This window comes from Rhizobium sp. NLR8a, assembly GCF_019685235.1.
Taxonomy (GTDB): Bacteria; Pseudomonadota; Alphaproteobacteria; order Rhizobiales; family Rhizobiaceae; genus Rhizobium.
In genome coordinates this window covers 460,702-691,387 of record NZ_JABDWI010000001.1, presented here as the reverse complement: position 1 = coordinate 691,387, position 230,686 = coordinate 460,702, and the positions used below count along the sequence as shown (strand labels likewise).

197 protein-coding genes and 6 pseudogenes (2 of these 203 running past the window's edge) are annotated in these 230,686 nt (G+C 59.2%); 79 read left to right on the top strand and 124 right to left on the bottom strand.

The features are described 5' to 3' along the window. Together HJC04_RS03130 and hydA are read left to right on the top strand one after the other, a co-directional pair. Positions 1-527, top strand: partial view of a hypothetical protein gene (locus HJC04_RS03130; protein ID WP_221144712.1) — the 3' portion only. 79 nt of this gene lie to the left of the window's left edge; only the last 527 of its 606 coding nucleotides appear in the window; its start codon lies beyond the left edge, outside the window; it ends in the stop codon at positions 525-527. A 34-nt stretch (positions 528-561) separates the two neighbouring features. Then, positions 562-2,016, top strand: a complete 1,455-nt coding sequence (hydA, locus tag HJC04_RS03125) for a dihydropyrimidinase (protein ID WP_210630140.1) — start codon at positions 562-564, stop codon at positions 2,014-2,016. A gap of 58 nt (positions 2,017-2,074) precedes the next feature. Here hydA and HJC04_RS03120 read toward each other — a convergent pair whose 3' ends face one another. Next, positions 2,075-2,488: a cupin domain-containing protein gene (locus tag HJC04_RS03120; RefSeq protein WP_210630139.1), complete on the bottom strand. Its 414-nt coding sequence runs from the start codon at positions 2,486-2,488 to the stop codon at positions 2,075-2,077. 94 nt (positions 2,489-2,582) lie between these two features. Between HJC04_RS03120 and HJC04_RS03115 the strand changes: the two genes are divergently transcribed. The 6 genes from HJC04_RS03115 to HJC04_RS03090 all read left to right on the top strand — a co-directional run bounded on the left by HJC04_RS03115 (position 2,583) and on the right by HJC04_RS03090 (position 11,438). After that, positions 2,583-3,368, top strand: coding sequence for an ABC transporter ATP-binding protein (locus HJC04_RS03115; RefSeq protein ID WP_210630137.1), 786 nt, complete (start codon positions 2,583-2,585; stop codon positions 3,366-3,368). Positions 3,369-3,434: 66 nt separating this feature from the next. Next, positions 3,435-4,364, top strand: coding sequence for an ABC transporter permease (locus HJC04_RS03110; RefSeq protein ID WP_210630136.1), 930 nt, complete (start codon positions 3,435-3,437; stop codon positions 4,362-4,364). Beyond that, complete coding sequence (locus HJC04_RS03105; RefSeq protein ID WP_210630134.1) at positions 4,361-5,488, top strand: ABC transporter permease; 1,128 nt, start codon at positions 4,361-4,363, stop codon at positions 5,486-5,488. The genes HJC04_RS03110 and HJC04_RS03105 overlap by 4 nt, the downstream gene beginning before the upstream one ends. A 58-nt stretch (positions 5,489-5,546) precedes the next feature. Beyond that, positions 5,547-6,518: an ABC transporter substrate-binding protein gene (locus HJC04_RS03100; protein WP_221144710.1), complete on the top strand. Its 972-nt coding sequence runs from the start codon at positions 5,547-5,549 to the stop codon at positions 6,516-6,518. A 396-nt stretch (positions 6,519-6,914) separates the two neighbouring features. Then, positions 6,915-8,105 carry an efflux RND transporter periplasmic adaptor subunit gene (locus HJC04_RS03095; RefSeq protein ID WP_221144700.1) on the top strand — a complete coding sequence of 397 codons (1,191 nt, stop codon included), beginning with the start codon at positions 6,915-6,917 and terminating at the stop codon, positions 8,103-8,105. A 12-nt stretch (positions 8,106-8,117) separates the two neighbouring features. After that, positions 8,118-11,438: an efflux RND transporter permease subunit gene (locus HJC04_RS03090; protein WP_221144698.1), complete on the top strand. Its 3,321-nt coding sequence runs from the start codon at positions 8,118-8,120 to the stop codon at positions 11,436-11,438. Between the two features lie 86 nt (positions 11,439-11,524). Here HJC04_RS03090 and ureG read toward each other — a convergent pair whose 3' ends face one another. The 19 genes from ureG to HJC04_RS02995 form a co-directional block, all read right to left on the bottom strand. Further along, complete coding sequence (gene ureG, locus HJC04_RS03085) at positions 11,525-12,136, bottom strand: urease accessory protein UreG (RefSeq protein ID WP_221144696.1); 612 nt, start codon at positions 12,134-12,136, stop codon at positions 11,525-11,527. Positions 12,137-12,225: 89 nt separating this feature from the next. Next, positions 12,226-12,897: an urease accessory protein UreF gene (locus HJC04_RS03080; RefSeq protein WP_221144687.1), complete on the bottom strand. Its 672-nt coding sequence runs from the start codon at positions 12,895-12,897 to the stop codon at positions 12,226-12,228. Between the two features lie 6 nt (positions 12,898-12,903). After that, positions 12,904-13,494, bottom strand: a complete 591-nt coding sequence (gene ureE / locus HJC04_RS03075; protein WP_221144685.1) for an urease accessory protein UreE — start codon at positions 13,492-13,494, stop codon at positions 12,904-12,906. Between the two features lie 87 nt (positions 13,495-13,581). Next, the gene (locus HJC04_RS03070; RefSeq protein WP_210630123.1) at positions 13,582-14,445 is read right to left on the bottom strand and encodes a GGDEF domain-containing protein; all 864 of its coding nucleotides are present in this window, start codon (positions 14,443-14,445) and stop codon (positions 13,582-13,584) included. A 330-nt stretch (positions 14,446-14,775) separates the two neighbouring features. Continuing rightward, entirely contained in the window at positions 14,776-15,447 is a 672-nt protein-coding gene (locus HJC04_RS03065) for a TIGR02117 family protein (protein WP_221144683.1), read from the bottom strand. Between the two features lie 28 nt (positions 15,448-15,475). After that, positions 15,476-17,188, bottom strand: coding sequence for an urease subunit alpha (gene ureC, locus HJC04_RS03060; RefSeq protein ID WP_210630119.1), 1,713 nt, complete (start codon positions 17,186-17,188; stop codon positions 15,476-15,478). Positions 17,189-17,191: 3 nt separating this feature from the next. Beyond that, positions 17,192-17,830 carry a Urease operon accessory protein gene (locus HJC04_RS03055; protein WP_210630117.1) on the bottom strand — a complete coding sequence of 213 codons (639 nt, stop codon included), beginning with the start codon at positions 17,828-17,830 and terminating at the stop codon, positions 17,192-17,194. A 1-nt stretch (position 17,831) separates the two neighbouring features. Then, positions 17,832-18,239: a lysozyme inhibitor LprI family protein gene (locus HJC04_RS03050; RefSeq protein WP_210630115.1), complete on the bottom strand. Its 408-nt coding sequence runs from the start codon at positions 18,237-18,239 to the stop codon at positions 17,832-17,834. A gap of 17 nt (positions 18,240-18,256) precedes the next feature. Further along, entirely contained in the window at positions 18,257-18,562 is a 306-nt protein-coding gene (locus HJC04_RS03045) for an urease subunit beta (RefSeq protein WP_003542314.1), read from the bottom strand. A 10-nt stretch (positions 18,563-18,572) separates the two neighbouring features. Next, positions 18,573-18,824: a DUF1272 domain-containing protein gene (locus HJC04_RS03040; RefSeq protein WP_210630113.1), complete on the bottom strand. Its 252-nt coding sequence runs from the start codon at positions 18,822-18,824 to the stop codon at positions 18,573-18,575. A gap of 10 nt (positions 18,825-18,834) precedes the next feature. Next, positions 18,835-19,137 carry an urease subunit gamma gene (locus tag HJC04_RS03035; protein WP_064695492.1) on the bottom strand — a complete coding sequence of 101 codons (303 nt, stop codon included), beginning with the start codon at positions 19,135-19,137 and terminating at the stop codon, positions 18,835-18,837. Positions 19,138-19,165: 28 nt separating this feature from the next. Beyond that, positions 19,166-19,987, bottom strand: a complete 822-nt coding sequence (locus tag HJC04_RS03030; protein WP_221144681.1) for an urease accessory protein UreD — start codon at positions 19,985-19,987, stop codon at positions 19,166-19,168. 150 nt (positions 19,988-20,137) lie between these two features. Continuing rightward, positions 20,138-20,833 carry an urea ABC transporter ATP-binding subunit UrtE gene (gene urtE, locus HJC04_RS03025; RefSeq protein ID WP_210630109.1) on the bottom strand — a complete coding sequence of 232 codons (696 nt, stop codon included), beginning with the start codon at positions 20,831-20,833 and terminating at the stop codon, positions 20,138-20,140. A gap of 17 nt (positions 20,834-20,850) precedes the next feature. Further along, the gene (locus tag HJC04_RS03020) at positions 20,851-21,369 is read right to left on the bottom strand and encodes a hypothetical protein (protein ID WP_210630107.1); all 519 of its coding nucleotides are present in this window, start codon (positions 21,367-21,369) and stop codon (positions 20,851-20,853) included. Positions 21,370-21,445: 76 nt separating this feature from the next. Then, positions 21,446-22,201, bottom strand: a complete 756-nt coding sequence (gene urtD / locus HJC04_RS03015) for an urea ABC transporter ATP-binding protein UrtD (protein ID WP_210631573.1) — start codon at positions 22,199-22,201, stop codon at positions 21,446-21,448. A gap of 5 nt (positions 22,202-22,206) precedes the next feature. Continuing rightward, the gene (gene urtC / locus HJC04_RS03010; RefSeq protein WP_221144679.1) at positions 22,207-23,370 is read right to left on the bottom strand and encodes an urea ABC transporter permease subunit UrtC; all 1,164 of its coding nucleotides are present in this window, start codon (positions 23,368-23,370) and stop codon (positions 22,207-22,209) included. Further along, positions 23,367-24,992: an urea ABC transporter permease subunit UrtB gene (gene urtB, locus HJC04_RS03005; RefSeq protein WP_221144677.1), complete on the bottom strand. Its 1,626-nt coding sequence runs from the start codon at positions 24,990-24,992 to the stop codon at positions 23,367-23,369. The genes urtC and urtB overlap by 4 nt, the downstream gene beginning before the upstream one ends. A gap of 110 nt (positions 24,993-25,102) precedes the next feature. Further along, positions 25,103-26,395: an urea ABC transporter substrate-binding protein gene (gene urtA / locus HJC04_RS03000; protein WP_210630102.1), complete on the bottom strand. Its 1,293-nt coding sequence runs from the start codon at positions 26,393-26,395 to the stop codon at positions 25,103-25,105. A gap of 180 nt (positions 26,396-26,575) precedes the next feature. Beyond that, a complete protein-coding gene (locus HJC04_RS02995; protein ID WP_210630100.1) occupies positions 26,576-28,480 on the bottom strand; it encodes a phosphatase PAP2 family protein in 1,905 nt (634 codons plus the stop codon). A gap of 179 nt (positions 28,481-28,659) precedes the next feature. Between HJC04_RS02995 and HJC04_RS02990 the strand changes: the two genes are divergently transcribed. Together HJC04_RS02990 and HJC04_RS02985 are read left to right on the top strand one after the other, a co-directional pair. Further along, positions 28,660-32,043: an ATP-binding protein gene (locus HJC04_RS02990; protein WP_221144675.1), complete on the top strand. Its 3,384-nt coding sequence runs from the start codon at positions 28,660-28,662 to the stop codon at positions 32,041-32,043. Beyond that, on the top strand, positions 32,036-32,953 hold the full coding sequence (locus HJC04_RS02985) for a response regulator transcription factor (RefSeq protein WP_210630097.1): 918 nt from the start codon (positions 32,036-32,038) through the stop codon (positions 32,951-32,953). The genes HJC04_RS02990 and HJC04_RS02985 overlap by 8 nt, the downstream gene beginning before the upstream one ends. 176 nt (positions 32,954-33,129) lie before the next feature. On the opposite strand, the gene HJC04_RS02980 is transcribed toward HJC04_RS02985, so the two are convergent. The 6 genes from HJC04_RS02980 to HJC04_RS02955 all read right to left on the bottom strand — a co-directional run bounded on the left by HJC04_RS02980 (position 33,130) and on the right by HJC04_RS02955 (position 38,660). After that, the gene (locus HJC04_RS02980) at positions 33,130-34,251 is read right to left on the bottom strand and encodes a branched-chain amino acid ABC transporter substrate-binding protein (RefSeq protein WP_020922104.1); all 1,122 of its coding nucleotides are present in this window, start codon (positions 34,249-34,251) and stop codon (positions 33,130-33,132) included. 120 nt (positions 34,252-34,371) lie between these two features. Continuing rightward, a complete protein-coding gene (locus HJC04_RS02975) occupies positions 34,372-34,725 on the bottom strand; it encodes a DUF6867 family protein (protein ID WP_184453684.1) in 354 nt (117 codons plus the stop codon). 18 nt (positions 34,726-34,743) lie between these two features. Next, the gene (locus tag HJC04_RS02970) at positions 34,744-35,487 is read right to left on the bottom strand and encodes an ABC transporter ATP-binding protein (RefSeq protein WP_176536353.1); all 744 of its coding nucleotides are present in this window, start codon (positions 35,485-35,487) and stop codon (positions 34,744-34,746) included. After that, complete coding sequence (locus HJC04_RS02965) at positions 35,487-36,362, bottom strand: ABC transporter ATP-binding protein (RefSeq protein ID WP_210630096.1); 876 nt, start codon at positions 36,360-36,362, stop codon at positions 35,487-35,489. The genes HJC04_RS02970 and HJC04_RS02965 overlap by 1 nt, the downstream gene beginning before the upstream one ends. Further along, positions 36,362-37,753, bottom strand: coding sequence for a high-affinity branched-chain amino acid ABC transporter permease LivM (livM, locus tag HJC04_RS02960; RefSeq protein WP_210630095.1), 1,392 nt, complete (start codon positions 37,751-37,753; stop codon positions 36,362-36,364). The genes HJC04_RS02965 and livM overlap by 1 nt, the downstream gene beginning before the upstream one ends. Before the next feature lie 4 nt (positions 37,754-37,757). Beyond that, a complete protein-coding gene (locus tag HJC04_RS02955; RefSeq protein WP_064811172.1) occupies positions 37,758-38,660 on the bottom strand; it encodes a branched-chain amino acid ABC transporter permease in 903 nt (300 codons plus the stop codon). A gap of 535 nt (positions 38,661-39,195) precedes the next feature. Here HJC04_RS02955 and cysQ point away from each other — a divergent pair. Then, positions 39,196-39,993: a 3'(2'),5'-bisphosphate nucleotidase CysQ gene (gene cysQ, locus HJC04_RS02950; protein ID WP_221144674.1), complete on the top strand. Its 798-nt coding sequence runs from the start codon at positions 39,196-39,198 to the stop codon at positions 39,991-39,993. Positions 39,994-40,641: 648 nt separating this feature from the next. Further along, complete coding sequence (locus tag HJC04_RS02945; RefSeq protein ID WP_210630091.1) at positions 40,642-41,367, top strand: sugar transferase; 726 nt, start codon at positions 40,642-40,644, stop codon at positions 41,365-41,367. A 425-nt stretch (positions 41,368-41,792) separates the two neighbouring features. Here HJC04_RS02945 and HJC04_RS02940 read toward each other — a convergent pair whose 3' ends face one another. Beyond that, positions 41,793-42,023 carry a hypothetical protein gene (locus HJC04_RS02940; RefSeq protein ID WP_221144673.1) on the bottom strand — a complete coding sequence of 77 codons (231 nt, stop codon included), beginning with the start codon at positions 42,021-42,023 and terminating at the stop codon, positions 41,793-41,795. 106 nt (positions 42,024-42,129) lie between these two features. Here HJC04_RS02940 and HJC04_RS02935 point away from each other — a divergent pair, with 106 nt between their 5' ends. Continuing rightward, positions 42,130-42,405: a DUF1153 domain-containing protein gene (locus tag HJC04_RS02935; RefSeq protein WP_007533628.1), complete on the top strand. Its 276-nt coding sequence runs from the start codon at positions 42,130-42,132 to the stop codon at positions 42,403-42,405. Between the two features lie 20 nt (positions 42,406-42,425). Here HJC04_RS02935 and HJC04_RS02930 read toward each other — a convergent pair whose 3' ends face one another. Beyond that, on the bottom strand, positions 42,426-42,893 hold the full coding sequence (locus HJC04_RS02930; protein ID WP_210630088.1) for a paraquat-inducible protein A: 468 nt from the start codon (positions 42,891-42,893) through the stop codon (positions 42,426-42,428). 136 nt (positions 42,894-43,029) lie between these two features. Between HJC04_RS02930 and HJC04_RS02925 the strand changes: the two genes are divergently transcribed. After that, complete coding sequence (locus tag HJC04_RS02925; protein WP_221144671.1) at positions 43,030-43,308, top strand: GNAT family N-acetyltransferase; 279 nt, start codon at positions 43,030-43,032, stop codon at positions 43,306-43,308. Positions 43,309-43,463: 155 nt separating this feature from the next. Here HJC04_RS02925 and HJC04_RS02920 read toward each other — a convergent pair whose 3' ends face one another. Continuing rightward, on the bottom strand, positions 43,464-43,817 hold the full coding sequence (locus HJC04_RS02920; protein ID WP_210630084.1) for a flagellar export protein FliJ: 354 nt from the start codon (positions 43,815-43,817) through the stop codon (positions 43,464-43,466). 437 nt (positions 43,818-44,254) lie between these two features. On the opposite strand from HJC04_RS02920, the gene ctrA reads away from it, so the two are divergent. Beyond that, complete coding sequence (ctrA, locus tag HJC04_RS02915) at positions 44,255-44,956, top strand: response regulator transcription factor CtrA (RefSeq protein ID WP_007533606.1); 702 nt, start codon at positions 44,255-44,257, stop codon at positions 44,954-44,956. A gap of 217 nt (positions 44,957-45,173) precedes the next feature. Here the strand turns inward: ctrA and HJC04_RS02910 are convergent, their stop codons facing one another. Continuing rightward, positions 45,174-45,536 carry a response regulator gene (locus HJC04_RS02910; RefSeq protein ID WP_210630083.1) on the bottom strand — a complete coding sequence of 121 codons (363 nt, stop codon included), beginning with the start codon at positions 45,534-45,536 and terminating at the stop codon, positions 45,174-45,176. A gap of 120 nt (positions 45,537-45,656) precedes the next feature. Then, on the bottom strand, positions 45,657-46,304 hold the full coding sequence (gene chpT, locus HJC04_RS02905) for a histidine phosphotransferase ChpT (protein WP_210630081.1): 648 nt from the start codon (positions 46,302-46,304) through the stop codon (positions 45,657-45,659). A gap of 193 nt (positions 46,305-46,497) precedes the next feature. Between chpT and HJC04_RS02900 the strand changes: the two genes are divergently transcribed. Then, positions 46,498-47,085: a DUF1134 domain-containing protein gene (locus HJC04_RS02900; protein WP_210630079.1), complete on the top strand. Its 588-nt coding sequence runs from the start codon at positions 46,498-46,500 to the stop codon at positions 47,083-47,085. Between the two features lie 116 nt (positions 47,086-47,201). Next, positions 47,202-48,362 carry a hypothetical protein gene (locus HJC04_RS02895; RefSeq protein WP_210630078.1) on the top strand — a complete coding sequence of 387 codons (1,161 nt, stop codon included), beginning with the start codon at positions 47,202-47,204 and terminating at the stop codon, positions 48,360-48,362. Positions 48,363-48,393: 31 nt separating this feature from the next. On the opposite strand, the gene HJC04_RS02890 is transcribed toward HJC04_RS02895, so the two are convergent. Next, positions 48,394-49,212 (bottom strand): RNA methyltransferase, encoded by an 819-nt coding sequence (locus HJC04_RS02890; protein ID WP_221144662.1) that lies wholly within the window; start codon positions 49,210-49,212, stop codon positions 48,394-48,396. A 6-nt stretch (positions 49,213-49,218) separates the two neighbouring features. Beyond that, positions 49,219-49,602: a hypothetical protein gene (locus tag HJC04_RS02885; protein WP_064804557.1), complete on the bottom strand. Its 384-nt coding sequence runs from the start codon at positions 49,600-49,602 to the stop codon at positions 49,219-49,221. Positions 49,603-49,643: 41 nt separating this feature from the next. Here HJC04_RS02885 and HJC04_RS02880 point away from each other — a divergent pair, with 41 nt between their 5' ends. Together HJC04_RS02880 and rpoH are read left to right on the top strand one after the other, a co-directional pair. Further along, a complete protein-coding gene (locus HJC04_RS02880; RefSeq protein ID WP_221144660.1) occupies positions 49,644-50,669 on the top strand; it encodes an RluA family pseudouridine synthase in 1,026 nt (341 codons plus the stop codon). A gap of 189 nt (positions 50,670-50,858) precedes the next feature. Then, positions 50,859-51,767 carry an RNA polymerase sigma factor RpoH gene (rpoH, locus tag HJC04_RS02875; protein ID WP_020922112.1) on the top strand — a complete coding sequence of 303 codons (909 nt, stop codon included), beginning with the start codon at positions 50,859-50,861 and terminating at the stop codon, positions 51,765-51,767. 331 nt (positions 51,768-52,098) lie between these two features. Here rpoH and HJC04_RS02870 read toward each other — a convergent pair whose 3' ends face one another. Together HJC04_RS02870 and HJC04_RS02865 are read right to left on the bottom strand one after the other, a co-directional pair. Then, positions 52,099-54,573, bottom strand: a complete 2,475-nt coding sequence (locus tag HJC04_RS02870) for a hypothetical protein (RefSeq protein ID WP_221144659.1) — start codon at positions 54,571-54,573, stop codon at positions 52,099-52,101. A 60-nt stretch (positions 54,574-54,633) separates the two neighbouring features. After that, positions 54,634-55,932, bottom strand: coding sequence for an adenylosuccinate synthase (locus tag HJC04_RS02865; RefSeq protein WP_210630071.1), 1,299 nt, complete (start codon positions 55,930-55,932; stop codon positions 54,634-54,636). Between the two features lie 192 nt (positions 55,933-56,124). Between HJC04_RS02865 and HJC04_RS02860 the strand changes: the two genes are divergently transcribed. Further along, positions 56,125-57,042 carry a DMT family transporter gene (locus HJC04_RS02860; RefSeq protein WP_221144657.1) on the top strand — a complete coding sequence of 306 codons (918 nt, stop codon included), beginning with the start codon at positions 56,125-56,127 and terminating at the stop codon, positions 57,040-57,042. On the opposite strand, the gene HJC04_RS02855 is transcribed toward HJC04_RS02860, so the two are convergent. The 6 genes from HJC04_RS02855 to HJC04_RS02830 all read right to left on the bottom strand — a co-directional run bounded on the left by HJC04_RS02855 (position 57,043) and on the right by HJC04_RS02830 (position 67,567). Beyond that, entirely contained in the window at positions 57,043-57,891 is an 849-nt protein-coding gene (locus tag HJC04_RS02855) for a GNAT family N-acetyltransferase (protein ID WP_221144655.1), read from the bottom strand. 288 nt (positions 57,892-58,179) lie between these two features. Continuing rightward, a complete protein-coding gene (locus tag HJC04_RS02850) occupies positions 58,180-59,970 on the bottom strand; it encodes a bifunctional diguanylate cyclase/phosphodiesterase (RefSeq protein WP_210630066.1) in 1,791 nt (596 codons plus the stop codon). A 155-nt stretch (positions 59,971-60,125) separates the two neighbouring features. After that, positions 60,126-61,910, bottom strand: coding sequence for an IlvD/Edd family dehydratase (locus tag HJC04_RS02845; protein WP_221144653.1), 1,785 nt, complete (start codon positions 61,908-61,910; stop codon positions 60,126-60,128). Between the two features lie 286 nt (positions 61,911-62,196). After that, positions 62,197-65,397, bottom strand: a complete 3,201-nt coding sequence (locus tag HJC04_RS02840; RefSeq protein ID WP_183699072.1) for an efflux RND transporter permease subunit — start codon at positions 65,395-65,397, stop codon at positions 62,197-62,199. Between the two features lie 117 nt (positions 65,398-65,514). Then, on the bottom strand, positions 65,515-66,705 hold the full coding sequence (locus HJC04_RS02835) for an efflux RND transporter periplasmic adaptor subunit (RefSeq protein ID WP_183699070.1): 1,191 nt from the start codon (positions 66,703-66,705) through the stop codon (positions 65,515-65,517). A 46-nt stretch (positions 66,706-66,751) separates the two neighbouring features. Continuing rightward, complete coding sequence (locus tag HJC04_RS02830; protein WP_183699068.1) at positions 66,752-67,567, bottom strand: alpha/beta hydrolase fold domain-containing protein; 816 nt, start codon at positions 67,565-67,567, stop codon at positions 66,752-66,754. 166 nt (positions 67,568-67,733) lie between these two features. On the opposite strand from HJC04_RS02830, the gene HJC04_RS02825 reads away from it, so the two are divergent. Then, the gene (locus HJC04_RS02825) at positions 67,734-68,645 is read left to right on the top strand and encodes a LysR family transcriptional regulator (RefSeq protein ID WP_183699066.1); all 912 of its coding nucleotides are present in this window, start codon (positions 67,734-67,736) and stop codon (positions 68,643-68,645) included. A 244-nt stretch (positions 68,646-68,889) separates the two neighbouring features. Here HJC04_RS02825 and HJC04_RS02820 read toward each other — a convergent pair whose 3' ends face one another. Then, positions 68,890-69,633, bottom strand: a complete 744-nt coding sequence (locus HJC04_RS02820; RefSeq protein ID WP_221144651.1) for an SDR family oxidoreductase — start codon at positions 69,631-69,633, stop codon at positions 68,890-68,892. 116 nt (positions 69,634-69,749) lie between these two features. Here HJC04_RS02820 and HJC04_RS02815 point away from each other — a divergent pair, with 116 nt between their 5' ends. From HJC04_RS02815 to HJC04_RS02805, 3 genes are read left to right on the top strand one after another with little or no spacing between them, the layout of a single operon-like run. Next, positions 69,750-70,658 (top strand): LysR family transcriptional regulator, encoded by a 909-nt coding sequence (locus HJC04_RS02815; RefSeq protein ID WP_221144649.1) that lies wholly within the window; start codon positions 69,750-69,752, stop codon positions 70,656-70,658. A gap of 24 nt (positions 70,659-70,682) precedes the next feature. Then, positions 70,683-70,997 (top strand): hypothetical protein, encoded by a 315-nt coding sequence (locus HJC04_RS02810; protein WP_210630058.1) that lies wholly within the window; start codon positions 70,683-70,685, stop codon positions 70,995-70,997. Positions 70,998-71,045: 48 nt separating this feature from the next. Beyond that, positions 71,046-71,663, top strand: a complete 618-nt coding sequence (locus HJC04_RS02805) for a DNA-3-methyladenine glycosylase (protein WP_210630056.1) — start codon at positions 71,046-71,048, stop codon at positions 71,661-71,663. Between the two features lie 74 nt (positions 71,664-71,737). On the opposite strand, the gene HJC04_RS02800 is transcribed toward HJC04_RS02805, so the two are convergent. Genes HJC04_RS02800 through HJC04_RS02790 form a run of 3 tightly spaced genes read right to left on the bottom strand, consistent with a single transcriptional unit; the run spans position 71,738 to position 74,952 of the window. After that, the gene (locus tag HJC04_RS02800; RefSeq protein ID WP_221144647.1) at positions 71,738-73,279 is read right to left on the bottom strand and encodes a DHA2 family efflux MFS transporter permease subunit; all 1,542 of its coding nucleotides are present in this window, start codon (positions 73,277-73,279) and stop codon (positions 71,738-71,740) included. After that, a complete protein-coding gene (locus HJC04_RS02795; RefSeq protein WP_210630053.1) occupies positions 73,272-74,495 on the bottom strand; it encodes an HlyD family secretion protein in 1,224 nt (407 codons plus the stop codon). The genes HJC04_RS02800 and HJC04_RS02795 overlap by 8 nt, the downstream gene beginning before the upstream one ends. Continuing rightward, the gene (locus HJC04_RS02790) at positions 74,488-74,952 is read right to left on the bottom strand and encodes a MarR family winged helix-turn-helix transcriptional regulator (RefSeq protein ID WP_210630051.1); all 465 of its coding nucleotides are present in this window, start codon (positions 74,950-74,952) and stop codon (positions 74,488-74,490) included. The genes HJC04_RS02795 and HJC04_RS02790 overlap by 8 nt, the downstream gene beginning before the upstream one ends. Before the next feature lie 229 nt (positions 74,953-75,181). Between HJC04_RS02790 and HJC04_RS02785 the strand changes: the two genes are divergently transcribed. From HJC04_RS02785 to HJC04_RS02775, 3 genes are all read left to right on the top strand, one after another. Next, complete coding sequence (locus HJC04_RS02785; RefSeq protein ID WP_210630049.1) at positions 75,182-76,723, top strand: sodium:proton antiporter; 1,542 nt, start codon at positions 75,182-75,184, stop codon at positions 76,721-76,723. A 259-nt stretch (positions 76,724-76,982) separates the two neighbouring features. Continuing rightward, positions 76,983-78,161, top strand: coding sequence for an efflux RND transporter periplasmic adaptor subunit (locus HJC04_RS02780; protein ID WP_210630048.1), 1,179 nt, complete (start codon positions 76,983-76,985; stop codon positions 78,159-78,161). Next, positions 78,158-81,343 carry an efflux RND transporter permease subunit gene (locus HJC04_RS02775; protein ID WP_210630046.1) on the top strand — a complete coding sequence of 1,062 codons (3,186 nt, stop codon included), beginning with the start codon at positions 78,158-78,160 and terminating at the stop codon, positions 81,341-81,343. The genes HJC04_RS02780 and HJC04_RS02775 overlap by 4 nt, the downstream gene beginning before the upstream one ends. A gap of 280 nt (positions 81,344-81,623) precedes the next feature. Here HJC04_RS02775 and HJC04_RS02770 read toward each other — a convergent pair. Further along, positions 81,624-82,572 (bottom strand): IS630-like element ISRel6 family transposase gene (locus tag HJC04_RS02770; protein WP_221144637.1). Its coding sequence is split into 2 segments (ribosomal slippage): positions 81,624-82,235 and positions 82,237-82,572, totalling 948 coding nucleotides; the frame shifts between segments, so codons are not numbered across the junction. Between the two features lie 102 nt (positions 82,573-82,674). On the opposite strand from HJC04_RS02770, the gene HJC04_RS02765 reads away from it, so the two are divergent. Beyond that, positions 82,675-83,220, top strand: coding sequence for a hypothetical protein (locus HJC04_RS02765; protein ID WP_311044459.1), 546 nt, complete (start codon positions 82,675-82,677; stop codon positions 83,218-83,220). Positions 83,221-83,259: 39 nt separating this feature from the next. Here the strand turns inward: HJC04_RS02765 and HJC04_RS02760 are convergent. After that, positions 83,260-83,382: pseudogene (locus HJC04_RS02760) on the bottom strand (transposase domain-containing protein); the annotation flags it as partial. A gap of 123 nt (positions 83,383-83,505) precedes the next feature. Between HJC04_RS02760 and HJC04_RS02755 the strand changes: the two are divergent. From HJC04_RS02755 to HJC04_RS02715, 9 genes and pseudogenes are all read left to right on the top strand, one after another. Further along, positions 83,506-84,747 carry a site-specific integrase gene (locus HJC04_RS02755; RefSeq protein ID WP_138397172.1) on the top strand — a complete coding sequence of 414 codons (1,242 nt, stop codon included), beginning with the start codon at positions 83,506-83,508 and terminating at the stop codon, positions 84,745-84,747. Continuing rightward, a complete protein-coding gene (locus HJC04_RS02750; RefSeq protein ID WP_092577041.1) occupies positions 84,744-85,667 on the top strand; it encodes a tyrosine-type recombinase/integrase in 924 nt (307 codons plus the stop codon). Before HJC04_RS02755 ends, HJC04_RS02750 begins: the two co-directional genes overlap by 4 nt. Continuing rightward, entirely contained in the window at positions 85,664-86,665 is a 1,002-nt protein-coding gene (locus HJC04_RS02745; protein WP_138397173.1) for a tyrosine-type recombinase/integrase, read from the top strand. Before HJC04_RS02750 ends, HJC04_RS02745 begins: the two co-directional genes overlap by 4 nt. A 114-nt stretch (positions 86,666-86,779) precedes the next feature. Beyond that, a pseudogene (locus HJC04_RS02740) lies at positions 86,780-86,920 on the top strand (transposase domain-containing protein); the annotation flags it as partial. Further along, positions 86,878-87,204, top strand: a complete 327-nt coding sequence (locus HJC04_RS02735) for a hypothetical protein (protein ID WP_311043771.1) — start codon at positions 86,878-86,880, stop codon at positions 87,202-87,204. The pseudogene HJC04_RS02740 and the gene HJC04_RS02735, both read left to right, overlap by 43 nt. A gap of 590 nt (positions 87,205-87,794) precedes the next feature. After that, positions 87,795-89,363, top strand: coding sequence for a calcium-binding protein (locus tag HJC04_RS02730; RefSeq protein ID WP_221144635.1), 1,569 nt, complete (start codon positions 87,795-87,797; stop codon positions 89,361-89,363). Between the two features lie 134 nt (positions 89,364-89,497). After that, the gene (locus tag HJC04_RS02725) at positions 89,498-92,176 is read left to right on the top strand and encodes a calcium-binding protein (RefSeq protein WP_221144633.1); all 2,679 of its coding nucleotides are present in this window, start codon (positions 89,498-89,500) and stop codon (positions 92,174-92,176) included. Positions 92,177-92,249: 73 nt separating this feature from the next. Beyond that, positions 92,250-93,989, top strand: a complete 1,740-nt coding sequence (locus HJC04_RS02720; RefSeq protein WP_221123259.1) for a type I secretion system permease/ATPase — start codon at positions 92,250-92,252, stop codon at positions 93,987-93,989. Beyond that, positions 93,986-95,299, top strand: a complete 1,314-nt coding sequence (locus tag HJC04_RS02715; RefSeq protein ID WP_221123258.1) for an HlyD family type I secretion periplasmic adaptor subunit — start codon at positions 93,986-93,988, stop codon at positions 95,297-95,299. Before HJC04_RS02720 ends, HJC04_RS02715 begins: the two co-directional genes overlap by 4 nt. Positions 95,300-95,542: 243 nt before the next feature. On the opposite strand, the gene HJC04_RS02710 is transcribed toward HJC04_RS02715, so the two are convergent. From HJC04_RS02710 to oiaX, 18 genes are all read right to left on the bottom strand, one after another. Continuing rightward, positions 95,543-96,613, bottom strand: a complete 1,071-nt coding sequence (locus HJC04_RS02710) for an ABC transporter ATP-binding protein (protein ID WP_221123257.1) — start codon at positions 96,611-96,613, stop codon at positions 95,543-95,545. 11 nt (positions 96,614-96,624) lie between these two features. After that, positions 96,625-98,145: a DUF5060 domain-containing protein gene (locus tag HJC04_RS02705; protein WP_221123256.1), complete on the bottom strand. Its 1,521-nt coding sequence runs from the start codon at positions 98,143-98,145 to the stop codon at positions 96,625-96,627. Between the two features lie 30 nt (positions 98,146-98,175). Then, positions 98,176-99,003 carry a carbohydrate ABC transporter permease gene (locus HJC04_RS02700; protein ID WP_259668786.1) on the bottom strand — a complete coding sequence of 276 codons (828 nt, stop codon included), beginning with the start codon at positions 99,001-99,003 and terminating at the stop codon, positions 98,176-98,178. Between the two features lie 53 nt (positions 99,004-99,056). Continuing rightward, positions 99,057-99,956 carry a carbohydrate ABC transporter permease gene (locus HJC04_RS02695; protein ID WP_221123254.1) on the bottom strand — a complete coding sequence of 300 codons (900 nt, stop codon included), beginning with the start codon at positions 99,954-99,956 and terminating at the stop codon, positions 99,057-99,059. Between the two features lie 79 nt (positions 99,957-100,035). After that, positions 100,036-101,289, bottom strand: coding sequence for an extracellular solute-binding protein (locus tag HJC04_RS02690; protein WP_221123253.1), 1,254 nt, complete (start codon positions 101,287-101,289; stop codon positions 100,036-100,038). Between the two features lie 71 nt (positions 101,290-101,360). Next, positions 101,361-102,005, bottom strand: coding sequence for a dihydroxyacetone kinase subunit DhaL (gene dhaL, locus HJC04_RS02685; protein ID WP_221123252.1), 645 nt, complete (start codon positions 102,003-102,005; stop codon positions 101,361-101,363). Positions 102,006-102,008: 3 nt separating this feature from the next. Further along, the gene (locus HJC04_RS02680; protein ID WP_221123251.1) at positions 102,009-103,013 is read right to left on the bottom strand and encodes a dihydroxyacetone kinase subunit DhaK; all 1,005 of its coding nucleotides are present in this window, start codon (positions 103,011-103,013) and stop codon (positions 102,009-102,011) included. A gap of 55 nt (positions 103,014-103,068) precedes the next feature. Next, complete coding sequence (locus HJC04_RS02675) at positions 103,069-104,916, bottom strand: hypothetical protein (protein WP_221123250.1); 1,848 nt, start codon at positions 104,914-104,916, stop codon at positions 103,069-103,071. Continuing rightward, positions 104,913-105,947 (bottom strand): Gfo/Idh/MocA family protein, encoded by a 1,035-nt coding sequence (locus HJC04_RS02670; RefSeq protein WP_221123249.1) that lies wholly within the window; start codon positions 105,945-105,947, stop codon positions 104,913-104,915. Before HJC04_RS02670 ends, HJC04_RS02675 begins: the two co-directional genes overlap by 4 nt. A gap of 1 nt (position 105,948) precedes the next feature. Continuing rightward, on the bottom strand, positions 105,949-107,010 hold the full coding sequence (locus HJC04_RS02665) for an ABC transporter permease (protein ID WP_085861797.1): 1,062 nt from the start codon (positions 107,008-107,010) through the stop codon (positions 105,949-105,951). Continuing rightward, positions 107,007-108,557 (bottom strand): sugar ABC transporter ATP-binding protein, encoded by a 1,551-nt coding sequence (locus HJC04_RS02660; protein ID WP_221123248.1) that lies wholly within the window; start codon positions 108,555-108,557, stop codon positions 107,007-107,009. The genes HJC04_RS02665 and HJC04_RS02660 overlap by 4 nt, the downstream gene beginning before the upstream one ends. Further along, entirely contained in the window at positions 108,554-109,198 is a 645-nt protein-coding gene (locus tag HJC04_RS02655) for a DUF2291 family protein (RefSeq protein ID WP_221144632.1), read from the bottom strand. Before HJC04_RS02655 ends, HJC04_RS02660 begins: the two co-directional genes overlap by 4 nt. A 74-nt stretch (positions 109,199-109,272) precedes the next feature. Next, positions 109,273-110,214 (bottom strand): D-ribose ABC transporter substrate-binding protein, encoded by a 942-nt coding sequence (locus HJC04_RS02650; RefSeq protein ID WP_221123246.1) that lies wholly within the window; start codon positions 110,212-110,214, stop codon positions 109,273-109,275. 76 nt (positions 110,215-110,290) lie between these two features. Further along, positions 110,291-111,118, bottom strand: coding sequence for a phosphogluconate dehydrogenase C-terminal domain-containing protein (locus tag HJC04_RS02645; protein WP_221123245.1), 828 nt, complete (start codon positions 111,116-111,118; stop codon positions 110,291-110,293). A 78-nt stretch (positions 111,119-111,196) separates the two neighbouring features. Beyond that, positions 111,197-111,643 carry an RpiB/LacA/LacB family sugar-phosphate isomerase gene (locus HJC04_RS02640; protein WP_097600144.1) on the bottom strand — a complete coding sequence of 149 codons (447 nt, stop codon included), beginning with the start codon at positions 111,641-111,643 and terminating at the stop codon, positions 111,197-111,199. Continuing rightward, positions 111,640-112,443 carry a triose-phosphate isomerase gene (locus tag HJC04_RS02635; RefSeq protein ID WP_221123244.1) on the bottom strand — a complete coding sequence of 268 codons (804 nt, stop codon included), beginning with the start codon at positions 112,441-112,443 and terminating at the stop codon, positions 111,640-111,642. The genes HJC04_RS02640 and HJC04_RS02635 overlap by 4 nt, the downstream gene beginning before the upstream one ends. A gap of 1 nt (position 112,444) precedes the next feature. Beyond that, the gene (locus HJC04_RS02630) at positions 112,445-113,782 is read right to left on the bottom strand and encodes a four-carbon acid sugar kinase family protein (protein WP_221123243.1); all 1,338 of its coding nucleotides are present in this window, start codon (positions 113,780-113,782) and stop codon (positions 112,445-112,447) included. Between the two features lie 5 nt (positions 113,783-113,787). After that, positions 113,788-115,083, bottom strand: a complete 1,296-nt coding sequence (gene oiaX / locus HJC04_RS02625; RefSeq protein WP_259668778.1) for a 3-oxo-isoapionate-4-phosphate decarboxylase OiaX — start codon at positions 115,081-115,083, stop codon at positions 113,788-113,790. 140 nt (positions 115,084-115,223) lie between these two features. Between oiaX and HJC04_RS02620 the strand changes: the two genes are divergently transcribed. Together HJC04_RS02620 and HJC04_RS02615 are read left to right on the top strand one after the other, a co-directional pair. Beyond that, positions 115,224-115,928 carry a transcriptional regulator NanR gene (locus HJC04_RS02620; RefSeq protein ID WP_221123242.1) on the top strand — a complete coding sequence of 235 codons (705 nt, stop codon included), beginning with the start codon at positions 115,224-115,226 and terminating at the stop codon, positions 115,926-115,928. A gap of 575 nt (positions 115,929-116,503) precedes the next feature. Then, a complete protein-coding gene (locus HJC04_RS02615) occupies positions 116,504-119,479 on the top strand; it encodes a Tn3 family transposase (RefSeq protein ID WP_221123241.1) in 2,976 nt (991 codons plus the stop codon). A gap of 19 nt (positions 119,480-119,498) precedes the next feature. Here HJC04_RS02615 and HJC04_RS02610 read toward each other — a convergent pair whose 3' ends face one another. Together HJC04_RS02610 and HJC04_RS02605 are read right to left on the bottom strand one after the other, a co-directional pair. Further along, complete coding sequence (locus tag HJC04_RS02610; RefSeq protein WP_221123240.1) at positions 119,499-119,645, bottom strand: hypothetical protein; 147 nt, start codon at positions 119,643-119,645, stop codon at positions 119,499-119,501. 407 nt (positions 119,646-120,052) lie between these two features. After that, positions 120,053-121,015, bottom strand: a complete 963-nt coding sequence (locus tag HJC04_RS02605) for a substrate-binding domain-containing protein (protein WP_259666712.1) — start codon at positions 121,013-121,015, stop codon at positions 120,053-120,055. 119 nt (positions 121,016-121,134) lie between these two features. Between HJC04_RS02605 and HJC04_RS31575 the strand changes: the two are divergent. Beyond that, positions 121,135-121,367 (top strand): annotated as a pseudogene (locus tag HJC04_RS31575) (hypothetical protein); the annotation flags it as partial. Positions 121,368-121,508: 141 nt separating this feature from the next. Here HJC04_RS31575 and HJC04_RS02600 read toward each other — a convergent pair. From HJC04_RS02600 to HJC04_RS02590, 3 genes are all read right to left on the bottom strand, one after another. Then, entirely contained in the window at positions 121,509-122,495 is a 987-nt protein-coding gene (locus HJC04_RS02600; RefSeq protein WP_221123238.1) for a molybdopterin-dependent oxidoreductase, read from the bottom strand. Between the two features lie 5 nt (positions 122,496-122,500). After that, positions 122,501-123,520, bottom strand: coding sequence for a carbon-nitrogen hydrolase family protein (locus tag HJC04_RS02595; protein ID WP_221123237.1), 1,020 nt, complete (start codon positions 123,518-123,520; stop codon positions 122,501-122,503). Between the two features lie 64 nt (positions 123,521-123,584). Beyond that, positions 123,585-123,968, bottom strand: a complete 384-nt coding sequence (locus tag HJC04_RS02590; RefSeq protein WP_221123236.1) for a RidA family protein — start codon at positions 123,966-123,968, stop codon at positions 123,585-123,587. A 181-nt stretch (positions 123,969-124,149) separates the two neighbouring features. On the opposite strand from HJC04_RS02590, the gene HJC04_RS02585 reads away from it, so the two are divergent. After that, on the top strand, positions 124,150-125,070 hold the full coding sequence (locus tag HJC04_RS02585; protein WP_017958469.1) for a LysR family transcriptional regulator: 921 nt from the start codon (positions 124,150-124,152) through the stop codon (positions 125,068-125,070). A gap of 144 nt (positions 125,071-125,214) precedes the next feature. On the opposite strand, the gene HJC04_RS02580 is transcribed toward HJC04_RS02585, so the two are convergent. The 10 genes from HJC04_RS02580 to HJC04_RS02535 form a co-directional block, all read right to left on the bottom strand. Then, a complete protein-coding gene (locus tag HJC04_RS02580; protein ID WP_221123235.1) occupies positions 125,215-126,444 on the bottom strand; it encodes a RidA family protein in 1,230 nt (409 codons plus the stop codon). Between the two features lies 1 nt (position 126,445). After that, positions 126,446-127,753 (bottom strand): amidase, encoded by a 1,308-nt coding sequence (locus HJC04_RS02575; RefSeq protein WP_221123234.1) that lies wholly within the window; start codon positions 127,751-127,753, stop codon positions 126,446-126,448. Between the two features lie 311 nt (positions 127,754-128,064). After that, positions 128,065-129,345 (bottom strand): hypothetical protein, encoded by a 1,281-nt coding sequence (locus tag HJC04_RS02570; RefSeq protein ID WP_221123233.1) that lies wholly within the window; start codon positions 129,343-129,345, stop codon positions 128,065-128,067. Positions 129,346-129,370: 25 nt separating this feature from the next. Next, on the bottom strand, positions 129,371-130,372 hold the full coding sequence (locus tag HJC04_RS02565) for a molybdopterin-dependent oxidoreductase (RefSeq protein WP_221123232.1): 1,002 nt from the start codon (positions 130,370-130,372) through the stop codon (positions 129,371-129,373). 414 nt (positions 130,373-130,786) lie between these two features. After that, the gene (locus tag HJC04_RS02560; protein ID WP_221123231.1) at positions 130,787-131,512 is read right to left on the bottom strand and encodes an amino acid ABC transporter ATP-binding protein; all 726 of its coding nucleotides are present in this window, start codon (positions 131,510-131,512) and stop codon (positions 130,787-130,789) included. Then, positions 131,509-132,186 carry a glutamate/aspartate ABC transporter permease GltK gene (gene gltK, locus HJC04_RS02555; protein WP_221123230.1) on the bottom strand — a complete coding sequence of 226 codons (678 nt, stop codon included), beginning with the start codon at positions 132,184-132,186 and terminating at the stop codon, positions 131,509-131,511. Before gltK ends, HJC04_RS02560 begins: the two co-directional genes overlap by 4 nt. Beyond that, positions 132,186-132,926 (bottom strand): amino acid ABC transporter permease, encoded by a 741-nt coding sequence (locus HJC04_RS02550; RefSeq protein ID WP_221123229.1) that lies wholly within the window; start codon positions 132,924-132,926, stop codon positions 132,186-132,188. The genes gltK and HJC04_RS02550 overlap by 1 nt, the downstream gene beginning before the upstream one ends. Before the next feature lie 53 nt (positions 132,927-132,979). Beyond that, positions 132,980-133,897 (bottom strand): glutamate/aspartate ABC transporter substrate-binding protein, encoded by a 918-nt coding sequence (locus tag HJC04_RS02545; protein ID WP_221123228.1) that lies wholly within the window; start codon positions 133,895-133,897, stop codon positions 132,980-132,982. A 136-nt stretch (positions 133,898-134,033) separates the two neighbouring features. Beyond that, entirely contained in the window at positions 134,034-134,696 is a 663-nt protein-coding gene (locus HJC04_RS02540; RefSeq protein ID WP_221123227.1) for a cyclase family protein, read from the bottom strand. Between the two features lie 277 nt (positions 134,697-134,973). Beyond that, complete coding sequence (locus HJC04_RS02535; RefSeq protein WP_221123226.1) at positions 134,974-135,870, bottom strand: LysR substrate-binding domain-containing protein; 897 nt, start codon at positions 135,868-135,870, stop codon at positions 134,974-134,976. Positions 135,871-136,167: 297 nt separating this feature from the next. Here HJC04_RS02535 and HJC04_RS02530 point away from each other — a divergent pair, with 297 nt between their 5' ends. Beyond that, on the top strand, positions 136,168-137,373 hold the full coding sequence (locus HJC04_RS02530; protein ID WP_221127486.1) for an aminotransferase class V-fold PLP-dependent enzyme: 1,206 nt from the start codon (positions 136,168-136,170) through the stop codon (positions 137,371-137,373). A 155-nt stretch (positions 137,374-137,528) separates the two neighbouring features. On the opposite strand, the gene HJC04_RS02525 is transcribed toward HJC04_RS02530, so the two are convergent. Further along, complete coding sequence (locus HJC04_RS02525; RefSeq protein WP_221123224.1) at positions 137,529-138,428, bottom strand: LysR family transcriptional regulator ArgP; 900 nt, start codon at positions 138,426-138,428, stop codon at positions 137,529-137,531. Positions 138,429-138,601: 173 nt separating this feature from the next. Here HJC04_RS02525 and HJC04_RS02520 point away from each other — a divergent pair, with 173 nt between their 5' ends. Together HJC04_RS02520 and HJC04_RS02515 are read left to right on the top strand one after the other, a co-directional pair. Continuing rightward, on the top strand, positions 138,602-139,237 hold the full coding sequence (locus HJC04_RS02520; protein ID WP_221123223.1) for a LysE family translocator: 636 nt from the start codon (positions 138,602-138,604) through the stop codon (positions 139,235-139,237). A 14-nt stretch (positions 139,238-139,251) separates the two neighbouring features. Continuing rightward, positions 139,252-140,151 carry a dihydrodipicolinate synthase family protein gene (locus tag HJC04_RS02515; RefSeq protein ID WP_221123222.1) on the top strand — a complete coding sequence of 300 codons (900 nt, stop codon included), beginning with the start codon at positions 139,252-139,254 and terminating at the stop codon, positions 140,149-140,151. 220 nt (positions 140,152-140,371) lie between these two features. On the opposite strand, the gene HJC04_RS02510 is transcribed toward HJC04_RS02515, so the two are convergent. From HJC04_RS02510 to HJC04_RS02450, 13 genes are all read right to left on the bottom strand, one after another. Then, positions 140,372-140,815: an Lrp/AsnC family transcriptional regulator gene (locus tag HJC04_RS02510; RefSeq protein WP_221123221.1), complete on the bottom strand. Its 444-nt coding sequence runs from the start codon at positions 140,813-140,815 to the stop codon at positions 140,372-140,374. Next, positions 140,812-141,621, bottom strand: a complete 810-nt coding sequence (locus HJC04_RS02505; RefSeq protein ID WP_221123220.1) for a phosphotransferase — start codon at positions 141,619-141,621, stop codon at positions 140,812-140,814. Before HJC04_RS02505 ends, HJC04_RS02510 begins: the two co-directional genes overlap by 4 nt. 12 nt (positions 141,622-141,633) lie before the next feature. Then, entirely contained in the window at positions 141,634-143,061 is a 1,428-nt protein-coding gene (locus HJC04_RS02500) for an aspartate ammonia-lyase (RefSeq protein WP_221123219.1), read from the bottom strand. After that, positions 143,061-143,939: a 4-hydroxy-tetrahydrodipicolinate synthase gene (dapA, locus tag HJC04_RS02495; RefSeq protein ID WP_221138321.1), complete on the bottom strand. Its 879-nt coding sequence runs from the start codon at positions 143,937-143,939 to the stop codon at positions 143,061-143,063. Before dapA ends, HJC04_RS02500 begins: the two co-directional genes overlap by 1 nt. A gap of 42 nt (positions 143,940-143,981) precedes the next feature. After that, positions 143,982-145,400 (bottom strand): aldehyde dehydrogenase family protein, encoded by a 1,419-nt coding sequence (locus tag HJC04_RS02490; protein WP_221123217.1) that lies wholly within the window; start codon positions 145,398-145,400, stop codon positions 143,982-143,984. Beyond that, complete coding sequence (locus HJC04_RS02485) at positions 145,397-146,458, bottom strand: homoserine dehydrogenase (protein WP_221123216.1); 1,062 nt, start codon at positions 146,456-146,458, stop codon at positions 145,397-145,399. Before HJC04_RS02485 ends, HJC04_RS02490 begins: the two co-directional genes overlap by 4 nt. A gap of 115 nt (positions 146,459-146,573) precedes the next feature. Then, complete coding sequence (locus HJC04_RS02480; RefSeq protein WP_221123215.1) at positions 146,574-146,891, bottom strand: multidrug efflux SMR transporter; 318 nt, start codon at positions 146,889-146,891, stop codon at positions 146,574-146,576. Between the two features lie 103 nt (positions 146,892-146,994). After that, positions 146,995-148,206: a PLP-dependent aspartate aminotransferase family protein gene (locus HJC04_RS02475; RefSeq protein WP_221123214.1), complete on the bottom strand. Its 1,212-nt coding sequence runs from the start codon at positions 148,204-148,206 to the stop codon at positions 146,995-146,997. Between the two features lie 39 nt (positions 148,207-148,245). Further along, positions 148,246-148,935, bottom strand: coding sequence for an ABC transporter permease (locus tag HJC04_RS02470; RefSeq protein ID WP_221123213.1), 690 nt, complete (start codon positions 148,933-148,935; stop codon positions 148,246-148,248). A gap of 9 nt (positions 148,936-148,944) precedes the next feature. Beyond that, positions 148,945-149,667: an ABC transporter permease gene (locus HJC04_RS02465; RefSeq protein ID WP_221123212.1), complete on the bottom strand. Its 723-nt coding sequence runs from the start codon at positions 149,665-149,667 to the stop codon at positions 148,945-148,947. A gap of 72 nt (positions 149,668-149,739) precedes the next feature. Then, a complete protein-coding gene (locus HJC04_RS02460; protein ID WP_221123211.1) occupies positions 149,740-150,501 on the bottom strand; it encodes a transporter substrate-binding domain-containing protein in 762 nt (253 codons plus the stop codon). Positions 150,502-150,539: 38 nt separating this feature from the next. Then, positions 150,540-151,322, bottom strand: coding sequence for an ABC transporter ATP-binding protein (locus HJC04_RS02455; protein ID WP_221123210.1), 783 nt, complete (start codon positions 151,320-151,322; stop codon positions 150,540-150,542). A 186-nt stretch (positions 151,323-151,508) separates the two neighbouring features. Then, positions 151,509-152,195: a B3/4 domain-containing protein gene (locus HJC04_RS02450; RefSeq protein WP_221123209.1), complete on the bottom strand. Its 687-nt coding sequence runs from the start codon at positions 152,193-152,195 to the stop codon at positions 151,509-151,511. A gap of 43 nt (positions 152,196-152,238) precedes the next feature. Between HJC04_RS02450 and HJC04_RS02445 the strand changes: the two genes are divergently transcribed. Beyond that, complete coding sequence (locus tag HJC04_RS02445; RefSeq protein WP_221123208.1) at positions 152,239-152,862, top strand: helix-turn-helix domain-containing protein; 624 nt, start codon at positions 152,239-152,241, stop codon at positions 152,860-152,862. Between the two features lie 196 nt (positions 152,863-153,058). Here the strand turns inward: HJC04_RS02445 and HJC04_RS02440 are convergent, their stop codons facing one another. After that, positions 153,059-154,096: a LacI family DNA-binding transcriptional regulator gene (locus HJC04_RS02440; RefSeq protein WP_221123207.1), complete on the bottom strand. Its 1,038-nt coding sequence runs from the start codon at positions 154,094-154,096 to the stop codon at positions 153,059-153,061. A gap of 331 nt (positions 154,097-154,427) precedes the next feature. On the opposite strand from HJC04_RS02440, the gene HJC04_RS02435 reads away from it, so the two are divergent. The 6 genes from HJC04_RS02435 (at position 154,428) to HJC04_RS02410 (ending at position 160,907) form a co-directional block, all read left to right on the top strand. Continuing rightward, on the top strand, positions 154,428-155,675 hold the full coding sequence (locus tag HJC04_RS02435) for an ABC transporter substrate-binding protein (protein ID WP_221138322.1): 1,248 nt from the start codon (positions 154,428-154,430) through the stop codon (positions 155,673-155,675). 61 nt (positions 155,676-155,736) lie between these two features. Continuing rightward, positions 155,737-156,636 (top strand): carbohydrate ABC transporter permease, encoded by a 900-nt coding sequence (locus HJC04_RS02430; RefSeq protein ID WP_221123205.1) that lies wholly within the window; start codon positions 155,737-155,739, stop codon positions 156,634-156,636. Beyond that, on the top strand, positions 156,633-157,499 hold the full coding sequence (locus HJC04_RS02425; RefSeq protein ID WP_221138323.1) for a carbohydrate ABC transporter permease: 867 nt from the start codon (positions 156,633-156,635) through the stop codon (positions 157,497-157,499). Before HJC04_RS02430 ends, HJC04_RS02425 begins: the two co-directional genes overlap by 4 nt. A 2-nt stretch (positions 157,500-157,501) precedes the next feature. Then, entirely contained in the window at positions 157,502-159,010 is a 1,509-nt protein-coding gene (locus tag HJC04_RS02420; RefSeq protein ID WP_221123203.1) for a DUF5060 domain-containing protein, read from the top strand. 9 nt (positions 159,011-159,019) lie between these two features. After that, positions 159,020-160,069, top strand: a complete 1,050-nt coding sequence (locus tag HJC04_RS02415; RefSeq protein WP_221123202.1) for an ABC transporter ATP-binding protein — start codon at positions 159,020-159,022, stop codon at positions 160,067-160,069. 409 nt (positions 160,070-160,478) lie between these two features. Beyond that, the gene (locus HJC04_RS02410; protein WP_221123201.1) at positions 160,479-160,907 is read left to right on the top strand and encodes a carboxymuconolactone decarboxylase family protein; all 429 of its coding nucleotides are present in this window, start codon (positions 160,479-160,481) and stop codon (positions 160,905-160,907) included. A 286-nt stretch (positions 160,908-161,193) separates the two neighbouring features. On the opposite strand, the gene HJC04_RS02405 is transcribed toward HJC04_RS02410, so the two are convergent. Beyond that, the gene (locus HJC04_RS02405; protein WP_221123200.1) at positions 161,194-162,189 is read right to left on the bottom strand and encodes a zinc-binding alcohol dehydrogenase family protein; all 996 of its coding nucleotides are present in this window, start codon (positions 162,187-162,189) and stop codon (positions 161,194-161,196) included. Positions 162,190-162,251: 62 nt separating this feature from the next. Next, entirely contained in the window at positions 162,252-163,322 is a 1,071-nt protein-coding gene (gene namA / locus HJC04_RS02400) for an NADPH dehydrogenase NamA (protein ID WP_221123199.1), read from the bottom strand. Positions 163,323-163,600: 278 nt separating this feature from the next. Between namA and HJC04_RS02395 the strand changes: the two genes are divergently transcribed. Continuing rightward, positions 163,601-164,023 carry a helix-turn-helix domain-containing protein gene (locus HJC04_RS02395; protein ID WP_221123198.1) on the top strand — a complete coding sequence of 141 codons (423 nt, stop codon included), beginning with the start codon at positions 163,601-163,603 and terminating at the stop codon, positions 164,021-164,023. 42 nt (positions 164,024-164,065) lie between these two features. Here the strand turns inward: HJC04_RS02395 and HJC04_RS02390 are convergent, their stop codons facing one another. Beyond that, entirely contained in the window at positions 164,066-165,559 is a 1,494-nt protein-coding gene (locus HJC04_RS02390) for a citrate lyase subunit alpha (protein ID WP_221123197.1), read from the bottom strand. Between the two features lie 212 nt (positions 165,560-165,771). On the opposite strand from HJC04_RS02390, the gene HJC04_RS02385 reads away from it, so the two are divergent. Then, the gene (locus tag HJC04_RS02385) at positions 165,772-167,277 is read left to right on the top strand and encodes a fumarate hydratase (RefSeq protein WP_221138324.1); all 1,506 of its coding nucleotides are present in this window, start codon (positions 165,772-165,774) and stop codon (positions 167,275-167,277) included. A gap of 101 nt (positions 167,278-167,378) precedes the next feature. On the opposite strand, the gene HJC04_RS02380 is transcribed toward HJC04_RS02385, so the two are convergent. After that, positions 167,379-169,892: a methyl-accepting chemotaxis protein gene (locus HJC04_RS02380; protein ID WP_221123195.1), complete on the bottom strand. Its 2,514-nt coding sequence runs from the start codon at positions 169,890-169,892 to the stop codon at positions 167,379-167,381. Positions 169,893-170,015: 123 nt separating this feature from the next. Further along, positions 170,016-171,173 carry a CaiB/BaiF CoA-transferase family protein gene (locus HJC04_RS02375; RefSeq protein WP_221123194.1) on the bottom strand — a complete coding sequence of 386 codons (1,158 nt, stop codon included), beginning with the start codon at positions 171,171-171,173 and terminating at the stop codon, positions 170,016-170,018. Between the two features lie 468 nt (positions 171,174-171,641). Here HJC04_RS02375 and HJC04_RS02370 point away from each other — a divergent pair, with 468 nt between their 5' ends. From HJC04_RS02370 to HJC04_RS02360, 3 genes are all read left to right on the top strand, one after another. Continuing rightward, entirely contained in the window at positions 171,642-172,613 is a 972-nt protein-coding gene (locus HJC04_RS02370) for a LysR family transcriptional regulator (protein WP_017958449.1), read from the top strand. Between the two features lie 97 nt (positions 172,614-172,710). Next, entirely contained in the window at positions 172,711-174,150 is a 1,440-nt protein-coding gene (locus HJC04_RS02365) for an aldehyde dehydrogenase family protein (RefSeq protein WP_221127505.1), read from the top strand. A 115-nt stretch (positions 174,151-174,265) separates the two neighbouring features. Continuing rightward, entirely contained in the window at positions 174,266-175,303 is a 1,038-nt protein-coding gene (locus HJC04_RS02360; RefSeq protein ID WP_221123192.1) for an NAD(P)-dependent alcohol dehydrogenase, read from the top strand. Between the two features lie 302 nt (positions 175,304-175,605). Here HJC04_RS02360 and HJC04_RS02355 read toward each other — a convergent pair whose 3' ends face one another. From HJC04_RS02355 to HJC04_RS02345, 3 genes and pseudogenes are all read right to left on the bottom strand, one after another. Continuing rightward, entirely contained in the window at positions 175,606-175,878 is a 273-nt protein-coding gene (locus HJC04_RS02355) for a hypothetical protein (protein WP_259668790.1), read from the bottom strand. A gap of 2 nt (positions 175,879-175,880) precedes the next feature. Beyond that, positions 175,881-176,138 (bottom strand): annotated as a pseudogene (locus HJC04_RS31570) (zincin-like metallopeptidase domain-containing protein); the annotation flags it as partial. Between the two features lie 92 nt (positions 176,139-176,230). Then, positions 176,231-177,118: an NmrA family NAD(P)-binding protein gene (locus tag HJC04_RS02345; RefSeq protein WP_221123191.1), complete on the bottom strand. Its 888-nt coding sequence runs from the start codon at positions 177,116-177,118 to the stop codon at positions 176,231-176,233. Positions 177,119-177,465: 347 nt separating this feature from the next. On the opposite strand from HJC04_RS02345, the gene HJC04_RS02340 reads away from it, so the two are divergent. Further along, positions 177,466-178,377, top strand: coding sequence for a LysR family transcriptional regulator (locus tag HJC04_RS02340; RefSeq protein ID WP_221123190.1), 912 nt, complete (start codon positions 177,466-177,468; stop codon positions 178,375-178,377). Between the two features lie 688 nt (positions 178,378-179,065). On the opposite strand, the gene HJC04_RS02335 is transcribed toward HJC04_RS02340, so the two are convergent. The 10 genes from HJC04_RS02335 to HJC04_RS02290 all read right to left on the bottom strand — a co-directional run bounded on the left by HJC04_RS02335 (position 179,066) and on the right by HJC04_RS02290 (position 190,558). Beyond that, the gene (locus HJC04_RS02335; RefSeq protein ID WP_259668784.1) at positions 179,066-180,025 is read right to left on the bottom strand and encodes an NAD(P)-dependent oxidoreductase; all 960 of its coding nucleotides are present in this window, start codon (positions 180,023-180,025) and stop codon (positions 179,066-179,068) included. Positions 180,026-180,260: 235 nt separating this feature from the next. Further along, positions 180,261-180,584 carry an EthD family reductase gene (locus HJC04_RS02330; protein ID WP_221123188.1) on the bottom strand — a complete coding sequence of 108 codons (324 nt, stop codon included), beginning with the start codon at positions 180,582-180,584 and terminating at the stop codon, positions 180,261-180,263. Between the two features lie 453 nt (positions 180,585-181,037). Beyond that, positions 181,038-182,705 (bottom strand): electron transfer flavoprotein-ubiquinone oxidoreductase, encoded by a 1,668-nt coding sequence (locus tag HJC04_RS02325; protein WP_221123187.1) that lies wholly within the window; start codon positions 182,703-182,705, stop codon positions 181,038-181,040. Further along, on the bottom strand, positions 182,702-183,634 hold the full coding sequence (locus HJC04_RS02320; protein ID WP_221123186.1) for an electron transfer flavoprotein subunit alpha/FixB family protein: 933 nt from the start codon (positions 183,632-183,634) through the stop codon (positions 182,702-182,704). Before HJC04_RS02320 ends, HJC04_RS02325 begins: the two co-directional genes overlap by 4 nt. Positions 183,635-183,653: 19 nt before the next feature. After that, positions 183,654-184,403, bottom strand: coding sequence for an electron transfer flavoprotein subunit beta/FixA family protein (locus HJC04_RS02315; RefSeq protein ID WP_221123185.1), 750 nt, complete (start codon positions 184,401-184,403; stop codon positions 183,654-183,656). A gap of 65 nt (positions 184,404-184,468) precedes the next feature. After that, on the bottom strand, positions 184,469-184,888 hold the full coding sequence (locus HJC04_RS02310) for a hypothetical protein (protein ID WP_221123184.1): 420 nt from the start codon (positions 184,886-184,888) through the stop codon (positions 184,469-184,471). A 12-nt stretch (positions 184,889-184,900) separates the two neighbouring features. Beyond that, positions 184,901-186,535: a GMC family oxidoreductase gene (locus HJC04_RS02305; RefSeq protein WP_221123183.1), complete on the bottom strand. Its 1,635-nt coding sequence runs from the start codon at positions 186,533-186,535 to the stop codon at positions 184,901-184,903. Between the two features lie 467 nt (positions 186,536-187,002). Beyond that, entirely contained in the window at positions 187,003-187,983 is a 981-nt protein-coding gene (locus tag HJC04_RS02300; RefSeq protein WP_221123182.1) for an ABC transporter permease, read from the bottom strand. Further along, positions 187,980-189,500, bottom strand: a complete 1,521-nt coding sequence (locus HJC04_RS02295) for a sugar ABC transporter ATP-binding protein (RefSeq protein ID WP_221144629.1) — start codon at positions 189,498-189,500, stop codon at positions 187,980-187,982. Before HJC04_RS02295 ends, HJC04_RS02300 begins: the two co-directional genes overlap by 4 nt. 68 nt (positions 189,501-189,568) lie before the next feature. Further along, on the bottom strand, positions 189,569-190,558 hold the full coding sequence (locus tag HJC04_RS02290) for a substrate-binding domain-containing protein (protein ID WP_221123180.1): 990 nt from the start codon (positions 190,556-190,558) through the stop codon (positions 189,569-189,571). Positions 190,559-190,883: 325 nt separating this feature from the next. Here HJC04_RS02290 and HJC04_RS02285 point away from each other — a divergent pair, with 325 nt between their 5' ends. The 9 genes and pseudogenes from HJC04_RS02285 (at position 190,884) to HJC04_RS02245 (ending at position 203,155) form a co-directional block, all read left to right on the top strand. Beyond that, the gene (locus HJC04_RS02285) at positions 190,884-191,645 is read left to right on the top strand and encodes an SDR family NAD(P)-dependent oxidoreductase (protein ID WP_221123179.1); all 762 of its coding nucleotides are present in this window, start codon (positions 190,884-190,886) and stop codon (positions 191,643-191,645) included. A 54-nt stretch (positions 191,646-191,699) separates the two neighbouring features. After that, the gene (locus tag HJC04_RS02280) at positions 191,700-192,596 is read left to right on the top strand and encodes an amidohydrolase (protein ID WP_221123178.1); all 897 of its coding nucleotides are present in this window, start codon (positions 191,700-191,702) and stop codon (positions 192,594-192,596) included. 86 nt (positions 192,597-192,682) lie between these two features. Continuing rightward, positions 192,683-193,489: a CoA ester lyase gene (locus HJC04_RS02275; protein ID WP_259668777.1), complete on the top strand. Its 807-nt coding sequence runs from the start codon at positions 192,683-192,685 to the stop codon at positions 193,487-193,489. 4 nt (positions 193,490-193,493) lie between these two features. Further along, positions 193,494-196,958 (top strand): pyruvate carboxylase, encoded by a 3,465-nt coding sequence (gene pyc, locus HJC04_RS02270; protein ID WP_221123176.1) that lies wholly within the window; start codon positions 193,494-193,496, stop codon positions 196,956-196,958. Positions 196,959-197,524: 566 nt separating this feature from the next. Next, complete coding sequence (gene panD, locus HJC04_RS02265) at positions 197,525-198,013, top strand: aspartate 1-decarboxylase (protein ID WP_221123174.1); 489 nt, start codon at positions 197,525-197,527, stop codon at positions 198,011-198,013. A 318-nt stretch (positions 198,014-198,331) separates the two neighbouring features. After that, positions 198,332-198,780 (top strand): annotated as a pseudogene (locus tag HJC04_RS02260) (exodeoxyribonuclease III); the annotation flags it as partial. Positions 198,781-198,782: 2 nt separating this feature from the next. Further along, a pseudogene (locus HJC04_RS02255) lies at positions 198,783-199,043 on the top strand (tyrosine-type recombinase/integrase); the annotation flags it as partial. A gap of 342 nt (positions 199,044-199,385) precedes the next feature. Further along, entirely contained in the window at positions 199,386-201,011 is a 1,626-nt protein-coding gene (locus HJC04_RS02250) for a Hachiman antiphage defense system protein HamA (protein ID WP_221138326.1), read from the top strand. Positions 201,012-201,013: 2 nt separating this feature from the next. After that, entirely contained in the window at positions 201,014-203,155 is a 2,142-nt protein-coding gene (locus tag HJC04_RS02245) for a DEAD/DEAH box helicase (protein WP_221123172.1), read from the top strand. A 248-nt stretch (positions 203,156-203,403) separates the two neighbouring features. On the opposite strand, the gene HJC04_RS02240 is transcribed toward HJC04_RS02245, so the two are convergent. Then, positions 203,404-204,027, bottom strand: a complete 624-nt coding sequence (locus HJC04_RS02240; RefSeq protein WP_221123171.1) for a plasmid pRiA4b ORF-3 family protein — start codon at positions 204,025-204,027, stop codon at positions 203,404-203,406. A 313-nt stretch (positions 204,028-204,340) separates the two neighbouring features. Between HJC04_RS02240 and HJC04_RS02235 the strand changes: the two genes are divergently transcribed. Continuing rightward, the gene (locus tag HJC04_RS02235) at positions 204,341-204,667 is read left to right on the top strand and encodes a hypothetical protein (protein WP_221123170.1); all 327 of its coding nucleotides are present in this window, start codon (positions 204,341-204,343) and stop codon (positions 204,665-204,667) included. Between the two features lie 293 nt (positions 204,668-204,960). Here HJC04_RS02235 and HJC04_RS02230 read toward each other — a convergent pair whose 3' ends face one another. After that, a complete protein-coding gene (locus HJC04_RS02230) occupies positions 204,961-205,734 on the bottom strand; it encodes an SOS response-associated peptidase (RefSeq protein WP_221123283.1) in 774 nt (257 codons plus the stop codon). Positions 205,735-205,795: 61 nt separating this feature from the next. Next, the gene (gene ligD, locus HJC04_RS02225; protein ID WP_221123169.1) at positions 205,796-206,860 is read right to left on the bottom strand and encodes a non-homologous end-joining DNA ligase; all 1,065 of its coding nucleotides are present in this window, start codon (positions 206,858-206,860) and stop codon (positions 205,796-205,798) included. Between the two features lie 282 nt (positions 206,861-207,142). Between ligD and HJC04_RS02220 the strand changes: the two genes are divergently transcribed. From HJC04_RS02220 to HJC04_RS02205, 4 genes are all read left to right on the top strand, one after another. Next, the gene (locus HJC04_RS02220) at positions 207,143-207,895 is read left to right on the top strand and encodes an ImuA family protein (RefSeq protein ID WP_221123168.1); all 753 of its coding nucleotides are present in this window, start codon (positions 207,143-207,145) and stop codon (positions 207,893-207,895) included. Beyond that, entirely contained in the window at positions 207,816-209,327 is a 1,512-nt protein-coding gene (locus HJC04_RS02215; RefSeq protein WP_221123167.1) for a DNA polymerase Y family protein, read from the top strand. The genes HJC04_RS02220 and HJC04_RS02215 overlap by 80 nt, the downstream gene beginning before the upstream one ends. Further along, positions 209,324-212,590 carry an error-prone DNA polymerase gene (locus HJC04_RS02210; protein ID WP_221123166.1) on the top strand — a complete coding sequence of 1,089 codons (3,267 nt, stop codon included), beginning with the start codon at positions 209,324-209,326 and terminating at the stop codon, positions 212,588-212,590. Before HJC04_RS02215 ends, HJC04_RS02210 begins: the two co-directional genes overlap by 4 nt. A gap of 511 nt (positions 212,591-213,101) precedes the next feature. Then, on the top strand, positions 213,102-213,968 hold the full coding sequence (locus HJC04_RS02205; RefSeq protein WP_018516676.1) for a hypothetical protein: 867 nt from the start codon (positions 213,102-213,104) through the stop codon (positions 213,966-213,968). 157 nt (positions 213,969-214,125) lie between these two features. Here the strand turns inward: HJC04_RS02205 and HJC04_RS02200 are convergent, their stop codons facing one another. The 5 genes from HJC04_RS02200 to HJC04_RS02175 all read right to left on the bottom strand — a co-directional run bounded on the left by HJC04_RS02200 (position 214,126) and on the right by HJC04_RS02175 (position 222,894). Next, positions 214,126-216,588 carry a S8 family peptidase gene (locus HJC04_RS02200; RefSeq protein ID WP_221123164.1) on the bottom strand — a complete coding sequence of 821 codons (2,463 nt, stop codon included), beginning with the start codon at positions 216,586-216,588 and terminating at the stop codon, positions 214,126-214,128. A gap of 15 nt (positions 216,589-216,603) precedes the next feature. Continuing rightward, positions 216,604-217,587: an AAA family ATPase gene (locus tag HJC04_RS02195; protein WP_018516674.1), complete on the bottom strand. Its 984-nt coding sequence runs from the start codon at positions 217,585-217,587 to the stop codon at positions 216,604-216,606. Positions 217,588-218,310: 723 nt separating this feature from the next. Next, the gene (locus tag HJC04_RS02185) at positions 218,311-219,603 is read right to left on the bottom strand and encodes an MBL fold metallo-hydrolase (protein WP_221123163.1); all 1,293 of its coding nucleotides are present in this window, start codon (positions 219,601-219,603) and stop codon (positions 218,311-218,313) included. Continuing rightward, a complete protein-coding gene (locus HJC04_RS02180) occupies positions 219,603-221,714 on the bottom strand; it encodes a S8 family serine peptidase (RefSeq protein ID WP_138396882.1) in 2,112 nt (703 codons plus the stop codon). The genes HJC04_RS02185 and HJC04_RS02180 overlap by 1 nt, the downstream gene beginning before the upstream one ends. Positions 221,715-221,892: 178 nt before the next feature. Continuing rightward, entirely contained in the window at positions 221,893-222,894 is a 1,002-nt protein-coding gene (locus HJC04_RS02175) for a DUF1353 domain-containing protein (protein WP_077988050.1), read from the bottom strand. Positions 222,895-223,004: 110 nt separating this feature from the next. Here HJC04_RS02175 and HJC04_RS02170 point away from each other — a divergent pair, with 110 nt between their 5' ends. From HJC04_RS02170 to HJC04_RS02160, 3 genes are all read left to right on the top strand, one after another. Continuing rightward, the gene (locus HJC04_RS02170) at positions 223,005-223,199 is read left to right on the top strand and encodes a hypothetical protein (RefSeq protein ID WP_138396880.1); all 195 of its coding nucleotides are present in this window, start codon (positions 223,005-223,007) and stop codon (positions 223,197-223,199) included. A gap of 244 nt (positions 223,200-223,443) precedes the next feature. Next, positions 223,444-224,424 carry a 3'-5' exonuclease gene (locus tag HJC04_RS02165; protein WP_168262390.1) on the top strand — a complete coding sequence of 327 codons (981 nt, stop codon included), beginning with the start codon at positions 223,444-223,446 and terminating at the stop codon, positions 224,422-224,424. A gap of 171 nt (positions 224,425-224,595) precedes the next feature. Then, entirely contained in the window at positions 224,596-224,742 is a 147-nt protein-coding gene (locus HJC04_RS02160) for a DUF1127 domain-containing protein (protein WP_138396878.1), read from the top strand. 363 nt (positions 224,743-225,105) lie between these two features. On the opposite strand, the gene dinB is transcribed toward HJC04_RS02160, so the two are convergent. Both dinB and HJC04_RS02150 read right to left on the bottom strand, forming a co-directional pair. Then, complete coding sequence (gene dinB, locus HJC04_RS02155) at positions 225,106-226,170, bottom strand: DNA polymerase IV (RefSeq protein ID WP_138396877.1); 1,065 nt, start codon at positions 226,168-226,170, stop codon at positions 225,106-225,108. After that, a complete protein-coding gene (locus HJC04_RS02150) occupies positions 226,109-226,333 on the bottom strand; it encodes a cold-shock protein (protein ID WP_245315061.1) in 225 nt (74 codons plus the stop codon). The genes dinB and HJC04_RS02150 overlap by 62 nt, the downstream gene beginning before the upstream one ends. Positions 226,334-226,557: 224 nt before the next feature. Here HJC04_RS02150 and HJC04_RS02145 point away from each other — a divergent pair, with 224 nt between their 5' ends. From HJC04_RS02145 to HJC04_RS32190, 3 genes are all read left to right on the top strand, one after another. Then, positions 226,558-227,640 carry a hypothetical protein gene (locus HJC04_RS02145; RefSeq protein ID WP_221111135.1) on the top strand — a complete coding sequence of 361 codons (1,083 nt, stop codon included), beginning with the start codon at positions 226,558-226,560 and terminating at the stop codon, positions 227,638-227,640. Continuing rightward, on the top strand, positions 227,637-228,548 hold the full coding sequence (locus HJC04_RS02140; protein WP_221144627.1) for a GSU2403 family nucleotidyltransferase fold protein: 912 nt from the start codon (positions 227,637-227,639) through the stop codon (positions 228,546-228,548). The genes HJC04_RS02145 and HJC04_RS02140 overlap by 4 nt, the downstream gene beginning before the upstream one ends. A 97-nt stretch (positions 228,549-228,645) precedes the next feature. Next, a complete protein-coding gene (locus HJC04_RS32190) occupies positions 228,646-228,828 on the top strand; it encodes an aminoglycoside phosphotransferase family protein (protein WP_077979373.1) in 183 nt (60 codons plus the stop codon). 93 nt (positions 228,829-228,921) lie between these two features. On the opposite strand, the gene HJC04_RS31565 is transcribed toward HJC04_RS32190, so the two are convergent. Next, positions 228,922-229,470: a hypothetical protein gene (locus tag HJC04_RS31565; RefSeq protein ID WP_018516657.1), complete on the bottom strand. Its 549-nt coding sequence runs from the start codon at positions 229,468-229,470 to the stop codon at positions 228,922-228,924. Here HJC04_RS31565 and HJC04_RS31560 point away from each other — a divergent pair. Then, positions 229,429-229,620, top strand: a complete 192-nt coding sequence (locus HJC04_RS31560) for a putative metallopeptidase (RefSeq protein ID WP_245275163.1) — start codon at positions 229,429-229,431, stop codon at positions 229,618-229,620. The two genes, HJC04_RS31565 and HJC04_RS31560, sit on opposite strands and share 42 nt — an antisense overlap. A gap of 293 nt (positions 229,621-229,913) precedes the next feature. Next, on the top strand, positions 229,914-230,686 hold the 5' portion of the coding sequence (proV, locus tag HJC04_RS02125; protein ID WP_138396875.1) for a glycine betaine/L-proline ABC transporter ATP-binding protein ProV. The gene runs 460 nt beyond the window's last position; only the first 773 of its 1,233 coding nucleotides appear in the window; the start codon lies at positions 229,914-229,916; its stop codon lies off the right edge, out of view.

Here is a 230,686-nt window from a genome sequence, read left to right as displayed (position 1 = left end):
TCGCATGGGCCACCTCCAATGTGGTGCCAGTGACTGAAGGGCCGTGGGGCGACATCCCTAGCGTGCAGATCTATTGTGTTGGCGTCAACACTGCAGGCGAGCGGATTAGGCTTCCGCAAATACCCAGCTTTTGGCGGTATAAACCTTCCGGGGTCCAACTGGCCCATTCGGATGACCCCGACCCAAATGGGCCCCATCGAACCTATTATATCTATGGACCTAGGCCTTGTGTCGTTCGAATCGAACTCGGCCCTTCCATGCCCGGCATTTTGGTCGAACGTCCCAACGGCGGCCATCCCGTACAGTCAACTGGGCTGATCGATGGCAAGGATTTCTACTTTCGCGAAAGCGATGGTTTTTGGTCATTGTCCGTCGGCGGCACTGACGTCGTTGACCAGCCCGACTGGTATTACGAGGAAGAGCATGACACGCCAGATGAGCTGAGTGAGGAAGCCGTCTACAGCCTCATCGCCAAGGGTGCAGCGCTCCTGCGAAGTGGTACGCCCACGATGGCAGTTGAGCAGTAACAACAAGAGACCGCAGGGAGAAGGAACAGCAGCCATGACCACAGTCATCAAGAACGGCACCATCGTCACGGCCGACCTCACCTACAAGGCTGACGTCAAGATCGACGGCGGCAAGATCATCGAGATCGGCCCGAACCTCTCAGGTGAAGAGAGCCTGGATGCCACGGGCTGTTACGTCATGCCCGGCGGCATCGATCCGCATACCCATCTCGAAATGCCCTTCATGGGCACCTATTCCTCCGACGATTTCGAGAGCGGCACGCGTGCGGCGCTTTCCGGCGGCACGACCATGGTCGTCGATTTCGCCCTTCCCGCCCCTGGCCAGTCGCTGCTCGAAGCGCTGACCATGTGGGACAACAAATCGACGCGGGCCAATTGCGACTATTCCTTCCACATGGCCGTCACCTGGTGGAGCGAGCAGGTCTTCAAGGAGATGGAGACCATCGTCCGCGACAAGGGCATCAATACCTTCAAGCACTTCATGGCCTACAAGGGCGCGCTGATGGTCGACGATGACGAGATGTTCGCCTCCTTCCAGCGCTGCGCCGAACTTGGCGCGCTGCCGCTGGTGCATGCCGAAAACGGCGACGTCGTCGCCTCGATGTCGGCAAAGCTGCTCGCCGAAGGCAATAACGGCCCCGAGGCGCATGCCTATTCCCGTCCCGCCGAAGTCGAGGGCGAGGCCACCAACCGCGCCATCATGATCGCCGACATGGCCGGCTGCCCGGTTTATATCGTCCATACCTCCTGCGAACAGGCGCACGAGGCGATCCGCCGGGCGCGCGCCAAGGGCATGCGCGTCTATGGCGAACCGCTGATCCAGCACCTGACGCTCGACGAGAGCGAATATTCCAACCCCGATTGGGACCATGCCGCCCGCCGCGTCATGTCGCCGCCCTTCCGCAGCAAGCAGCATCAGGACTCGCTCTGGGCCGGACTTGCCTCCGGTTCGTTGCAGGTGGTCGCAACCGACCACTGCGCTTTCACCACGGCGCAAAAACGTTTCGGCGTCGGCGACTTCACCAAGATCCCGAACGGCACCGGCGGCCTTGAAGACCGAATGCCTATGCTCTGGACGCACGGCGTCAACACCGGCCGCCTGACGATGAACGAATTCGTCGCCGTCACCTCGACCAACATCGCCAAGATTCTCAATATCTATCCGAAGAAGGGCGCGATACTCGTCGGCGCCGATGCCGATATCGTCGTCTGGGACCCGAACCGTTCGAAGGTTATCTCGTCCAAGAGCCAGCAGTCGGCGATCGACTACAACGTCTTCGAAGGCAAGGAAGTAACCGGCCTGCCGCGCTATACGCTGACGCGCGGCGTCGTCGCGATCGAGGAAAACACGATCCAGACCCGCGAGGGCCACGGCGAGTTCGTCAGACGCGAACCGGTGACAGCCGTCAGCAAAGCGCTGTCCACCTGGAAGGAGATCACCTCCCCGCGCAAGGTGGAACGCAGCGGCATCCCGGCAACCGGCGTGTGACGATGGAGCATAACGATACGGCCATCATCTGGGGAACGACGCCTCCATGCGGATGACCTCACGCCGGCACCAACGCGTCCAGCTCCGGCAGAAGCACGACGCTTTCCTGCTCGTGCGGATCGGTGCGGGCGATGACCGCCGTGCAGGGCGTGCTGCTGAGGTTCGCAGGCATATGCGGCACGCCGGCCGGGATGTAGAAGAGCTCGCCGGCATGGGTGACGACGTGATGCTCCAGTTGGTCACCGTACCAGGTATGAGCCTCGCCGGAGAGCACGTAGATCGCCGTCTCATGCGCCTCGTGCAGGTGCGCCTTGGCACGCACGCCGGGCGGGATCGTCAGGAGGTGCATGCAGATGCCCGTGGCGCCGACGGTCTCGGCCGCTATCCCTTCGAAATAGCTGAGCCCCTGCTTGCCGTCATAGGCGTGCTTGGGACGAACGATGTGGCAGGTGGGTTTTGATGTCGCATCCATCTTCTTACTCCGTAAATTGTGCCGCCGGCAGAGCCTGCGGTGATGGTAACACGCAAACCGCGGTCCCGCGGGGAAAACAAGATCGGTCGCATTGATGCAAGCACCCTCGGTCGTATCCGCCAAGGATCTCTGTCTCACCTATCAAGCGAATGACGGCCCCGTTCGGGCGCTGAGCGATGTCAATCTCGATGTCCGCAAGGGCGATTTCGTCTCTTTCATCGGCCCGTCCGGCTGCGGAAAGACGACCTTCCTGCGGGTCATCGCCGATCTCGAAAAGAGCACATCAGGCGAGATCTCGATCAACGGCATGACGCCCGAGGAGGCGCGCAGGGCCCGTGCCTACGGCTATGTCTTCCAGGCGCCGGCGCTCTATCCCTGGCGCACGATCGAAAGCAACATCGCCCTGCCGCTGGAGATCATGGGCTATCGCGGCGCTGATCGCACGCGGCGCATCGCCGAGGCGCTCGACCTCGTCAGCCTTTCCGGCTTCGAAAAGAAATTCCCCTGGCAGCTTTCCGGCGGCATGCAGCAGCGCGCCTCGATCGCCCGCGCGCTCGCCTTCGACGCCGACCTGCTGTTGATGGACGAACCCTTCGGTGCGCTCGACGAGATCGTCCGCGACCATCTGAACGAAGAGCTATTGAAGCTTTGGGCCCGCACCAACAAGACGATCTGCTTCGTCACCCACTCGATCCCCGAGGCGGTCTACCTCTCGACCAAGATCGTGGTGATGTCGCCGCGCCCCGGCCGCGTGACCGACGTGATCGACTCCACCTTGCCGGCCGAACGCCCGCTCGACATCCGCGACACCCCCGAATTCCTGGAAATCGCCCATCGTGTCCGCGAGGGGCTGAGGACGGGGCATAGCCATGAGGTTTAGAGCGTTGATCTCAAGGGCAGAGGGGGGTGGCTCCGCACGCGACGCCAACAGATGGAGGCAGTCGCTGTGAAACCAGACACCTTCAAAAACAAGATCGTTCCTGTCACCACGATCCTGCTCGGCCTGATCGCCATCTGGTATGTCGCCGCCATTCTCATGAATGCGCCGTTCCAGCGTGACATGGACAGCCGCGCCGGCGTCACGCCGACCACGATGGAATTCATCGGCAAGACGCTGGCGCAGCCAAAGCCGATCCTGCCGGCGCCGCATCAGGTGGCGCAGAATGTCTATGAGAACACTTTCCTGCGCAGCCTTTCGAGCAGCCGCAGCCTCGTCTATCACAGCTGGATAACGCTCTCCTCCACCCTGCTCGGCTTCGGTTTCGGCATGCTGCTCGGCATTCTTCTCGCCGTGCTGATCGTGCACAACCGCGCCATGGACCGCTCGCTGATGCCCTGGCTCGTGGCCAGCCAGACGATACCGATCCTCGCCATCGCGCCGATGATCGTCATCATCTCCTACAACGTGCTCACAGGCGATAATGCGCTGGCGCATCTGCTGAACCTCGATTCCGACGCCTCCCGTCTCGTCTCCAAGGCGCTGATCTCCACCTACCTCTCCTTCTTTCCCGTCGCCGTCGGCATGGTGAAGGGGCTGCGGTCACCCGAAATCCTCTATCTTGACCTGATGCGCACCTATAATGCCAGTCCGATGCAGACCTTTTGGAAACTGCGCGTCCCTGCCTCGATCCCGTTTCTTTTCACCTCGATGAAGGTCGCGATCGCAGCAAGCCTCGTCGGCGCCATCGTCGGTGAGCTGCCGACGGGCGCGGTTGCCGGTATTGGTTCGAAGCTGCTCGCCGGCTCCTATTACAGCCAGACAATTGACATCTGGGCGGCGCTGGTCGCCGGCTCGCTGCTTGCCGGCGTTCTGGTCGCGATTGTCGGCCTGGCGGCGAAGATCGTCGACCGCGCCATGGGCGGGAGGCCGGCATGAGGCGCCTGACCTTCTCCTGGCAAGGCACGGCGGCTCTTCTTCTCTGCGTCACGGCGCTGGCGACCTTGCCGCTTCTGTCCAACGGTGCAGCCCGTCCCCTGACCGACGGCACCGCGAGCCTCATCTTCATCGTCATCGCTTCGGCCGCTCTCCTGTCCTTTGCACCGCAGCCACCGGCCTATCGCGCCACCGTGCTTTTCATCGGCGCGCATGGCGCCGCCTGGCTGCTGCTTGCGGCACTTTCCGGCAACGAGGGCACGGCAACGCGGGCTTACTTCCTGCTGCTCTTCTCTGCCTGGCTGCTCGCCTGGCGATGCGTCACGGAGCTTTCGAAAGTGCCGCCTGCCGCCGCCTTCGGTGCATCGGTGCTCGAACTGCTGATTCCGGCGATTTTCGGCGCCTGGATTCTCATCCTCTGGGAAGCGATCACGCGCGGCGCCGGCATTCCATTCATCCTGTTGCCGCCGCCGAGCGCCATCGGCGCCCGCATCATGGCCTCTCTGCCCATCCTCGGCGACGACGTCAGACAGACGATCTTCAAGGCGGTCCTGATCGGTTATATCGTTGGCTGCCTGAGCGGCTTCGTCGTCGCGGTGCTGGCCGACCGCATCGCCTTCCTGCGCCGCGGCCTGCTGCCGATCGGCAACATGGTGTCGGCCCTGCCGATCATCGGCATCGCTCCGGTCATGGTCATGTGGTTCGGCTTCGACTGGCCGTCGAAAGCCGCCGTCGTCATCATCATGACCTTCTTCCCAATGCTGGTGAACACCGTGGCAGGCCTTTCCGCCTCCGGCAGCATGGAGCGCGACCTGATGCGCACCTACGCATCGAGCGACTGGCAGACGTTGCTCAAGCTCAAGCTTCCGGCGGCGATGCCCTTCATTTTCAACGCACTGAAGATCAACTCGACGCTGGCGCTGATTGGTGCCATCGTTGCGGAATTCTTCGGGACGCCGATCGTCGGCATGGGCTTCCGCATCTCGACCGAGATCGGCCGCATGAATGTCGACATGGTCTGGGCGGAAATCGCCGTCGCGGCGCTGGCCGGCTCGATCTTTTATGGCATCATCGCCCTGACCGAACGGGCGGTGACGTTCTGGCATCCGTCTATCCGTGGTGGCTAGGCGCGCGCGGCCTCGCAAATGGGGTCCGGGCATAACTTCAGAGGGTAAGGACAAGAAAATGAAAAAATTGATGGTTGCAATGATGGCGAGCGCCATGTCGCTTGCAGCGGCCCATGCTATGGCCGCCGACAAGGTGGTTCTGCAGCTGAAATGGGTCACACAGAGCCAGTTCGCCGGTTATTACGTCGCCCAGGAGAAGGGTTTCTACAAGGAGGAAGGCCTCGACGTCGACATCAAGCCGGGTGGTCCCGATATCGCGCCTGAGCAGGTGATCGCCGGTGGCGGCGCCGATGTCATCGTCGACTGGATGGGCGGCGCGTTGGTTGCCCGCGAAAAGGGCGTTCCGCTGGTCAACATCGCCCAGCCCTATCAGAAGTCCGGCCTGGAAATGATCTGCCGTAAGGACGGCCCGGTCAAGACCGAGGCCGACTTCAAGGGCCATACGCTCGGCGTCTGGTTCTTCGGCAACGAATACCCCTTCTTCGCCTGGATGAACAAGCTGGGTCTTTCCACCGAAGGCGGCCCGAACGGCGTCACCGTGCTGAAGCAGAGCTTCGACGTGCAGCCGCTCGTCCAGAAGCAGGCCGATTGCATCTCCGTCATGACCTATAATGAATATTGGCAGGCGATCGATGCCGGCTTTAAGCCGGAGGAATTGACGGTCTTCAACTATACGCAAATGGGCAACGACCTTCTCGAGGACGGCCTCTACGCCATGGAAGACAAGCTGAAGGACCCGGCGTTCAAGGAGAAGATGGTCAAGTTCGTCCGCGCCTCGATGAAGGGCTGGAAATATGCGACCGAGAACCCGGACGAGGCGGCAGAGATCGTCGTGGACAATGGCGGCCAGGACGAAAACCATCAGAAGCGCATGATGGGCGAAGTCGCCAAGCTCGTCGGCGACGGCTCCGGCAAGCTGGACGAGGCGCTCTATGCCCGCACCGCCAAAGCGCTGCTCGACCAGAAGATCATCAGCAAGGAACCGTCGGGCGCCTGGACGCACGACATCACCGACGCCGCATCCAAGTAAGGACGGCCACATTTGAGGCAAACGCGCGGAGAATATTTCCGCGCGTTTGATATTTTTCCCGCTTGATGAAAAAACACCGTGCAGCTGTCGCATTTATCGGGCGTCAAACGTCATTGGATAGAGGCAGGATCAATCATCGTCATGTTCGCATAACCCTTCGGTGATTGATTCAAGTTCTGATGGTAATTAATATCAGCTCATGGGGAATTGTTTTCTGCCGGGCTTGCATATCGAGCAAATCGATACCAATTAGAAGCCGATTTGCCGGCGAGGGATGAAGACGGCAAAAGACGTGTGGATACCCCTGAGAATGCAGGAAAGGCAGTGGCCTGGTCGCGAGCTCAATGGCAGACGCGCGAATTCGGCTAACCTTCTGACGAGATTGGACGAAAACGCATGGCACGCAAGCCGACCGGAATTTTAGGCGCATCCACCCTTTTTGCAGCGGCGCTGGCTGCATCCACCTCCTTTTCGCAGGAGGCGCCGGTCTCAAAGCCGCAGCAGAACCTGCCGGCGATCGTTGTCACCACGGCTGTGAACCGCACCCTTGTCGACCGTGTCATCGGCACCGGAACGGTCAAGCCCGTCGAGGAAGTCTATATCCAGCCGCAGGTCGAGGGACTGTCGATCCGCACGCTGAAAGCCGATATCGGCGACAAGGTTCAGGCGGATAGCACGCTGGCGACGCTGAACGACGACGCGCTGGTCCTGGAGAAGAGCCAGATGATGGCGACCAAGGCCAAGGGCGAGGCAAGCCTCGCCCAGCTGCGCGCCCAGCTCATCGAAGCGCAGGCCAATGCAGAACAGGCAAGGCAGCAGCAGGCCCGCGCCCAGGAAATGGGCAAGAAGGGCACCGTTTCTACCGCCCAGGTCGAGCAGGCCGATGCAACCGCCGCTGCCGCCAATGCCCGCGTCGTCTCCGCCGAACAGGCGATCGAGGTCGCCGAAGCCGATCTGAAGGTCTTCGACAGCCAGATCGCCGACGCCGATCTGAAGCTCGCCCGCACCGACGTTAAGACGCCGGTTGCCGGCGTGGTTTCTGCGAAGAACGCCAAGGTCGGCGCGATCGCCGCCGGCAACGGGGATCCGCTGTTCACCATCATCCGCGACGGCGATATCGAGCTCGTTGCCGAAGTCGCCGAAAGCGATATCGTCAGGATCATGGCCGGCCAGAAGGCGACGATATCGCTTTCCGGCAGCCGCGAAAAGCTTTCCGGCGCCGTGCGCCTGGTTTCACCCACCGTCGATTCGGTGACCCGCCTCGGCCTCGTCCATATCTCCATCGACGATGACAGCAAGGCGCGTTCCGGCATGTATGGTAGCGCCGAGATCATCGTCCGCCAAACCGAGGGCGTATCGCTTCCCTTGACGGCGGTGCTCACCGGCAACGAAGGTTCCTCCGCCCGCAAGGTCGAAGACGGCGTGGTGAAATTCGCCAAGATCGAGACCGGCATCCAGGACGGCGCCTATGTCGAGATCGTCAATGGATTGAAGAGCGGCGACGAGGTCGTTGCCAAGGCGGGCGCCTATGTCCGCGACGGCGACCACATCACGCCGGTGCGTGAACAGCCCTCCGCTTCCAACTAAAGAGACCATCCGATGAATTTTTCAGCCTGGTCCATTCGAAATCCCATCGCGCCGCTGCTGGCCTTCTGCCTGCTGATCTTCATCGGCATTCAGTCCTTCAACACGCTGCCGATCACGCGCTTCCCGAACATCGACGTACCGCTCGTCTCGATCAGCGTCACGCAAAGCGGCGCTTCGCCGGCCGAACTCGAAATGCAGGTGACGAAGGAGATCGAAGATGCGATCGCCTCGATCACCGGCATCGACGAAATCCAGTCGACGGTGACCGACGGCAGCTCGCAGACAAACGTCATGTTCCGGATGGAAGTGCCGACGGAACAGGCCGTACAGGACGTCAAGGACGCGATCGACCGCATCCGCAGCGATCTGCCGGCGACGGCCGAAGCACCAATCGTTACCAAGGTCGATGTCGAGGGCCAGGCGATCCAGACCTTCGCCGTGTCATCACCCGACATGTCGCTGGAAGAACTCTCCTGGTTCGTCGACGACACGATCAAGCGCGCCCTGCAGGGCCAGGCCGGCATCGGCCGCGTTGACCGCTACGGCGGCGCGGAGCGCGAAGTGCGCATCGAACTCGCGCCTGGTAAGCTCGATGCTTACGGCATCACCGCCGCAAGCGTGAACGATCAGCTGCGCGGCACCAATGTCGATCTCGGCTCCGGTCGCGGCCAGGTGGCGGGCAGTGAACAGGCAATCCGCGTTCTGGGGGATGCCCGCAACGTCGCCGAACTTGCCGACACGACGATTGCGCTGCCGAGCGGACGCTTCGTCAAGCTGTCCGATCTCGGCGTGATCAAGGACACCTATGAGGAGCCGAAATCCTTTTCGCGCTTCAACGATACGCCTGTTGTTACCTTCGGCGTTTTCCGCTCGAAGGGCGCCAGCGAGGTCAGCGTCGCCGAAACGGTCGCGCAGAGCCTCGATAAGGTCCGAAGCGAAAATCCGAACGTGAAGATCGAAATGATCGACGATTCGGTCTATTTCACCTACGGCAACTACGAAGCCGCCATCCACACGCTGCTGGAAGGCGCTCTGCTTGCCGTCATCGTCGTTTTGCTGTTCCTCCGAAACTGGCGGGCGACGCTGATTTCGGCCATCGCGCTGCCGCTCTCTGCAATCCCGACCTTCTGGGTCATGGACATGATGGGTTTCTCGCTGAACCTCGTCAGCTTCCTCGCCCTGACGCTCGCGACAGGTATCCTGGTCGACGACGCGATCGTGGAAATCGAGAACATCGCCCGCCATATCAAAATGGGCAAGACGCCCTATCGGGCGGCGATCGAGGCGGCGGATGAAATCGGCCTCGCCGTCATCGCCACCACCTTCACCATCATCGCGGTTTTCGTGCCGGTTTCCTTCATGCCGGGCATTCCGGGCCAGTACTTCATCCAGTTCGGCCTGACCGTCGCTTTCTCCGTCTTCTTCTCTTTGCTGGTCGCGCGCTTGATCACCCCGATGATGGCCGCCTATCTGATGCGCGCCGAAGACGGGATGGAAGACCATCACGACAATGACAGTCTGCTGATGAAGGGTTATACGCGCCTGATCCGGGGAACGACCGGGCATAAGTATTCGCGATATCTGACTTTGCTTGCGGCGATTGGCTTTCTCGTTGGCTCGGTTTTCCTGCTGATGAAGGTTCCGGGCAGCTTCCTGCCGCCGGAAGACGCCTCACGCATCGTTCTCTCCGTCGAGCTACCGCCCAATGCGCGGCTCGACGACACCGAGAAGACGACCAATGCGATCTATGACAGGGTCAAGGACATCAACGGCGTCGAGAGCGTCTTCGTTCTCGGCGGCGCATCTCCGAAGGGCGATCTCGAACTGCGCCGTGCAACCATCACGCTGGCACTCCACAAGCTCGACCAGTCGCTGGTCAAGAAGGTGGTCAACGACGTGCTCGGCCGTATCCCGGTCATTGGGCCGATGCTGCCCAAGGTGGAAGTCCACGGCCGTGAGCGCCCGCAATGGGATATTGAAAAGGAAGTCTTTGCCAAACTGCGCGATATTCCCGATGTCCATATCCTGAAGCTGAACGACCGCGGCGAACGCGACCTCTCCTTCAACTTTCTCTCCAAAAACGAGAAGGACCTGAACGAGGCCGTCGGCATTCTGGAATCGAAACTCCGCGCCGATCCGCTGCTCGCCAATGTCAGCGCCGACGGTGCCCTGCCCCGTCCGGAACTGCAAGTGTATCCGCGCAAGGATGAAGCCGCCCGCCTTGGCATCACGCCGCAGCAGATCTCCGAGACGATCCGCGTCGCCACCATCGGCGATGTCGATGCGGCACTAGCCAAGATCTCGCTCGACGATCGCCAGATCCCGATCCGGGTGCAGGCAGCGCTCGACATGCGCCGCGACCTTGCCGCCATCCGGGCACTGAAGATCCAGACCGCCAGCGGCGGCACCGTTCCGCTCTCGAGCGTCGCCAATATCGACTATTCGGAAGGCGTAAGCTCGATCAAGCGCAATAACCGCTACCGCGTCGTCTCGATCGGTTCCGACCTGCCGCAGGGCGTGGCGCTCGACACGGCCTCGGCCCGCTTCCGTGAGATCGTCAACGCGGCCAAAATCCCGGCGACGGTGCATCTTGCCGAAAGCGGCGACACCAAGGTGCAGACCGAGATGCAGCAGAGCTTCGTCAACGCCATGTTGATGGGCCTTCTGCTGGTGCTGACGGTGCTGATCCTGCTCTTCAAGGACGTGATCCAGCCCTTCACCATCCTCTTCTCGCTGCCGCTCGCGATCGGCGGCGTCGCGGCGGGCCTGATCGTCACCAACAATCCGCTGTCCATGCCAGTCATGATCGGCATTCTCATGCTGATGGGTATCGTCACCAAGAACGCCATCCTGCTCGTCGATTTCGCGATCGAGATGCGCCACCAGGGCATGACGCGGGTCGAAGCCATGGTCGAAGCCGGCCGCAAACGCGCCCGGCCGATCATCATGACCTCGATTGCCATGTCGGCAGGCATGCTGCCGTCCGCGCTCGGCGTCGGCGAAGGCGGCTCGTTCCGCGCGCCGATGGCGATCGCGGTGATCGGCGGCATCATCGTCTCGACGGTGCTTTCGCTCGTCGTCGTGCCTTCCTTCTTCCTGATCATGGACGATCTGTCCCGCCTGCTCGGCTGGATGTTTGGACGCCTGGTCGGCAGGAAGGACGAGGAAGACCTGCCGCTCTCGCGCGAGGATCTTACCCGCGTGACCCGCGAGAACCGCAGCGATATCGATGCGCTGGACGAGCGCCTGACCGCGATCGAAAAGCCGGAAAACAAGCGCAAGAGCGCCAAAGATACCAACGTGCTTCGCCTGCCGCCATTCGCGGCTGAATGAGCGAAATCCGAAAAACAGAACGGGCCGGGAGCAATTTCCCGGCCCGTTTCAGTTCGACGTTCCGCAACATCGCCTGTCGCGCAGCTTCAAAGCCCGCCCTGCTCCCTCAGGAAGCTGACGATCGAGCTGACGCCGTCGCCGCGCTTCATGTCGGAGAAGATGAAGGGGCGGCTTGCGCGCATGCGGGTAGCGTCCCGGTCCATCACCTCCAGATCCGCGCCAACATAGGGTGCCAGATCCTTCTTGTTGATGACGAGCAGATCCGAGCGGGTGATGCCTGGCCCGCCCTTGCGCGGGATTTCCTCGCCTTGGCAGACGGAGATGACATAGATGGTGATATCGGCGAGATCCGGCGAAAAAGTTGCCGCCAGATTGTCTCCGCCGGATTCGATGAAGACCACGTCGAGATCGGGAATGCGCTCGTTGAGGCCGGCGATCGCCTGAAGATTGATCGTCGCATCCTCGCGAATGGCGGTGTGCGGGCAGCCGCCCGTCTCCACGCCGACGATGCGCTCCGAAGGCAGGGCCTGCATGCGCACCAGCGCCTCGGCGTCTTCGGTCGTATAGATGTCGTTGGTGACAACAGCGACGGAATAATCGTCGCGCATCGCCTTGCAGAGCTTTTCCGTCAGCGCCGTCTTGCCCGAGCCGACCGGCCCGCCGATGCCGACGCGCAGAGGTCCATTTCGTGATTTCATATGTCGTACTCCAATAGGATTGCGATGATAGCGAGGCCGCCGGTAGGCGCCACCGTCAAATGGCGCAGTTGCAGGATTATTTTGGTAGGTTACGAGCGGAAAAGTCTGGTCGTTTGGGTTTCGTGGCGCAGGCTGGCGATATCGGCCTGCACCGTCGCCGAACCGAGATCGTCGAGGGTTGAGGCTGCCGCCCGCCACGCGATCCCCGCAATCTGCTCTTCAAGCCCGGCAAGTATGGCAACGCCATCCTTCTGCCCGGCGACGCCAAGTCGGATGCCTGCTGAAATCGCCTGCGAGGCATAGGCATGCAGAAAGACTGCGAGCACCTTCTCCGGTCTGATGCCATGGGCGCCAGCAACCGCTCCGACCGCGATAGGGTAGGCGGTCTTGCCGGGCAGCCTTTCGAAAACTTCATCCGGCCAGGCTCGCGCCGCCAAGAGGAAGGCCTCGCCGAGCAGCATCGTTTCCTGATGACGCTCGCGCGATCCGGCAAGCGCCTCGGCGAGTGCGGCAACCTCCGTAAGGCGCGCGAGGATCGCTTGGCACCTGTGGCTCTCTGCCAGAAGCACCGCATCGTTCCAGACCGAGCCATGGCCGACCAGCGTGACGACCCAGTCCGCAAGCGAGGCGCCACCGGTGACGAGCCCATCGGCCACCGCCCCCTCCAACCCGCCCGAATAAGCAAAACTGCCGATCGGAAAGGCCGGTGAAAGCCATGCCGTCAGGCGCAGCAGTGCCTGTAACTCACGATCTTCGCTCATCGAGCCTCAGTCGTGTTTGTGGCCGTGATGCCCGTGCCCATGATCATGGTCGCAGGTGTGATCATGCTTGTGGTCATGGCCATGCGTGTGATCATGGTCATGCCCATGGTCATGATTGTGCCCGTGGTCGTGATGAGCGTGCCCGTGGTCATGCGAATGTCCGCCATGGGAATGATAGGCTCCACGTGCCGGCTGGAAGGGCTCCTCGATATCGAGCACGGTGGCGCCGAGCCCCTGCAGCATGGTGCGGATGACATGGTCGCGCAGGATGACGATGCGGTCTTCCTCGATCTGGGCGGCAAGATGGCGGTTGCCGAGATGCCAGGCAAGCTCGACCAGATGCGTGCGGTCGCGTCCGCGAATCTCGAAGAGTTTCTCGTCGGCCGCAAGGATCTCGATCAGTTCGCCGTCTTCGCGCACAAGCAGGTCGCCATTGGCGAAGAGCACCGGATCCTTGAGATCGAGCATGACCATCTCGCCATTTTCCAGATGCAGCAGCTTGCGGCGCAGATGCCGCAAATCATGCGGTAGTTTGACCTGGGCGGTCGGGTGGGAGGACGGGGTTCCGACAGGAAGATAGGAGGTAACGCGCTGCATGACTTGTCCGTTTTGCTGAAAGGGCGACCATGCAAAATAGCTCTTGCCGATGCAAGCACCAATGGCCTTTCGTTAGCAGCTTGGCTTTTATATCCCGTAGGCCTGCATCACGTTGTCGCTGCTTAATCCCCTGCCCTCCGTGTCGGGACCAGCTTCGGCAAGTCCGTGCCAGGCATGATGCAGTCCCTCCCGCTCGTGCACGACGCGATTGCGTCCGAGCGCCTTGGCGAGATAAAGCGCCCGGTCGGCCGAGGCGTAGACCTGCTGCTTGTTGCGCCCAGGAATGAGATCGGCCACGCCGCCGGAAATGGTGATGGCAATATGGTTCCCATCTGCCACGAGCGGCCTGCCGGCGATATCGGACTGCACGGCCTGGATCCGCTCCAACCGTTTCTCCAGCGGTTCGCCGGAGACGATGACGCCGAATTCCTCGCCACCGAGGCGCGCAACGACGGATGATTCGTCGAAGGCGGTGATCAGCACCGCCGAGACCGCCGTGATAGCCGCATCGCCGCAGGCATGGCCGAAGCGATCATTGATCGCCTTGAAACGGTCGACGTCGAAAATGACGAGCGAGGCGTCGCCTTCGATCCGATCCAGCGCCTCTGTGAAGGCGCGCCGGTTCAACAGGCCGGAGAGGGTATCGGTGCGGCTGAGCTTTTCGAACTTCGCCCGCGATAGCGTCAGCTCATGCATGGTGAAGCCTGTGGCCAGCGACAGCATTCCGGAGACCGTGCCGCCGACAAGCCAGGAAAAAATGGCGCCGAAGCCGATCGCGTGCGAAAGGGTCACCGGCAGCAGCCCGAGAAAACCGAGTGGCGGTATCGTCAGCGCAATGATGACGCCGGAGAAAATGACGGCAAGAAAGCTCATCCTCAGCGCAAAGACATAGACGTGCCTGCGATATTGAAAATCGCCAAAATCGGCCTGCAGCGACATCCAGTTTCTCATGAGAATCGACCTTCCTGCCCGGCGTTTCAAAGCATTGATAAGAGCCCAATTGCTGCGGGTGTCTTAATCGACTCGCTAAAATTCGAACGATTTCCGACGATTCGGTGGAGAGATTTTTTCTAGCAGGGGCTGCAAGTCTCCAATCCCTGAATCGAACAACGCGCACGAGCAGCTAATATACTGATATATAATAGCTTTATCACGATCTTGCGCCGGGTTGTTTCAGAATGGACTAGCCGGAGAAAAGCCGGGTTTTCCCAATGGTTTTTACAACCGAACGGAGAGCTCTGTTCACAATTTCGTTTAAGAGCGGATAGGCCAGCGAGTGCGTCAATTGTAGACACCGACAGACAATCGCAATGATTGTGGAAGCGGGTTCCATAAGCCAGTCCGAAGCCCCGCCGAACGGAGTGCAGCGGCAGTCCAGGTGTTGCAGCCGAAGAGGGCATTGAAGTATCCCTTGGCTTCGAAAAACCGATCGATCTCCCCGTAACCCGCATCCGGGATCGGCGCGATCTCGCCCGCGTTGCGGACGAGGCTGTCAGCGATGAATTGGCGCAGCCGCGCCAATTCATCGTCACCAATAACGAATGCGGTAACATCAGGCTGCGGCTCGGCAATATGGCCGGCGAGATCCACATGCAGCACCGAACGATCGATCGTCAGCGCCCGTAGCACCGGCAGCGGCTTTAGCTCACCCCAGGTCGGTGTTTCGAGATAGAAGGCGCGGCCGCCCCAGCCGACCACGAGCCATTCCGCATTCGGGTGACCGAGCGGAAAATCGGGATCATCGAGAAAGGAAAAGGCAGCCCGCGTCTCCGCATCGAGCGGAATGGCAATATCGGTATGGATCGGTCCCGACAGCAGAAGCACCCGGTGGGTCGGCACCGCAGGCGACGCCTTGACCGGGGCAATCAACGGCCGGGGAATGAAGGTCCCGCCCGCTGCCAGAATCAGAAGTAGGAATAGGGCCTGCAACAGCCAGCGGATGCCCGTCCTCATCAGCCGCCCCGCATGCACGGATGCTGGCCTAAAACAGGAAATAGCGCTGCGCCATCGGCAGCACCGTCGCCGGCTCGCAGGTCAGCAATTCGCCGTTTGCCCTGACTTCATAGGTCTCCGGATCGACTTCGATCTCCGGCGTCAGGTCATTGTGGATCATCGACGCCTTGGAAATGCCGCCGCGCGTATTCTTCACCGCCACGAGTTCCTTTGCGACCCCGAGCCTGCCCTTCAGCCCGGCATCGAGCGAGGCCTGGCTGACGAAGGTGACGGAGGAATTGGTGAGGCTGCGACCGTAGGAGGCGAACATTGGCCGATAATGCACCGGCTGCGGCGTCGGGATCGAGGCGTTCGGATCGCCCATCGGAGCCGCCGCAATGGAGCCGCCGAGCAGCACCATGTCGGGCTTCACGCCGAAGAAGGCCGGGTTCCAGAGCACGAGGTCGGCGCGCTTGCCGATCTCGACCGAGCCGATCTCATGGCTGAGACCGTGGGCGATCGCCGGATTGATCGTGTATTTGGCGATATAGCGGCGGACGCGGAAATTGTCGTTATCACCCTTTTCCTCCTTCAGCCGGCCGCGCTGGCGCTTCATCTTGTCGGCCGTCTGCCAGGTGCGGATCGCCACCTCGCCGACGCGGCCCATAGCCTGGCTATCGGACGAGATGATCGAGAAGGCGCCGATATCGTGCAGAATGTCTTCCGCCGCGATCGTCTCCTTACGGATACGGCTTTCGGCAAAGGCGATATCCTCGGGGATCGACGGCGACAGGTGATGGCAGACCATCAGCATGTCGAGATGCTCGGCGATGGTGTTGACGGTATAGGGCCGCGTCGGGTTGGTTGACGACGGGATGACGTTCGGCTGGCCGCAGATTTTGATGATATCGGGCGCATGCCCGCCGCCCGCCCCTTCCGTGTGGAAGGCATGGATGGTGCGGCCCTTGATGGCGCCGATCGTATCCTCGACGAAGCCGCTTTCGTTCAGCGTGTCGGTGTGGATCATCACCTGCACGTCATATTCGTCGGCGACCGACAGACAGCAGTCGATGGCGCCTGGCGTCGTGCCCCAGTCCTCGTGCAGCTTCAGCGAGGTCGCGCCGGCCAGCACCATTTCGGTCAATGCTCCCGGCAGCGAGGCATTGCCCTTACCGGCAAAGGCAAGGTTCATCGGGAAGGCGTCGGCCGCTTCGATCATGCGGGCGAGATGCCAGGGGCCGGGCGTGCAGGTGGTGGCAAGCGTGCCATGCGCCGGCCCCGTGCCGCCGCCGAGCATGCAGGTCATGCCGGACATCAGCGCTTCTTCGATCTGCTGCGGCGCGATGAAGTGGATATGACTGTCCATGCCGCCTGCAGTAACGATCTTGCCTTCGGCGGCGATCGCCTCCGTGCCCGGGCCGACGATGATATTGACGCCCGGCTGCATATCGGGATTGCCGGCCTTGCCGATCGCAACAATGCGCCCGTTCTTAAGGCCGATATCGGCCTTGTAGATGCCCGAATGATCAACGATCACCGCATTGGTGATGACGGTATCGACCGCGCCGTCGGCCCGCGTCACCTGGCTCTGGCCCATACCGTCACGGATCACCTTGCCGCCGCCGAATTTCACCTCCTCGCCATAGCTGGTGAAATCCCTTTCGATCTCGATGAAGAGCTCCGTATCGGCAAGGCGCACCTTGTCGCCGGTCGTCGGTCCGAACATGCCGGCATAGGCGGCGCGGGAGATCTTGTAGGGCATTCATCAGGCTCCGTGGGAGGAAGAGACAAGTGGTTTTTCGCCGAGTCGCGTGAGACGGCTGGCGGCAACATAACTATCGACAAGCTGCCGTTCGGCCGCAAACGGGTGCCATTCCCAGCCGGCGTGACCGAAGCCGGCCAGCATCACCTCGGCGTGGGGATATTTGTTCAGCACCTCGGCGATGACGATCATGCCGCTGCTCGGCACCACATAGGGCGCCGGCGCAAAGGCCGAAAGCGAGGCGTCAACGTCCTCGTGGAGCGCCTTACCGATGACGACATGCGCCTTGCCGGCGTCAGTGCAGAAGGCAGCGAACGCATCCGTATAGTCGTCGCAGAAATCGTCGAGCTCCGGATGAGAGGCAGTAAGCAGCGCCCGCATGGCGGCAAATTTTTCCGGGTCGCGCACGCACCAGATTTCGCGCGCCGCGACGACGCCGGGATGGGCGCGCCACGCCGGCGAGGCGAGCATCGCCTTGGCCGGCCGGCCGGTATTGCAGACTGCAACGGCATCCGTGCGTCTGCCGCCGGCGCCGTAGGAGCGGCAATCGTTGAAGCGGATGACGAAATCAGCGGCATCGATGATGCCTGCCTGACCTTCTGCGACCTCTCCATTGCCGACGATTACGATCTTTTTGATCACCCTAATTGCTCATCGTGTCTTCGAGCTGTTTCAGCTCTTTCGTGCGTTTATCCGTCTCCTCGGCCAGGCATCCGGCAACCAGCATCGGCTCCATCGTGCCGCCGCGGGCCTGAAATCCGAAGGCATCGCATTCTGCATCGCGATAGTCGATCCAGGCGCGCTGCGCCTTGACCAGCGCCTTCTCCGCGCCTTTCATGTCGCCATCGAGATCCTTGTCGATCGCGGCCATGGCGGCCCGCGTCTTCTTATACTGTTCGTTCAGCGCCTTGTCGGCAGCCTCATGGCGCTCCTCTTCGCAGGAGGTCATATCCGATTGCGTCTGCGGATTCTTGCAATCGACATCCTGCGCGGACACACGGCCGGCCACAAACAGCATCGCCGCCCCGATGAGGCAAATATTCAGACGCATTCGCCTCTCCCGTTCTTCTAAAGCTTTCCCATCACGAGTTGGCGGAAGCCGTAAACCTCGCGCTTGCCGGACAGCGGGATCAGCGTCACCGAACGCGTCTGCCCCGGCTCGAAGCGCACGGCCGTCCCTGCCGGAATATCGAGACGTTTCCCATGCGCCGCCGCGCGGTCGAAGGAAAGTCCGGCATTGGTCTCCGCGAAATGATAGTGGCTGCCGACCTGCACCGGCCGGTCGCCGGTATTGGAAACTTCCAGCGTCACCGTCGGCGCGCCGGCATTGAGTTCGATATCGCCGCTAGCGGCAATGATTTCGCCCGGAATCATAGAGTTCTCCCTAAGCCGCCCTGGGCGCACAGCCCTCGGCCTTCAGCACACGTTTCGTCGAAGCCGGATTTTTGGCAAGCATGGCGGCCGGCCGGATGGGCCTGGCGACGAGATTGCCGCCGCAATTCGGGCAAGTGCCCTTCAATACGCCGTCCACGCAATCGGCGCAGAAGGTGCATTCATAGGTGCAGATCCGCGCTTCAGCGCTCTCCGGCGGCAGATCCTTGTCGCAGCATTCGCAATTGGGTCTGAGTTCCAGCATTTCTATCTCCTCACCTGATCGGTTCGTGCACAGTGACGAGCTTGGTGCCATCCGGGAAGGTCGCCTCCACCTGCACGTCGTGGATCATCTCTGCAACGCCTTCCATCACCTGGTCGCGGCCGATCACATGGGCGCCGGCCTCCATCAGCTCGGCGACCGGGCGGCCGTCGCGGGCGCCTTCGACGACGAAATCGCTGATCAGCGCGATCGCCTCGGGATAGTTCAGCTTGACGCCGCGCTCCAGCCGCCGCCGCGCCACCATCGCCGCCATCGATATCAGCAGCTTGTCTTTTTCTCTTGGAGTGAGGTTCATTACGTATCCATCTGCTTCGTGCTTAAATTCAGAGATTCCAGACTTTCGGCACAGGCGCACCATTACGCAAGGTGGAAATGACCGGGATCAGGATTTTTCTCAGCGAGAAACCGTCGGCTGCCGCAAGGCGCACGACGAGCTTGTCGTTCCAGGCGCTTGCACCGCCCATCGGCCCTTCGAGGAGCGTCCGCACTTTGCCGAGATAGGCGTCCGCAAGCGGCCCGGCATAGAGCAGCGTCGCAAAGGCCACCTGCCCGCAAAGCACGGCCTGACGCGCCGCCAGCGTCGAAATACCTTCGGAAAGCTTCAATTCCTCGGCATGGATCAACTGGCCCGAACGGCGGATACGCCAGCGGTCGCGAAAGAGTCCCGTCTCCACTGCCTCACCCATCGCCTTGCGGCCGAGCAGCACCGCCTCGACGGCCAGGAACTCGGCGCTTTCGTCGAGATCGACATCGAGCCGGCGGAAAAGTGAAGCCCGGTCGAAGAGTATCGTCTCCTGCGGCAGCCAGTCTACGCGCGCTCGCATTCCAACTTCGATGCGGGTCGTCACCTCGGCGGTGCCCGCCGATGCCTTGTAGATCTTCTCGCAAGCCTGGGTGGTAACGTCGATCTTCGTACCGGCGCCGGCAACGACGCTCCAATCCATCCGGTCGCCGCCGGTCAGCCCACCCGCGGTATTGATGATGACGGCTTCCATCGAGGTATCGAACGTATCGGGCAGGCGGATCTTCGCCGCGCCCTCCTGATAGAGCTCGCGGATGCGCGTGCGGCCGTCGAGCAGCCTTGCCGCCAGATGCCCGCGTCCCTCCGCTCTTTGCGGTCTGGTACCAGCCGCCGCAATCGTCATTTCGTCCCTTTCGGTCGCGCCACCGCTTTTCATTTCATCGCGCGGATCACGGAAAGCAAGCAATTCCCATGCCGTCCGGAAGACACCGCGATGCGTGCGGGAGATCGACGAAGCGCCGCTCTCATTGCCGCAAAACGCGGCATCTGCCCGTCAGACGGTCAGATGCCGGCGGGCCTCCGGCGTGTCCAGCGTCTCCGCCAGCCCCTCATGCACGATCTCGCCGCGATCCATGATGTAGACGTAGTCGGCAAGCTCCCGGCAGAAATCCAGATATTGCTCGACGAGCAGGATCGCCATGCCGGTGGAATCGCGGAGATAACGGATCGCCCGGCCGATATCCTTGATGATCGACGGCTGGATACCCTCGGTCGGCTCGTCGAGCACGAGGATCTTCGGCCGCGTCACCATGGCACGCCCGATCGCCAGTTGCTGTTGCTGCCCGCCGGAAAGATCGCCGCCGCGCCGCGACAGCATCGATTTCAGCACCGGGAAGAGACTGAAGATATCGTCGGGAATATTGCGGTCGCGGCGGCCAAGCGGCGCGAAGCCGGTTTCGAGATTTTCCCTCACGGTGAGCAGCGGGAAGATTTCACGGCCCTGCGGCACATAGCCGATGCCCTGCTTGGCGCGGGCAAAGGGCGGCAGGCCGTTCAGCTTCGTATCGTTGAAGGTGACGGCGCCGGCCGACAGTGGATGCTGGCCGGTGACGGCGCGCAACAGCGAGCTCTTGCCGACCCCATTGCGGCCCAGCACGCAGGTGATCTTGCCCATCTCCGCCTTGATGGAGATGCCGCGCAGCGCCTGCGCGGCGCCATAATGCAGATTTGCGTTTTCGACTGTCAGCATCCGTTCATCATTCCCCATCAGTTCATCAGGCTGCGCCTCAGCGTCTGCAGGGCATAGTCCTGTTCTTTCGTTCTCTCGCCGCCGACCGCAGCTACGTCCTCGGCGATACCGATCAGTTGTTGGCGCTCCTGCATGTCGAGCACCTTGATCCAAAGATCCCTGAACCGGCGGATCGGATCTTCGGGACTGGTGACGTTCTTGGACGCCCACTCGCCGAAAACCAGAACCTCTTCCATGTCGGCCGGCCGAATGATGCCTTTCATGCGGCCGCGGATGACATCCCTCGCCGCGTCGACATACATCGGCTTCTCCTTGGCAAGGCAGAAGAAGAAGGCGACCGCCGCAATCGCCGGATCGGCAATCGAAGCGAGCGGCGCCGCCTCCGCCTGTTTGCGGCGCTTTCCGCGCTTATAAGCGCCCCGCATACGCTCGACTGAATCGATAATCTCGTTTCCCGCCTCGCGCACCATTTTAAACCGCCAATACCAGATAACCGCGCCGCTGAGCGCCGCGACCAGAATACCGAGAAAAGCCATGATGAAACCCCACAATGAAACCCACTTGTTTTAGAGCGCCTTCTTTTGTCAGGTTCAAGCCTGGAGGTTGCATTCCTCACCGTCCCAGATAGTTCTCGATCACCTTCGGATCGGAGCTGACGAAATCGATCGATCCTTCGGCCAGCACCGAACCTTCTGCAAGACACGTCACCTTGACGCCGAGGTCGCGGATGAAGCCCATGTCATGTTCGACGACGACAACCGACCGGGTCCTGGCGATATCCTTGAGCAGGATCGCCGTTTCCGCCGTCTCCGCGTCCGTCATACCGGCCACCGGTTCGTCGACGAGCAGCAGCTTCGGCTCCTGCGCGAGCAGCATGCCGATCTCCAGCCACTGCTTCTGCCCATGAGAGAGATTGGCCGCCAGTTCGTCGCGCCGGTGCGTCAGCCGCACAGTTTCCAGGATTTCCTCTATCCGTGCCCTGTCCCCGCCCGAAAGCCGGTAGAACAGCGTCGAAAACACCCCACGGCGGCGGTTCAGCGCCAGTTCCAGATTGTCCCAGACCGTATGGCTTTCGAAGACCGTCGGCTTCTGGAACTTGCGGCCGATGCCGAGCTGAGCAATGTCGGCCTCATCCCTTGTCGTGAGATCGATTGTGCCGTTGAAGAACACCTCGCCCTCATCGGGTCTGGTCTTGCCGGTGATGATATCCATCATCGTCGTCTTGCCGGCGCCGTTCGGGCCGATGATGGCGCGGAGCTCACCGGGCTCAATGACGATCGAGAGCGAATTCAGCGCCTTGAAGCCGTCGAAGGAAACTGAGACGCCGCTGAGATAAAGCACACTATTCGGTTTGACGTCGGGAATCACTGTGTTCACTCCGCTGCGTGGATTTTCGGCTCGATGCCATCTTCCTCTGCCGCCGGCGGGACAGAATCGGAGACGGCTTTCCGTTTGCCGAGATGGTGCGAGATCGTGCCGACGACGCCCTTCGGCAGGAACAGCGTGACGGCGACGAAGAGGCCGCCGAGCGCAAACAGCCAGAACTCCGGAAAGAGGCCCGTGAAGATCGTCTTGCCGCCGTTGACGAGGATCGCGCCGATGATCGGCCCGATCAGCGTTCCCCGCCCGCCGACCGCCGTCCAGATGACGACTTCGATCGAGTTGGCGGGCGCGAATTCGCCAGGATTGATGATGCCGACCTGCGGCACGTAGAGCGCGCCTGCAATACCGGCCATCATCGCCGAGACGACGAAGGTGAAGAGCTTGAAATGCTCGACGCGGTAGCCGAGGAAGCGTGTGCGGCTTTCCGCATCGCGCACGCCGACGAGCACCTTGCCGAATTTCGAACGTACGATTGCCGAGGCGATCGTGAGCGACAGCGCCAGGAAGACCGCGGTCGCGGCAAAGAGGCTGGCGCGTGTGCCGTCAGCCTGGATGTTGAAGCCGAGGATGTCCTTGAAATCGGTCATGCCGTTATTGCCGCCGAACCCCATGTCGTTGCGGAAAAAGGCAAGCAGCAGCGCGTAGGTCATCGCCTGGGTGATGATCGAGAGATAGACGCCGTTGACGCGCGAGCGGAAGGCGAACCAGCCGAAGATGAAGGCGAGCAGCCCGGGCACGAGGAGCACCATCAGTGCCGCGAACCAGAACTGGTCGAAGCCGTACCAGAACCAGGGCAGTTCCTTCCAATTCAGGAACACCATGAAATCGGGCAGGATGGGATCGCCGTAGACGCCGCGCGAGCCGATCTGGCGCATCAGATACATGCCCATCGCATAGCCGCCGAGCGCGAAGAAGGCGCCGTGGCCGAGCGAAAGGATGCCGCAGAAGCCCCAGACGAGATCGAGCGCCAGCGCCAGCAGCGCATAGGTCAGATACTTGCCGAACAGCGCCATGATATAGGTCGGCACGTGCAGCGGGTGCGTCGGGCCGGTAGCAAGGTTCAGCACCGGCACGAGAATGGCGACCGCCAGCAACAGGGCGACGGCAATGGAGATCCTGCGATCGAGAGACCGGAGAAGGAAGGCCGTTATCATGCTTCCACCGCCCTTCCTTTGAGTGCGAAGAGCCCGCGCGGACGCTTCTGGATGAAGAGAATGATGAAGACGAGCACCAGGATCTTGCCGAGCACGGCGCCGGCGAAGGGCTCGAGGAACTTGTTGACGACGCCGAGCGACAGCGCGCCGACCAGCGTTCCCCAGAGATTGCCGACACCGCCGAAGACGACGACCATGAAACTGTCGATGATGTAGTTCTGGCCGAGGTTCGGCGAGACATTGTCGATCTGCGAGAGCGCCACGCCGGCCATTCCGGCGATGCCGGAGCCGAGCGCGAAGGTGAAGGCGTCGACCCAGCCGGTGCGGATGCCCATCGACGAGGCCATGCGTCGGTTCTGCGTCACCGCCCGCATCTGCAGGCCGAAGGCGGAGCGCTTGAGCAACATCAGGAGTGTCAGGAACACCACCATCGAGAAGACGATGATCCAGAGCCGGTTCCAGGTGATGACGAGCCCGCCGAAATCGAAGGCGCCGGACATCCAGCTCGGATTGCGCACCTCGCGGTTGGTCGGGCCGAAATAGCTGCGGATCGCCTGCTGCAGGATCAACGATACGCCCCAGGTGGCGAGCAGCGTTTCCAGCGGCCGGCCGTAGAGATAACGGATGACGACGCGCTCGATGACGAGGCCGACGAAACCGGTAAAGACGAAGGCGGCCGGCACCGCGAAGGCAAGCGAATAATCGGCAAGCGACGGAAAGGCCGAGGTGATATATTCCTGCACAACGTAGGTCGTATAGGCGCCGATCATCACCATCTCGCCATGCGCCATGTTGATGACGCCCATAACGCCGAAGGTGATGGCAAGGCCGATCGCGGCCAAGAGCAGCACCGAGCCGAGCGACAGGCCGTACCAGATGTTCTGGACGACATCCCAGAGTGCCAGGTCGCGGTTGATCGCATTGATCTCCGTCTGGATCGCGGGCTTCAGATCGTCGGGGGCATTCGTCATCGCCGTCGTCAGGATCGTCAGCGCATCGCGGCCGCCGCGGGCGGCGATCATGTCGATGGCGGCCCGCTTCTCCTCGATGCCGGCATCGCTCTTCAGCACCATCACGGCCCGCGCCGCTTCCATCGTGTTTTTGATCTGGCCGTCCTTCTCGGCTGAAAGAGCCGAATTCAGCAGTTCGAGATTGGCGGGATCGGCATCCCTCAACATGCCCTCGGCCGCCGTGAGCCGCGCGGAGCGATTCGGGCTCAAAAGCGTCAGCTGGCTCATCACAGTCGTGATCGTGGTGCGTAGCGAATTGTTGATCTTGACCTTCGACATCATGTCGGGGTCGACATCGGCAACCGCCTCGGCGGTGATCGGGTCCGAATAGGTGGGCTCGTCCTCCGTGCCATCCTGAACGAGAACGGGACCGCCCTCCGAATTGACGTAGAGTTGGCCATCGCTCAGCTGCTGCAGGATCTGGCTCACATGCGAATCCCCGGACGCGGCGAGCGCCCGGATGGCCGCCTCGCGCTCGGGAAAGCCGCCGACGCCGAGCGCATCGACGAGAGCGTGCACGTCGTCCTCGGCGCGAAGGCCAGTCACAGAAAGCGTCAGGCCCGGAAGCATCAGACAAAATGTCAGAAGGAGAATCTTGATGGCGCGAAACATCGGCTCTCTCGCCTTGAGTGTCGTCGGCCTTGCGGCGCAGCGGTAAGGACGGAGCTTCCGCCCGGATCGGCTCCGGACGGAAGTCTTCAGGTATCAGCGGATGGGTCTCCTCAGGAGCCCTTGCCGCCGCACTTGCCGGTGGCAACGTTGAAATTGCCGCAGGAGAGAGGCTTGCGCCAATCGGAGATCAGGTCCTTGGAGTCGGGCAGGTAATCAGACCATTCGTCACCAACGACGGCGGGCGTCTGCTGGACGATTTCGAATTGGCCGTCAGCCTGGATTTCACCGATCAGCACCGGCTTGGTGATGTGGTGGTTGGGCATGACGGTGGCATAGCCGCCGGAGAGGTTCGGAACGGTGACGCCGATGATGTTGTCGAGAACGGCATCGGTATTGGTGGTGCCGGCGGCCTGTACGGCCTTCACCCAGGCGTTGAAGCCGATATAGGCGGCTTCCATCGGGTCGTTCGTCACGCGCTTGTCGTTCTTGGTGAAGGCATGCCATTCCTTGATAAACTTCTTGTTGGCCGGGCTTTCCACGGACTCGAAGTAGTTCCAGGCGGCGAGATGGCCGACCAGCGGCTTGGTATCGAGACCGGCAAGCTCTTCTTCGCCGACCGAGAAGGCGACGACCGGGATGTCGGTCGCCTTGATGCCCTGGTTGCCGAGTTCCTTGTAAAAGGGAACGTTGGCGTCACCATTGATGGTGGAGACGACGGCGGTCTTCTTGCCGGCCGAGCCGAATTCCTTGATCTTGGCGACCTCGGTCTGCCAGTCGGAGAAGCCGAACGGCGTGTAGTTGACGAGAATGTCTTCCTTCGGAATGCCCTTGGATTCGAGATAGGCCGCGAGGATCTTGTTGGTCGTGCGGGGATAGACGTAGTCGGTGCCTTCGAGCACGAAGCGCTTCACGCCTTCAGTGTTCATCAGGTAGTCGACGGCAGGGATCGCCTGCTGGTTCGGGGCCGCACCCGTATAGAAGATGTTGCGCGAGGATTCTTCGCCTTCATACTGCACGGGATAGAAGAGCAGCGAGTTCAGCTCTTCGAAAACCGGCAGGACGGATTTGCGCGAGGACGAGGTCCAGCAGCCGAAGACGGCGGCGACCTTGTCCTTTTCGATCAGTTCGCGGGCCTTTTCGGCGAAGAGCGGCCAGTCGGAAGCCGGATCGACGACGACGGCTTCAAGCTTCTTGCCGAGAAGACCGCCCTTCTTGTTCTGCTCGTCGATGAGCATCAGCATGGCGTCTTTCAGGGTGGTTTCGGAAATCGCCATCGTGCCCGAGAGCGAATGCAGCACGCCGACCTTGATCGTGTCATCGGCGGCCACCGCGCAGCTGAAGGCAGCCGACGCTGCCATGACGGCGCCGAGCGCGGCACCGGTAATCGTGGATTTGAGATTCATTGGTTGATCCCCTCTCTTGTTCCGCAACAGGCCGGAAACGGAGTTAACTGTTGCCGAGGGGACTATCGGGTGCTGCAGCGCGAAAACACATACGCAAAATGACGTAGGCGCAGGGGTCGAATGAGCACGCCGGGAAAGCACGGGCATCCCCATCAAAGGGGATGCCCTGTCGGTTCGATATTAGCCGTGGATCGTCAGGGTGACCGAGGTCGGGCCGTAGGAGACGGTCGCCCTGTGGCCGGAGATGGTGAACTTGCCGAAGGTGCCGGTGACAGCCGCGGCCTTCAGGATTTCGATCTTCGTTCCCGGCGCCGGGGCAAAGCCATGGGCGAGCGTCACGTCAAGATCGCCGGCGAGCGTCGCCTTGCCTGCAACGACCAGCGTGCCGGCGCCATTCGCGCCGAGCGTCGGCTTCGCCGTCGCACTGGCGAGCTGCTGATAGTCGCCGCCCACGGCCAAGGGCTTGTCGGCCGCCACGATGAGAGAACCGCCATTGACCATCAACCCGCCGGCGCCGAGGGCCGAGGGGGAGCCGGCTACCAGCACGCCCTCTTCCAGCACGGTGCCGCCAGCATAGCTGTTGGCACCGGAAAGACCGAGAATGCCGCTGCCGCGTTTTACCAGCTTGCCCTTGCCGCCGATGTCGTTGCGCCAGGTGTCGATCGCATTGAAGCCACCCTTTGCCGCATCCATCATCACGGTCACATCCTGTTTGAAGGCGCCATAGCCGTCGGCGGCGGCAAAGAGATTGAGGCGACCGTAGCCTTCCGCGTCGTCGAGCAGCGGATAGCCCGAAGCGATTTCCGTTGTGCCAAGCACCTCGCGGCGCTGTTCACCATCGAGATAAGGCAGACGGGTTTCGAGAAGCGTTTCGGCGCCCTCCGGCACGCGAGCCGGCTGATCGGTCGCATGGATCGTCGGCAGGCCATAGCTCAGGCGCTGCAGAACGTAAGCGCGATTGGCATCATGATCGGCGAAACGGTCCGCCGAAAGTGGCGCCGCATGGGCTGCGACTTCGAGCGCACCCGCATCCGCAACACCCGACTTGGCGATCAGCCATGATTGCGCCTGGGCGTAGGCGGCGCTCTTCAGCGCTGAATCGTCGGACTTGTTCAGGTTATAAACGACCGTGGCGGTGCCGAGCATGCGGCCGCCCATAACGTCGAGGGGAGAGTGCATTCCGGCAAGGATGCGGTCTTCACCCATTTCGCTGGCACGCGCGATCATTTCCTGGAATCGCTGCGGCACCAGATAGGCCATGGCGAGCGCATCCCGCCAGGCTTCCGCCGTATGTCCGCTGGGGAAGCCACCGTCCTCGACCGGCTTGCCGCTTTTGGCGGGCTCGAGCGTCGGGACGACCGAAACGTCCGGGCTCCAGCGATAGGGGCGGGCATATTTGAAATAGCGCTTGGCGGGCTCTGTCGAGCCATCGCCGCTCGCGGCGTTGATGAAGTCGATGGCGAGACCCATGTCCGGATTGGCATCGGTCTTGTTTTCCGTGTCCGGTTTGCTGCCGGCGCCGCGATTGTTACCCTTGTCGTCATATTTGACCGTCGTCGCGTCGGCCGCCACCTCAGTGATCGTGGTGATCTGCTTGGAACCGGCCTTCCAGGCATCCGTCAGCGGACCGAGACCATCGACGATGCTGGTATTCTTGCCGCGCCGATCGTCGAGATAGGCGGCAACCGCCTGCTCGGCCGTCCGCGCCTTCGTCGCCTTCACGACATAGGCGATGTTCGCATCGTGGACTGGCTTGTTGACGATCTGGCCGTCGGTCTTGCTGAAAGGGATGCCGTCCCAATCCGTCTTGGCGACTGCAGGGCAATTGTCCTTGGCTGCGGCTTCCACACCGGCATCGACGAAAGGCGTGCGCGGGGTCCAGACCTCGAGAAGGCCGGAGAGAAGATGGACGGCAGCATTGGTGTCCACCGTCGAGAAGCATGCGTCACCGCGCTTATTGGTGTTTCCTGTTTCAGCATAAGGCGCTTTCGCGGCCGTGGTCTGCTCGGCGGCGGCAAGCGATGGCACGATCGAAAGGAGGCAGACAAGAGCGGTGCTCAGGCGGCAAAGTTTTGAAACAGACATGGCTGCACCCGAAATGGTTGAACGAACGGCAGGAGGGTTAGAGCGCTTATGTGACAGCGCCGTTTCAAAAATATTACTGTTCTGCGAATCCGCCAGTGCTCAGCCTCTTGCCTTTCCCGTCCATCCCGCCAAAACTGCAGTGGAAACGATGAGCCCAACGAGAGTGCCGGAAAGAGGGCATGACAGCGCGCCAACGCATCATTCCGGTGAGACGCGAATATAATCGCTGGGTCGCCAACCAGACGCTGGAAGATTACGCGCTGCGCTTCACCGCAAAGAGCGCCCGGCATTTTTCCTCCGAGCGCATCTCGCAGACGGCCATCGGTGCAATTTCCTTCCTGGCGCTCGAAGCGATCGGCGCCGCGATCACCCTCTCCTACGGCACCACCAATGCCTTTTATGCGATCATCGTCGCCTCGGTCGCCATGCTGGCGATCGGTCTGCCGATCAGCCGATACGCCATCCGGCACGGCGTCGACATTGATCTTCTGACCCGCGGCGCCGGCTTCGGCTACATCGGCTCGACCATCACCTCGCTGATCTATGCGGGCTTCACCTTCATGCTGTTTGCGATCGAGGCCTCGATCATGTCCGGGGCGCTGGAGCTCACCCTCGGCATCCCGCTCTGGATCGGCTATATCATCAGCGCCGTCATGGTGATCCCGCTGGTGACGCACGGAGTGCGGCTGATCAGCAAGTTCCAGCTGATGACCCAGCCCTTCTGGATCGTGCTGAATATCCTGCCCTTCATCTTCATCGCCTTCATGGACTGGGAAAAGTTCGATCTCTGGCGCGCCTTCGCCGGCATCCATCATGCTTCGGGTCCGGCTGGCACCGTTGCCGAATTCGATCTGGTCGAATTCGGCGCGGCCTCCGCCGTCATCCTGGCGCTGATGTCGCAGATCGGCGAACAGGCCGACTTCCTGCGCTTCCTGCCGCCGGTCTCGCAGCGCAAGTGGCGCCATCGTCTCGCCGTCTTCCTCGCCGGTCCCGGCTGGGTCATCATCGGCGCACCGAAGCTGCTTGCCGGCTCGTTCCTCGTCGTGCTGACCCTCGCCTCGGGCGTGCCTCTCGACCGTGCCGCCGATCCGGCGCAGATGTATCTGACCGCCTTCGGCTACATGGTTCCCTGGCATAACGCCACACTGCTGCTGATGGCCGCCTTCGTCGTCGTTTCGCAGCTCAAGATCAACGTGATGAACGCCTATGCCGGCTCGCTCGCCTGGTCGAACTTCTTCTCGCGGCTGACCCACAGCCATCCCGGCCGCGTCATCTGGCTTGTCTTCAACGTCGCAATCGCCCTGCTCCTGATGGAACTCGGCATCTACCGGCTGCTGGAAGAGACGCTCGGCATCTTCTCGATCATCGCCATGGCCTGGCTCTGCACGATCTCGGCCGATCTCTTCATCAACAAGCCGCTGGGACTTGCCCCTCCTGGCATCGAGTTCAAGCGCGCCCATCTCTACGACATCAACCCGGTCGGCCTCGGCGCCATGACGCTGTCGGCGACGATATCGCTGGTCGCCCATTTCGGCGCCTTCGGCGAGACAGCCGCTTCACTCGCCCCCTATATCACCCTCGTCATCGCCCTCATCGCCACGCCGGCGCTCGCCTGGGCGACAAAGGGAAAATTCTACCTCGCGCGCAAGCCGCGCCAGAGTTGGAAGAACCAGACGAATATCACCTGTTCCGTCTGCGAGCATCCATTCGAGCCAGAGGATATGGCCTGGTGTCCGGCCTACGTCGCACCGATCTGCTCGCTCTGCTGTTCGCTCGACAGCCGCTGCCACGACATGTGCAAGCCAGCCGCTCGCTTCAATGCCCAGGTCGGCACGGTCGCGAGAACGCTGCTGCCCGAGAGCATTCTGGGCAAGCTGACGACGCGCCTCGGCCGCTACGCCATCGCCGTTGCGCTGGCGCTGACCGCCATCGGCGCGATCCTGGCGATGATCGCCCATCAGGTTGCCTCCGCTTCGCCGGAAACGGCAGACGTGGTCAATCGCACGATCCTCATCGTCTTCTTCGTGTTTTCGGTGATTTCAGGCGTTGTCTGCTGGTTCTATGTGCTCGCCCATGACAGCCGTGTCGTTGCCGAGGAGGAATCCTCCCGTCAGAACACGCTGCTGCTCAAGGAAATCGCCGCCCACAAGAAAACCGATGCCGCGCTGCAGAACGCCAAGGAGACGGCCGAGGCTGCCAACCGCGCCAAGAGCCGCTATGTCGTCGGCCTCAGCCACGAGCTGCGCACGCCTTTGAACGCCGTGCTCGGTTATGCGCAGATCCTCGAACGCGACGAAACGATCCCGGCGCCGCGCCAATCCTCGATCAAGGTCATCCGCCGCAGCGCCGAACATCTCTCCGGGCTGATCGACGGCCTGCTCGATATCTCCAAGATCGAGGCCGGCCGCCTGCAGGTCTATTCCAACGAGATCAACATCCAGGATTTCCTCGACCAGATCATCGAGCTGTTTCGGCCGCAGGCGCAGGCAAAGGGGCTCGCCTTCATCCATGATCGCTCGCCCGCCTTGCCGCAATTCGTCCGCACCGACGAAAAGCGCCTGCGCCAGATTCTCGTCAACCTGCTCTCCAATGCCATCAAGTTCACCGACGAAGGCAGCGTCACCTTCGATGTCGCCTATCGCAGCCAGGTCGCGACCTTCACCGTCACCGATACCGGCCGCGGCATCGCCGAGAAGGACCTGATGCGGATCTACGAACCTTTCCAGCGGGGCGAGGCAGACAGCGTGCGGCCGATGCCGGGCCTCGGTCTCGGGCTTACCATCACCCGGCTTCTGACCAACACGCTTGGTGGCGAGATTGCGGTATCGAGCGTCAAGGACGAAGGCTCGACATTCCGTGTGCGGCTGATGCTGTCCGCCGTCATGCGCGCCGCCGCGCCGCCGCAGGAAAAACGCATCGTCGGTTACGACGGTCCGCGCCGCACCATCGTCGTCGTCGACGACAATGAGGATCACCGCGAGATGATGCGCGAAATCCTGGCGCCGCTCGATTTCATCGTGCTGACGGCCGCAGGCGGCGCCGAATGCCTGACGCTGATCGACGGCATCCTGCCCGATCTGTTCCTCGTCGATATCCTGATGCCCGGCATGAGCGGCTGGCAGCTCGTCTCGCGTCTGCGCGAGGCCGGCCAGACAGCACCGGTTGTGATGCTTTCGGCCAATATCGGTGATGCGACGGTTCTAAGTGACAGCGACGACAGCCACAATGATGCGATCGGCAAGCCCGTCGACATCCGCCGGCTGCGCGACAAGCTCGCCTTGCATCTTGGCCTGAACTGGGTCTATGCCGATGACGCCCCCGCCGCTCCTGCAAAGATCGCAGCGCCGATGCTGGGCCCGGGTGCAGCCCATGTGCAGGAATTGCTGCGGCTCGGCGAGATCGGTTACATCAGGGGCATCGAAGCCAAGCTTTCGGACCTTGCCAAGGTGGAGGCAAATCGGCCATTCACCGAGGCTCTTCGACCCTATGTGGCCGCCTTCGATCTGGCCGGCTTCATGACCTTCCTGCACGACTTCGACGAAAAGGTGGAATCCATTGGCTGAGCCGGCCCTCCCTCGCGACATCGTTCTGCTGGTCGACGACTCGCCCGAAGCGCTCGGTTTCCTCACAGACGCGCTCGAACAATCCGGCTTCTCCGTGCTGATCGCCACCTCGGGCACGGCAGCGCTTGGCATCGTCGAGCGGATCACGCCTGATCTCATCCTGCTCGACGCCGTCATGCCCGTAATGGACGGCTTCGAGACCTGCCGAAGGCTGAAAGCGAATGCCACTGTAGCGCAGGTGCCCGTCATCTTCATGACCGGTCTGACGGAGACCGAGCATGTCGTGCACGCGCTGGAATCCGGCGGCGTCGATTACCTCACCAAGCCGATCAACATCGACGAACTGCGCGCCCGCATCCGCGTCCATCTGCGCAATGCCCGCTCGGCCCAGAGCGCCCGCGTTGCACTGGACGCTGCCGGCCGTCACCTGCTGGCGGTCAAGGGCGACGGCGCGATCCACTGGTCGACGCCGCAGGCGACCCGGCTGGTCAATGCCGCCATGGGCAGTGACGATGGCATGGAGATCGTCGTCCGCCATATCGCCGGCTGGATGCGTGACCGCGGGGCAGCAGTGCGCGACGGCATCATCTCAATCACCCATGCCGGCCAGGCGGCGCTGCAGCTCGCCTTCCTAGGCGCAATTGGCCCGGATGAATATCTCTTCCGCCTCACTGCCGCCAGCCAGCGCAGCGACGACGAGATGCTGCGCCAGCGTTTTTCGCTCACCCAACGAGAATCCGAAGTGCTGCTCTGGATCGCCAAGGGCAAGGCCAACCGTGACATTGGCGAAATACTGGGTTTGTCGGCGCGCACCGTGAATAAGCACCTCGAACAGATCTACGTGAAACTCGGCGTCGAAAACCGGGCGTCGGCGGCCGTGAAGGCGACGCATGTTCTGCATGAAATGTGAGGGATATTGAAACGGAGCGCCACCCGGCGCGATGTCGGTTGCAAGCTTTCGAACGGCTCGATCCGGCACGTCCCTCGCCTCGAAAGGGCGCACCACGATTGAGATGTCCCTAAAAAGAAAGAAGCCCGGCCGAACCGGGCTTCGATCAGATCATGTTATCGACAGGCAAGCGAAGCTTACATGCCCTGCGGGACGTAGGTGTACTTGCCGTCCGCGCCCTTCTTCCATTCGTACATGATGTAGCCAGGAATCTTCGGGTCGCCCTTTTCGTCGAACGAAATGTCGCCGAGAACAGTCGGGAACGGACCCTTTTCCTTCATGGCCGTGGCAACGGCTTCAGGATCCACCGAACCGGCAGCCTTGGCTGCGCCGGCGATCGCCTGCATCGCTGCGTAGGAGTAGAGCGTATAGGCTTCTGGGTTGAAACCGGCGGCCTTGAACTTTTCGACGAGCTCCTTGTTGGCCGGGTTCAGCGTCGGATCGGGGCCGAAGGTGTTCAGAGTACCGGCGACAGCGTCACCAGCGATCGAAGCCAGTTCATTCGAAACGATGCCGTCACCGGAAACCAGCGTTGCCTTCAGGCCCTGGTCTGCGGCCTGACGGATGATGAGACCGGCTTCGGTGTGCAGACCGCCCCAATAGATGATCGAGACGCCGGCTTCCTTCATCTTGGCGATGAGCGCCGAGAAGTCCTTGTCGCCGACGTTGATGCCTTCGTACATGACTTCCGTCAGGCCGGCGGCATTCATCGCCTTCTTGGTTTCGTCTGCAAGGCCCTGACCGTAGGGGGTCTTGTCGTGAACGACGGCGATCTTGGCGTCCTTGAAGTGGTCGGCGAGATACTTGCCGGCGATGGCGCCCTGCTGGTCGTCACGGCCGCAGGTGCGGAACGTGTTCCAGAGGCCCCGTTCCGTGAACTTCGGGTTCGTGGCGGCCGGGGTGATTTCGAGGATGCCGTTTTCGGCATAGACTTCCGAAGCCGGAATCGAAACGCCCGAGTTGAAGTGGCCGATGACGAACTTGACGCCGTCGGCAACGAATTTATTGGCGACCGAAATGCCCTGCTTCGGGTCGGAAACGTCGTCACCGAGTTCGATCTTGATCTGCTCGCCGTTGATGCCGCCAGCAGCGTTGATGTCGGCGGCTGCCTGCTCGGCACCCTTCTGAAGCTGAGCGCCGAAAGCGGCGTTCGGGCCGGTCAGCGGACCAGCGACAGCGATGAGGACGTCGGCCCAAGCGTTGCCGCTGAAGGCGACCATCGCCGTCAGAGCCACTGCCGACAGAAGAGACTTCTTCATATTGTTACTCCCAATTTTTGGGCGGGTTCTGGTCCAAGGCCCGGCGCATTACCCACCATCGACTGCGCCAGGAAAGCTGTTCCACTCTGAAGGCAATTCATGCCTAGTTTCAACGGACTGTCAATGTTTGTCCTTCCACGAAAACGCGGAAGTTTTTTCGTACAGCCAGTAATAGTTGTTGACCATCTGATTGGTACGGCGAAAGCGGTAGCCGGCCGTCGAGAAGACCAGCAAGGTCACGAAGTCGATGCCATAGAAGAGACCGCTGAGCATCGGCCCATTGAACAGGGCGTGGTGCAGAAACTGCATCGCCCAGGCAAGGAGGAAAGTGTAGACGACGGCGAGCGGATAATTGTTCCAGCCGTCAGCCACCGCCTTGCCGGCTCGCCAAGCCGTCCAGAAGCCGATCAGTACGACGAGGGCGCGAATGACAACCCGGACGCCGTCGTCGCTTTCGAAGAAAAGTCCCTGCATGTCAAACTCTCCCTTCGACTAATGTCTTCCGCCTTCGAGATAGGCGGCGCGGACTTCCGGATTGGCGAGCAGTTCCTTGCCGGAGCCGCTCATGGTCACCTTGCCGTTCACCATCACGTAAGCGCGGTGCGAGAGTCTCAGCGCCGCGAATGCATTCTGCTCGACAAGGAACACGGTGAGGCCTTCCTGCTCATTGAGCTTCCGGATTGCTTCGAAAATCCCCTTGACGATCAGCGGCGCCAGGCCGAGCGAAGGTTCGTCGAGCAGCAGCAGCTTCGGGCGCGCCATCAGCGCGCGGCCGATCGACAGCATCTGCTGCTCGCCGCCCGAAAGCGTGCCGCCGCGCTGGGCGTGACGTTCCTTGAGACGCGGGAAGAGCGTGAAGATCTTCTCGACGTCTTCGGCGAAATATTTGAGATTGTCGAGACCCGCCCCCATCTGGAGGTTTTCCATGACCGTCATGCGCGGGAAGATGCGACGCCCTTCCGGCGACTGCGCGATGCGCAGGCGTGCGATTTCATGGGTCGGCATACGGGTGATCTCGCGACCCTCGAAGACGACGGAGCCCTTACGGGCCTGGGGGCTGCCGCAGATCGTCATCATCAGCGTCGACTTGCCGGCGCCATTGGCGCCGATCAGACTGACGATCTCGCCCTTGTTGACCTCGACATCGATGCCGGCCAGCGCGCGGATATTGCCGTAGTAGGTTTCGACGCCATTCACCTGAAGAAGCGGTTGACCCGTCATGACTGCATCGCCCATCAGTTTGCGCCTCCTTCGAGCTGCTCGACGGTTGCGATCACCTCTTCCACTTCTTCATCCTCGACGCCGAGATAGGCCGCAATGACCTTCGGGTCGTGCTTCACATGGTCGGGCGTGCCATCGGAAATCTTCTGGCCATATTCAAGCACGACGACGTGATCGGAGATTTCCATAACCACAGACATGTCATGCTCGATAAGGAGAATGGAGGTTCCGGTATCGGCTCGAATGCCCTGCAGAAGCTCGTTGAGCTTAGCAGATTCGCGTGGGTTGAGGCCTGCGGCCGGTTCGTCCAGGCAAAGCAATTCTGGGCCCGTGCACATTGCACGCGCGATCTCGAGACGCCGCTGGGCGCCGTAAGGCAGGTCGCCTGCCGGATCATCGGCACGGTCGATCAGATCGGCCTTCTCGAGCCAATGGCGCGCCAGCTCGATCGATGCGGCCGCTTCTCGCTTGTAGGGACCGATGCCGATGAGGCCGAGAATGGTATAACCCGACGCCTGCATCAGCTTGTTGTGCTGGGCGACGAGCAGATTTTCCAGAACCGTCAGGCCGGAAAACAGCCGGATGTTTTGGAACGTTCGCGCCACCTTGGCTTCCTTGGTGATGCGAAAGTCCGGGAGACGCTCCAGCAGGTACTGCTTGCCGCTTCTCTGATTAAGCGTGATCATCCCCATCGTCGGCTTATAGAAGCCGGTGATGCAGTTGAAGACGGTGGTCTTGCCGGCGCCGTTCGGACCGATCAACGCGGTGATGTCGCCGCGCTTGGCCTCGAAGGAAAAGTCGTTGATGGCCATCAGGCCGCCGAACTTCATCGACAGGTGCTCGACCTTGAGAAGCGTGTCGCTCGACATCGTATTGGTGACGGGGCTCATCAACCGTGGCCCTCCTTGGTGAAGCTTCCAGATACGGCCTTGCGTGTCTTGAGGAAGGCGGTTGGTTCACGCGATCCGACGAAACCGCGCGGTTTGAACAGCATGACGACCACCATGGCGAGACCGAAGAGCAGCATGCGGTAGAGTTCCGGCGTGAAGTCGGGCCCAAAGACTGCTTTCAGGAAATCCATTTCGCGCAGCGCTTCGGTACCGCCCACCATGACGATCGCGGCGATCGCAATGCCGGTCAGCGAGCCCATGCCGCCGAGAACGACGATGGCGAGAACGACGGCCGATTCCAGGAAGATGAAGGATTCCGGCGAGACGAATCCCTGGCGAGCGGCGAAGAACGAGCCCGCGAAGCCACCGAACATGGCTCCCGTCGCGAACGCCGTCAGCTTGGTCGTCACCGTGTTGATGCCGAGCGAACGGCAAGCGATCTCGTCTTCACGCAGCGCTTCCCAGGCACGCCCGATCGGCATGCGCCGCAGGCGGATGGTGACGTAGGCCGTCAGCATGCACAGCGCCAGGATCAGGTAGAAGAGGAAAATCTTGTAGTACGCGGAAGACATCGGCAGGTGAAAGAGCTTGGCAAAGCCGCCGGCCGTCGCATCGAAAGGAATGCCGAAGAGCGTCGCCTTGGGAATGCTCGAGATACCAAAGGTTCCCTTGGTCACGTCGGTCCAGTTGATCAGGACGAGGCGGATGATTTCACCGAAGGCGAGCGTGACGATGGCGAGATAGTCGCCGCGCAGGCGCAGCACCGGGAAGCCGAGAATGACGCCCCAGAGCGCTGCGAGAATGCCGGAAAGCGGCAGCAGCAACCAGAAGGACAGGCCGAAATAGCTCGACAGCAGGGCGTAGGAATAGGCGCCGACCGCATAGAAGGCGACATAGCCGAGATCGAGAAGGCCCGCGAGGCCGACGACGATGTTCAGTCCCCACGCGAGCATCACGTAGATCAGGATCTGGATGCCGAAATTGTCGACCCATTTCAACGAGCCCTGAGCGCCGACGAGCGCCACGATCACCATGGGATAAAGCAGTAGCGCGAGCAGCGCGATCTTCAGGAAATGCCGATGGAAGAAACTCTTCTCGGTCGAAATGTCGAGATCGCCTTCCCGCGCCTTGCGGAGTTTTCGGCGGTCGATATTCGGCTTGATGAAAACGACCATCGCGAAACGGCCGATCGCGGCGATAGCGACAAAAATCGCCAGCAGTCCCCAACGCTGGACGATGATCAGCTCGTTGTTGATGTTCTGATCGGTTTTCAGGCCGACATAGAGAACGAACATGCCGAGGGAGAGAACGGCGGCGAAAAGGGCTTCGATAAGACCTTTGCGGACAAGTCCGGCATCGGGCTTGCCTGCAGAATTCTCGATATTTGCCATGACGTTATACCTTCTCGACTTCCGGCCGTCCGAGGATGCCCGTCGGTTTGAAGATCAGCACGAAAGCGAGGATGGCGAAGGTCGCCACATCCTTATACGCGATGGTGAAATAGGCTGACCACAGCGATTCGATCAGGCCAATCATCAGCCCACCAAGAACGGCGCCCGGCAACGAGCCGATGCCGCCGAGAACGGCTGCGGTAAATGCCTTCACACCCGGCGTGAAACCATCGGCGAACGAAGCGACGCCATAATACATCAGATACATCGTCCCGGCGACGGCAGCCAGCGCCGCCCCCATGACGAAAGTGATCGAGATCGTCTGGTCGACATTGACGCCGAGCAGCGCCGCCATCTTGCGATCCTGCTCGGTGGCGCGCTGGGCGCGGCCGAGGGCCGTGTGATTGACGATATACCAGAAGACGGTCAGCAGCACCGCCGTGATCAGGATGATGATGATCTGCTTCAGCGACACCGAGATGTTGCCGAACTGGTAAACCGAGCTCACCATCGGCGGGATCGGCTTGTTGCGCGGCCCCTGCGTCACCTGGATGAAGTTGGACAGCACAATCGACATGCCGATCGCGGTGATCAACGGTGCAAGGCGGAAGGATCCGCGCAGCGGACGGTAGGCGACACGCTCGATCGTCCAATTCCACAGACTCGTCATCAGCATCGCGACGACAAGCATCGCCAGCAGCAAAATTGCCACCGGGAGACCTGCGAAGATGGATGTGAGGACGAGAAAGACGATAAGAGCGGCGAAACCACCGAGCATGAAGATGTCGCCATGGGCGAAATTGATCATGCCGATAATGCCATAAACCATCGTATAGCCGATAGCCACGAGGCCATAGATGGATCCGAGCGTCAGCCCATTGAAGAGCTGCTGGACGAAATACTCCATATGTCGTTTTCCCCTGGATGCGAGCCGAAGATGCTGCATCTCTTTTTGGTTATTCGGCTCCTCGTTCAAGGAACCTCATAGGCCGCATGCATAGCGGTTTCGGTGAAAATGTGAAGACAAAAAGGATTTACGCCAGCAGATTCTTATTCGAACAGGCCTAAATGGCGCATTTTGAACCAGAATCCACAGAAAATCGGCAAAGACCGACCCATTTTTAGCCAAAACCTGCTGCCGGCTTAACCATCCGGCAAGCGCGCCGTCGATTTCCTGCGCCGCTTTCCGCGTAAGCTATTCCATAAGGCTGGAAGAAAGCGCAAATTCAACCCTTGAGCCTGCAGTTTTTGCGAATGGTATTTCACAGGTAAATGCCGCCATCCTCGCCTGACAGCTGCGGGAACTTATGGTAGCATCTTCAATCTGCGTTATCGGGGGTGCGGGGCGCGGCGAGAACCACCATATCGATATCTGGTGCGACAGGGATGGTTGACGACGAGCGACAGCGGGCGCTCGCGGCGCGGCGAACGGCAAAAGGACAATGCTGACGACATTTGAAAAGGCGGCGCTCGAAGCCGGTAAGGCCATCATCGCGATCTTGCGCGAAGGCTTTCCCATCACCATGAAGGCGGACGCGAGCCCGGTTACGGTTGCCGACGAGGAGGCCGAACGCATCATCCTCGCCCATCTGTCCAGGGATTATCCCGATATACCCGTCGTGGCGGAAGAGTCGGTTGCCGCTGGAAGCGTGCCCGACATCAGCGGCCGCGGCTTCTTCCTGGTCGACCCGCTCGACGGCACCCGTGAATTCGTCGACGGACGGCAGGAATTCACCGTCAACATCGCTTATATCGAGAACGGCGCCCCGGTCGCCGGGATCGTCTACGCGCCGGCGCTCGGGCTCGCCTTCTTAGGAGAGCGCGGCCGTGCCGAAAGGCTTGATGTCACCGAGGACTTCACCATCGGGGCGCGCACCGCAATTGCCGTGCGCGAGCAGCCGGACGACCGGCTTGCACTTGCAAGCCTTCGTCACAACAGCCCGGAGACGGGAACCTTCCTCGCCGATCACGCGATCTCCAAATGCACCAATATCGGCTCCTCGCTGAAATTCTGCCTGCTGGCGGAAGGCAAGGCCGACGTTTATCCACGCTTCACCCGCACGATGGAGTGGGACACCGCGGCCGGCGATGCGGTGCTGCGCGCTGCCGGGGGATCGACGGTGACGCTCGACGGAGCGCTGCTGACCTATGGCAAGACGGGGACAGCGGCCGATTTCGACTTCGCCAACCCGAACTTCATTTCCTGGGGCGGCAGGAAACGCGTCCTCGAACCGGCGTGACCGTCCGCGGGCATTCGCAAATGCCATGATACGCGGTCCCGCTCATGATATGTTCTGCGCCTGCCGCCCGCTCCACGAACGCCTTGGCGCGTGGCGACCAAGCGGCCCCTGCTCTTAATCGTTCAAATATCGTCCTGCCGCGTTCGAGCCGCACCGCAGACACTCGTAGAAATCGGAAAGTGATTTGGCCGATGCGGCGCGCGTGATTCCCGGTCTGGGCTTAACGTCCATCTTCACCGGTTCGAACCCCTGCCGATTCGGCCTTGATTTTGTCATATTTTGACACAGATTGAGAACGGCCGAACATATCCGGCAAAAAAATTCACGTCGGAATTCGTTAAAAATGCCGTCGGCCAACCGTCGGTCGCGTGTCGAAACAACACGAGGACAGACCTGTGGAAGCCCTCGCCAAGAGCCTAGAAACCTTGACGAAATTCCAATTATTAACGAAATATCATGAGGTTGCCTCAACTTAACGCAAGTGCGAAAGATTTGTTGCGATGCGATATTTCTCTGGACACCATTACACAATTGTCGCATTTTTCCGTTTTAGTAGGGTTACCAACACCTGAGTGCAGCCCTGGTCACAGGGCAAACCATTGATCGCCTATTGCCGCCGCGCCCCTCGAAGACAACAGAGTACGATCCTTGAGCATCACGGAATTAAACAACACCATTTCGACTGATTCCTTTCGGCCGAGCCGCCGCCAGCAGCCGAGCCTGAAGATTCAAACCCCTGTCATCCATAGCGATGCCTCCCAGGCGCCGTGGGTGGATCTCGCCCTGAAGCGGGCGTTCGACATAGTTTCGTCGTTGAGCGCCCTCCTCGTCCTCGCCCCTTTCCTTCTCCTCGTCGCCCTGCTGATCAAGCTCGACAGCCCGGGACCGGTGCTGTTCAAGCAGACCCGCTGGGGTAAGAACTGCAAGGCCATCAAGGTCTACAAGTTCCGTTCCATGCGTACCGATCTCTGCGATGTCTCGGGCGTCGCCCAGACGGTGAAGAACGACCCCCGTATCACCCGCATCGGCGCCATTCTGCGCCGCACGAATATCGACGAGTTGCCGCAGCTGTTGAACGTGCTATTGGGCGATATGTCGGTCGTCGGTCCTCGCTGCCATGCAATCGGCATGCGCGCCGGCGGCATGCTCTATGAAGAGCTCGTGCCGGAATATCATCAGCGCCACGCCATGCGCCCCGGCATGACCGGTCTTGCCCAGATGCGTGGCCTGCGCGGTCCGACCGATCGTCCCGCCAAGGCGCGCGCCCGCATCGCTTGTGATCTTTATTATGTCGGGAATTTCTCGATCTTGATGGACATGCGCATCATCGTCGGGACCGTTGTGTCAGAAGTGACCGGCGGAAAAGGCTTTTAACAGCGGTTCAGCTTTCCACGGAAGCGCAGAACCGCTCTAACCTTTTGTATTGTGCAATTCCCGGCAAAAGCACTTTACGCTTTGCCTGGAATTGCTCTCGCCTTTTTGTGAAAAAGGACCGGCTGCCTCAGGGCGGCCGGTGCCGTTCTGGCGACCGCCTGCGTGCGGTTGACCCTGTCTGGCTTTTACATCGCGCTCTTCAGATAACCGTCGACAGCGTGCGACGAGAGATCGAGAATGATCGCGATCTCATCGCTGCTCTTGCGATTCGCCGACAGCGCAGCTCTCCGATCTGGGGCCGGCTAGACGTTGCCGGCGAGCCATCTTCAGGATTGCTGTTGCCTGAGAGCTGCTCCAGAAGCTCCCGCAGCTAAAGCGCACTGCCATAGAATGCATGGCTGCCCGAGTAGCGAAAATGTATTGTTTCAGGTCAATGTTGGCAATGCGAAGGCGAAGCCGTTTTTCAGGCCGGGCACCTGGAAGAGCGCGCAGCGGCGGCAATTTTCCTGATCGGCCGCACTTCCCGCAATCGATCCCTCCTCACGGAAGATCGGCGGAACCGTCCGCTTCATCGGCGTCACCGTTCCGATGCCGTAGAAGAGATCGACGTGCTCGTGAGAGCCGGCGGGATTTTGCTTCGCTCGTTCACCGGCCACTCCGGGCATCTAAATTTGTTATCAAAGTCTTACGTTGGGCTTAGGCAATTTTTAAATGTGGCAGGCTAGAGTGGCGCTCGTGGTCTTGCGTTGTGTAGAGAGTCCAATGACCGAAATGATACGTCCCCGAGTGAAATATGTCATCGGCCCCGATGGCAGCCCCCTGACCATCGCGGACCTTCCGCCGCCCAATACGCGGCGCTGGGTGATCCGCCGCAAGGCAGAGGTTGTCGCGGCTGTTCGCGGTGGCCTGTTGAGCTTGGAAGAGGCCTGCGAGCGTTACACGCTCACGGTCGAAGAGTTCCTTTCCTGGCAGTCGTCGATCAACAGCCATGGCCTCGCCGGCCTGCGCACCACGCGCATCCAGCAATATCGCCACTGATCGCGCGCCATCGTCGACATTTATTTCGGGCCGGACGCATCTCCCATCAGGGAATGAAGAAGGCCCGAAATTATTGACGAGGCGGCGTAGCACCAGAGGCCGGGCTGCGTGAAGGCATCCGCCAACCCCGTTGTCTTCGCCGCAGCAATGACGATCGCGACCAGCAGCACGTCCATCATTGACCACTTGGACAGATGCGGCACGACGCGCCGATAGAACTGCCTCCCGGCCCCGCTGCCGGCAGCCGTCGCTTCCGCCGCAATCCCGATCATCTTCAGAAACGGAAGCACGATCGAGACCAGCGCGACGACCGCCGCCAGCAGCCCATCGCCGCCTTGCCAGAGCGAGACGACGATTTCGATGAGCGAAGGGGTCTGATCGAAGAAATACAGCGTCTCGAAACGGACCAGCGGTAAGATCAGGCCGAGCGCCAGGAGGAACGGCGCGGCCACGAGAAGAGCGGGGCGGATGATCGAAAGCGCGCTCATTGCCCCAGAGCCTCGCGTCGATCCGACATTTTTCATGAACACTGCGTCTCCCTGAGGAACTGTTCTACCGCCTTGGCACGACCGCGCCGCCGTGTCACCGTCGGCTGCGATTAATATCTGTGCACGAGGAAAGACGATGGATATCCGAAATGAGGAAGACGTATCCGGTGGCCGTTATGCCGTGGACGTCGAGGGGCACGAGGCGGAGATGACCTATTCGCGAACCTCGCCGAAGCTCGTCATCATCGATCACACGGCGGTTCCCGATGCCCTGCGCGGCAAGGGTGTCGGCCAGGCATTGGCTCTGCACGCGGTGGAAGCGGCCCGCGCTGGCGGTTGGAAGATCATCCCGCTCTGCCCGTTCTTCAAGGGGCAGGCGCAACGTCATCCGGAATGGCAGGATGTCGTGAATTGATTCGCGACGCCTGAAGCGGTCGCCGCGGGGAGCGGCGGCGTGCGGACGCAAAAGGCGGGAAACACCAAAAGCCATGTATGACGGACAGCGCGCCCATCATACATGGCCTCTCTCAGGCGATCGTCAGGCGCCGACGCCGGCGCCCGCATTTTCTCTCAGGCCCTGGCGGCGCGGACGCCGCTGTCACGTTCTTCCAGCGCCGTCGCCCTTGCATATTCCGCCTGCATTTCCTCAAGCGCCAGTTCCAGCGCCTCTTCCTGCATCTTCAGTTCCTTGATCGAAACCTGCAGGTTGTCGGCCCGCTGACGCGCGGCCTTGGCGAAGGTCGGATAAGCAAAGTGATTCGGGTCGGATATACCGGACTTCTTTTCCTCGACGACGATCTGGCTCTCCAGATCCTTCGTCATCCGTTCGAATTCGGACATCATCATCTGCAATTGCTGCAATTGACGTCGTTTTTCGTTCACCTGAAACTCTTTCAGGCGAACGAGACTTTCTCGCGACTTCATACGCATTACTCCCGTGATGCGAGACCCCGGCTCAACTTGAAACCGCCCTGCGCGCCGCTTTGACACGGTTTGCTAAAAAATTTCCTGCGATATTAACAAAAACCTACCGCTGGTAACCTTTCGTTTACGGGCATCGTTAATGATAGGCCCGATGATTTAAGGGTCGGTAAATGCCACGGCACGAAGTTCGAACCTTTTCATTGGCGAGTCGGATGAATCAGTTAGCGCTGTTTCCTAATGTTAACGTTGAGGAACGCCTTTTTGAGATTCCTATTGGAAAACAGAGAAATGGAAAAATTATTTAATAAATTCGATACTCCTTGCCAGAGTGAATTAGAATTTGTTAACCATTTCGTGGCAGCTTCCAAATCACGTAGCTTGTTCGGGTAGCGTGTAGGGGGCCAGACCACCTTTCGGCGGCGGTAAAGGGGATAATTATGCGGGTACTTCTCATCGAGGACGACAGCGCTACGGCGCAGAGCATCGAATTGATGCTCAAATCAGAGAGTTTTAATGTTTACACCACCGATCTCGGTGAAGAAGGCGTCGATCTGGGCAAGCTGTATGATTACGACATCATCCTTCTCGATCTGAACCTGCCCGACATGTCCGGATATGAAGTGCTCCGCACTCTCCGGCTGTCCAAGGTCAAGACACCGATCCTCATTCTGTCGGGCATGGCAGGCATCGAGGACAAGGTTCGCGGCCTCGGCTTCGGCGCCGACGACTACATGACCAAGCCCTTCCACAAGGACGAGCTCGTCGCCCGCATCCACGCTATCGTTCGCCGCTCCAAGGGTCACGCCCAGTCGGTCATCATGACCGGTGAGTTGATCGTCAATCTCGACGCCAAGACCGTCGAAGTCGGCGGCCAGCGCGTCCATCTGACGGGCAAGGAATATCAGATGCTGGAGCTGCTTTCGCTCCGCAAGGGCACCACTCTCACCAAGGAAATGTTCCTGAACCACCTTTACGGCGGCATGGACGAACCGGAGCTGAAGATCATCGACGTCTTCATCTGCAAGCTGCGCAAGAAGCTCGCCAACGCCGCCGGCGGCGCCAATTACATCGAAACCGTCTGGGGCCGTGGTTACGTTCTTCGCGAGCCGGATGGCACCGAATATGCGGAAACCGCTTGATCTTCCGATCCCCCGTATCGGATGACGAAATCCCGCCCTTTCGGCGGGATTTTTCGTTTGCACCGCCGGCGCTGCCGCCCCGTTAGAGGGATTCCGCCTGATCTGGCCGAACAGGTTAACATTCCGGTCAAGGAAAAGCGCAGCGTCAGCCGGAGCCCGGCGGCGCTTGCGGCACTATGCTCAGGGACGGCCGATGCGGCCGGGAAGAAAGCTGATGTCAGGCAGCAATCGCGCGGTTTCCGAAAACGGCGGTTAGGATCTTACGATCGAACGGCTTCAGCAGGAAATCGGTGGCGCCGGCTCGTTTACCCGCCATCAGCTTCTTCAGATCCGCCTCGATGACGCAGTAATAGATCTTGACCTCTTTGCCGCCGTCCATGGCGCGGATCGCCGCGATGAGGTCGAGCGCACCTTCCATGCCGGAATCGACGATGAGGTATTCCGGCAACTCTGCCTGGCAGCGCTGCAGCGCCTCGGCGGCATCGGAGGCCTCGCTGACGAGAAAGTCGAGTTCGGAGAGAATGCGCTTGCCGACCTTACGGACAATGTCCGAATTATCGGTGATCATGAACCTTTGCATGACTACTCCTTTCCCCGCATTCGTCGCAACGAGGGGTCTTCCACAACCTAAGAGAATAGGTCCATCAGGCTAAGGAATCGTTACCGGACGGGCGAGAGCATGCTGCTGCACGCCGAAAAATCAGACCGCAGCAACCGTCGCCGTGAACACCAGTTCGTCCGGACTTGCGCTGTGGTCGAGCGTCATTCCGCACTCCTCGGCCAGAAGCACGGCGTAGTACGGCTGGATCGAATGGGCGTCGATCGCTTCCTCGATCGTCCCCGTCGATATCTCGACGAATTTCGGCGGCAGACGCATCAGCTTGCCTTTCACCGAGAGGGTGAACTTGGCCTCGAATTCAGGATTTTCGAGCGTGACCTCGAGCACGCCGCCGCGCGGAATCGCCGAATAGGCGACGAGGAAGAGGTTGAGCAACAGCTTGACGCGGTTCTTGGCCACGATGGCACGCGGTCCGTTCCAGATCACCTCGGTCTTCTTCTCGGCGAGGGCAAAATCCTTGGCGGCCCGCTCGGCCTCGCCGGTATCGATCGAGGCGCCGACTGAACCCGATGCGCCGAAGGCGAGGCGCGCGAATTTCAGGCGGACGGAAGCGTTGAGCGCACTGGTGCGGATCAGATCCATTGCATCGGAATCAGCGCCGCCTTCATCCAGAAGCTCCAGGCCGTTGTTGATCGCGCCGACGGGCGAGATGACATCGTGGCAAACGCGGCTGCAGAGAAGCGCGGCCAGATCCGGGCCGGACAGGGTGAGGTTCGGGTTCTTGGACATCATCGTCTCCTGAGGGCGGCAATCTCATCGCGCCCGCAAATATGCTTCATCAAAATTGCGCGAAGTTTGCGATCGTATTCAGTGCCATAATGACACCATATTTGGTAAACCGATTGTTAAGATCATCGGCGCAAAATGCAGCAATCGACGCGAGCGGGTGCCCGCTCCAGCCAAACGACGAACGGATGACATCATGCGCCCTCGATTTCCGCACCGATTCATTGGCTTCTGCAGGTTGCTTTCGGCCCTCGTCTTCTCCTCGCTGATGATTGCCGGGCCGGCCGCGGCCCAGAACAACGGTCAGTATACGATGCAGGAAATCATCGATGCCGGCCACTCCTTCTTCGGCTCCGCCAGCGGCGGCCTTGCCAAGGTGGTCGAGAGCGCCTTCCAGAAATACGGCCTGCCGAACGGTTATATTCTTGGGCAGGAAGGCGGCGGCGCCTTCATCGCCGGTCTCACCTACGGCGAAGGCCAACTCAACACCAAGAACGCCGGCGAGCATCCGCTCTACTGGCAGGGCCCGTCTCTCGGCATCGATTACGGCGGCCAGGGTTCGCGCGTCATGATGCTGGTCTACGACCTGCCCTCCATCGACGGCATCTATGCCCGCTTCGGCGGCGTCAGTGGCTCGGCCTATGTGATCGCCGGCTTCGGCATGACGGTGCTGAAAAACAATGACGTGCTGGTTGTGCCGATCCGCACTGGCGTCGGCGCCCGCCTCGGGGTCAATGTCGGTTATCTCAAGATCACCCAGGCGCCGACCTGGAACCCCTTCTGAGGCGGTAAAGCGGCAGGAATCGGCTGCCGCCGGCATCGGCGGCCTTGCCATGCGTGCCATGCCTGCTTAATCATCGCGGCTGACCCCGTATTAACTGTCGAATCGATGGCCGCGCCGTGATCGAATACGCTCTCTTGTTCGGATTGGGCTTCCTGACCGCGGCCTTCCTCGTCTTTCTGGTCTCGCCGGCCGTTCACCGCCGCATTGTCTGGTATACCGAAAACCGTCTCAAGGCGACGATGCCGCTGAGCCCGCAGGAGGTTCGCGCCCAGAAGGATATGGTGCGCGCGCTTCATGCCGCCGAGAATGCCCGCACCACCCAGGACCTTCTGCGTGAGCGCGAGAAATCCCTGTCGCTCCAACTGCGCCACGATGCGCTCGCCGTCGATGCCGGCAGGCTCGCCGCCGAGATCGGCGAATTGCAGGCCCAGATCGGCGAGATGCATGTCGAGGCGGCCGAGCAGCGCTCGCACCTGCGCAAGGATGAGAACTACATCAGCCAGTTGAAAACCAATCTGCATATTGCCGAACAATCCGCCGCCGACAAGGAGAGCGAACTGGCGACAATGCGAACGCGGCTGAGCAAACTCATCGAACAGGCCGACGGGCTGAGAATCGATCTCGCCGCGCGTGAGACCGAAGCGGAAAGCCTGAAATTCCGCGCCAACGCGCTGCGCGACGAACGCGACACATTGCGCCAGGACGTCAACCTGCTCCAGAAGCGGGCTAGGGATGCCGAACAGAAACTGACGCAGCAGCAGCATATGGTGATCCGCCTGGAGGACAAGGCTGCACGCGAAAGCGCTTCCGCCGCCGAGAAGGAAACGCAGCTCGCCCGCCGTCAGCAGGAGATCGCCAAGTTGAAGGAGCAGTTGAAAGCCGCCAATGCCGAGATCCGCAAGATCAACCGGGTGCTGCGCGATGCCGGCCTGGCCAAGATAGCGGCGGAACTACCGGCGGAACTGACGGCTGAAGACACGACCGCATCCGTGCTCGACACGGCCGCTGTGACGGCTGAGATGGGCGAGGATGTCCGCAAGCGCAGCGCCGCCCTTGCCGAGCGCCTGCAGAAGGCAAAGTCCGTCACCGGACGCGATGGCGCGATCCGCGAGGAGATCGCCTCGATCGCCGCCAATATGGTCGCGCTGACCGCACTCAACGAGGGCCCTTCCTCACCGATCCACGCGCTGCTGCCGGATGCCGGCAACAAGAACCCGAACGATCGCGTCAGCCTTGCCGACAGGGCGGCGGCCGTCATCGCCAATCCGGTGCGTTAGCCCATCGATCCGACGCGCGTCGTTCCAAACGTCAGATCCGCCCCATGGCGGAGGCCATGGAAAACAATGCGATCCCCGTCGCAGTCGCCGCGTTGAGACTGTCGAGCTCCTCCGATTGCGGGATACGGGCGCTCTGAAAGTGCGCCAGCAGTGCCTCCGGCAAGCCCTCCCCCTCCGTGCCGATGACGAGCGCCATGCGTGCCCCGGCCGGAATGGCGCGGATGTCGGTCTTCCCATGCGGCGACAGCGTCCAGATCGCAAACCCACGTTGGGCAAGCGCCAGAAGCAGGTCCAGCGCCTTGCCGCCGCGCCGGTGCGGAACGCTCAACACCGAGCCGACCGACACGCGCAATGCCTTGCGATAGAGCGGATCGCAGCAGGTTTCGTCGAGCAGCACGGCATCCGCCCGGAAGGCGGCAGCATTGCGAAACATCGAGCCGGCATTGTCGTGGTTGGAAATGCCGCAGCCGACCAGCACCAGCGCCCGTTCCGGCAATGCGTCGAGAAGTGCTGCCTCGCCGCAGTCCTCTCGCTTGCCGAGGGCGAGAACGCCGCGATGCAGATGAAAGCCGACGACACCATCGAGCACTTCAGCCTCGGCGACATAAACCGGCACGCTAGCCGGAAACCGTTCGAGGATGGATTGCAGACCGTCGACGCGATTGCGCAGCAGCAGGATTTTCTCGGCCGAGAAGCCGCGACGTGCCGCATGCGCCACGGCGAGCATGCGCAGCACGACAGTGCCTTCGGCGATAAAGCGGTTTTCCCGGCCCGTCAGGTCACGCTCTCTTATATCGCGAAACTCGGCAATGCGTGGGTCGTCGGCGCTGTCGATGACGATCGGGGCCATCTCGCCTCAATTCCCGGCGACGGTGACGTCGGCGACGGTGCGGCCGGTCCTCAGATCGAATACCAGCGCCTTCCTCGTGCCTTCAACCGTTTCTCCATAGAACAGGATCTGTCCCGCCGAAAACGAGGTTGACTGCACCTTGAACCCGAGCGGCAGGGAAAGGGTCGCAGCAAGCGGTGCATCCGAAGGCACACCGGAAGCTGCGGCAGTGGACGCGGTCTCCTTGGGCTCGCGCATCGTCTTGTAGACAACAGCGCCGAAGACCGCCATAAGGCTGACGAACATGATGGCGCCGGATACAATCTGCAGGCGGACCATCTTGCGCCGGACACTTTCCATCGCCGGATCAAGGGGCTTCTCTTCCTGGTCGTCTGGCTCGATTGCGGTCATCTGTGCGTTCCGTTCTAAAAATACGTCGGAGAAGAAGCGTCTTGAGCGACCCCTTTAAACAAGCAGCCGGCATTAGAAAAGTCCTGACCGCCGATGAAACCGCCGAAGGCCGGCTCGACGCATGGCTGACCGCGCAGGTCGGTAAGGATTTTTCCCGCAGCCGCATCAAGGCGCTGATCAAGGAGGGGCTGGTTTCTTTGCGAGGCGAGCAGGTTACCGATCCGCAGCGCAAGGTGCGCGTCGGCGACAGCTTCGAAATCACCCTGCCCGAACCTGAAGACCCGACCCCAAAGGGCGAAGATATCCCGCTCGACATCCTTTATGAGGACGATGACCTTATCGTCATATCGAAACCGGCAGGTCTGGTCGTCCATCCCGGCTCCGGTAACTGGACAGGAACTCTGGTCAACGCGCTGATCCATCATTGCGGCGATACGCTCTCCGGCATCGGCGGCGTGCGCCGACCTGGCATTGTCCATCGTCTAGACAAGGACACGACAGGCGTCATGGTCGTCGCCAAGAACGACGTCGCCCATCGCCACCTCTCGCTTCAATTTGCCGACCACGGCCGCAGCATGCCGCTGGAGCGGGCTTACCGGGCAGTCGTCTGGGGCCGTCCCCGCACTCTGTCGGGAACAATCGATGCGCCTCTCGGCCGCGCCACCGGCGACCGCACCCGCCGGGCCGTCAAGCGCACCGACAGCCAGGATGCCGACGCGGCGATCACCCACTACGAAGTGATCGAGCGCTTCCAGGAGAACCCTGACGCGACCGCGCTCGCGTCGCTGGTCGAGTGCCACTTGGAAACCGGCCGCACCCATCAGATTCGCGTGCACATGGCCCATATCGGTCATCCGCTCGTTGGCGACATCGTTTACGGCGCCGGCTTCAGGACCAAGGCCAATCTGCTGCCCGAAGAGATCCGCAAGGTTGTCAATGGTTTCGGCCGTCAGGCACTGCATGCCTTCATGCTGCAATTCGAGCATCCCCGCACCGGCGAACTCAAGCATTTCGAAATACCGCTGCCGGACGATATGGTGAAACTGGTCGAGGCATTGCGACGATAAAGCGGCTTCGGGACACCGCTCTCGCCGCCTCACACCTGCGTGAGCGGCACCTTGAACCGCCGTTTCGCCATACTTATCTGTATATGGACTTAGTGCGGGCTTGGAACAAAAGCCGCACGTCCCGGTTCGCCTTTTAACGCGGGGGCGCGTTTCCATCGGGAGCCGGAATTCACTTTAGGAGGGTGCACTATGGCCCGAAATACCTTGCCGTCCATTACCGCCGGCGAAGCCGGTCTCAACCGTTATCTCGACGAAATCCGCAAATTCCCGATGCTGGAGCCGCAGCAGGAATATATGTTGGCCAAGCGTTATGCCGAGCATGGCGACCGCGACGCTGCCCATAAACTCGTCACCAGCCATCTTCGCCTCGTCGCGAAGATCGCGATGGGTTATCGCGGCTACGGCCTGCCGATCGGCGAAGTCGTCTCTGAAGGCAATGTCGGTCTGATGCAGGCCGTCAAGAAATTCGATCCCGAACGCGGCTTCCGCCTCGCCACCTACGCCATGTGGTGGATCAAGGCCTCGATCCAGGAATATATCCTACGGTCGTGGTCGCTGGTGAAAATGGGCACGACCGCAAACCAGAAGCGCCTGTTCTTCAATCTGCGCCGGCTGAAGGGCCGCATCCAGGCGATCGACGACGGCGACCTGAAGCCGGAGCACGTCTCGGAAATCGCCACCAAGCTGAACGTCTCGGAGGAGGAGGTCATCTCGATGAACCGCCGTCTCTCCGGCGACGCCTCGCTGAACGCGCCGATCAAGGCGGCCGAAGGCGACAGCGGTCAATGGCAGGATTGGCTTGTGGACGACCATGAGAGCCAGGAAGACGTGCTGATCGAACAGGATGAGCTCGAAACCCGCCGGCGCATGCTGGCCAAAGCAATGAGTGTTCTGAACGAACGCGAGCGCCGCATCTTCGAGGCCCGCCGCCTTGCCGAGGATCCGGTGACGCTGGAAGATCTCTCGGCCGAGTTCGACATCAGCCGCGAACGCGTCCGTCAGATCGAAGTCCGCGCCTTTGAAAAGGTGCAGGATGCTGTTCGCAAGGAAGCCCTGGAACGCGCCAAGGCCATTCGCGTCGTCGAAGCCACGGCCTGATCGGCTGAGCTCGAGAATTGCAAACGCCACCTCCTAGACGGGAGGTGGCGTTTTTGTTTTGTAGCGGGCGACGCCTGCGGGAAGGACGTCAAAGGGGTGCCGTGCAGCCCCCCTCATCCGACCCTTCGGGCCACCGTCTGCTGGGGAGAAGAGGAGGAGCAAGCTGCTCGCCCTCATTTCCAAAAAGAATGCTTTATGAAAGACAGGAGCTTGCCACGATTCTCTTCTCCCCAGCGGGGGTCCGAAGGACGGGTCGAGACCTGTGGCTCGACGCCAGCGGGAGCCAGCCGGCGAATGAGGAGGCCGGTGGCACAAGGCATCGAGAACCCACTCACTGGCTCGTGGAGACATCCCCGAGTGCAGTCCACTCCTTGATGGCTGTATTGAAGGCGTTCGTTCCCGTGCCCCCCTTCTCCATTGTCAGCAGCGCACGGCGGCCGTTGCGGTAGGTGATCGGAATATCGATCCAGTTGCGGGTCGACAACAGATCGAGATTGGCCTTGCGCGCATCGGGATAGTCGTTGAGCGCAATCATGTGGAAATCATCGGTGATCTTGGCCGGAACCGCGATCAGCGCGTCGCCGCGATCCTGTTCCGTGCGCTTCATCGAAATGCGCTGGACGCTCTCGATGCTGCCGCCTTCGAAATTCGGCGGCACCGAGAAGACGATCTCGACGAGATGACTTGCCGGCAGGGACGGATCGGAGTTGCGCTTGAAGGTAACGAGAGCGGAGAGGTTGCGCTCGGGAACGCTGACGTTGCCCTGCACCGTCGCCTCCTGCCGGCCGTCCTGGCCGGCCTCGTGCTGGACGCTCCAGACGACCGTTCCCTCGATGGCCGTCGGCGAGCTCTGGCCGATACGCTCCTCATAGAGGAACATTTTTTCCGACGAACCGACCGGCGCAGCCTGCTGCGGCGATGCCGTGGGACCGTTCGGCGTCAGCGTTTCGGGCGGGGCCGCATCGCCTTGCGCGCTGGCGGGCGGCGTATCCGCTGCCGCAACATTCTGTTCGGCCACCGATTTTCCTTCGGCAGTCGGCGTTCCCGGCACCGTCGCCGGACCGCTATCGACTTCAGTTCCGTCGGAAAGCAGTCGTTGCGTAAATTTGGAATTGGCCGCCGCGCCGTCATTGTTCAATGACGCCACTTGCTGGTTCGGCTGTGCCGCGGCCGGCGGCGGATTCTGCGCTTCCGGCGCAACTGGCTGGGCTGGAGTCGGCGTGGCCTGAGTCGACGTCTCGGACCCCGCCGGCGTCATTGCCGCCTCGTTTCTCGTAGCCTGCGATGGCGCCGAGCTGACAAGCCCATCGACCATCGCCACCAGCGCTTCTCTGTTCATCCAGCCGGCATAGGCGCCGCCACCGATCAGGATAAGCGCGAAGAGGAGAGTGATTATCGTGCCGATGCCGAAGCGGCGGCGCTTCGGTTCCATGCGGAAATTCTTGCCCTGCAGCTTCGAGGCGACGATCTGATCGATATCCATCGCCGGATTGGCGTCGTCATCGTCGGCGGCGATCGGACCGCGGCGGTCATAGCCACGCAGGGCCTTCGCTTCGCGCCACTCCTCGCTCGGCGCGCCGGCGGGGGGTGTAGGCTTGCCGTCGTGCACCTCCGCGAAGATATCAACGTCGTCGAAATGCGATGAAACGGGCGTCTTCTTGTCGGTGCCTGCCTCGATCGGCGGCAGGTCGTCAAAGGCAGCCTTCTCCCAGGAGAAAGCTTCCTTGGCGGCCGGCATGACAGCGGCGGGCGCCATTTTCTCGAGACTCGATATCACGTCTTCGAAGGCACGCGCCGAAGCGTCGCCGGTGACCGGCGCCGTTTCCGAATATTGCCGGAGCTCCTCTTCGGCCCATTCGGTCTCAGCATCCTTGGGCGCCGGAGCCGGCGTCTCGACGGCAGGCTCGGCCCAGACAGGATCGAAATGTCCCGCAGCATCCGCCTTCAGCGGCTCCTCGCGGCTATGTTCGACGAATTCCGCCCGATCGAAATCGGCGACCGGCTCCACGAGCCGGTTGGATGCATGCTCCATGCCGCGTGTGATCGGCTGAAACGACTCGATGGGCTCGTAAGCTGCCTCGGCCTTCGGCTCATGGCTTTCCGCCATCGCCGGTTCGGCCGCGATCTCCTGGGGATGCTGCTCATCGGCACGATGCTCGTCGGCTTCCTCGTAGGAATGATCGGCAGATGGCGTTTCGAAGCCGTGATGTTCCGGCTGCATTTCTTCGGCGGCGACGTCACGCGCCTCGCCGGCATGCCATTCCTCGGCCGGCGCCTCCTCCTCATGCGAGGGATGCCAATAGGCCTCGACGGGTGCAGCTGTCTCAGCGGAAACAGGTGCTTGTTCGGGCTCAGGTTCCGCGGAAAGGGGCTCCTCAGCCGCGACCTCTTCCTCAGTTTCCTGCCGTGCGTCGGCTTCCAGGTGATCCGGCTCGTGGGCTGCGTCGGTTGTCGGCGATCCCGCATCGGCTTCACCGGCCGGCTCGTCGACAGCCGTCTGGGGCGCAGGCGGCGACGTGCTTTCGTCAGGAACCGCTTGTTCTTCCAAGATTTCCGGCGCGGCGCCGGCGCCAGCCGCCTCATCGAGGGGCAGCGCTTCGGAGTGTTCAGCCTCCACTTCGCGGATGGCGGCCTCGAGCTTTTCGAGCTGGCGTTGCAGCATGGCTTCCGGCGGACGCGGCTTCATATTCTCGAGCTGCCGCTGCACTGCGCCGCGAGCACGCTCGTAGACTTTCACCCGCATCTCGGGGGTATTTTCAGCCAGGCCATCGACGGCCCGCCGAATAACTGCAATAAAATCCGCCATTCTTACTTTCTCAAGAAGTCCGGCCTTCTGCCGAACTGTCCTCCACAGTGGGCCGTGACCTTAATCCTCAAACGGATCGGTCACAAGTATCGTGTCGTCCCGTTCCGGACTGGTGGAAAGGAGCGCGACCGGCGCTCCGATCAGTTCTTCGACCTGGCGAACATACTTGATCGCCTGCGCCGGAAGATCCGCCCAACTGCGGGCGCCGACGGTCGATTCTTTCCATCCCTCCAGCGTGACATAGATCGGTTCGACCCGAGCTTGCGCTCCCTGGCTTGCGGGAAGATGATCAATCTGTTCGCCGTCGAGCATATAACCGACGCAGATCTTCAATTCCTCGAGACCGTCGAGCACGTCGAGCTTGGTGAGCGCGATGCCGGTGATGCCGTTGGTGGCGACCGACTGGCGCACCAATGCTGCGTCGAACCAGCCGCAGCGACGCTTGCGCCCCGTCACGGTACCGAACTCATGCCCCTTCTCACCCAGGAACTGGCCGATTTCGTCGGTTAGCTCCGTCGGGAACGGACCTTCGCCGACGCGTGTCGTATAGGCCTTGGTGATGCCGAGGATATAGCCGAGTGAGCCAGGTCCCATGCCGGAACCGGCCGCCGCCTGGCCGGCCACGGTGTTGGAGGAGGTTACGAAAGGATAGGTGCCGTGATCGATGTCGAGCAAACTGCCCTGCGCGCCTTCGAACAGGATGCGGGCGCCCTTGCGACGCTCCTTATCAAGCAACAGCCAGACCGTGTCGCGGAACGGCAGCACCCGATCGGCGATCGAGGTCAGTTCGTCCATGATCGCCTGGTGGCTGACCTCGGCGACGCCGAGGCCGCGGCGAAGCGCATTGTGATGCGTCAGGATGCGGTCGACCTTGCCGGAAAGGCTGTCGAGATCGGCAAGATCCATGACCCGGATGGCGCGGCGGCCGACCTTGTCCTCATAGGCCGGGCCGATGCCGCGGCGCGTCGTGCCGATCTTCGTGCCGCTGTTGGACGCCGCATCCTCGCGCATCGCGTCGAGCTCGCGGTGCAGCGACAGGATGAGCGTCGCATTGTCGGCGATCCGCAGATTATCAGGCGTCACCTTCACGCCCTGCGCCTCCAGCCGGCCGATCTCGGCGATCAGGGCATGCGGATCGACGACGACGCCGTTGCCGATCACAGCCATCTTGCCGGGACGCACGACGCCGGAAGGCAACAGCGAGAGCTTATAGCTCGTGCCGTCGATGACGAGCGTATGGCCGGCATTGTGGCCGCCCTGATAGCGCACGACAATATCCGCACGTTCCGAAAGCCAATCGACAATTTTGCCTTTGCCTTCGTCACCCCATTGCGAACCGACCACGACTACGTTCGTCATCCAACTCTTCCTGTTACCGGCGGAGAACCGCGCACCTGCTCAAACCCGCGCATCTATAAAGCTTTGTTTTTGGGAAAGCGACCCTGTTGTCACAGCCGATTGGGCTTTTTACGTGACAAATCAGCAGCCGGCAGTCTATTTCCCCTGGGAAAAAGCCGATTATCTCTAGCAAAGTGACGAGGAAGCACGCTCTTGCAAGCCACAGCCTATATCTGCCTCGTCATCGCCACCCTCTGCTGGGGCGGCAACTCCGTCGCCGGCAAACTTGCGGTCGGTCATATCAGCCCGATGATGCTGACCTTTCTGCGTTGGTTCCTCGCCGTCGCGCTCATCGCCTTGATATCCGTGCCGCAACTGAAGAAGGATTGGCCCGTGGCGAGGAAAAACCTGCCACTGCTCCTTTGCTACGGCGCCATCGGCTATACACTCTTCAACGCCATGCTCTACTCGGCGGTAAAATATACGACGGCGATCAACGTCGCCATCGAGCAAGCCGGCATTCCGATGCTGATCTTCCTGTTGAATTTCTTCTTTTTCCGCACTGGTATCTCGCTGGCGCAATGTTTCGGCTTCGGCATGACGCTGCTGGGCGTGGCGCTGACGGCTTCCCATGGCGACCTCGCCACGCTGCTGCAATTGCAGCTCAACCGGGGCGACGGGCTGATGCTGATCGCGATTGCCGCCTATGCGCTCTACACCATCTTCCTGCGCTGGAAACCGGCGGTGGATTGGCGCACGCTGATGGCCTTCCCCGCCCTCGCCGCCATGCTGACCTCGCTGCCGCTGCTTCTTTGGGAGATCGCCCGCGGCGTTGCGCAGTGGCCGGACCAGGCCGGTTGGAGCATCACCTTCTATACGGCGATCTTCCCCTCATTGCTGGCGCAGATCCTATATATCAAGGGTGTCGAGGCTATCGGCGCCAACCGCGCCGGTCTCTTCATCAATCTCGTGCCGGTGTTCGGAACACTGCTCTCCGTCGTTCTGATCGGAGAACGGCTTCAGTCCTTCCATATGATAGCGCTGATGCTGACGCTCGGCGGCATCGCGATCGCCGAAAAGGGCCGACCGAAAGCGTCCGCTCCCACCGTGCCCGCCTCGCCCGTGGACTAGCTAACCAAGCTCCAGCGTCGTCACTCCGAAGACATGCTTCAACGGGATGGCTGGCGCTGGTCCCCGATACATCCGCATGGTCTCGAACACCGGCTGGAGGCCTATGCTTTCGGCAAGCGCGATAGCCTCGCGGTTTTCGACGGGGATGTCGATGAAGATCTGAGCGCCCTTTGCTTCGGGGATTAATTCGACAAGCAGCGCCGCGGCGCTGTCTGCATCGTTGGCGAAAAGCGGGCCGATCTTGTAGCCTTCATAGCAGCGGCGGATCGTGCCGTAGCCGCGGATCTTGTGGCTTTTGCGGACCACAGCCGTACGCCGCCCCTTACGGCTGCTGCACCACGTGGCGAGGAAGGCATCCCGCGGCTGCGGAAAGATCGCCGCATCATAACGCTGCAGCCCTTCCAGGCGTGAATCCAGCGCCGGCTGCGCGACAAGCGTCGAGCCCGGCAAAGAGGAGGCAACACCGCCGTAACGAATGGTGGAATAGGCGGGCTCAAAGCCAGCCTTGCGATAATTCCCCTGCTGCGCGGCAACGGCGTCGAGACCGATCGTCCGACCTTCCGCCGTGGCGATCCCCGCTTCCCAGATCGCCTTGCCATAGCCCTTGCCGCGGAAATCCGGGTGAACGATGTAGAGGCCGAGAAAGGCGAAGCTGTCGCCATATTTGACGACTGAGAGCGAGCCGACGGGGACTTCACCGACGGAGCCGACGAAAAATCCCGACGGATCGGCTTCGAGGAATGCAAACGAATCGTCGAGACCCGGGTTCCACCCCTCCTGACGCGCCCATTCGAGCACGAGTTCCAATTCGCCGGGCCGCATCGAACGAACGGCAAATTCCGAATTCATGCGCCCTTCCCAGATTGAATGTCCCGCAAGTCCATCCCGCCAACGGCAAAGCAATTGTCAGGTCACCGCCACCGCACCTGCGAATGATGGAGAAGCAGCGCCGATGGTCTTGACCACGCTTATAGTCGTTTTCAGTAAGCTTCGTTTCCGCATTACCATGAAACAATGCCGTTGCAAGCTCAAGAAAATTACTTGGCGCCCAATAATCGTCCTGCCGGCGCGAATAAATGTCGCGCCGAAACCTCTCGCTTACTCAACCCCGAAGACCAAGAAGCATTTCAGCGGAAATCAGCCACCTATCGCTGCCCTTTGCTTTTCCACTCCGCCCGCGAGCGAAGGGAACAGCCGGTCTGTCTGGGCTGCCGGCGCGGGATAGCCGAACGCATAACCCTGCAGACCGTCGCAACCCAACTGCGCCAGCACCGCGGCGTGTGCCTCGGTCTCTATGCCCTCGGCGATCACCTCGACATCGAGCGCCTTGGCGATCTCGACGATTGATCCTACGACGCGCCGCTGCTCGTCCGAGCTGACGACCTCAGCAACGAGTTGCCGGTCGATCTTCAGCCGCTTCGGCCGCAGCTTGACGAGACCGATGAGCGAGGCATGGCCCGATCCGAAATCGTCGATTTCGATGTCGATGCCCAGCTGTTTGATGTCATCGATATGATCGAGCAGCTTTTCGTCGCTGTCGTCCAGGAAAATCGTCTCGACCAGCTCGAACACGACTGCGCCCGGCGGAATATCGAGCTTCTTCAATTTGCCGAGCAGCGCCGGATCGGCAAGGCGCGACGCCGAAATGTTGACGGCGATGCGCGGAACCGCAACGCCCCGCAACTGCCAGGACAACCGGTCTTCGAGAACGCTCTTCAGAATCGCGGCGTCGATCTCGGCCGCAAGCCCGTGCTCGTCGGCGACCTTGAGGAACACCCCCGGCGCAAGCACGCCCTTCTCGGGATGTTTCCAGCGGGCCAGCGCCTCGAAGCCGATCACCTCGCGCGTTTGGGCGTCGAGCTGCACCTGATAATAGGGAACAATCTCGCCGCGATCCAGACCGAGCTTGAGCTCTTCAGCCAGGCGGCGTTTCGATCGCAGATCTTCCTGCAGTTGCCTCGTAAAGAATTCGATGCGGTTGCGCCCAAGCTTCTTGGCTTGATAGAGCGCCAGGTCGGATTCGGCCAGGAGGTTGCGTGCCCGCCGATCGCCGCTCCATGAAACGCCGATCGATGCACCGGATTGCAGCATCTCTTGACCGAAACGGATCTTCTTCCGCAGCCGCCGCTGAACATCCTCTGTGATCAATCTCAATTCCGCGAGATCGGCGAAATTGACGAGCACGATAACGAACTCGTCGCCGCCAACGCGGGCAACCATACCGTTCGCGGGAATGGCAGCGGTGATGCGAAGGGCCGCGGCCCGCAGCACCGCATCGCCGGCCGCATGGCCGTGGCTGTCGTTGATCTGCTTGAACTGGTCGAGATCGAGATGCAGGACGCCAAGCGTCGTGACGCTCCGGTCCGCCGGCAGCTCTGCGAGCCGTTTGTCGAGCAGGCGGCGGTTCGGCAGACCGGTAAGGTAATCATGATCGGCAACATGCTCAATGCGCGCATTGCTTTCCTCAAGCGCCAGCGCTCTCGCCTCGGCCACCATCTTCTGTCGCTCGAGTTCCGCGTTGAGCTGCACGTCGGCCGTCACATCCCATTCGGCGCCGATGAAGGAGGGCGCCCCCTCCGCATCCACATAGAAATGCGCCCGCGAGCGAAGGTGGCGGATCTCGCCGCTCGGCAGCACGATCCGGAATTGCGAGTCGTATGCGCCTCGCGCCGTGATCGCCTGTTCGAAATCGCGTTCGGCCCGCTCGCGGTCATCAGGGTGGATCGCATTCGACCAGAACCATGCCGGCACATGTCGGCATGTCTCGCCGGTTTCGTAGAGCCGGTGCATCTGCGCATCCCACAAGATCCCGCCCTTGGCGATGCTGTACTCCCAGACTCCGATCCGGGATGCATCGAGGGCGAGTTCGAGCCGGCGCAGAAGATCCTGGAACTCTTGTTCGGATCGTGTGGCTTTGTTTTCTGACAACGCGGTCTCAGCCTTGGAAGCTTCCTTAATTGCAATATGGTCTCAAGCCGGCATTAAAGAAGCCTTGTGCGGACGCCCGAACTGGTCACTAGGTGAACTGTTCGTTACGACGTTCCTTTTTGGATCATGAGATTGCAATCTGCGTTCAAACCACATCAATGGTTGTGCCGTGGCGTGTTTTTCGCGATCTGGCGGAACTCCGAAGCCCCCTCTAAAACCGCGCCGTCAGACAGTTGCGTGACCGAGCGGCGGTAGATCCGCTGCCACGGCGTCGCATCCGCCGGCACCGCCGGAATGCCGTCGGCCTTGCGCCGCTCGATCTCGGCGTCATCCACCAGCATGTCGCAGCGCCCCACATTGAAATCGATGCGGATGACATCGCCGGTCCGAAGCCAGGCGAGGCCGCCACCGGCTGCACTTTCCGGCGAGGCGTTGAGAATCGATGGACTGTCGGCGGTGCCCGACTGACGGCCGTCGCCGATCGTCGGCAGACTCCGGATGCCGCGTTTCAGGAGATGATCCGGCGGCTGCATGTTGACGACCTCAGCCGATCCAGGCCAGCCGAGCGGCCCCGCTCCGCGGATGACGAGGATGGTATCCTCGTCGACGCCGAGTTCAGGGTCGTTGATGCGCCTGTGATAATCCTCGGAACCATCGAAAACCACCGCCCTGCCCTCGAAAACACCTTCCCGCCCGGGCTCCAGAAGATAGCGCTGGCGGAAATCTTCCGAGACTACGCTCATCTTCATGATCGCGAAATCGAAGAGATTGCCCTTGAGGACGAGGAAGCCCGCCCGCTCCTTCAGCGGTTCGTCGAAAGGCCGGATGACCTCGCGGTCGCTGGCCTGGCGGCCTTTCAGGTTCTCGGCCATCGTCCTCCCCGTCACCGTGCGACAGTCGCCGTCGAGCTTTCCGGCCTGCAGCAGCTCCCACATGATCGCCGGCGTGCCGCCCGCGCGGTGATAGCGCTCGCCGAGATAGGCGCCCGCCGGCTGGACATTGGCCAGAAGCGGGATATCGAAGCCGTGCACCTGCCAGTCATCGGGATAAAGTTCGACGCCGGCGTGCTTGGCCATGGCAGCCAGATGCGGCTGCGCATTGGTCGAGCCGCCGATCGCCGAATTGGTGCGGATCGCATTGAGGAACGCGGCCCGCGTCAGGATATCCGATGGCTTCAGATCCTCGAACACGATCTCGACGGCGCGCCGTCCGGTGCGGTAGGCCATCTGCCCCCGCTCCCGGTAGGCGGCCGGAATGGCGCCGCAGCCGGTGAGCGATAGGCCGAGTGCTTCCGCCAGCGCATTCATCGTCGAGGCGGTGCCCATCGTATTGCAGTGACCGACGGATGGAGCCGAATCGAGCGCCGCCTGCAGAAACTCCTCCCGATCGATTTCACCGGCCGCATATTTCCGCCGCATCCGCCAGATGACGGTGCCGGAGCCGGCCAGTTCCCCCTCGTGCCAGCCATCGAGCATCGGCCCGCCGGAGAGCACGATGGCCGGAATATCGACTGTCGAAGCAGCCATGATTGCCGAAGGCGTGGTCTTGTCGCAGCCGGTGGTCAACACGACCCCGTCGAGCGGATAGCCGTAGAGGATCTCGACAAGGCCGAGATAGGCTAGATTGCGGTCGAGGGCGGCGGTCGGACGCTTGCAGTTCTCGAAGATCGGATGCGTCGGAAATTCGATGGGGATGCCGCCAGCGTCGCGAATACCGTCACGCACGCGCTTGGCGAGCTCGACATGCACCCTGTTGCAGGGCGTCAGATCGCTACCGCTCTGGGCAATTCCGATGATCGGCCTGCCGGACCGCAGTTCTTCCGGCGTGATGCCGTAATTCATGAAACGCTCGAGATAGAGCGCCGCCATGTCGATATGATCGGGATTGTCGAACCAATCCTGCGAACGCAGGCGGCGCTTCTTCGGTTGGCTGTCCGTCATCATCATCCTCCCGATCGGCTATTCTTCTCTTTGAAGTCGAGAAGCGAAGCACTGCATTCCGTCACCATTTCCGCAACCGCGCCGGCTTGCCGGCATCGACTACCCGGATGGTGGAGATGGAGCCGCGCCGATCCTCCCATCTGCTATCCGTCTTTGATAGTCCCCTCGTCCACGGTTGCAACCGTTTTGATGAACGTAACGCATTTTCGTCGGGTGTCGGAAATCGATACGGGCGAGAACCGAAGTTCCCGCCCGATTTACTCGACAAAGGAAGATTGAATTCCGTTTATTCCGCTGCTAGCCGGATGACCTCGGCCTCTTCCTCCTTGTGCTCGTCCGGCTTGTGCTGGATGAGCGGACGGTTGCCCGTCAGCCGTCGCAGCAGCACGTAGAACACCGGCGTCATGAAGATGCCGAAGAAGGTCACGCCGATCATGCCGGAGAACACCGCGACACCCATGGCGGCACGCATTTCCGCGCCGGCGCCCGTGGAGGCGACCAGCGGCACGACGCCCATGATGAAGGCCATGGAGGTCATGAGGATCGGGCGAAGGCGAAGGCGACTGGCCTCGACCGCCGCCTCCCGCGGCGTCCTGCCCTCGAACTCCAGTTCGCGGGCGAATTCCACGATCAGGATCGCGTTCTTCGCCGAGAGGCCGACTAGCACCACGAGACCGATCTGGGTGAAGATATTATTGTCTCCACCGGTGAGCCAGACACCCGTCAGCGCGGCCAGCACGCCCATCGGCACGATCATGATGATCGCCAGCGGCAGGGTCAGGCTCTCGTACTGGGCAGCCAGCACCAGGAAGACCAGCAGCAGCGCCAGCGGGAAAACGACGACGCTCGAATTACCGGCCAGAATCTGCTGATAGGTCAGATCCGTCCATTCGAAGTCGATGCCGGCAGGCAGTGTCTCGCGAAGGATCTTCTCGATTGCCGCCTGCGCCTGGCCGGACGAAAAGCCCGGTGCCGGACCGCCGTTGATATCGGCGGCGAGGAAGCCGTTGTAACGGTTGGCGCGTTCGGGACCGGTGCTCGGCTCCACCTTCAGCAGCGCCGAAAGCGGGATCATCTCGCCCGATGCCGAACGGACCTTCAGCTGCCCGATATCTTCCGGCTGGGCGCGGAATTTCGCATCGGCCTGCACCCGGACGCTGTAGGTGCGGCCGAACGCATTGAAATCGTTCACATAGAGCGAGCCGAGATAGATCTGCAGCGTCTGGAAGACGTCGGTGACGGAAACCCCGAGCTGCTCGGCCTTGGCGCGATCGAGATCGGCATAGAGCTGCGGCACGTTGATCTGGAAGCTGGAGAACAGCCCGGCAAGTTCAGGCGTCTGGTAGGCCTTGGCAAGCACTGCCTTGGTCGCCTCATCGAGCGCCTGGTTGCCCAAGCCTGCGCGATCCTCGATCTGCAGCTTGAAACCGCCGGTCGTGCCGAGACCGTTGACCGGCGGCGGCGGGAACATGGCGATGAAGGCATCCTGGATGGCACCGAATTTCTGGTTCAACGCCATGGCGATGGCGCCGCCAGAAAGATCCGGCGTCTTACGCTCCTCGAAATCCTTCAGCGTCACGAAGACGATGCCGGCATTCGAAGAGTTGGTGAAGCCGTTGATCGACAGGCCGGGGAAGGCGATTGCATTGGCGACGCCGGGCTGCGCGAGCGCGATATCGGTCATGCGCTTGATGACGTCTTCCGTGCGGTCGAGGCTTGCGGCATCCGGCAGCTGAGCGAAGCCGATCAGATACTGCTTGTCCTGCGACGGCACGAAGCCACCGGGAACCGTGGTGAACATGCTGTAGGTCGCGCCGACCAGCGCCAGGTAGACCACCATGACGATGCTCTTGCGCGACACCAGGCCGCCAACACCTTTGCCATAGGCATTCGAGCCTGCGCCGAAGAGGCGGTTGAAGCCACGGAAGAACCAACCGAAGATCGCGTCCATGAACCGCGTCAGCCAGTCCTTGGGCGCGTCGTGGCCCTTCAGCAGAAGGGCGGCGAGGGCCGGCGACAGGGTCAGTGAGTTGAAGGCCGAGATGACGGTCGAGATCGCGATCGTCAGCGCGAACTGACGATAGAACTGACCCGACAGGCCGGAGATGAAGGCGAGCGGCACGAATACCGCGACGAGCACCAGCGCGATCGCGATGATCGGACCGGACACTTCCTTCATCGCCTTATAGGTGGCCGCGCGCGGCGACAGGCCATGCTCGATATTGCGCTCGACGTTTTCGACGACGACGATCGCGTCGTCCACCACGATACCGATGGCAAGCACCAATCCGAACAGACTGAGCGCGTTGATCGAGAAGCCGAAGACATACATGACCGCAAAGGTGCCGATGATGGAGACCGGAACCGCGATCAGCGGAATGATCGAAGCGCGCCACGTCTGCAGGAAGACGATGACGACGAGGACGACGAGCGCGATGGCTTCAAGCAGCGTGTCGATGACCTTCTCGATCGAGGAGCGGACGAATTTCGTCGTATCGTAGACGATCTCGTATTTGACGCCCTCAGGCATGGCCAATTGCAGCTGATCCATGGTTGCGCGCACGTTGTCGGCGATTTCGATCGCATTCGACCCGGGCGCCTGAAGGGCGGCCACGGCGACGGCCGGCTTGCCGTCGAGCAGCGACCGCAACGTATAGTCGGCGGCGCCAAGCTCGATGCGGGCGACGTCGCGAAGGCGGGTGATCTCGCCATTGGCGCCCGTCTTGACGATGATGTTGCCGAACTCCTCGGGCGTACGCAGGCGGCCCTGGGCATTCACGTTGAGCTGCAGGTCGACGCCCGGCTGGCTCGGCGAGGCGCCGATAATGCCGGCGGCCGCCTGGACGTTCTGCGAGCTGATCGCGTTGCTGATGTCGCTGGCGGCGAGTTCATGCTCGGCGGCCTTCTGCGGGTCGATCCAGACACGCATCGAATAATCGCCGGCGCCGAACACCTGCACCTGGCCGACGCCGGGGATGCGGGCAAGCCGATCCTTGATGTTCAAGGTCGCGTAGTTGCGAAGATAGGTGATGTCGTGGCTGTTCCCGTCGGAGACGAGGTTGACGACCATGATGAAGTCGGGCGAGCTCTTGACTGTCGTGATCCCGAGGGCGCGCACCTCCGCCGGCAGGCGCGGTTCGGCCTGCGAAACGCGGTTCTGCACGAGCTGCTGTGCCTTGTCAGGGTCGGTGCCGAGCTTGAAGGTGACGGTGACATTGAGCACGCCATCCGACGTCGCCTGGCTCGACATGTAGAGCATGTCCTCGACGCCGTTGATCTGCTCTTCGAGCGGTGTCGCCACGGTTTCGGCAATGACGCTCGGATTTGCGCCGGGATAGGTGGCGCGCACGACGACCGACGGCGGCACGACGTTGGGATACTCGGAAATCGGCAGCGCCCGCAGGCCGATCAGGCCGGCAACGACGATGAGGACCGAAAGAACGCCGGCAAAGACCGGCCGGTCGACAAAGAATCTGGAGATGTTCATTTCAAAGCCCTCTCCGGGGTGAACATGGATGCAAACTCCCTCTCCGGCGGGTGAGGCGCCGCCGGCGGGTCATATTATTTCGGGTATCGGCCTTCCCCCGCAGGAGAAGGCGGGATCTTACTGAGCGGTCGCGACCTTCTCTTCCATCTGCGGAACGACGACGGCACCGGGACGGATGCGCTGCAGGCCGTTGACGACGATCTTCTCGCCGGCCTTCAGGCCACTTTCGACCACCCGCTGCCCCTCAGTCAAAGCGCCGAGCTGCACCTGCCGGTAGGCGACCCTGTTCTCACCGTCGACGACGAAGACGAATTTCTTGTCCTGGTCGGTGCCGACGGCGCGGTCGCTGATGACGATCTTGTTCTCGGCCTTCGGCTGGCCCATGCGCACGCGCACGAACTGGCCGGGGATGAGACGTCCGCCCGGATTATCGAAGACGGCGCGCACACCGATGGTGCCGCTCGATGCGTCAACCTCGTTGTCGATCAACTGCAGCTTGCCCTTGATCGGCGTGCCTTCGTCGGCGAGCGTGCCGACCTCGACCGGAATCTCTTCGACGGGCGGCAGGGCGCCGTCCGTCTGCGGCAGCTGGGCGAGAGCGCGGGTCACCATCTCTTCGCTGGCGTTGAAGCTCGCATAGATCGGATCGACCGAAACGAGCGTCGTCAGCGCAGGCGAGGCCGATCCGGCCGCAACCAGGTTGCCTGTCGTCACCTCGATCTTGCCGATGCGGCCGGCAACCGGCGCCCGTACCTGAGTATAATCGAGATTGAGCTGGGCAGACTGCAACGCGGCTTGTGCCGAACGCAAGCCTGCCTGCGCCTCGGCCAGCGCGCTCTGGCGCTGATCGAGATCGCTCTGGGAGATGGTGCGGTTATCGGAAAGCCTGCGGCCGCGGTCAAGCTCGGTCTGCGCCAGACTGACCTTGGCTTCGGCCGAAGCCACCTGGCCTTGGGCCTGCGCCACGCTCGCCTGGTAGGGAGCCGGATCGATGGTGAAGAGCAGGTCGCCCTGCTTCACCAGCGCGCCCTCACGGAAAGCCACCGAAAGGATCGCGCCTTCGACACGGGGACGGACCTGGACACGATCGACCGCTTCGAGACGGCCGGAGAAGGTCTCCCAGGCCGTCACGTCGCGGGCTTCGACCACGGCCACCGTCACCGGTACGGCGGGAGGCTGCGCGGGAGCGGAAGCTGCCGTAGCCGTCGTGCTCATCGGCAGCTCGAAAAACAATGCAGCGCCTGAAACGGACGCAATAAGTCCTATGCCGGCGCCCACGAGGGCCCAGCGCTTGCTTCTGGACGTCATCAGTACTCTCCTTGCGGCCCCAGGCCGCCAAAATATCAGATCTTCTTCAATGCAATTGCGGTTGGACGCTTACGTCCTGTAGGAAACGTCCGAAATGGCGGCTGACGTGTTCCTGCCAGTCGGGTGCCTCCCCAGATTTCCCACCATAAATCGAGGGCCAGCCCGTCCCGGCGGGAAGGACATGCTGGCGCACACCGACGCCGGCCTTTTTCAGGCGGGCACCGTAACCGAGTGTTTCGTCGTGCAGAGGATCGTCCTCTGCGGTGAATATCAGCGCTGGCGCGACGCCTGAAAGACGCGAACAGAGACAGGGGGCCGCGTAGGGGTGGCAGCCGCCACCGCTCAGATAATGGCTCCAGCCGTCCGCCCAGCGCTGTCGCATGCCGATCGCTTCGGCCTTGCGGATCGACGACGTGCCCATGAAGGGATCGAGCAGCGGTGAAATCAGTACCTGGCCGTCGAGCGCATCCGGCATCTCATCGCGCGCCTTGAGCGCCACTCCGGCAGCGACGTTGCCGCCCGCCTCCTCGCCGGCGACGAATAGCAGCGACTTGCGGTCGCCGAGACCAGCGGCGCGCTTGTTGGCGAGATAGGTGAAAACGGAGAAGGAGACTTCCAACGCCTTCGGAAAGAGGTTGCCGGACAGTGTGCTGTAGTCGACGGCGGCGACGATGGCGCCGGCTTTGGCGAGACTGACGGCAACCGGCCGGTCGACATTCGTTTCGCTGTCGAGAAATGCCCCCCCATGCAGGTAAAGCACGATCGGCGGACCCTTGCCGTAATCGGCGCCTTGGTAGACGCGCGCGGAAACGGGGCCGATGGCCACCTTATCCAGCATCATGTCCTTCCATTCTACCGTCATCGATCCTGTCTCTTTTGCACGCAACCGCCGGGCACACAGCACCTGCCGCTTGCATTTCGTATAAAAAAGATATTGTTATTCAGAACAGGGAATAAGAAGCAATATCGCGATAACACTGTTCCGATTCTCGAATAATGGTGCAACGCAAACTGCGGACTTGAAACCGATGGATCAACTTTCGGCAATGCGCGTCTTCATCCGCGTCGTGGAGACGGGCAATTTCACCCGCGCCGCCGACATGCTCGCAATGCCCAAGGCGACGGTGACCAATCTCATCCAGGGCCTGGAAGCGCATCTGCGCACCAAGCTTCTGAACCGCACCACGCGACGGGTCATGGTGACCACGGACGGCGCGCTTTATTACGAACGCGCCGCCCAGATCATCTCCGAGCTGGAGGAACTCGACGGCAGCCTCTCCAACTCGCAAAGCTTGCCGAGCGGGCGGCTGCGCATCGAGATGAGCGGCGCCTTTGCTGACGCCATCGTCGTTCCGGCACTTTGCGATTTCTACCAACGCTATCCCGACATCCGTCTGGATCTGGGGGTCAGCGACCGCACGGTGGATTACCTGGTCGAAAACGTCGATTGCGCGCTGCGGGCGGGCACGCCCACCGACCAGTCGCTGATAGCCCGGCGCGTTTCGGAGATGGAGCTCGTCACCTGCGCTTCGCCGAGCTACATTCAGAAATTCGGCATGCCCGAACGGCCGGAGGATTTGGAGGCCACGCACTACTCCGTCAGTTATTTCCGCGCCCAGAACAACCGGACCCTGCCCTTCGAATTTCGCAGGGGCAACGAAATGGTCGAGACTACCCCGCGCTGCATCGCCTCGGTCAATGACAGCCGCACCTATCTGACCGCGGCCCTGACGGGCCTCGGCGTCGCGCAGGTGCCGACCTTCATGGCGCGTGAACCGATGCGGCGGGGCGAACTCGTCCGCGTGCTGCCGGACTGGCGCCGCGATCCGGTGCCGCTTTATGTGGTTTATCCACCGAACCGCCACCTCAGCAACAAGGTCCGCGTCTTCGTCGATTGGCTGGTCAAGCTCCTGGTCGAGGCCAAGCTGAACGATTTCTAGAGCATGTCGCGCGGCGGCAAAACAGAGACGGCCCGGAAGGCAAGAGAAACCTTCGACGGGCCGCAAATTTTGAACATCGGACCTGTCGCGCCGCAGACTGGGCGCGGCAGGCTCTGGAGGTTCGGGAGAGAGCGTCAGGGAACTCCACTCTCTCGCGATAAAGTAACTATAGCCACTCCCGACAAGATTGTAAGGGGGAAGACCTACAATCTTCGTTCACATGATTGCGATGACGGCGCCTTCGTCAGATCACGCCGCCATTGGCGCGCAGCGTCTGGCCATTGATCCAGCCGCCGTCCGGGCCGGCGAGAAAGGCGACCACGCAGGCAATGTCCTCAGGCGAGCCGAGCCGCTCCAGCGGGTTCATCTTCGCCATGCGGGCAATGAGTTCCTCCGTTTTGCCGTTGAGGAAAAGATCAGTAGCCACCGGCCCGGGCGCGATGGCATTGACCGTGATGTTACGGCCGCGCATCTCCTTGGCCATGATCGCCGTCAGCGTTTCGACGGCGGCCTTGGTGGCGGCGTAAACCCCGTAGGTTTCGAGCTTCAGCCCGACGACCGAAGTCGAAAAGTTGATGACCCTGCCGCCATCGCGCAGGCGCCGGGCCGCTTCCCTGAGCGTATTGAAAGTGCCCTTGAGATTAACGCCGATCTGGCGATCGAAGTTTTCGTCGTCAGCCTCGGCAAGCGACGACAGCATCATGATGCCGGCATTGTTGACGAGCACATCGACGCCGCCAAAGGCGTCTTCCGCAGCGTCGAACACCCGCCGGACGGCTTCAGCATCGCTGACATCCGCCTTGGCCGCCAGCGCCCTGCCGCCAGCCTGCTCGATCTCTCGGGCGAGGTCTTCGGCCGCGGCCGCACTGCCGGAATAGTTGACGACGACGGTGAAACCGTCTCTGGCGAGGCGTCTGGCAACGGCCGCGCCGATACCACGGGAAGCGCCGGTGACCAGTGCGATCTTGCTGTCTTTGTTGGAAGCCATTGTTCTTCTCCTTCTGCGCCGCAGCGCGTTTTCGATGAGAAGAAGATGAGCCTTTTCCTGCGGCGGACAATCGTGTATTCTCCGCCATCACTATCCGGGAAATACGAACAAAGAAGATGGACAGGTTCGATGCCATGCGTGTGTTCTGCCGCGTTGTAGAGCGCCGCAGCTTCACCCTCGCTGCGGGAGACACCGGCCTGCCGCGCTCGACCGTTACTGACGCTGTCAAGCAGCTCGAGGCCCGCCTCGGCGTGCGCCTGCTCCAGCGCACGACGCGCCATGTCAGCCCGACGCTCGACGGCGAGGCCTATTATCAGAGCTGCCTGTCGATCCTCGCCGACATCGAGAACGCGGAAGGGGCCTTTGCCGGCGCCAGACCGAAAGGCCTGCTGCGCGTCGATGTGCACGGCACGCTCGCGCGCTATTTCGTGCTGCCGAGCCTGCCGTCTTTTCTGGAGAGCTATCCCGAGATCGAGTTCTATATGAGCGAAGGCGATCGGCTGGTCGATCTGGTGCACGAAGGCATCGATTGCGTGCTGCGCGTCGGTACGCCTGCGGACAGCGACATGATCATCAGGCGTGTCGCCATGCTTGATGAGGTCACGCTCGCCTCTCCCGCCTATGTCGCCGCGCGCGGCCTGCCGCAGCATCCGGACCGGCTTGCCGGCCATCGCATGGTCGGCTTCCGCTCCAGCAGCGCGGACGGTCTGCTGCCGCTCGAATTCACCGTCGATGGCACGGTACACAAGCTAAGTATTCCCGCGACCGTCACCGTCAACGCCGCCGAAAGCTATGTTGCTGCAGCGAGGATGGGCCTCGGCCTGATCCAGATCCCGCGCTACCACGCCGAAAAAGACCTGTCCGACGGCACGCTGGTCCACGTGCTCCCGGATTTTCCGCTGACCCCGACGCCGGTCTCCCTGCTCTATCCCCGCAACCGCCAGCTTTCGCCGCGCGTGCGCGTCTTCGTCGATTGGCTGGTGAAGGTCTTCGCTCGACAAAATTCCAAAAACACGCTTTGCTAATATGAGCGCTTGCGGGGAAGGGCCATGGCACTCAGCGATATCACCGTCTATCAGACGGAAGACGGTTTCGTCGTCGAATTCGGCGGTGAAGGCGAAGACAGCATTGCCGTAACGCTGCGAAGCGCAGCCCAACTGACTTCGGAAAATGCGGTCGCGCGCGCCAGGGCCCTGCTTGCGGCAGCAACCGAACCAGCCCATGGCGACGGCGCACGCAGCAAGGATCCGGCCTTGCTCGAAGAGGAGCTGGAGGAAGGTCTGGAAGATTCCTTCCCTGCCAGTGATCCGGTCTCGGTTACATCATCCTCGATCCCGATGCGTGATCCGAATGCCGGCCGCTGACGCGGCCGGCCTCATCAAATGGTTTTGGGATGACGGCGGCGGCAGCGAATGTTATCTGCCTCGGTTATGACCGATGGTGGAATGACAAAGAGCTCGATCGGCGCCGGCGCGCTTGCCGGCGAAGGCCTCAGGGCGTTTTTCGAGCGCGACGCGATCACTGTGGCCCGCGACCTGCTCGGCTGCCATCTCACAGTTCATGGCGCCGGCGGCCGCATCACCGAGACCGAAGCCTATTTCCCCGATGACGAAGCCTCGCACAGTTTTCGCGGCCCGACTAGGCGCAACGGCGCCATGTTCGGCCGGCCCGGCAATGTCTACATCTACCGCATCTACGGCATGTACTGGTGCCTGAACTTCGTCTGTCATCCGGGCTCGGCCGTGCTGATCCGGGCGCTCGAGCCGGAAACGGGAATTGCCGCCATGACGGAGCGGCGCGGCACCGATATGCTGACGGCGCTCTGCAGCGGCCCGGGCAAGCTCTGCCAGGCGCTCGGCATCGATATCGAAATCAACGACAGGCCGCTCGACCGCCCGCCCTATGCGCTGACACCGTCTGCGCCGGTGCCTGTCGTCTCGGGAAAACGCATCGGCATCACTAGAAATGCCGAAGCACCGTGGCGCTTCGGCATTCAGGGATCGCGATATCTAAGCAAACCGTTTCGCTAAGCAATTCCAGCAAAAGTGTGAAGCGGTTTTGCCCGGAAGCCGGCTTTCCCAGGGATTGCGTAAACGCTTGAAGTCTATTCCATGACCGCGCTGTGGTCGACGGCGGGCGCCGCCTTCGGCTTGCGCAGCAGCAGCGCCAGCGGGATGACCGCGAGCGACATCAGCATCAAGAGCTTGAAATCGTCCATATAGGCGATGATCGTTGATTGCAGGGTGATGATCTCGTTGAGCGAAGCACGGCCAGTGGCCGTCAGGGGGCTCAACCCTTGCGCCGCCATGGCGTTGAAGGCGTGGTTGAAAGGCGTCACATAGGCCGCGATCGACTCGTGATTTCTCTGCGTGTTCTCGACGATCAGTGCCGAGACGATCGAGATGCCGACCGCCGAACCGATGTTTCGCGACAGATTGTAGAGGCCGGTGCCGTCGCCACGCATTTGGGCGGGCAGCGTCGCGAAGGCAATCGTCGTCAGCGGCACGAAGAGAAAGCCGAGGCCGGCGCCCTGGATGAAGCCGACCGAGACGATCGTCCATTGCGAAACATCGGGCGTCCAGCCCGTCATGTCGTACATCGCCCAGGCGGTCAAGCCGAGGCCGAGCACCAGCAGCAAGCGCGTATCGACCTTGCCGATCAGCCGTCCGACAATGAACATGCAGAGCATGGTGCCGAGCCCGCGCGGCCCCATGACGATGCCGGCGGTGATGACGGGATAGCCCATAAGCGTCTGCAGATAGGGGGTCATCAGCGCCAACGAGGCGAGATAGGTGACGCCAACAACGAAGATGAAGATCATGCTGACCGTGAAGTTCTGGTCGAGAAACAGCTTCGGATTAACGAAGGATTTCTCTGCCGTCAGCGTGTGCACCAGAAGCAGATAGAATGCCGCGGCGCAGACAATCGCTTCGACCATGATCTCGCCCGAGGAGAACCAGTCGAGCTGTTCGCCGCGGTCGAGGAAGAGCTGCAGCGCGGCGATGAACAGGCTCATCATTCCGAAACCGAACCAGTCCAGCTTGGCGAGCAGATCCCGCTTGGTCTCGGTGACGAAGACGACGATGCCCATGAAGGCGAGCGCGCCGATCGGCACGTTGATGTAGAACACCCAACGCCAGCTGATATTGTCGGTCAGCCAGCCGCCGATGACCGGGCCGAGCACCGGCCCGACCATGACCGAGACGCCGAAAAGCGCCATGGCCGAACCGCGTTCCTCGACAGAATAGATGTCGAGAAGGATGCCCTGGGAAAGCGGCACCAGCGATGCGCCGAACAGGCCCTGCAACAGGCGGAAGGCGACGATCTGGTTCAGCGATTGCGCAAGGCCGCAGAGAACGGAGGCGGCCACGAAGCCGGCGATGGCGACGAGCAGCACGCGCTTGCGGCCGAATTTCGCGGCGAGGAAACCGGAGGGCGGCGTCATGATCGCCGCCGCGACGATATAGGAAGTGAGCACCCAGTTGATCTGGTCGGCGGAGGCAGACACGCTGCCCTGGATATAGGGCAGCGCCACGTTGGCGATCGTCGTGTCCAGCGCCTGCATGATGACGGCGAGGATGACGCAGGCCGTGATCGCGCCGCGATTGGCGACCGAGGTCGCCGGAGATGCCAGAGCGTCACTCATGGTCCTCGCCCTGAGGCCGGCCCAGAAGCGTGTTGACGAAGTCGGGCAGGCCTCTGATATGGCCGGTATCGATGTCGACGACCGTGCTCATGCCGACGCGCAGCGGCGGCTTGCCTGCGGCATCCTCGATGCTGACGCGCATCGGAATGCGCTGCACGACCTTCACCCAGTTGCCAGTGGTGTTCTGCGCCGGCAGCAGCGAGAAGCTGGAGCCGGAGGCCGGGCTGATGCTCTCGACCTTACCCTTCCACGTCACGCCGGGATAGGTGTCGACGTAGATCTCGGCGGTCTGACCTGCTTTGACATAGGTCAGCTCGGTTTCCTTCGGGCTGGCGGCGATCCACAGATGATCGGTGGCGACAAGCGAGAAGGCCTGCTGCGAGGCCTGCAGGTAGGAGCCGACCTGAAGCGCGTTGACATTGGTGACGATGCCGTCGAACGGCGCCTTGACAACACTGTGGTCGAGTTCGCGCTGGGCGTTGTCGACCTGCGATTTGGCCTGCAGATAGAGCGGGTTTTCCTCGACCGGCTGGTCGGCGCTGCCGCCGAGCTGGGCGAGCGTCGTTGCTGCTTCCGCCTTGGCGACGGCAACCTTCTGCTGAGCGGCCTCCAGATTGTGCTTGGCCTCGTCGTAGGCCGACTGCGTCGCGCTGCCGTTGTTGACGAGGGCCTGCTGCCGGTCGAACTGATCCTGGTAATAGGGCAGATCGGCCTGCGCCTGGGTGATCTCGGCGAGAGACTGCTGATAGCTCGCCTTGAGGTTCATGATCTGGTTGCGCTGCGCGCCGAGCTGCGCCTTGGCGCCGTCGAGCGCGATTTTGAAGGAATCGGCCCTCAGGCTGAACAGCACCTGCCCCGCCTTGACCGCCTCGTTCTCATGCACGTCGATCTGATCGACGATGCCGGAGACATCGGTGGTGACCCCGACCATGTCGGCCTGGATGTAGGCGTTGTCGGTCGACATCACCTGGCCGCCATTGACGTAATAATAGCCGCCGACGACGAGCGCCACCGGCAGGAGCGCGAACAGGATCGGCCGCGTGAGACTGCGCCGGCGGCGGACCTTGCTACCGCCAGGCGCAGCCACGGCAGCAGCCGGCGCTGAATTGGATGAAGGCGCTTCGGCTACCGTTTCCTGCTGTTTCGCTTCATTTTCTTCAACAGGTGACTTGGCATTGGCGTCGGCAACGACGCGGAGGGGAGATTGATCAGCCATCGTTCATCTCATTCTCGTCAACCGGGGTCCTGCATGCCTGGACCAGGTTGGTCTTCATTACGGACAGGATGTGGAAAAGCTGCTCGCGCTGCTCGGCTGAGACCCCGTCCAGTGCCTCTGCGCGGGTGACATCGCCAAGTTCGCGCATTTCGGCGAGCAGGGGATGCGCCTCGTCGCGCATGTAGAGCAGCCAGATCCGCCGGTCGGTCGGATGCTGGCGGCGTTCGATGAGCCCACGTTCGGCGAGCTTGTCGAGAATGCGCACCAGCGTGATCGGCTCGACTTCGAGAATCTCGGCAAGGCCGCTCTGGTGGATGCCCTCGTTGTTCGAGAGATAGGCGAGCGTCTGCCATTGCGACCGCGTCAGGCCGAGGCATTTCGCGCGTTGCTCGAACCGCTTGCGCAGCAGCCGTGCGACGTCGTGCAGAAGGAAACCGAGTGTGGGCGTGGCGTTCATGGAAACATGCCGGATATTTATAAGCATACTTATGATATGGCCACATATATTGAGCACAGATGCCTGCACAAGAGCGCAAGCCGGCGATTCCGCAACCCCGGCCAAAATGCCGCAGGCCGCGGCCGGGCGCTTGCCGTCCCTCACAGCTTTAGGCTCGAACGGTAGCCGTGGCATCGCCCGGCCCTAGTTTCAGGCAAAGAACCACCCGCTGAAATGGCCTGGAGGGCCCATGGCGTTCTTCGAAAGCATGCTGACGCTGCTCTTGGTGGCGATCATCTTCCTGCAATTCTCCAGGAAGTTCCGTGTTCCTTATCCGACCATGCTGGCGATCGCCGGCATCATTGTCGCTGCCTTCCCATGGGCTCCGGAGGTGGCGATCGATCCCAGGCTGGCGCTGGCGCTTTTCATCGCACCCGTACTTTTCGATGCCGCGTACGATTTGCCGCCGAGGACGTTGAGGCGCAACTGGCTGCCACTCTTTTCGCTCGCCGCAATCGCCGTCATTTTGACGGCCGCGGCCGTCACAGCCGTCGGCGTCGCAATGGCCGGCCTGCCGCTTGCCGTGGCCGTCGCACTCGGCGCTATCGTCGCCCCACCGGACGCGGTTGCGGCGACCGTCATGCTCGACCGTTTCAATCTGCCGCGCCAGACCTATGTAATCCTCAAGGGCGAGAGCCTGCTCAATGACGCAGTCGCCCTCCTCATCTTCAGCGCCGCAGTGGCGGCCGCCACCAATCCCGCCTTCTTCACCGGCATTCTGGCAGAATTGACGCTGGCAGCGCCGGGCGGTCTCATCCTCGGCTATCTTCTCGGCCGTCTCTACATGATCGTTGGTCTGAAGCTCGCCGGCACGCTCGGCGGCACGCTGCTCGAGTTCGTCGCCACCTTCGGCACGTGGATCATTGCCGAGCGACTGCACCTTTCGGCGATCCTGGCGATCGTCGCATATGCCATGGTGATCGCCCGCTACATGCCGGAGCGGCAGACGGCCCGGCATCGCATTCATTCCTATTCGGTTTGGGAAGCCGCGGTTTTCCTGCTTAACGTGCTCGCCTTCCTGCTGATGGGCTTGCAGGTCCGCCAGATCGTCCTCGATCTCGATCCCGGCCGCCTGAATTTTGCCATGACCTTGGCAGCCGCGGTCTTCGTCACTGTCATTGTCGTGCGCCTGGCCTGGGTGCTCGTCTATAACCGCGCCATCACCTTTCTTGCCGAGCGCGGTCTCACGACACAAGCCGCTCCCACGTTTGCCGCGAGCCTACTTGCCGGCTGGTGCGGCATGCGCGGTCTCGTAACATTGGCAACTGCGCTCGCCCTGCCGATCGACTTCCATGATCGCGATATCATCCTGCTCAGCGCGCTGGCCGTCGTTCTCGGCACGCTCATCGTCCAGGGATTGACGCTCGGGCCGCTGATCCGCTTCCTGAAATTCGATCCGGACACATCCCTGAACCGCGACATCACCAAAGCCCGCGTGGCATTGATCGACGCGGCGCTTGCCGAGCTTGAAGGTCAAGACAAATCGACCCGCATTCTGCGTGACGTCTATACCTCCGAGCGCGAGATCGCCGCCGACGGCAAACACCCGCGCGAGGTCAGCAGGCTCGACAAACAGCGCCGCAATGTCATCGGTGCGAAACGCCGCAAACTGGCCGCGATGCGCCGCGCCGGCGAGATCGACGACGACGTCTTTCATATGCTGGAACAGGAGCTTGATTGGGCTGAGCTTGCCGTTCTGCCGCCCGGTCGAGATGAGATCGTCGAAAGCTGATGCCGTTCCATGAAGTTCACGGATTCCGGAAAAGCGAATAATTGGCATTTGCTATTTTTTGTCGCTGCCGCTTATATCCCGTTCCATAGCGTTTCGATTTTCCATTGTGCATCGCATACCGGCTTTCCCTTCCAACGATTGAACGCCGGGGAAATCACGGGAGCCCGAGGCTTTCGTTCAAAGCAACAAGACATGAATAGCATCACTTCATCTTAAGTTCGGTGGCAGTCGATCGGCCGCCGCGATTGGAGGGACCGATATGACTTTCGCGCTTCGACGGAAATTGTTGCTCGCCTGCATCGCCACGTTCATGCCTATGGTCGCGATGGCGCAGGGCGCACCGTCCGCCCCTCCCCCTGTCACGGTCGCGAAGCCGGTGGTGCGCGATGTCATCGACAATGACGAATTCATCGGCCGTTTCCAGCCGGTCGACGAAGTCTCCGTGCGTTCGCGCGTCGGCGGCTACCTGCAGGAAGTTCATTTCGAAGATGGCGCCCTGGTCAAGCAGGGCGACCTGCTCTTCGTCATCGACCAGCGGCCGTTCGTCACCGCGCTCAGCCAAGCGAAGGCCGCGCTCGAAGCGTCGCAGTCCACCCTTGTTTTCGCCGACGCTCAGTACAAGCGCGCCCAGTCGCTCGCTTCGAGTGGCAGCCAATCCGCACAGACGCTGGACGATCGCCGCCGTGAATTCGATTCCGCCCAGGCCAATGTCCGCGGCGCTCAGGCCGCCGCCGACCGCGCGGCGCTCGACCTCGAATATACCGAGATCAGGGCGCCACTGAGCGGCCGCATCGACCGCCGCCTGCTCTCGACCGGCAATCTCGTGCAGGCCGACCAGACGGTGCTCACCACGATCGTCTCGCTCGACCCGATCGACTTCTATTTCGACGTCGACGAGCGCCGCCTGCTGAATTTCGCCGACACCGCACGCAAGCAGGGCAAGGATCTGCAGCTCGGCGGCGGCGGCGTCGATGTATCCGTCACGATCTCCGACCCCACCGCCAAACCTTTCATGGGAAAGCTCGATTTCGCCGAGAACCGGGTCGACAATGAGAGCGGCACCATCCGCATCCGCGCCCGCCTTGCAAATCCCGACCTCGTCCTGCAGCCGGGCCTGTTCGGCCGTGTGCAGGTCGCAGCCTCCAATACCTACAAGGCCATTCTCGTTCCCGATGAGGCGATCGGCTCGGACCAGAACGAACGCGTCGTCTATGTCGTCGACGCGCAAGGCAAGGTTTCGACCAAGCCGGTGCGGCCCGGACCTCGGCTCTACGGCTATCGCGTCATCCGCGAAGGTCTCGACGGCACCGAGACGATCATCGTCAACGGCCTGATGCGGGCGCGGCCGGGTTCGACCATCACGCCGCAGATGAGCGAACTGCCGCAGGAGCGGCAGGACACGCCCCCCGAATCCGCAAACGCGGAGAGCGGACAATGAGATTCGCCCATTTCTTCGTGGACCGGCCGATTTTTGCGGCCGTCATCTCGATCCTCTTTCTCGTCGTCGGCGGCATCGCCTATACGCAGCTGCCGGTCTCTCAATATCCGGAGATCGCGCCGCCGACCATCGTCGTGCGCACCTCCTATCCTGGTGCCGACCCGCAGACCATCGCCGATACCGTTTCGACCCCGCTCGAACAGCAGATCAACGGCGTCGAAGACATGCTGTACATGTCGTCCTATTCCAGCGCCGACGGCGCCATGTCGCTGACGATCACCTTCAAGCTCGGCACCGATCTCGACAAGGTGCAGGTGCTGGTCCAGAACCGCGTTTCCATCGCGCTGCCCCGTCTTCCCGAGGAGGTTCAGCGGCTCGGCGTGACCACCGACAAGAGCTCGCCCGACCTGATGATGGTGGTGCACCTCCTGTCGCCGTCGCATCGTTATGACCAGCTTTACGTCTCGAACTATGCCCGCAACCGCATCCGTGACGTGCTCGTGCGCCTCGACGGCGTCGGCGATGTGCAGATCTTCGGCGAACGGCAGTATTCGATGCGCATCTGGCTGGATCCGGAAAAACTCTCCGCCTATGGCATGACCTCGGATGACGTCGTCTCCGCCCTGAGGGACCAGAACGTACAGGTCTCCGGCGGCAAGATCGGCGCGCCGCCGGTGACCGGCAGGAACGCCTTCGAATATACGGTGCGAACGGATGGGCGTTTCTCCGATGTGCGCGAGTTCCGCTATGTCATCGTCAAATCGACGGGGGCGGGCCGGCTCGTACAGTTGCAGGATGTCGCCCGCATCGAACTCGGCGCGCAGGACTACGTCACCAACAGCTACCTCAACAACGACCCTGCGGTCGCTCTCGGCATTTTCGCCCGGCCGGGAACCAACGCTCTCGATACGGCCCACCAGGTCCAGACGCTGATGAAGGATATCTCCCAGAGTTTCCCGGAGGGCCTGGAATATCGCATCGTCTACGACACGACCGAATTCATCTCGGATTCGATCGATGAGGTCTACAGAACCATCGCCGAAGCGGCCATCCTGGTGGCGATCGTCGTTCTCGTCTTCCTGCAATCCTGGCGGACCGCGATCATCCCGATCGTCGCCATCCCAGTGTCGCTGATCGGCACCTTCGCTATCCTGCTCGCCTTCGGTTTCTCGCTCAATATGCTGACGCTGTTCGGCCTGGTGCTCGCCATCGGCATCGTCGTCGACGACGCGATCGTGGTGGTGGAAAACGTCGAGCGCAATCTGGCGCGCGGCATGACGCCGAAGCAGGCGTCACACGTGACGATGGACGAAGTCGGCACCGCTGTGGTGGCGATCTCGCTGGTGCTGATCGCGGTCTTCGTGCCGACGGCCTTCATTCCGGGCATATCAGGTCAGTTCTACAGGCAGTTCGCCGTGACGATCTCGGTCACCACTGCGATATCGGCCTTGAACTCCCTGACGCTTTCGCCCGCCCTTGCCGGCATATTGCTGAAAGCCCACGATCACGAGACGAAGCGCAAAAGCATTGCCTCACGCCTGGGCACCGGTCTTGCAAACGGCTTCAATCGCGGCTTCGACCGGATGAGCTCCGGCTATTCGTGGACCGTCCGGCACCTGGTCGGCAGCTGGATAGGCTTGACCTGCTCGATGCTCGCCTTCGCCGGCCTGCTCGGCGCGACCTGGTACATGACCACCCGGGTGCCCTCGGGTTTCATCCCGACCATGGACCAGGGTTACGCGATCGTTGTGGTGCAGCTTCCGGACGGCGCCTCACTGGCGCGGACTGATGCCGTCGTCAAACAGGTGGGCGACATCGCCCGAACCGTGCCCGGCGTCGGCAATGCCGTGCAGTTTGCCGGTTTCAGCGGAGCGACCTTCACCAATGCCTCGAATGCGGGGGTCGTCTTCGTTCCGTTCAAATCCTTCGCCGAACGCGAGGAAGGCGGAGAAAACGCCAACAAGATCATCGGCGAGCTCTTCGGCAAGCTGCAGAGCATCCAGGAAGCCTTCATCATCGCAATCCCGCCGCCATCCGTGCGCGGCGTCGGAAACTCCGGCGGCTTCAAGATGCAGATTTCCGATCTCGAAAATCCCGACATGACGCGCGTGCTGGGCCTTGCCCGCCAGATGATGGGGGCGGCGGCAACGACCGAAGGGCTGACCGGCGTCTTTACGACCTTCTCCGATGCCAGCCCGCAATATTTCCTGTCGATCGACCGCGACAAGGCGCGCTTCCTGAACGTGCCGATCCCCAATATCTTCAACGCGCTTTCGATCAACCTCGGCGTCGCCTACGTGAACGATTTCAACGCGTTCGGCCGCGTCTACCAGGTTCGCGCCCAGGCCGACCGGCAATACCGCATGGACAGGGAGGATATTCTCGCCCTGAAAGTACGCTCGGCGACTGGCGCACTGGTTCCTCTCGGAACCCTGATGGACATTCAGGATTCCAGCGGCCCGGCGCTCGTCCAGCGCTACAACATGTATGTCTCGGTGCCGCTTCAGGGCAATCCGACGCCCGGTACCTCGACGGGCGACGCGCTGAAGAAGATGGAGGAGCTGGCGGCCAAGATCCTTCCGCCGGGGACGACCTTCGAATGGACGGAACTCGCCTATCAGGAAACCCATACCGGCAACACCGCCGTCTACATCTTCGCCCTCTCCGTCATTTTCGTCTTCCTGGCGCTGGCGGCCCAATATGAAAGCTGGGTTCTGCCACTCGCGATCATTCTCATCGTCCCGCTTGCCGTGCTCGCCGCACTGATCGGGGTCTCGCTGAGAGGAATGGACAACAACGTCCTGACGCAGATCGGCCTGATCGTCCTGATCGGCCTTGCGGCCAAGAACGCCATTCTGATCGTCGAGTTCGCCAGGCAGGCGGAAGAGGAAGGAAAAACGCCAGTGGAGGCCGCCATCGAGGCGAGCCACCTTCGCCTGCGCCCAATCCTGATGACGGCATTCGCCTTCATCTTCGGCGTTCTGCCGCTCGCCATCGCCACCGGCCCCGGCGCCGAGATGCGCCAGTCGCTCGGCACCGCCGTCTTTTCGGGCATGCTCGGGGTGACGCTCTTCGGCCTGTTCCTGACGCCGGTCTTCTATGTCGTTCTGCGCGGCTGGCGCCGCAGCCGGCCGGCTGAAAGGCCGGTCGAAGCCGCCCCGGCCCAAAGCGAGACGGTCTGATCACGGTGTCATACAGCCTCCCGGTGGGATGATGTGTAAGCGGTGTCCCGCTCACACATCGGCCAAGAATGCTTTATGCAATCTCGAGGACCGAGCCATGACCGGAACGGCAACCATGCACCAAAAGCGGAAATTCTATTCGATGTATATTTCACGCCAGTATGTGTCACTATCTCTATGAGACCAGAGATGCCCATGCAATGCTGGTCGCGAAGTATGTGGCGGATTCCGTGAATGACGTTTGGTGACAAGAGCAACGAAATGAATGTGTTAGAGCCTTTCATGTTTTGACGGAAGCGTAGCCAGCATTTGAGAAATAGTTGGCGCATTCCTCTGGCTTGATGGTGTCGGCGAGTATGCCCAGATGGCGCCAGGTTTCCTCGATGGTTCGCTTTTGGGCTTGGCGCATCCAGTGCTTGATCTTGGCGAAGGCCTGCTCGATCGGGTTAAGGTCGGGGGAATATTTCGGCAGGAACCAGAGCCTGGCGCCGACGGCCCTGATGGCATCACGGATGGCCTTGGCTTTGTGAGAGCCGAGATTATCGAGGATGACGATGTCGCCAGGTTTGAGGGTCGGGATCAACTGCTGGCGGACATAGGCGTGAAAGCATTCGCCATTGATGGGACCGTCGAAGACGCAGGGCGCAGTGAGCTTGTCGCAGCGTAGGGCGCCGAGGAAGGTGAGGGTGCGCCAGCGGCCATGCGGGGCAAAGCCGCGTAATCTTTTGCCCCTCGGCCCCCAGCCGCGTAACGGCGCCATGTTGGTGCGGATCCAGGTCTCGTCGATAAAGACGAGCCGCTTCGGATCGAAGCGGTCTTGCCAGGCTTTCCAGCGAGCTCTGCGGCGGGCAATGTCGGCGCGGCCCTGCTCAAGGGCGAACAGCGTTTTTTTTAAAGCTCAAGCCCTCGCGGCGCATGAACTGCCAGATGGCATTGTGGGAGACGCTCACACCGCGGGCGGCTAACTCATCCTTCAGCCGATGTAGCGTCAGATGTGATGTCTGCTCGATCTGCTCGACGATGAAGGCGCGGTGCGGCTCCAGCACACGTCGGCGATGGCCGCCCATCTTGCCGGGCGACACACTACCGGTGGCCCGATAATGCTGCGACCACTTCACCACGGATGAGACAGCTATGTCGAACCGCTCCGCCACCACCCGGCAGCTCTGACCGTCCACAACCGCTGCAATGACTCGCTCGCGAAGATCATTCGAATAGGGTCGCGTCATGGATGCTGGCCTCCATTCCAGCATCCATCATGAATCACAAATCTGCTGATTTGGGAATCCCGCACCGATTCCGATAAGTAATGATCCGCTCTAGTTAAGCCGGTGGACGTCTGGAATATTCGGCGGATCGTTATTGCCGTTTTGCTCGGTACAATGACTATTGCCTATCTTCGCGCCTTTGCTTTTTGGCCACTAGGTTTTGCCGATGAACTGAGGGGGGTCCTCGATTTGGCAGGGCCGCTCATTTTGCTCGCAGTCGTACTGACACTACTCGTCTGGCTTGCCAGCGCGTTCATCGCTTTATATCGCCAAAATTTTCGCAGAGCAGCCGGTAGCGTTATTGCCATCCTCAGTGTTCCAGCTTGCTCCGCGATACTCCTCGCCACCTCTTTATCCGATCCTTGGGTATGGTACGTCGTTTTCAATAAATCGAGGTTCGAAACGGCAGCGGCAAATAGCGTCTCACTGGCCAGTCCCAAATATGTCGTCCTGGAAGAGCGCGACGTTACGACGGGGATCGCGGGAGTGACCGAAAACCATTTCGTTGATCTGATCTACAGCGAAAGCGATCCAGACAAGCTGGCCTCATCGATTCCGGGTCTAAGCCATATCTATGGCAACTTTTACAGGCGCGACGAGTTCATGTGATGTCTCCTTCGGGCCGGATAGAACCCTTTTGGGTACGTATTACTCTGCCGGGTAATTCCAGGGCAGGAGACCCACAATCCGGTTTTGCTTGTGGCCGTTTACGATAGCGGTGAGCGTGCTGGTCAGGTAGGCTTGTGGATCGACGGCATTGAGCTTGCACGTTTATGCCGACCGTCGAACTATGCCGAACGAGCAGGTTTATGCCAACGTTTTTCGTGACAAAGCAGTAGCCGGATCGGCATAGCTTAGGCTCTCTCCGTCGCAGTTGACGCAAAGGAGAGTCCTATGAACGCAAGTGACTATTTGAAGCGCAGCACGCTGTATCGGAAGCTGATCCACGGGCCGCATGGCAAGTTTGCCCAAGTTTACGCCGCCAGGTTGTCGAACGAAGGCTTGGGTCGGCAATGTACCTGGCGATCGCTGAGCCTGTTTCGAGAGCTGATGGACTGGCATGTTGGCAGCGGACATGAGCCCCGGGATTTAAGCGAAGGTCACGTTAGTCGGTTTTTCGAGCACCGTTTCAAACACTGGAGACCGGACGCGGGCGACCGATCAGCTCTCCGCCGCTTACTCTCTACATTGCGGCAAGAAGGTTTGATATCAGCCGCCGTTCCGATTGAGCGCACGGAGCACGAGCAGATTGTCGATATGTTCGCAGCTTATCTCTCGAATGAGAGAGGGCTCGCAGCCTCAACGGTGGAAAGTCACAAGCTGCTGTCGCATCGATTTCTGATGGAGATCTGTCCGGCCGGCGCAGACGAGTTTGCAGCGCTCACCCCGGAGATCGTCATCGGCTATGTCGAACGACATGCGCTTGACGGTTCCGCCGACAGTGGCAAAGCCATGTGCGGAGTTGTGCGTGCGTTCTTGCGCTATTTGCATCTGAAGGGTTTCATCTCGACGCCGCTCGCTGACTGTGTGCCGTCCATCCGCCGCTGGCGACTTGCCGGCCTTCCAACATTCCTGCCGCCCGAGAAGGTCCAGAAGGTTCTCGATGCCTGCGATCGGACGACGGCAATGGGCCATCGGGACTATGCGGTTCTGATGATCCTCGCCAAGCTCGGCTTGCGCGCCAGCGAAGTTGCGACCCTCAATCTTGACGATATCGACTGGCAGTCGGGCACGATTCTCGTACACGGAAAGGGGCGGCAACAAGCAACGATGCCGCTGCGTCACGACGTCGGAACAGCGATCGTGGCTTATATCCGGCATGGGCGCCCCGCTTCGGCGTGTCGGCGAGTTTTCTTGCGAACTCTTGCGCCGCATGTGGGTTTTGCCTCCGGCTGCGCCATCACGATGATCGCAAAGCAGGCACTCGAACGGGCGGGCATTGACGGCTATGCGCATCACGGCGCCCATCTTTTCCGCCACAGCCTTGCAACCGACCTTTTGCGGTCGGGCGCCAGCTTTGCCGAGATCGGTCAACTGCTCCGCCATCGAAGCATCGACAGTACAAGGATCTATGCCAAGCTCGATGTTGAGAAGTTGCGCGAACTGAGCCTCCCCTGGCCGGGAGGTGTCCAATGAGCCGGCTTCGCACCGCGTTTGAGCGCTACATCGGCATGCGCCAAGGGCTGGGATACAAATATGACGGTCCGGCAAAACGATTGTCGGGGTTCGTCGCTTTCATGGAGGCCCGCGGCGCCGAGACCATTACGGCGGACCTGGCAATGGAGTGGGTCACCTCGATGGGCCGGCAGCCGAGTTGGTCAATCCGACTGGCTGATGTGCGCTGCTTTGCCCAGCACCTCAGTCATTTCGATCCTCTGACGGAAGTGCCACCGAGCGACGCAGTGCCGCCGGCACGGCGCACAAAGCCCTACATCTATAGTGAAGTCGAGATTCAGGCGCTTCTGGCGGCAGCACTGTCGTTGCCGCCGGCCAACGCCCTGCGGCGCTGGACATATCACTGCCTGTTCGGGCTGATAGCGGTCGCCGGACTGCGCCATTCCGAAGCGCTCGGCCTACGCCGGGCCGACGTCGATCTCGACCAGGGCGTCCTCACCATTCGCGAGACAAAGTTCGGCAAGACAAGGCTGGTGCCGCTGCATGCCACGACAGTCGCTGTATTGTTGGACTATGCCGCCCGACGCGATGCACACCTTCGTACGCCTCGTAGTCCCTATTTCTTCGTCGCCGAACAGGGCGGCAGATTATTGCATCAATACGTGCACCGCGTGTTCTGGCGACTATCCCGGCAAATCGGATTACGGCAGGAGGGGAAACGAGATGGTCCACGGATTCATGATCTTCGCCACCGTTTCGCCGTCCAGACCCTGATCAACTGGCATCGGGCTGGCGAAGATGTGGAACGCGAGCTGCCGGTTCTCTCAACCTTCCTCGGCCATGCCAATGTTCGCGACACCTACTGGTATCTGTCCGCCGCGCCGGAACTGATGAACCATGCCGTCCGGCGATTGGATAAGCGCTGGGAGGCTCGGTCATGAGACGCACGAACGACCTGGCCGTGCTGATCGAGCGGTGGTTCACAGATCGGCTCATGAAGCATCGAGGTGTCAGTCCCAACACCATCGCCTCCTACCGCGACACCTTCAGGCTCCTGTTTGCGTTCGCACAGACGCGCCTTGGGAGGTCCCCATCTCAGTTGACACTACGGGATATAGACGCTCCTTTCATCGGCGCATTCCTGGAGAACCTTGAGACAAAGAGATCCGCCTCGGTGAGGACCCGGAATCTCCGCCTTACAGCCATCCGATCCTTCTTCCAATATGCAGCGTTCGAGGAGCCGGCACATAGCGCCCATATTCAGCGTGTGCTCGCGATCCCCAGCAAGCGATGTGATAAGCGGCAACTTCAGTTTCTAACCAGGCCCGAGATTGAAGCGATCCTGGACTGCACTGATCGAAGCACGTGGCTGGGACGCCGCGACTACACTCTGCTATTACTGGCCGCCCAAACCGGGCTTCGGGTCTCGGAGATCATCGACCTTGACCGAGATTCGGTAATGCTCGGCCGCGGTGCGCATGTGCAATGCATCGGCAAGGGCCGCAAAGAGCGAAGTACGCCGCTCACAAAGGTTGCCCAGCAAGCCCTCCGGTATTGGCTCAAGGAACCAGGGAAGCGAGGCGCAACGACTCTCTTTCCAAACATGCACGGTGGCCGGCTCAGCGCCGACGGCGTGCAGGCACTGCTGAACAAATATGTCGCCAAAGCGCGCGAGCACTGCCAGTCCCTTCGCTCAAAGCGGGTGTCGCCGCATGTCTTACGGCACTCCGCTGCCATGGAGTTACTGCAGGCGGGCGTCGACTGCTCGGTCATTGCCCTGTGGTTGGGCCACGAAGCGATGGAAACGACGTTGACCTATCTTCATGCACATCTCGAACTGAAGGAATCTGCACTCGCAAAGCTGAAGCCGTACGAACGCGCCAAGGCCGAGCGGTTTCGACCAAGCGACCGGCTTTTGGAATTCCTGAACGCCCTCTGAGCATGAGAACTATGCCGAGTGTCAACCAACGGCGACCCGCCGAACCGGCCGGGAACGCACGGTGTAGCGTCCTCATCAAAAGAGGCGTTCGGCATAGTTCGACGGTCGGCATAAACCGCCAAGCTGAACGACATAGACCCGCAGGCTTGGCTTGCCGACGTTCTCGCCAACATTGCGGACACGCAGCTCAGCAGGCTGGAGCGATTGCTGCCGTGGAACTGGACACCGACGCAAACAGCAGCCGTTGCGGCATAGGATCAGCGATGGATCGCAAAGCCAACCGAACTATCATTCAGAAAATATTGCTTACCGAGTGGGACCCCATCGGGGTGTCGGACATTCCTGAAGCGCAGGACGAATATGATGCCTATGCCGATACCGTCTCCGGTATGATGGCCAATCAAACCGCCTCAGTTGATGCCATCAGGCAGTATCTCTTTAAGATCGCAACCGAGCATATGGGGCTTTCATACCCAGGACTTGCTGAGCGTTGCGACAAGGCTGCAAGAGCTGTCGCGGCACTTCAGTCAGACCGCTGAACCTGCACACCACTAGCGCCAGGTGCGGTAATCACCGGATGCTTACGAACTGGACAACGCGATTTTCTGTTCTGTTTTTGAACATGCGAAGCAGCAATGAGTCAAAACTTAACCACAGCAATTCGGAAAGTGCTAGCAGCAATCAACCTACGCGATTGCAGCTTGCAAACAATTTTGCCTCGCGGCATGGTAGAAACTATCGGCGGGGGCGGGTAAGTGGGCGGCTTAACTCACAATGAAATTGATTTTGCGATTCGCATTATTTTGGGAATCGACGTGGGCGCAATTTGTATGCTGGCAGTCTGGTTCTATTTCCAAAATGAACGTCTAGCCTTTCGCGCGTCGAAATACGGCCCAATTACCTATCCGGTATTCGGAAGCATTTTTACAGGGATAGCCTACGGCCACCCAGACTGCCCTGAAGAAATCGCAAAAGAGTACAAGAGAATGAGGCGAAAACGCGCCATATACACCATGTATTTGTCGATAGTTCCCGCGATTTATCTGATGTTTCTTCGGAAATATTATCACTGACAACCATCGTGTCATCACGAAATTTGTGAATTCTCAGTCTCGCAAAGGGGAATTGGATGAGTGCGCCTCGATATTACAACATCGCCGCTAAACCCACTCCAGAGGAATTCGGGGATCAAAACCTCATCGCCATAATGGACGATCTTCTTAGTAAAATGGTCCAGCTCGCAGTCGGCAGCACCTCACTCAATTTTACATTGAAAGTAGGCGTAGGCGCTACCGTAACAGCAGCTCTTACTATCACGAAGGACGACGACGCTTGGTACGTCAACGGAACAAAATTTGCGTTCGCAACCTACGGAGGAATGCTAGCCGCTGACGCCATCGCGGCAGTCTCGCAGGGTGCGGCTATCGCGGTTTTAGGACTAACAGCAGCCGAGGCCACTATCATTATCGGTGGCGTAGTTGCCGGTCCATTGATTGCCGCGGGCGGAGCATATGTTTGGTCGACCTTTGTTCAGCCGTCAATTGATCATTATATCATCGACTACATCTTCGGCACTCAGGATGTCGAGATCCAGCATATGGTTGACGGGGTCGCCACTGCTGGAGTTGCTTATGATAATCTCGATCCGGCTGATCTCCCTTCCGCACTTGCAGGCATAGCCGAATTCGCCCACGCCAACGCGAACGATACACTCGATTTTTATAGCGATAAGGAACTCACGAAAACTTATGTGGTACTTGGAAACGACGCTGGGTTCGCTTTAGCGAGTGCAATGGGGGTCACGGAGGAGGAATTCGCTACTTGGGAGGGCGCAAAAGACGGCGACGGAGATGACGCGACAAATGGCGAGGTAATCATCAGCGACGATCAAACGTCGTGGTCCTTCGCGGACAAGGAAGCCGTGATCGCCCTTAAAGTTCTTTCCGGCGATGGATCTCATACCGAGGAACTCACTGTTGCCTTCGACCAACTCGGACTAGGGTCTAAGCCTCCATCCCTGAGCGGCGAGCTGGCAGTGATCGTGGGTGTTAGCGATGATAATACGGAGCTTTTGAGCGGTGGCTCGGCGAGCAAGGCGATAATCATCGGCGGTGGCGGGAACGATATCATCCACGGGACCGCTGGAGACGATCGTCTTTTTGCTGATGTCGCCAATAAGGACTCTGTTGGGATCACATATAACGAGCTTTACGGGGAGTCGGGGAACGATCTTCTGGTCGGAGGTGCAGGCGGAGATCTTATCGTCGGGGGAGGAGACAGCGATCTTGTTTTCGGTGCAGGGGGTAGTGACAAAATTGACGGCGGCACAGGGGATGACACCATCTTTGGTGACGACGAAGTCGAAGCGTCAACCAGCCAAGCGGAAGACATCATTCTAGGCGGGACAGGGCGCGATTTTTTAGTCGGCGGTTCTGGAGACGATATCATCATTGGAGGGAATGGTAATTTCTCCAATATAGATCTCTCGACCGCGCACTCGGAATGGAACGATGGAGAGCGTGACGTCCTTTCCGGTGGTTCGGGGTCGGATACATTTTATGTGTACGCCGATAGATGGTTTGAAGGACCTCCATCGGTTCCAGATCAAATAGACGTAGCCAAGAGAAAATCGATATCATCGACATCCTCGACACCGATTTTACGGCCAATTTGCAGATTGTACACGAAGGCAGATTAGCCAATTTCGAGTTGAGCAGCGCGATGATTAGCGCGGCGATTCAAGCTGGAACATCTGATTTGGGAACGGTCACGTTCGGGGAGGGGCCTGACGCACTGCACGCTACCATCAGAATGGGGTCCTCCCCTGCGGGTATGACGGTCATCTACGCCGCAGCTGAAAACACGTTTTCGGCCATGATTGTAGGTATCTCGTTTGGCCTCTCGACTACGGATCCGGACGCCAGCGATATAGCAGGTTCGAATGGTGATGATGACATCACTGCTGGTGATGGCCAGAATAACATCTCAGGTCGCGACGGGGACGACTATCTCGATGGCGGTGGCGGCGACGACACGGTCAGTGGTGGTGCTGGCTCGGACGGTGTTGTTGGGGGGGATGGCAATGACCATCTTTCCGGCGGGGACGGCGACGACTGGTTTGATGGCGGTCCCGGGAATGATACGATTGATGGTGGCGACGGTATCGACGAAGTCGATTATTACGGCACACTCGAGGATTTCGTATTCGTTTTGAACTTAGACACCTCAGTCTCGGTAGAAAGTGAATTCGGAACCGATACGCTCACCAATATCGAGAATATCTGGCTGTACGCAGACGATGGATCTTATCAGGAATTCGCCCTGGAAGATCTGACGGTGCCCGTTGCTCCCCAAGTTGAGATCACTGGAACATCCGGAAACGACGTATTGGTCGGAGGTTGGCGTGGCGAAACGATCCAGGGTGGAGCTGGGGATGATCAACTACGAGGCCAAGCTGGGAGCGACATCTATATCTATCGAGCCGGCGAAGGGAACGATGTGATCAATGATGGAAAGCCAAACTCCTTCAATACAGACATACTGCGATTGACTGATCTCAATCAGTCCGACGTCTCCTTTGAGCGCATAGGCAAAGATCTCCGTGTCAACATATTAACGACGGGTGCTTTTATCATCATCACCAACCAGTTCCTTTCGCACAGCGAGCATTGGGGCGTCGAGAAGATTGAGTTTGCGGATGGCTCGTCGTGGGGCTTGGCGGACATAGAGCAATTAAGCTGGATGCTCGGAACGTCTGGCGACGACCAACTGCAGGGGCGCGACAACTACGAAGACGTGTTCATCGGTGGCGAGGGGGACGATGTGCTCTCCGATTTCGTCGGAAACGACACGTATGTCTACGCATCGGGTGATGGAAATGACCTGATCGATGACCAGGGAGGATGGTCCCTCAGCGATGTGGATGTTCTTCGCTTTACGGACCTGAACTCGAGTGATTTAAGTTTCCGCCGTGACGGATTTAATCTGGTTATAGAGGATCTCACAACTCAACAAATCATTACGATCGACGAGCAATATTACGACAGCCGGAGCCACTCAGGTGTCGAGAAAATTGAGTTCGCGGATGGCACTTCCTGGAGTCTGGAGCAAATCCAAGTCTTCGGCTGGATAACCGGAACTTCGCAAGATGATGTGCTTCAAGGAACGTACATCGCCGACATCTTCGACGGTGGCGCTGGTAACGATGATCTCCACGGAAGTGAAGGCGACGACGGATACATGTATTTCAGCGGCGACGGTTCCGATCGAATTTTCGACGAGGCGACGGAATCCGGCGGATCGTCCGATTGGCTTAGCTTCACCGATCTGAATGCAAATGATCTGGTCCTATCTCGCGACGGAGACGATCTGAAGATTGCAATCATCTCAACCTCGGCCGTTATCACAATTGCTGGCCAATACGCGGATCCGCTGGGAGACGCAGGGATCGAATCCATCAAGTTCCAAGATGGCACGAGCTTCTCCTTGCGCGATATTCAATCCGTTGCCTGGACGGTTGGAACCACCAATTCCGAGACGCTTTCGGGGACGGCCGCAAATGATGTGCTCATTGGGAATGGCGGCAACGACGTCTTACAGGGCGGCACAGGGAGCGACACCTACTATTGGAAATTCAATGACGGCGATGACATCATTGACGACAGGTCCGGCCCCTCTTCGGATGACAACGTCCTGAAAATGTCGGGATTGGAATACACTCTCATCGGATACTCCCGTGAGGGCGACGATCTGCTGATTACCGTCAACTACTTCGACATAGAGATCGACACAATTCGCGTGAAGGATCAGTTCATCGCTGGTGAGGCCGGGGGAGTCGATCGCATCGAAATCGACGGCATTTCGTTCGAGAGAAGCGACCTCCCGCAATTGATGCTCGATCATCCTCCTGGCCTAAATCTTATCCAAGGAACCGCCGGCGCAGACAATCTGCTTGGTAGCAACTATGGCGATGCCATTCATGCGGGCGACGGCGATGATGTCATCTACGGGGGGCGTGGCGATGATTTGATCGATGGTGGGGCCGGAAACGACACCGCAAATTTGAATGGATCAACCTGGGATTATACGTTCACCCGAAATGACGATGGCTCAGTCACTGTCACCAGTGACTTCTACGGTACGGACACATTGACGAACGTGGAGTCGCTATACTTCATCAATCAGTACCAATCATTCAACATCGACGAGTTGGCTCCATCAAATCCCAGCAACACGCTGGCGGCGACACCAAATTCGCAATCAACGGCTTCTCAGGAAGAGTTGCCAGCACCTGCTGCCCCGCAGACGAGCGCCAACCTGATCGTCTTCCCGGCGGCGCGCGAGGATACCAATCTTGCGCTCGTCGGCGATCCGGACGATGACAATAGCGACGTTGGAGATGGAAATGTCGCTCAGGTCTTCGATCTGGCCGATTTCCGCGAGCAAATCGCCTCGGACGATCATCAGGACGATCTAGTTTACGATCCCGAACCTATTGGCGCGCTCATTTAAATTTTCTGTGATTGGCTGGATGTGCTCTACCAAGAGTGCATCCAGCCAGCCGTTTTGACAGCGGAAGCTCGTTATGAAGAAAACCAACATGTATAGCCTAAGCCGAGCGGGCTGGGGACTGTTCGTCTTTTCCGTGGCAATTAACGTCTTCCTTCTCGTCCCTTCGATATACATGATGCAAATCTACGATAGGGTGTTGCCGTCAAACAGCACTCCTACTCTTGTATATCTTTCCATTCTTGGAGCTTTATCGCTTCTTTTCCTTGCGGCCCTCGACATAGTACGAACAATCTTCTGCCAACGACTGGCCATAGCGTTGGATCGGAATCTTGCATCTAAGACATTTTCTGCTTCCCTAGCTTCGTCGCGGGCTAGCGCGGGAGATAGTCAGCCATTGCGGGATCTGTCGACGGCTCGAACATTCATTGCTTCTCGCGGGCTGTCAAATCTCATTGACTTGCCGTTTGCCCCGCTCTTCATGGTGTTGCTCGCTTTCGTGCACCCGCTACTTTGCTTAGTGACCGTCATCGGAGCGGCGATACTACTACTCCTTGTTCTTGTTAACCAGGTAGTGTCGCGCTCAGCCAGCTCCAAAGCTCAAGAGGCATCGATTGCAGCGAGTCTTCAAGCGCAGGCCTTCGCCAGGAGCGCGGATACGATTCATGGGATGGGCATGATGCGGAACGTGACCGCAGAATGGGGCACAAATTTCGCTGAAGCGGTGGTGACACAAGATCGAGCATCGATATCGACAGCGGTCTTCTCGGGGACATCGCGTGTTTTTCGTATGGCGCTTCAGCTTGGAATTCTCGCTGCGGGTGCCTTTCTCGTTATGCGTCATGAAATGACCGCGGGGATGATATTCGCGTCTTCAACCTTGTCAGGACGCGCCCTTCAGCCGATTGATCAACTCGTGGCCGGTTGGAAACAAGTGATCGATGCACGCAAAGCGTGGACGAGGCTCAAGAAGACGCTGCATGAAGCCAGTTCCGATATCGCTGTGAAGACAAAATTGCCAGCTCCCCTTGGGCGCGTTTCCGCGACGAAGGTTTCCTGGTCTCCTCCGGGGATGCCTGAAAGTCCGGTGGTGAAGGAGTTAAGCTTCGACGTACGTGAAGGCCAGATGATCGCGATAATCGGACCCAGCGGCTCGGGGAAATCCACAGTAGCGCGCCTTATTGCGGGCATCATCACACCGCAGTCGGGAGAGATCAGAGCTGATGGGTGCGATTACAGAAACTGGGACAATGAGCAGCTAGGAAGCTTGATCGGCTATATTGCGCAAGACGTTCAGCTCCTTCCTGGAACAATCGCTCAAAACATCTCGCGATTCGATCGATCAGCTACAGACGACGAAATCACCGCGGCCGCCTTGAAATCTGAGGCCCACTCAACAATCCTGACTCAGGCACAAGGGTATCAAACATCATTGTTCGGTGTTGGTGCCTCCCTGTCAGGAGGGGCTAGGCAACGTATTGGGTTGGCGAGGGCGTTCTTTAGGACGCCCAAGATCTTGGTCTTAGACGAGCCTAATTCAAATCTTGATGCGGAAGGGGAAGCCGCACTCGAAAGGGCGCTGATAAACGCCAGGGCGAATGGCACGACAATATTTATCGTCACACACAGGCCGTCGATAGTCTTGAAGTGCGATTTGGTGATGGTTCTCAAAAACGGTGCGATGGAGTCTTTCGGACCGGTTGAGAGCCTTGTGCAAAAGCGCAAGCAGGCGGCTACCCAAATCAAAGCTCACGCTTCGCAGGCGGACAGTCGGTCCGACGCTGCGCTTCTCAAAGTTGAGGGGGAGACGGTATGACTGCTCCCTTCGACTGGCAGGATAGATTGCATTTGTCGCCCTCATCTCCCGCGATACTTGGTTATCTCGCCATCACAGTGATGATCTGCACGTTCGGCGTTTGGGGTGCCGTCGCGCCGATCGATGGAGCAGCCGTAGCCCCAGGTGTGGTTGCGGCGGCGGGTCGCAACATACAGATGCAGCATCTTGAAGGAGGGATTCTCCGCGAAATCAAGGTGGAAGAAGGTGACCGAGTGCGCAAGGGAGATGTCCTTCTACTTCTGGACGAAACCGCCGCGAAAACTCAGGTGAATCGCTTGGAAAAGCAATTGGTGGCACTTGACATACAGATAAAGCGACTCGAAGCGGAACGAGACGGTTTAGAATCTTTAATCGTCACCATCAAAGAGGTTTCGTCGGTCGATACCGATTTTTCGGATATCGGAAATGAAGAGGTTAGAGAATTTGAGGCGCGTCTTGCGCGCTTTGAATCCGAGCAGCTCATTCTTGCACAGCGCTTGGATCAATTGGCAGACGCGCAAGAAGGGCTTGTTCAGCAGAAGTTGGCCGTCGACAAGCAATCTTTCATAATCAAGGATGAGCTTGCTCGCAAACAGGGCCTCCTTGAGAAAGGACTGATCAACCGCACCGACTACACGGAATTGCTGAGGATTGATGCTGAACTGGTGGGACAAAGCGCTGCTCTCGCGGCTCAGCAAGCCAACACGCGATCGCAAGAAGCAGAAGCTAGGGAGCAAATCGAGCGAGCTAAAAGCCAGCGCGTTGAAGAGGCTGTTTCCAAGCTAACGGAGGCGAAAGCCTCGCTCCGTGATGTCGAGGAGCAACTTACTGCGGCCTCGGGAGTTCTTGGGCGAACGACGATAAGAGCACCCGTAGATGGAATTATCGTGACCTCCGCATATAACGTCGTCGGAAATGTTATCTCACCTGGGGAAAAGGTGATGGAAATTCTGCCAACATCGGAACAGCCACTAATAGAGGCACGTGTGAAGCCAACGGACATTGATGTGGTTCACATTGGGCAAACTGCGCGACTACGCTTTTCCGCCCTGAACGCCCGCTTGACACCAGAGGTCACCGCCACCGTCCGAAAAATATCAGCGGACCGGCTGGTAGACCAAGCCAGCCAAGAGAGCTACTACAGAGCAATACTTCAGGTAACAGGTTCTCTGCCGCCGTCTATCGATGAAACGCAGGTGCATCCAGGAATGCCAGTTGAGACGTTTATAAATACAGGGGAACGCACCTTTTTCGAATATCTGTTGAAGCCGCTATTGGATTCAACTCGATTGGCTTTCGTCGAGGACTGAACACGGATACCAACGCTTGCCGCACCTTGGCGGATAATGCATGGCAGGAATCCCATCAACTGCAATAGATCGTGTCACGGCGGGGTCGGCGGTTCGATCCCTATCAAGAGCGGGGCATCGACTTTTAGGGCAGTCAGTTCTGCGGTCGCAATCTTACATGCAATGAACCCGGACGCTGCAGCTGAGCCGACACCCTGGACGGAAGAAGACCTTCGAGATTACCGGTGAATCCTCGCTAGCATGTTACGCTTCGATGCGTTGTTGAGTTTGCCGGTCGAAAAAATGAACCTTTGGGCTACTGAAGGACAGTTTTACGCGCTGCTCAGGAACGAACTCGACGCGTTCACGGACTACCCAAGTTAGCTCCTTGCCCTCTACCTCCACGGCAACATGCGTCTCTGAACCTGTTGGTTCGACCACCCTCACAATCGCGTCCACGCCGTCTTCACCGCCGAGAGCGATGTCCTCCGGACGAATTCCGAGCACCAGCGGCCTGCCCGCCGAGGCACCCGGAGCGTGCGAGAGGTCTATCCGCGAGCCGCCTGCGAGGGTCAGCGCGGGACTGCCAGAGTTCCGCAAGGTTCCCTCCAGGAAGTTCATGGCTGGGGATCCAAGAAAGCCTGCGACGAATACGTTCCGGGGGCGATCATACAGCTCGAGTGGGCTGCCGATCTGCTCCACGCGGCCGCCATGTAGCACGACGATCTTGTCGGCCATGGTCATGGCTTCGATCTGGTCGTGGGTGACGTAGACGATCGTGGTCTTCAGCCGCTGGTGCAGTGCCTTGATCTCGGCGCGCATCTTGACGCGCAGCTTAGCGTCGAGGTTGGAGAGCGGCTCATCGAAGAGGAAGACCTTCGGATCTCGCACGATGGCGCGGCCCATGGCGACGCGCTGGCGCTGGCCGCCGGAAAGCTGGGCCGGCTTGCGATCAAGCAGCGGCTGCAGGCCGAGGATCGCCGCGGCCTCGCCCACCTTCCTGTCGATCTCGGGGCGCTTGGCGCCGGCAAGTTCCAGCGCGAAGCCCATATTCTGGGAGACAGTCATTTGCGGATAGAGGGCGTAGTTCTGGAAGACCATCGCGATGTCGCGGTCCTTTGGCTGGAGGTTGTTCACCACCCGCCCGTCGATACTGATCTCGCCGCCGCTGATGTCTTCGAGCCCGGCGATCATGCGCAGCAAGGTCGACTTGCCGCAGCCGGAGGGGCCGACAAGAATGGTGAATTCGCCATCAGCGATCTCGACGTCAACGCCGTGAATGATATCGACCGGGCCGAAGGATTTTTTGACGTTTCTGATGCTCAAGCCAGACATGAACTTCTCCTTCAGCGCTTCCTGCGGACACGCAGCGCCTGGTGCGGCTTGCGCGGGATCTTGACGCCGAAGGCCGCATCCGGCTTGCCGCCGCGCACGACCGAGCCATGACGCGTCGGATGCGGAACGGGTGCCGCCACCTTCTCGGCCGGCGTGATCGTCATCTCCCAGGTGTCGATGATATCGACATCGTAATCGTCGCCGTCGACCGGCAGGCCGGTGGACCAGATCACCGGCTGATGCTCACCGAAATAGATCAGGCGGAAATCGCCGTCGCCGTCACGCGCGCCTGAGACTCGCGACCAGGGCCACTCGCCGATGATGCCGAGCGGTTCGAGGCCGTGCTTGACGTCTGCCTCCAGGAGATCGCGCAGGAAGCCGATGCGCTTCCAGGCCTCGCCGCGCAGCTCTCCGCCCTTGGCCCACCAGATCAGATCCTCGGGATGGGAATAGGTCTCGCCATGGCCGGCATAACCGCCGCGCGCCATGGTGATCCAGAAACGGTGCACGAGCTCGCGCGGGTGGAGATTGCCCCAGGACTGCAGGATGTCGCCCTCATATTCCGGCTCGTCGTTGACGACGGGCTTGCCGTAGGCGTCGCGCCATTCCTGGGTGCGCTTAACGTCGGGGTTCTGAATGCAGGTGTGCGTGATCCACGGCTTGCGGTGATCGAAATTCGCGGTCACGTCGCCATTATGGATGGAGCGCAGATGCTGGTAGGGGTCGTTTTCCTCCAGAATGTGGAAGTAGCGGTCCCACTGCTCCATCGGCTTGGTGTCGATGAGGAAATCATATTCGTTGGCGAGCGACCACCAGACGTTCCGGTAGGCGGCAAGGCGGGCGGCGAGATATTCGACATAACGGAAATCCTGCTCGGCCGACATGTCGGCATAGCCCCAGCGGTCATAGGGGTGGAAGATGATGATATCGGCTTCGATGCCGAGATCGCAAAGCGCCGCCACCCGCTTTTCGAAGTGCTGGAATGCGGCGGGGTTCGGCCGGTTGAAATCCTCTTTGCCGTCGGCTCCGCGCTCGAAGCAGGCATGCAGCGGCTCGTTGACGTTATAGGGATAATCCTTCGGGAATACGCCCATGCGCATCTTGTTGAAGCGAGCCTTCTCAAGCGTCTCCAGCGTCTGCTTTTGCATCTCGGGCGGCTGGTGCGTCCAGGCATAGCAGGTCGTGCCGAAGGAGAGGAACGGCGTGCCGTCGGCATAGGCGAAGTGGAATTTGTTGCGCACGCGCACCGGGCCGTGATTGCCTGATGAAGGCGCGGTTGCCATCAGTGCGCCGGTCTTGCCGTCGAGGGCTGACGTCCTGGAGCGCGTCCTGAACGACCACTCGCCTTCGGTATCGGGCATGAAGCGGATGCGGTAGGTGCCGTTGCCGTCATAGAAGCCCGGCACACGGACCTCGCGGCTCTTATGGGTGAAGACGGCATCGAATGCCACGTCGAGATAGGGATTGCCGCCGGCAGGCCCTTCGAAGGAGGCCTCGAACACACCCCATTTTTCGACTGTTGCATCGGACATTCTGTCTCTCCTCGTAAAATGATTTCGCGATCAGCCCTTGACGGCGCCGGAGGTGAGGCCGGAGACGAAGTAGCGCTGGAACATGAGATAGACGAGCGTCGCCGGAAGCACGGTCATGACGATCGCGGCGTTGAGCTGGCCGTAATTGCTGGAAAACTGCCCTTGGAAGGACATCAGGCCAAGCGGCAGCGTCCACATGTGCTGGTCCTGCAGCAGCACCAGCGCCATGGCGAATTCGTTCCAGGTGGAGACGAAATCCAGGATGAGCAGCGCGGCGAGCACGGGCAGGCACACCGGCAAGAAGATCCGGCGGAAGATGGTGAAGTGGCTTGCCCCGTCGATCAGCGCCGCTTCCGAGAGCTCCTTCGGAATGCTCCTGAAGAAGCCGTGCAGGATGAAGACCTGATAGGGAACGCCGAAGGCGATATAGGGCAGGATGACGCCGGGATAAGTATCGATCAGGCCGAAGGAATTGACGAGCGTGAAGAGCGGCGCAAGCATCACCTGGAAGGGGATCATCGTGCCGAAGACGACGAGCAGCAGCAGGGCCTTGGTGATCTTCAGCCTGATCTTGGCAAGTGCATAGGCGGCCATCGCCGACAGGAACAGGCCGAGCGGCACCTTGATGACGGTGATGATGACGCTGTTGAAGAAGGAGTTGGCGAAGTTGCCGCGGCTCCAGGCAGCGCTGTAGTTTTCGAAGGCGAGCTCGGCCGGCGGCATGAAGGCGCCTGTGCTCGTCACTGCCGCCGGCGACTTCAGCGAAGTGAAGACGATGAAGACGAAGGGTGCGACCCAGATGAGCGCCACGAGGACGAGCGCGATCCAGAGACCGATCAGAACGGGATCGCGCTTCATCGACGACGGCTGGACTTCGAGATGCACGGCGGCGTGGTCGCTCGATACTGCTGTCACGATTCCACCTCCTCGTGCTTCTGGGTCCATCTGAGATAGGGAATGACGACGGCCATGGTGATCAGCAGCAGCACGACGGAGATCGCCGCGCCGCGGCCAAAATCGAAGATCTGCATGGCCTGCGTGAAGGCCCAGAGCGCCAGCATCTGGGTGGACTGGGCCGGGCCGCCGCCGGTCAGGCCGTAGACGATGTCGAAGGCCTTGAGCGACGAGATGATCGAAAGGACGAGAACGATGGTGATCGTCGGGCGCAGGGCCGGCAGCGTCACGTGCTTGAACACCGCCCAGCGGCCGGCGCCGTCGATGCGCGCCGCTTCCACCAGCGTCTGGGAAACGTTCTGCAGGCCCGCCAGGAACAGCACCATCGAGAAGCCGACCGTCTGCCAGAGATAGGCGACGAAGACGGAATAGAGAGCGATGTCCTTATTGCCGAGCCAGTCCTTGATCCAGCCCTGCATGCCCCAGGAGGTCAAGAGCTGGGCGAAGAGGCCGAAGAAGGGATCGTACATCCACTTCCACATGGTGGCGACCGCGATCGGCGCGATGATGACGGGCAGGTAGAAGATGGCGCGCAGGCCGTTGCGGCCGAAGATCTTCTGGTTGAGGCTGAGCGCCAGGAGCAGCCCGACCATTGGCGGGAAGATCAGGCTCATCACGGTCCAGATCACCGTGTTGCGGAAAGCCACCCAGAAGACCGGATCGCGGGTAAAGATCGCTGAATAGTTGGCGACGCCGACGAATTGCCGGTTGGGATCGAGCCCGTTCCATTTCTGGAAGCTCAGGATCACGACATTGAGCATCGGGTAGAGCGCAAAGACCGCATAGATCGCCAGCGCCGGCACGAGCAGGATGAGTGCTTGCATGCGCGGATCATGAGTCGATTGTCGAAGTGACATGCTTTCCTCCTAGAGCGACCAGCTCATGAAAGAATGCGCCAGCCGATCGACACTTGACCGACTGGCGCCTTGGGAGGAATCAGCTTCTGCCGGCGATGAAGCTCTGCAGTTGCTTGGCCGCCTCGGCCGGCTCGGTATTGCCGGAGGCGACGTCATTGATGACGCGGAAATATTCCGTCGTCACATCGAGCGGGAAGGCCTGGTCGCCGTTCATGTAGACCTTGCCGTATTTCTGGAAGATGCCCAGCCATTCCGCCTCGAGCGGCTTCTGATTGGCATATTGGACGTTCTTATTGACCGAGGTCGAGCTCAGCTGGCCGAGCAGATCCTGCTGCACCTTCGTCGACAGGAAGTAGTCGAGGAATTTCGCGGCGATGTCGGGATTCTTGCTCTTGGTACTGATGTAATTGTACTCGGCGAAGCCGTAGAGGCGCTCGGTATTGGTGGGGAAGGGGAAGATGCCGTAATCGTCGAGATTGGCGCCCGAGCCGTTGAGCTGGCTGACCAGCCAGTCGCCTTCGAGCATCATCGCCGCCCGGCCGGCGGTGAACAGGCTGTAGGACTGCTTGTTGTCGATGCCCATGAAGGGCTGCAGCGTATAGTCCTTCGTCCACTTGGCGAATTCGGCGAAGGAATCCGTCGCGCACGGCTCCTTGGTCCAGTCGAGCGTCATCGCCTTCAGCGCGTCGTGCTTTTCGGCGCCGCACTTGGTTTCGAGGATGACGTCCATCAGGCGCATGACGTGCCAGTTGACCGTGCCGCCGAAGGTAAAGGCGGGGATGCCGGCGGCCTTCAGCTTCTCGGCCGCGGCGAGAAGCTCTTCATAGGTCTTCGGCTCTTCGGTGATGCCGGCCTGTTCGAAAAGCTTCTTGCTGTAGTAGACCGCTTCGCCCTTGAAGGTGAAAGGAACACCGTGCTTGCCGCCGGGATAGAGATCGGCGAAGGCCGCAGCCGAGGGCAGCAGTTCGTCGCTCCACTTATATTCGGTGTAATATTTGTCGAGCGGCAGGGAGAGGCCGGCCTTCACATATTCGCCGCCGAGGCCGAGGCCCGCCCAGCTGAAGTAAATGTCGGGGCCCTTGTCGGAGCCGGCAGCGACGCGCAGCGCCGTCTTGTGTTCGTCGACGGCGCGCTGAACGATCTCGACATGCGTTCCGGGGTTGGCCGCTTCGAAATCCGACGCCACCTTCTTCAAGGCCGTATTGGCGGCATTGTTGTCGAAGTTGAGGGTCCAGAGCGTGATGTCTTCGGCAAGAACCGGCGTCGCGGCGAAAGACGCCATGGCGATCGCGACGATGCTCGCAGTCTTCAATTTCGCGGAAAGGGTCAGCATTACCGTCCTCCTCTTGTAAAGCCGGCCCCCTTGTCGCAGGTAATCATTTACATGTCAACTGGTATGATGAGCTAACCATCATGCTGGACGAATTTTGCAATCGCGGCGATAAAGATGGCGGCCGATGCCGCTCCGGGATCGATGTGCCCGATCACGCGATCCCCCAGCCGCGACGCGCGGCCCTTGGCGGCCACCATATCCCTCGTCGCTTCGCAGCCCTGGCGCGCAGCTCGCTCTGCCAGATCGAAGCATTGGAGGAGGGAGGCTCCCGCTGCCCAGGCATCAGACGCCGCGTCGGCCGCGGGCTTCCAGGCATCGACCATGGTTTTTTCGCCCGGTTCCGCCTTGCCGCGATCCCGGATGCCCTCAGCCATCGCCGCAAATGCATGCACGAAATCCTCGTCGCTGAGTTCCGGCCGGTCCTTGACGGCGGCTCCGGCGCGCATGAAGGCCGTTGCATAGAGTGGGCCAGACGATGCACCGACCGCGTTCAGGAATGCCTTTGCCGCGGCATTGAAGTCGGCTGTCGGCACAGTCTGCGCCGGGTCGAGCGCGCCGACGGCTTTCGCGGCCGCCTCGCAGCCGGCATCCATGGCAAGGCCGTGATCACCGTCGCCGATGGCGCCGTCCAGCTCGCAGAGATGGTCGCGATGCGCCGCAATATCCTCGGCGATCAGGACGAACAGGCGCTGCAGGTCTTTGGTGGTGATTGCCATCGATCACCTCCTGAAGATGGCGCAATCGCAGGGATGGTCGATCAGCCGCCGAAGCTCGTCGTCGAGATGCACCAGCGTGATCGAGGCGCCGGCCATTTCGAGCGATGTGCAGTAATTGCCGACGAGCGACGTATGGATGATGAGCCCGGCCGCATCGAGCCGCGCCTTGACGCGCCGCATCATGATGTAGAGCTCCATCATCGGCGTCGAGCCGAGCGAATTGACGAGCACCGCGACGCGATCGCCTCGCTCCGCCTTCATCTCCTTCAGAAGATTGTCCATGAGCTCGTCGGTCACGGAGTCGGCTGATTTCAGCGGACCGCGGGCCGTGCCCGGCTCGCCATGGATGCCCATGCCGATCTCCATTTCGTCCTCGCCGATCTGGAAGTTCGGTTTCAATGTCTGGGGCAGCGAGCAGGGGGAGAGCGCAACACCCATCGTATAGGTTCGCGCATTGGCGTGGCGGGCGGCGCGCTCGACGTCGTCGAAGGAATAGAGAAGATCGCAGGCAGCGCCTGCGGCCTTGAAGATGAAGACATTGCCGGCCACGCCGCGCCGCTTCTCCCTCTGATTGGAAGGGGCAGAGGCCACATCGTCGGTCGAAAGCACGGTGCGCACCTCGATATCGTCGAGCGCCATCATCTCGGCGGCCATATCGAAGTTCATGACGTCGCCGGCATAATTGCCGTACATGAACAGCACGCCGGCGCCGCCGTCGACCGCCCTCGCGCAGGCCATGATCGGATCGGGCGGCGGCGAGGCGAAGACATTGCCGATTGCGGCCGCATCGGCGAGCCCCTTGCCGACATAGCCGAGAAAGGTCGGCTCGTGGCCGGAGCCGCCGCCGATGACCAGACCGACCTTGCCTTTGCGCGGCCCGTTTCTGGCAATGATGGCGCGCGGCATGCCTTCGACCGCATAGAGGTGCTCGGGATGCGCCGCGAGAACGCCCAGCAGCATCTCGTCGACGGCATCCGCGCCTGCATTGATAAGCTTCTTCGTCTTCATGCGGATCCTCCCAGAACGAGCTCCGACTGCGTAGATGCGGCGGACGCGCCGGAGGTCAATCCGGCAGCGGCAAGACCATGGTGGCGCAGGGCGCGAGCAGCACTTCCTTGCCCAATGCGCCGCCATCGACCCTCCGCTCTTCACCCGTCAGATTGACGATGTGAAGCCTGGCGCCTGCGGCGTCCCGCGCAACGAAGGACAGGACCTCGGAAGGCGAGGAGGAGATGCATTCCTGCCAGGATGCGCCCGATAAGCCAGACAAAATGCGCACGGTGTTGAAGAGCGGCCGCCGCCCGCCTTGCTCGGTCGGCTCGCCGGGGCCGGCGATCAGGCCGAACGGGCCGGTCAAGGCCGAGAGCGTCAGGCATTCGAGACCGGCGTCCAGCACGCGGATGGCGTAGCCGAGCGCGAAGGCCTCGGCAAAGCGGCCATTGTGGCGCGGATCGCGGTTGGCCATGGGAATGCGGCCGCCGGAAGGATTGTCCATCGTACGGCTGCCATACGGATTCTGCCGCATCGGAATGGTGGACGGGCCGATCCGGTAGGGCTTGTCGCCATAGATGGCCCGGACGGATCGGGTGATGAAGGGCAGCGCTTCCAATGTCTGCATGACGCTGAGATCGTCGGCCGCATGCACGATCGGATTGGTGCAGTGGCTGACGAAATCGATCTCGCCTGCCGGCACGCGTTTCCGATTGAGTTCGGTGAAATAACTCAGCATACCGCCGCCGATGCGAATGCCGGGAAAGGCGGCGCGCGCCGCGGCATAGACCTCTTCGAGGGGAGGGCAGTCCGGCCATTGGCTGCCGGGCGGCGTCGATTGCCGGTCGACGGAAGGTGAGATCAGAATCGCATCCGGCCGGAGGCCCGCGCTCTGCATGTGGCGGGCAATCTCGGCCGCCTCGCTCGCCGGCGACGATTTGCAGGGAAGGGCGATCTCCAGCGTCGAGCGGCCGCGATGGGCGGCAGCGATCGCGGCAAAATTCTTCAGCGCTTCGACGCCGTGCCGCGCATTCGGATCGAAATGGAAGAGAAACTCGCGCGGCGCGATCTCCGCCAGCAGGGACAGTGCCGAAAGCGTCGCATCGGCCTCCTCGGGCGTCACGATCACGCCGATATGGGGCATGGCGCCGGTCCGAGTTCCCAGTTCGAGGCGGATCGCTCCGCCCGGCGTCACCGCCGCAGAGCGTCGCCCGGAACGGCCGGTGTCCCTGATGATGAGCGAGGTTTTCTGCCGGACGGATTGGCCGGCGGGAATCTGATAGGGCCAGGGCAGGGCGAGCGGCCGGACATAGGTCTTGTAGGAGGCATCGGACCAGTTCCTCTGATCCTCCATCTCAAAGGTGTCGCCTTCCATCCGGCATTCCGCCGCAACCCCAGGCATGACCTGATGGGTGATGGCGCGCATGTCCTTGAAGGGTTGCCAGGGCTCGATGATGTCGGGGAACCGCGTCGCCGCGAGCCGGCCGTCGACGTGTTCGACCGCCGCCGGCGAACCGGCGAGGCCGACGATCGGATGCAGGATGCAGAAGCCGCAGCGATTGGTCTCGAAGCCGGTCTCGGATATGGCCTCCGCTTCGAAGTCGAGCCGGTCCTGAACTCCCTTGATGCGGACGTCGATGACGAGCTTGGTCTCACCGGGTCCCGCGCAACAGGCCTTGTAGGAGACTTCGAAACGATCGTCGCCCTGCTCGATCCTGAGATCTGTGATTTCGGGGCTGTGAGTGCCCCAGTCCCGGTCGCGGACGAGATAAGAAATCGCCCGCAGCACCTCGGTCCCGTCGTAGCGGATCGAGCGGAGGTTGCCGTCGGCGAGATCGGCCGTCAGTTTTCCGGCCGTCAGGCGAACCGGCGGCTTCTCCTGAGCCCGGGTGCCGTAAAGCTGGAAGGCATCGGGCGTCATCGCAGCATCGCTCCGACATCGATCGTCTTCCCCTGAGCGGCGCTGTCATAAGCCGCCTCTACGAGGGCGAAGGTCTTCAGATTGTCGGCGCCGGAGGTCGAGTGCTCCGCCCCGTGCCTGAGCTGATCGACCCAATGCTGCTCAATCGCATAGACGCTCTCCTGGATATTGTGCCAGGGGCGCGAGGCCCAGGGCAGCAGCTTCGGCGAGACGTCCATCGTGGTGGTGCCCCTGGCATTGGCGATTTCGAGGCCGTAGCCCTGGGTCAGGCGGATCGTGCCATCGGAGCCGTCGAGCTCGATCAGCGTCTCGGGGAACGGCTCCTTCGAGAGCTTGGTGGCGTAGCTGACGTCGACCACCGATGTCGCGCCGTTTTCATGATCGAGCAGAATGGTCGCAACGTCCTCGCCCTTGATCCTGGGATTGACCCGCTTGGTCCGGGCGGTGAGCGAGCCGACATCGCCGAGGATGTAGCGGGCGATATCGAGCGTGTGGATGCCGAGATCCTCGATGATGAAGCGCTCGCCTTCCGCCAGATAGGGCTGGCCGGAGAAGACGTCGTAGCCCGAGCGGAAGGAGAAGCGGCCCCAGAAGGGCGTGCCGATGGCGCCGGCATCGAGCGCCTTGCGCACCGCCTGGATCGGCGTCTGCCAGCGAAAATTCTCGTGCACCATTAGGGCGACGCCGGCCTTGCTGCAGGCCTCGACCATCGCCTTCGCATCCGACAATGTCTTGGCGAAGGGCTTCTGGCAGATGGCCGGCACTTTGTTGCGGGCGGCCATCTCGACCAGGGCGCGGTGGCTCTGGACTGTTGTGGCGATATCGACGAAATCGAAGCCGCCATCGGCAAACATCGCCTCGGCATCGCCGTAGCGGCGCTCGACGCCGAACTGGTCGCCGACGATCTTGAGCCTTTCCGGATCGCGGTCGCAGATCGCAACGATGCTGGCGCCTTCGACATCGTTCCAGGCGTGCATCTGGTTGATCGCGAAGAAGCCGCAGCCGATCAGGGCACCTTTCAATTCGGACATGTCAGCCTGCCTTTGCCATCTGCATGAGGGTGACGCGCTGCTGCAGGCGCCGCTGCGCCTGGTCGACGACCACGGCGATGATGATGACGAGGCCCTTGATGACCATCTGCCAGAAGGAGGAGACGCCCATCATGACGAGCCCGTCGGAGAGAATCCCGATGACGAAGGCGCCGATGATCGTGCCGCCGATCGTGCCGCGGCCGCCCGACATCGAGGTGCCGCCGAGTACGGCTGCGGCGATCGCATTGAGCTCGAAGCTTTCGCCGGTCGCCGGATGGGCGGCCATCAGCTCGGAAGAGATGACGACGCCGACGATCGCCGCGCAAAGGCCGGAGAACATGTAGACGAAGATTTTCACCACATCGACGCGGATGCCGGACATGCGCGCCGCCCGCTCATTGCCGCCGACGGCGAAGATATGCCGGCCGATCGGCGTCGAGCGGGCGACATAGGCTGCCGCAAGCGCCAGCACGATCAGAATCCAGATCGACACCGGCAGGCCGAGGATGCGTCCCGCGCCGAAGAAATCGAAGCCGGTCGTGGCATATTCCGGCCGGCCGACGAGGTTCGGAAAGGTCTGACCATCGGACGACAGCAGCGCCAGGCCGCGGGCGATATAGAGCGTGCCGAGCGTGGCGATGAAGGGCGCGACGTTGAGCTTGGTGATCAACAGGCCGTTGATCAGGCCGATGACGAGGCCGATCGACAGCGTGATCAGCACGATCTCGAAGAGGTTGAAATAGATGGTGTAGCCGATCGGCAGTTCGATACCATAGAGGATCAGCCCGCCGGCGACCATGCCGCACAGGCCGACGATCGATCCGACCGAGAGGTCGATGCCGCCGGTGATGATGACGAAGGTCATGCCCATCGCCAGGAAGGCATTCAGCGCCACATGTTTCGACATCAGGATCATGTTCGCGGTCGAGGTGAAGTTCGGCGCGAAGATCGCAAAGAAGATGATGACGGCGAAAAGCGCGATGAAGGTCCTGAGCTTCATCAGCGTCAGAAGCGCCGAGCCGTTGGCGCCCTTCGGCGCAAGAGTGGAGGTTGCCGCCATCATGACGCGAGTTTCCCTTGATGTCCGTGTCCCTTGGCCGAAGCCGCGATGATGGCCTCTTCCGTCGCCTCGCTCGTGTCGAAGACGGCGACGAGCTGGCCGTTGCTCAAGACCGCGATGCGATCGGAAAGCGCCATGACCTCTTCGAGGTCGGAGGTTGAAAACAATATTGCGAGCCCGTTCGCCGCCAGCCGGCGCATGGTGCGGAAGACGTCGGCCTTGGCGCCGACATCGATGCCGCGGCTCGGCTCGTCCATCAGCAGCACCTTCGGATTGGTCATCAGCGCCTTACCGATGACGACCTTCTGCTGATTGCCGCCGGACATCGAGGTGACTTCGAAATCCGGGTTCGGCGCCTTGATCGAGAGATCGCGGATCGCCTCCTGCACGGCATTCTTCTCCGCACCGCTATCGATGTGGAACAGCCGGGTGAAGCGGGAGAGGCTCGCGAGCGTCAGGTTGGAGGCGATGGAGAGCACCTGCACCAGACCCTCGCGCTGCCGGTCTTCCGGAATGAGGGCAAGGCCGCGGCGGATGCGCCGCGTCGTATCGCGGGCGCGCACTTCCTTGCCGTCGATGAAGACCCTGCCGGTCGAGTGCATATGGCGGCCGATCACGCATTCGAAGAATTCGCTGCGCCCGGCGCCCATGAGGCCGTAGATGCCGAGGATCTCGCCCGATTTGACCGACAGCGAGACATCGTTGACCGCAAGCCCGCCCGTCGGTCGGGGAAGGCTGATGTTTTCGGCGCGGAAGACTTCCTCACCGACGGAATGGGCGACGGATCTGGCGAAATCCTTGGCGTCCGAGCCGATCATGGAACGCACGATCCAGCGCGTGTCGATGTCGCGCACCATCGCCTGGCCGGTGATCTGGCCGTCGCGCAGCACGGTGATGTAATCGCCGATCCGCATCAGCTCTTCCAGCCGGTGCGAGATATAGACGATCGCGACCCCTTGAGCCTTCAGCTCGGCGATCACCTTGAACAGGATTTCGACTTCGGCCGCCGAAAGCGCCGATGTCGGCTCGTCCATGATCAGGATGCGGGCATTGAGCGACATCGCCTTGGCGATCTCGACGAGCTGCTGCTGGCCGATCGGCAGGTCCTCGACCATGGCATCCGCCTCGATGCCGGCATCGAGGCGGCGCAGGAATTCGTTGGCCTTCTCGACCTGCGCCTTGTGGTCAATGCCGAGCAGGCCGCGGGTGATCTCGCGCCGGGCGAATATGTTCTCGGCGACCGACATGTTGGCGAAGAGATTGAGCTCCTGGAAGATCATGCCGATGCCGTGGGCCTGCGCCTGGGCCGGGCTGTCGAAGGAGACGGGTTCGCCGTCGAGGATGATGCGGCCGAGCGTGGGGCGCTCGACGCCGGCAATAATCTTCATCAGCGTCGACTTGCCGGCGCCGTTTTCGCCGACGAGCACATTCACCGCGCCGCGGCGCAGCTCCAGATTGGCGCGCTTGACGGCGACGATGCCGGAATAGACCTTCGACACGTCGTCGAGGCGCAGAATGATGTCGTCCTGATGAACCTCTTGCGCCGTCATGAGCCCACCGTCAGTTCCGAAGGCGTGACCAGCGGAAGCTCGCCGCTTTTCGGCAGCGGGAAGGCGCCGATGACGGTGACCGTCTTGCCGGTCAGGCCGTCGCGCGGGACGGCGGAGAGAACGGCGGTATTGGCCTTCTCGTTGAAGGCCTTGCCGAACTGCGCCCATTCGATCTGGTTCTTGAACTCGTTGAAATTGATGAAATCCAGCGTGTCGCGCAGCGCAGTGCCGCGCAGCGCCGGCCCGATCTGTACCTTCGCATCGGCCTTGCCGTCGCCGTCGGCGTCGACGTCGAGCGTTGCCGCGCGCGAGGCCGTATCGGCGGCCACGACCTTGCCGGTGATCTTCACCGCATAGGTCCAGGGCGAACTGCTCTGCTTGCGGGGATTGCCGTATTTTTCACCCGCGGCATCGGGGCTCGTGGCAACGAGCTGCATGACATCCTTCAGCTCGCCGGCGCGCTTTTCGAAATAAGGCACGACCTGAGGCTGCCAGATCGCCTCGACCTTCGCATTCGGGTCGAAAGCGGTCTTGGCCGCTGCCGCCGCCTTCTCCTCCGCAGTCGGCGTCTTGATGATCTTGCAACCGGGCAAGGCCGCCGCCACGACGGCAGCGAGCAGAGCGCCCTTCATTCTCAGCATCCGGGTGAACCTCGAGGTCTTGCAAATCGGATGCAGAGGGCGCGGCTGGCGCACCCTCTGCCAATCGCGGCTGATCAGTTCGTCAGGGCGAAGGTCTCAAGCTTGCCGGCATTGTCGGCGTTGATGAGAACGCAGTCCATCAGCTGCTTCTCTTCCTTCGGCGCCGTCTTGTTCTTGATGTAGGCGTCGGCCTGTTCCACCGCGAGCTGCGCCTGGGCGTAGGCGGGCTGCAGGACGGTCGCCTTGATGCCGCCGGACTTGATGGAGTCGCGCACATCGTTGGAGCCGTCGAAGCCGACGACGATTACGTCCTTGCGGCCGGCCGCCTGAAGGGCGGCGATCGCGCCCATGGCCATGGTGTCGTTGCCCGAGATGACGCCCTTGATGTCAGGATTTGCCTGAAGGATGGTCTCCATCTTCGAATAGGCTTCCGTCTGGCTCCAGTTGGCCGACTGCTTGGCGACCGACTTCAGCTCCGGGTAATCGTCGATGACGTCATGATAGCCCTGCGAGCGGATGCCGGCATTGGTGTCGGACTCCTTGCCGACGAGCTCGACATAATTGCCCTTCTCGCCCATCAGCTTGACGAATTCCTGCGCCCCGAGCTGCGCGCCCTGATAGTTGTTCGAGACGATCTGGGCGACGGCAACGCCGGTCGCGTTGATTTCGCGGTCGATCAGGAAGGAGGGGATGCCGGCATCCTTGGCCTTCTTGACGGCGGCGACGGAGGCGTCCGCGCCGGCATTGTCGAGGATGATCGCCTTGGCGCCGCGCCCGATCGCCGTGTCGATCATTTCCGACTGCTTGTTTGCGTCGTCGTCATGGGTCATGACGAGGGTCTCGTAGCCGAGTTCCTTCGCCTTGGCTTCGGCGCCGACGGCTTCGGCCTTGAAGAAGGGGTTGTCATGCGCCGGGGTGATGATGGCAATGAGATCGGCCGCAAAGGCCGGCATGGACGTTCCGAGCGCCAATGCGCCGGCAAAAGCTGCAAGTGTCAGTCTGCGCGTCAGTTTCATTCTTTCCTCCCTGTCGTGAATGAAGCCCCGTCTCCTCGGAGCGGTTAAAGGGGAGGGCTTGCCTCCCCGGGCCGGTTCAGGTGATGCGCCGGATGCTTTCGGCGATCTCCTGCGGTTCGAATACTTTCTTCCAGTCGTCGCGCATCAGCGCCGGGATGCCGAACTCGATCGCCTTGTTGCAGGCATCCGAGAAGACGCCGTCGACTTCCTTGAAGATGACCGCGCCGAGCACGTTCATGTGGCCGAGCAGGAAGTCGCGGGCGGCCTGTTCCGGCACGCCGCGCGCCACGCATTCGTCCATGGCCTGGCGCATGATGACGAGAAGCGATGCGCAGACGGTTTCCGAAAGGCCGGGTTCCAGCATGGCGAGCTGCTCGACCGTGACGCGGTGCGAGCGCATGACCGGCGCCCAGATGATCCTGGCGATTTCCTCGCCGAGCGCGTAGGCGCTGTCGGGGCCTTGCATCAGCGCCGAGACGATGTGCTGCTTGGCGAAGAGGCCGCCGAAATGATCCTTCTTGGCCTGCATATCCGTCTCGTCGTTGAAGATCGGCGGATGGCAAGGGTGGGTGACGAAATAGGTGAGGTCGTCACGCTTCGGCAGGTGGCCGGCAAAGGGTGCCGCGGCGTCGAGCGCCACGACCATGGTGCCGGGCTCAAGCTTGTCGACGATGCCGGCCGCGACCTTGCCGATCGCAGTATCCGGCACGGCGAGGATGACCACGTCGGCGCCGTCGAGGGCGGCATCGACCGGCACGCAATCGAGGCCGAGATCGTTCTTCAGGCGGGCCTTGCCGACGTCGCTCACCTCGACATGGCGCACTTGGAAGCGCGAGCCCTTGAGATTCTTGGCAAGCCGGTATCCCATTTTGCCGCCGGCGCCGAAGAGAGCAATCTTGGTCATGTTTTCCTCACCTTTTCAGTTCTGGATAGGATCATATACTGGTATGATGAGTCAATCACCATATCATTACTTAGATGTTCAAGGCGCATGTTTTTCCGCATCGAGCCGGTCGATCGCCTGGACATTGCCGGCCGAAGGGCCGTCGGGGTCGAATTCGGAGGCAAGCCAGACGTCGACGATCGATTTCGCCAGTTCCGGCCCGATGACGCGCGCGCCCATCGTGATGATCTGGGCGTTGTTCGATTTCGCCGCCCGCTCGGCGGAATAGGTGTCGTGGGTCAGCGCGGCGCGAATGCCGGGCACCTTGTTTGCGGAAATGCACACGCCGATGCCGGTGCCGCAGAAGAGGATGCCGCGCTCATGTTCGCCGTCGACGATCGTCTGCGCCAGGCGCTGCGAAAGATCGGCATAGAAGCCGGACTGGCTGAGATCATGAACTTCGAGATCCGCCTTGCCGGCGAGATGGGCGGCAATGACATCCAGGAGCGGTTTGCCGGCGCTGTCGGCGCCGATTGCGATCTTCATGGCATTTTCCTTTCACTCGCCGTCTGGCGTGGAGATGAGCGGTCGATCGCCGCGCTGACGCGGCAGAGGATGTCGAGATAGCCTTCGACGGACCAGGCGGAGCGGCCGATGAACAGGCCGTCGATATGCGGCTGGCCGATCAGCTCTTCGCAATTGCCGGGATTGACGCTGCCGCCGTAAAGAACAGGCACGGCGCGGCCGAGAATGGCTTTCGCCACCTCGGCGATCCTGCCGTGCCGCTCCGACGCGTAATCGGCAGTGGCAGGAATACCGTTGACGCCGATCGCCCAGACGGGCTCGTAGGCGAGCAGGATCGGAGCCTCGTCTGCCTCGGTATCGACGCCCCTCAAGGCCGCCTCGACCTGCCGCCGCAGCACGGCGTCGGCTTGGCCCGCCTGGCGCTCCTGCAAGGTCTCGCCGATGCAGATGAGCGGCGTCAGGCCATGGCGGATCGCGGCCGAAACCTTGAGGCCGACGGTTTCGTCGGTCTCGCCGAAATGCTCGCGCCGTTCGGAATGGCCGAGCTCGACGAGATCGAGCCGGCAATCCTTCAGCATGAGCGGCGAAATCTCGCCGGTCCAGGCGCCGGCATCCTCCCAATGCATGTTCTGGGCGCCGACCTTCACCGAGGTTTCGGCAAGCACGCGCTTGACCTCGCGCACCGCAGTGAAGGCGGGAATGACGAAGCGCTGCACGCGGGGATCGCGGTCGCGGTCCGCATAAGCGAGGCGGCGCGCGAAGGCGAGCGCTTCCTCCAGCGTCTTGTTCATCTTGAAGCTGGTGCCGACCCAGACGACCATCTCAGTTCTTCCTTCCCTGGCGGATCTGCGCGAAATAGCCGTCGGTGCCGACCTGGCCGCCCTTGAGCGCGATCTGCAGACCGTTGGTCGCAGGGTAGTCGCCATGGGCGAGGCAAAGGGGCGACCCCGGCGTCTGGGGAAGCGGCAGCAGCGTCGTCAGCGCGTCGATCTTCAATTGCCGCAGCGCGTGGCTCGACGTATCGCCGCCGGCGACGACCGCGCGCGAAAGCCCTTCCTGCTCGATCAGCCGCCTCAGGATTGAGCCGAGCGCGCTCCCGAGGCGATGACGCGCGCCCGGCAGCCGGTCGATATCGGCGCCGCGGTCGGCGGATGGCCCGAGTGCGGTATAGAGAATGACGCTCCTGCCTTCCCTGAGCTTGCCGATGCCGGCCTGCACCGCCGCTGCCACCGCGGCTTCGCCATTCTCCGAAACCAGTGCGAGCGGATCGAGCGCGATAGCCTCGAAACCGCTCTCGACGGCGGCGCGGATCTGCCGCTCGGTGGTCGGCGAAACGCTGCCCGAGACGACGGCGAGACGGTCGACCGGGCCGATATCGGGGAATTCGGCGCTGTTTTCGCCAATTACGCCGGCCCGCCGCCAGGCTTCAAGGAGGGCGTACTCGACTCCGGACGAGCCCGCGACGAAGCTTCCGGAGCGGGCGGAGAGGCGCAGCAGCTGCCGGCCCGCCGCGGCCTGCGTCGTCTCCGAGTCAACGTCTATGAGCAGGATCCCTTCCGGGCTCGCCACCAGCGCGTCGATGCGTTGATCGGCGTCCTCAGCGGTTATCGCAACGAGATCGGCGAGCAGCACCTGAAGGGCGGTCTGCTTCGACAGATGCAGCGCGAGATCCGCCTCGTCCATCGGGGTGACGGGATGGCGGCTCATGACGGGATGACGGTCGATGCGGAAGACGCGGCCCTGGTAGGCGGCGAAGAGATTGCCGAAAGCCGTATAGCGCTTTAGCTGCGGTGCACCGACGATGACGGGCACGATCGCTTGCCCGAAGGTCTTGCTTCCGATCTCGATCGCCTTGCCGATATTGCCGATGCCGGAACTGGAATCGAAAGTCGAGCAGACCTTGTAATGGCAGATGGCGGCGCCGAGCGAGCGCAGCCAGTCGAAGGCGGGCGCAAGATGCTGCTCCATCCAGGCCGGCGTCTCGCTGCGGCTCGTTCCGGCAATACCGATCGCGCGGCAGTGCTTGAAACGTGCGAGCTGCTCCGGCGTGGGAAGGCCGAGGAAGAGCACGGTCTCGACGCCGCGTGAAGCGAGCGCCTCCATGACATCGGTCGAGCCGGTAAAATCATCCCCGTAATAGCTGACGAGAAGTTGATCCATGACGGTCACGCGCCCTTGCCGTCGCCGAATTTTGCGATCGAGGCGGCGAGTTCCGGATGATCTTTCGCATAGGCCTCGAGCGGAATGTCGGCGACCGCCGCCTGCCAGGCCTGCTGTACGGCGCGCACGCCGGCGGCCGGGCCGCCCGGATGACTGACGATGCCGCCGCCGCAGAGATAGAGGAGATCGACAGTGCGGCCGGTACGCTGATAAGTTTCCGGCGCCTGTCCGCCCCACTGGCCGGAGCCGGCGACCGGAAGCGGCCGATCGGCGTCACCGAAGAGCGGCGCGCTGACGGCCTTGAAGGATGAGACGAAGCTGTCGTCAGGCTCCCAATATTTGACCCTGATGCCGTTGATCTGGAACTGGTCGACGCCGAGCAGCCGCCAGAACTGCTGATAGACCTTGAAATCCATCCCGGCGCCGGGATCGCGCGTCAGCACGTCCCAGCCGTTGCGATGGGCGTGCAGCACCAGGCTGGAGCGCTTGCGCAGGAAGCTCATGCCGCCGAAGCCGATCGAATTGATGTTGACGACGGCGCAGTTGCCGCCGGCGGCAGCGACGATGTCGTGGTTGCGCATCATCTCGTCCGGATCGGCATGCGAGATGCCGAAGGCATACATCACCTTCTTGCCGGTCTTCTGCTCGTGATCGAGAATGCGCGGCATGATCGCCGCGACGCGCTCCTTGAGCGGCGAATAGGCCGGGCTCATCAGCTTCTCGTCATCCTTGATGAAGTCGACTCCCGACTGGATCAGCTCGCCGACAAGCTCCGCCGTCTCGTGCGGCCGAAGCCCAAGCGCCGGCTTGACGATCGTGCCGATGATCGGCCGGCCTTCGACGCCGGTCAGCCGCCGGCTTCCGGGAATGCCGAATTGCGGGCCGGGATGGGCGCTCTTGAAGGCCTCCGGCAGCTTCATGTCGACGATGCGGATGCCGGTCATGCCCTTGATCGAATAGACGCCGCCGATCGCGATGGTCATCAGCGCCGAAAGATCGGTGCCGATCGCCTCCAGCGGAAAGGCGATGTCGACATCGGCACGGTGGAGCCGCGTGCCGGGAGCGGCCTCCGGCCAGGTCGGATGACGCGCCTCTTCGAGCGGGCGGATGGCCAGCACGCGGGCGGCGACGCGCGATTTCAGCTCTTCGGTTTCGCCGGGAACCGGCACGAAAGTGCCGGTCGACTGGTCGCTTGCGATCTTGTCCGCCATCGCCTCGACGCTGCCGGGCGTTTCGATGCGGTAGGTCAGGGTTATCATCATGAAACGGCCGGTTGCTCCTCTCGCCATGGAGATTGTCATGGCGTCAACTCATGATCTGGTATAATGAGTATTCCAACTGATGAAAAGCGGAATCTTCGGCTGTGCAAATTTTCGGCCGCGAGCTTTGTTCTCGGCGCCGAAAACTGTTAGGAGGAAACATTTTGAGCCAGCGAGATCTCATGACCCAGCCCATCGAACAAATCGTCCGCCGGAAACTCTCCGACGAAGTGTTTGATCGACTTGAGCGAATGATCACCTCGGGCGAGCTTCAGCCCGGCGACGAGATGCCCTCCGAGCGGGTGCTGATGGAACGCTTCGGCGTCGGCCGGCCGGCGATCCGCGAGGCCATGCAGTCGCTCGCCAACAAGGGCCTCGTCAGCATCTCGCACGGCGAACGGGCGAAGGTCCTGAGGCTGACGGCAAAGTCGATCTTCCGCCAGGTCGATCTCACCGCCAAGATCATGCTGTCGCAATCGGCCGACTCGCTGGAGCATCTGAAGAGCGCCCGCATCTTCTTCGAGCGCGGCATGGCCCGCGAGGCAGCGCACCGCGCCTCGGCAAACGACATCAGCGAACTCAGGGCCATTATCGAGCGCCAGCGCGCCTCGCTCGGCCGGGCTGAAGAATTCATCAATGCCGACATGGAATTCCACACCCGCATCGCCCAGATCTCCGGCAACCCGATCTATGTCGCCGTCAGCGAGGCGATGCTCGCCTGGCTGAAGGAATATCACACAGAAATGCTGATCTGGACCGGCAAGGAAAAGTTCACCTTGGCTGAACACGAGGAAATCGTGGATTGCTTGGGGGCCAATGACATCGACGGTTCGGAAACCGCGATCCTCAAGCACCTCGAACGCTCGCGCGCTCTCTACGTAAAGTGAGGATTTGTGGATGCGTGAGTGCAGACGTGTGGCGCGACTGCTTGTTTTTGGAAAAGGTAAGGTCTTCACTTTCGTTTGAGTTGCTAGGAGGTCTACTGGTCGACGTTCGGGGAAGAGATTGTTGCGAAGGGAGTGCAATCGCTCGCCTCTCCGGGTCACTGTTATGCCGTCAATTTTGGTTTATCAGGCACTTAGCTTATCTGAGTTAAGGCGCCGCCGGTTCACATCCCTTCAAGACGTTAGATTTTTCCAGCGTGTCGCCGTTATCTGAAAGCAGCATCGCGTGCGGCAGACTCGTTCCCCCAAGTTACATTGATCACCGCGAACCGATTGGGTGTTTGGCGGTCGGAAAGAAGTTGTTGAAAGTGATCTTCCGCGATTCCTCGATATGGGGGTCAGAACAAGAGCAGTCCGAAATCGTACGCTAAGGCCGAACGGAACAGGAACGATGTCGTAGTTCGGATCTGCAACATCCGATCTCTGTGGATTGCCATCGACATGCGCCAGTTTTGATTTCTCTGTCCGGCCCGACTCGACAACGCTTCACGCAGATTGGTCATGAATGGAGTCGGGCGATGGCAAAGCGCAAGCTTCTCAAAGATCAAGATCGCCGGAAGCTTGTCGATATCCCAGTCGACGAGGACAGCTTAATTCGCCACTATTCGTTGTCATTAGCGGATCGCCTGGAGATCGAACTGCGGAGACGTAATCACAATCGGCTCGGCTTTGCCATCCAGCTATGTCTGATGCGATACCCGGGTCGAGTGCTTGGAGCAGAAGAAACTCCGCCTCGCGCCATGCTGAAGTATGTTGCTGATCAGATCGGCGCCACCCCAGACGAATTTGCCCTCTATGCACGCCGCGAAGAAACCCGTCGGGATCACACGGCGCGACTAATGGTCTATCTGGATACGAGAAGCGCGACGGTGCAAGATCGCCGCGCCGCGCTATTGGCGGCAATTCAAGCGGCGACCATGTCCGACGACGGTGCTGCGATAGCCAGTTCGCTTGTCGCAACGTTTCGCGAACGCGGAGCTCTTTTGCCGGCGATCGACACGATCGAACGCATCGGCCTTGCCGGCCGTGCCATAGCCCGGCGCCGGGCAGAAAGAACTCTGATTGAAGACATCCCACTCGATAGGCTTCAATCACTGGATAGGCTCTTAGAGGTTGACCCGTCGATCGGCCAGACGCGCTTTCATTGGCTGCGTTCCGCGCCAGAAGCGCCGGCTGCGTCGAACCTCGTCGGGCTGACCGAGCGGATAGCTTTTCTGCGGCGGCTGGAGATCGATCCGGAACTGCAGGCGCGCGTATCATCTGGACGGTGGGACCAGATGATACGGGAGGGCAACGCAACGCCGGCCTGGCTTGCCAGCGACTTCAACGCCAGCCGTCGCCACGCTCTGATCGTGGCTCAAGTCATCAAGCTTTGCCAGAAGCTCACGGACGATGCGGTGACGATGTTCATCAAGCTGATGGGCAAGTTGTTCTCGCAAGCCAACAATCGAAAGAAGCAGCGACAGATGGACTGCAGAGCGAATACCGCCAAAGCGCTGCGCATGTTTCTAGATACGATCACCGCCCTGCAGTCCGCCAACGACTATGGTCGGAACGCATTGGATATTCTCGACCAAAGAGTCGGCTGGGACCGGCTGCTTCGGATGAAGCCTGAGCTTGAATTGATGGTCGACGACAACGAGGCACCGCCGTTGACCGTGGCAGCCGAGCAATATGCGACCGTCCACAAATACATTGGTGCGTTCCTTCAGGCCTTCACGTTCCGCTCGGCGCATCGCCACGACCCGCTTCTCGCAGCAATCGCGCTGCTGAAAAGGCTTTATGCCGAGAAGCGGCGGACACTCCCGGATCGCGTGCCGCTCACCCACCTTAGCCAAACTGATCGGCGGCATATCTTCGAACAGGGGAAACCCGATCGCCGTCTCTACGAGATCGCCACGCTAGCGGTTTTGCGAGACCGGCTTAGATCTGCGGACATTTGGGTCGACGGCAGCCGATCTTTCCGGCCGATTGACGAGCATCTGATGCCGAGGTCGACATTCATCACGATGAAGGAAGAAGATCGTCTCGGTTTGGGGGTCCAGGGCGACGGCGCGCAGTGGCTTGCCGAAGCGCATCAGATGCTCGACTTCAACCTGCAGCGTCTCGCGTACAGAGCACGATCCGGAAAGCTCGAAGGAGTTCGTCTTGAGGCCGGAACGTTGATCGTCACACCAACCGTCGGCGAAGTCCCCGTGGCAGCCGAGGAACTGAATGCCGAGATCAGCGACATGTATCCGTTGGTCGAGGTTCCCGACTTGTTAAGGGAAGTGCATGAATGGACCGGCTTTGCGGATCACTTCACGCATGTTCGCACCGGCGACGTCCCGAAAAATGTCTCTGCCATGCTCGCTGGTGTACTGGCCGATGCGACTAACCTCGGCCCCAAGCGAATGGCGGGCGCATCCAAGGGGATCAGCGCTCACCAGATTGGGTGGATGCGCACATTCCATGCTCGATCGGAGACCTACCGCGCGGCACAAGCGTGCATCACCGATGCCCACACCCGCCATCCGCATTCCCGCCTGTGGGGCAATGGCACAACGTCATCGTCCGATGGCCAATTCTTCCGTGCGAGCGACCGAGCCGCGAAGCGCGGCGACATCAATTTGCATTACGGCAGCGAGCCCGGTTCGAAATTCTATAGCCATCTGTCTGATCAGTACGGCTACTTCAGCATTTTGCCCATCAGTCCGACCGAGAGCGAGGCGGCCTATGTGCTCGATGGGCTCTTCGATCAAGACACGGTCCTCGACATCCATGAACACTTTACCGAGACAGGCGGGGCGAGTGATCATATCTTCGGGCTGTTTGCCTTGATCGGAAAGCGGTTCTCACCGCGACTGCGCAATCTCAAAGACCGGAAGTTCCACACGTTCGAGAAGAGCGATGCATATCCGACCCTGTCGAACCATATCGGGGCGCAGATCAACACCACTCTGATCCTCGATCATTGGGACGATCTGCTCCATCTCGCCGCGTCGATCACGACGCGGTCCGTGGTGCCGTCTACGATCCTCAAGAAACTGTCCGCATCTCCGAAGCAAAGCCATCTCGCGAGGGCGCTCCGCGAACTCGGGCGTATCGAAAGGTCGCTCTTCATGATCGAATGGTACTCAAGCCCGGCACTACGGCGGAGATGCCAAGCCGGTCTCAACAAGGGCGAGGCCGCCCATAAGCTGAAACGTGCTGTTTTCTTCCACGAGCGAGGCGAGATCCGTGATCGGTCGTTCGAAAGCCAGGCGTTCCGCGCCTCGGGTCTCAACCTCGTCGTCAGTGCGATCGTCCATTGGAATACTGTCTATCTCGACCGTGCAATCACACAGCTGAAGCGAGCGGGTCGAGATATTCCTGATACTCTATCGAAGCATATCTCGCCGCTCAGTTGGGAGCATATCAACCTTACCGGCATCTACACTTGGGATGCCGAACATCAGATGCCGAACGGATTTCGATCGCTCCGTCTGCCAGCCGGGCTGCGGTGGGTCGCATAAGTTCTCATTCCGTTCGCCCTTAGCGTACGATTTCGGACTGCTCTTGTTCTGCCCCCTCGATGAGGGTCTCTGGATCGCAAAAGCTCAGCGGCGGATTGTTGAAGGTCACCCGCCAGTATCCCGGCGCTGCCTCGTTGATCGTGAACTGGGTTAGTGGAGCACTCATCCGAAAGATTCCTTCGCTTTAGGGAACTGGGCACGGGACGTGTGCGCAGAGAATATGGTCGATAACAAAGAGGATGATTGTCATCATCTTAAATGCCAAGATGACAGGCATCATCCTCAATGTCAACGACGCAACCGAATTGTGCTCACCTTGCAACCGTAACAGGCGGTTGGGGAAGCGCAGCCGTTCCGACTTTAACCGGAGCACGCTGGTCTTCAGCGTGTCCAGCATCCGGCGGAGTTTGGTCGCATCATTCTCTTTGAAGCCCCGTCCCAACCGAGCCGACATAGACCGGCGCGTCGCCCAGGTGGGCCGGCCGCAACAGGCTGCCAATTGGATTTGAATAGCCACCATCTAAAGGGAGGAGGGCTGTATCCCACTCCTCCCTTCCGTTAATGTGTTAATGCTTATTTGCCGGTTACCTGAGGGTCTTGAGCAAATTCCAGGACGTTTTCCTTTGTGAGCAGTTTCGTTTCGAGTTCGATGCGCTTTTCCGGAACTCCGCCGGTTAGCTTAGTCATCATCGCATTCATGCCGACATAACCCATTTTGTAGGGGTCTTGGACCACGACGCCGAGTATCTTACCCTCCTTGACGAGATCATAGGCCTGCGAGCTGAGGTCGAAGGTCACGATCTTCACGTCGTTTCGCTGGGCCGCCTCAAGGGTAGCTGCAGCGCCCTGCGCGACAACTTCGTTCTCGAAAAAAACACCTGCGATATCCGGTGTTTCCACCAACGTGTCTTCCATGGCCCGCCGACCTTCCTCGAGGCTCAGCTTAATTACCTTGCGCGGCAGGACACTCAGCCCCCTTGCTTTCGCTTCTGTTTCAAAGCCGCGAACGCGGGCCTGGACGTTGTCGTTGGCGGGGCCAAAGTCAAAGACGATAACCTTGCTCCCGGGTTTCACGTTCTTGGCCATAAGCTCGGCAGCTATCTTTCCGCCTGCCACATTGTCGGTGATGATGAACGAATCCCACGAACCCGACTGCAGTCCGATGTCCGTCACGACCACGGGTATGTTGTTGGCGTTGAAAACGTTTTTGATAGGCTCAGCGAGGACGACGCTGTCACCGGGAAATATAAGAAGACCATTCACACCCTGTGTGTACAGGTCTTCAACATCGCCGACCTGCTTGGTCGTGTCCGTGTTACCGCCATTCGTGACGATAAGCTCGATATCGGCACCCTTTTCTTTCCACTCAGCGGCCGCTTTCCGAGCGCCTGCAACCTGGGTTTGGGAGAAAGGGATAGTGCCCCAGAACTGCGAATAGCCGATTGTGTACTTTTCCCCGGCAGCAGCGGTGGTCGCAAAGCAAGCACCGAGCGCTGCGGAAATCGCAAGAAGGGTTCCCCGTTTCTTCGAAATCATAATATGCGTCTCCTCCATTTGACATGATTCGGAGCGTCTGGACAGGCGCTCGCCTCCGATATCAGATTGAAGGTCTTAGCCCCCGCTACCACGTTAATCGGCTAACAGCGATTTAGGTAAGCTATTGCTTGACCAGTGTTGTGTCGCCCATGGCCCATGTCAGCGCGACGGGTGTAGTGGCAGCAATCACGATCTCGATCACGTTCGCTGAATCAGCCCGTTCTCCAGCAATGGAGCGCTTGTCGTCGCCAATGCGCCGTATTGCAGACGGCGGCAGCTCCTGCAGCGCGATATTGCCATCATCGGGCCGATCATTGCCTGGCCGGTGTTCTTTGTACCCGGGCTGGTCTGAAAGCGTACGTATTACCCGAAATCATGCCGAACGCTCTTAGGCATGCTTGTACCGATTGAGAACGACTGCGAAGTGTTGAGGAGGTCGGATTTCTACGCGCTGATTACGCCGTCTCAACCCTCGTTTGCGGTAAAGAAGGGCCTAGGCGCCTACTTGAACTTGGACTGAGTGCACTTCGTTTCTTGCGGCCGACGGCGGCTGTCCTTCGCCAAGCTCGTTGGTGCAGCGACATAGCAGGACATGCTGGCCGGATGCTGGGGTCCATGGCAACTCGAAAAGCTGCCAACTTCTATCCTCGCGCGGACCTACAGTGGCCCTCTGCCACGAGCCTCCGCCATCCACACTGACTTCCACGGTGGATATCTGATGATCTCCCCAAGCCCAACCCCATATTTTCGTTGGCGCGTCAGCCAACAGTAGATCAGAAGGGGATGGCGACACGATAACGGACTCCGGGGCGACGCTCCAAACTGGCTTCACCCCTGATGGCGTGGGATCGTTATAGAAGCGCGTTGTATAGGCGCCGCTCGCCCGCCGGTTCGCGGCCGTGATCGAACCAACCCACTTTACTGAGTTCGTGCCGTACCAACCCGGCACCACCAGTCGAACCGGACCTCCGCGCTCCGGAGTGAGCGGCCGGCCGTTGATCTCGAGTGCAAGAAGAACCTCTTTTGCGAATGCTTTCTCGATAGGCAGGTCTTTTTGATAGGCTTCTTCAATTTCGGCGTATTCGCCCCACTCAAGGCCGGAAGTCCATATATATGACGCGTCGGTGCTGATCTCTGCTTGCTCCAGAACATGCGACAGCGGCACACCTTTCCAAACCACATTTCCGATCCTGCGCTTGGCGACTATCGGGGCAAGAGGGCTTCCAGCGCATTCGTGAAATGACATGTACTCGCGCTGGGGCATGGCTTGAAGATCCGCGAGACGCAACCTCGTTGGGTTCCCCACGAGGCCATCGACATCGAGATGCCAATGGTCGGGGTCGATGTTCAGGAACCCCATATGCGTGACCAGAAAAAGATCATCCTCCGGGGTGATCCAGGAGTTGAGAGCATGAACCCCTTCAGCCGGACCTTGGAAAGAGAAGCCCTTCTTTATCATGTGCATACCCGTCCGCGTCATCGCCTTTACTCCTTTAGGGCCGGTGCATCGAAGCGGATTCCAAATTCCTCCGGGCCTTCTTTGAACCGGATCGGTTTGCGGCGTGTCCGGTTGACAGTGATGTCGAATATATCGAATCGGTTGTAACCAGCAACGACGTCATGAAATCGTTTCGGTTCAACACACTCGTCCAGATCGATATGGGCATAGCCGATGCCTTCATCGATCATTTCATCCCCCATTGGCGCTCCAGTCGGTCCAAGGAAAAAGCTGCTGGCCCGCGGACTGGCTTCTATGATCGCTGCGATTTTGGGGTCATCCAAAGCAATAGAGCTGCGTGCGCTTTCATCAAACCGACCGGCGACAACGATGCCGAAGCACTTGGCTTCGAAACAATGGGCTGCGGCCCGAATGCGGTTGGCCGCCCGGTTGTCGTAGTTGTCGCTCTCCGTCGGAACGCGAGTGGGCCAGATCGGCGGATAAGTGCTTATATGAACCTGCTCGGCCTGCGTCATCAGACTGTAGCGAGCCAGTGGATTTGTGTTTTCCCCGCAAATGAGACCGCCAATACGGCCAATTCTTGTATTTGCGACGACCAGACCTGCGCCGTCGCCGGAATCCCAAACCAGTTTCTCGAAGAACGTTGCGACCAGCTTTCGATGGTGGACCAGGATCTCACCCGCATCGGAAATCAGGACATTGCTATTCCACAGACCTGCGACACTTGCCGGGTTGCGCTCGGAGAAACCGATTGAAACGAAAACACCGTTGTCGGACGCAGCTTTCCGCACACGCTCGATTTCAGGTCCGTCCACGTATACGGAAGCATTCACGAAACGCTTGAAATGTTCGTGTGATTGGATGGGTGGGTAAAGTGCCGCCCAGACGGGAAACCCGGGAAGAAAGCTCTCCGAAAAGACCACGAGCGATGCGCCGTTTCGCGCAGCCTCTGCGATTACCGAACAAGCTTTCTCCGCGCTCGCCACCGGATCAAGATAAACCGGGGCGACATGAGCAGCGGCGGCTTTGAAATTCATGCTTCCCATCAACATACCTCTCCTCATGAAGTTTTGGCGATTAGCCATTTCGATAAGCTCGCCAATGACCGGGTCACGATTGCCGTTTTGCCGTTAGACCGATTTCAATGCGTGCACCCAGCGGCAAGCTGGCGCAGCCGATTGTGGTGCGGGCAGGGTACGGCGATGAAAATCGCGTCGCGTAAATCTCGTTCATCTGAGCGAAGTCGTCCATGTCGGTGAGATAGACGTTGACGGATACGACATCGTCCGGCCCGAGGCCTGCTGCCTCCAGGACCTGAAAGAGGTTTTCAAAACATTGGCGGGTCTGATCAGCGACATTTCCGTCGACAAGTTTGCCAGTGCTGGGGTCAAGCGGCGTTTGCCCGGAGCAGAACAGTAAGTCGCCGGCCCATGTCGAGTGCGAATACGGTCCTACGGCCGCAGCGTTGGAAGCATTCACGGTTCGTCTTGGCATGTTTCCTCCAAAGGCAGGTTCAAGCGGAGCGAACCTGCCTTTGGAGGAAACATGTCCCGAGGCTACTTCGCTTCATTGTAGCTGCAAGTTCAGCTTTACAGCCGTCCGAAGTTAGTGGAACAAATTTGCGCGCCAATCCGAATAGGATGCACTAGGCTGTGCAAAAATAGACGAGGGTATTATGGCGACTGCAATCGATCATCTTGATTGGGATGATCTCAAGCTCTTTCTCATTGTCGCCCGGTGTAAAAGCGTGACCGGCGCCGCCCGTGAAATGAAAGTCAGCCACTCCACTGTTTCGCGCCGGCTTGCTCGTCTGGAATATACCGTGGGCAGCGCGCTTGTTGAACGAACCCGGGATGGACTTCTGCTGACGTCGGCTGGGCTTGTCACCATGCGACGAGCGGAGGAAATCGAGAACGGAGTGAATGCTCTTCGAACTGACGTGAGCAATCGTGACGAGATACGCGGTACGGTCAGATTGGCCACCATGGAGGGCATCGCGACACTTTATCTATCCGAGCGCCTTGTCGAACTCACAAGTCGGTATCCTGATCTTGCCCTCGAACTTGTAACGTCACCACAAACGGTGCGGGTCGCTCGCCGGGAGGCGGATCTGTTCCTAAGCTTCTTCAAGCCCCATGGCACTGCTCTCGACAGTCAGCTGATAGGACGTTTCAACACAGGGCTATTCGCTTCGCAGGCTTATCTAGAGGCTAGTGGCGTTCCCTCTCACGCGGCAGATCTCCGCGAGCACCGCTTTGTCGGCTATATCGAAGAACTCGTTCAACTCGAAAGCGTTCTTTGGCTCGAGGAACTTGTAGCCGCTCCCAAGATTGCGTTCAGCTCAAATAGCATGATGTCGCAGATGTTCGCGGCGTCTGCGGGGGCAGGAATTGTAGCCCTCCCAGAATTCGCGCGTAGCCTAAACCTCGGTCTCGTTCCCGTGCTCCAAGAGCTGACAGGCGTCCGTGAAATTTGGCTTTCAGCACATCACGACCTAGCTTATCTTCCAAGAGTCCGCGCTGTGAAGCGGTTTCTGAAGGAACTGTTTCAGCGGGACGAACAGCGTCTTATGAGAAAGACGTCCTGGTCCTCGTAAAACTGCAGCGGATCAGGTCGGTTAAGCGGCAAGTATCAGGTGGCAACGGTCGCGCGTTGCCATGGAGCTCGGATGGCACCCGTTGTCAGCGGGCGCGACGCCCGCTAACTTCTGTTGAGCAATCGTGTATCAAGGCGCCGGCTCCTAAGCAGCGGCTGCGATCACTTCGACTGCAATTTTGGCACCGGCTACTGGAAGCGGAGATGCCTTAACGACCGACCGCGCGGGCGCGTTGGCGAATCTATCTCGCCAAATCTGGTCGAATTCAGCGAAGTCGAACAGGTCAGTCAAAAACACCTGTGCCTTTGCCACGTGTGCCAAGTCGCTACCCACGCTTGTCAAAGCTGCTTCAAGCCTGTCGAGCACCCAGGCTGTCTGCAATTTTATTGCTGAGGAGTAGTGTGGGTAAGCCGGGTGAACAGTGCATTCCTTAGGCAGTCTCCCGGTATCGAACCCTGGGAATATGCCCGCCGAGAACACAAGATCGCCAGCTCCGACAGCTTCAGGGCCGCGGAAAGTCGATAGCGGGGAGATGCGCAGATCATTGCCCTTGTAAGCGGTGAGATCTATTTCGATTATAGTATCGCCTACGAGCAATGAGCCGATACCGGTAACTGCGAGAGCAGCGGGTTTTGGGAAGGCTGAAGTCCACGCGTCCAGGAAGCCCTTCTCATGTGACGTATTTAGGAGCAACGCTTGGGTTTTAATTACCTTGTCGTGCGATGCCCCCGCCGCCGCCAACGATTTGAACATATTGTTCAACGTGTAAGCGGATTGCTTGGCCATATCGGCTGATGAGCCTTTACCGCCCGCTTCAGGTGGAACACCATCGACAGCATTATGGGCCAATTGGCCTGAAGTGAAAACAAAGTCGCCGGCCGACATCGCTTCGACTTTCTTCGTCAGCGGTCGCGGCGCATCTGATGTCGCAGGGTTCTTCCGTGCTTTTCCATCAGTTGCAAGCGCGGTCAGCGCGATCTCGAGCCGCGCCCCTGGGACCAGAAGACCTGCCGCGCCTACTGTCGTACGGGTTGGCGGGTTGGGAAAATGTCGCTTCCAAACGCGATCAAAACCGGGGAAATCCGCGCTGTCGAGAAGGAACACATGCGCCTTAACGACATTCTCCAATGAACTACCCGCACGCTGAAGCACGCGAGCCAGCGAGTGTAGAATGTATTCCGTCTGGCGTTCAGAGGGCGTGTCCAGGAACGGCAGACGCTCATTGATCGAGGCCTCGGGTGCAATGCCGTTTACCCAGTCCGTGGCAAGTGTTCCGGACGTAAAGATAAAATCCCCCGCTCTCACGGCTTCGGATTGCCAGATCGGGGCGCTCAGGCCAATATGAGCGAGCGAGCTGCTCTGAGACAAAGTCATATTAATTGTTCCTCACTTTGTTGATCACGTGTTCGACCCATGCAGCAAACCGCAGGAGCGTTTCGTCGTAGTGGCGCTTCCCGACCAGTTGGATTCCAAGAGGGAGCCGCCTAGCACCGAAGCCGGCTGGCAGGTTCACCGTCGGCATTCCGACGAGCGACCAGCTCAGGCAGAAAGTAGCGTCGCCGGTGGAATGCAGCCCCGGCGGCGCTTCCCCCGGCGCCGACAATGTCAGCAAGACATCGATGTCGGAGAAGAGCTCGGCGAGCTCTTCGTTCAGGTGAAATCCGCCTTGCTTCGCCCGTAGATAATCGCCTTCGGGAACAAGACGGGCAGCCTGAATCTCTCCATAGAGCTCGCTTCCAAGCGTGCTTTCGCAAAACGCCAGTGTCTCAGGCATTAGCGATCGCGCCATTTCGTAGCGCGAGATCGTGCGCTGCCAATCGAGGGAGTACGTGAAGGCAGTGGGCGCGTGTATATCGCGAAGCGTCGCGCCATTGCGTTCGCAGATCGAAGCAACTTCGATCAGTCGCGCAATAGCCTGGGATGATGCAGCGTCCCTGAAAGGCCCCAGAAATATTCCTACTCTGGGTGCCTGGCCACCAGCGTGAACATCGGTGGCTTTATTTACTCTGCGAAGTGCGTCAAACAGCAAAGATACGTCAGCGACGCTGTTTGCGAACCCGCCTACCGTGTCGAGAGACCATGCGTAAGACTTGGTTCCCACTGGAGAAAGCGAGCCGTACGTCGGTTTAAAACCAACGACACCGCAAAAAGAGGCCGGCCGGATAATCGAACCACCGGTTTGGGTACCGGTTGATAGTGGTACCTGACAATCTGCGACAACCGCTGCGGATCCAGCAGAAGAGCCTCCTGGCGTATGGTCTGGGTTATGCGGGTTTGTAGTCTCGCACGGCCGGCTTGCACCAAATTCGACGGTGGCTGTCTTGCCAATAATCACCGCACCGGCCGCGCGGAGTGCAGCAACACAGGCCGCATCGACTGCAGGTCTGTTGCCCCGGTAGGCGGGCGACCCGTAAGAGGTGACATAGTCCGCCGTGTCGCTTAAATCTTTGACGGCAATTGGGACGCCGTGAAGGAGACCTTTGTGATGCTCTCGATCTTTTCGCGCTGCCTGTGCCAAAGCCGCGTCTTTGTCTAAGGCATGCCATGCCCGCAAGACAGGCTCAGACATTTCTGCATGATCAAGGCTAGCTCGAACGATCTCCTCTGAGGTGAGCTCACCGCGGCCAACAGCGCGTGCCATTGCCGCCGCGGAAAGTTTGTGAGGATAAGGAAAACTGGTCATGCGCACATTTTAGGCCCCATAGACTATTTCAGAAAATGCAATGTTGGTGTCATTCAATGCAATTTTGGTATATGGGTGAGAGGCAGTTCCGCCCCAGGCCCCCATGTGGCGGAAGTAAGCTTCCGGCCTTGCTGAAGCAATCAGGCTGCGAGGGGCTAGCCCTCGCTCAAACGATCTGAACTGCGCAAGCCGGCTGCTTCGAAACCGTGGCTCGGCCGCGAGAGAACGGCTCGCATGCCCGCAAAGCTAAGGTAAGTCCGCGTCATGCATGCAGCGGGCTTCAGAGTTCAAGTAACGCCGAAACCGGCCAGCTACGGCCCGTTGCCCTGGGTGATTTTACTTACGTCAATCGTATAGAGCCGGCGTTCGCCGTCGTGGATCGAATCGATGCAGACTTGGGACCCATCTCGCTTCCACCGGGGGTGGAGGTCGCATCTGTTTTCCTTTCCGAGATCCGGTGATGTGTAGAAACCGCCGAGCGGGATCCGGACATCACCCCTCGTGTCGAACAGAAACAGATCTCGTATTGATGACTCGGGGTCGGGATATGTGTCGCTAATCATCCACCGCGAGTTCTGCGGTGAAAAACTCATGTGGCCATTCTCAGTCAGAATGTCTCTGCCTATTACCTCCACCACTCCCTCTGGACGATCCTGGTAGAGGTGGTAGTGGATCTCTTCCGCGTGAGGCCCCCAAACGATAATGTGTTGGTCGTCTTTCCAGAGCGGATGCGAAATCTGATATTCCGACTTCTCGTAAGCAAAAGTTCCCACTGACGCTGGATCGAAATCACTAGCCAGCTGCGGCAGAGGATGATCAGAGCATTCGAGAAGCCGTAGATCGGATCCATCCGGATTGGCCGTAATAAGACGGTGTAAGAAGCACGTCTCGTCGGACACCCGCTCGGTCCAGCGGTGCAGGAAAAGGATGCGGCTCGAGCTGGGGTTGACCTCGATATGACTGACCCAATGGATCGCTTTGTCCATCGAGTTTCGCGGATGGAAGTCTCGCAGAGCTTGGTAACTGACGACCAATTCATAAGACCCACTTTCGATCTCCATACGATAGATGCCGTCATCTGCCGGATGAAGTCGAAGATCTTCGGCGCCACAAACTTCAGGATAACCAATTGTCTGGTGAGTGATCCACAAACGCCGATAGTTGACGGACAAGGCCCACTGGCTATTGGGAGCCACGACATAGATCGGAAGGGGGAGGCGGTGTTCGTCCCCGCTTTCGATATCACGGATGATACTTCCGAACCCGGGATATCGATGGTCGGAGCGGTGGGCTCTCGCATTGTAGATGATCTTCCGGCCCGGTTGATGATCAAGCCACTGAAGTTGGGCGCCCATCTGCCAGTTCCATGCAGATGTTTCACCGAGAACGTTGAAGTCGTTACTCTCCGAGTCAAAATATCCAACTCGTGCCACGAGGTTTGGCTCAATTTTGTGGTCGGCCCAGGGGACTTGATGAGCAAGAATATACCGGCCGGTCCGGTCCCAGTTTGACTTGTTATAATAGCCGAAAAAGTAATGCATTCCATCGCTGCCGATGCGCTTCGGAGTCGGAAGCTCGCTCGTTTGAGACATATTTCACCTTATTTTCTGATTTTTGCTATGTAGATTGACCCGCCAGGACCTCGATCGAAAAGATGCAATTTCTTGCTTCCGCGAGCGGTTGGCCTCGACCGGCAATATCGATCGCTCTGCATTGAAGACGGTGCGTCCCACTCGAAGCGGGACTCCATGCGCAGGAAAATCTCTGCCATGAATGTTGTCGACGAGGCTCGACTTGCGCCGTCCTCCAGCACGCGCCCCCGTCCACGCTGACCTCCACAACCTCGATTGGATCAGCGCCCCATGCCCATCCGAAGATAAGCGTCTGAGCTCCGACAGCGATGACGGCTTCATGAGCGGGGGAAACGATAAGAGAGTGTGGCGCCACCCGCCAAACCGGGGTCACGACCTCCCGCCCGGCTAATGTCTTCCGGTCGTTATACATCACGGTTGTAAAATAGCCCGGTGAGCGCGCCGCCTGCAGATCCAGGCTTACGAGCCACTTGGTCGAGTTCGTGCCATAGTAGCCCGGCACGACAAGACGGACTGGTCCGCCGCGCGTATCGTCCAGTTCTTCGCCATTCAGCTGCAGAGCGAGGAGGATGTCGTCTCGCGAGAGTTCCTCGAGTGGCAGATCCTTCACAAAAGCCGGAATTTCGGTTCCATGATAGTTGCCTCCGTCAGCGCCTGCGGACCACATAAATGCAGCTTGCGGTTTGACGCCGGCGAGTGCGAGGACCTCGCGCAAGGGGACGCCGCGCCATGCGACGTTTGCCACACGTCGCACAGGGACGCTTGGATGAAATGGATGCCCAGCGCATTCGTGGAACGCGCAGACGTCGTACTGACGCATTCCCCGCAAGTCATCGAGTCCGAAAGTTATCCGCCGGTCGACCAAACCCTTGATCGTGACCTTCCAGTTGTGGCGGTCGATTGCAGGCACGCCCATGTGGTTCAACGAAAATACGCAATCGCGCGGAGTTTCGAAGTCAACCAACGCGCTGACTGGCGGCTGTTTCAAATTGGGCAGATCTACCCCGTCGAGCCAGTACCTGTTCATCGAGCCTCTCCGCAGCGTGACTGGTTGATCGCATCTCCGGCACAGTCAACTGAAGCACCGTCCGGAGAAAGTGGGCAAGCAGAAACTAATAACTTGAAGTCCATAATGGCCATAAGCGAATGCAAAATTGGTATAGAGCTTACAAAGTTGTCAAATCAGTCAACGAACCGACGTAAGCTGAAGAGCCATCCCTGCAACAGTCATCGTTAGAAAACGATCACCCGCCGCGGTGTTGGTCATGATAGTGTGCAAGCAAACCCGGATCGACATAACCGCCAACTCGCCACCAGGCTTTTGGATGCTGACCTTACTACAAGGGTGGCAAACAGCGCATTTTGAGCTCATGAAAACCGTGCGCTGCATCGAGCTCTGGTGGCGTGGCAATATCGAGGGACACCACGTCCGACCGCAGCTTCAGTGAAGTATACGGCGTAGGAAATCTTGAGCCCGTTCGCTAGCCGGCCGATCGAAAAACTTATCTTTCGATGTATCTTCCACGATGCGGCCCCCGTCCATGAACAGCACCCGATCGGCAACGTTTCTGGCAAATCCCATTTCGTGTGTCACGCACATCATTGTCATTCCTTCCTTCGCCAGTTCCACCATGACATCCAGAACCTCGTTGATCATTTCAGGATCGAGTGCTGAGGTCGGCTCGTCGAACAGGATTGCTGTCGGGTCCATCGAAAGCGCGCGCGCGATGGCCACACGCTGCTGCTGACCGCCAGAAAGCTGCGCAGGATATTTTTCTGAGTGTGTCCTGAGCCCGACGCGATCCAGCAAGGCCAAACCCTTTGCGGTTGCTTCTTCCTTACTCCGACCCAAGACCTTGCGTTGTGAAAGGGTCAGGTTTTCTATGATCGAAAGGTGCGGGAATAGTTCAAAATGTTGAAACACCATGCCCACACTCGCCCGCAGCGTCGAGAGATTGGTTTTCGGGTCTCGCAAGCTCTGACCATTTACAATGATCTCACCCGACTGGATTGGCTCCAGGCCGTTGACAGTGTAGATCAGCGTCGATTTTCCTGAACCCGATGGGCCGCAAACGACGACAACCTCACCTTTTGCTACCTGCGTTGTGCAATCTGCAAGCACCTGAAAACTTCCATACCACTTGGAAACTGAGTTGATCGAAATCATCGCTGGACCTTTGTCTGAAGAATTTTGACGCATGCGGATGCTAGAGAGCAGATCGCGAAATAGCATGCACCGGCGAAGAGGATCATTTCCATCGCAGCGCCATCACGCTCCCCGATGTTGGTCGCGGTACGGAAAAAATCTGCAAGGCTGATCACATAGACCAGGGACGTGTCTTGAAAGAGGATGATCGCCTGGGTCAGCAGAAGCGGCGTCATGGCGCGAAACGCCTGCGGCAAAACGATCAGCCACATTACCTGAAAATGCGTCATTCCGAGCGCCATTGACGCTTTCATCTGACCTTTCGGAATGGCATTGATGCCTGCGCGAATGATCTCGGAATAGTATGCCGCCTCGAAAAGCGTGAAAGCAACTATTGCGGAGACAAGGCGAATGTCAGCTCTCGGGGATAGGCCGAGAACCACCTGTAATAACTGCGGTACAATGAGATAGAACCACAGCAACACCATAACGAGCGGGATCGACCTAAAGACCGTGACGTATCCGGTGGCAAACCAGCGAAGCGCCGTGATGTTTGAAAGCCGTAGAAGTGCAAGTACCGTCCCGAGCGATATACCCGCAATGACGGCCGTGATTGTGATCTGAAGGGTGACGACCGTGCCTGCGGCTAGGGCCGGCAGGCTCTCATAGAGGATCTCCCAGCTGAGGTTGTGCATCAGCGAACCCCCATCGAACCGGGGATTCGAAGCTTTGGTTCGATGATGCGCGCGCTTGCTACCACGAAGAGGTTGATGACGGCGTAAGCTAATGTCACTGCGACAAAAGATTCGTATGTGTGCGCAGTATAATCGACAAGCTGCCGTGCTTGTGCAGTAAGGTCCAAAAGACCGATGGTCGAAGCGACAGCCGAATTCTTGAAGACGTTGAGAAACTCTGACGTCAGGGGTGGCAGAATAACCCTGAAAGACACCGGTAATAGCACGTACCGATACGCCTGCCACCGCGAAAACCCGAGTGCTAGGCATGCCGCTAACTGTCTGGGTGGGAGAGAGAGCAAACCGGATCTCACCTGCTCACAGAGGCGAGCGGCGGTAAAAAGACCGAGGCAGACAACCGAAGTGGCAAAGAATTGGGTCGTGGGTGGAAGCTGCTTGATCCACGTGCCGAGATGTTGCGGCAAGAGTTCCGGAATAACGAAGTACCAAAAGAAAAACTGGACGATCAGCGGAATATTTCGAAAGATCGAAACATAGGCTGCGCCAATATTGGACCAGCCATGGCCGGGGAGGGTCCGCAAGACGCCTAAGATCGTCCCGAGAACAAGCGCGATGATCCAAGCGGCGAGAGAAACCTGGATGGTGACGTAGAAACCTGACAGCAGCCAGCCAAGGTACGTTGCGGGTTCACCAGTGGAAACGGGATCCAGAAAGACCCCCCAATTCCATGAATAATTCATGATGTGACTCCTGACGGAAGGGCCAGCAATGCGGCCCCTCCGCCTATGCTCGGTTATTGGCCTGCTTTGTTCAGATCGTCGGAGGCTGTGTCATTCGGGCTCTTGTAGAGCGCTTTCAAGCCAGCGCTCATGGGAAAACCGAGGTTTAGGCCGCGCGGCGGAACGGGGGTTTCAAACCACTTCTTGTAGAGGTCGTCGATCTCTGGAGAAGTTTCGAGTTTCGCGATTACGTCGTCTGCGATTTTTTTGAACTGCGGATCGTCCCGTCGCATCAAGCACCCGTAGACCTCCATGGACTGCGGCTTACCGACGATCTGCCACTTGTCAGGCGTGCGAGACCGCGCCTTTTGACCGGCTAGCACCGCATCATCCGACATATAGGCGATCGCCCGGCCGGTCTCCAATGTCTGGAACGACTCTCCCTGGTCTTTGGCGCTGATCACGCTCATTCCCATCTGGCGATCCTGGTTCAAAGCTCGCAGCAGTCGTTCAGACGTTGTTCCCGCCATGGTTACGACGGTCTTTCCCCTAAGATCCTCGAAGTCGGTGACGCCTGAGTCGGTGGCCGTCAGCAGTCGCGTCTGGATCAGGAAAATTGAATTCGAGAATGCAACTTGTTTAGCGCGCTCGAGATTATGCGTTGTCGAGCTGCACTCGATGTCGACCGTCCCGTTCTGGATGAGCGGGATGCGGTTCTGGGAGGTAATCGGCATGTTACGAATAACGAGAGAATCAAAGCCAAGTTTGGCTTTTATCGCTTCGACGATACGCAACTGAATTTCACGAGAGTAGCCGACCACCTCCTGGTTCTGATCGTAATAGGAGAAGGGAACAGAGGTCTCCATATGCCCGAGAGAAATCGTTCCACTTTGCCTGATCTTCGCCAGTGTCGGTGAGTCTTCAGCGAAAGCAGCGACCGTTGTAACGGTGAACGCTGAAAGTAGGCCTGCTAAAAAGATGTGTTCTTTCATGAAATCCTCCTGTGGTTGTATTTACGCCGCTCGAGATTTTCCCTCTGAGCAAGTTCACCCTTGTCGTAGTTTTTGTGCCGCGCTTTTCCGCTTGGATGGCCGAGCCGCTGCAAGCGCTGCGCCGGCCAAACCAGCGTCAAATCACTTCTGCAAATGCGCGAATGGGAAACGCTGCCGCTTCACTAGCCGGCAGCGGGATCGCATAAAACCTGAACTGCAGACCAAGCAACGCGTCTAGACCGCGCAAATTCTCCACCACGAGCGATCCTTCGCGAAGAAGCCATGTATGTGCAGGTCGTTCCATGTCGCTGGTGGAGTCAACATTGGAACAGTCGACCCCGAGCATACTGATCCTATGATCAAGCAAGTGTTGGACAACCTCACGTGACAGATACGGATGATCGTAGTAGCGTTCCGTGCCCCAGAACTTATCCCAGCCGAAGTTCACAAGCACGGCTTGACCGGCTAGATCGGAAGGGATCTTGACCTTTTCGAAGCCAAGGCACTCGCCGGGCTGAGCGTGCCGGGCATCGATGACGACCCCGCTGCGTATCAGCCGCGTCAGTTCGATCGAAGCAATATCCTCGCCGTCGTGAAATCGGTGTCGCGGTGCATCTAGCTTTGTCCCAACCGAGGTTTGAAACGAGACCATGGTGATCTCAAATTCCGACTTATGGTCATAGGACGGTGAGGTATCGACATGAGTGAGATAGGGTTCAATACGAACACCAAACTCGCCGACACTTAACCGCGGAACCGGCATCCCGTCGTGGAATCGGTGTGTAAGGTCATGAAACATACTATCCTCCGCTGCCCGCAAAGCTCAGCTGGTGATCGCAAGCATCCAGATGTTGCCTCGATATTCTGACAGCACCAGTGCCCCTGCTAGAAACATTAGAAAGCCGACACGATATCTGCAAATGCCCTTTTTATGGCGGGCAATGTGGATTTGGTATACGTCAGGGTTTCCAGGCAGGGCCCCTGCCCATGTTTGCTTGAACCAGTCACACGAGTGCCCAAGCTGGTAAGTCTGGGCTGCAGTCCCAAATGCCCTGTGCGCTTGCGGGTTTGAGCCGCTATGTGAGCTTTCGGAAAACTTCTCGGGCGCTTTCGGCAAAAACCACAGCGAGTTTGGATTGGGCCATATTGGGTGGGAACGCCATCTCGGTCTGGACGGGTATACGCGGATGGAAGTCGGCCACGTGAATCAGGCTTGAGAAGACCCGGGCAGCATATGGACTGATCACGCCCAGTCCAAGATTGGCGGCCGCAAGTGTACAGATCGTAGCGGAATAGTTTGTTTCGATTACTGAAGACGGAATTACGCCTTTTTTCGTCAGAAGGTGGTCGAGCCGCCTTTGTAATGTGTCATCCTGGTGGTGTGTTAGGAGCGGATAGTATGACAGGTCCTCAATTTGGATCTTTTTTTTCGTCGTGAGAGGATGGAGCTTGCTCATCACGCATACAGCCTGTGACTGATGGACGAGTTCAGGATCAAGACCTGTTGAGTTCAAGCTGCTCGTTGAGAGCGCAAGATCGTACATTCCGCTCAAGAGACCATCTTGCATGAGATGTGTTTCGATCGTGTGCAAGCTCACGCGCACTTTTGGAAATTCCTGTCTGAACTCCTGTGTAATCGCAGGAATGACAGACATTCCCAACACTGGGGTGCATGCAATCCGAAGCAATCCAGTACCACCTTGGCGAAGAGCCGATACGGTCTGTTCGATTTTCTCAAGACCAAGGAAGTGCCGCTGCACTGAATCAAACAGTTCCTTTGCTTCCGGAGTAGGCACTAATCGACCACGCTGGATCTCAAACAGCTTTACGCCTGTTGCGGATTGCAATTGCGCCAGCGTCCTACTGACAGCGGGTTGAGTGGTGTTCAGGAGTTGTGCCGCCCCGGTGGTGGTCCCGCTTTGCATGACCGCGCGGAAAGCCTCGATATGGCGACTGTTTAAAGGGCGAACCATAATATTGACCTGTCAAAGAGTTGATCACACTATATCAAAACATTATTCTCAGTTACATTATAGGCAGCATTTGCAATATGGCGTTCGGCCGTGCGGCGCCTTTTATATCACCGGAGGCAGGGTTCGATAGCAGATGCCGCGCGACATCTTGTGGCCTTGTCCGGCATCGCCCACACTTTCTAGCGGATTTCCCTGGCGACGTTCAATTCTGCACATGGGTTTGCAAAAATTGCGGGTTCCGCGACAATGCCGATTGCGTCAACAAGACTGACGGTTCGACCAAGGAAGGAACCCCTCGTGTCACAACTCAGCCGCAGCGCTCCGAAAATACTGGATCTTCTTCGCTTGCGTGCTGATACCCCTGGCACAAAAAACAGAAACCATCTCAACAATGCCGGCGCCGCGCTGATGCCGACCCCGGTTATTGAAGCGGTAACCGGATATCTAAGCCGGGAGGGCGAAATCGGCGGATATGAGGCGGCGGCTGAGGCCAACTCCATACTGGAGGGAACATACGATAGTTTGGCCACTCTCCTAAACTGCGCCCACGACGAGATTGCGATAGCTGAAAACGCGACGATCGCCTGGCAGCGGGCCTTTTATTCCCTTTCTTTTGGACCTGGAGACAGGATCCTGACCGCAAGTGCTGAATTTGCGGCCAACTACATAGCCTTTCTGCAGGTTGCCAAGCGCACCGGTGTATCGATCGAGGTCATTCCGAATGACGCCTCTGGCGTCCTTGATCCGGACGCGCTGGTGAAAATGATTGATGATCGCGTTCGGTTGATTGCCGTCACCTGGATCCCGACCAACGGCGGGCTTATCAATCCAGCAGCAGCGATCGGTCGAATTGCACGCGACAATGGCATTCTCTATCTGCTCGACGCATGCCAGGCTGCCGGTCAAATCCCGATCGATGTTAACGCTCTCGGCTGCGACATCCTTACTGCGACTGGCAGGAAGTTTCTCCGTGCGCCGCGGGGAACGGGTTTCATGTACATGCGCAAATCCGTCCTGGAGACGATCGAGCCAGCAATGATCGACCTTTATGGCGCGCCTTGGACTGCGCCCTGCCGATACGAATTGCGACCTGATGCTAGACGCTTTGAAACGTGGGAGAAGAACTATTCTGTTCGTCTCGGCCTGCGGGCGGCAGTCGATTACGCCCTCGGCATTGGGCTCGAGAACATCGAAGAGCGTTGCAAACACCTTTCGACAAAGCTTCGCCAAGGCCTGAGGGGGATGCGTGCGGTGTCCGTACATGATCTCGGAGCACCACTTGCGTCCATCATCTCATTCACGGTTAAGGGCTGGGACTCTTCAGCCGTCTTGGCCTACCTGACCAACAAGGGAATCAACGTCTCGGTTTCGCCTCCCTCCAGCACGCCCGTTGACGCCTACACACGACAACTTCCGCCTGTCGTGCGAGCGTCGCCGCATTACTATAATTCGGAGGAAGAGATTGACGCCTTCCTCCAGGCGATCGCCAGTCTCGCCTCGTAGCTCATCTGCCGCAGTGGTTTTCAAAAAGGACAAGCGGGAATTTGTCGTCAACAGGTCGCTGACGGATTGGTCTCGATCTCGGCTGCAGCTGGTCGCGGCGGCTATGCGCATAGATGAAGGCATAACTCGCTAGTTGCCCGTACCGATACTTGCACTTACCCAACGAGATGTTGCTCGGCGGCATGGGAAACAAGGTCGGTTAGAGCGGCGAACCGGTCTGCGGCGAGCTTGTTGACTTGCCAAAACAACGAGACGTCGAGCGGCTGATCGGGGATCAACTCCACGAGCGCTCCTGCCTGCAGGTGGTAGCGGACCAGGTGCTCAGGGTTCATACCCCAGCCCATACCTGCAATACTGGCGTCAACGAACGCGTGCGTCGACGGCAGAAAGTGCGTGGGACAGGCAACGTTGTCCCGGAAGACCTGCGCGATCCACCGGTTTTGAAGCTTGTCTTTTAGATTGAACGTTAAGGCTGGCGCGGTTCGCAAGGTCTCGGAACTGACGCCAGCGGAAAAATGTCTCTTGACGAATTCAGGGCTTGCGGTGGCGCGATAGCGCATGGAGCCAAGTGCGATGCGCCGACAGCCTTGAACCTGTTTTTCAATCCCTGTTAGGGCGGCGATCACTCGGCCACGTTGGAGCCACTCCGACGTATGATTTTCGTCGTCAATAACAACGTCTATGAGATTGTTTGACGTTTTCGCGTAGGTCGATAGCGCCGTCATAAACCACGTTCCGAGGCTGTCCGCGTTGGTGGCGACGTGGACCGTTAGGCGTTCAATCTGTTCCTTGGAGGGCGCGAGCGACGGCAAATGTTCATATAAATCTCGCTCCAGAATCCCGACATTTTCGACGTGTCGGCAAACCCACCCACCTTGTTCCGTAGCGATGCACGGGTTTCCTCTGACGACCAAGACAGTCCCCATCCGCTCTTCAAGATTTTTAATACGCTGCGAAACTGCCGATGGTGTGACGTTGAGTAACCCCGCCGCTTTCTCAAAGCTACCGGTTTGGACAACGGCGGCAAGCGCCCTCAAAGCAGAGTAATCGAGCATCTAAGTTAGCCTTAATCGAGTTAAGTCTATTTAATTAGACTAACTCACTGTTTGTTGCTAGCTCCCTGCGTAGTCAGGCTGTGTCGCTTCAAAATCTTTCAGCGTCCTAGCCAGCCGTGGCAGGCTCGGAAGGGGTTCAAGCTGGATCACGCTCGATAGAAGGGATGATCGGAATGTCTTCAGATCTATCGCATTTGTTAGTCGTCTACGCAGCTTACTTGATTGCAGCTGGAAGCCCCGGTCCGAGTAACATGCGAATCATGGGTGTGGCGATGGACCAAGGACGGCGGGCAGCACTCGTCCTTGCAGCCGGCGTGGTCAGTGGCTCCATCTTCTGGGGCGCAATGGCCGCAACGGGAGTATCCGCAATCCTCGCCCAGTACGCGGAAGCTCTCACGGTCCTAAAAATCTTTGGCGGCCTCTATCTTCTCTACCTGGCGTTCAGAGCAGCCAGCGCGGCTCTAACCGCGGGCGAAAAGCCGGCCGAGGCAGCGGAGAAAAGGGATCCTGAAATTGCTTCATCTCTCTACAGACGCGGCTTGCTCATGCATCTGACCAACCCGAAATCGATCCTGGCGTGGATCGCCCTGGTGACGCTTGGCCTTGGCCCGGGCGCATCCTCATACACCGTCGCAGCGATCCTGGTTGGATGCGCTATCCTGAGCGTGACGATCTTTTGCGGCTACGCGATCATATTTTCAACAGCTCCGATGGTGCACTTCTACCGAAGGGCTCGCCGATGGATCGAGGGCACGCTTGCAATCTTCTTTGGCGCAGCCGGCATCCGTCTCCTGCTTTCCCGTACATAACCAAGGCAACATTCATGTCTCTCTTCGAAGGCCTATCCGCATTTCCGATCACTCCCGCCGATGCATCCGGGCGCGTTGATGCAGCAGCCCTTGCGATGCTCTTGCAGCGGATCGTTGATGCCGGTGCAGACTCCATCGGCCTTCTCGGAAGCACAGGCGCCTATGCTTTCCTGACGCGCGATGAGCGCCGGCGTGCGGTTGAAACTGCCATTCGGACAGTCGGTGGGCGGATTCCGGTGATTGTCGGCGTCGGCGCGCTTCGTACCGACGAGGCACAGGTCTTGGCACACGATGCGAAGGAAGCGGGGGCAGATGGCCTTCTTCTGGCGCCTGTGTCCTATGTTCCGCTGACGGGCGACGAGGTGTTTGAGCATTTCGCAACCGTCACCCGGAGTGGCGGTCTTCCGCTTTGCATCTACAACAATCCGAGCACGACCAGGTTTACGTTCAGCAGCGCACTGATCGCCAGGCTCGCCACAGTTCCAAACATCGCCGCGATCAAGATGCCGTTGCCGGCGAACGAGGACTTCAAGACCGAACTTGAAGATCTGCGCGGCAAGTCGCCGACCGGGTTTTCGATCGGATATAGCGGTGACTGGGGAGCTTCCTCCGCTTTGCTTGCTGGCGCCGATGCCTGGTATAGCGTCGTCGCGGGGGTGCTGCCCGCTGAAGCGCTCGCGCTTGCGACGGCGGCGCGAGCCGGAAATACCGAAGAGGTCGAGAGATTGGAAAAAGCGTTCGAGCCCCTCTGGTCGTTGTTCAAGCGGTTTGGCAGCTTCAGAGTGATGTACAGGCTCGTGGCGCTTCTTGGCATCGGAGATTTCGAGCCGCCGCGGCCTGTGAGGCCGATACCGGACTCCGCGGTACCGGATGTCGTACAAGCTCTCAACCATTTGCGGGGTGCCTTTCAATAAGGCTGCCGGCAATCTTTGACGTCGGGGAGAGTATCAATCGCGCGGTGTGTGTGCTTCGTTTTGTTCAGTGACCATGAACTCCAACGCGACACATGAATGCTCGGACGACTGTTTCAATGGTGATGAAGCGAGGATCGACGACGTGGGCTTTTCCGTGGATGACCATCAGGGTATGGCTGCCACAGCGCTGTCAGCACATGATGAGTTCGGAACCGAACCCTCACTTCCGAATAACTGAAGAGAGCGCAAATGCCGTGAGCGTATCCCTCACGCCGGGCAGTTCCGATATCAATTGCCAAATCTGGCGAATGCGATCGGCTTGAGGGGATTCAACCCGCACAAGCAGATCAAAATCACCCGTCATCACGTCACAGGCGACGACCTCCGGAATTTTTCGCAAAGCTTGAATGACTTCGCCGCCCCTCATGCGATCCTGGCGGTAGACGAACATCAGTGCAGTGGTGATGTGAGCGGGATCTCCGCCATCACCGGTGATGATCGTGTAGCCCTTGATGAAGCCTTCGCGTTCAAGCCGTTCGATCCGAACGCGAACAGCATTTCGCGATAGATTGACCTTACCTGACAGCTCAGCGTGAGAGGCCCGCGCGTTGGCCTGCAGGGCGCAAAGGATCTGTTCGTCGATGCGGTCAAGAAGATACTTCATGCCGGACCGCGTTCCGCTTGCCGCGCCGCCGCTCCAAATCTCGTCGACTCGAAGGCGCAAACTGTAGCCTGAAGCAGGCGAGTCTTGTCCTTCTCAGCGGCATAGCGTCTGGCGGCAGATGCAAGGACGAACGCAGGAAGTGCTGCTGTTTCTGCATCAGTCAGGAGCCTTACACTCTCATATCCGGCCAGAATGGCCTGATGTTTCTGTTCGTCCAGCTCTCCAGTCGGCAGGCTCGCCCAGCCGACGAGAACCTCGGCAATCTCTGAAATCAGCACATCATCGTGCCGAAGCCGAAAGTTGATAACCCCACTGACGTCGTCTCCAAGGAAGAAGACGTTGGAAGGTATCAAGGCTCCATGCAGAGGACCGGCAGGCAGCTCATTTAGAGAACGCTTTTTGCCTCCTTGCAGGGTCATGTGGATCCGCGCCATGAGGCGGCCAAGGCTTTTACACTTTCCTGGCGTAGGATCGTTTGTCGACGAACCTGATACGAAACTCACGACGGCAACGAGACGGCCGGCCGCCCGGAAGGTCGCATCGCCGTCAATCGTGCGCGTTGGTTTCGGGCAGGGAATACCGCTGTTGTTCAGCGTCTCCATCGTTGCGAACGCCCGCTCGAGATCTAGCGGTTCGGCGCCATTTTCGAACAGCGTGACGATGAACTCACCCTCCGCCGCCCGGAAAAGATAGGTCGTTTCCCTGTCGCCGTCGGCAATACCAATCACCGATGACAGGGAGGTCATGCCATAGGCCACCGCGATCGAGTTTCGGTCCTCGTCGGATATTTCCGTGAAAACGGCCATTCTTTCCTCCGTTCAACCGCGCATAATCTTCGAAACATTGGCAAATTCCGCGGCGTCTCCAAAAATCTGATGAGCCTGACTTTCGGTCAGAACGCATTCTTCTTCGACGACATCTCGCAAGTTTCTCTTCTCGACCAGCGCCTTCTTGGAGAGGTATGCCGCTTTGCTGTATCCGATCAGCGTCGCCAATGGCGTGGCAAGAACGAGAGATTGGTCGAGCAACGCCTTGCAACGATCGACGTCGACTTCGATGCCATCGATGCAGCGTTCCTTCAAGACCACCATGCCTCTGGTCAGCATGCGCATCGATTGCAGGATGTTCAAAACGATGACGGGTTCCATGGCGTTCAGCTGGAGCTGGCCGGCACTTGCGGCAAGCGTCACCGTCAGATCATTGCCGATGACCTGGAAGCTGATCTGGTTCATCATTTCCGGTATGACAGGATTGACCTTACCCGGCATGATCGATGAGCCGGCTTGAACAGGCGGCAAACGGATCTCACCCAGACCGCCGCGGGGACCACTGCTCAGGAGCCGGAGGTCATTGCAGATCTTGGTCAGTTTAACCGCAATTCGCTTGAGCACGCCTGAAAAGGACACGAACCCGCCTGTGTCCGATGTCGCTTCGATGAAGTTGCGGGCAGGGATTAACGGATAGCCAGATACTCGGGACAGGTGACCGCAGGCCAACTGCGCGAAGCCTGAGGGTACGTTGATTGCCGTGCCGATCGCCGAGCCGCCGAGGTTTATCTCTTTAAGAAGCTTAGAGGCGTACTGGACCTGAATGATATCCTCGTCAATGAGTTCAGCGAAGGCTTCGAATTCCTGCCCCGCGGTCATCGGCACAGCGTCTTGCAACTGTGTCCGGCCGACTTTCACAGCACTCGAGTATTGCACGGCCTTGGCTCGAAATGCATCGCGAAGCGCGACCTCAGCCGCGATAAGCCCTTCGCATGCCCGTAAGATCGTCAGCCGGATAGCCGTGGGGTAGACGTCGTTTGTCGATTGAGACAGATTGACGTCGTCGTTGGGATGCAACTTGGAATAATCGCCAACGTCAGCGCCCATTTTCAAAAGGGCGAGGTTTGCAAGAACCTCGTTGACATTCATGTTTGTGGACGTGCCGGCTCCCCCCTGCATCATGTCCACGGGAAAGTTCTCATCAATATCATTGAGCTCGATAAGCTCTTCGCACGCTTGCGAAATCGCCTCAGTCTTTTCTGGAGAGAGAAGCCCAAGCTCCATATTCGCAATAGAGGCGGCCTTTTTCACCATTGCCATCGACTGGATGAGCTCGGGAAAATCCCTCAAACGCAGCCCGGAGACGTCGAAATTCTGTTCAGCGCGCCGTGTATGGACGCCGTAGAGTACATGTCGCGGAATGGCCAGCGGCCCGATAAGATCTGACTCGATGCGTTCAGCAAGCGTTGTCTTGTCCATCAAACCAGGATCCCCGCGTGACGCATGGCGCTGTCAATCTCTTCCTGGACGGAAGAGCTGACCGAAACGAGCGGCAGCCGCAGATCGCCGCGAATGCGACCAAGACGCTGCAAGGCATATTTCGGTCCAGCAGGGTTGGTTTCAAGAAAAAGCGCCCGGTGTAGTGGCATCAGGCGGTCCTGCAGCTTCAAAGCCGAGGCAAAGTCACCGTTTAGGCAAGCCTGCTGGAAGTCAGCGCAGAGACCCGGCGCGACGTTCGCCGTTACCGAGATGCAACCATGTCCGCCATGCGCCATATAGCCAAGGGCCGTGCCGTCTTCACCGGTCAGGAGATTGAACGAGTGCCCGCAGGCCATACGCTCAAGGGACGGGCGCAACAGGTTTCCCGTCGCATCCTTGACCCCTTTCACGTTGGGGCAGTCTTCGAAGATCTTTGCCAACGTTTCGACCTGAATATCGATGACGCTGCGGCCGGGGATATTGTAGACGATGATCGGAACGGCGGCCGCGGCATCGATAGCCTTGAAATGCTGGTAGATCCCTTCCTGGGTTGGCTTGTTGTAATAGGGCGCGACAATAAGAACCCCGTCGGCGCCGGCGTCCTGCGCATGGAGGACGAAGTCGATTGCTTCCGAGGTGCTGTTTGATCCGGCGCCCGCGATGACGGGCACACGGCCCTTGGCGGCCGCGATGGTGATCTCGACCACCTGCTTATGCTCGGCATGGCTGAGCGTCGGACTTTCCCCCGTTGTCCCGCATGGAACGAGACCGAAGGATCCTTCTTCGATCTGCCACTCGACGAGGTCGCGCAAGGCGGCCTCGTCGACGCGACCATCAGCAAAAGGCGTGACAAGCGCGGTAATAGAACCCTTGAACATTTTTACTCCCTGAGTTGCCGATGGATTTGAGCAGGCCTGGCGTTACGTCTTCAGGCGGTTGATGCACACGACCTTAGGCTGGGTCATGTCCTCATAGGCAAACCGGACGCCCTCGCGGCCCATGCTGCCATATTTGAAGCCGCCAAACGGCATTGCATCGAACCGATAGTCGGAGGAGTCGTTGATCATGATGCCTCCAGCCTCGATCTTGCTTGCAGCCTCAAGCGCCCCTTCCAGGTCGTTTGTAAAAATGCCGGCGTGAAGGCTGTACTCGGGGCTGTTTGCCAGATCGATCGCATCCGCCAGCCCATCGAAGGCCTGAAGAATGACGATCGGCGCGAACACTTCCTCGGTCCAGGCGTCACAGGAGGCTGGAACATTCTCCAGGACCGTCGGCGGATAGAGGTTTCCAGTTGGTTTATGGCCGCAAAGCAATGTCGCACCGGCAGCGAGCGCCCGTTCGACCATTGCGGCCGCTCTGCCGACCGCCTTTTCTGAGATCATCGGGCCGACATCGGTGTCGGCTTCCAAAGGATTGCCGGTCTTCAGCTTCTGGGTATCTGCGACGAACTTCGCTTTGAATTGCTCATAGATCGGCCGTTGGATCAGAATTCGCTGCGTGCCAATGCAGTTCTGACCTGCCGCCCAGTAGGCTCCGGATACGCAAGCCTCGACAGCCGCATCGAAGTTGCAATTCTCCATGACGATGACGGGTGCATTACCGCCAAGGTCCATGGCAAGTTTCTTGAGGCCTGCTGTTTTGGCAATTGCCTCGCCGGTGGCAAAGCCACCAGTGAAGGAGACCATGCGAACGTCTCTCGCGGCAACGAGAGCCTTTCCAAGCTCAGGGCCGCCAATCGCGACCGTTATGATTTCCTCGGGTAGACCGCTTTCGACCAGGACTTCGACGAGCTTGATGGCAGAGAGAGGGGTAAGTTCGGACGGCTTTAAAAGCACTGCATTGCCGCCGGCAATTGCCGGACCGAGTTTGTGAGCGACGAGGTTGAGCGGATCGTTGTAGGGCGTGATAGCGGCAATGATGCCCAGCGGTTCTCTCGTGTACCAGCCTTGGCGAGCCTCCGAGCCTGCGTAGGCATCGAACGGGATGACTTCGCCCGCATTGCGCCTGGCCTCGTCGGCAGACAGCTTGAGCGTATTGACGCACCGTGTCGTCTCTTTGCGGGCCTGCGTAATCGTCTTGCCCGCCTCTTTGACGATGAGAAGCGCGAAGTCCTCGCGCGCGGCTTCTATCGCCGCAGCGGCCTTTTCAAGCATCGCCGACCGCTTGTGACGTGGCAGCGTTCTGGCAATCTGTGCGCCACGTCTTGCCCGCTCCAGCAGCACGTTCACGCTTGCGGCACAGGTTTCCACGACCGTTCCGACCAGCGTACCGTCGAATGGGCTGGTGACGGCAATTTCTTCAGACGCGGTCGTTTGTGTGACTGCAAGGTTGAGCATCATGCAGCCTCCTTAGCGATGGCCGAAGCGCCGGCGGAATGAATGGCGACGATATCGGAAAGAAGCGCATAGGCGGTTTCGATGCGGCCGGCGCCAGGTCCGGTGATCGTCACGGCGCCCAGCAGTTCGGTGTCGAGCGACACTGCATTGGTGGCACCGTTGACGCCTGCCAGGGGATGATCGAGGCTAAGCCGCCTCGGTGCAACACTGCCTGTCACGCTGCCATCGTCATTGCGAACCGCAGCTCCGATCAGCTTCCAGCGGCTGTTTGCCTTTGCTGCATCCTCGATGTCGGAAGGTGAAAGACCGGAGATACCCCTGCAGCTTACGTCCTCAGGCTTGAGATTTGCGCCAAGCAGTTCGTTTGCCAGGATGACGACTTTCAGACGAACGTCGAAACCTTCGACATCGGCGGTGGGATCGGCCTCGGCATAGCCGAGCTCTTGGGCTTCTTTCACAGCGGATGCGAAATCCAAACCCGCTTCCATGCGACCGAGGACGAAGTTGGATGTGCCGTTCAAAATTCCTTCAAAGCCCTTCAGTTCGGCGCCGGCAAGCGTTTTCTCAGCCATGCGAATGACCGGCGTGCCGCTCATCACGGCGCCCTCGTACTCGAAGCGTACACCGTTGGCCTTTGCCAGCGCCTTGAGCGCCTGGGCCTCAATGGCGACCGGCCCCTTGTTGGTGGTAACCACGTGTTTGCCGGTCTCAAGCGCCCAGCGGCAATGCGAGACAGCAGGTTCGCCGTCCTTCGGATTGGTGAACGTGGCCTCGACGACAATATCTGCGGGTGCGGTCTTGATAATAGTCTCGTTGTCGGCTTCGGCACTTCCCCCGGAAAGCTGTCCAAAGCCGCCCTTTTCAAACTTCGCATCGACCAGGGTCCTCGCATCAAGACCGTTCGGCGAAATCACCGAGCCAAGATAGAGATCGCTCACGGCGACGATATTCAGGCGGATTCCAAGATCGCGCTCCCAGAGCTGGTTCTTGGCGGCAATGAGTTCGGCCAGGGCGCGATTGACGCCGCCAAATCCGATAAGTGCGATATTGTAAACTGTCATAACGATCCTCCAGTGAAGTCTATGAGGGTAAGCATGGGATGCGGATTGCTCTGCAGGAACCACGCAGACAGACCAAAGAGCAGCGCACTTTGCTCAATCTGCTGCCGGACGTAGGTCAGGTGCTGGCGAGCTTCATCATGAGAATCCCCGACACGATCAATGCGCCCGCTGCCAGACGCGCGGGTGACGCGGGCTCTCCAAGGATCGCCATTCCGAGCAGAAAGGAGCCAACTGCACCGATCCCTGTCCAAACCGTGTAGGCGGTACCAAGCGGCAGCACCTTCATCGAAAAGGACAGCAGCACGCCGCTGGCAATCATCGCAATGACGGTGATTGCCGACGGGATGAGCAGCGTGAAACCGTCGGATCTCTTCATGTAGAACGCCCAGACGACCTCAAGCAGGCCGGCGACGAACAGGATTATCCAGTACATAATATCCTTCCTGGCGGACCTCCGGGTCTACCGCGCAATAGGCTTGGAGAGGTGACGTGAATTGCTCGCCGAGGGGCAATTCACGTCCAATTCGACTTCGTGTTCAGCTTCGCCCGAAAGTCTCGTCGAGGGCGTTGTTGATGTCAGCAATCAGATCCTCGGTGTCTTCCAGACCGATCGAAAGCCGCAGATGCCCGTATTTCTGGAAGTTCGGCGGGTAACGATCGGAGCCGCCGCGCCCACTGCCGCCGACATGGACGATCAGGCTCTCGTCGTGACCAAGCGAGACGGCGGACGTGATGACCCTGAGATGTCCGACGAACCGGTTCTGCGTATCGGGATCGCCATCGACGGCAAAAGCCATGACCGCGCCGTAGCCCTTACCAGCAAACTGTGTTCTGGCAAGCGCGTGCTGGTCATGGCTGTCGAGACCGGGGTAGGTGACATAGGCGACGCGCTTGTCGGCTGCGAGGGACCGGGCGACGATCTCTGCGGATGAAAACTGCTGCTTCAGGCGCAGAGGCAGCGTCACTGAGCCGCGCATGATCAGCCAGGCGTTGAACGGCGAAATCGTCCCGCCGAGATCGACGAGCGCGTCTGCCTTGATGTGATGGATGAGCGTCCTCGAGCCGATGACCACGCCGCCCATCGCGTCGCCATGACCGTTGATGTATTTCGTCAGCGAATGGATGACGAGATCTGCACCCAGTGTCAGCGGACGGAAGAACGGGGGAGGGGTGAAGGTCGAGTCTACCGACAGGAGCGCGCCCGCTTGCATTGCGATTGAGGCGAGCGTCGCGATATCGGCAACCTTGGTCGTTGGATTGGCGATTGTCTCTGTATGGATCAGCTTGGTATTCGGGCGCACGGCGGCTCGGACCGCATCCATGTTGCCCATATCAACGAAGGTGGCTTCGATATTGTAACGCTGCGGCAAAAGCTCTGAAAACAGTCGCCACACGGCCTCATAGGTGACGTCACCGACAATCACGTGGTCGCCGCTCTTTAAGAACGTAAAGAACACCGCGTGAAGCGCCGCGACGCCCGTTGCGAAGACGGCTGCATCCTCGCCGCCCTCTATGGCCGCGAGCTTGCGCTGCAGGCCGATCTGATTGTGGCCGGAATTGCGCGTATAGGAGGGGCTCTCGGTGTCCGACCAGTCCATTGTAGAAGGGTCGTAAGGAAGTTCGTACGAATTCGCCATCACGATCGGTGTGCGAATAGCGCCCGATGTCTTGTCGATTTCGTTGCCGCCGTGCACCGACAGCGTATTGAAGGAAAGCGTCGATAGATCGTGTTTGTCTGGTCTCGACATAATTAGCCTCTTTGTTGAAGTGAGTGGTTGGGGAGTGCCTTAGCGCCTGACCGGGATGGCGTTTTCCAGTTTCTGGAACGCTTGCGTGATCAGGAAAGTCAGGCTGACGTAAAAGACGGTAACGAGGAGGAGGGGCTCGTAGACGAGGAGCGTATCCTGGCGGATTTTGTAGGCAGCACCGTAGAGATCCATCACGGTCACCGAAAATACGATCGGGGTCGCCTTGAGTTGCAGGACGACCTCGCCGGCAAATGTTGGCAGCCCAATCCGGATCGCTCTCGGCAACCAGATCCGGCGCAGGATCATCCAGGGCGACATGCCAACGGCGCGTGCAGCCTCAAGTTCTCCTTTCGGGACCGCCAGCATGGCTCCCCGAAGAATCTCCCCCTGGTAGGCGGCGAAGTTGAGCGTCAGGGCCAACGCCGCAAAGAACAATCCCTCTCGCAAGACCGGCCAAAGAAAGCTGCTCCGCAATCCAGGGATATGCGGCAGATACGAGCCCAGACCGTAGTAGATGAGCCAAAGCTGGATGAGCAACGGCGTGCCGCGAAAGAATGTGCAGTACGACTTGGAGAGCCAACGGGCGATGGAACCACGGCCGACCTGGGCAATCGCCAGGAGGATAGCGAGCGCAAACCCCAACGTGACCGAAATTGCCAGCAGCAGGCATGTCAGGAAGGCGCCATAGAGCAGCAAGTCCTGGTACTCGAATATCCAACCAAAATTCATGTCCGCCTCCTACGCTACTGGTCGTTGGCCGCGACGAAAGTAGGCTTCGAGCGCAGAGAACAGCAGGTTCGATAGAATCGTGATGACGAGATAAAGTGCCGCCGCAGCCAGGAAGAAGACCATGTACTGCTTGGTGTTGCTCGCGGCGACGCGGGCAGCAAGAGCCAGTTCCTGATAGCCAACGACGGCAATCAGGGCGCTGTCCTTGATTACGGACATCCACAGATTGGCGAAGCCGGGCAGTGCATTGGGGATGAGAGCCGGCAAGACGATGCGGCGGAAGCGTAAGCCTGGCCTCATCCCAAAGGCCTTGGCGGCTTCAAGCTGTCCAACAGGAATGGCGAGGATCGCGCCCCGCAAAACCTCGGTCATATAGGCGCCCTGGACAAAGCCCAGGACTGCGATCGCCGCCACCAGGCCGTTTACCTCGACAGGGCCAAGTCCCGCCAGGGCAAGAAGCCGGTTCAGCCCATCCGTTCCCGCATAGTAGAGCGAGACGATCAGGATGAGCTCCGGCACGGCACGGACGATCGTCGTATAGACATTGAGAGCATATTGCAGTGGGGCAAACCCACTCAACTTGCCGAGTGCGCCGAAGAAGCCCAGCACCATTCCAAACAGATAGGCACCAAACGAGATAAACAGGGTCGCGAACGCGCCGGTGATCAATACGCCGCCCCAGCCGGGAGGGGAAATCGACAGCAGGTCCAGAATGGAATTTGAGGAACTCATGGGAAGCCTTCCAGAACAGGACCGGCAGATTTGCCACCAACGGCTGGTGACAAATCCGCGTCGCCCATGGACTCAATAGGGGTCGTAGTCGAAGTACTTCTTGCTGAACTCGGCATAGGTGCCGTTCGCCCTGACAGCTTTGATCGCGCCATTCAGCTTTTCGCGGAGTTCATCGTCGCCTTTGCGGATACCGCCGCCGACGCCAGCGCCTAGTATCGCGTCGTCTGCCTCGACACCGCCCTTGTATTCGCAGCACTCCTTGCCGAGATCGGTTTTCAGGAGTTCCTTGAGCGGTCCCGTGTCGGCAAAGATGTAGTCGACGCGGCCCGACGCGAGATCCTGGAAGGATTCGTCAACCGTCGCATAGCTTTTCTCCGTCGCGATGTCGGCGAAGTGCTTCTTGAAATAGGCCGACTGGGTCGTCGACACGGCGATGCCGACGGTCTTTCCTTTCAGCTGCTCGGCGGTCGCGCCCATGACGCCATCCCTGGCGCCAATCATGCCGGCGAGAGCCGAGTAATATTTGTCCGTGAAATCGATCCGCTTCTTGCGCTCGTCGGTGATCGACATCGAAGACCAGATCACGTCGATCTTCTTGCTTTCCAAAGCTGGGATCAGACCGTCCCAGGCGACGTCGACGATCGTGCACTGTTCCTTCAGCTCTTTGCAGATCGCATCCATCAGATCGATCTCCCAGCCAATCGCTTTCCCCGACGCGTCCTTTGTCGTGTAGGGCGCATAGGCCTCATTGACGACACCGAAGCGGATTTCCGCCTGAGCGCCCGTCGCCAGCATGAATGCTGCGACAGCCAGAGTTTTTCCCAAATGCTTCATTTTAGGGTTCCCCTTTTTCTGTTGGGATGGTGGTGGTTTTAGTGCGAACCGGCTGCAACAAACTCCTTGCAGCGTGCGCTGGTGGGTGCACCGAAGACCTGGGACGGAGGTCCGACCTCCTCAACCTGGCCCTGGTGCAAAAACATGACGCGGGTGGAAACGTCGCGTGCGAACTTCATCTCGTGGGTAACCATCACCATGGTGCGACCTTCCTCGGCCAGCCCACGGATGACCTTCAGCACCTCGCCGACGAGTTCCGGATCAAGTGCCGAGGTTGGCTCATCGAACAGCATCACTGCCGGATCGACGCAGAGCGCGCGGGCAATCGACGCGCGCTGCTGTTGGCCACCAGACAGAAAGGCCGGGTAGGTGTCGCGTTTCTCATAGAGGCCAACTTTGGCCAGCAGCGCCTCGGCCTTTTCGATCGCCGCCTTGCGCTCGATACGCAGGACATGGATCGGGGCCTCGATGACGTTTTGGAGAATGGTCATGTGCGGCCAGAGATTGAAGCTCTGGAAGACCATGCCAAGGCCGCTTCTTAGCCTCTCGATCTGCCGCCAGCTGGCGGGATGGCATTTGCCGTCGCGGCCCTTGCGGAAGATCACGTCTTCGCCGTTGATCTGGAAGGTTCCTTGGTCCGGAATTTCGAGGAAGTTGATGCAGCGCAGGAATGTGCTTTTCCCTGAGCCCGACGATCCGATGATCGAGACTACGTCGCCCTTCTCCGCTGAAAGGGAAATTCCCTTCAGCACCTTGTGCGCGCCGTAGCTCTTGTGAACGTCGCTCACCAGCAAGGCGGGCTTAACTGTTTCGATGTGCATTTCACCTCCATTTTACCTGCGAGGTTTGGCCCACTCCTCCGTGGGCAAAGCTTCGCCATCGCCGTATCTGACAGCGGCATCATTCGTGGTTGCGAGTGTAAAAAAATGGTCGCGAACGTCCGCACGCGCCGCCTAAACGGCGCACGTTCCCCACCCTGCCATTGTCTCGGATTTACCGCCGGCGCGTTAGCCGGCTATAATCTTGTGTCTGTAGACCTCACAGCCTGGTGCCAGTTGCCTTAAACCGGTCACCAGCATGGCGGCCGCCTCCTCTAGCGCCTCCTCAGGCATTGTCGCCAAACTTTCCAAGATGAACCACATCCGTCCGCCCAGCGTCTCCAGTCGGGTCCGGGTACCTTGCCGCCAGTTCCAGCGCCGGCACGTGACACCGATATCGTCGCGCCAGATGACTTCACCCTTGGTAGGGTTTTCGATGACCGCCTCTCCGTTCATCACCGTGTCGAACACTTCGGTTCCGTCGGCAACAGACAGCTGTGGCTTGCCGACATAGGCGTCGAAGTTTTCTCCACCGACCGGTATGGCAAAACGTAAGCTGACTGCGTTGTAGAGATCGACGATCGGGTTGATCGAAGGGATACGACCGTCCTTCTCCACCCGCTTCTTCAGCGCCTGTGCAGAACAGGGCGTGCGATTTGGTTTTGCTCCAAACCGGCTATATGCCTCGGCCCAACTTGCCAGATGTGCTTCACTCCAGGCTGGCCCTCCAGCTCGGACAAAATCACAAGCCTCCTCCAGCACATTTCTGGCTATGGTGCCGCGCGTTTCATCCTTGATATCAACGAAGACGCTGATCGCGCGAAAGTCTGGTGCGATGTTTGCGATTTCTTTGTCGATGACCGGAAATTCCAACATGCCCTCTAGCTCCCATTGACCAATTTAGTCTATAATACTGACCATGGAAAAGAAAGTCAATATATCGACCGAAGCGGTCACCGATGTCGAACGCGTCAGTGCAACCGTGTCCCAGAACCTCAAATTGTTCAGGAAACAGAATGGCCTGACACTCGATGAGTTGTCGCGCAAATCCGGCGTCAGCAAAGGCATGCTGGTCGAAATCGAAAAGGGCAGCGCAAACCCAAGCATTGCGACGCTCTGCCGTGCAGCGACCGCATTGGGCGTTTCTGTCGCCGATTTCGTCGGGGTCGCAGTCAACGTGCCCGTGCGCATTGTTCCACCCGAGGATGCCTCGATCCTCTGGCGCGGTCCGAAGGGCGGGAGTGCCACTCTTCTGGTTGGAACCCACGGGCCGGATGAAATCGAGCTTTGGCGCTGGACGCTGTTTCCCGGTGAGGTTTTCGAATCGCCCGGCCATTCGGCCGGAACACTCGAACTGCTGAATGTGGAAACCGGTGCGCTTACCTTGAAACTGGCTGACAGCGAACACCACGTTCAAGCAGGCTCGTCGGTCTTGGCACGAACGGAAGAGAAGCATGCCTACATGAATTGCGGGAAAGAAGAACTTCGGTTCGTGATGACTGTCGCGGAGCTGCAGAGACCCCGCGTGAGAACAGGCCTGTAGCATCCCACGTGCAAGCAGAGTGGACTAATGCTGTTGGCGGTAAAAAATCAATCTGCGGTCAATTCTGTGCCCTTTCCTAAAGTCAGCAGGGCAGCGGTGTGCCGACTTCAGATTTGCATACGCGAGCGCAGTGTTAAGAAAGCTGTTCGAGCCTGGTTGTTGGAATTCCCAGGTTACACCGCACGGCGGCCTGCGATCAGGAAAGGATGGGAATATTGTCGGCGAGGTAGATATCGGTTCGGATAAACTCCTGAGACGCGTTTATAGGAGTGCCAAGGCAGCACGCTTTCAACACGCGTACGGCACTACGCGCGACGTGCCCGGGACTCTGGGCGATACACGCATCCACTGTGCCCTGTTTCAATTCGAATGCAACTCGATCCGACAGTTCATGGAGGATTACGGTCAATCGATCACCAACCCCTTCGTCCTTGAGAGCATTTAATATCCCGGACTGCCCTGCGGGAACGGCATATATCCCTACGAGATCATAGTGCCGAGAGACAAGCTTGCGAGTGAGGGAGTAGTTGAGTTCCGCCTTGCTGTAACCTTCAACGATTGGAAGAATGCGCAGAGAAGGGAACCTCGTTGCAATAACTTCCGAGAAGCTCAATAGCCTTTCATATTGGTCGCGCATCCGGGTAGAACCTAAAATGACGCCAATTTTTCCGACCTTCCCGGCTGTAAATCGACCCATTAGGGTTGCTCCCAGCCTGCCTGCGGCCGCGTTGTCGATGCCGACGAAATGATGCCGCTTGGAATCCGCTATGTCAGTGACGATAGACACGACTTTCACACCCCTCTCGACAAGACGGTCTATCGCGGCCCTCACGCCCGGAGCGTCCACCGCGAAAAGAGCGGCTCCCGCGTAAATAGACGCATCGACGCCGTCAAGCGCGTCCACAATGGCCTGGGGCATATCGAGGTCAATATGTTGGACATCATTGATGATCGTCATGTCCTCCACTGCGCTCGGTGCATCGACTACGCCCTTGAGAATCTGGCCCGAGAAGGTCGTGTACACGTTGGGAAGAATGAATTTGAATCGGATTTTGGGCCGGCCTCTCACCAGCAAGCCATCGGGAAGTGATCTGAACTGCAGCGCATGGATGGATTTCGCTACCTTTTCTCGGGAGAGTCTGGAGACGCCGGAGCGACCATGGAGAACACGGTCGACGGTTGCAGTGCTGACGCCCGAATGCTGCGAAATATCTTTGATACTAGGCTGCTTCAACCCGTGCTCCAAAGCTGACCAATCACAACGCCCAAACGCGAAGGATGTCATATAACAAGTTTTGAGCGACCGATGCAATCACATCAGAGCCGCTCGCTTAGAGCAGTTGCCGCATTGATTAGCAGCAACATAATAGGGCTCGGCACCAAAAATTTTCATCAAAGCATCGTATGTATGTCGGCCAGACCAAGGCGGGGCGTTAAATGGGGTGCGCGCTACAATTGATGTGATTACATCAGATTAACCAGAGCGTCCATTGTCCGTTGCGCTGTCCCTATCAAGCCTCCTGCCTTACAAACGGGCCGTGGACTAGAAAGAGGGAGGACTATTCTTGGTTACGCACAACAGCATTACTCGCGCTCTTGCGGCGCTGTCACTCGCCTGGGGCCTTTTTGCAGGCCATGCCAACGCTGAGGAATTGAAAGTCTGGACGCTGACGTTCGACAACGACTCCGCAAACATGGCCTGGGACAAGATCGTCAACGACTTCGAAACGGCAAATCCCGGCGTAACGATCACCCGAGAGGGCCGCTCTGTAGACGAACACAAGGCCGCCCTACGCGTGGCAGCACAGTCCAGCCAGGGGCCGGACATCTTCTTCATGTGGGCAGGGCTTGGACTCGGCGGTGAATTCGTCAATGCCGGCCTGTCGCAGCCGCTTGACAAATATTACGACCAATACGGCTGGGACAAGCGTCTGGTCGGAACGGCCGGCAGCTTCTCGAAAATCTATGAAGGCGGTCGCCACGGCGTTCCCTACACCTTCCATGGCGAGGGCATCTATTACAACAAGGCGCTGTTCGAAAAGGCCGGCATCACCCAACTTCCGACTACCTATGACGAGCTGAAGAGCGACGCGGCCAAGCTAAAGGAAGCAGGCATACCGGCCATGACCTTCGGCGGCACGGTCAACTGGCACCTAATGCGACTGATGGACGTCATTCTTGAAGCCAAATGTGGTTCCGAGCAGCATGATGCCCTGATGGCGATGAAGGTCGACTGGTCAACCGAGGCCTGCGCGACGGCGAGTTTCCAGGAACTGACCGACTGGTCACAGAACTACATTCTCTCGCCGTTCATGGGCATCGACAATTCACAGAGTTTCAACCTGTTCCTGGCTGGCCGTGCCGCGATGATGCTCGAAGGCGACTGGTTGGTAAGCCAGCTTCGCAATGAAAACCGGCTTGCCGATTTCGATCTCTTCCCGTTTCCGACGGGCACCGACCGCCTCTATGGTTTCGCCGAATATCTCTATGTTTCGTCGAAGAGCGGCAAGGCGGATGCGGCGGCAAAGTTCCTCGACTACATGCTCTCCGACAAGGTGCAGCAGGACAATCTCGGTGCTTTCGGGTCGATCTCGATCAATGCGAATGTTAAGTATGACAAGATCGACCCGCTCGACCAGAAATGGATGGATATCTTCGCCAAGTTCGAAAAGATCTACATGAACGGCGACCAGGCTTTCCCGCTCAATGTGACTACGGAATATTTCCGTGTCATCAATGAAGTGGCATCCGGCAACATCAAGCCCGAAGATGCCGGCAAGGCCATGCAGACCTTCATCGCCAACCGTGGCTAATCTCCCAAGGACGAGGCCTCGTGAGCATGCTCCAGGGCCTCGCATGACCCGGTGAAATCTTATGTCCAAAGCGCGCGTGTCGTTGCGGCCGAGCATGCAGGGTTACGTCTTGCTGGCTCCCGCCTTGATCGTTTATCTCCTCTTTGCCGTCTATCCGATGATCGACGTCGTCAGGATGTCCTTCTCCTCCTGGAACGGCTTAAGTCCACAGGCGAAGTTCGTCGGGCTTGCCAACTACCGGGCAATCATGACGCAGGACCCGGTTTTCTGGGGTGCGCTGTGGAACACGCTGATCTGGACGGCGACGGCCGTCATCGTGCCAAACTTGATCGCATTCGGCGTGGCGTTGGCGCTGAACCAGAACATTCCCGGAAAATCGGGACTGCGCATCATCTTCTACCTGCCCGTCATCATCGCCGCCATTGCCGTCGCGACCATCTGGAAGTGGATGTACGACCCGTTCTTCGGCCTCTTCAACGGGCTGCTGACAAGCTGGGGGCTGACCGGATGGATCATGGACTGGCTCGGCGACAAGAAGATCGCGCTGTGGTCCGTATTCGTTGCCCATGTCTGGCAGTCCGTCGGATTTTCCATGGTGCTGTTTCTCGCCGGCCTGCAGAGCGTCTCGACGACGTTGATTGAGGCGGCCCGCATTGACGGGGCAGGGCGCTGGGGCGTGTTCCGCTATGTAACACTGCCGGCACTCGTGCCTACCATCACCGTAGTCTTCGTGCTGTCACTCATCAATTCGCTGAAGGCCTTCGACATCGTCTACGGCATGACCGGCGGCGGGCCTGCGCAATCAACGCAGATGCTAGCGATGTGGGCTTATACCCAATCCATGCAGCTCGGGGTTTTCGGGCGCGGTGCGGCCATCTCCGTGGTGCTGCTCATGATCACGCTGATTGTCGTGATCCCCTATATGCACTGGATGTTTAAGCGGGAGGATATTGGACGATGAAGATGTTTTCCCAGGCGTTCCGTCCTGTCGGCTCCAACAAGGTCGATCCCGTGCTCGTGGCCCTCTGGATCGCCTTCATCCTGCTCGCGATCATCTGGATCACACCCTTTATGTTCATCGTCTTTACATCGCTAAAGTCGAATTCGACGGTGATGGGGGCAAGTGCCTTCAGCCCGCCGACCGAGCTAGCCTTCGGCAACTTCGTGGCGGCCTGGAACCGCGGCAATTTTTCGACGACCGCATTCAACGGCATCGTCATCACCGTCATCAAGGTGCCACTCGGCCTGTTCGTGTCGGCAATGGCTGCCTATGCGCTCGCCAAGGTGCCGATGCGGATGAACAAGACGCTGTTTGCGCTCTTCGTGTTCGGCACCATGCTGCCCTTCCAGGTGATGCTCGCGCCGATCTTCCGGCAGGTGAATGCCTTTGGCCTGATCAATACCTATCCGGGCATCATTCTGCCTTATCTGGCCTTCGGCATCCCTTATCAGGTCTTCATTCTCTACGGCTTCTTCTCCGCGGTGCCGAAGGAGCTGTCGGAAGCCGCCCGCATCGATGGCGCCTCCCACTTCACCATTTTCTGGCGGATTTTCCTTCCCGTCTCTCTGCCGGTTCTCTCGGCGCTGCTGATCCTCGATTTCGTGGCGACGTGGAATGAATTCGCCATGGCGCTGGTGATCCTGCAGGACCCGCGCATGTGGACGCTTCCGCTCGGGCTCATGAATTTCCAGAGCCAGTTTCAGAGCGATTACGGCCAGCTCAACGCGGCTATCATTATGACGGTGCTTCCCGCAGCCATCGTCTATCTCATGTTCCAACGCTATTTCGTTTCCGGCCTCACGTCCGGGGCGGTCAAGGAATAATCATGACCCATCTGTACGATATTTTCGAAGCCCGCTTGAAAGGCCCCGCTGGCGGCAATCCTTACCTCGACGTGACGTTTCATGCGCACTTCAGTCAAGGCAATCGCAAGGTCCGCGTCACGGGTTTTCATGACGGCGGCGAGGATTATGTCCTCCGCTTCATGCCCGATACAGTCGGTGACTGGACCTTCACCACCTCGTCCTCCGTCGCGGAACTCGATGGAAGGTCCGGTTCGCTGACAGTCACGGCAGCGCGCGAAGGCGTGCATGGCGCCGTCCGCGTCCGCAATCGCTTCCATTTTGCCTATGACGACGGTACGTCGTACTACCCCTTCGGCACCACCTGCTACGCCTGGACCCACCAGCCGCTGGAGATGCAGGAACGCACGCTCGCGAGCCTTGAGACGAGCGGTTTCAACAAGATCCGCATGGCAGTTTTCCCGAAGGATTATCCCTTCAACACCAATGACCCGCTGCAGCCGATGTTCATGGAAAGGGAAGATGGCAGCCTAGATTTTGATCGACCGAACCCGGCCGCCTTCACCCATCTCGAAAAGCAGATCGCGTGCTTGGGCGAACACGGCATCGAAGCCGACCTGATCCTCTTCCATCCCTACGACCGCTGGGGCTATGCCACGATGTCGGAAGAGCAGAACCTGCGCTATGTGGAATATGCGGCAGCGCGTCTTTCAGCCTTCCGCAATATCTGGTGGGCGCTCGCCAACGAATACGATTTTCTCCTCGACACGATCCCGGTCCAGACCTGGGACCGCTTCTGCCATCTCCTGGAAGAAAACGATCACGTTCAGCATCTCCGGTCGATCCACAATGGTGAGCAGACCATGAATTTCGACCATCGCAAGCCGTGGATCACTCATGTCTGCATCCAGAACTGGGATGTGAAACGCACTCCGGAATGGCGCGTCGCCTATGGCAAGCCTGTCGTTAACGACGAGCCGGAATACGAGGGCAACATCTGGCCGAGCTGGGGCAATATCACGGCACAAGAACTCGTCCATCGCTTCTGGACGACCGTTCTACGCGGCGGTTACGCAGGCCATGGCGAGACATACGCGGACCCGGACGATCTGATTTGGTGGGCCAAAGGCGGCACGCTGCATGGCGAGAGCTGGAAGCGCATCAAGTTCCTGCTCCAGCTGCTGCAGCAAGACCAGCTCGAAGGGCTGGAGCCCATGGGGATGAATGACCAATGGCCGTGGAGCCGTATTTCCGGCGCGCGCGATCTCGGCGGCAAAGTGGATTTCATCTATTTCGGCGAACACCAGCCGAACCAATGGACGACTGGTCTTCCGACGGAAGACGGTAATTATGAAATCGACCTGATCGACACCTGGAACATGACGGTGACGCCGGCAAAGCGCATCGCCGCGCACATTCCTCACCCACAGCGCCACGGCAACATCGTTCGCGGTGGCAAGGCGGAAGCGGCATTCGGCATTCAGCTTCCGAGCCGTCCAAACCTTGCGCTGCGTATCCGCAAACTCGACTGAGGTAGTCACATGGCAACCGTCCAAATCTCAAATCTGAAGAAGTCCTATGGCGCCGTGCCGATCATGCATGGTGTGGACGTTCCCATCGCGGATGGCGAATTTGTCATTTTGGTCGGGCCTTCCGGCTGTGGCAAATCCACGCTTCTCCGGATGATCGCGGGGTTGGAGAGCGTAACTGCTGGCGAAATCAGCATCGACGGCCGGCGGGTCAACGAACTGGAGCCCAAGGACCGCGACATTGCCATGGTCTTCCAGAACTATGCGCTCTACCCGCAGATGACGGTGGCCCAGAACATGGGCTTTGCGCTTGAACTTGCGGGGCGCAGCAAGGCCGACATCAAGGCAGAGGTCGACAAGGCTGCCGACATCCTGTCGCTTTCGCAACTCCTTGACCGCAAGCCCGCCCAGCTTTCCGGCGGCCAGCGTCAGCGCGTTGCCATGGGGCGCGCCATCGTGCGTCATCCCAAAGTCTTCCTGTTCGATGAGCCGTTGTCGAACCTCGATGCGAAACTCCGCGTAAAGATGCGGGCCGAGATCAAGGCCCTGCACCAGCGCCTGAAATCGACCATCGTTTATGTCACTCACGACCAGATTGAGGCCATGACTATGGCCGACAAGATCGTGGTCATGAATGGCGGCCGGGTCGAGCAGATCGGCTCGCCACTGGAGCTTTACGACAACCCGAACAACCTGTTCGTCGCGACCTTCATGGGAAGCCCGGCGATGAACATCCTGCCGGCGAAAGTTACAGAAACGGGCATTACCGTCGCCGGTCTTGTGCAGCTTTCGGTCAAGCCGAATGCTGCAATTGGAACGGAGATTTCCTACGGTATACGTCCGGACGATGTCGGCATCGGTGGCGAAGGGGCTGTTCCGGTCGAGGTTCAGGTTGTCGAGCCGACCGGCGCGGAAACCCATGTCACCGCCCGTCTTGCCGGTCAGGAGATCACCATTGTTTCCAAGGATCGATTGTCGATAAAGCCGGGTGAAATGCTGATGGTGGGGATCACATCACCACGATCGCATATGTTCGAAACGGCAAGCGGCAAGCGGATTTAGCTCACGGCGGCGAGCCGAGCCTTGCAACACCCAGCAGGCAGCAGGCCGTGTCGGCTTACGCCGGCGCTCGTCGGGACAAGCACGCGGTGATGTCTCGATTAGTGGCTTGGGGTCTCACTTGATGGTGAGACTGATTTTTGACGATTGCGGCCCGAACGGCGGCGGAAAGTAAGAGGAACTCGCGGTTCGCTGCCGCAAGAACGTGAAAACAAACCGTCATCTGGCACCTGCCCGATGGGCCGGCCGACGATGAAGAGGTCGTGGAAACTCGAGAACTTTGAGGAGCCGGAGCCTCTGAGTACCGCGCGCGGATGCCAATTCATAAGAGCCCATGCGCAGGTGCAGTTAAATTGACAGATTATCTTGTGATCAGGTAGGTTCCACCCACAAAAACAGTGAGCGTTGTAGAATGACCGTAACGGAATCAGCGGAACTGAAGACCTGCGGCAAGGAGCGGCCCCTCCCTTCGGAACAATTCACTCATGGGCTTGCCACCCGACGGGAAGTCATGGGCGACGCCTATGTAGACGAAGCCTTGAGCAAGGCCACCGACTTCACCTGGCCCATGCAAGAGCTTGTGACAGAGTATTGTTGGGATAAAATATGGAACCGTCCGGGCCTAGATAGGCGCTCGCGCTCTATTCTTAACCTAGGGATGATTTCCGTTTTGAACCGTCCGCACGAACTCAAGGGCCACGTCCGGGGCGCGATCAACAACGGACTTACGAAAGAGGAGATCCAGGAAATCTTCCTTCAGGTTGCAATCTATGTTGGCGTTCCCGCCGGCATCGAAAGCTTCCGCCACGCCCAGGAAGTCTTCAACGAGATGGGAATTTGAACCCACCGCCGCATGGGACTGGCGGCTTCGCGGGTCTTCACCAAGGACCTCAGATGTTCCGATACGTTGGGAAACGCAGTCACCACCTTGTTCCTGCCGTTCCTTATCAGGTTGCCACCACCGTCCTTGCGACCGCGGTTGCAAGGACGGTTTGATGCTTCTCGCAAGGAGCGTGCAAAAACAAGTAGTGCCTTAGTTTCGGGAACTATTTGTCACTAAGCGTCTGGCTGGCTAAATCACGCAACCCGTCACAATCGCGGAGCGTGTAGCGCGTTGTGCGGGTTTATCAGCCTAGAACGATTTTCCCTATGGTTTTCCCCGTCTCAATAAGCTTGTGCGCCTTTTGGAGATTCAAAACCGAGACCTCGCCGACATGATGGACCGCAGTTGTTTGCAGAACTCCGGCGTCTACGAGGTCAGCAATTTCGTTGAGAATTCCGTGTTGCATAATCATGTCCTCGGTTTGAAACACCGGACGGGTAAAAACCATTTCCCAGGTAACCGAGACGCTCTTCGGTTTGAGGCTGCCGATATCAAGGTGGATGTCATCAATCAGCGAAAGAGATCCCTGCGGTGCGATGATCTCAACGATCTCGCCAAGGTGTTTGTCGGTATCGGTGAGACCCGCGACATAATCCACAGTTTGGATGCCGAGTTGACGAATCGCCCGGTCGAGTGGCTCGCGGTGGTTTACGACATGGTGCGCGCCAAGTTTTCTCACCCATTCAACCGTTTCGGGGCGAGATGCGGTGGCGATAACGGTTAGACCAGTGAGCCGCCTTGCCAGCTGGATGAGAATTGATCCTACTCCGCCCGCGCCGTTTATAATCAGGATCGAACCAGAAATTGATTTCTTACCGTAGGGCACGCGCAGACGTTCAAACAACAATTCCCACGCGGTTAGAGCCGTCAATGGGAGCGCGGCCGATTCTGCGAACGAAAGTGTTTTTGGCCTGCACCCCACTATCCTTTCGTCCACGGCCTGTAACTCTGCGTTACTACCTTGCCGATCAATACTGCCCGCATAGAATACTTCGTCGCCCACCTTGAACAACGACACATCCTCGCCCGTCGCAACGACGACCCCCGCGGCGTCGTATCCTATGATCTTTGATTGGCCTTCCTCCGGCTCCGATCTTTTTCGAACCTTGGTATCCACGGGATTTACGGATACCGCCTTAACGGAAACGACTAGATCGCGCGGGCCTGGAAAGGGGTCATTGACTTCAAACTCGGTTAGAACTTCTGCGGATCCTGCACTTGTGTAGCCAATGGCTTTCATTGAAATCTCCAATGTATGGTTGATGCAGGCAAAAGCTTTGCGCCGCCCGCACACGAAACTTGTCAGGCGGCTGGGAGCGGCGCTGCGGGGCGCGGTGGGAGCGAGCGCTGCCATGCCGACCCGTAGCGTGTGTACTGCGGCGGGACGGGGATCTCCGACTTGAGTTCATCCGCCGCGGTTCTCGGCCAGAACGGGTCTCTTAGTATTTCGCGCCCGATCAGAACAATGTCCGCACGTCCGTTTTGAAGAATCTCTTCGGCCTGTCGTCCGGTCTCGATCAAACCCACCGCTCCGGTCTTGATGTCAAGTTTCCGACGAAGAAGTTCGGCTGCCGGCACTTGGTACCCCGGGAAGGAATCGACCTTGACCATCGCAATGCCGCCAGAGGAGCAGTCGATCAGATCGACCCCCTGTTCCTTCATCCATTGGCCATACACTAGGAAATCAGACGGCGTATTTCCTCCTGCGACGTAATCCGTAGTCGATATGCGCACGAATAGAGGACCCTCCCATTCCGAGCGAACCGCATCTATGACCTCGCGCACAATCCGATAGCGGTTTTCGTGACTGCCGCCATATTCATCGCTACGGTGATTGGCCAGCGGCGACAGGAATTCATTGAGAAGGTAACCGTGCGCCGTGTGAATTTCAATGACGTCAAATCCCGCTTCACGCGCCCGACGTGCACCTCGGCGAAATGCCTCTACGACGTCTTTGATACCCTCTACGGTTAGTCCTTCAGGCACGCGGGAATCAGCCGTGAACGGGACGGCCGACGGTGCGATCGCCGGTACGCCATCGATACCGAACTGTCTTCCGGCATGGCCAAGCTGGCAACCGGCCTTGGCACCGAATTGATGAATGACATCGGTTAATCTGGTGAGTCCCGAAACCTGTCCGTCTTCCCAGATACCGATATCGCCGGGCCCGATCAGACCGTTCTCAAGTACTGCGGTTGTCTCCAGAAAAACGAGACCAGCCCCGCCAAGCGCACGCGCACCGTAGTGGACAAGGTGAAAATCGTTCACGCGGCCGTCGGGTCCTGCTGAATGCATACACATAGGTGACATGGCGATCCGGTTGCGGAGCTCGGTGCCCCTGATTGTGATTGGTTCAAACAACATTGCTGGCATTTATGACTCCTGGGCTGTCGCTAAGTGATGGCCCAGAGATACGGACTCATTCCAGCGTTCAATACGGCAAAAAAGAGCCTATACTACGCATATGTAAAGTGGGTTGCCGCGCGTCAGCGTAATAGCCGGAAGCGCCTTTGGCGCTGCCTAAAATCGAAATCTGCTAGAATGAGGGGTAAGCAAGCCGACGGTACGTATAAGCGTAGTGTCTTGTACGAACACATTACCGCGCTATACTTTGGGTCAGTACAGCCTCTTTCCGTATCGAGGAGTAAAACATGCCCAAACGACGCAACTACGATGCCGTGCCTGCATGCTCCATGGAGGCAGCGCTCAATCTTATCAACGGGCGTTGGAAAGGTGTCATCCTTTTCCACTTGATGACCGACGGCACGACCCGCTTTAACGAGCTTCAACGGCGACTGCCCGGTTGCACGCCGCGGCTGTTGTCAAAGCAGCTACGAGAACTGGAGGACGACGGGTTCGTCCATCGCGAAGTCTACGCGGTTGTTCCTCCCAAGGTCGAATACTCGCTTACGGAGGAAGGAAGGTCGATCGGGCCGATCCTTCTCGACCTCTGCTCGTGGGGAAGGAACTGGTTGAAGCGCCGCGAGCTTACGACGCTTGCAAACGACGTTGACGAAACGCCCGCAAAAGAGCAGAGGCCGCATTCTGAAACCCTGCGAAGAAGCGCAGCCTAATAGCGGCGCCTTTTCAAGCTATCATACCAACGGGTGAACGCTTCAGGCGGTACAGCCGTAAATGACGTCCATGCATCCGCCCCCGCGTCGTTCGACGAGTGCAACGACGGAATCGGTTTTGTTTGAGAGCTGTACAGAGGCCTCCGCGGCCGCAATTGCGGCGAGCTGGTCGATCGTGCGGAGGGGAAGCGAGCTTTTGCGAAACCGCTCGAGCAGATCCATGCGCATTGGATTGACGGCGATCCCAGCTTCTGTCACGACGACATCCACATCGCAGCCGGGCGTGACGCAGCAAGCAACGCGATCGACGATCTTTGGATTGCCGCCCGCCTTAAGGCGGGTCGTCACGATTGTAAGCTTCGCGCCGGCGGCGGTGTCTGGATGACCGCCCGGTCCTCCAAGGATGACGCCGTTACCGCCAGTTGCGACATTTACGTTGAAAGACCTGTCCACCTCCGCAGCCCCAAGTACAACCGTATCAAGAAGATCGACGACGGGAGACGGGTCGATGGGCGATGCGTAGCGGGATGCTGACATCGCGATGTGCGCTAGGTTCCGTTCATATGAACGGACCGCCTCTAGATCGAAAGACTGCACGTCGAGGATACGCTCGAACAGCCCTGCCTCAAGGAGGGCTACATGTCCGCCAGCGATGCCTCCCGAGATAAACCCGCCCCGAACGCCGGCGGTGGCGAGAAGGTGACCCAACTTGTTCGCCACTCCCAGGGAGATTCCGCCTGCCCCCGTCTGAAACGAAAAACCGTCCGCAATCAGGCCACTCGCATGTATAACGCCGAGAACAAGATCGACGATGGTCGTGCTCGCTGCATCGGTCGCGATCGCCGTTGCACCTGACAAAATCCGCCGGTTATCCCCAAGGCTTGGCACCGTTACCAAAAAGTCGGCCTTGCCCGGTTCGATTTCGTATCTGCCCAGCGGAGCGGTGCAGATTTCTTCTGTGAGAAGTACCACCTTTTTCGCGTAGTCTGCATCGACCATCGCATAGCCGAGCGGGCCACAGGAGGCACGGCCTCCGGCTCCGGTCGCTGAACCGTCGCGATCGACTCTTGGAGCACCGAGGAACGCTACGTCTACTGGCAATTGGCCACTGGAAATCGCGCGGGCGCGGCCTCCATGGCTCTGGAGAAGGACTGGCTCTGGCATCAGCCCGGCCATAATTGCACTCGCCACCGGACCTTTGACATAGTCGCAGACCAGCCGCGTCACAACGCCGTGTGCGATATGGTCTACGAGAGGAGCGTGGACCGGAAAAATCGAGCTCGCAGCAACCGTCAGTCCCCTCAGGCCAGCTTCCGCGGCGGTATTCAGCACTTGGTTTAGCACGGCATCGCCGTCGCGCAGATGGTGGTGGAATGATAGTGTCGCGCCATCCTTGATATCGCAGGCGATGAGCGCTTCACGCAAACTGGCGAGCAAGACGGGAGGGCCGGAAGCGGCCCTAGGAGGTAACATGGAAAGAGCCGAGACTGGCATTGCCTCGCCCGGTTTATCGTTGCCTCCCATGGAAATATTCATTAACACGCCCCTCGCGAAATCTAAACGCTGACCGACGTTGGGAAAAACGCGCTTGAAGCGCAACACATTCCTCTGTCTTCGAGCGATAGCCGATTGCAATGGCGGCGCCGGTATTGAGGCGCTGTATTACTCCCAATAGTTTTTTCGTCTGGCCGCCGTTCGAAACAACGTTCATGGTCAAACGCTGATCCAATTGCTGAGCTCGTTTTGTCATGACCGTCATCAATGAAGCCGATATCGTCGAAAGTGTCGCGGAAGCGCTGCAGTACATCTCTTACTACCATCCGCCCGACTTTATCCGGCACATGGTCTCTGCGCTCGGTCGCGAAGCAAGCCCCGCAGCACGCGACGCCATTACGCAAATTCTTGTTAATTCGCGAATGGCAGCCATAGGGCGCAGGCCGATTTGCCAGGACACGGGTTCAGTGAATGTCTTCATCAAGCTCGGCATGATGGTGCGCATCAAATCCGACAAATCGCTTCAGGAAATTGTCGATATCGCAATCCGGCGCGCGTATCTAAACGACAGCAATCCACTTCGCGCCTCGATCTTGCTGGACCCTCTCGGGACTCGAAAGAACAGCGGTGACAACACTCCCGGGATGCTTTCCGTCGAACTCGTACCCGGTGAGCGGATGTCGATCACGGTCTCCGCCAAGGGCGGCGGATCCGAAAACAAGGCCAAGTTTGTCGTACTAGAGCCGTCAGAATCGATTTCCGACTGGGTTGTCAAAACCGTGCAGGGCCTCGGCGCGGGCTGGTGTCCTCCCGGAATCCTTGGCATCGGTGTGGGCGGCAGCGCCGATAAGGCAATGCTTATGGCCAAACAAGCCATGAACGAAGAGATGGATATGCTTGAACTTCTCAAGCGGGGTCCAGCCAATCGGATTGAAGAACTCCGTCTGGAAATTTTCAATCGCGTGAACGAGCTGGGTATAGGAGCGCAGGGACTGGGGGGCACAATAACCCTGCTGGATGTGAGGATACGGTCTTTCCCGACACACGCGGCCTCGTTGCCGGTCGCCCTCATTCCCAACTGCGCAGCAACGCGTCACATGCATTTCGATTTAGACGGGAGTGGCCCGGCCGAATTTCGCGCGCCGTCGATCTCCGACTGGCCGGAACTTGTCCTCTACAGAACGGCCGGAAACTACCGACAGGTCGACCTCGACACATTGTCGGATGAGGAGGTTGGCTCCTGGAAGTGCGGAGAAACACTCCTTCTCAGCGGTACTCTCTACACGGGACGCGACGCGGCACATAAACGGATGGTCGAAACGCTCCGGGCTGGTGGACAGGTGCCCGTCGATCTCACGGGGAAAGCGATCTACTACGTGGGACCGGTGGATGCGGTTGGGGACGAGGTAATCGGGCCGGCGGGCCCGACCACCGCCACGCGCATGGATCGGTTCACCGAGGAAGTCCTCGCTGGCACGGGCTTAAGGGTAATGATCGGCAAAGCCGAACGGGGTAGGGAGGGGATTGAGGCAATTGCCCGGCACAAAGCCGCTTATCTCGTCGCTGTCGGCGGCGCCGCATATCTTGTTTCAAAGGCGGTGAAGGAAGCTAAGCGAGTCGCCTACGACGACCTTGGCATGGAAGCCATATACGAGATGCGAGTCGAGGAGATGCCCGTAACCGTGGCAGTGGACTGTCGAGGCCAGTCCATTCATATCCTCGGCCCAGCCCAGTGGCGGGGCAAAGCCTCGAATGTATGATGCTACGGGGCGCGCTCATACAGCGCCTTGGACAGAACTTTCGGCCACTGGGATCGGGGCAGAGCTTACAGGCCTGCCCCGACTGCTTTTTAAGTTCGCGCCTAAACTGGCAACCGGATTACGTTTTCGCCCCGGTGCACCACCAGTTCTGCGTTCAAAGTGAAACGGTCGACCAGTTTGCGAAGCGATAAGGCGAGCTGCGAAACGGATTGACCAAGATCACTTGTCTGGCCCACCATCGCTGCATTTTGCTGGGTAATCTGATCCATATAGGAGATTGACGAATTTACCTCGGATACCGACGCCGCCTGAGTGCGGCTGGCAAGCGCAATGGCTTCGACCTCACCGCTGACTTTGGCGATCTCGCTACTGATCGAATTCAGGACATCGTTCATCGCACGAACCATCCGCGATCCCGTCTGAACTTCAACAGAAGCGCGGCCAATCAGTGTCTTCACCTCCTCCGCCGCAGATCCCGAGCGCTGCGCAAGTTCGCGGACCTCCTGTGCCACGACGGCGAAACCCTTTCCAAACTCACCAGCACGCGCGGCCTCGACGCCAGCATTGAGTGCCAGGAGGTTCGTCTGGAATGAGATTTCGTCGATAACGCCGATAATCTGTTCGATCTGCTGGGATGCGACTTCTATCCGTACCATGGCCTCCAATGCGTTAACGCCAACTTTTGTGGAATCGTCGGCCGCGGATTTGGTGTCGCTGACAGCCTGGCTGACGTGTTCGGCCTGTGATGCAGTCGATTGTACGATCGATGCGATCTGAGCCATCGCGGCGGCTGTTTCTTCCAGCGAAGCGGCTTGAGCCTCCGACCTCTTGGCGAGCTGGTTGGCCGACCCACCCAGCAAGTTTCCGTTGTTTTCAAGCTGCACTGCTTCGTTGCGGATTTGGAGAAGCGTCTCGTTCAGGCGCGCCAGCGAACTATTGAAGTCAACGCGTAGCTTTTCGAGTGGACCCTTGAAAACGGTGTCGATTTGAACGGAGATGTCGCCCATTGCAAGCCGCTCCAGCCCCGCCGCAATATGGGTCACCGCTGACTCCAGCTGCTGGTTCGAGGCGAAGCGCTCCGCCTCATTGCGCACTCTCTCGCCGTCGGCCTCTTTGCGCTGCGCTGCGCTTTCTGCTTCGATCCTGACTTTTGCCCGGGCATTGTCGCGAAAAACGCCCAGCGCACGGGCGATATCGCCAACTTCGTCCTTGCGCGCGTCGTCATTCCCAGACTCCGGTTCTTGCCCGCGAGCGAGCTTGAGCATGGCCTTGGTGACTCGCTCAATCGGGATTTTAAGCGTAAAAATCAACAGCCAGGCGGCGAAGACGGCAACTGCAACGCCGGCCACGATGGCTGAAACTGAGAGCGTGTTTGCCAGCCCCCGGTCCCTATCGGCGACCGCTTTTTGATCCATTACCAAGCCTGAAAGCGAAGCCCATACCCTGTCGATCGTGGCAGCCGCCTGGTTGAACGCTGTGTTACGGTCGACAGCGATCTGCCTGAGTTCGCCTGTGCCCGTCCGTATACCAGCAAGTGGCGGCTCCAGCGCTGCGGGCAGCCCGTCGAAAAAAGTCAGACCGCTCACTGCATTTGAGAAACGAAGAAGGTCATCATCAACCGAGTTGAGCGCATTCATAACGGCTTCCTCCCGAGAGGCCGTTGGTTCGCCGACATGCCTTGCCACGGTGGTTTGAAGAATGGCAAGATCGTAGGACAGCCGCCTCGAATGACCTGCGACCGCAACCGCGAGAGCCGATTTGTCACTCATATCCGCGAACACTTTTGTGGCCGATTTCATATTCTGAAACCCTTCGGCCTCCATAGCTTTCTGAATTTCGACACTTGCCGCCGCGGCTACGGATATGCCCGCCGCTGACGGGTCTGTCCCTAGATCCGTGAGGCGGGAAGACAGTTGCCGAAGGGAGTTTGCGAGTGCCGGGGAGAGCTCATCGGCCCGCTCGGATAGTTGTTTGTCGACGAACCGCGAGCGCGCCTTGACGAGCGAAAGCACCTTCGCCGCGTCGGCGCTTACCAGATCCGCGGCCAATTTCTGGAAGAATCTGCCGGCACCATCAAGATAGTCGGCCCGCTGTAGCGCCAACTTTGCCGTTTCTTCACTCGCTCGGATGTTGGTCTCGAGAGCCAGTTGTTCCTGCGATAGTCTCTGTTGGAGACCGGCTATCTGCTGCGCGCTTGCCTCGAATTTCTGTCGCACGGACTGTTCGGACTGGTGGATTTCCCAGAGTTCATCAAGATTGAGTTCGATCTTGGCGGTATCCAGTGCAGCGGCGGCGATAATTGCCCGTCCGTCAGCGGCGCCCAGCCTGTTTTCCGCGAACCGTAAGACAGCTTTTTGGTTACCCAGTTTCTCCGTAAGGTCATGGCGGGAATCCTCGTTCGCGTTCTGGAGGAAAAGGCTCATGCTCGCGTAAACATTTTTGAACCCCGTTAGGGCGTTGACGACGTCCCCTGTGGATTCGAGCCGTTGCTGCAGGACGCCGGTAGAATAAAAACTGATGCCGCCGATCGCCCCGATTGTCACCACAAACGCGGCGCTGATGATCCCAATCTTGGTAATAATCTTAAAGCGACCGAAAAACTCGCCAATCCCCATCGCGCCCACGCCCCCAAAAAGTTCAAAAAATCTATAGTCCGCCTATGCCGCGCATTACCTACGATCACCGTCACATGGTGAGCCGCGTCCGGCTCCGGCCACGTACTCGACCAGCGCTCTCAACTACCTTGCCGCGGCGATCGTAACGGTATCTGTGGAGGCGGTTAGAAACTCGGCTCGCACAGCCTTGTCGTGGGCGCCAAGAGCGGGAACCGCACCAAAGTGCAGATCACCTGCGGCCATCGAAGGGGGTGCTATAAGCTCAACCTCACCAGTCGTGGTTTCGACGGCGATCGTGCGCAGTTGCGGGTGCTTTCCGAGGTCTTCAAGCGTTGAAAGACGCCCGAAGGCAATTTCCGCCTTCATCAGGCGTTCGGCGACCTGGTCGCGCGTCAGATCACCGAAAATGGAGTTTATCACTGCTTCGAGCTCTCTACGGTGTTTCACGCGTGCATTGTTGTTCGAGAATTTCTCGTGCAGATGCAGATCGGCTCGCTTGAGAACCTGCTCGCAGAGGCGCTGCCATTCACGCTCGTTCTGAATGGAAAGCAGGAGCTTCTCTCCGCCGTGACACCCGAAAACACCGTAAGGGGCAATCGTGGGATGTTCCAGACCGTTCCGGCTGGGGTGATGGCCACCGTACTGGAACTGAAGATAGGGCACGTTCATCCAGTCTGCGAGGCTGTGGAACAGCGAGACTTCGATACCGCGGCCTTCTCCGTTTTTTTCACGAGCGTACAAGGCCTGGAGTATGGCCTGATGCGCGTACATTCCGCATGCGATGTCGCACACTGACACTCCGACTCTCGCCGCGCCCGCGTCGTTGCCGGTCAACAGCGCAAGGCCACTTTCTGCCTGTACCAGAAGATCATACGCCTTCATCGAACGATACTCGCCCGTCGAACCGTATCCGGTGATGTCCACGGTGATGAGCTTCGGATAGAGCTGCCGCAATTCGGCGCTTGCGATGCCGGCGCGGTCGGTAGCGCCTGGGGCAAGATTTTGAATGAAGACGTCCGCGCTAGCGAGCAGGGAGTGAAGAAGCTTGACGTCCGCGGGATCCTTCAGGTTGAAAAGAACCGATTCCTTGCCACGGTTTAGCCAGACGAAATAGGCGCTCAGTCCGTTTACATAGCTGTCGTAATTCCTCGCGAAGTCTCCTTCGTGGCGTTCCAGTTTGATGACCCGCGCTCCTGCATCAGCAAGGCGGGAACTTGCATAGGGAGCTGCCACCGCCTGTTCGAGAGCAACGACGGTAATTCCCTCAAGATCGTGACGCATGGTTGTATCCCAAAATTTCGAGTTTCGTCGATACTTCCAGAACGGGCCTTCCTCCGCTAATCGCCTATCGCTCTTGCACCGATTGAACAAAACGATAGCGGGACAGCTATTGCTTTTTTCAATAGCGGGAATAGCCTTCCTGTGCTTGCGGGCGTTGCTGTTTAGGTATGTAATCTAGCGGCGCTGCGGCGCAGGAAAAAGAAGATATGGCTATGCGCCTGATGCTACGCACTTTTCTCTTCTCTGGAGCTCTTCTCTGGAGCTCTTCTCTGGAGCATGGAGCCTTAGTGTCCCCAGAGTAATAGCGCGCACTGCTTAAGGTTGGGCCATAACACATTCCAATGGATGCCGCGGCCACACTTTCGAGGAGGAAAGCCCGAGCTGCACTGCAACCCAATTTGGACGATACGACAATTGCCGGGGCCAAGCCCCGCGACTGAGAGATTCGTTTGGCTCTGGGAGGGGTCCATGGAGGAGAGACAACTAAAATGCTTCCTTGCCATTGCGGAGCTCGGCTCCGTTACAAGAGCCGCCGATAGGCTCGACATCGCCCAGCCTTCACTAAGCCAGATGCTGCTACGTCTGGAGGACGAACTCTCAATAAAGCTTTTCGAGCGGACTTCGCGCGGCGTTTTGTTGACCGAGCCAGGGCGGATCTTCCGGGAACATGCCAACACGATCCTTCGCGAAATGTCGCGCGCACGAGAAGAGATTCGCAACGATGACGTCTTCATTCACGAGAAGGTGTCGATCGGGCTGCCGAGCTCGGTAAGCACCCTGATTGGAGCCCGTCTGATTGTTGAGGCGAAGAAGCAGTTTCCCGGTATCTCGATCAATGTATCGGAGGCTATGTCTGGCCACATCAGGCGGTGGCTGGAGGAGGGCAGTCTTGATGTCGGTGTCCTCTATAACGTTCAGGATATGCGCGCCCTCAGTGCTACGCAGGTGGCGGTAGAGGAGCTCTTTCTCGTTGGACCGCCTCGCGCGTTCGGCCCGACCGACGACTACGGGATCGCGGTCGAGCCTGTTAGCCTGGCCGAACCTGACAAATATCCGCTCATCCTTCCAACGCAACAGCACGGGCTTAGAAGGTTTGTCGATGACAAGACGCGCCACAACGCGTTCGAACTCAATGTCGCTTTCGAGTTGGATTCGCTTCTTCATATCAAGACCTTGGTTGCGCAGGGACTTGGCTACTCGCTCCTCGCCCATGCCGCGATCCTTACCGAACTGCGCGAGCAAAAGCTCTCGGCGGCACGCATCGTCAAGCCCGTTTTCCGGCGCGGCATTTTTGTCGTCCGTAATCCCGCCCAAATCGTCACGAGGGCCTCCGTCAGGGTGAATGACCTGCTCATAACGCTGATGTCCGATCTTATTCGCCAGGGAGAATGGCTGGCCACCCGCGTTTCAAACAGCGGCTCTTTGACCGGCGTCCCATAATCGTTTGCAATGGCAGTGAGAGCTTAACTCAAATTGCCGGACGTGGGGCGGCGGCCTTTTATGGCCCAGCAATTCGCACAATCAGGGAGGTCCGGCATTGGACAAGCACTTCATCAACGGCAAGTGGGCGGCAGGCAGCTCCGGCGAAACGACACCTGCTATAGATCCCAGCACGGGGAAGGAATACGGCCGCATCGCTCTTGGCACCGTAGAAGACATCGACACGGCGGTACGAGCCGCCAGGCATGCTTTTGACCAGGGTGCCTGGGGGAAACTCACAGCGGCCGAGCGCGGTCGCCTCCTCCAGAAGTTTGCCCTTCTTATCCAGGATCACAGGGAAGAGCTTGCTCAGATCGAGGCCAAAGATACAGGCAAGCCAATGACCGTGGCGCGCAATGACGCGGACGCGGCGGCGCGGTACTTCGAATATTACGGCGGGGCGGCCGACAAGGTCTACGGGGATACCATTCCCTATCTCAACAACCACTTTGTCGCGGTGGTGCGTGAGGCGAAGGGCGTTACCGGGCACATCCTGCCATGGAATTACCCGATGCAAATGTTTGGCCGGACGCTTGCGCCATCTCTCGCCGCGGGCAATGCGACAATTCTCAAGCCTGCCGAAGCGGCGTCAGCGTCGATCCTGCGCCTCGCGGAGCTTGCTTCCGAGGCCGGACTTCCCGATGGTGCGATCAACGTTGTAACCGGTCCCGGAAGCAAGATCGGACCCGCGCTCGCAGGCCACGCCGGCGTGGACTTCATCTCGTTCACAGGGTCGCCCGAAGTCGGTCAGCTCATCCAGAAAACTGCGGCTGACAACTACATCAACTGCACGCTCGAACTCGGCGGCAAGTCTCCGCAGGTCGTGTTCAGCGATGCCGATTTCGATATCGCCATTCCAACCATCTTGCGGGCCATTATCCAGAACAGCGGTCAGACCTGCTCTGCGGGAAGCCGCGTTCTTGTCCAGCGGACAATCTATGACGATTTCATGCAACGATTGGGTGATGCGTTTAGCAAGGTGCGTGTAGGCTCGCCCGATATGGACTTCGATTGCGGCCCGATAATCACGTTCAGGCAGAAAGAAACCGTTCAGCGCTTCATCGACAAGGCAAAGGCTGATGGAATTCCCCTGATCGCCCAGGGCACGATCGCCGAAGGCGTGGACCCAGACGGGTTTTTTGTGCGGCCGTCGCTCTTTGGCCCGGTCCCGCACTCAAACAGCCTTGCACAGGAGGAGGTTTTCGGCCCGGTTCTCGCAGCGCTGTCGTTCGAGGACGAGGACGACGCCGTGCGCATCGCGAATGGCACAGAGTTTGGCTTGGTAGCAGCGGCTTGGACCCGCGATGGTGGCCGCCAGATGCGGATGTCCAAGCGTCTGCGTGCTGGGCAGGTCTTCATCAACTGCTACGGCGCTGGAGCGGGGATTGAATTGCCATTCGGGGGCACGGGGAAAAGCGGACACGGTCGTGAAAAGGGCCTCGTCGCACTAGACGATTACACGAACCTGAAGACGGTTGTCATTCAGCATGCTTCTTAAGTAGCGTCCATATAGCGCACCGGCAGCGCAGCTGCCGGTGCTCAATCCAATGCCAGCAAACCAAGCCATATGCGTCCTCGCATGGAAAACGGCGCACATACCGGTGGAGAAACAAATGACCCATACAGCATCGCCCAATGGCGGCAAAATGAGAGCTGCCAAGGCTTTCGGCTTCTCGCTGGACGAGATCAGAATTGTTGAGGACGATGTTCCGGTGGCGGGGCCGGGGCAGATTCTCGTGAAGGTTAAAGCCGCGACCCTTAATTACAGGGATCTCGCGGTCCTCACGGGTACCTACATCGCCGGATTGCCGCTCCCGCTCGTCCCTGCTTCCGACGCGTGCGGAGAAGTCGTTGCCACCGGAGAAGGTGTGACCCGCTTCAAGGTCGGCGACCGTGTCCTGCCAATTTATACACAAGGGTGGCACGATGGCCGCCCGACGCCCGAACAGCGCGCGAAGCGAACGATCGGTGCACCGCTGGGCGGAGTGCTCCAGGATTTTGTTGTGGTTCCCGCGGAAGACGCTGTGCATGCTCCGTCGAACCTGACGGACGCAGAGGCAGCCTGCTTGCCGATCGCGGCTCTGACTGCATGGTCGGCGCTTTCGGCGGGGCCGGTAAAAGCCGGTGACACGGTGCTGCTGCAGGGTACAGGCGGTGTTTCCCTGTTTGCCCTGCAGTTCGCCAAGATGTCGGGGGCGAAAGTCGTGATCCTGTCATCGTCTGATGAGAAACTGGAGCGAGCCAAAGCGCTTGGTGCCGACGTGGGGATCAACTACAAATCAACGCCAGAGTGGGCGGCGGCTGTTAAAACCGCCACGGACGGCCGCGGCGCCGACCTCATCGTCGAGACGATTGGATCTTCCTTGCCGGAGTCGCTTTCATGCGTATCTTTCGGGGGGACTGTGGCAGTTGTGGGTTTCGTGGCCGGATATGAAACAAAGCTCAATGTCCGCCAATTAATCGGACCAATGGTGAGGGTGCAGGGCATCGCTGTCGGGTCGAGGCGCGGCTTTGAAGACATGAACCGTGCCATAGAATTGGCCAACATTAAGCCAGTCATCGACTCGTTCTACCCGCTTGAAGACGTGGCTGAAGCCTTAAAGTACATGAAGAAGGGCTCACATTTCGGGAAAATCGCCATCAATCTGTAAGACTCTGTCGGACCGCCGCTCGTGGCGGTCCGCCCGACCATGACTTGCAAAGCGAAAGCACGCGCCGTTCACTGACGCGTCTCCACTGTCCCGCTACCGATGTGAGGCAGAAACATCGCTTGTATACGAACCCCCGCCAGGTCGAGGCCAGTCATGAGTGCGGCTCGCCTGTAAAGACATCCGGCTCGGCAGGCATTCCATGGTTCGTTGCCGGTATCGGCGACGATCTGGCTGACCTCTCGGACTTCCACAGTTGGGCGCCGATTATGCTTATCACCTGATAGAAATCGATATTTGTCTGCTCATAGCCCCATGAGGCATAGAGGAATATGGCCGACCTCGAAACCGTGCGGCTGCTTGCGCTCGGCGCGGCGTTCGGCCCGCCATGACGCGGCGCGCTGCCGCCCCTCTGAATGCGCCCTTATCTTGAGTTCGCGGGCGGCCTCATTGGCAAAGCTCTGGTGCCAGTCGGGTTTGACGGCCTTGCCGTGGAAGGCCGTTGCGGTAGGTTGGTCCTTGGCGCTGCGATAGACGTAGACCCTGCCATCGCTGTTGCGACGGGGAAGCAGGACCACGTCCTGCTTCCCCGCGAATGGTGTCCGCTGGCGCGCCTAAGTTCGTGCAGAGCCGTGCGGTGCCAATTGCGCTCGAAGTGGGCCCGCGGCGGTGGCACTTGCACAAAGTCATACGCCGGGACGTAGAGGGCACGGTCGCCGCCGCCCCGGAACTTAATGCCGGTAACCCCTATGAGCGCCTCGACACGGGCTTTGATCAGGTCTGGAAGCGGCCGCAGTGCGACAGGCGTAACGTCGTATGGATGGCTGTCATACCTGGCTCTATACGATCGCGAGCTCTTACTGGCGACTGACAGATTTTGCCCCTCAAATAGGGATGGAAGCCAATTGCCACCGGCAACGCGGCCTCCGTTCAGCATCGCCGGCTCATGCCGTGATGGCCCTTCTGTGCCGCTGCGAAGACGTCGCGTGCGGAGGTCGTACCCGCCACGTGCTCCGTTCCCGCGACGCCGAGGTCCAGCCATCCCGCGTTCACGGCCTCGTTCATCTCTTCGGCAGGTCTGGTGTGGCCCTTCGGAATACCGAACCGCTCTAACGCTTCCGCCCACCCTGCACGCGGGATTGCAAAGGCTTTCACGTCGAGATTCAGGACTTCGCCCAATTGCTCCGCGACCTCATCCGCAGTGACCATCGAACCAATCTCGACGATGCGTAGCCCTGACCACGCTGGCCCGGTCAAAAGCGTTGCGACCTCCGCGCCGATGTCGTTCGTCGCGACCATGGTCGATTTCCGGTTTGTCGGATTGTAGAAAACCGGTAGCGTTCCACCTTGCGCGACCTGCAAGCCGAAAAGAAAATTTTCGAAGAATCCGCCAGCGCGCACAAATGCGATGGGCGATATCAGGTCCCTTAAACCTTGCTCCAGGAGCGACAAGGCGGTGATCATTCCGAGTCCGCTGGCCCTGTTCGCGCCCATCGACGAAAGCGCAACCACTCGCGACGGCGCTGCCTTGGTGAGCGCCTCGACATAGTTTGCAATCACGCCCGTTGCTTCTTTGTAATCGGGCGAGGGCGCCCAGACAGGGGGCAACATAACAAACGCGCCTTCGACGCCTTCGAGCGCTCGCTCGATGGCTCCCGAATCATTCCAATCGCCGTCAACCAGTTCCACGCCCTGGTTCGCCCAGTTAACCGCCTTCTCGCGGTCGCGGACCAGCGCGCGCACCTTCTGGCCCTGTGCTAGCAAGTGCCTTGCCGTCGCGCCGCCCACGTTTCCCGTGATTCCCATTACTAAAAACATGGGTTTTCTCCTGATGTTGAGGGACAGACCCCAGTTCGTTCAATGGATGAGCGGTAGAATGGCCCGGTTTCCTGGACATGCTCGCGATCTGCGCCGGCGCGAAAAGCTGAATAGTGCCGTCTGTCACCAGAGCGGGTAACGACAATCGCGCTCATGATCCGGCCACCCATAGGGCGCGGTGGAAGGTCATGGTTTCGGTCACCTGATGCTGGTTCATACTTTCGGACACCTGTCATTCTCCGCTGGGGGATCCCAAATTCGGAAGTTACTGTGTCACGTGGGTACGATAAACACTGATAAAAGGAACGAACTGTTCTATGTATAGTGAACAATGCCGAGGCAAGAAAATGCAGAATCTCGAACCCATCCTCATTTTCATAACGGTCGCTGAAATGGGGAGCTTCACCCGCGCGGCCGATAGCCTGGGCATTCAGAAGGGAAGGGCTTCAATGGCGGTCCGTAAGCTGGAAGAAGACGTCGGCGTCAGGCTCCTGCACCGGACGACGCGCAGCGTGCAGTTGACGGAAGACGGACGGGTTTTTCATGCCCGTGCCCGCGATCTGCTTGCTGAAGTGGATGACTTACACTCGATGTTCGCAGGCGATCGCGTGGCACTTCGCGGACGTTTGCGGGTCGATCTTCCGACTGAGGTGGCGCGCACAACGATTGTGCCGGCCCTGCCGGACTTCATGGCGGCTCACCCCGAATTGGAGCTGGAGGTGTCGAGTACGGATCGGCAAGTCGACCTAGTTCAAGAGGGGTTCGACTGTGTATTGCGGCTTGGACCCATCAGGGATGAAACGCTGATTGCCCGCCCACTGGGCCTGTTGCGCATGGCTAACGCTGCCAGTCCCGCCTATCTGTCGCGCTATGGCGTCCCTCGATCGCTAGAAGATCTCCAGCGCCAGGAACATCGGACAGTTCACTTTTCGACGGTTCTGGGCGCAAGAGCCCATGGATGGGAATATCCAGACGGCGACAGCTACGCGACGCTTCAGTTGCCGGGTGCGCTACACGTCAACAGCGCACAGACCTACGATGCCGCTGCCCTCGCCGGCCTTGGCTTGATTCAGGCGCCACTCATAGGGATTGGCCGATACTTTGAGAGCGGAATGCTTGTGGAGATCATGCCCGATTTTCGTCGTCGGGCGATCCCGGTGTCCCTGGTCGTAGCACATCGGAGCAATCTGTCGCGCAGAGTGCGCGCATTCATGAAATGGATTGAAGATGTGCTGGCACCGTATCTGGAAACGAGATGAACTTTTGGCCAGACGTCGAAACCACGAGTGTTGAATCACTGACTGCGCTCGCGCGGTTGGCAGGTGATTTACTTTTATTTGAAGGTCGCATTCTCAGGGCCCCCCGACATGCTTAGCGGCTATCGGCAAAACTGCCATAGGAGGCGATCGTTAGAGAGCTTCACTGCGCCTGACGGGGAATGCAGCGCGGGATTCTTTTATCCGAGCGTGCAACACCCATTTCGCAAGCGATCTGACCGGGCGCAAGAATTCTTCGCCCAATCAGTGCGTTTTCGACCCGAGGTGGATTGGGAGACATCACCGCTCTGGAAACGAAACCCGTTCTCCTCAAGGTCTCGTAAATATGAAGCCGGCACTTTCTGGCTGATCTCCCGGGTTGAACTCCACCACACTTGGGAGCAGTCAGGTCTTCGCCCTCGCGCAAAGAGCCGAAATGAGTCCGGCTCGACTTGGAAAGGTGTCGCCGCCAGTCGCCGATCGCGGCGGCAGAAGCAATCCGGCCGATCTCGACTAAGTCCTTTTACGACAGTGGTGACTTTGTCTTCAAGGCGCCCGACACGGAAGATAGGCGACATTCACGCCCAAGGAAGCAAGCCGGCGGTAAAACTCACGGCTGATGAGCCGCGATAGACGGTTGAGCAAAATGCGGGGTTACCTGGGGAGGCGCCACCACAAAAGCCTTGGACGCTTATTTCGCCTGGAGGAGAGAGACGACCTCTGGAAGGTATGCCTTGCCTTCTCCACTCTCCACCAGGCCACTCAGCGTTTTATGGGCCGCATCGGCTATGGCCTTCACCGCGCCCGCTTGGCCTGCCATTTCACTGTAGTAGCTGAAGTCCTTGCAGGCGTTCTCGATAGTGAATTGAAGCTTGTCGCAGCTTCCCTCAAGGATGTACAAGGCGACGCGGTCCAGCGCGATGCCGCCCGAGCCGCCTTTGCTGAGGCATTCGATCATCGCCACCTTGTCAATCCCGGCGGCAAGCGCTCCCGCTGCGACTTCTGCAATAAGTGCGACCGCGCCGAGCGAGATCATGTTGTGGACCAGCTTAAGTTGGTGGCCGCTACCGATATTTCCGGCAACGAAGATGTTTTCCGAAAAGGCCTCGAGCAGCGGCCGAACCTGTGCAACAATTTCTGGATCCCCACCCACCAGAAGATTCAGGCGGCCTTCTTCTGCTTCTTTCGGCGTGCGCGTCATGGGAGCGTCGATCAAATGGCAGCCCTTGGCGGCAACTTTTTCCGCAAGCACGCGCGTAGACGTCGGCACTGCCGTCGAGCAGTCGATAACGATAGCCCCACTCCGAAGCGCGTCGAGAACCTGTCCAGAGCCAACGAGGACATCCTCGACCTGTGGTGTCCCCGTGACGCAGATCACGACCGTGTCACAAACGCCGGCCATCTCCGCCGCCGTATCCCATCCTACCGCCCCCAACTCATCGATATCCGCTGTAGGCCGGTTGCCGGGATGTCTAAGGTAGTTGAGCTTCCAGCCCTTCTTCGCGATGTTTTTCGCGATCCCGTGACCCATCAGGCCGACACCCACCAAACCAATGTTCTTCATAGTCGTCTCCTCCGTAGTTGTGTGTTGAGTTGTTGAGTTGGTGACCCCCGAGTCGCTCTCCTGATGGTTTCGTCGCGAATGCCACAAACAGCGCTGCAGCAAATCCGCACCGGGAACGAGAAGCCAAGGCCGGATGCCAAAGGCCGCCTCGGATCGTGCTGGTCGTCAGAGTGCCATCCCCGGAGGACGGTGGAACTAGCGCCACCTAGGGCGCGCCGCAGTGGGAAAGCCTCAGAACCGCTAGACGCGGAACTCTTGAGCGACTCACCCTCGGAGTCGGCATTCTGCGAGGGCCTGGCTGAACCATGGTGATTTGGCTGCATCAGGGCCAGATGTGCTGGTTTTCCGTTACAAGTACGCCATAAAGCTTTTTGGCGAAGTTTGGCGCGTCGGCCAGAAGCGTACGGCCTTCCTGACTTGCAAATGCCGCGTCGTGCGCCTCGACACTGTCAAACCACAGCTCAGAAAACCCGTCCCAGCCAGCGTCCGGATATTTTTCGCGATCTATAAGGTTCGTCGCATAGCGGACGAGACCCGGCAATTTCTTGCAAAGCTCGGCGTGCGTCCCAAGCCAGTGTGAGTGAAACTGGTCCAAGGACAAGTCATCGCGCCTGACCAGATATCCAATTCGTTTTGCGTAGGCCATGTTTTTCTCCCTGAGACAACGATTTTGCCCAATATGCTTATTGTGAAACCATTCGCGCCAACCAGCAATGATCCGCTCTTGCTGCTATCGGGCATATAAATAACTCTTTCCCAGGGATTGAGCCGAACCTTCGGTCGTGCGAGCGGGTTCAGCCCAATGGACGCCATCGTCGGCCCGGGCGTCCGTTTGGTCCGGTATCGATTCACAGGGCGCATTCAGAACCAACCGCGCCCGGCCCGACGTCATAGGTGTCAAACAAACCTTTATGCCGGCTCGTGCTTCTAAAGCAACTTGCCGCTGGGGTGAGCCGCGCAGCATTGATGCTGAAGGCTGTAATTCTAGTGTGCGGCCGCTTGCTACTGTTCAGAGGCCGTTCAAATTCCGTTGGTCGACCTCGTTCGGATTCCACGGAGTCCAATTCCCGCTGGAGGGCAGGCCCTAGCTAGTTGAGCCTTACATATTCGGATAGACCGGTCCCTCGCCGCCCTGCGGCGGCACCCAGTTGATGTTCTGGTTGGGGTCCTTGATGTCGCAGGTCTTGCAGTGGACGCAGTTTTGGGCGTTGATGACGAAGACATCCTCGCCGTCCTTTTCCACCCATTCGTAGACGCCGGCCGGACAGTAGCGCGTCGACGGGCCGGCATAGATGTCGTGCTCGGACGACTTCTCTAAGCCTAAGTCCTTGACCTTGAGGTGCACCGGCTGGTCTTCCTCGTGATTGGTGTTCGACAGGAACACCGAGGAGAGGCGGTCGAAGGTGAGCACGCCGTCGGGTTTCGGATAGGCGATCGGCTTGTGCTGAGATGCCGGTTCCAGCGACTGCGCGTCGGTCTTGCCGTGCTTCAGGGTGCCGAAGAAGGAAAAGCCAAACAGTGTGTTGGTCCACATATCGAGACCGCCAAGCGCGACGCCGGCAGCGGTGCCGAGCTTCGACCAGAGCGGCTTGACGTTGCGGACCTTCTTCAGGTCCTGGCCGATGGCGCTGTCGCGCCAGCCGTTTTCGATCTCCACCGGTTCGTCATTCGCCCGGCCGGCCGCGATCGCATCGGCGAGCTTCTCGGCGGCGAGCATGCCGGACAGGACGGCGTTGTGGCTGCCCTTGATGCGCGGCACGTTGACGAAGCCGGCCGAACAGCCGATCAGCGCGCCGCCCGGGAAGGTCAGCTTCGGCACCGACTGGTAGCCGCCCTCGGTGATGGCGCGGGCGCCATAGGTCAGCCGCTTGCCGCCCTCAAACGTGCCACGGATGGCCGGATGCGTCTTGAAACGCTGGAACTCCTCGAACGGGTAGAGATAGGGGTTCTTGTAGTTCAGGTGCACGACGAAGCCGACGGCGACGAGATTGTCCTCGAGATGATAGAGGAACGAGCCGCCGCCGGTCTTCATGCCGAGCGGCCAGCCGAAGGAATGCTGGACGAGGCCCTGTTTGTGGTTCTCCGGCTTCACCTGCCAGAGTTCCTTGATGCCGAGCCCGAATTTTTGCGGCTCGCGATCCTTCTGGAGATCGAATTTGGCGATCAGCTGCTTGGCGAGCGAGCCGCGCACGCCCTCTCCAATCAGGGTGTATTTGCCCAGCAGCTCCATGCCGCGGGCAAAGTTCGGACCCGGCTCGCCGTTCTTCTCGATGCCCATGTCGCCGGTAGCAACGCCGATGACGGCGCCTTGATCATTGTAGAGCACTTCGGTGGCGGCAAAGCCCGGATAGATCTCGACGCCGAGCGCCTCGGCCTTTTCGGCCAACCACCGACAGACCAGACCGAGCGAGACGATATAGTTGCCGTGATTATTCATCAGCGGCGGCATTAAAAAGTTCGGCAGGCGGATCGAACCGGCGGGGCCGAGCAGCAGGAACTGATCGTCCTTGACTTCCATCTTGAAGGGATGCCCCTCCTCCTCGCGCCAGCCGGGCAGGAGGCGATCGATGCCGATCGGATCGACGACGGCACCCGACAGGATATGGGCGCCGACTTCAGCACCCTTTTCCAGAACCACGACGGAGAGGTCCGGATTGATCTGTTTCAGCCGGATCGCCGCCGAAAGCCCCGCCGGTCCCGCGCCGACAATCACCACGTCGAATTCCATGCTTTCGCGTTCGGGAAGCTGCGTCGTGTCGATCGTCATAACGCCTTCTCAAACTCTGGAAGGGCCTCGAAGAGGTCGGCGACCAACCCATAGTCCGCGACCTGAAAGATAGGAGCTTCGGGGTCGTTGTTGATCGCGACGATAACCTTCGAATCTTTCATCCCGGCGAGATGCTGAATGGCGCCGGAAATCCCGCAGGCGATGTATAGGTCAGGCGCAACGACTTTGCCCGTTTGTCCAACCTGTAGGTCGTTTGGCGCATATCCTGCATCAACTGCCGCACGAGATGCACCCACCGCAGCGCCGAGCTTATCGGCCAGAGGGAACACGAATTGCTCGAATTTTTCTGAGGAGCCAAGTGCTCGCCCACCTGAGATGACAATCTTCGCGGACGTCAGGTCAGGACGCTCGCTCACTGAGAGTTGGTCTGAGACGTGTCTGGTGCCGTCGAATAGCTCGGCCGCCGCCGAAATCCGTTCGACGGCGGCCGAGTTGCCCTGGGAGGCTGGTGGAAATGCCGAGGTCCGAACGGTTATGACCTTCTTGCGGTCCGCCGATCGCACGGTCTGGACCGCATTGCCTGCGTAGATAGGCCGCTTGAAGGTATCCGATCCAACAACTTCGACGATCTCGGAAATCTGCATGACATCGAGGAGCGCTGCGACGCGGGGCATCACGTTCTTGCCACTCACGGTCGCGGCGGAGACAAGCGCGCCGTAAGGTTCTGAAAGCGATAGGATGAGATCGGCCAAAGGCTCTGCCAGGGCTTTGGCAAACCGGACATCATCCGCAACAATGATTTTATCCACGCCGTCCAGCCTGCGCGCTTCTTCGACCACGTTATCGGTGTGATGTCCGGCTACGAGGATATGAACAATTCCTCCCAACGAGAGAGCGGCTGTGAGTGCCTTCGCGGTCTGGTCGGAAAGTTGGTTGTTGTCGTGATCTGCGATGAGAAGGGTTGTCATATGTCCGGATCCGTTTTGGTCAGAGAACGTGAGCTTCGGTTTTTAGCTTCGCGATGAGCTCAGCGACCGAAGCGACTTTGACTCCGCCCGCACGTGGCCTGGGCTCTTCTGTTGTCATCACGGTCAATCTCGGAGAGATGTCGACATCGAAATCCGAAGGAACTTTCCGACTCAATGGCTTTTTCTTTGCCTTCATGATATTTGGAAGCGAGGCGTATCTGGGTTCGTTCAAGCGCAAATCAGTTGTCACGACAGCGGGCAGGTCAACCTCGATGGTCTGAAGGCCGCCGTCAACTTCGCGGGTCACCGACGCCTTGCCGGCCCCGATCTGAATCTTTGACGCAAATGTCGCCTGGGACCAGTTCAACAGCGCCGAGATCATCTGGCCGGTCTGGGCGCTATCGTCGTCAATCGCCTGCTTGCCGACGATGATCATCCCAGGTTGCTCCTCGTCCGCCACCTGTTTGATTAGTTTTGCTACACCCAATGGCTCGACGGCCTCGGTCGTTTCAATAAGAATGGCGCGGTCGGCTCCCATCGCAAGGGCAGCTCTCAAAGCGTCCTCCGATTTGGCGCCACCGATTGAGACGACAACGATCTCGGTGGCTGCGCCCGCTTCCCGCAGCCGGATTGCCTCCTCGACGCTTATCTCGTCGAACGGGTTCATTGAATGCTTTACGCCGGTGAGATCAACGCCTGAGCCATCTGGCTTCACCCTGATCTTGACATTGTAGTCGACAACACTCTTGACGGTGACAAGGATTTTCATAGGTTTGGGCTCCTCCATTGCGAACGAACGGCACGCCACGTCCTGCGGCGTGCCACCGCTTGCATCTAGGCTTTCACTTCGACGTAGCAGGGGCCGCGTTCCATGATCGGCTCTATAATGGCCATGATCTCGTCGTAGTCAGGATCCATCGGAAGAGCGATGTAGCCCGTGTAGCCGAGTCCTTTCTGCACGGAGAGATCGGCGAAATAGGAACCCGCGATAAAACGGCCGATAACGTCAAGGTCATTCAGTGGGACTGCGTTGATAACGGCAAGTGGGTCCGCGGGGCGTTCTTTCGGAAGTGTCGCCACCAGCTCAAGGAACTTCGGAGCTAGGTCAGCGCGCGCTTTGAGCGACCTTGGGAGTAGCTTGTCGGCAACTCCGATCTCGCTGGCTGAAGGCATACCGAGCTCGGCACTGCCGGGTATCATGGCGTCGCAGAGCCAAGAAAGCTGCGGTTGAATATCTTCAATAGAAACAGACATGCTCTCTCTCCTTTACGCGACCCTAGACGATACGGTCTGGTCACGCCGGTTCATCGCAATCGCTTCGGCGGCGCGCAGGGCAAGTGCGGCAACCGTTCCGGTGGGGTTAACAGGACCAGAGGTTGGCATCACGCTGCCGTCAATGACATAGAGGTTCGGCACGTCGTGCGCTTGGTTGAACGCGTTGACAACCGAGGTCTCCGGGTCATTGCCCATTCGAGCAGCGCCCAGGATATGCCATCCCGTCTCGCGGGAATCGGGCGCCGCGATGGTCTCGTAGGCGCCAGCTTCCTTGAAGGAGATCGCGGCATGCTCTTCATGCCACTTGACGAGCTTTCGTGAGTTATCATCGCAGCGATAGACGACCTTTGGAGCGGGAATGCCATCGGCATCCTTAAGGTCAGGATCGATAAGAACGCGGTTCTCCGGGTTAGGAAGGTCTTCGCCGATGATCGACCACATCCCTGACCGACCGAAGCGTTTGTAGACAGCCTTATGGAATTCCTCGCCCCAACCGGCCCGTTTGCCCCACGGCCACACGCCAATAGTTCCGAGCGGCCCGCCGGTACCCATAAGCTGCCATTTTGCACCGCGCACGAAGCCAGAGCCCGGTTGCGTTTCCGTGAACTGCTGCGAGTAGGCGCGCTGGCCCGTCGGCCCCTGCCAGCTGTCGAAATGATCGTCAAATAGGCCCATCACCATTCCGTGCGGATGCATCATGAGGTTCCGCCCGACCATGTCGGAGCTGTTTGCCAAGCCGTTGGCGAACCGATTGCTGTCGGAGTTGAGAAGGATGCGGGGAGTCCCGATTCCATTTGCGCTAAGGATCACAATGCGCGCGGGTTGGAAGTGGGTCTGTCCGGTTGCCCGGTCGATATAGGTAACCCCGGTTGCCAGTCCCGAAGAATCCGTTTCCACCCGCGCTACGCGGGCGCGCTGCACCAACTTGACGCCCAGCTTGATGTTGATAGGCCAGTGCGTGCGGTCGACTGAGCCTTTCGCCCCGTCAAAGCAGGCCGGGGCCATGCAGGCACCGCGGCGGACGCAAGGGTTCATCCCGTTCTGTTTGACAGTGGAGATGGCGTTGGTTCCGGGCCAGATATGCCAACCCAGCCGCTCATGTGCGGCAAACATCTTCTTGTCGAGCACGCCCATTGGCATCGGCGGCAACGGAGGATCAAAGGGCGGATAGGAGGGGTCACCGCCGACGCCGGACACAGACATCTGGGCCTCGGCGCGCGTGTAGTACGGCGCAAGGTCGTCATAAGTGAGTGGCCAATCTTCAGCCACGCCATCGAGCGTCTTGACCCGAAAATTGCTGGGTTGAAAGCGGTGCCAGGCAGCTGCATAGATTACCGAACTGCCGCCGACGCCGTTCCACATAAATGGAGAGACGTCGGATTCACTGTCGTTAATCGGATAATCCGCGCTGTTCATCCGCGTGTTCGGGTTCCAACTGAACACCATGTCCCGCGTCAGTTCAAATGTAGGCTCTTCAAAATTGATCGCCGTGTAGTTCGGATACTCGCCCTGCTCGAGACAGACGACCGAGAAACCAGCTTCGGCCAAGCGGCGGGCAGCGATCGCGCCGCTCGGCCCCGAGCCGACGATCGCAACGTCGTACGTTTCGTGTGATGTGGTTGTCATTGGCTCCTCCTCGAGCATGCAGTTGAAAACTGCCCTCCCGCATTCGGTCGCGAACCGTCGCGACTGCGAATTGCGTCATCCGGTTTTTTGAGCGCCATCATCTAGCGCACCTAGCGAAGCCGCTTCCCGCGGTCTGGACAGACTGGATGCCGTCTCCAGGCGTTACAAAAAGGCGCTTGCTTGGAGGTGAGTAGACACAATCCGCACGATGGCGGGCAACATCGTTTGCATAATGGCTGCTATTGCGTCGGCGAATGGCGGCTATGTGAGCTAGCCATCGGCGCGCTTCGCTAAAGGCTTGCAGGGTTTCATTTTGCGCAATACGATCAATGGCTCAGACGAAACTCTCGCCTTTCGCAACCCCCTCACTTCAGGTTTCTCGACCACGCGGCCAAAGGATATCCGAATAACCAAACCCCCGCGCGGCAGGGGCCGGACGGGGGTTTGCCATTGACGGTGGATCCGGCTCAGGTTCGACTACCAATCCTTTTCTGAAGGGCGTCGAGGAGAACAGCGGCGATGATGATCGACCCCGTTGCGAAATCCTGCCAGAAGATGTCGATGCGGGCGAGGTTCATGAAGTTTCGGATTAGGGCGATAACGACCACACCGATGATGACTCGCATGATGTTGCCTTGGCCACCGCCGAGACTGACGCCGCCGATAACAACCGCAGCGATCACCTCGAATTCGAGGCCCCTGGCCGTGTCGGCCTGAATGGCCCCTATGCGGGCAAGAAGTATGTTTCCGGCGAACGACGCCGCCAGACCGCAAAGCATCAGGCAAATGATTTTTGTCCGTTTAACGCTAATACCAGACAGCGCGGCAACGACGCGATTTGCCCCGATTGCGTAGACCTTCTTGCCGAAGGCAGTCTGTGTAAGCAGTACCCAGCCGCAGACGATTGTCCCAACCGCGATGATGAAAGGGAGGGGAATTCCAAGCGGACGGGCAAGTCCGATCACTCGGAAAGCGGGGGGCAAGTCCGATATTACCTGCCCGCCGGTGACCACGAATGCGAGACTTCGAGCGATCATCATCGTGCCGAGCGTCGTGATAAAGGAGGGAATACCGCCATAAGTGACGATAAGTCCCGCAAACAAGCCGAACAGCGGGCCGATGAACAATGATACGAAGATCGCCGGGACGAAACCCAGTTGCGGCATGAGACTAGCAGAGACGGCAGCCGTAAGGGCGAGTACCGCTCCGACAGAGATGTCAAACTCGCCGTTGATCATCACAATGGTCATGCCTGCGGCAACGATGAGCGCCGGCGACATCTGTGCCATCAGGTTTTGTATGTTGATCACTGACATGAAGCGCGGTGATATAAGCGACATTATAATCACCAGTACCAGTAGTACTGCCACAGACTGGATCAAGCCGTACGATCGCCGGAGGGTATCCTTCCAGTTCGCGCCTGCATTTTCCGTAATTGGCATGGTCATGCTGCCATCCTCCCGCTTACCGAAGTTTCAAGAATTCTGTTCTTTTCGAGCTTTTCGCCCTGGAACTCGCCGACCACCGTTCCTCGGAACATGACAAAGGCGCGATCACACAGCTTCTCGATGTCGGGGATTTCAGTCGTGAAAATAATAATACCGACACCCTCTGCGGCAATCTGTTCGATCAGCTTTCGGATCTCGTCCTTTGAGCCGACGTCAATGCCGACCGTTGGGTCGTCAAGGAGGAAGACCTTAGGATGCGTCTTGAGCCATTTTGCGATCAAAACCTTCTGCTGATTGCCGCCGCTGAGCGATTTGATCGGCGCATCCGGTCCGGACGCCTTTACGCGCAGTTTCGCGATTGCCTCGCGACCAGCGGCGTCCAATTCCTTGAGGTTGAGCAGGCCTGTGGACTTGCGGTAGCGATCAATGATTGGGAGGCAGACGTTGTCGGTAATCGAAAAATCTGGAAGGATACCTTCGCGCAGTCTGTCGTTTGTTAGAAGCGCGAGACCCTGTCTCAGCGATTGGGCCGGAGTGGCAAGCGATGTGGCTTTGCCCTCCAGCTCGAAGGTTCCGGTTTCCCGCCGCATGCCGCTAACGCCATAGATGGCGCGAGCGAGTTCGCTGAGCCCTGAACCGGTAAGTCCGGTAAATCCGAGAATTTCACCCCTGTGAAGGTCGAACGAGACATCGTTCAGAACACCGGGGACCGTCAGGTTGCGGACGGAGAGGAGAACCTCTTTGTGTTGTGTGCCGCGTGCGCTTCTAAACTGCTCCTCTACGAGCTCACGCCCAAGCATATGCGTCACGACCTCAGAGATGGTCGTATCGGCCGTGAGCAGAGTACCCACCGTGCGACCGTCGCGCATAACGGTAATGTCACCGCAAACCGCGAAAACTTCCGAGAGGTAGTGCGAAACGAAGACAATCGAAACACCGCGCTTAGCGAGGCTGCGGATGAGATCGAGGACAACTTCAACCTCCACGTTGGTCAGCGAGGACGTAGGTTCGCCCATCAGCAGAACCTTGGGATTCCAGGTCATCGCCTTAACGATCTGAAGCATCTTCTTGATGTCATTGGGCAGCTCGTTGACCGGCGTCGACGGATCAATATCGAGGTGGTACTCCTTGAGGAGGTTAGCCGCGAGCCTGTTCAACTTGGATGCTCTCAATAGTCCCGACGCGCCGGTTGGCTCATTGTTGAGAAGAATATTTTCCGCAACAGTCATCGAGCCTATGAGATTGATATCCTGATGGATCGTAACGATCCCGCTGCGCAACGCATCGTTCGCGTTGTGAGGAGCGTAGGGGCTTCCGTTGTAAACTATACCGGTTCCTCCGTCGGGCTGATGGACCCCGGCTAAGATCCGAAGCAGGGTGCTCTTGCCCGCGCCGTTCTCCCCAACAAGCCCGTGCACCTGTCCTTCCGCCACTTCGAAATGGACCCCCTTTAGGGCCTGCATCCCGCCGAAGGTTTTTCGAACGTTGGAACACTTCAGCAACGGCTCGATTGACATTTGACTCCTCCTTCATCAACCACATTCCAGCGGGCGAGACGCCCGCTGGAGTTTAAAGTCCGCTGATCTCACTGTACCTTCGCGTCAAGGACCTGGGGTTCGTTGGCGAATTCGGCAACGTTGTCCTTGGTCATCAGCCGTGGCTCAAGCTCAACGAGCTTTTCCGGTGTGCCGCCGGTCAGTTTGGTAAGCATGGAGTTCATTCCGACGTAGCCCATTTCGAAGGGGTTCTGCACGATCGTGCCGAGGATCTTGCCTTCCTTCACGAGGCGGTACGCCGTTGGGTCGGTGTCGAAATTGACGAGTTTAACGTCGAGACGATTTGCCGCTTCAAGGGTTGCTTCGGCGCCGATTGTCGGCGCATGGTTCTGGAAGAACACACCGGCGATATCGGGGATTTCGGTCAGAGTGTCCTCCATTGTGCGGCGGCCGTCTTCGAGCGAGAGCTTCATGACCTTGCGGGGCAGCACTTCGAGACCGAGTTCCTTGGCGCGCTCTTCAAAGCCGCGGTTGCGATCGATAATGCATTGAACGGCCGGACCGTGGTCAAAGACTATGACCTTCGCGCCGGGTTTCACGTTCTTCGCCATGTAATCTGCTGCCATGCGGCCACCCTGTTCGTTGGCGGTAACGACATAGCTGACCCATTCACCGGAACCGAGACCGATGTCCGTAACGACGACGGGAATCTTGTTGGCGTTATAGATATTCTTGATCGGATCGGCCAGGACGACACTGTCTCCGGGGAAGATCAGCAAGCCGTCAATGCCCTGCGTGTACAGGTCTTCTACGTCAGCGACCTGCTTTGTGGTGTCCGTATCGCCGCCATTGGTGACGATCAGGTCGACTTTCACACCCTTTGCTTCCCATTCCTTGATTGCCTTTTGAGCTCCGGCGATCTGGGTGCGAAGGAACGTGTTCGTTCCCCAGAACTGCGAGTAGCCGAGGCGGAAGGACTTTTCCTGGGCCCAGACGGGGTCGACGGCAAAGGACGAGAGCGCAAGCGCTGCGCCAACGATGCCGGATACAGTCAGAAAATTGCGGCGATTCAGTTTCATGATTTTACTCCTCCAATAAGCTCGACACTGCGAGCTTCTTTTATCCCTCTCTCCCGACAGCCCCCTGCGCAGACAAGCGATGGAAATTCCGTCGCCATGCCTCCTCCAACAGCGTGTAGGAATGTCACGAGCGTTCCCATAAGAGGCTTGGACTGGTTGAGCGGCAATTACGCTAACCGGCTAACAGCTATTGCGGATCACTATATCGGGGAGGGTGTCGCTATGGCTGTTTCCAATAGCGCCTAGAAGGAAGACGCAATGGCACCCTGTTCACGGCTTGTGCGAAACTCGTGTCATTAAGCAGTAGAGGTCAAGGGAGGATGAATTGACAGATAAATCGCTCAAGGGAAAAGTCGTGCTTGTCACGGGTGCCGCAGGCGGCGTCGGACGGGAAGTGATCAGAAAGCTCGCGTCGCAAGGCGCGAAAATCGTCGCGACGGATATCGCCGAGAACGTCCATGAACTCGCCACCGAATTTCATGGCGCGGAGATAGTTACCGTCGTGGGGGACGTTTCGAAGTCCGCTGACGTGGAGGCAATCTTCGAAAAGGGTGAAAGTTCTTTCGGTGCGGTCCAGGCGTTGATCAGCAATGCCGGATACATGATTGGCAAAGCGCTTCACGAGACGTCCGAGGAAGAATGGGACGCCGTGCTTGCAGGCAACGCCAAATCCTTTTTCCTCACGGCGCGCCGCGCTCTTCCGAATATGCTCAAGGCGGGCAAGGGTTCGATTACCGCGACGGGCTCGATTTCGAGTGTCGTCGGTCTTCCTTCCCAGGCTGCCTATTGCGCGAGTAAGGGGGCGGTGCTCCAACTCGTTCGTCAGTTGGCGGTCGAATATGCAGGGCAGGGAGTTCGTGTGAACGCGGTAGGTCCGGGCGCGATCAACACGCCGTTTCTGACCCGCTACCTGAACAGCTTGCCTGACCCCGAGGCCGGCGCGGCTGCCGTTAAGGCCGCCCATCCGATGAAACGTTGGGCAGAGCCGGATGAAGTTGCCGATGCACTCGTTTTCCTCGCGAGCGACGAAGCCGCTTTCGTGACCGGGCACATCCTGATGGTCGACGGCGGCTACGTGGCGGGCTAACGCTGACCGGTGGCGGACCTGTTCCGCCACCCCATATTTGTCTAGGAGGAACAGATGGACGTTAAGGCAATTATCGACCCACATCATCATCTGTGGGATCTGGAAAACTATTCGTATCCTTGGCTGTGCCAGCCTGGCGAACCGGTCGCTCCGATCGCCGGAAGCCTACGGCCAATCATGAAAACGTATCTTCTCGACGATTACATGGCTGATGCCAAAAAGTGGAACGTCGTCAAGGATGTACACCTCGATGCCCTGTCAGCAGATATCATCGCGGAAACAAAGTGGCTCCAGGACATCAAGAACCGTACAGGAAAGCCAAACGGCTTTGTCGCGCATGCTGATCTCGAGGCTCCGGACGTCGATGAGGTGCTAGCCGCACATGCAAAGTGCAAGGATACGCGTGGTATTCGCCAAATCCTGAATTGGCACCCTGATCCGAAGTACACGTTCAACCAACGCAGCGATCTGTTGACCGACCCGCATTGGCTGAAGGGCTACAAGCTTCTCAAAAAGTATGACTTCTCGTTCGACCTTCAGCTCTATCCGCACCAGATGCCGGCGGCGGCAAAAGTTGCGGCCGACAATCCAGAGACGATCGTGAACTTGAATCACACTGGGATGCCGCTGGAGCGTGACGATGCGGGCGTGCAGCTTTGGCGTGATGGGATGCGCTCGCTCGCTCGCTCCTCGAATGTCAATGCGAAGATCTCCGGTCTCGGCATGGTGATGCCGGACTGGACAGTTGATACAATCCGACCATTCGTACTCGAAACGATCGAAATCTTCGGGGTCGACCGATGCATGTTCGCAAGCAATTTCCCCGTCGACAAAATCTACGCGAGCTTCGATAGGATTTATGAAGCGTTTTTCGAGATCGTCTCGGGTTTCTCGTCCGTGGATAAGCAGAAGCTCTTCCACGACAATGCGCAGCGCATCTATCGGCTTTGACCACGAAGCTCAACGGTTAAGGAACTCCGATGGCTTGTCCATCGGAGCTCTTTTTTGCCCTACTGAAGGTATGCAGAGGTGTCCCCATGGCTTTGACAACAATGCTTTTTGTCCCGGCTGACCGTCCGGAGCGCTTTGAAAAAGCCGCGGCCAGCGCCGCCGACGCAATCGTTCTTGATCTCGAAGACGCGGTATCACCTGAGAACAAGGAAATTGCGAGAGCCAACATTGTGAAGGCCGTCCTTGATAAGCGCACGTTTGTTCGCGTCAATCCAGTGCAGACCGACCTTTTCCATGATGATCTTGTAGCTTTGGCGCGTGCGGGTTGCCGAAACGTAATGCTTCCCAAAGCTGAAACCACCTGGGAACTCGAAAGCGTTGCTGCCGCTTTGGGTGAAGATATTACGGTCATACCGCTTATCGAAACCGCAGTCGGTCTCGACAATGCCCGAGAGCTCGCTGCGCACCGGACTGTCCCCTTCCTGGCGTTCGGCAGCCTCGACTTCGCGCTTGATATGGGGTGCGAACACACGCAAGACGCACTCAGGTTCGCCCGGCAAACTTTGGTTTTCGCCTCCAGGGTTGCACAAAAGGCTGCGCCAATCGACGGTGTTACCGTGGCGATCGACGACTATGATCTTATCAAGGCCGAAGCGATCGAAGCACGTCACCTTGGCTTCGCGGGGAAACTCGTCATTCACCCAAAGCAACTTGCCGCCGTGGCTGATGCATTTCGTCCATCGGACGCTGAGGTCGCCTGGGCCACGCAGGTGGTTGAGGCCGTAGCTGCAAATGGCAAGCAGGCAGCCAAGATAAATGGGCAGATGATCGACAAGCCCGTGATGAGCCGGGCCGAAAGAATACTTTTGCGCTCCTCCCCAAACCGTGGATAACGCTGTGATCAAAAAAATCCTTGTCGCCAACCGTTCTGAAATTGCCATTCGCGTGTTTCGCGCTGCAAACGAGCTGGGAATAAAAACGGTTGCGATATGGGCGGAGGAGGACAAGCTGGCGCTCCACCGCTTCAAGGCGGACGAGAGCTACCAGGTCGGCCGCGGGCCGCATCTTGCCCGTGATCTAGGGCCGATCGAAAGCTACCTTTCAATCGAGGAGATCATCCGCGTCGCCAAGCTGTCCGGCGCCGATGCCATCCACCCTGGCTACGGCTTGCTGTCCGAAAGCCCTGAATTCGTCGATGCCTGTCATGCGGCCGGCATCATTTTCATCGGACCGACCGGCGATACGATGCGGCGCCTCGGCAACAAGGTCGCCGCCCGCAATCTCGCCATCGAAATCGGCGTGCCCGTAGTTCCGGCGACCGATCCGCTGCCGGACGACATGGCCGTGGTGGCAAAGATGGCCGAGGAGATTGGCTATCCGATCATGCTCAAGGCTTCCTGGGGCGGCGGTGGCCGCGGCATGCGGGCGATCCTTGATCCGAAGGACCTTTCGCGCGAAGTGACGGAAGCCAAGCGCGAGGCAATGGCTGCCTTCGGCAAGGACGAGGTCTATCTGGAAAAGCTGGTGGAGCGTGCCCGTCACGTCGAAAGCCAGGTTCTCGGCGATACCCACGGCAATGTCGTGCATCTGTTCGAGCGTGACTGCTCGGTCCAGCGCCGCAACCAGAAGGTCGTCGAACGCGCCCCGGCTCCCTATCTGACGGAAGACCAGCGCCAGGAACTGGCCGACTATTCCACCCGCATTGCCAAGGCCACGAGCTATGTCGGTGCCGGCACTGTCGAATATCTGATGGATATGGATAGTGGCAAATTCTACTTCATCGAAGTCAATCCGCGCATCCAGGTCGAGCACACCGTCACCGAAGTCGTCACCGGTATCGATATCGTCAAGGCGCAGATCCACATCCTCGACGGCTTTGCCATCGGCACGCCGGAATCGGGCGTGCCCAAGCAGGAAGACATTCGCCTCAACGGCCACGCGCTGCAATGCCGCATCACCACGGAAGATCCGGAACAGAACTTCATTCCGGACTACGGCCGCATCACCGGCTATCGTTCGGCGTCGGGCTTCGGCATCCGTCTGGACGGGGGAACGGCCTATCCGGGCGCCGTCATCACGCGATATTACGATCCGCTGCTTGTGAAGGTCACCGCCTGGTCGCCGAGCCCGCAGGAGACGATTGCGCGCATGGACCGCGCGCTGCGCGAATTCCGTATCCGCGGCGTCGCCACCAACCTGACTTTCCTTGAAGCGATCATCACGCATCCGAAGTTCAAGGACAACACCTATACGACCCGGTTCATCGACACGACGCCGGAACTGTTCCAGCAGGTGAAGCGCCAGGACCGCGCCACCAAGCTCTTGACCTATCTCGCCGACGTCACGGTCAACGGTCATCCGGAAGCCAAGGGCCGGCCGAAGCCGAGCGCCGATGCCGCAAAGCCGGTCATTCCCCGCAATCAGGGAGAGATCGTCGATGGCACCAAGCAGAAGCTCGACGCGCTCGGACCGAAGAAATTCGCCGAATGGGTTCGCGCCGAAAAGCGGGTGCTTCTGACAGATACGACCATGCGCGACGGTCACCAGTCGCTGCTCGCCACCCGCGTGCGAACCTATGATATCGCCCGCATCGCCGGAACCTATGCCCGCGCGCTGCCGAACCTGTTCTCGCTCGAATGCTGGGGCGGTGCCACCTTCGACGTTTCGATGCGCTTCCTGACGGAAGACCCGTGGGAGCGGCTTGCCAAGGTGCGCGAGGATGCGCCGAACCTGCTCCTGCAGATGCTTCTGCGTGGTGCCAATGGCGTCGGCTACAAGAACTACCCCGACAATGTCGTCAAATACTTCGTCCGTCAGGCGGCAAAGGGCGGCATCGACGTTTTCCGCGTCTTCGACTGCCTGAACTGGGTCGACAACATGCGCGTCTCGATGGACGCGGTGGCGGAAGAGAACAAGATCTGCGAAGCGGCAATCTGCTATACCGGCGATATCCTCAATTCGGCTCGCCCAAAATACGATCTGAAATACTATACCGCGCTTGCCGTTGAGCTTGAGCGGGCCGGCGCGCACATGATCGCGCTGAAGGACATGGCCGGCCTCTTGAAGCCGGCCGCCGCGACGGTTCTGTTCAAGGCGCTGCGCGAGGCGACCGACCTGCCGATCCATTTCCACACGCATGACACGTCAGGTATTTCCGCCGCGACTGTCCTTGCTGCCGTGGACGCCGGTGTCGATGTCGTCGATGCGGCAATGGACGCGTTCTCCGGCAACACCTCGCAGCCCTGCCTCGGCTCGATCGTCGAGGCTCTGCGCGGTTCGGAGCGCGATCCGGGCCTCGACCCGGAATGGATCCGCCGCATCTCTTTCTACTGGGAGGCGGTGCGCAATCAGTATGCCGCCTTCGAAAGCGACCTCAAGGGGCCGGCATCCGAAGTCTACCTGCATGAAATGCCGGGTGGCCAGTTTACCAACCTCAAGGAACAGGCGCGCTCGCTCGGTCTCGAAACCCGCTGGCACCAGGTGGCGCAGGCCTATGCCGATGCCAACCAGATGTTCGGCGATATCGTCAAGGTCACGCCGTCTTCCAAGGTTGTCGGCGACATGGCACTGATGATGGTGTCCCAGGACCTGACGGTTGCCGATGTGAAGAATCCGGCCAAGGATGTGTCCTTCCCGGAATCGGTCGTATCCATGCTGAAGGGCGATCTCGGCCAGCCCCCGGGCGGATGGCCGAAGGCGCTTCAGGAAAAGGCGCTCAAGGGCGAAAAACCCTATACGGAGCGCCCGGGCTCGCTGCTTGCCGATGCCGACCTCGATGCCGAGCGCAAGTTGATCGAGGAAAAGCTGGAGCGTGCAGTCAGCGATTACGAACTCGCCTCGTACCTGATGTATCCGAAGGTCTTCACCGACTACGCGCTGGCTGCAGAAACCTATGGCCCGGTCAGCGTGCTGCCGACACCGGCCTATTTCTACGGCCTGACCGCCGGCGAGGAGCTGTCGCCTGAACTTGAAAAGGGCGTCTCCCTCGTTATCCTGCACCAGGCGACGAGCGAGCCGGACGAGCAGGCGATGGTCAAGGTCTTCTTCGAGATCAACGGCCAGCCGCGCCGGATCAAGGTTCCTGACCGCAACCGCGCCGCCTCGAGCGCAGCGCGTCGGAAGGCCGATCTCACCAATGCGGGCCATCTCGGCGCGCCGATGCCCGGCGTCATCTCGACGGTCTCCGTCACCGCCGGCCAGAAGGTGAAGTCGGGCGATGTGCTGCTCTCCATCGAAGCGATGAAGATGGAAACGGCGCTGCACGCTGAAAAGGACGGCACGATCGCCGAAGTCCTGGTCAAGACCGGCGACCAGATCGATGCAAAAGATCTGCTTGTAATTACAGTGGTCGATCCAGACTGAGTTCCATAAATTTGGTTATCGGAGATGTTATAACATATCACAGAAGAGCAAGAGGTCTATGAGGACGTTGATGCTTTCGCCGCGTGAAAAGGCCTGCCTTCAGTGGGTGTCGCAAGGCAGGACGCTCGTTGAGATCGCATTGCTTAAGGGAAAAAGCGTCATCGAAATCGAACTTTGTCTCGGGCGGGCACTCACCTCGCTTGGAGCTCGGTCGATGAAGGAGGCCCTTGAAAAGTCAGCCGGCCTCGACACCTAGCACTGCGCGGCGAGGGAAGAAGTGCTTTCTAACGTCGAGCGTCATCGAGAGCCTCCGAGCGTGCAGTGCTTCCACCAGTTGAAAAAGCGTGCCTCCGGTGATTTCTCAAGACAGAACCCTCACCGAGATCGCGCAGCTTGAGAGAAAAACGGCCACCGAGATGGAGCACTGTCTTCCCGCGCAATTCAATCGCTTGGAGCCGCTACGGTCGACGAGGCATTGAAAAGGCAAATCTCTGGCCCTCCGTACGATGACCGACGCTGGGCTGTAGCGGGTCAATTCAGAACGCCAAGAGAAGGAAGTATCGATTTTGGAAAAGTATGTAAGTGCGAAACTCCATGGAATCAGGGTCACGGATGCAAAGCTCGACTATCATGGATCCATCACAATCGATGCCGACTTCTGCAGGGCTGTTGGTCTGAAACCGCTGGAATATGTCGACATCTGGAACAAGATGTCTGGAGCCAGAATCAGCACCTACGTGCTCTACGGTGACGCGGGCTCCAAATGCTGCATTCTTAATGGAGCTGCCGCGCGAACCTGTCAGCAGAACGACGAGATCATCATTGCGTCCAGCATATTCTGCGAGGTTGACGACATCATAAGTCTCAAGCCTCGCGTTCTCGTCTTCGGTCCACGAAACGAGATCATCGACAGGATTACCTACGCGGTCTTCCGCCGCCCGGACGGCTCGCTCGACATGGCCGTGAAAACCGAGATTGCCGATAATGATTATGGATTTCCGGCGGCCCTGACGGCCCAGTCTTCCGCGATATCGAAGGGCTATCTTCACGATTAACCCGCAGCAGGCCGATAGCAAAAGCTGCGGTCAACTATGCCACGATCGGAATCGTTCGCACGTCCTCAACATGGTCTCTAAAGGAAGGCTGATAGCCGTCCAAAGAATATTTGACTGGGGTCATCTCGAAGCCACCGCGCGGTCCGGGCGGCCGCGCTCTATACCGAGGGCACGGAGCCAGCCTTCGGCCGCGGCGCGATGAAGATGGCAAGTTCAAGGAATCCGACGACGTCGTCCGATCCCTCTCGGTGACAAGCGGCACGAGGCGAAAAACGACGCCAAGCCAGGCGAGGGTGATAAGGGCGATCACAAGTCCAAGTGAAAATTGCCACCTACAACGTCAATGGTGTAAACAGTCGCCTTGATGTCCTGCTCCGGGGGCTGGACGAGGCGAAGCCTGACGTTGTCGTCCTCCAGGAGCTGAAGGCGCCGGATGCGAAGTTTCCAGCGAAGGCCATCGAAGCTGCCGGTTATGACGCAGTATGGCATGGCCAGAATCCTGGAATGGCGTCGCCATCCTTGCCCGTGATCAGGAACCGCGCCTGACGCGAAAAGGTCTGCCGGGAGAACCGGAAGACGAGCAAAGCCGGTATATCGAGGTCATCGTGGACGGCGTGGTGATTGGTGGCCTCTATCTTCCCAATGGCAATCCCTATCCGGGCCCAAAGTTCGACTACAAGCTCCGTTGGTTTCAGCGGCTTCACGACTACGCCGCCGAATTGCTGGAGCTAGAGCTGCCCGTCGTCCTGGTGGGCGACTATAACGTCACCGGGTGGATCATGCGGATCATCTGAACACTCGCCAATATGCCAGATTGGTCGAAGAGTGGGTCACCGCGATTGGGCTACGGCGCGAAGATTACGGCACGCACTCGCTCCGACGCACGAAGGCGGCGATGATTTACAAGGCGACCGGCAATCTTCGTGCGATCCAGATCCTGCTCGGACATACCAAGATCGAGAATGCGGTCAGGTACCTGGGTGTGGACATCGAGGATGCGCTGGAGTTGGCGGAGCACACCGTAATTTGAACATGCCGGCCCCGCGTCGAGGCGGGGCCTGCGTCTCGGCACAAGCAGCTATGCGCCCTCATTCCGGCCGTAGCTTGAACCATAACCGCTGCCCAGAACGGACGTCTCGATGGATCGGCAATGCGGCGGGTGAGCTTCAATAGCGAGCATCAGAGGGTGCTGTCTGTCGGCGCTCCGAGCGCGAGCGCCACGGCGAACGACTCGGGTCTGGGTCGGCCCGATTTGCAGCCAGTCACAGGTGACGCGAAAAGCAATCGAAAGTTGAGCTTCAGAAGCTACTGTTAATGAGAAGTTTGTGATCATCGCTCATATTGTTGGCAAGTGGGAGCCTGCAATTTTTCGATGCACATTAAGCCTCTAGTCGATCCATATGCCGCGTCCGACGCCGGGGGTGTCAAAGCCCGCCAGGGCTTTGCATTCCAGGATCATATCGCGGCCTCGTTCCTGTTGGATCTTCTCTCGGACCCGGCGTTGCTGCAGGTCGAATGCGAGACAGGCGACGATATTGCTCTCAGGTGGGATCGAAACGGGACAGGAGTTTCCGAATATGTTCAGGTCAAGATCACAGATGGGGACAGCAATTGGAACCTGACCGAGATTTGCGCACGCACGGTAAAACGGGTTGGCACTTCGCTTGTAGAGACATCACTGGGCACCGATAAGTTCCCAAGCGACGCTCTCTTCCGCTTCATTAGTATACGCGGTGTCAACCATACACTCCGACCGCTGACCATTCCTCGTGATCGTCGCTTCGAGCCACATGTTGTAGATGCCCTGACCAATCTTGGCACACAGGTCTCGAACAAATTGAGGCGGGTGACGTCTCCGAATGGAAAAACGCTGCCCGATTGGGTTCAATCTTGCCTTTGGGAGGTGCCTGGCGAGAAGCAAGCAGTTCAGCAAAAGAACATTAATCGAATCCTTCGCCTCTTCGAAAGCGAGGGCGAAGCTATGTTCCCGTCAGCAGCCGAGAAAATCTATGAAGGGCTTGTGACGATTGCACGGAACGCCGGCGACGAATCGATGGTTGATCACGCTACGAAGAAGGTGATCCCGAAACAAGCAATGACGGACTGGTGGAACGCGAAACTCAGGGAAGCGCGAAGACTTAATCGAGCGTTTCTAAAGGTCTACCAAGTCCAAACCCCAAACTTCTTCGCTTCCCTGCATGAAGTCGAGGAACCTGCAATCCGCCGCAGCCTTGCGTCTTACGATGCCGAGTTCGATGACGGGGAATGGAGGAATCTAGAGCTTGCGAAATACCTGGCTCGGTGGATCCCTGAGCTGATCTTGCCGCCCCGAATTTTGGCGCAGTGCAGCCACCTCCAAGCGCACGATCTCGTCGCGAGGACGTCGCAGGCGCTCAAGGACAAGAGCATTGACTATGAGGACCTCCTTTCTCAGGCCATGCTTCACGCAATCCTCCGACATCACTACTCAAGTGAGCCCACGCTTTGCAAACTGCATAGTGTGTCTTCGAGCCAATCGGATTGCATGAATGGCCACGTCGTATTCGATCCAGCAGGTGACCAACTGTGGTTGGGTCATGCTCTGATAACTGTCTCAGACAACTGGGATGGGGTGACTACGCTCCTTGCTTCGAAGCTGGACGCTCTTGTGCAGCGCGACTTCCTACGAAGGGAACGCGATCTGATCCTTCAGTTTCGCGAGCCGCAGTATCAACGGGAGACGACCCTAACCAAGGTCTTTCAAGAATTTGCCAAGCTCGACGACCTCATACGCGTTTTGAACATACCGGTTCTCGTGGCTTACGATAGCTCGGTACTGGAGGCTGGTTTCGCGGTGGACTACGCGGAAAAGCTGACGACCGAAGTCGCTCACAGCTATCTTGATTTCAAGAGCAAGCTCTCGTCCAAACTGGCCGACATACAGGTGCATGTTTTCCTGGTTCCTATCTACGACTCGGTACAACTCACCGAGAACTTCAAACTTAGTCTGGAGAGCTGACCTTGCTGGTCGAGGACCTCAGAAATTTTCTGACAACCGGTTTCAGAGAAGATCAAGCTGTGTCGGTCCTGGGTGCCGTCAACAGCCTCGTCAATTCGCAAAGCACTCATGACCTGGGTCGTGAGATGGTCATTCGATGCCTGGCAAAAAGGGAGTTGTTCCCGCCTGGCCTGATGCCGCTCCTGGAGTCCCTCGTCGGCTCTGTGGGGCTCATCCCATATCTATCGAAAGAGGTTTCGACTTTTGAAGAGCAGTTACTGCTTGAGGCGCATCGAACTCCGCCGATCGGCAAAGTCGATTTCTTCCACACGCTGCAGCTTCAAATCTATCGCGAACTGAGGGCAAAGCGAAATGTGGTGTTGAGCGCCACCACCAGCGTCGGGAAGAGCGCGATCGTGGATGCGATTATCGCCTCCGGCGATCATAGGCACCTGGCGATTATAGTGCCGACCATTGCCCTGATCGACGAGACAAGGCGTCGGGTTATCGAAACGTTCGGCGCACGGTATGCGATCGTTACGCACCCCACACAGGTTTCTTCTCGGCATCAAGCGACGGTCTTCGTCCTTACTCAGGAACGCGCGTTGAACCGCGACGACCTCCAGGACGTCTCGTTCTTTGTCATAGATGAATTCTACAAGCTCGACCTGCAGATGGAAAAAAGCACTGACCGGGCCGTCGATCTCAATCTTTGCTTCCACAAGCTCTCGTCCAACGGGGCTCAGTTCTATCTGATCGGCCCCCACGTTGACGGTGTCAACGGACTGGCGTCAAAGCACGAGTTTCTCTTCGTACCGTCGCACTTCTCGACGATTGCGCTCGATATCGTGCAATACGGCTTGCCAAGAGATGGTGGTGAACGAGAGGAAAAGTTGATCGAACTTTGCGAGGAACTTACCTCGCCAACCTTAATTTTTTGCCAATCGCCAGGCTCTGCAAAGAGAGCCGCAGAAACGCTTCTGAACGTGGAAGGGTTGCTTCCCGAGGCAGATCTGACCTGGTCAGCCGTCGAATGGTTGGAGAAGGAGTATCCGGAGGAATGGGTCGTAACCCATGCGCTGCGCCGAGGTGTGGGCATCCATCACGGCAGCATCCCCCGTGCGCTACAGCAGTACATGGTGAAGGCGTTCGAGACCGGTGCAATCAAATTCCTCATTTGCACGTCGACGTTGATTGAGGGGGTGAACACCGTCGCCGAGAATGTCATTATCTTCGACAAACGGATAAAAACCACGGGCATTGATTACTTTACGTTTCGAAACATTGCGGGGCGAGCAGGCCGGATGCGCCGGTATTTCGTCGGAAAAGTTTACGTTCTGGAGGAGCAACCCGAGCCAGACACCTGCGTGATTGAGGTTGCCGTTGGCACTCAGTCCGATACAACCCCAATGTCACTCTTGCTGGACCTCGAAGATGACGACCTGACGCCGGCTTCTAAAAGTCGCGTGGAATCCGTTACGCGGGAGACCCCGTTGTCTGCGGAAACCCTCAAGGCCAACCGCAAGGTTCCCATCGAGACGCAGCATGCAATCTATGAAGCAATATGGCGCGATCCGACGCTGCTTGGAAAGCCACTGGCCTGGCGCGGAATGCCTGACTCGCAGCAGTTGCTGGCGGTCTGTAGTCTGATCTTCGGTTATATGGACTCTGGTATCCTAAAAGGATACCAGATTTTTTCTGGCAAACAGTTGCAAGCAGCCTTGTACTCGGTTGAGAAGAGCAAGAGCCTTCGCGAAGTGACCGACAACTTCGTTGCGTATCGACGGCGTACCGATTCAGTTAGCGATGCGGTCGAACTGTCACTTCGTTTCCTCAGAAAGTACGTCGGATATACGTTTCCGCAGAGCCTCATGGCAATATCGCACATTCAAAGCGATGTGTTCAGAAAAATCGGTGTAGAGGCCGGGAACTACGAGTTCTATGCCGCCAAGGCCGAAAGTCTGTTCTTGGAGCGCGGTCTCTTCGCGCTTGATGAGTATGGGATTCCTCCCGAGACCGCAATGCGGATCGCACCCGTCGGTCGGGAGTTCCCGACACTCGACAGCGCGATTGAGCTGGTCATCCGAATGGATGCACGAGGAGTCGATCTCACTAAGTTCGAGCGCGACCTGATAAATGACCTTCGAACGTCCCTAGTGTCATAAGTATGTCAATTGCGTTGAGAATTAGTCCGCTAAGGGTCGATCCCAGACCTCGGCAGCAAGAACACTCACGTCCGCTTTCCGTGTTGTGTGTCCTAGCTGCGGTCAATCCGCTTCCGGCCCCAAATTGGTCGGTCCTCGATGGCCGGGCGATGTTACCTGGATGTGCAATCTGAAATGAGGCGCCTCTGTGAGCAGTTGGGTGTAGGCTCGGATTTCATCAAGACGCCCAACTCGAACCTGCACTTGATTCATTTCTTCGGGACTGGTTTCGGTTTCGGTTGATACAGACGGCGTTTGACGTTTGAGCGCAGAGCGTTGCGAACATCCTTATCCACCATCGACAGGTCGAACCATTCGGAATCAAAATAGCCGCCGCACCACCGAATGGTTTCAGCATATTCTGGATCGTCCCGATCTGCGATGATCTCCAGAAACCGCTCATATCCCGATACTCCACCAACATCTTCGGGCGGTCGCGCCCTTTCGCCGGCGACACAGCTCCCATGTTTGGGCGTAGCGGCGAGCGTCAAGTACTCCTCGACCGCAACGGTGTGCCGCCAGCCGTCACCGAAATCGTAGTAGTAGCTGAAGACGGCGCCTTCCTCGAAGTCCAGCAATCGAACCTCTCTCTGATCGAAGACCCGAGGATCGTCGTCGGTCGCATCCTCTGTCAGGATCTCGACTTCCCCGTACCGCAAGCCGCCAATGCGGAATTCGTAGAGATGATAGTTCCACCAGTTGAATGCTGCCTGAATACCGAGATGCAGATGCTCCAGGTTCCAATGCACCGGCAGGACCAATCGGCGCCAGATGTCCGGCTGGATCTCGTCAATGGAAACTCTGATCTGCACGGCGTTTGCGGTCTTGAACATGGCACGAATGAACAAGGTCAGGCAACGATCGTCAAGAAGGCGCTCAATTGTGACACCGTATTCGAACTGGATCGTTCTTCACGGCATCTCTGCCCGCTTGTGCAGCCCTCGAAGCTTACTATCTCTGGTATAACCCCAACTGGAGCATCGCCATGGATCGAAACGCGGCCGAGATGCTGTCGGAATTCCATATTGAAATTCTTCCGCCGGACCGCGATGAGAAGTGTGCTTCGGAGGCGAAGACATGTCCGTGCTGTCGTAGGTTACGTCCGGCCTCGAGCATGGATGACGATGGCTGCGGGATCTGCGACCAATGCCTGGCGCCATGAGTGCCGACGGCAAAACACCTCCATCGGTTCAGGCGACGTTCGAAGACGCGCTTGCGAAGTTGCCCGACGGCTATGTCGACGGACATTTTGGTGATCGATCATGGGGCGTGACCGTCAAGCGGTCGCAGGATGGCAAACGGACCTGGCTCTATGGCGAGGAGCTTAGCGGAACCGATATCGTCAGCTTCAACCTTTATCGATTGGCTGGACCTGGGTCGATCTTGAAGCCGTGCGAAATGTCTTCCGCCAAGGTGATCGAGTTTGTTCTTGGTTTCGAGCCTATGACAGAGAAAGCTGCTTCTCGCCCATAATGGTCGAAAATTCAGCTCAGGATCGATATTGCATTGCAGCAAGTGCAAGGCTGCACTGCGATTTGAGCGCTGGCGGCCGAGGCAGCCTCTGGTATCTTGAGGTCAACGAAGCAATGCACCTCCTCCCGCAGAGCTTCGTGTTTCAGGCGACCCACTCCTCCTCCCAAGGGGAGCCTGACGGAACAGCGGCACTCCTCCTCCCAGCCGTTGTTCAACATTTCGAGAAGCCTGCCGCACCTCCTCCCGCGGCAGGCTTTTCGTTTTCCGATACATTCAAACTCTGAGTTCAGACCTCAAACGAGACTGCCCTGTCCCACCGGTTCTCCGGATTTCGAGACAATCGTGGATCCGTATGGTTCGCGGGACGAGATGATCAGCGCGTCGTTGGGTAGTGGACGGGCCAGTTCCTTGGCCTCATCCCATGGCGCCCGCATCCAAGTGTCGGTCTCTTCCTTCGTCAGCAGCAGGACCGGCATGGCCTTCTCATGGATCGGCTTCACCAGGTCGTTGGGATCCGTGGTCAAGAATCCGTAGAGATCATCGGTGGTCAGCCCGTCCCTGACCTTTCGGACACTCCGCCATTGCGGGACATGCAGACCGGCAAAGAACATCAGCGACTTCTGCTCGTCGCGGGCGAACCAGGCATTCGGCACGTTGCCGCCATCTTGCCGGCTGGCCGGATCCGGTTCCGCGAAACTGGTGACCGGAACCAGGCATCTGTTTTCGACGCCAAACCATCGTTTCCAGTGCGGAAAACTGAGCTTGCGCACGTTGGTCGTTCCGCGGTCGACCTCCATGCGGATCAGTTCCTGGGGATCGAAAGCCTTGCCCTTGGCCGCAAGTTTCTCGGCCTTGATTTTGGCCGCCTTCTCAAGCGCGAAGCGCGGGGAGGGCAGTCCCCAGCGCGCATGGACCAGTTGCGTCTTGCCGTCGGCGGTGTTGCGGACGATCGGCCCCATCTGATCGGGGTTCATCTGGTAGGCCGGCATAAGGTTGATGAGGCTTTCAGCGTCCTGGGCCCACTTCGCAACCCAGTCCTTGTCTTCCATGCGATAAAGGTTGCACATGCTAGACATCTACTCCGCCGAGCTCGAATGGTGACCAATCTAGCGTATGGCGCTGATTTCGCTAGTCGAGCCGGAAGACCTCGGCATTGTCCTGGCGTTCTCGCAAGCCTTTGTAGGATGGATGACGTAGTTTCCCGTCCGACGTCCAGGCGCGAAACTCGATCTCGGCGATCAGCGTCGGCTGGACCCAGACAATATCGGCGCTTCCTGAATAGGGCAGGTGTGGCTGCTTTCGCTTCCATCGCAGCGTGTCGAGCATCTTCCGCAACTTGTTGGCCTCGGCTTGACTGAAGCCCGTGCCGACACTTCCGACGTGGACGAGGTCGGCATCGCGGTAGGCGGCGAGCACCAACGAGCCGAAGCCAAGAGGGGATGCCGTCGACCTCTCATAACCGACGATGAAGAAAGCCTCGCTCTGGACGCATTTGACTTTCACCCAGTCCCCGGTCCGGCCGGAACGATAGGGCCGATCGAGGTGCTTGCCGACGATGCCTTCCAGGCCGAGGCGGGAGATCTGCTCCAGCAGGACAACTGGTTCGGCATCAAGTGTTTCCGATAGCCGAATAGCGCCGACCTGCTCGTTCTTTGCGCCGTTCAACGTGTCCTCGAGAAGGTGTCGGCGTGAACGGTATTCGACACCGCGTAAATCGTGGCCATCAAGGTAGATAAGATCGAAAGCATAAAGGATGGCATTAGAGGCACGGTTGCCAGCTTGTTTGCCGGATGCGCCCAGCGATTGCTGCAGCAGCCCGAAATCCGGCCGGTCCTCTGCGTCGAGCACGACGGCCTCTCCATCGATGATCATCGTAGCCGGCCCGAGCGCTCGGGCGGCCTCTGCGATTTCCGGAAACCGATGAGTCCAGTCATGTCCGCCACGCGTGAGGATCCTGATCCGTTGCGGCCCGATATGAACGGCAAGGCGATAGCCATCCCATTTCAGCTCCCAGCTCCACTCGTTTCCCTTTGGGGGACGGGACTTCAATTCCGCCAGCGCAGGCTCGACGCGCTCAGGCCTGGGATCGAACAGGAGCTGTGGTTGGGCGGGATTTCTCCTGCCTCGCGGCCGGGAACGGATCGGGGCCTCAGCGTCACGAAGGAGGGGTTTTGATCTCAGAGGCTTCTTCATGCCGGGAGTTCAGCAGAAAAATCTTAAAGACACTGTGGCGATACCGACTTGTCCCCGCAATTCACACAAAGGGATTAGCGCCCGCAGACGCTCGGAAAAAAATCCGCCGGCCGCTATTGGGCTGATTCTCATGGGTATTCTGCTGATTTCTAATGTTCAGGATAATATTCCCATTCCTGCGGTTGCTTGACTCTTTTTTGGGTGTGGAACAGAAAGAGAACATCCGCATTTTGATCGACATGATGTCGGCCGCCAACACGACCTTGAAGGGAGCCGTGAACGATGACTGCTGCCCGTGAAAGGGTGATTTCCGATCTGCGCGAGCGCATTGCCTCGCTTGAGGGCGTGTCCGCCAGAAAGGCTGGCTCTCTGTCCTTCGGCGTGCCGGAAATCGATGCGGTCCTGCCGGGAGGTGGTCTGGCCTATGGCGCCCTGCACGAATTTGCCGGCGGCGGGTCGGGCACGGTGGATGGTGCGGCGGCAGCCCTTTGTGCGGCGGGGATAGCAGCGCGGACGAAAGGCCCGATCGTCTGGTGCCTGACGCGCCCCGACCTCTTCTTTCCGGCGCTCGCCCAGGTCGGACTCCACCCCGACCGGGTGATCTTCGTCGAATCCGACAAGGAAGAGGACGTGCTCGCCAATATGGAGGAGGGGCTGTCCTTTGGTGGCCTTGGCGCCGTCGTCGGTGAACTCGTTCGCCTGCCGATGGTCAGCTCGCGCCGGTTGCAGCTGGCGGCCGAGCGAACGGGCACGATGGCGCTTGCCGTTCGACGCTGGCGACGGCAGACGGAGGCCAATGATTTCGGGCAGCCCACGGCGTCGACCACGCGGTGGCGGGTGAGCGTCATGCCGTCGGAGGAATTGCCAGTGCCGGGCGTTGGAAGCGCCCAATGGTTGCTAGAATTGATGCGCGTAAAAGCGGGTGAATGTGCTGAGTTTCTCGTGAGGGCGTGCGATGACAAGGGTTGTCTCGATCTATCTTCCGGATCTGCCGACGGATCGTATTCGTCGCGCCGACCCGTCTATTCCGCCTGAACAGGCGATCGCCGTGATCGCCAGGAGCGGCTCGAAACGTTGGGTATCGGCCGCCGACGCCGCCGCCAGGAAAGCCGGCGTTCATGTCGGCATGCCGGCTGCGAAAGCACAGGCACTGTTCCGCGGCCTGATGCTGGTCGATGCGGATCCTGAAGTGGATGCCGCAGCCCTTGAACGGATCACGCTTTGGGCACTGACGCTCTACTCACCGATCGTCGCGGTCGATGGCGTCGACGGGATCGTCATGGATACCGAGGGTGCCGATCACCTGCAGGGCGGCGAGCTTTCGATGGTGACCAAGATCTCCAATCAGTTCCTGGCAAAGAAGCTTTCTTCACGTGTCGCGATCGCCGACACCTGGGGGGCGGCACACGCCTGCGCCCGCGCCGTCACTCGCGAGACGGTCATCGTGCCTTCAGGTGAGACCGTCCGCGCCGTCGAACAGCTGCCGATATCGTTGCTGCGCCTTCCGTCGAAGATCGTCAGCGATCTGCGCACGCTTGGCTTCCAGACGATCGGCGAATTGGCCAACACGCCGCGCGCGCCGTTGACGCTTCGTTTCGGTCCGGAGATAGGCCGGCGGCTGGACCAGATGTTCGGCCGCCTCTCCGAACCGATCGATCCGATCCGCACCGCCGAGCTCGTCGAGGTCAGCCGCGCCTTCGCCGAGCCAATCGGTGCGGCCGAAACCATCGACAAATATGTCGGCCGTCTGGTCGCACAACTGATCGAGGAGCTGCAGAGGCGCGGCCTTGGTGTTCGGCGCGCCGACCTGATCGTCGAAAAGGTTGACGGGACGCGGCAGGCAATCCGCGCCGGCACGGTGAAGCCGGTGCGCGATGTCGCGTGGCTGACGAAGCTGTTTCGCGATCGAACGGAGAAGATCGAGCCCGGCTTCGGGATCGAGAAGCTCACCCTGGTCGCCGTCATGGCCGAGCCGCTGGAGGAGCGCCAGAAATCCTCCTCGTTGGTCGAGGAGGAAGTGAAGGACGTGACGCCGCTGATCGATATTTACGGCAACCGTGGCCAGCGTGTTTATCGGGTGGCACCGCTTGCCTCCGATGTGCCCGAGCGCTCCGTCCAGCGCATCAGCGCCGCGGCCGATCCGGTCGAGGTCACCTGGGTCAGCCATTGGCGCCGGCCGGTCCGGCTGCTGGCGCATCCCGAGCTGATCGAGGCCATTGCATTGCTGCCGGACCGCCCGCCGGTCTCGATCACCTGGCGCGGCAAGCGGAGGAAGGTCAAACGGGCCGATGGGCCTGAGCGGATTTTTGGCGAGTGGTGGCAACGAGACGCGGAGATGGAGGCGGTGCGGGACTATTTCGTGATCGAAGACGAGGGCGGTGAACGGTTCTGGGTCTTTCGCTCTGGTGATGGCATCGATCCTGAAACCGGAAGCCACCGCTGGTTCATCCACGGGATCTTCGCATGAGCTATGCCGAGCTCCAGGTCACGACACATTTCTCATTCCTGCGCGGGGCTTCGTCGGCGGATGAGCTGTTTGCGACCGCCAAGGAGCGCGGCATCGGGGCGCTCGGTGTCGTCGACAGAAACTCGCTCGCCGGTATCGTCCGGGCGCTGGAGGCATCCCGCGCCACAGGCGTTCGCCTCGTGGTCGGTTGCCGTCTCGATCTGCAGGACGGCATGTCGATCCTGATCTATCCGACCGATCGTGCCGCCTATTCGCGACTGACCCGGTTGCTGACGCTCGGCAAGGGCAGGGGCGGCAAAGCCAACTGCATCCTGCATCTCGACGACGTCGCGCTCTATGCCGAAGGCCTGATCGGCATTTTAGTGCCCGATCTGCCCGACGAGACCTGCGCTGTGCAGCTCAGAAAGATGGCGGAGATGTTCGGTGACCGTGCCTATCTCGCCCTTTCCCTTCGTCGGCGGCCGAACGACCAGATGCGGCTGCACGAGCTGTCAAATTTGGCCACACGCTTCAAGGTGAAAACCGTTGTGACCAATGACGTTCTTTTCCACGAACCGTCGCGCCGTCAGCTTCAGGACGTCGTCACCTGTATTCGCACCAGAACCACGATCGACGATGTCGGTTTCGAGAGGGAGCGTCATGCGGATAGATTCCTCAAACCGCCAGAAGAGATGCAGCGACTGTTTCCCCGTTACCCGGAAGCATTGGCCCGGACGATTGAGATCGCCAATCGCTGCCGGTTCTCGCTCGAGGAACTGACCTATCAATATCCTGAGGAGGCGATCGTCCCAGGCAAGGACGCGCAGGCGTCTCTCGAGCATTATGTCTGGGAATGCGCGCCTGCGCGGTATCCGGAAGGTCTGCCGGACAACGTTCTGAAAATCGTCCGCCATGAGCTCGACCTCATCCGGACAATGAAATACGCCCCCTACTTCCTGACGGTGTTCTCGATCGTCCGATATGCCCGTTCCCAGGGCATTCTCTGCCAGGGGCGAGGATCTGCGGCCAACTCGGCCGTCTGTTACATCCTCGGCATCACGTCCATCGATCCGGAGACGAACGACCTGCTTTTCGAGCGGTTCGTTTCCCAGGAGCGCGACGAGCCGCCGGATATCGACGTCGACTTCGAGCACGAGCGCCGCGAGGAAGTCATTCAGTGGATCTACAAGACCTACACACATCAGAAGGCGGCACTCTGCGCGACCGTGACACGATATCGTGCGAAAGGGGCGATCCGTGATGTCGGCAAGGCACTCGGTTTGCCGGAGGATATGATCAAGGCTCTGTCATCGGGCATGTGGTCCTGGTCCGCCGAGCTGGTCAGCGACCGGAACCTGCGGGAACTCAACCTCAATCCCGATGATCGTCGCCTCGCGCTGACGCTGAAACTTGCGCAGCAGCTGATGGGCGCCCCCCGGCATCTCGGCCAACATCCCGGCGGTTTCGTGCTGACGCATGATCGGCTCGACGCTCTCGTCCCCATCGAGCCGGCATCGATGGCCGACCGGCAGGTGATCGAATGGGACAAGGACGATGTCGAAGCCCTGAAGTTCATGAAGGTCGATGTTCTGGCGTTGGGGATGCTGACCTGCATGGCAAAAGCATTCAAGCTGATTGAAGCGCATAAGGGCGAAACGATCGATCTGGCGAACATCGAACAGGAAGACTCTGCGACCTATGCGATGATCCGCAAGGCCGACACGCTCGGCACCTTCCAGATCGAAAGCCGGGCCCAGATGGCGATGTTGCCGCGGCTGAAGCCGCGGACCTTCTACGATCTCGTCATCCAGGTGGCGATCGTCCGGCCCGGGCCAATTCAGGGCGACATGGTGCATCCGTACCTCCGCCGTCGCGAAGGCAAGGAACCGGTCGTTTATCCGACGCCCGAACTGGAAGCCGTGCTTGGAAAGACGCTCGGCGTGCCTCTCTTCCAGGAATCGGCCATGAAGGTGGCGATGGTCTGCGCCGGCTTTACCGGCGGCGAGGCAGATCAGCTTCGTAAATCGATGGCCACGTTCAAGTTCACCGGCGGCGTCTCAAAGTTCAAGGACAAGCTCGTGTCCGGCATGGTGAAGAATGGATATTCGCCGGAGTTTGCTGAAAAGACCTTTTCGCAGCTCGAAGGTTTCGGTTCCTACGGGTTTCCCGAAAGCCACGCCGCGAGTTTTGCGCTTATCGCCTACGCCTCAAGCTATGTGAAATGCCATTACGCCGACGCGTTCTGCGCGGCCTTGATCAACAGCCAACCCATGGGTTTCTATGCGGTCGCCCAAATCGTCGGCGACGCGCGCAACCACGGTGTGGAAATCCGGCCGGTCTGTATCAACCGCTCTCGCTGGGACTGCACGCTCGAGCCTTTGGAGGGAGATGAGCGCCGCCATGCTGTCCGCCTGGGTATGCGTCTGGTGCGTGGACTGGCCGCAGTCGATGCAGCGCGCATCGTGGCCGCCCGCGCCGATCAGCCCTTCGATAGCGTCGATGACATGTGGCGGCGCGCGAGTGTTCCGGCAGCATCGTTGGTCGAACTGGCGGAGGCCGATGCTTTCCTGCCATCGCTCGAACTTCAGCGACGAGACGCGCTGTGGGCGATCAAAGCATTGCGGGATGAGCCACTGCCACTCTTTGTTGCCGCGGCCGAGCGCGAGATGAAGACGATCGCCGAGCAGCAGGAGCCTGACGTCGAACTCCGGCAGATGACAGATGGGCACAACGTCATCCAGGACTATAGCCATACCGGCCTGACCCTGCGCGAGCACCCGATCGCGTTCTTGCGCAAGGACCTCGCCGCGCGAAGCATCGTCACATGCGAGGAAGCAATGACGGCTGGAGATGGCCGCTGGTTGATGACCGCAGGCCTCGTTCTCGTCCGTCAAATGCCCGGATCGGCAAAAGGCGTCATGTTCCTGACGATCGAGGACGAGACCGGTCCGGCAAACGTCGTCGTCTGGCCGAAGCTCTTCGAGCGACGCCGGCGTGTCGTGCTCGGATCGAGCATGATGGCGATCAATGGCCGAATCCAGCGGGAAGGAGACGTCGTCCACCTCATCGCCCAGCAACTGTTTGATCTGTCCGGCGACCTATCGGCCTTGGCTGATCGTGATGGGGACTTCAAACTGCCGACGGGCCGCGGCGACGATTTTGCTCATGGTTCGCCGGGAAGCCAGGATTCGCGAGATCGATCGCCGGCGGTCAAGCCGAGGGATATTTTCGTTCCCGCCCTGCATATCGAGACGCTGAAGGTGAAGGCCAGGAATTTTCACTAATGAATTCAGCGTGATGGCTCATCCTTGATGGAGAATGCGGCGGTTCTAATCCTTTCAAGGCGTTAGATAGAGCCGGTGGATGGGTAGGCGTCTGCAAGGCTGGGCATGCTCAGAAGACGCCGAACGAGGATACTACTGGACGGGGAGCCGGTTATCGCTTCCGGTCGCAAGATATCGTCGACCCACCAGTCGAGCAGTTTTGCCACCGGACTGACACCGACAATTGATGTGCGCCGCAGGTCGTAGCCGAAGCAGACACAGTAATGTTGCGGCACGAGTTCGGTCTGATTGAAGACGGCAATACGGCTCCGGCAGGATGGGCATCGGTCACCCAACCTGCAGCCATGCCTTGTGCATATAACCCAGGTCGCAAGCCGCCGTCGCGGCCAATCAAAATCGCTCCGAAGGGGCCAAATTCAGCCACCCGTGGCAAATAGTTTTCAACACGCCGGGTCACAACTATGAATGCTGAACACGAAATCCAGCTCCTAAGCTGAAAGAGGAATTGAATATGAGCGGGACGGCTCACGAAATCTCAGACGTAACGCGGCGCGCGATCATCGACCATTTGAGCGTTGCCCACATATTTTGGTCCGGCCGCCTCTCGGATGATGAATTCCTTGCGCGACTCTACGATCTCTCGACCATGCCGTCGTACGACTATCGCTACAGCAATGCCGCCGGCGATATCCGTCAGCATATGGTTCGCAATCGAGATTGGGACGATAACTGGGTGTTCTTCGACGGCCGCTTCAATCTCCTTCATGCCTCGGATGGCGAGTTTCTCCGATTTTTATGCGAGACCCTCCATCCGGTCGTTCGTCTAGACGAAGAGCAGGTTTCGGAGTTGCTGAACATCTATAACGAGGCGCTGGCCGCCGATGGCTTCGTCCTCGTACCCGGAAAAACAATCTCAGGAAGGTCGCTTTTCGTCGCTCAGGCGGTGCATCGCGCGGTCGTCTTCGAAGAGCCGACCGGATGGCAAAAGGTTGATCGGCAATTGCAGGAGATGCGATCGAGGCTCGATTCCGCGGAGACCGAAGAGCAGTTTCAAGGCGTTGGCTTGCTTTGCCGCGAAGTCCTAATCACGGTTGCGCAGGAAGTCTATAATCCCGCCAGGCATCCCCAGATTGACGATCGCGTGCCTAGCCCGACAGATGCCAAGCGCATGCTCGAAGCTGTTTTCCAATCGGAATTGCAGGGCTCAAGCAATGATGAAGCCCGGGCGCATGCCCGAGCCGCCGTCAATCTCGCGCTGGCCTTGCAACACAAACGGCTGGCGGACTTTCGCACAGCCGCACTTTGTGCAGAGGGAACTTGGTCCGTTGTAAATATGTTGGCAATCCTTGCCGGCCGTCGCGGCCGCCGTGATCGATGACGGACACTTAAGAACCCGCACCTAGCCCTGACTCCCGCATCTATTTCTATTTCATTCGCCCAACCGGAGTCCAATAGATTGAAGGTCAGCGTTCCCCATCAGCATTGTTTCGAATAGCCGCTTGACCAATCGCCCAGGGCGCAGAGGAAAACGCGGCTCATGCTGCAGGAATCTCGACCTCCAGCTTGTTCTCAATCGCGGTGTAAATGTCGATGTCCGCACCAGGCGCCCTGACGGATACGACGAGCGCATAGCGTGCCGCTCGGTCCCAACGCTGCAAACCGGGCTTCTCCTTCCACCAGCCGCTAACCGGAAAGACGCCGATCGCATCGCGTTCAGCAAGCGCAGCAGCACTTCCGCGCCAGGTGTCGGAATGAACCGACCCGCGATCTCGTATCATTCCGAGAAACCAGTTGTCGCCACCTGCAGCTGCGCCCACCGCGCCCCCTTCTTCTGCCTCGGCCGCCTTGTTGATCCTCGTTCGGAACTGCTGCAGGCTCTCGAGGGAGCGTTTGACTGCAAACCGCAAGGAGTGTGACGAATAGCGATGGCGGCGCGTCCATCCGCGTTCACCAGGATTCGGTTCGATGAAATATGACAGCGTGACGCGAAGTTCGACGTCGGCAGCACCAAGCTCCAGCAACTCGTCACGCGGCCACGGCAGCGCGTGCAGGTTCATGCTTCTAGTCTTGATTACCGATTTTTCCTTTTTGAACGGCAGTAGCACGTCCTCTACCACCAACGTGGCATCATCGGCGGCACTTTTCAGGGCACGAGAGAGGTCCGGCACGCCCCAGCCGTAGCGCCGCAGCATTGCCATTTTCATGGCTTGCGTCCCCGCGCCGTCGAAATGGTCTCGCATTGCAGGCGTCCACTCGGCAGAATGGATGGCGAGACCCCGTACCGTCTCCGGCCAAAGCGTTGGACGAGCGGAAATGATGTTTGCACAAAGGTTTGCGCCGAGTGCGGCGGCGGCGCTTGTATCGCCAAATGTATCAAAAAGTCGAATGTTTGGCCGGTAGTATGTGGTCAGCAGTTGCAAGTCGTCCACATGTGAGCTCGGATTCACCCCGTCGTGGGCGAAGTTTCCACCTTCGAAAACGACATCCGGTCTAACGGGCCATTGACGATCCCAAGTTCCCGAGGTTCTGCTTGCCGGTGATAGGTCGCCGGCTGGCGCGACCGGAGCCCAATCACCGAAGGCCGGATCAATGATGTTGACCTTGTCAGTGTAGGCTCCGACGACGAGAGCGTTCCAGGCCTGTGCCGGGCTTTCTGCCTCTTCCAAATCATTGCGATCCGGATACTCCGCCGCATGGATGTCCCCGCGGAGATTGCCAGCGGCGATGACAATCAGACGACGGAGAGCTCCTCCGCCATAGGTCAGTTGGTCAACGGCGGCCGACCAAGATGAGGGACGTCCACGAGCGAGGCCTATCTCACTTGTGACCGCCATACAAAAGACCCGCTTGCGAAGTGGCGCGCTTGCCTCCGCCTTGGTCATCCCGGTTTCAGTAATCGCACCATATAGCAGCGGATCATTGCCGCCATTTGGCGGGAGGATTTTTATAGTTTCAAGCCAGTAGGGTAATTCGACGGCACCTTGCTGCGTGAGCGCCTGCTGAAGATCACCATAGAGCGCCACGCCAGCCATCGAAGTGCCATGCCCGTTCCAAAACTGGCTGTCGCCAACTCCCCAATTATTGTCATATGCATGCTGGTGGGCAGCCGGCAATGCTGGAGCGATCAAAGGGTGTTCCCGTGTCGCTCCGCTATCGAGCAGGCATATCGCCGGCGCCAGTGCGTTCGGGGCGACAAGACGATCCACAAGGTCCTCCGCCCACTCCACCTGCTCGGCGGCCCCCATCTCCAAGAAGGTCGATGGCGTGTCCTTGGCGAGCCGGAGTTCAGCGACGGCGTCAGAATTGATCAAGAGGCGTGCGATAATAGCCTCTGTGCCATGGGCGAGCACAACATCCCGTTCGGGGAACCGAATAGCGTGATCCTTGAGCGGAATATTTAAACGTTCGGCTACTGTTCGAAACGATGCGAGTTTTCCGTCCCTGATCCAGACTTCCCACCATACGGCGAGATCTGGCTGCGGATAGAGGTCTGGTGTGTCCGTAAAGAGTGATCGGACGGCCGCGAGACGAACGTCTTCAATACGCGCAATCAAGTTTTGGTTTTTGGGACGCCCTGCCTTCGTTTCCTCATTGCGATAGGCGTCGACTTTTTTGCTGTAGAATTCAACGGAGCGCTCAGGGACGAAGACCGTGGCGGTGATACTCTCCTCGCCAGCCGCGACCTGAGGAACGGCGACGAGTTCAATGCCAGCCGGCTTGTTTTCCAAAGCCTCCACTGCGCCGCGTTCTGCCGCGGGGATATCAAACTGCAAATAAAAGCCGTGTTCGCCTTCGGCAATTCCCGCCTCCCTATTCGCTATAAATTGCTGCGCGCCAGCAATCGCAGTCGCAAGCGATTGAGAGAGCTTAGCTGCGTGCTGTGCTCTTGCTCGAGCAGGTGGAAGACCGGAAATAACCGTACGTGGGGAGGTATAGGCCTCACCTTGGCCCCCACCATCCAAGAAAAAGTGAGATCGATTGCGAGGCGGTCTGGCCATGTAATGGTGGTCGCCTTATCGCATCGTGGCGTGACGTTCCGACAAGGCGCCAAGCAGAATTGAGGTTTCCACCGTCGGCTTGTCACTCAAGATAGCGATCTTTGCAGCTTCGTCCGCAGCTCGTGCTATCTCCGCCTGACTGAGTCCCTTGGCTGCATCGAGGATTTCCGACCAATTGATCTTCTTTGGCTTGAAGCGGGATAAATGCGTCTCCAGGATTCCGCGCGTGATGCGCTCGTCCGGTAGTTCGTATGTAATCACGTCATCGAAGCGGCGGAAGATCGCCTTATCAAGAAGTTCTGGATGGTTTGTGGCAGCGATGATCAGGCTTGGGCCATGGTCATTCTCGATGAACTGGAGAAAGGAGTTGAGCACGCGACGAATCTCGCCGACATCGTTCGGCCCGGACCGCTGCGATCCGATCGCATCGAATTCGTCGAAGAAATAAACGCCCCGTTGCGCCGCGACGGCATCGAATACCAGTCTTAAGCGCGAGGCTGTCTCTCCCATGAGTTTGCCGATAAGGCCGTCGTAGAGAACTGTAAAAAGTGGCAGCTTTAGTTCATGTGCCAATGCCGCTGCAGTCATCGTCTTGCCAGACCCCGGCGGGCCGACAAGGAGCAACTTGCGGCGAGGTGTCAGCCCATGGGCTTTCAGCCGCTCCTGATGCCGCTGTTCAGCGATCACTCTTCCAAGCCGTTCGTGAAGCTCGTCGGACAAAATCATGTCTGCTAGTCGCGTGTCCGAAAAACGTGCGGCGAGCAATTTCGTTAATTCGCCTTTCGGCTGTGTGATAGGCACCGGACCTGCGCCAATGCGTGCGACGGTCGACGTCTTGCCGCGAGCTGCGTCGATTAGCTCTCTGAGCTCTTGAGCGAGCTTGCCATGACCTTGCCGGGCTTCATGCGCGGCAAGCTGTGTCGCCACGGAGAGGAAGCGACCTTCATCTCCGTCTATATGGCTTTTCAGCAAAGCTACGATGTGTTGTGCCGTGGTCATTTTCTCGAATTAATCGTTGGTCAGCTTGTCGGTGCCATGGGCACCTTAGCGTCTATCCATTTCAATGTGTCAGATATTTCCATTACGCCGTTTCGGAAATGAACCTGTCCACAGATTCTCACTCAGGTTGCAAAGCCTATCGATATATCGCACGAGGCGTTTAACAATTCCTTGTGTCTCTGCCGGGTTGCCGGCCAGTTAGAGTTTTCTCCACGTATAAGTTCCCGGCTGATTGACTTTCTCTCCCTTCGCGCCGGGCACCCCCTTCCAATGATACTGACCCCAGGCCATTCCGTAGGGCCACTTCTTGATCTCGATATCTTCGACAATCAGGAAGTGACCAGCTTAGGTGCTCCAGGAACTCTTGGCGACCTTCAGCGGCAGAACCTCACCGCTCTCACGCCAGAGCTGAAAGATGTTCTTCCATTCGGTGTCGGGTTCAGTGTGCAACCGCATCATGGCCCTCTTGGGATTATCTGCACATACGCCTATGTCGCTGTCGCGTTCCTGCCGAGCGTCAAAGTGGTAATGCTCGCCATCTGAATTGCCCTATTCTTTTCGAAACAAAAAGGGAACCTAGCAACTAAATCGGCCATTGAAAACCCTTGATTTCGTGCCTTTTGCGTGGGCCAGATCGTTCCATTTCAAGTACTTGGCATGGTGTAGTCGGTGGATTGAATCTCATCAAGGCGAGCATAGGCAGATTTTGACCTGTGAGTGCGATCAGGTCAGATCCAGCCTGTGTCGACTTGCGTTTTTCGAGAGGAAGTGCGCGTTAGCTTCCGGAGCTACGCCACCGGCTCCAAAGAACCCTTCGATCGTCTGCCAGAGTTTCAAGTGTTTGGTAGCGCAGCGTGCTGACGAGCAATTGAACCAGAATGTCGTGTCGCCGCCGTCACTCAACGGTATGGTTTTCACAGCCTTCAGATATCCTTCGACGACGTCTGGCTCTGGGTTGTGATGCTCGCCGTCACCGCAGAAAATATAGTGGCTGGCACGGATACTCTCGACGAATTTCTTTGAGTAGCTGTTGTCGGCGCCATGATGGGGCACTTTCAGCACGTCGACTTCGAGCCGCTTGTCGTCTCCGATTAATTTCGCCGCGGTCAGGTATTCGAGCAGGCTCTCATCGCCCGCGTCTCCTGTCAGAAGAATTCGGCGGCCATTCTCCTCGACGAGAAGTACGAGAGAGGCGAGATTGGGGGGAGTGACATCCTTTTCGATCGCGAGCGCCAATTCCTGCGCTCGGCGGGCGACGTCCATCGGCGACACTCCGGAGCGAAGGTCTTCGACATCGCGGCGGTGCCGATTGCGCAGGGTTTCGACGTAGTCTTTCTTTTTCTTCAGCCAGTCGATCCAGTCTTTGCGCAACTCATCGAGCTGTACCTTCGTTGGACCCAGCACGGTAATGGTCATAGAGCCTAACTCAATCGGCTTTTTCGGGCGCGCGACCATGAAGTTTCCGGCAAAGTCTGGATTGAGCGGTATGCTCAACTGATCGTCTCCGATCCGCCAGTTGACTTCGATGGCGTCGCCGACGCTGAGCGCGAGCATCTCGACACGCTCCGCATTCTTCACCATTTCCGGCGTACCCAACCCGGCGGCATTGAGGCCAGCCATCGCGTTGGCACTGGCCGCAAGTGCGCTACCCAGTTGCAGGCTTTCGGACTTGCTGATGTCGTCGAGGAAGGCATTGTGCCAGAGCGCTCGAATCGCCGGCGGCCTGGGCATCGCGGGCTGTTTGAACTTCTTGCCCTTGAGCTGCATGTGGTCGAAGGCTCGCCACTTCATCTCGTCATCAAGCATCCGGAGCACGCCACCGATATGGTCGCGGTCGATGTGTGAGACATAAACGACGTCGATTTCCTTTTGCGCCGCCCTGAGTTCGGAGAGTGGGGTCGCGATGAATTCGTCATAGGCGTCCGGTAGGCCGGCATCGGCCAACAGACGCCGGTCATCGCTCGAGGTCAGTAACAGGCAGTCGCCGCTGGCGGCAGGGGAAACTTCGATCTGCATCAACTTTTGCCCTTCATTCGCTTCTGAAGACTGTCGGTCAGGTCATCCACGGGCTGGACCATTCTCACCACCTCCCGCAGGCACGCGCCCGGATCAATGACACCGAAACCAGAGCCGTTTTGCCATTCGTAGCCGGAACCCGGAAGCGGTTGTGAAGTGCGTTGGATGACCCCACCGATCTGGGCGGCAGTGAGTTGCGGGTTTAGCGAGAGCATCAGCCCGGCAACGCCCGAGACATAGGGGCTTGCCATACTGGTACCTGTCATTTCAATCCACTTGTTTTGCGAATCGAAACCGCAGGCCGCGACGATCCCAGTGCCCGGCGCCGCAATCTCTGGCTTCATCCTCCCATCGCGGGTCGGCCCTTGGCTCGAGGACGCGTTGAGCAGTTCCCGCGCCTCATCGAGATTGGCTACGCCGATGACCCGCGGACCGCATGCCAACGAACTCAGCGTCGAATGGTCGACGAAGGTATCCGGTCCAAAGAACGAGGGTAACCGCCACTGCGTGCGTACCCGACCGCGTGACGGGTCGTCCCGCTCGATCCACGCATCGTAGGCTCCGTTACGCACCACCTTGCCGGTAAGCTGCACCTTCCAGCCGCCGGCTGTAATCCCCACGATTGGCTCGCCCATATAGGGACTGAGATAGATCGAAATACGGTTATCCCCATTTTTGGGGTCACTCAGGACGTTGTAGATCGAAACGACTGTGCGATCGGCCAGCAGCAGGTTCTCCACCCTCTGGCCGGGAGAGACCGGCCCGATGCGAATGCCGTTAGGGGTAAAGAGCTCAACGTCGAATTCATCCTGTGCGCTGTACCAGATTTCGAGCTCATTCTCGGAAACGTCTTCGACACCGTTGCCAACCACGAGCCATTCCAGATCGCGCCGCAGCGCCGCCGCTGGGATTCGACCGCTGGAATGCACCCGCCCAGACCAGATGCCGGTATCGCCTTCGAATTCCAGCGCATCCTGTCCGGAGTTCCCGGCCGCGACGCAAATCGACCGGCCCGGCTCGGTCATCGATGCGTCGATCCAGCGTGAAAGAAGCTCCGAGCCATCGTGTGCGCCGCCATTGGTGCCGAGGCTGATATTGATCGAAATCGCCTCGATATCCTTGTCAGCCTCCGCCAACGCGAAGAGATACGCCAGACCGTCGACAAGGCAGGTCGTGTCGTAGAACGATTTGCGACGATCGTTGTCAGCGTCGGGGAGCGACAGGAGAACAGCGGCGATCTTTGCCCTTTTGCAGAGACCGGAGCGGCCCGCAGCGATGCTTGCAACATGGGTTGCATGAGAACCGCGGATTTGCTGTGACTGCGGCGCAAGATCGTAGGGTGATACCCGCGCCGCCTTGGCTTCTTTCAGCGCAAAGGCGATGTGCTCGGCCGTGATTTCAGACCCGCGGCTTTGGGCTTTGCTTGCCTTCCCCTCGCTGACGGCGAGTTGCGGTGGGTCGAAAGCATCACCGCCTTGATCCCAGATGCGGATGATACGTGAATTGCCGGCATCGTCCATGAAGTCTTCGTGGGCGAAATCAATGCCACCTACGTCGATTATCCCGATTAACACGTTCTTGCCAATGTCATCGATCGTTCGGTTCTTGCCGGCGACGCCGACTGTGCCGCTATTGTAGAGAACGTAGCGGTCGGCGGATGGTTGGCTGGGGGTGTTGGCGCCAATCTGAGGGTCCGGCGCCCGCAGCGTCTCGGCGAGCTCGATGGATTGCACCACGGGATCCGAGTCGAGCTTTTGGAGGTCCGCGATGCTTACGGTGGCTGTGCCGACACGGCCGTTGCGGCGTGTGACAAGATCAGGAGATTTAGCGCTCTCGCGATTCAGAAGGACAAAGACGCTGACCTCGACATCCTTCGGCAGGTCCTTCTGTTTCGGGCCGCGGGCGATTGCATCGATCTCACGCTTCAGTTGCTTGACGCTGTCGTCGGTCGTCAAGCTGACGATATCAGGCACTTTCAGTTTCTGCGCCGCCGGTTTGAGCCGCACTGCACCGTTCTGTTGTGCTCGCACTGCGTTTACATTGGAATCGCCGTTTGCCACGCAACGCAGACGGCTATTGAGTTTGCGCATGCGATCAAGTGGATTGGCCATCTCAGTTCAAGGTCCTTTTTCGATCCGAGGATTCTATTGCGACAAGCACTTTCTGAAGTGGACACACAGTTCTAGAAATCGGCCCATCGGCGCCATGAGATACTGAAGTCGCACGTGAGCGTTTGTGGCGCGTGACGCTTCAATCCGTTGGCAAATCACTCCACACGAACCAAGCGAGCTAGTTCAACCGGGTAGGCAGATTGAACTGCGTCGGACTGAGGTCCAGTTTCTGTTCAAAAACCTTGAGATCGGTAGGCTCCAGCACCATGCCACCTGAAACATCGCCTCCCTGCGGAAGGGCGCTACCTTGGATGTCTGAAAAGCTGGGAATCTTATTCTCCGGCCAATCGTCTATGGCGTCGAGCTGGATGCGCTTCGGTTCAAGGACAACACCAAGTGAATTCGGATCTAGCCGATATGCTGACGTCGCGAAAATCTCGCGGGTATTCGCAGCGTTACTTTCAATGCTTTCAATCGAGGCGGAGACCGTTCCGGTCGGCAGAACGTCGAGCGTTGCCCCGTCCGACGTCTTGAGATTACGAGCGATTGCATTGAATTTTCCAACTGCGACAGCCAAAGTTTCTGGATTTTCGAGATTAACGCCCGGTGTGGCAACCGTCGCCGTGACAACTATGGGAACTGAAGTGCATAGACTGCCGGTGGGTCCAGCGTGGCATTGCAGTTCGTTCACGACCTTTGTTTCCAGAGTCCAGTCTGGTCCGTACGTCGCGACCGCCCAGTACATTGCCTTTGCTTTCCATTCCGCCACTCCGTTGGCCCGCATGCCATAGTAGAAGTTCCGGTGCGTGTCGTGAGCTGTGCGATTTTGCTTCGTGCAAAAATAATCATGAATGATGGATGCCTTCAGATAAGGCCCTTCGAATGGCCCTCCAATAATCGACCAGAAGGCCTGTGGAATAGATGCGCCATCTACTTTTTCACCGGCGGGAACGTCCCATTTGAGGCCATTCGGGTCATCGAAGCTGAAGTTGTTTGACAATTCAAATAAGGGTCGCGGATCAGCGTCTATGAACTGACCCGACGGTCCGCTCGAGAAATTGCCGAAGAACTCAGCCGCGTTGATTTCGATCGCGCTGCAACAAAGGAGAGCCGCGGCCAATAGTACGCGCTTAAAGGAACTGTCCGAACTACCGCTTTTAGCTAAAAGGTCACGTTGCATGTTTGAAACCCTCCCCAGTCTCAGCTCCGCAAAGTCCGAGCATGTCCCCCCAGAAAATAACCCATGATTGCAAATTCTATCGATGGCGTCAAAGAGCGTCAGGAGGTTGGATGGTTGATGCGCGCTTCTCACTTTCCGGAGGGGTACCAGCGCCAGGCGGTCCGACGATTGCGCCGCCCCAGCTGTCATCCAAGCTCTGCTATACGAAATCGGGGGAAAGCACCATGGTGAGCCTTTGCAACGGCCCGTTCAAGGTCGCCGAAACCACCGAATCCATTGCGTTGGCGCGCGGAATTCTACCCTGAGGCTGATAGCCGCCGCAGACGTTCGTTCGCTTCTGGCCCATCGGCAATCTGGTGACCGCGCGTTGGAACGCAGGCTGAGGGTGCTTGCGATCAACAACCCAAGAGCTGTAGCTGCGTGAACTGCGAGATTGTAAACCTTGCTCGCGAGGTGGCTGAAATTGCACCCCCCAACCAACAAGGTTGATCTGCCGATCGTGCCGTGTTTTGAAGTAGGAAAATTGGCGGCGGGGCTTTGACAACAGGAATGGCAGAACAGTTTGACATGTTTTCGGAGCAAGCTCCGCGCGACCATGTGGTCACGCGTGGCTCCTCCAACTCTGTCAAACCCGACAAGCATGCCATCACCATGACTGAAGAGGACATGGTCCGACATCTGTCGGAGACAGGTCGATATCGGATCCTGCAGAAACTTATGCCGCGCGCAATCGCTCCCATCGCCCGGCCAGCGTACCCCCTCAAGGGCATCATTCTCGACACCGAGACCACGGGGCTCAACGCTCGCAAGGATGAGATCATCGAGATTGGCGCGATCGCTTTCACCTTCGATGCGACAGGAAGCATTGGTGACGTGACTGGCATCTATGGTGGGCTTCAACAGCCGAGCGTTTCGATTCCCACTGAGATCACCAGGCTCACCGGGATCACAGATGGTATGGTGGCCGGGCAGTCAATTGACACGGCGGCGTTGCAGGCGCTGATTGGGCCGGCCGATCTGCTGATCGCCCACAATGCCAGTTTCGACCGCCCATTCTGCGAGGTGTTTTCTCATCTGTTTTCCGGCAAGGCTTGGGCTTGCTCAAACTCCGAGATCGACTGGTCGTTGCGGGGATATGAAGGCACCAAGCTCGGATATCTGATCGGGCAAGCAGGATATTTTCATGAGGGTCATCGTGCGGTCGACGATTGCTTTGCACTTCTGGAGGTCCTGGCTCGAGAAATCGACGGACCGGCTTCCACCGCTTTCGCCGAGCTCTATGAAGCAAGCCAGAGGTCACGTGTGCGGATCTTTGCGGAGAACAGCCCCTTCGACATGAAGGACGACCTGAAGGCGCGAGGCTATCGCTGGTCCGACGGAAGCGACGGCCGTCCCAAATCCTGGTGGATCGAGGTTGGGGAAGAAGCGCTCGATGATGAGCTCCGCTATCTCAGAACCGAAATCTACCGCTATCCAGACGCCGATCCACCAATCAAACGCCTCACTGCCTTCGACCGGTTCCGGGCCTGATCGCTCCCTTCAGCCCATCTTCTGATCGTCCCCATGCTTTGAGCGCATGGCCGACCTGAGACCTTGTGCCTTATCGACGGGCGGGCAAGGGCCTATATGCCAATCATCGAAACGACGTTGGAACCGAAGCATGGTTGCTGGCGTCAAGAGACCTCACGAAAGGGGATCATCATGAACGTAGCACGCTCTTTCAATAACTGGCGCAAGTATCGTCAGACCGTCACCGAACTCGGCCGCATGAGCTCGCGCGAACTGCAGGACCTCGGTATCGATCGCGCCGACATCCACAGCCTTGCTCGCCAGTCGGTCGCTCGCTAAGCGGTTGTTTCCAAGCCAACCTGATTGACGCTACGCCCGCTGATGACGCGGGCGTTTTTGTGTCTGGCCTGCCACTAAGCCCTGAGCTGGAGATTTCTTTGGTCAGGAAGAGGCCGTGCATTTTCCGCATAGCTGCACTGCAGCAAAGTCTATTTAATGTGCGGCGAGAATGGGTATCCTGGTTTTCATCGAAGCGATGCACCTCCTCCCGCAGAGCTTCGAATTTCAGACGGCCCACTCCTCCTCCCAGGGACGTCTGTAGGAACAGCGACACTCCTCCTCCCAGTCGCTGTTCGGTTCTTTTCGAAAAGCCTGCCGCACCTCCTCCCGCGGCAGGCTTTTTCGTTTTCAGGCTCGGCGGGATCAAAGTCCCAGATCGAGTTGCGGTTCTTGCCCGCTTTCTTCGGTGTTGAGCGATGACAGGGTGATCCCTAAGAGCCGCACCGGACGTTTGAACGGGAACACCGAGGCGAGCAGGGTCTCTGCAATCTCCAGCATCTGGTCGACGTCGGAAACGGCTCCGGACACGGTCCTGCTGCGTGTCGCCTGACTGAAATCCGAGTATTTGATTTTGACGGTGATCGTCTTTCCCGTGATGTCATAGGCCCCGCAATACCGCCAGGCCTTCTCGGCCAACGGTCGGAGCTCGGCTTTGGCCAGGTCGAGATTGTCGATATCCTCGACGAACGTATCCTCGGTGCCGACGGATTTTCGGATGCGGTCAGGCCGGACCTGGCGCTCATCGATGCCCCGCGCGATGCCATAAAAATAAGCACCGGACTTTCCAAAATGCTCCTGCAGGAAGGCGAGCGACTTCGATTTCAAATCGAGCCCGGTTTCGATCCCGTATTTGCGCATGCGCTCAGCCGTCGCCGGCCCGACGCCATGGAATTTCTTGACGGGCAAGGCTTCGACAAAGCCTGGTCCGCTCTTCGGTGTGATGACGGCCTGGCCATTGGGTTTGTTCAAGTCGCTGGCCATTTTCGCGAGGAACTTGTTGTAGGAGATGCCGGCCGAAGCGTTGAGCCCGGTGACCTGCTTGATCTTCGCACGGATCTCCAGCGCAATCTCGGTGGCGATTTCCATGCCCTTCAGATTTTCCGTCACATCCAGATAGGCTTCGTCCAGCGATAGCGGCTCGATCAGCGGCGTATATTCGGCGAAGATTTCGCGGATTTGCTGGGAAACCGCCTTATAGACGTCGACGCGCGGCGGCACGAAAATCAGCTCCGGGCATTTCCGTTTTGCGGTGACCGACGGCATGGCCGAATGGACACCAAAGGCACGCGCCTCATAGCTTGCGGCGGCCACCACGCCGCGTGCTGCGGATCCGCCGACGGCGAGTGGCTTACCACGAAGTTCCGGGTTATCGCGCTGCTCGACCGACGCGTAAAAGGCATCCATGTCCACATGGACGATTTTGCGGATCGGCGTTGGCGTTTACCTCGAAGCTGACCTTGTCACCTTCTCTGAGCGAACCGCCTTGCTGCAAAGCGGACACGTGAACGAACACGTCCGTTCCACCATTCTCTGGGGTAATGAGGCCAAATCCCTTATCACCGTTGAAAAATTTGACAGTACCGGTCGCCATCTCAGTTCCTCTTCAGTCTTTGCGGCATGTTCACGCGCGAAACGAACCTAAGCGGGAGCAATTGCCAATCAACGGATGAACCTCGTCTATGAGAAGGCGCGGACTCTTTTGCCGCGCGGGACGGAGCTTTGCATAGCAGTTTGCGTTTGTTTGCTGCGCAGTACATATAGACATTTCCGCGGATATGCGGCATAAGAGTTATATTTGCTGCGCAGGGAATATCTATGGAAGAGTCCGTAGCCTTCGATATGTTGAGTGAGTTGACGGCCAGCCTCACGGAGGCAGGCGGGGAAATCACGTCCGAGCCCATGTCTGAGTCGCAGATGGGAAACTCTCACGCAGATTTCCTTATAGATGCGCGATTTTTTGATGCGCCTCTCAAACTTGTTGTCGAGGTCAAAAGATCAGCTTTTCCAAGAGACGTCAGGGAAGCAATCTGGCAGCTGAAGAAATACATTGCCGTCATGCCGCCATGCAATTCCAGAGTTCTCCCCCTATTGATGGCCGATACCATTTCCCCAGGCGCACGCGCACTCCTGCGCGAGGAGAAGATCGGTTATTTCGATCGTAGCGGCAGTCTCTATCTTTCGGCCGACAATCTCTTTGTTCTCGTCGAAAAGCCAGCCTCGAAGCAGCAGGCTCGATCGCTCAACAATCTGTTCGTTGGAAGTCGCGCAAAGGCCCTCCATGCCGTCTGGACATTTAAGGACCAATGGTTCGGTGTGCATGAACTGGCCGAGCGGGCATCCGTATCTCCCACAACTGCATCCCAGGTTCTTATCGAACTAGAGCGCCGCGAATGGGTGAGCTCCAAGGGTGCCGGTCCATCGAAGGAAAGGATACTCTCCAATCCCCGCGCGCTGCTTGACGAGTGGTCTTCCTATGTCGCTTCGATCAAGCCGAAGCCGCTCCGCTCGTACTATATGCGGATGACCAATATCGATGAGGCGATCCGTGAGATTGACCGCATCTGCGATGAGACGGGAGTTCGCTACGAAATTTCCGGGCTCATGGCCGGGCAGATCCATGCACCGCACCTCTCGAAGATATCCCAAATCCATTGCCGCATCGATCATGGCGGCGAAAGCCTTCTTCGAAAACTGGGAGCAAAGGCTGTCAAAGAGGGCTGGAATCTGGGAGTTATAGACTCTAATCCACGCCACGACTTTCTGTTTCGCCAACGGGTCGGTCATGTCTGGGTCACAGATCCACTTCAAACCTACCTCGATCTCCTGCAGCTTGACAGCGGTCGCTCAAAGGAACTGGCCGACCATCTTCGGCTGACAAAACTCGCGGTACCCGAATGACAAAGCCCCAGATACTGACTGAATACAGTGCCGATGTTACCCGCGACTGCGAGCGCGTCCTGGTTACGCTCTTCAGCGGCCTCGGCCCCTGGCGTGATTCCGTCTTTCTGGTCGGTGGGCTTGCACCGCGCTACATCGTCACCAAGAGGCCGCCTGACGTCCCGCCTCATGCAGGAACCGGTGATATCGATGTTGTCGTCGATCTGTCGATCCTCGCCGACACAGAGGCATACCGGACGCTCGAGCAGAACCTCAAAAAAATGGGTTTCGAGCGTGCGCAAAATGACAAGGGCAATAAGGTCAACTGGCGTTGGCAGACCATGACCGAGCACGGCATTCTCGTCATTCTGGAGTTCTTGGCAGACGATCCGAAGCTCCGGGGTGGCGCATTGCAGGAACTGCCGACGGAAGGAAATGTTTCTGCGGTGAATATCCCTCACGCGTCGCTCGTGTTCGGGCACCACGATCGGATGGAAGTCACCGCTGATCTGTTGGGTGAAAAAGGCCGCTCGACAGAATCCATCCCCTACGCCGATATCGTGGCATTCACATGCCTCAAGGCGTTTGCCTTTGATCACCGGCGTGAGCGCAAAGATGCGCACGATCTCGTCTACTGCCTCGAACACGGAGAAGGCGGGCTCGCCGGCGCAATCGCCAAATTCCAAGAGGCTCTGAAAGGCAACGATCGGGAGGTCATCGAACGTGCCCTGACGCTTTTGCTCACCCGCTTTTGTGATCCGGCGCCAGACGAAGGCTACCTGCGCGGAGGCAACGTTGCCGTGGCGCAGTTCGAAATTGAAGGTGCTGCAGACGACACGGAAATCAGAGAAGCCCGGATTTTGCGCCAGCGTGCCGTCAATGACATCATGCTCGAGTTTTTAAGCGCGCTTGGTATTGCGTTCAAGTGATGCTCGGAGCGCGGGCCGCAGGCGGTGAACTCGACGTCGAGCATCATCGCCCTCCGGCCAACGCGGCCAGAAAGCGCAGGATTTTTCCGCACCACAAATGGCCGAACACGGCCAAGACGACGAGGCAAGTGCCATTATATGTGCGGCTACCGCGCGACTCCATCAAGCAAGAAAGCATCAGTTGCCCGAGCTGCTTCCACTGGCGCAATGGTTTAACGCAATCTTGGATCGACCGCGCCAGGGTAGGCGCGTCTTTGAACGGAGGCACCGTAGTCGGTAGTCAATATGGTCGCTGCTCCGCTGGCCTATGCGAGTATTCCGACTGTTGCGACTTGTCACAAAGCATCGCGAAAGGCGCACCTAAACATACCACTTACTGGATCAGGCGCACGTCACTTGTAACCGGCAGCGTCCCCGGGGTAACGCTGAGCGCAACAAGCTGGGCGAGGATCGAAAAGACTTGTTTGGTGTTTTCGGCGCCCCTCTCTGGGACGCAATAAGCCGAGCCACGGTAGACTGTGGCGGCAAAGCAGTTGTGCGATCGTCCCCGAGTGACTTTGATAATCGATGTGTCGGTCGCCCGCCGAAGGGCCTCCTCCGTCTGGAGCCTGAAGGCATTGGGGTTGGATCGCATCAATGCTCCAAGATAACGAAAGACAGCAAAAGGCGAGCGCAGGGAAATGGAGAAGGTGAAGGAAGCTTCACCTTCTATATCGTTGTGAAACCTTACTACGAGGTCCTTCGGCGTCGCGCCCGTGCCCGACCAGTTCGCGCTGCAGATCTGGCCAGGGCCCTGACGGACTAGGTTGCGCTTGAAGGCGTCGTCGCTGTGTTCGGGTCGGTCCCTGATTTCATAATCACGATCGATGCCAACTTCTGGATGTCTGCAAGCGACGCTCAGGCCCGCGCCCTCATGGAGCATGAGCTATCGCACTGTGCGCAGGAGCTCGACGACTTCGGAGCCCCGAAGTTCCGCAAGCGTCGGATTCACCCGAAGCCGCGCACAACGCCAGGGTCGCAGAAGCCCAAAACAGCCTATTTTTGCGCCATCACGATGACCCGCTGGCAATAAATTTCATTTTGTTATGGACATCGAGCGTATATCCACCTACATAACGTTCAACGCCTCCGCCGAAGCGCTGGTTTCGAATGGAATATGAAGCGCCGAACGCAGACGTTACTGTCGATGATTGCCATTATGGCAGAGCCATACTTGGATGGCCAGATACGTGATTAAATCAATAGCGCTTTTCTACATTGAAAACACAACCGACACTTGGAAATGCACAGAAAATACTGTCGTCTCGACAAGCATCGGCTAAAAAAGGAGAATGCCTAGCCTCTTGAGCTCGGCGCCCAAATTATATGAATTCTGCAACTGAAAAAGACGCGCCGACACAATCGGCAACGACCAAGATCAGCCTCAAGAACATCTACAAAGTCTTCGGCGAGCATCCGAAAAAAGCCTTCGCACTACTGCGGGCCGGAAAGACCAAGTCTGAAATTCATGCAGCAACGGGCTGCTCGATCGGCGTCAACGACGCCAGTTTCGATATTCGTGCCGGCGAGATATTCGTGATCATGGGCCTGTCGGGCTCCGGCAAATCAACGCTGCTGCGCCTTCTCAACCGACTGATCGAACCGAGTTCCGGATCGATCGAGATCGATGGCCGCGACATCACCGGCATGTCGCGCAGCGAGCTGATCGCGCTTCGCCGCCGCGACATCAGCATGGTCTTCCAATCCGTTGCACTGCTGCCGAACCGCACGGTCCTCAACAACGCCGCCTTCGGTCTCGAAGTCGCCGGTGTCGGCGAGGCCGGCCGCACGCAGAAGGCACTGGCGGCGCTGAAGGCCGTCGGCCTCGATGGCTATGCCGACAGCCGCCCGGACCAGCTCTCCGGTGGCATGAAGCAGCGCGTCGGCCTTGCCCGCGCACTGGCCAGCGAGCCGACGATCCTGCTGATGGACGAAGCCTTCTCGGCCCTCGACCCGCTGATCCGCACGGAAATGCAGGACGAACTGGTTCGCCTGCAGTCGGAACACAGCCGCACCATCGTTTTCGTCAGCCACGATCTCGACGAGGCGATGCGCATCGGCGACCGGATCTGCATCATGCAGAACGGCAATGTCGTGCA

What these genes read in the sequence shown, in the direction of transcription:
- HJC04_RS02170 (WP_138396880.1), top strand. Translation starts at nt 223,005, where the DNA reads ATGGTTGATGCGCGCTTCTCACTTTCCGGAGGGGTACCAGCGCCAGGC.
- HJC04_RS02745 (WP_138397173.1), top strand. Translation starts at nt 85,664, where the DNA reads ATGAGACGCACGAACGACCTGGCCGTGCTGATCGAGCGGTGGTTCACA.
- HJC04_RS02425 (WP_221138323.1), top strand. Translation starts at nt 156,633, where the DNA reads ATGAAGATGTTTTCCCAGGCGTTCCGTCCTGTCGGCTCCAACAAGGTC.
- HJC04_RS02510 (WP_221123221.1), bottom strand. Translation starts at nt 140,815, where the DNA reads ATGAAGTATCTTCTTGACCGCATCGACGAACAGATCCTTTGCGCCCTG.
- HJC04_RS02405 (WP_221123200.1), bottom strand. Translation starts at nt 162,189, where the DNA reads ATGAAAGCCATTGGCTACACAAGTGCAGGATCCGCAGAAGTTCTAACC.
- HJC04_RS02890 (WP_221144662.1), bottom strand. Translation starts at nt 49,212, where the DNA reads ATGGCCCCGATCGTCATCGACAGCGCCGACGACCCACGCATTGCCGAG.
- ligD (WP_221123169.1), bottom strand. Translation starts at nt 206,860, where the DNA reads ATGAAGAAGCCTCTGAGATCAAAACCCCTCCTTCGTGACGCTGAGGCC.
- HJC04_RS02955 (WP_064811172.1), bottom strand. Translation starts at nt 38,660, where the DNA reads ATGGAGTATTTCGTCCAGCAGCTCTTCAATGGGCTGACGCTCGGATCC.
- HJC04_RS03115 (WP_210630137.1), top strand. Translation starts at nt 2,583, where the DNA reads ATGCAAGCACCCTCGGTCGTATCCGCCAAGGATCTCTGTCTCACCTAT.
- HJC04_RS02775 (WP_210630046.1), top strand. Translation starts at nt 78,158, where the DNA reads ATGAGATTCGCCCATTTCTTCGTGGACCGGCCGATTTTTGCGGCCGTC.
- HJC04_RS02780 (WP_210630048.1), top strand. Translation starts at nt 76,983, where the DNA reads ATGACTTTCGCGCTTCGACGGAAATTGTTGCTCGCCTGCATCGCCACG.
- HJC04_RS02565 (WP_221123232.1), bottom strand. Translation starts at nt 130,372, where the DNA reads ATGAACAGGTACTGGCTCGACGGGGTAGATCTGCCCAATTTGAAACAG.
- HJC04_RS02145 (WP_221111135.1), top strand. Translation starts at nt 226,558, where the DNA reads ATGGAAGAGTCCGTAGCCTTCGATATGTTGAGTGAGTTGACGGCCAGC.
- HJC04_RS02380 (WP_221123195.1), bottom strand. Translation starts at nt 169,892, where the DNA reads ATGGGGATTGGCGAGTTTTTCGGTCGCTTTAAGATTATTACCAAGATT.
- ureG (WP_221144696.1), bottom strand. Translation starts at nt 12,136, where the DNA reads ATGAAATCACGAAATGGACCTCTGCGCGTCGGCATCGGCGGGCCGGTC.
- HJC04_RS02280 (WP_221123178.1), top strand. Translation starts at nt 191,700, where the DNA reads ATGGACGTTAAGGCAATTATCGACCCACATCATCATCTGTGGGATCTG.
- HJC04_RS02325 (WP_221123187.1), bottom strand. Translation starts at nt 182,705, where the DNA reads ATGACGATCGACACGACGCAGCTTCCCGAACGCGAAAGCATGGAATTC.
- HJC04_RS02695 (WP_221123254.1), bottom strand. Translation starts at nt 99,956, where the DNA reads ATGTCACTTCGACAATCGACTCATGATCCGCGCATGCAAGCACTCATC.
- dapA (WP_221138321.1), bottom strand. Translation starts at nt 143,939, where the DNA reads ATGTTCAAGGGTTCTATTACCGCGCTTGTCACGCCTTTTGCTGATGGT.
- HJC04_RS02175 (WP_077988050.1), bottom strand. Translation starts at nt 222,894, where the DNA reads ATGCAACGTGACCTTTTAGCTAAAAGCGGTAGTTCGGACAGTTCCTTT.
- HJC04_RS02300 (WP_221123182.1), bottom strand. Translation starts at nt 187,983, where the DNA reads ATGACCATGCCAATTACGGAAAATGCAGGCGCGAACTGGAAGGATACC.
- HJC04_RS02610 (WP_221123240.1), bottom strand. Translation starts at nt 119,645, where the DNA reads ATGAGTGCTCCACTAACCCAGTTCACGATCAACGAGGCAGCGCCGGGA.
- HJC04_RS02700 (WP_259668786.1), bottom strand. Translation starts at nt 99,003, where the DNA reads ATGAAGCGCGATCCCGTTCTGATCGGTCTCTGGATCGCGCTCGTCCTC.
- HJC04_RS02305 (WP_221123183.1), bottom strand. Translation starts at nt 186,535, where the DNA reads ATGACAACCACATCACACGAAACGTACGACGTTGCGATCGTCGGCTCG.
- HJC04_RS02520 (WP_221123223.1), top strand. Translation starts at nt 138,602, where the DNA reads ATGTCTTCAGATCTATCGCATTTGTTAGTCGTCTACGCAGCTTACTTG.
- HJC04_RS03070 (WP_210630123.1), bottom strand. Translation starts at nt 14,445, where the DNA reads ATGAGAAACTGGATGTCGCTGCAGGCCGATTTTGGCGATTTTCAATAT.
- HJC04_RS02540 (WP_221123227.1), bottom strand. Translation starts at nt 134,696, where the DNA reads ATGTTTCATGACCTTACACACCGATTCCACGACGGGATGCCGGTTCCG.
- HJC04_RS02885 (WP_064804557.1), bottom strand. Translation starts at nt 49,602, where the DNA reads ATGACCGCAATCGAGCCAGACGACCAGGAAGAGAAGCCCCTTGATCCG.
- HJC04_RS02825 (WP_183699066.1), top strand. Translation starts at nt 67,734, where the DNA reads ATGGATCAACTTTCGGCAATGCGCGTCTTCATCCGCGTCGTGGAGACG.
- HJC04_RS02430 (WP_221123205.1), top strand. Translation starts at nt 155,737, where the DNA reads ATGTCCAAAGCGCGCGTGTCGTTGCGGCCGAGCATGCAGGGTTACGTC.
- HJC04_RS02990 (WP_221144675.1), top strand. Translation starts at nt 28,660, where the DNA reads ATGACAGCGCGCCAACGCATCATTCCGGTGAGACGCGAATATAATCGC.
- HJC04_RS02930 (WP_210630088.1), bottom strand. Translation starts at nt 42,893, where the DNA reads ATGAGCGCGCTTTCGATCATCCGCCCCGCTCTTCTCGTGGCCGCGCCG.
- HJC04_RS02690 (WP_221123253.1), bottom strand. Translation starts at nt 101,289, where the DNA reads ATGCTGACCCTTTCCGCGAAATTGAAGACTGCGAGCATCGTCGCGATC.
- HJC04_RS02995 (WP_210630100.1), bottom strand. Translation starts at nt 28,480, where the DNA reads ATGTCTGTTTCAAAACTTTGCCGCCTGAGCACCGCTCTTGTCTGCCTC.
- HJC04_RS02975 (WP_184453684.1), bottom strand. Translation starts at nt 34,725, where the DNA reads ATGCAGGGACTTTTCTTCGAAAGCGACGACGGCGTCCGGGTTGTCATT.
- HJC04_RS02665 (WP_085861797.1), bottom strand. Translation starts at nt 107,010, where the DNA reads ATGATGGCGGCAACCTCCACTCTTGCGCCGAAGGGCGCCAACGGCTCG.
- HJC04_RS02670 (WP_221123249.1), bottom strand. Translation starts at nt 105,947, where the DNA reads ATGTCCGAATTGAAAGGTGCCCTGATCGGCTGCGGCTTCTTCGCGATC.
- HJC04_RS03095 (WP_221144700.1), top strand. Translation starts at nt 6,915, where the DNA reads ATGGCACGCAAGCCGACCGGAATTTTAGGCGCATCCACCCTTTTTGCA.
- HJC04_RS02345 (WP_221123191.1), bottom strand. Translation starts at nt 177,118, where the DNA reads ATGTTTTTAGTAATGGGAATCACGGGAAACGTGGGCGGCGCGACGGCA.
- HJC04_RS02835 (WP_183699070.1), bottom strand. Translation starts at nt 66,705, where the DNA reads ATGACGTCCAGAAGCAAGCGCTGGGCCCTCGTGGGCGCCGGCATAGGA.
- HJC04_RS02570 (WP_221123233.1), bottom strand. Translation starts at nt 129,345, where the DNA reads ATGTCTCAAACGAGCGAGCTTCCGACTCCGAAGCGCATCGGCAGCGAT.
- HJC04_RS02730 (WP_221144635.1), top strand. Translation starts at nt 87,795, where the DNA reads ATGAGTGCGCCTCGATATTACAACATCGCCGCTAAACCCACTCCAGAG.
- urtC (WP_221144679.1), bottom strand. Translation starts at nt 23,370, where the DNA reads ATGATAACGGCCTTCCTTCTCCGGTCTCTCGATCGCAGGATCTCCATT.
- HJC04_RS02785 (WP_210630049.1), top strand. Translation starts at nt 75,182, where the DNA reads ATGGCGTTCTTCGAAAGCATGCTGACGCTGCTCTTGGTGGCGATCATC.
- HJC04_RS02935 (WP_007533628.1), top strand. Translation starts at nt 42,130, where the DNA reads ATGACCGAAATGATACGTCCCCGAGTGAAATATGTCATCGGCCCCGAT.
- HJC04_RS02490 (WP_221123217.1), bottom strand. Translation starts at nt 145,400, where the DNA reads ATGATGCTCAACCTTGCAGTCACACAAACGACCGCGTCTGAAGAAATT.
- HJC04_RS03045 (WP_003542314.1), bottom strand. Translation starts at nt 18,562, where the DNA reads ATGATTCCGGGCGAAATCATTGCCGCTAGCGGCGATATCGAACTCAAT.
- HJC04_RS03050 (WP_210630115.1), bottom strand. Translation starts at nt 18,239, where the DNA reads ATGCGTCTGAATATTTGCCTCATCGGGGCGGCGATGCTGTTTGTGGCC.
- HJC04_RS03100 (WP_221144710.1), top strand. Translation starts at nt 5,547, where the DNA reads ATGAAAAAATTGATGGTTGCAATGATGGCGAGCGCCATGTCGCTTGCA.
- HJC04_RS02340 (WP_221123190.1), top strand. Translation starts at nt 177,466, where the DNA reads ATGCAGAATCTCGAACCCATCCTCATTTTCATAACGGTCGCTGAAATG.
- HJC04_RS02840 (WP_183699072.1), bottom strand. Translation starts at nt 65,397, where the DNA reads ATGAACATCTCCAGATTCTTTGTCGACCGGCCGGTCTTTGCCGGCGTT.
- urtB (WP_221144677.1), bottom strand. Translation starts at nt 24,992, where the DNA reads ATGTTTCGCGCCATCAAGATTCTCCTTCTGACATTTTGTCTGATGCTT.
- HJC04_RS02855 (WP_221144655.1), bottom strand. Translation starts at nt 57,891, where the DNA reads ATGAATTCGGAATTTGCCGTTCGTTCGATGCGGCCCGGCGAATTGGAA.
- dhaL (WP_221123252.1), bottom strand. Translation starts at nt 102,005, where the DNA reads ATGGCAATCACCACCAAAGACCTGCAGCGCCTGTTCGTCCTGATCGCC.
- HJC04_RS02680 (WP_221123251.1), bottom strand. Translation starts at nt 103,013, where the DNA reads ATGAAGACGAAGAAGCTTATCAATGCAGGCGCGGATGCCGTCGACGAG.
- HJC04_RS02205 (WP_018516676.1), top strand. Translation starts at nt 213,102, where the DNA reads ATGAGCGGGACGGCTCACGAAATCTCAGACGTAACGCGGCGCGCGATC.
- HJC04_RS02465 (WP_221123212.1), bottom strand. Translation starts at nt 149,667, where the DNA reads ATGAGTTCCTCAAATTCCATTCTGGACCTGCTGTCGATTTCCCCTCCC.
- HJC04_RS02970 (WP_176536353.1), bottom strand. Translation starts at nt 35,487, where the DNA reads ATGGGCGATGCAGTCATGACGGGTCAACCGCTTCTTCAGGTGAATGGC.
- chpT (WP_210630081.1), bottom strand. Translation starts at nt 46,304, where the DNA reads ATGTCCAAGAACCCGAACCTCACCCTGTCCGGCCCGGATCTGGCCGCG.
- HJC04_RS02815 (WP_221144649.1), top strand. Translation starts at nt 69,750, where the DNA reads ATGGACAGGTTCGATGCCATGCGTGTGTTCTGCCGCGTTGTAGAGCGC.
- HJC04_RS02605 (WP_259666712.1), bottom strand. Translation starts at nt 121,015, where the DNA reads ATGATTTCGAAGAAACGGGGAACCCTTCTTGCGATTTCCGCAGCGCTC.
- HJC04_RS02920 (WP_210630084.1), bottom strand. Translation starts at nt 43,817, where the DNA reads ATGAAGTCGCGAGAAAGTCTCGTTCGCCTGAAAGAGTTTCAGGTGAAC.
- HJC04_RS02360 (WP_221123192.1), top strand. Translation starts at nt 174,266, where the DNA reads ATGACCCATACAGCATCGCCCAATGGCGGCAAAATGAGAGCTGCCAAG.
- HJC04_RS02160 (WP_138396878.1), top strand. Translation starts at nt 224,596, where the DNA reads ATGAACGTAGCACGCTCTTTCAATAACTGGCGCAAGTATCGTCAGACC.
- HJC04_RS02675 (WP_221123250.1), bottom strand. Translation starts at nt 104,916, where the DNA reads ATGACGCCCGATGCCTTCCAGCTTTACGGCACCCGGGCTCAGGAGAAG.
- HJC04_RS02395 (WP_221123198.1), top strand. Translation starts at nt 163,601, where the DNA reads ATGCCCAAACGACGCAACTACGATGCCGTGCCTGCATGCTCCATGGAG.
- livM (WP_210630095.1), bottom strand. Translation starts at nt 37,753, where the DNA reads ATGGCAAATATCGAGAATTCTGCAGGCAAGCCCGATGCCGGACTTGTC.
- HJC04_RS02590 (WP_221123236.1), bottom strand. Translation starts at nt 123,968, where the DNA reads ATGCCAAGACGAACCGTGAATGCTTCCAACGCTGCGGCCGTAGGACCG.
- HJC04_RS02320 (WP_221123186.1), bottom strand. Translation starts at nt 183,634, where the DNA reads ATGACAACCCTTCTCATCGCAGATCACGACAACAACCAACTTTCCGAC.
- HJC04_RS02925 (WP_221144671.1), top strand. Translation starts at nt 43,030, where the DNA reads ATGGATATCCGAAATGAGGAAGACGTATCCGGTGGCCGTTATGCCGTG.
- hydA (WP_210630140.1), top strand. Translation starts at nt 562, where the DNA reads ATGACCACAGTCATCAAGAACGGCACCATCGTCACGGCCGACCTCACC.
- HJC04_RS02750 (WP_092577041.1), top strand. Translation starts at nt 84,744, where the DNA reads ATGAGCCGGCTTCGCACCGCGTTTGAGCGCTACATCGGCATGCGCCAA.
- HJC04_RS02240 (WP_221123171.1), bottom strand. Translation starts at nt 204,027, where the DNA reads ATGTTCAAGACCGCAAACGCCGTGCAGATCAGAGTTTCCATTGACGAG.
- HJC04_RS02630 (WP_221123243.1), bottom strand. Translation starts at nt 113,782, where the DNA reads ATGGATCAACTTCTCGTCAGCTATTACGGGGATGATTTTACCGGCTCG.
- HJC04_RS02585 (WP_017958469.1), top strand. Translation starts at nt 124,150, where the DNA reads ATGGCGACTGCAATCGATCATCTTGATTGGGATGATCTCAAGCTCTTT.
- HJC04_RS03030 (WP_221144681.1), bottom strand. Translation starts at nt 19,987, where the DNA reads ATGACGATTGCGGCGGCTGGTACCAGACCGCAAAGAGCGGAGGGACGC.
- HJC04_RS02195 (WP_018516674.1), bottom strand. Translation starts at nt 217,587, where the DNA reads ATGACCACGGCACAACACATCGTAGCTTTGCTGAAAAGCCATATAGAC.
- HJC04_RS02865 (WP_210630071.1), bottom strand. Translation starts at nt 55,932, where the DNA reads ATGACGAACGTAGTCGTGGTCGGTTCGCAATGGGGTGACGAAGGCAAA.
- HJC04_RS02800 (WP_221144647.1), bottom strand. Translation starts at nt 73,279, where the DNA reads ATGAGTGACGCTCTGGCATCTCCGGCGACCTCGGTCGCCAATCGCGGC.
- HJC04_RS02720 (WP_221123259.1), top strand. Translation starts at nt 92,250, where the DNA reads ATGAAGAAAACCAACATGTATAGCCTAAGCCGAGCGGGCTGGGGACTG.
- HJC04_RS02515 (WP_221123222.1), top strand. Translation starts at nt 139,252, where the DNA reads ATGTCTCTCTTCGAAGGCCTATCCGCATTTCCGATCACTCCCGCCGAT.
- ureC (WP_210630119.1), bottom strand. Translation starts at nt 17,188, where the DNA reads ATGCCCTACAAGATCTCCCGCGCCGCCTATGCCGGCATGTTCGGACCG.
- HJC04_RS02725 (WP_221144633.1), top strand. Translation starts at nt 89,498, where the DNA reads ATGACGGTCATCTACGCCGCAGCTGAAAACACGTTTTCGGCCATGATT.
- oiaX (WP_259668778.1), bottom strand. Translation starts at nt 115,083, where the DNA reads ATGACAATCTCCATGGCGAGAGGAGCAACCGGCCGTTTCATGATGATA.
- HJC04_RS02755 (WP_138397172.1), top strand. Translation starts at nt 83,506, where the DNA reads ATGAACGCAAGTGACTATTTGAAGCGCAGCACGCTGTATCGGAAGCTG.
- HJC04_RS02290 (WP_221123180.1), bottom strand. Translation starts at nt 190,558, where the DNA reads ATGAAACTGAATCGCCGCAATTTTCTGACTGTATCCGGCATCGTTGGC.
- HJC04_RS02870 (WP_221144659.1), bottom strand. Translation starts at nt 54,573, where the DNA reads ATGGCGGATTTTATTGCAGTTATTCGGCGGGCCGTCGATGGCCTGGCT.
- HJC04_RS02845 (WP_221144653.1), bottom strand. Translation starts at nt 61,910, where the DNA reads ATGACGGACAGCCAACCGAAGAAGCGCCGCCTGCGTTCGCAGGATTGG.
- HJC04_RS02375 (WP_221123194.1), bottom strand. Translation starts at nt 171,173, where the DNA reads ATGCGTCACGATCTTGAGGGAATTACCGTCGTTGCTCTCGAACAGGCG.
- HJC04_RS02545 (WP_221123228.1), bottom strand. Translation starts at nt 133,897, where the DNA reads ATGAAAGAACACATCTTTTTAGCAGGCCTACTTTCAGCGTTCACCGTT.
- HJC04_RS02910 (WP_210630083.1), bottom strand. Translation starts at nt 45,536, where the DNA reads ATGCAAAGGTTCATGATCACCGATAATTCGGACATTGTCCGTAAGGTC.
- HJC04_RS03035 (WP_064695492.1), bottom strand. Translation starts at nt 19,137, where the DNA reads ATGAACCTCACTCCAAGAGAAAAAGACAAGCTGCTGATATCGATGGCG.
- HJC04_RS02235 (WP_221123170.1), top strand. Translation starts at nt 204,341, where the DNA reads ATGCCTGGCGCCATGAGTGCCGACGGCAAAACACCTCCATCGGTTCAG.
- HJC04_RS02655 (WP_221144632.1), bottom strand. Translation starts at nt 109,198, where the DNA reads ATGCTGAGAATGAAGGGCGCTCTGCTCGCTGCCGTCGTGGCGGCGGCC.
- HJC04_RS02460 (WP_221123211.1), bottom strand. Translation starts at nt 150,501, where the DNA reads ATGAAGCATTTGGGAAAAACTCTGGCTGTCGCAGCATTCATGCTGGCG.
- HJC04_RS02420 (WP_221123203.1), top strand. Translation starts at nt 157,502, where the DNA reads ATGACCCATCTGTACGATATTTTCGAAGCCCGCTTGAAAGGCCCCGCT.
- HJC04_RS02485 (WP_221123216.1), bottom strand. Translation starts at nt 146,458, where the DNA reads ATGACAGTTTACAATATCGCACTTATCGGATTTGGCGGCGTCAATCGC.
- HJC04_RS02385 (WP_221138324.1), top strand. Translation starts at nt 165,772, where the DNA reads ATGACCGTCATCAATGAAGCCGATATCGTCGAAAGTGTCGCGGAAGCG.
- HJC04_RS02830 (WP_183699068.1), bottom strand. Translation starts at nt 67,567, where the DNA reads ATGACGGTAGAATGGAAGGACATGATGCTGGATAAGGTGGCCATCGGC.
- HJC04_RS02640 (WP_097600144.1), bottom strand. Translation starts at nt 111,643, where the DNA reads ATGAAGATCGCAATCGGCGCCGACAGCGCCGGCAAACCGCTCCTGGAT.
- HJC04_RS02550 (WP_221123229.1), bottom strand. Translation starts at nt 132,926, where the DNA reads ATGAATTATTCATGGAATTGGGGGGTCTTTCTGGATCCCGTTTCCACT.
- gltK (WP_221123230.1), bottom strand. Translation starts at nt 132,186, where the DNA reads ATGCACAACCTCAGCTGGGAGATCCTCTATGAGAGCCTGCCGGCCCTA.
- HJC04_RS02480 (WP_221123215.1), bottom strand. Translation starts at nt 146,891, where the DNA reads ATGTACTGGATAATCCTGTTCGTCGCCGGCCTGCTTGAGGTCGTCTGG.
- HJC04_RS02790 (WP_210630051.1), bottom strand. Translation starts at nt 74,952, where the DNA reads ATGAACGCCACGCCCACACTCGGTTTCCTTCTGCACGACGTCGCACGG.
- HJC04_RS03120 (WP_210630139.1), bottom strand. Translation starts at nt 2,488, where the DNA reads ATGGATGCGACATCAAAACCCACCTGCCACATCGTTCGTCCCAAGCAC.
- HJC04_RS31565 (WP_018516657.1), bottom strand. Translation starts at nt 229,470, where the DNA reads ATGCTCCATGAGGGCGCGGGCCTGAGCGTCGCTTGCAGACATCCAGAA.
- HJC04_RS02900 (WP_210630079.1), top strand. Translation starts at nt 46,498, where the DNA reads ATGCGCCCTCGATTTCCGCACCGATTCATTGGCTTCTGCAGGTTGCTT.
- HJC04_RS02450 (WP_221123209.1), bottom strand. Translation starts at nt 152,195, where the DNA reads ATGTTGGAATTTCCGGTCATCGACAAAGAAATCGCAAACATCGCACCA.
- HJC04_RS02560 (WP_221123231.1), bottom strand. Translation starts at nt 131,512, where the DNA reads ATGATTTCGATCAACTCAGTTTCCAAGTGGTATGGAAGTTTTCAGGTG.
- HJC04_RS02220 (WP_221123168.1), top strand. Translation starts at nt 207,143, where the DNA reads ATGACTGCTGCCCGTGAAAGGGTGATTTCCGATCTGCGCGAGCGCATT.
- HJC04_RS02600 (WP_221123238.1), bottom strand. Translation starts at nt 122,495, where the DNA reads ATGACGCGGACGGGTATGCACATGATAAAGAAGGGCTTCTCTTTCCAA.
- HJC04_RS02180 (WP_138396882.1), bottom strand. Translation starts at nt 221,714, where the DNA reads ATGGCCAATCCACTTGATCGCATGCGCAAACTCAATAGCCGTCTGCGT.
- ureE (WP_221144685.1), bottom strand. Translation starts at nt 13,494, where the DNA reads ATGCAGCGCGTTACCTCCTATCTTCCTGTCGGAACCCCGTCCTCCCAC.
- HJC04_RS02635 (WP_221123244.1), bottom strand. Translation starts at nt 112,443, where the DNA reads ATGGTCGTCTGGGTCGGCACCAGCTTCAAGATGAACAAGACGCTGGAG.
- HJC04_RS02475 (WP_221123214.1), bottom strand. Translation starts at nt 148,206, where the DNA reads ATGTCGAGACCAGACAAACACGATCTATCGACGCTTTCCTTCAATACG.
- HJC04_RS02315 (WP_221123185.1), bottom strand. Translation starts at nt 184,403, where the DNA reads ATGAAAATCCTTGTCACCGTCAAGAGTGTTGTCGACTACAATGTCAAG.
- HJC04_RS02965 (WP_210630096.1), bottom strand. Translation starts at nt 36,362, where the DNA reads ATGAGCCCCGTCACCAATACGATGTCGAGCGACACGCTTCTCAAGGTC.
- HJC04_RS02525 (WP_221123224.1), bottom strand. Translation starts at nt 138,428, where the DNA reads ATGCTCGATTACTCTGCTTTGAGGGCGCTTGCCGCCGTTGTCCAAACC.
- HJC04_RS02295 (WP_221144629.1), bottom strand. Translation starts at nt 189,500, where the DNA reads ATGTCAATCGAGCCGTTGCTGAAGTGTTCCAACGTTCGAAAAACCTTC.
- HJC04_RS02150 (WP_245315061.1), bottom strand. Translation starts at nt 226,333, where the DNA reads ATGGCGACCGGTACTGTCAAATTTTTCAACGGTGATAAGGGATTTGGC.
- HJC04_RS02470 (WP_221123213.1), bottom strand. Translation starts at nt 148,935, where the DNA reads ATGAATTTTGGTTGGATATTCGAGTACCAGGACTTGCTGCTCTATGGC.
- HJC04_RS02370 (WP_017958449.1), top strand. Translation starts at nt 171,642, where the DNA reads ATGGAGGAGAGACAACTAAAATGCTTCCTTGCCATTGCGGAGCTCGGC.
- HJC04_RS02215 (WP_221123167.1), top strand. Translation starts at nt 207,816, where the DNA reads ATGACAAGGGTTGTCTCGATCTATCTTCCGGATCTGCCGACGGATCGT.
- HJC04_RS02580 (WP_221123235.1), bottom strand. Translation starts at nt 126,444, where the DNA reads ATGACTTTGTCTCAGAGCAGCTCGCTCGCTCATATTGGCCTGAGCGCC.
- HJC04_RS02810 (WP_210630058.1), top strand. Translation starts at nt 70,683, where the DNA reads ATGGCACTCAGCGATATCACCGTCTATCAGACGGAAGACGGTTTCGTC.
- ctrA (WP_007533606.1), top strand. Translation starts at nt 44,255, where the DNA reads ATGCGGGTACTTCTCATCGAGGACGACAGCGCTACGGCGCAGAGCATC.
- HJC04_RS02980 (WP_020922104.1), bottom strand. Translation starts at nt 34,251, where the DNA reads ATGAAGAAGTCTCTTCTGTCGGCAGTGGCTCTGACGGCGATGGTCGCC.
- HJC04_RS02715 (WP_221123258.1), top strand. Translation starts at nt 93,986, where the DNA reads ATGACTGCTCCCTTCGACTGGCAGGATAGATTGCATTTGTCGCCCTCA.
- HJC04_RS02650 (WP_221123246.1), bottom strand. Translation starts at nt 110,214, where the DNA reads ATGAAACTGACGCGCAGACTGACACTTGCAGCTTTTGCCGGCGCATTG.
- HJC04_RS02535 (WP_221123226.1), bottom strand. Translation starts at nt 135,870, where the DNA reads ATGGTTCGCCCTTTAAACAGTCGCCATATCGAGGCTTTCCGCGCGGTC.
- HJC04_RS02805 (WP_210630056.1), top strand. Translation starts at nt 71,046, where the DNA reads ATGTTATCTGCCTCGGTTATGACCGATGGTGGAATGACAAAGAGCTCG.
- HJC04_RS03090 (WP_221144698.1), top strand. Translation starts at nt 8,118, where the DNA reads ATGAATTTTTCAGCCTGGTCCATTCGAAATCCCATCGCGCCGCTGCTG.
- HJC04_RS02705 (WP_221123256.1), bottom strand. Translation starts at nt 98,145, where the DNA reads ATGTCCGATGCAACAGTCGAAAAATGGGGTGTGTTCGAGGCCTCCTTC.
- HJC04_RS03065 (WP_221144683.1), bottom strand. Translation starts at nt 15,447, where the DNA reads ATGAGGACGGGCATCCGCTGGCTGTTGCAGGCCCTATTCCTACTTCTG.
- HJC04_RS02310 (WP_221123184.1), bottom strand. Translation starts at nt 184,888, where the DNA reads ATGTCTGTTTCTATTGAAGATATTCAACCGCAGCTTTCTTGGCTCTGC.
- HJC04_RS02390 (WP_221123197.1), bottom strand. Translation starts at nt 165,559, where the DNA reads ATGAATATTTCCATGGGAGGCAACGATAAACCGGGCGAGGCAATGCCA.
- HJC04_RS02250 (WP_221138326.1), top strand. Translation starts at nt 199,386, where the DNA reads ATGCACATTAAGCCTCTAGTCGATCCATATGCCGCGTCCGACGCCGGG.
- HJC04_RS02660 (WP_221123248.1), bottom strand. Translation starts at nt 108,557, where the DNA reads ATGACGGCGCAAGAGGTTCATCAGGACGACATCATTCTGCGCCTCGAC.
- HJC04_RS02415 (WP_221123202.1), top strand. Translation starts at nt 159,020, where the DNA reads ATGGCAACCGTCCAAATCTCAAATCTGAAGAAGTCCTATGGCGCCGTG.
- HJC04_RS02500 (WP_221123219.1), bottom strand. Translation starts at nt 143,061, where the DNA reads ATGGACAAGACAACGCTTGCTGAACGCATCGAGTCAGATCTTATCGGG.
- HJC04_RS02595 (WP_221123237.1), bottom strand. Translation starts at nt 123,520, where the DNA reads ATGGGAAGCATGAATTTCAAAGCCGCCGCTGCTCATGTCGCCCCGGTT.
- HJC04_RS02455 (WP_221123210.1), bottom strand. Translation starts at nt 151,322, where the DNA reads ATGCACATCGAAACAGTTAAGCCCGCCTTGCTGGTGAGCGACGTTCAC.
- HJC04_RS02140 (WP_221144627.1), top strand. Translation starts at nt 227,637, where the DNA reads ATGACAAAGCCCCAGATACTGACTGAATACAGTGCCGATGTTACCCGC.
- HJC04_RS02615 (WP_221123241.1), top strand. Translation starts at nt 116,504, where the DNA reads ATGGCAAAGCGCAAGCTTCTCAAAGATCAAGATCGCCGGAAGCTTGTC.
- HJC04_RS31560 (WP_245275163.1), top strand. Translation starts at nt 229,429, where the DNA reads ATGTCTGCAAGCGACGCTCAGGCCCGCGCCCTCATGGAGCATGAGCTA.
- HJC04_RS02185 (WP_221123163.1), bottom strand. Translation starts at nt 219,603, where the DNA reads ATGCAGATCGAAGTTTCCCCTGCCGCCAGCGGCGACTGCCTGTTACTG.
- HJC04_RS02165 (WP_168262390.1), top strand. Translation starts at nt 223,444, where the DNA reads ATGGCAGAACAGTTTGACATGTTTTCGGAGCAAGCTCCGCGCGACCAT.
- HJC04_RS02645 (WP_221123245.1), bottom strand. Translation starts at nt 111,118, where the DNA reads ATGACCAAGATTGCTCTCTTCGGCGCCGGCGGCAAAATGGGATACCGG.
- HJC04_RS02410 (WP_221123201.1), top strand. Translation starts at nt 160,479, where the DNA reads ATGACCGTAACGGAATCAGCGGAACTGAAGACCTGCGGCAAGGAGCGG.
- HJC04_RS02505 (WP_221123220.1), bottom strand. Translation starts at nt 141,621, where the DNA reads ATGGCCGTTTTCACGGAAATATCCGACGAGGACCGAAACTCGATCGCG.
- HJC04_RS03040 (WP_210630113.1), bottom strand. Translation starts at nt 18,824, where the DNA reads ATGCTGGAACTCAGACCCAATTGCGAATGCTGCGACAAGGATCTGCCG.
- cysQ (WP_221144674.1), top strand. Translation starts at nt 39,196, where the DNA reads ATGCTGACGACATTTGAAAAGGCGGCGCTCGAAGCCGGTAAGGCCATC.
- HJC04_RS02275 (WP_259668777.1), top strand. Translation starts at nt 192,683, where the DNA reads ATGGCTTTGACAACAATGCTTTTTGTCCCGGCTGACCGTCCGGAGCGC.
- rpoH (WP_020922112.1), top strand. Translation starts at nt 50,859, where the DNA reads ATGGCCCGAAATACCTTGCCGTCCATTACCGCCGGCGAAGCCGGTCTC.
- HJC04_RS02820 (WP_221144651.1), bottom strand. Translation starts at nt 69,633, where the DNA reads ATGGCTTCCAACAAAGACAGCAAGATCGCACTGGTCACCGGCGCTTCC.
- HJC04_RS03105 (WP_210630134.1), top strand. Translation starts at nt 4,361, where the DNA reads ATGAGGCGCCTGACCTTCTCCTGGCAAGGCACGGCGGCTCTTCTTCTC.
- HJC04_RS02230 (WP_221123283.1), bottom strand. Translation starts at nt 205,734, where the DNA reads ATGTGCAACCTTTATCGCATGGAAGACAAGGACTGGGTTGCGAAGTGG.
- HJC04_RS02200 (WP_221123164.1), bottom strand. Translation starts at nt 216,588, where the DNA reads ATGGCCAGACCGCCTCGCAATCGATCTCACTTTTTCTTGGATGGTGGG.
- HJC04_RS03020 (WP_210630107.1), bottom strand. Translation starts at nt 21,369, where the DNA reads ATGGCTTTTCTCGGTATTCTGGTCGCGGCGCTCAGCGGCGCGGTTATC.
- namA (WP_221123199.1), bottom strand. Translation starts at nt 163,322, where the DNA reads ATGCCAGCAATGTTGTTTGAACCAATCACAATCAGGGGCACCGAGCTC.
- HJC04_RS02620 (WP_221123242.1), top strand. Translation starts at nt 115,224, where the DNA reads ATGACCCAGCCCATCGAACAAATCGTCCGCCGGAAACTCTCCGACGAA.
- HJC04_RS02210 (WP_221123166.1), top strand. Translation starts at nt 209,324, where the DNA reads ATGAGCTATGCCGAGCTCCAGGTCACGACACATTTCTCATTCCTGCGC.
- urtA (WP_210630102.1), bottom strand. Translation starts at nt 26,395, where the DNA reads ATGAATCTCAAATCCACGATTACCGGTGCCGCGCTCGGCGCCGTCATG.
- HJC04_RS02330 (WP_221123188.1), bottom strand. Translation starts at nt 180,584, where the DNA reads ATGGCCTACGCAAAACGAATTGGATATCTGGTCAGGCGCGATGACTTG.
- HJC04_RS02445 (WP_221123208.1), top strand. Translation starts at nt 152,239, where the DNA reads ATGGAAAAGAAAGTCAATATATCGACCGAAGCGGTCACCGATGTCGAA.
- HJC04_RS02710 (WP_221123257.1), bottom strand. Translation starts at nt 96,613, where the DNA reads ATGTCTGGCTTGAGCATCAGAAACGTCAAAAAATCCTTCGGCCCGGTC.
- HJC04_RS32190 (WP_077979373.1), top strand. Translation starts at nt 228,646, where the DNA reads ATGGCCGAACACGGCCAAGACGACGAGGCAAGTGCCATTATATGTGCG.
- HJC04_RS02795 (WP_210630053.1), bottom strand. Translation starts at nt 74,495, where the DNA reads ATGGCTGATCAATCTCCCCTCCGCGTCGTTGCCGACGCCAATGCCAAG.
- HJC04_RS03080 (WP_221144687.1), bottom strand. Translation starts at nt 12,897, where the DNA reads ATGAGCGAAGATCGTGAGTTACAGGCACTGCTGCGCCTGACGGCATGG.
- HJC04_RS02575 (WP_221123234.1), bottom strand. Translation starts at nt 127,753, where the DNA reads ATGACCAGTTTTCCTTATCCTCACAAACTTTCCGCGGCGGCAATGGCA.
- urtE (WP_210630109.1), bottom strand. Translation starts at nt 20,833, where the DNA reads ATGCTGACAGTCGAAAACGCAAATCTGCATTATGGCGCCGCGCAGGCG.